Genomic DNA, 230686 nt, shown 5'->3' on the forward strand with positions numbered 1-230686 from the left:
GAAGGCGGCCGTCATACTCCGTTCTTCAAAGGCTACCGTCCACAGTTCTACTTCCGTACAACTGACGTAACTGGTAACATCGAGCTACCAGAAGGCGTAGAAATGGTAATGCCAGGCGATAACATCAAGATGACTGTAGAGCTAATCGCCCCAATCGCAATGGACGAAGGTCTTCGTTTCGCGATCCGTGAAGGTGGCCGTACAGTAGGTGCTGGTGTTGTTGCTAAGATCTTCGACTAATTCTTAGGAATTAATTGAAATCTTGCACTTTTCTTCATTTATGAAGAAAGCGCATCTAGAAAAAGAGAAGCTTCGGCTTCTCTTTTTTGGTTTCTGGTTATAAAAAAAATTGTCCGATAACTTCACTTACTCACCAATTCCTCTTTTCTTTATCTTTAAAAACAAACAGTTATCAAAACTTATTTCATTGCTATTTGTGTGGTTAAATGCGTAAGTGTTTAGAGCCGCTTCTTTGTCATTTTTGATATAACAAATCAGTCTTAATATCTCCAAAATCGTAACTGGTAATAAGAACAATTATTGTTTATATTTTCTCCTAGGTTGTATTACGGGTTTTAATTTATGTACGTTTGTTTGTGTCATGGAATTTCTGATAAGAAAATCAAAAAGTTAGCTTTAGAAGAAGGCATCACTGATATCAGAGGCATAAAGAAATGTACCGCGCTTGGCAGCCAATGTGGCAAATGTGTCAAGATGGCGAAGGAAATCCTTAATGAAACAGGTGTAGTACAGTACCAAAAAGCGAGCTGAAACCGTCTCGTGGCTTTTTGACACCTTCTCAATTGGTTCTACAGTTTAATTGGAGCCAAAGAGGAGGTTTTTGTCATGAAAGGCGATCCAATCATTATTCAACATCTCAATAAAATCCTTGGCAATGAACTAGTTGCCATTAATCAATATTTCCTTCATGCACGAATGTATAAAGACTGGGGCTTAAAGCATCTAGCGGATAAGGAATATCACGAATCCATTGATGAAATGAAACATGCGGATCATTTGATTGAACGTATTTTGTTTCTTGAAGGCGTCCCTAACTTGCAAGATCTTGGTAAGCTCATGATCGGCGAAGATACCAAAGAGATGCTGGAGTGCGACCTTAAGTTAGAAATGGCTGCGATACCTGATTTAAAAGCTGCCATCGCTTACGCAGAAGACACACACGATTATGTATCCAGAGATCTGTTTCAAGATATATTGGAAGATGAAGAAGAACACGTAGACTGGCTTGAAACGCAACTTGGTTTAATTGACATGACAGGTATCCAAAATTACCTACAGGCTCAATATGTTGATGAAGATGATGACTAGTCAGAATTAGAACAACTCTGGGCAGCGTGCGATACGCTGCTCTATTCCTACCAGCTTACCACCACTTGTATCACATTTTTCTTGCTTAAATTGCATTCATTCTGTACTATTCGTGCTCCTTAAAACTCGGTCAATTATCTTTAGTTCCTTGCTTCCTCTGGACGACCGGGCCAATTGTGGAAGCTGAATAATCCGTAAGGAGCAACCAATGCGTCATTACGAAATCGTATTCATGGTGCACCCTGATCAAAGCGAGCAAGTTGCTGGCATGATCGAGCGTTACACTGGTTCTATCACTGAAGCTGGCGGTACTATCCACCGTCTAGAAGACTGGGGTCGTCGTCAACTGGCTTACCCAATCAACAAGCTTCACAAAGCTCACTACGTTCTAATGAACGTTGAAGCTGACCAAGCTGTAATCGATGAGCTAGAAACTGCTTTCCGTTTCAACGATGCAGTTCTACGTAACATGATCATGCGTACTAAAGCGGCTATCACTGAGCAATCTATCATGCTTAAGCAGAAAGAAGAGCGTGCTCCTCGTCGCGAAGAGCGTGCTGAAGCTAAGCCAGAAGCAGCTGCTGAGTAATTACTACTCAGAATTAGTACTCAGTCTAGATAACTCACGGGTTTACTCGAATGTGTTTATTTAGGCAGACAACTTTTTTCAAATTTAAGATCAGGAGATAGCCCATGGCTCGTTTCTTCCGTCGTCGTAAATTCTGCCGTTTCACTGCAGAAGGCGTACAAGAGATTGATTACAAAGACGTAGCAACTCTTAAAAACTACATCACAGAAGCTGGTAAAATTGTTCCTAGCCGTATCACTGGTACAAGCGCTAAGTATCAACGTCAACTAGCTCGCGCTATCAAGCGTTCTCGCTACCTAGCTCTACTACCGTACACTGACAAGCATCAGTAATCGGTCGTTTTATTAAGAAAGAGGATTAAGCAATGCAAGTTATTCTACTTGATAAAATCGGTAACCTAGGTGGTCTTGGTGACACTGTAAACGTTAAATCTGGTTACGCTCGTAACTTCCTTATCCCTCAGGCTAAGGCAGTGATGGCAACTAAAGCTAACGTTGAAATGTTCGAAGCTCGTCGTGCTGAACTAGAAGCTAAAGTTGCTGAGCAACTAGCAGCTGCAGAAGCGCGTGCTGAGAAAGTTAACGCTCTTGAAGCAGTTGTTATCGCTTCTAAAGCGGGTGACGAAGGTAAACTATTCGGTTCTATCGGTACTCGCGACATCGCTGATGCAATCACTGCAGCTGGCGTTGAAGTGGCTAAAAGCGAAGTTCGTCTTCCAGAAGGCGCACTACGTAACACTGGTGAGTTCGAGATCAGCGTTCAACTTCACTCTGAAGTTTTCGCGACAGTTAACCTACAAGTTGTTGCTGCTGAGTAATTCAGTATCAAGATGTATTTTAAAAGCACCTCTTAGAGGTGCTTTTTTTATACCTGAATTTCGGATTAAAACAAGAAGAGCAGATTGACGGAAAAGATACTATCGGCCTTTTTCAGCCCTTCTGGTACACGGTCATGGTATTGGCGTGTATAAGCCAGCTTGAGTGCAATGTCATCGGTGATGTTATTGGTGACGTTAACATCCGTATCGGCTCTGAGATTACTGTCACCTGCAACTAATGTCAGCCCCGCTGACACATTCAGATTTTTCACAACTTGCCAGCTTGAGTTGACCTTGCCTCGAAAAATCGCCTCTTGAACGATCTCTTCAAACACAATATCGTTGTCGCCGATTTCATCGGTATTGGGTTCCTGATAACGAAAACCTGGACCTAGTTCCAGCTCAAGGACAAACACATCGGTATTGGAAAATTGATAACCTAAACCGCCTGAGAGTGTGTAGTCTTTAAAGTAGGCACTATAGCGAGAGTCAACGCCTTTGAAGCTACCGTATAGGTAAGTTTTAGGGCCTAGTTTATAGTCACTCTGAGCTGTATATGTGGATTGACGCCTATCTTCCTCACCATCTTTGTATAGAAGATAATATTTCCATTCACCACTGGTTCGGTAACGGCCAGAAAGATACTCGGCACTGAGTCGAGAATTGAGAGAGCGCGAATCTGAGTTTCCGGTGTGTGCTTGATAACCGAATTCAACTTCGGTATCCCAAGGGGAGGGTATCTCAATATCCGTTTGACTTTGTACCGCCTCATCCGCATAGGCTACGGAACTGCACAGCAGGCCTGCACTTAAGAGCCAAAGTTTCGCCACTCACAACCTCTTTAACAATGGGAAAATTGTGAGGAATAGTAGAGGCTATTCACTCTAAATTCGTCAGTTCTAAGTTAATTCTATATGAGTTGCTTTCAAACCCCTTGTTTATTACAGACATCCCGCTCATTCTGGCTATAATGGGCGGTCATAAGTAAGTTGTTGAGCAAAAACATGGCAGATCAGAGAACAGACAATCGTAATCAGAAACCAGTAGACGCCCAAGTTGATGCTATCAAGGTTCCTCCGCATTCGTTGGAAGCTGAGCAGTCCGTCATTGGTGGTTTACTTCTGGATAACGAGCGCTGGGATACTGTCGCAGAACGTGTGGTGGCGAAGGACTTTTACAGCCGACCACACCGTCTGATATTCGAAGCATCACAAGCCATTTTAGAAGACAGCCAGCCTCTTGACCTCATCACCTTGTCGGAGTTTCTTGAGCTGCGTGAGCAGCTTGATGATGTTGGTGGCTTTGCTTACCTTGCGGACCTTGTTAAGAATACGCCGAGCGCGGCCAACATTAATGCTTATGCAGATATTGTTGCTGAGCGAGCTTTGACCCGTGATTTGATTGGCGTTGCCAATGAAATTGCGGATGCGGGCTATGATCCTCAAGGGAGAACATCGGAAGATTTGCTTGATATGGCAGAGAGTAAGGTGTTTGCCATTGCTGAGTCGCGCACCAACGAAAGCGAAGGTCCACAAAACGTCGATAATATTCTTGAAAAAACGCTTGAACGTATCGAAATGCTGTACAAGTCACCGCAAGATGGCGTGACAGGCGTGACGACAGGCTTTACCGATTTGAATAAGAAAACGGCCGGCTTGCAAGGATCAGACTTGGTGATAGTGGCAGCTCGTCCATCGATGGGTAAAACCACTTTTGCGATGAACTTGGTTGAGAATGCGGCGATGGCACATGATAAACCCGTGTTAGTCTTCTCATTAGAGATGCCGTCTGAGCAGCTGATGATGCGTTCTCTTGCGTCACTGTCTCGCGTGGATCAAACCAAGATACGAACGGGCCAATTAGATGATGAGGATTGGGCGCGCATTTCATCGACTATGGGTTTGCTGATGGAGAAGAAAAACATCTTCATCGATGACAGTTCGGGTTTGACTCCCACTGAAGTTCGCTCTCGTGCGCGCCGTATAGCTCGTGATCATGGTGGTCTTTCCATGATCATGGTCGATTACCTGCAGCTCATGCGTGTACCTTCATTAACCGAAAACCGAACGCTAGAAATTGCCGAAATTTCTCGCTCTCTAAAGGCTCTAGCCAAAGAATTGAATGTGCCTGTTGTCGCACTATCGCAGTTAAACCGCTCCTTGGAACAGCGTGCAGACAAACGACCAGTAAACTCTGACTTGCGTGAGTCGGGCTCTATCGAGCAGGATGCCGACTTGATCATGTTTATCTACCGTGACGAAGTCTATAACCCTGATAGTCCGATGAAAGGTACAGCGGAAATCATTATTGGTAAGCAGCGTAATGGCCCGATTGGTTCGGTTCGTCTGACCTTCCAAGGTCAATGGTCACGCTTTGATAATTACGCTGGTCCGGCGTTTGATGTGGATGAAGAGTAACACATGAGTTATATGAAAGCGGCAACTGCCTTTATCGATTTGGCCGCACTGCAACACAACTTAGAGCAGATAAAATCTCAAGCACCACACAGCAAAATCATGGCTGTGGTGAAAGCCAATAGTTATGGTCATGGCCTGAGACATATTGCCAAATACGCCGATGGGGCCGATGCTTTTGGTGTTGCTCGAATAGAAGAAGCTTTGCAGCTACGAGCATGTGGTGTTGTCAAACCGATTCTACTGCTAGAAGGCTTCTATTCATCGGGTGATTTACCTGTTTTAGTGACTAATAACATCCAAACGGTCGTGCACTGTGAAGAGCAACTTGAATCGCTTGAACAGGCTGAATTGGAAGTACCCGTTGTGGTGTGGCTTAAAGTCGATAGCGGCATGCATCGATTAGGGGTGAGGCCAGAGCAATACACAGATTTTGTGACCCGGCTGAAAGCGTGTCGCAATGTGGCAAAACCTTTACGCTATATGAGTCATTTTGGTTGCGCAGATGAGCTGGATAACACCACGACTACAGAGCAGACCAAGCTCTTTTTATCACTCACTAACGGGTGTGAAGGTGAGCGTTCTCTAGCCGCCTCTGCTGGTTTGCTCGCTTGGCAAGACAGTCACTTAGATTGGGTAAGGCCAGGCATCATTATGTATGGTGTATCACCATTCAACGACAGAACAGCCCAGCAGATGGGGTACCAACCTGTAATGACTCTGAAATCACATCTTATTGCGGTAAGAGATGTCAAAGCGGGTGAGAGTGTTGGTTATGGTGGGACTTGGACGAGTCAGCGAGATACCAAAGTAGGGGTGATTGCTATTGGCTACGGTGATGGTTACCCAAGAGCGGCACCTAATGGCACCCCTGTCTTAGTCAATGGCCGTAAAGTGCCTATCGCGGGTCGAGTATCAATGGATATGTTAACGGTAGATCTTGGTCCTGAGGCTCATGATATGGTTGGAGATGAGGCTATCCTCTGGGGAGATAGCCTGCCAGCAGAGGAAGTTGCTTGCCATATTGGTACCATTGCTTATGAGCTGGTGACCAAGCTCACTTCACGAGTAGAGATGGAATATTCTAAGGCATAGAGAGCGACTCTTTTATAATGGGCTGGCGAGAAGCCAGCCTTTTTTACCGTTCACCGTGTATTGTCGCCACAAGAGTGCGGCTCCCGCCATAATCTCGGTGCTCTCCAAGATAGATCCCCTGCCATGTCCCTAATGCTAATCGCCCATTGCTAATGGGAATCATGACACTGCATCCTAAAGTAGAAGCTTTGATATGGGCTGGCATATCATCATCACCTTCATAGGTATGCTTATAATAGGGAGCCCGTTCAGGCACATAGTGATTAAAGTGTTTCTCCATATCATGACGAACTGTTGGATCTGCATTTTCATTGATGGTCAGGCTTGCGGAAGTATGTTGGATAAATAACTGTAATATTCCGACAGAAAACTGACCTATTTCTGGGATTTGTTGTTCTATTTCATCGGTGATGAGATGAAACCCACGCTTTCTTGCGCTCAATTGAATACGCTTCTGAGACCACATATGGCATCCTTTATAATCTATTTGGCAAACCTAACCTTTGTCGGTATGGTGAGAGTCAATATAAGTCTGGGTTTGAGTGTCACTTAATCATTTAACGTGACTTAACTCAATGATGGTGCAGCCACTCTGGTTCATAATTGCACTTTGAAAATTTATTACAAAGTTTTGGCTGCTTGTTGCAACGCCAGAACCGAACTATTTTTGCATAATCGGGGATTCCACAGTTTTCGCTAGGCTGTATGGAATAAAACCTACTGTAACATCGGGATAGTAACCATGTTGAAAAATATCAATCCAACGCAAACACAAGCTTGGAACGCGCTAACCGCGCACTTCGAAACTGCACAAGATATGGATCTCAAAGATCTATTTGCACAAGATGCAGCACGTTTTGATAAGTTCTCTACCCGTTTCGGTAGCGACATTCTTGTTGATTACTCTAAAAACCTAATCAATGAAGAAACCATGAAACACCTGTTCGCACTTGCCAACGAAACTGAGCTAAAGGCAGCAATCGAAGCGATGTTCAGTGGCGAAGCGATTAACCAAACAGAAGGTCGTGCAGTACTTCATACCGCACTGCGTAACCGTAGCAACAAGTCTGTTATGGTCGATGGTGAAGATGTCATGCCTGCGGTCAATGCCGTGCTAGAAAAAATGAAATCATTCACCGAGCGCGTTATCGGCGGTGAGTGGAAAGGCTATACAGGTAAAGCGATTACGGACGTAGTTAACATTGGTATTGGTGGCTCTGACCTTGGGCCTTACATGGTGACTGAAGCACTAGCGCCATACACAAACCACCTAAATCTGCACTTCGTTTCTAACGTTGATGGTACTCACATCGTTGAGACGCTTAAAAAAGTAAACCCAGAAACCACGTTATTCCTAGTTGCTTCTAAGACGTTTACTACTCAAGAAACCATGACCAACGCACATAGCGCACGAGATTGGTTCCTTGAATCTGCAGGTGATGAAGCGCACGTAGCGAAACACTTTGCAGCGCTTTCAACTAATGCTCCAGCAGTGTCTGAGTTCGGTATCGATACAGACAACATGTTCGAGTTCTGGGACTGGGTTGGTGGTCGTTATTCTCTGTGGTCGGCAATCGGTCTTTCAATTGCTCTAGCGGTTGGTTACGACAACTTTATTGAGCTACTTGATGGCGCTCATGAAATGGATAACCACTTTGCATCAGCGGATTTTGAGAACAACATTCCTGTTATCCTTGCGCTAGTGGGTCTTTGGTACAACAACTTCCATGGCGCTGAGTCTGAAGCGATTCTTCCATACGATCAGTACATGCACCGTTTTGCTGCTTACTTCCAACAGGGCAACATGGAATCGAACGGTAAGTACGTTGATCGTGACGGTAACGCAGTGACTTACCAAACAGGTCCAATTATATGGGGTGAACCTGGTACTAACGGTCAGCACGCGTTCTACCAGTTGATTCACCAAGGTACTAAGCTGATCCCTTGTGACTTTATTGCACCTGCCATCAGTCATAATCCAGCAGGTGATCATCACCAGAAGTTGATGTCTAACTTCTTTGCCCAAACTGAAGCGCTTGCTTTTGGTAAAGAGGAAGAGACAGTGAAAGCCGAATTTGCTAAAGCAGGCAAGAGCGAAGAAGAAGCCGCAACGCTTGCGCCATTCAAGGTATTTGAAGGTAACCGCCCAACTAACTCAATCCTAGTAAAACAGATCACACCACGTACACTGGGTAACCTAATCGCTATGTACGAGCACAAGATCTTTGTACAAGGTGTTATTTGGAATATCTTCAGCTTCGACCAATGGGGTGTGGAGCTTGGTAAGCAGCTAGCAAACCAAATCTTGCCTGAACTTGCGGATGATTCAGCAATCAGCTCACACGATAGTTCGACTAATGGTTTGATTAATGCATTTAAGGCTTTCAAAGCGTAATAGCATATAACCTAGTTAGCTGATGATGACGCCAACCGAAAGGCTGGCGTTTTTTATAATTGGAGTTAATACTCTCTCGAGGCAACTCTTTATCATACGGTGGTATCAATGGTTGACTTGACGTCGGTACTTGCGGTGAATTTCTGGCTGAGCAAAGCGACCATCTGATCGTAGTATTGCATATTGGGCTTATTACCAAGCAGCTTACATAACTCATTGCCCGTAGGGCTGAAGCGGTAATAGAGTAGTCGAACACCTTTGCTGTGCGCTTGCAATGATAACTGTTTACCTTGATATGTCAGGGGTAAGGGTGAGTCGAGATCAATTTCGCCTGACTCAAGCTCTGTTCCGTGCATCAAACCTAACTCAAACAGCACCAACAGATTGGAGTAAGGCAGCTGGAAGTTACCTACATTGATGTTGCCAGTGATGTTGCGCTTACCAAAGTTGAAAATTCCCCCCTGAGCTCGATAACCAATCAATAGTTTACGACTAGTATCTCCTCCAAAGCTGCATGCAAGAGAAGCGGCACGCTGCAGTATTTGCGCTTCTTTGGGAGACATATCCTGTAGTACCTTCAAAGCTTTCATGGAAGTGGATCCAGGGTTTGTGACTTCACGCTTTAGTACCTGTGCCCATAAGCGTTGCATCGACGCGTTATGAACTTCTTGTGCCATAGAGAAGAAACGATGAAGCCAGTCATGATCTGGGTCGCCCGCCGTTTCGTCTTTACAGGAGAGGTGAGCGAGCTTGAGAATTTGTTCGAGGTTTTTCTGCTTTTGTTCTTTGTAGCGGCGCTCTCGAATCAGCGCTCTCTCTAATGCAGTCTTTTGCGGAGCCTCTTTTTGTAACAGGGCATCAAGGCCATGAGTTTGAGCAATATTCATGACGCGACTAGCGCTGTCTTTGATGTAGGCGGTTTTTTTCTCATGCCGAGCTTCAGCGTTAGACTCGTGCTCAATGACAACTGGCTTTTGCTTCTCTGACATGTGAATTCCTTACTCATCAAAGTGTTAAATGTGCTTATTAAATTTACCTCTTAACCAGTTTAGCCGCCAGAAGAACTATGTGAGCAAGCTTTGAAAATTGGCGCTATGCCAAATGATAATAAGTTGTTAAAATTGTTATCGATGTTTTTGAGGGGCTTATGAAGTTTTTAAATGAGAGTAAACTGAAAAAGCACCTGTCAATTGCCCTATTGCTTCTGGTTTATCTAGCCGTCTTGGTTTATCTCTCTAGATACATATAAAGAAAAGCGGATAATTAACAGGTTGCTTTTATGTTAAATAATATTAGTAGTCATCGTATTCTTCGATAGCGGTGCCTTCTAAAACGTAGCCTGTTTCAGCCAGTTCATGGTTGATGGTTTCCGTTTTTAATGTTCCTACCACATAAATGACATCCCAAAGTTGCTGCACAGGCGCTCCTTTAGGGAATTTCACATATATGATTTGGTTTGGTGGTGGTGGTGGAACGTGAATACATGCACCAAAGTATGGAACCAGCAGAAATTCCGTGACTTTATCCTCATCTCCTTCTAGGGGGATCACAAAGCCAGGTATTTTTACCTTACTGCCATTCAGCTCTTGGCGTACTTTACCCACTAGCGATTGCTTTGCAGCTTGACCAGAGTGATCCGTTACTGGCATACCAGAAGAATCAAATTGCTGGCGTTCACTTTCTGGGATCAGATCTATCCAATCTAGTTTGAGAATATCTTCACTGGCACTAGCCAGCGATGGGGTTGCAAAGCTCACGGCAAGCATGAGCGCTAAGAATATCTGTTTCATATTTAAACTCGTATTGTCATACCGTCGCTGAGAGATTGTCTATACGCGCGGAACGCTGGAATAAAGCCGATTACAGTACCTGCTAACTGTACCGCTGCAAGTAGCATCCACTCATAATGGGATAAAGCTATCATCTCTATGTGTATCCCATATTGCTGTTGAATTACTGGAGCAATAGTCGCTAACAGGGCATATAAACCTATAACGCCAACCGCTAAGCCGACTAAGGTTAAGGCACTGGCTTCCATAACCAGTAGCGCCAGTACATGCCTAGGCCTCGCTCCCATGGCTCGCAGAATTGCCATTTCCCGTCGTCTCTCTTGGAGACTAGTTAGTAAGCTCGACAACATACCGAGTAAACCGGCAATAACAACAAAGACAGACACGGCCATCAGAGCTTGCTCTGCCACCGACATCATTCCCCACAATTCATGCAAGGCAACTCCCGGAAGAATCGCGCTCAAGGGCTCCTTAGGGTAGGTGTTAATTTGACGTTGCAGAGCAAAGGTCTGAATTTTGGAGTTTAGGCCAAGCAACATGGCAGTGATCTGTTTTGGTTGGAAGTTTTGCTTTTCAAGCTGATCTGCGCTTGGTGTATTACCCAAGTGGGCACCGGATTCCCAACCCACATGAATCGCTTCAATGGCTTCAAGAGAAACATGAACAGTTTTGTCTACTGGGGTGCCTGTTGGGGCTAAGATACCGACCACCTTAAATGGCAGGTTGTCATGACGACTGAATCCAACGTCACTGATACCGTGAGCAATAATGATTTCTGTGCCTATCTCATACCCAAGAGAGCGGGCGACATCGGCACCAATGACGGTCTCAAACAAGCCGTCAAATTCGCGTCCCTCAGCGATGGCAATGTTCTGTTTTTTGCCATAGCGATAGTGCTCAAAATAGCTGTGATTGGTGCCCATCACGCGGAAACCTTTGTGTGAGTCTCCGAGAGATATAGGAATCACCCACTTCACAGAACGATGATTACTGAATTCCTGATAACTCTTCCAGTCAATATTATTGGTGGCGTTACCGATGCGAAACACTGAGTAGAGCAGCAAGTTTACTTGACCAGAGCGTCCACCGACGATCAGGTCAGTCCCTGAGAGAGTATTAGCAAAGCTGCTTTTGGCTTGGGTACGAATTCTTTCTACACCCAGTAGTAGGATGACCGAAATTGCGACGGTTAATATGGTCAGAATGGCGGTGACACGGCGATTACGAACACTTTTCCAGGCAAGCATGAATGTTGGGGTCATTGTGTCACTCCTACCTGATTCAATTCGTTTAAGTTTAATGTTCTGTCGAACAAACTTTCCAATGTTGGGTCATGACTGACAAACAGCAGAGTTGATTGAGCTTGATTCACCTGCTCAAGCAGCAACTCAATAAACGCGGTGCGGTTGTCGTAGTCGAGCGAAGAAGTCGGTTCGTCGGCAATGATTAGGGCTGGTTTGCCAATCAGAGCTCGAGCGGCTGCGACACGCTGTTGCTGACCAATACTCAGTTCCACGACAGGCTTATCCAGCAAGTGTTCAGGTAGATGAAGTTTTTCCAGCAGCCGAGTCGCGTCTTCAACCAGCGATGTATCGACCTGTGATTTGCGTTGTGCGGAAAACTGGCAAGGTAGGATGACGTTTTCAATCACGTTGAGATAGGGCAACAAGTTGAACTGTTGAAATATATAGCCAATGTGGTCGGCACGGAACTTGTCGCGCTGGCTACCTTTCATCTGGTTAAGGTCTTGGCCAAGAACCCTTAACTGGCCACTGCTGGCTGTATTAATCCCCGTGAGCAAACCCAGTAAAGTCGATTTACCGCAGCCGCTAGGTCCTTTGATGAAGAGATGTTCTCCTGCAGTGATACTAAGTTGATTGATATCGATTGTTGGCGTTGGATTTCCGGGCCAGGTAAAGGTGACCTGCTCCAGCTCGACAACGCTGTTGCTTCTATTTTCTACCATCGGCGTAACCTGAACGAAAAAGTCTGATGGCTTAGGCCATCAGACTTAGAGAGTGATTAAAACGAAATCTTAGTGTTGCCTGAAGACAATTCAAGTGCTGTTTGCACTTTATCTGTCAGTAGGTTCACGCTGATCGACTCTGTGGTTGGGAAAGCGTTAAACCATTGCGTATCGATGGAAGAGAGCGCGTTAATATCGTCACATTCGAAGTGGTATTCCACAGTAAATTCGCCATGGCCACCTTTATGTTCATCATGGTGTTCGTGACCTTCGTGCTCATTATGATGCTCATCATGGCTATCGTGATGCTTGTGTTCATCATGATGTCCGTCATGCTTTTCGTGGTCGTGGTCGTGGTCGTGGTCGTGGTCGTCAGCTCCTAGTGTATGTGTGACTGACTGATGTTCAACTTTACAACCTGCTGCTGATGCAAGAGTAAAAATTGAGTCTGCTTTCTCTAGGCGAGTGACGGCCTCTTTAAGGGCTTTTTCTTGCTCTGCTGTTTTTGGAGCATGTTCAAAGCCCACAACATCAGCGCCAGGAGCGGTAATTTCCATTAACAGTTCTTTACCATCTTGAGCGATGTTCAGTTCAACGTGTCCATGTACGTGAGCTTCGTGTTGACGAAAGCCTTCGTCAGCGAAAGCAGTGGTACTTAGTGCAAGAGCAACCAATGTGGCAGTTTTTGTCATTGAGTTCATTGTGAATCCTAATAAAGTGTCATCATAAAAATCGATGGCTGTAGTGGTAAAACAGCACGTATAAAGTTTGAGTGAACTAAATCAGTCTTACAGGTGGTGAGCGAGCTTGATAGGCAAAGGCTGGTCGCTGGTAGAAGTGATAATCATCCTGAGCGACGAATCTATCAGGTAATGAGGTGTCGATTAGTGTCAGAGATGATTGACTCATGCCGTGTTGTGCGCATGAGAATAGCTGGCAGTGATGTTCATCATGATGCGCTGACGAGAGCTCGTATTGATGGTCGATGTAGGCGAAACTCATCCACAGCATCAGCCCAATGCCACATAGAGCATGAAGGGTTAAGTATCTGATGCGATGGGAATGAGTAGAAGTCACAGCGTTTTGTTCAATACGAAAAAAGAGCTGTTATGTTATAACAACTCTTATTGAAACGCTAAGATCAAATGAGATTAGATATTATCTTTAATTAGGGTCAGAACTTGTTGAACTTCATCTTCGTTGAGTGCGCCTTCTTTAACAAACAAGACGTGACCTTGTTTGTCCTGAACTATGATGGCTGATGATTCTTCTGCTAGCTGCCAAGCACTCGCGACAACGCCATCTTCATCAAGCACCATTGAAGACCAAGGAAACTCTTTTTTGCTGTCTTCGGCTGAGGACTTGACGAACGATCCTGTGCCCCAAATAGCATCATCCTGATTGATGATTGTCGTGGTTTGGTAGCTGTCTTCTGGAAATTTAGCGGCGGTAATCGCGGCCATTAGTGGAGCATTGAGCTCTTTTGAGCTACTGCGACCGGCAATCGCTTGAATGACACGAACTTTCCCTAACATGTCCTGAGAGGACCATGATTGATAGTTTGTATCGTTGTTCTTGACCATAATCTCACCGTAATTCGTCACTTCAATGCTCGGCACTGGCTGACCTACAGAGAGATTATGTGCCAGAGCAAACATGGGAGAGCATGCTATTGCTAAAGCTAATAGAGTCTTGTTTTTCATTGTTTTCTTCCTTTTTAGTAAGCGGAAAAAGTATATAACGAAATTTTCTCTATTGCTGAGTAAAACGCCAGATGTTAATTTTTTGTTTGTTAATTGTGATCCTGCTGCTTGTGGTGACACTATTAATGTGTATGATGTGTTGTAAGCCTTTCAGGAGGAAAGGTGGAACCAAGGATAGGTTCGAATCGCAAATGGATATGAGGTGGTTATGCTACGCGAGTTTACAAAATATCGTCCACGTCAGGTGGCACGTTTTGTCAAAACCTTATTCAAAGGAAAGTTTGTTATTTCAGGGGTCGGTGAGTTCCGATTTGATAACGGCAAAGTCTTAATGCCGGATATTAAAGATAAAAAGAAAATGAATACCTTTAAGGAAATCAATCAGGCCATTACCCTGTTACCTGTGTAGGAAAATAAAAAGTCGCCCAATTGGGCGACTTTTACTTTGTATTCCTTAACTTTCGGGTGGAAAACAAACCCCCGTTCCACCCAACCCACAATACCCATTCGGGTTCTTGGCCAAATATTGCTGGTGATAGCTTTCCGCATAATAATATCGACCAGCAGGCAAGATTTCAGTGGTAATGGATGAGGTCTCCTGTCCGAGCAACGCTTGATACTCGTCTCTTGATTGTATCGCTGCCTGATACTGTTCATCGCTATAAACGTAAATGGCAGAACGATATTGTGTGCCTAAGTCATTGCCTTGGCACATACCTTGGGTTGGATTGTGGTGTTCCCAGAAGATCTGCAATAGTTGTTTTAGGCTGATGACTGTAGGATCAAAGACAATCCGCACTACTTCTGTGTGACCTGTCTGGCCTGAACACACTTCTTCGTAGGTAGGGTTGGGCGTAAAACCGCCTGCGTATCCTACAGAGGTGCTAACTACGCCATCAAGCTGCCAGAACAGGCGCTCAGCCCCCCAAAAACACCCCATGCCAACCAAAATTTCTTCGCAACCCTTGGCAGACTTTGCGGTCAAACTGGATTGATTAACAAAATGTGAATCATCAAGGGGCAGGGCTTGATCACGGCCTGGTAGTGCCTGCTGAGCGGTGATCATAGTTTGTTTGTCGAGCATAGAAAATATCCTTACATTAACAATCTTGAGAGTAGACCACCTAATTGACTGTTTTCGTACAGACTTATTTTTTGAGTGGCGTTATTATTCCGTTAAGATTTTTAGGCAGTAAATAAACCATGATAAGAAAGTCATTACCAGTCATTCTCCTTGCTAGCGGTTTACCTGCTTTTGCTCAGACCGTGGATTTGTCCGTTGAAGGTTTATCTGGTGAGTTGGAGACGAATGTTGACGCTTATCTGTCTTCTATCCCTGAGGAAGATTACAACACCAGCCTACGCTTTCAAGCTCGCCTTGAAAAGAGCCTCACCGAAGCCCTCAATGCGCTTGGCTACTACCACCCAGATTTTTCTTTTCGTGTGGAAGACGAGGGAAGTGAATTGGTGGTGGTCATCACTCCTGGTTCTCCTGTACTGATTAAAGAAGTGGATATACAGCTAACGGGCGAAGCTAGTGATGATCGTTCATTTAAGGCTCTGATTCGTAAAATCGGTATTCATGAAGGGCAAGTTCTTAACCACAGTTTGTATGACGGTCTCAAATCTGGTATTCGCAACCTCGCTTTGCAAAAAGGCTACTTCGAAGGTGACTACACCATGAGTCGACTGGAGGTATCCCCTGATTTGAATGAAGCGTTCATACGTTTACATTTCGATAGTGGGATTCGTTATGCCTTTGGTGAGAAGATCATTTCTGGCAGTCAAATTGAAGAAGACCGTGTTGGCTCGTTGGCACCATTCAAACAAGGTGACCCATATCAGGTTTCTCAAGTAGGTGAGTTCAACCAAAACCTTTCGAATACGGATTGGTTTTCTTCGGTGTTTGTGGAGCCCGATTTATCCATGCTTGGAAAAGGTCGGGAACTACCAGTGAAAGTGTCTCTGGCACCACAGGCTAAGAACAAAATTGAAACGGGCTTAGGCTACTCCACCGATGTTGGAGTAAAAGGCTCTTTAAAATGGAAAAAGCCTTGGGTAAATGCCCGAGGGCACAGCTTTGACAGTAGCTTCTCACTTTCTGGGCCAGAACAAACGATTACTGCCGGTTACCGAATTCCACTTGAAGATGCACTCAATGAGTATTATCAAGTCAGCTATGGTATGAAAAATGTCGACAACCGTAACACCAAAAGCTTGGAATCGAACTTGGCTGTTGAGCGCCATTGGCTATTAGATAATGGCTGGCACAGGACTTTATTTGTGCGTTACTTGCTGGAAAATTATGAGCAGGGCTTACAAGATGACTCAGGGCAGTTTGTGTTACCTGGGGTGACGTTCAGCCGGAGTCGTATTCGTGGTGGAGCTATGCCTCGTTGGGGAGATAGTCAAACCATGACGTTGGAGTTTGGCGATGATAGCTTGCTGTCTGAGACTAGAGTGATTCGGCTTCAGGCAGGAACCACATGGATTCGAAGTTTAGGGCGTAATCATCGTGGCCTTTTGCGCTTAGACGGCGGTGCTAACTTCGCGGATGAGTTTGATAAGTTATCGCCATCACTGCGTTTCTTTGCCGGTGGTGATAACAATTTACGTGGTTATGGTTACGAGTCTATCTCTCCTCAAGATAGCAGTGGTGCATTAACGGGCGCAAAGTACATCGCCACCTCTTCTCTTGAATATCAGTATCGTTTTTATGGTAAATGGTGGGGCGCGCTCTTTTATGATTACGGTGATGCGTTCAATGACCAACCTGACTTTAAACGCGGGACTGGTTTTGGTGTCCGTTGGGCATCGCCCGTCGGTCCTATTCGTCTCGATTTTGCATGGGGGTTAGATGCGACGCCGGGTGATGAATTCAAAATCCACTTCACATTAGGGCCTGAGTTATGACCAAGGTAGTGTTTAAATGGTCTAAGTGGCTATCTATCTCTTTAATCAGCTTATTGGTGGCGATTGCCATCGCCTTAGCAGTAGTACTGTTTACAACTCCGGGTCTTAAATTAGCGCTCTGGGGTGCAGAAAAGTTTGTGCCTCAGTTGAAAGTCGAGTCCCATTCAGGGGCGATTTTCCCGCGCTTTACGCTTAATGGTGTTGTGTTTAAAGACGACTCACTTAACGTCGATGTGCAGGCTCGCTCAATCACGTTGGCAGTCAACGCCTCTTGTTTTACGGAGCCGAGCTTATGCGTGGATGATTTGGCCATTGATGGATTAAAGTTTGTGATGCCAGAGCTCCCTACGAGCACGCAAGCATCCCCAGAGCCCGCCGCAGATACCAGTGGCCCCATCACCGCCCCGTTACCAATTAAAGTAAAACGTGTCGCTTTATCTGATATTTCGCTTGATGTATTAGGCCATCAGGTCCATTGGCAGTCTTTCACGACTGGATTAGCGTTTCAGGGCAATCGTCTACGAATCAACAAAACGGCGCTAGACTCCATTCGCGTCGCACTGGCGCCAAGTGAGGCCAGTGAACCAGCCCCTGCTGCGAGTCCTTCTGCGGACGCTAACGCACAGATAGTCCTACCAAGCATTACCTTACCGCTGCAAATTGATGTAGTGCGATTGGATGTGAATGATTTTGAGCTGCAACAACCCACTCCTGTAGTCGTACACCATTTGGGGTTGGAGGCAAGTGCAGCCCGCTCCCAAGTTCAGGTTGATACTCTTGAGTTGGATATGCCTGAAGTCGAAGGTGTGCTGAGTACAACGGTGACCTTAGCAGACGACTATCCGTTGGATCTGGAACTGAATGCCAAAGTGAAGCAGAAGATAGCGGATGGACAGACTGTCAAACTGCATGCGACGGGAAGTGTTGCTGACTTGACGTTAAAGGCAGACTTTGGCGGTTTAGCGAAGGCACATGTTGAAGCGGCACTGCAGCCACTGAAGGCTGAATTTCCTTTTGAACTGACTTTGATTGATGGTGATCTTCAATGGCCGTTGAAAGGTCAAGGTGATTATTATGCCACAATACGCAACTTGCATACTCAAGGCTCGCTAAGCGGCTACAGTGTTGAACTCGATTCGGCTCTGAAAGGTAAGCAATTGCCTGATGCTGACCTGACTTTGCGCGGCAACGGGGATTTAAACCAAATCGATCTTCAGTCCCTCTCTATACAAACTTTAGGTGGAGAGGTGAGTGGTACGGTGATGGCGAATTGGCAAGCTCCGATTAATTGGGCAGCGGACATATCATTGGTCGATATTCAGCCAGGCCTCCAGTGGCAGCAGGCGGAAGGAAAAATCAGCGGTCAGCTATCGACGTCAGGTTCATTAACTGAGCAAGGTGGCTGGCAGGTGGAACTACCTACTTTGGATATCGATGGTATTTTACGTGATTACCCACTTAACATTGAAGGTGCGTTGTCGGCATCAGATCGTGCTAGCAGTGGAGACGTCCAACTCAGTACACCTCGCCTTGTTTTGTCCCATGGTCCTAATCACCTCATAGCTAAAGGGGATATAGACCGAGAGTTGAACATGCAGGTGGCGGTAGACTTTTTGGATATCGCTAAGTCGATCCCCGACTTGAAGGGCAGCGCACAAGGTAAGATCAAGCTGACCGGCCAATTAGAGCAGCCCCAAGTTGGCATTAACCTCAAGGCGAAAGCGATAAAATGGCAGCAAGAAGTGAGTGTGCAAAGCGTGGTGCTGAAAGGGCAGATCTCTCCGTTACCTCTGCCGTCAGGAGAACTCAAACTTCAAGTCGCTAATACTCAGTATCAAGACTATTTGATCGATACCATTGCGTTGAACTTTGATGGGGAGCAGAAGCAACATACGCTGACATTGGATGTTGATTCAAATCTTGCTTCGACGAAACTTGCGATTCAAGGTGCGCTTCAAGATACGCCTGAGCTTGCATGGAAAGGGGCGTTAGATAACATGTCACTGACTTCGGAACAGGGAACATGGACCTTAGCGCAGCCGACACCAATAGAATTGCTGATGGATTCACAACAAGCTTTCGTTGCTGCCCATTGCTGGTTGCAATCCGGTTCTTCAGTCTGTCTCGATCAAGATTTAACGGCAGGTAAGAGTGGAGAAGCTCACCTCTCAATTAAACAATTCGATTTTGAACAGATCAAAACTTTTATCCCACAGGAAATTAATCTACAAGGCGCCGTTAACGCAGCAGCCATCGCGAAGTGGAATCCTGACACTGTACCTGAGGTGATGCTTGATGTGGAGATGCCAAAAGGCTCGTTGGCTCAGACTAACAAGCAACCTGTAAAGCTAGGTTGGGAGTCATTCAAGCTCAATGCTCACCTAGTAGACAATAAGCTACAGGCAGATTGGCTATTGGATGTAACGGACAATGGTGACATTTCAGGGGAAGTTAGGATCCCTGATGTGTTAGCAAAAGACAAACGGCTCGACGGTAAGCTGGGTTTAACGACGTTTAACGTGGATTTTCTTGCTCCACTGCTTGGAGGCTACAGCAAGATGAAATCCAATATTCAGACAGAATTAACCTTCTCAGGCCCAATGATGCAACCTCGCGTTAATGGCCAGTTTGTGGTCGATGATATTTTGCTCAAAGGTGAGATTACGCCGGTCGAAATTGATTCGGGTAAGCTGGTGGTCAATTTCTCTGGCTATGATGCGACCTTAGCCGCAGCGATTAATACCCCGGATGGCAAGTTGGAAATCGCGGGTGATGCTGACTGGCAAGATCTTGAAGATTGGCAGACCAATGTGCGTGTTTTTGCTGAAGAGCTATTGGTGGATGTGCCGCCGATGGTAAAAATCAAAGTTGTGCCGGATATGACTATTTCCGCTTCACCTCAACAAGCTCGTATCGATGGTGATATTTCTTTGCCTTGGGGGCGAATTGTGGTTGAAGAGTTACCACCAAGCGCGATTGGGGTGTCTAAAGATCAAGTGCTCTTGAATGAGCAGTTACAATCCGAAGATGAAACGACAAGTGTTCCATTCAGTATTCAAACCAATGTCAACATCAATATTGGTGATGATTTCAAGCTGTCCGCTTTTGGCTTGGAAGGCGGGTTATCGGGTAATCTCAATGTTGCACAACGCGATCAGGGACCATTTGTGACCGGTGAAGTGAACATTGTGGATGGTTCTTATCGATCTTTTGGTCAAGACTTGTTGATCAAACAAGGGAAGATCCTCATGAATGGTCCAGTAGATCAGCCTTATGTGCAAATTACCGCCATACGTAACCCTGATAACACTCAGGATGAGGTGACGGCTGGAGTGCGAGTTACAGGCCCTGCTGACGAACCGACCGTCACTATCTTCTCTGAACCCGCTATGCCACAAGCTAATGCGCTATCTTATTTGTTACGTGGTCAGAATATAGACGGGGAGTCTGGAGGAAACTCTATGACGACGACTTTGATTGGGTTGAGTCTAGCGCAAAGTGGCCATGTGGTTGGAGAAATCGGAGAAGCCTTTGGTGTTCAGGATCTTCAGTTGGATACCGCAGGATCTGGTGATGATTCCCAAGTGACCGTGAGTGGCTATGTGCTACCGGGCTTACAAGTCAAATACGGTGTTGGTATTTTTGACTCTGTGGGTGAGTTTACGGTGCGCTATCGTCTGATGCAGGATTTGTACGTTGAGGCTGTGTCAGGTCTGGATAGTGCTGTCGATCTACTGTATCAGTTTGAGTTTAATTAATCGGAAGTTAGGTGGCAGGATGCAGCATTTACTCTTTGTGTATGGAACCCTACGTCAAGGGGAGAGCAACCACGATTATCTGATCGGAACCCAATGCTTGGGGCATTTTGAAACACTTCCTAACTACGCGTTATACGATCTTGGACCGTATCCGGCAGTGATTGAAGGTCATGACTCAATACTGGGTGAAGTGTACCTGATTGATGATGAGACATTGGCCAAGGTAGATAAGCTGGAAGATGTGCCAGTCGAGTATCGCCGTGAGCAGATTGAGACTCCTTTTGGTGAAGCTTGGATATACTTGTATCAAGACAGCAGTAAGCTCGATACCATCATTTCATCAGGTGATTGGTGCCAGAGGGTATGAGTTCATGCAATGTGCAACCAGGAGAATGACAATGATTATTAGAGTTTTACTATTAGCAAGTTTTCTTGTTGGATGTGCCGTTCCGCTTCCTTCGTCCACTTCAGAAGGCGACTGGCTAAAATATGGTGAACAACGGGCACTAAGTGGTTACAAAGTCCAATCAAAACATGAGCTTTCAAACAATCATATCTTGTCTCGGGAACTTTATTCTGCCTATCTCAGTGGTTATGAAATAGGAAAAAGCGCATATTGTGAGCAGAACCCTTATGCATTAGGGGCGCGAAAGCAATCTTATTTTGGTATATGTGACGATGTGAATAAGTTCTTTCGAATGAAATTTGAGGCAGGTAGAAGCTTGGCAGACTCTCGTTCACGTAGTTAAAAAAGAGCCAGCATTGCTGGCTCTTTTTGATTATTTCTGTGCGCGTTCGTAAGACTCAAGAATCTCTTTACGAGCTGACTCTACGTCTTCCCAACCGTCGACTTTTACCCACTTGCCAGACTCAAGCTCTTTGTAACGCTCAAAGAAATGCGTGATTTGCGCTTTTAGCAGCTCAGGCAGGTCGTTTACGTCTTGGATGTGATCGTATTCTTTAGACAGCTTAGTGTGTGGTACCGCCACTACTTTCGCATCTTCACCAGACTCATCCGTCATTTTTAGAACACCGACTGGACGGCAGCGGATCACTGAACCAGGCATCAGAGGATGTGGTGTTGGAACCAGAACGTCTACCGGATCACCGTCTAGAGACAAAGTGTGGTTTACGTAACCATAGTTACATGGGTAGAACATAGGTGCAGACATAAAGCGGTCGACGAACACAGCACCTGAATCTTTGTCTACTTCATATTTGATTGGATCCGCGTTAGCTGGGATTTCAATCACGACATAGAGGTCATCAGGAAGAGACTTACCTGCTGGTACGTTGTTTAAACTCATTAAGAAAGTTCCTTTTTAGTTTGTACCTCAATGAGGCACACGGGCTGAATATAAGACCGGAATACCTTACTGCTAAACTCGGTTTTATGTAAACCAACTAAGGCGAGATTTTGCTCAAGAAAATATGAAAAAGGCGCTCGAAAGCGCCTTTATATTTAATCTTCTGGGTGTTGTTCTAAGAACTCTTCCACTTTCTTGACCATGTTTTTTGATCCAACAAAGAAAGGCACACGTTGATGCAGCTCGGTTGGTTTGAGATCCATGATACGAGTCTTACCATCAGACGCTACACCGCCAGCTTGCTCAATGATATAAGCCATTGGGTTACATTCGTATAGCAAACGCAGCTTACCGTTTGGATGGCTTTGCGTACTTGGGTAAAGGTAGATTCCGCCTTTAAGCAGATTGCGATGGAAGTCCGCGACCAGTGAACCAATATAGCGTGACGTGTAAGGACGATGCTCGCTCGGTTCATTTTCCTGACAGTATTTGATGTACTTCTTCACACCCATAGGGAAGCGGATGTAGTTACCTTCGTTGATTGAGTAAATCGTGCCATCTTGAGGAATCATCATGTTTTCATGAGATAGGCAGAATGTGCCCAGAGATGGATCGTAGGTAAAGCCATTAACGCCTTTACCGGTTGTGTAGACCAACATCGTTGAAGAGCCGTAAATGACGTAACCTGCAGCGACCTGCTTGTGGCCTGGCTGAAGGAAGTCTTCTTCTGTCGGTGGGGTGCCAATAGGCGACACACGACGGTAAATGGAGAAGATGGTACCGACTGACACGTTAACATCGATGTTTGAAGACCCATCTAGCGGATCCATCAGAACCACGTATTTCGCGTTTTTGTTCAGCTCTTTATTGAACGCAACGGCTTCGTCTTCTTCTTCACTGGCAACACCACAAACCTGATCACGGGCTTCTAGCGCTGCTTTAAACTTTTCATTCGCGTAAACATCCAGCTTCTGCTGGTCTTCACCCTGTACGTTCTCAGTACCGACTGCACCGGTAATGTCACCAAGACCAGCTGCGTTGATTTCGCGGTTAACGATTTTTGCAGCAAGTCGGATAGAAGAAAGTAGGGATGATAGATCACCGCTAGCGTGGGGGAAGTCCGCTTGTTTCTCAACAATGAACTCGCCAAGGGTGCGCATTCCAGACATGATTTTTCCTTTAAGTCGCTTCAATATAGGGGGATTGGCGTTGGTGATCTCTGACGGATCTTAGATTTCGCCTAAGCCTAGTCTAAGAGTTAGATCTTTTTATTGGTAATGAACTAACTGACTGAGATCTCGTTTTATTTGTCGACTTGATAACGCTTTTCATCTGCTTGTTTGAAGCCATACGAATTGAATAACGCGCATAACACGCAATCATTTGCGTTCGTGTGACGTAAAAACAGTGAGCAAAGTAGTTCGCTTTTCTGCGTATAATCGCCATAATGTCAGCTCAGTTTTCGCCTTGGAGAAGGTTGTTTATGCATATTCATATCTTGGGAATTTGTGGCACATTTATGGGAGGTGCTGCAATTTTAGCTCGTCAATTAGGTCACAAAGTGACGGGCAGTGACGCCAACGTTTATCCACCAATGAGTACATTGTTGGAGTCTCAAGGTATTGAAATCATTGAAGGCTTTGATCCTTCTCAGCTTAACCCTGCACCTGATCTGGTCGTGATCGGAAACGCGATGAGTCGAGGCAACCCATGTGTCGAGCAGGTACTCAACAGTAACCTGAGATACACCTCAGGCCCACAGTGGTTGCAGGAGTTTCTTCTCCATGACCGCTGGGTGCTGGCTGTGTCAGGGACCCACGGTAAAACCACAACTTCCAGCATGCTGGCGTGGATTTTGGAAGACTGTGGCTATCAACCTGGCTTCCTTGTTGGTGGGGTGTTGGGCAACTTTGGGATTTCAGCGCGTTTGGGCGAAAGTATGTTTTTTGTTGTTGAAGCCGACGAATACGACAGTGCTTTTTTCGATAAGCGTTCTAAGTTCGTACATTACCATCCTCGCACGTTAGTTATGAACAATTTGGAGTTTGATCATGCGGATATCTTCGATGATCTGGAAGCGATCAAGCGCCAATTCCATCACTTAGTCAGAACCGTGCCGGGTAATGGTCGAATCCTTGCCCCGCAAGGCGATTCAGCAATTGCCGATGTATTACAGCGTGGCTGCTGGAGCGAAACGGAGTTCAGCGGCGAACAAGGTGACTGGCGAGCGGAGAAACAAGTCGCCGATGGTTCAATATTCACAGTCTTCTTCCAAGGTGAAGCCGTTGGTACTGTGAAGTGGGATTTGGTGGGCGATCATAACGTCGATAACGCCTTGATGGCCATCGCCGCGGCTCGTCACGTGGGTGTTACTCCGGATTTAGCTTGCCAGTCGCTGGCGAAATTCATCAATACCAAACGTCGACTTGAGCTAAAAGGTGAGGTGAATCAGGTTACGGTTTACGATGACTTCGCTCATCATCCTACGGCGATTGAACTTACTCTGGGCGGATTACGTAATAAGGTTGGTAAACAACGTATCCTAGCAGTACTTGAACCTCGCAGTGCGACGATGAAACGTGGTGTGCACAAAGAAACATTGGCTGCGTCCCTTGCTCAGGCTGACGTGGTCTTCCTTTATCAACCAGATAATATTGAATGGTCTGTCGAGGATATTGCCCAGCAATGTCAGCAGTCGGCTTATGCGTCAGACAGTGTTGATGCGTTAGTGCAGATGATGGCGGAACAGGCTCAACCGGGCGATCAAATTCTGGTGATGAGCAATGGTGGGTTTGAAGGTATCCACGATAAAATTCTGGCGAAACTTGCCGAATAGATGAATGTAACGGTATGAACCAAGAGAAACACAAAGCGATTACACTCGCTTTTACAGGGGCTTCCGGTGCGCCCTATGGACTAAGACTACTTGAATGTCTCTTAGCTGCGGGCTATCAAGTTCACCTACTGATTTCTTCAGCGGCTCGGGTTGTGTTAGCGACGGAGCATAATTTGAAGCTACCTGCCAACCCTGATTTGGCTCAACAGGCGCTAGTGACACACTTAAACTGTGATGCAGAAAAAATCATCGTCTATGGTAAAGACGACTGGTTCTCTCCAGTGGCTTCTGGGTCCGCAGCACCGAAACAGATGGTCGTGTGCCCTTGCTCTGCAGGCAGTGTGGCTGCCATCGCACATGGTATGTCTGATAATCTTATTGAGCGTGCGGCCGATGTGGTGATCAAAGAACGCGGCCAGTTGCTGTTGGTCGTGCGTGAAACACCGTTCTCTACGTTGCATCTAGAGAATATGCATAAGTTGTCGCAGATGGGCGTCACCATTATGCCTGCGGCACCAGGCTTCTACCATCAACCTAAGTCTATTGATGATCTGGTCGACTTTATGGTGGCGAGAATTCTCGATCATCTTAATGTTGAACAGGGGCTTGTCCCGCGTTGGGGATATGACCAGCGTGTATAACTCTGGCTAATTGACAACATTACGATTACAATCAGCCGATACTCATCGGGGAGCTATTCATCGCACAGATGAAGCTGAGATTGGGCAAAGCCCAGGACCCGTGTACCTGAACCAGATAATGCTGGCGTAGGAATTGAGTCTGAACATTTGCCCTGCCAATGTTTCCTCAAACCTGTGCCGCTCAACCAAGGAGAGAGCGAGCAGTGAAAACCACTTTAAGTACCATCGCCGTTGCCACACTGACATCTTTTTCTGCATTGGCAGCAGATAACACCCTTACCGTTTATACCTACGATTCTTTTGCCGCGGATTGGGGCCCTGGCCCGAAAGTGGAAAAAGCGTTTGAAGCTCAATGTGGCTGTGATGTGAACTTTGTTGCTCTTGATGATGGCGTTTCTATTCTTAATCGCCTGCGCCTTGAAGGAGACAACAGCAAAGCGGATATCGTGTTAGGTTTGGACAATAACCTGATGGCAGAAGCGCAGAAAACGGGACTACTGGCCGAACACAAGGTTGATACCAAATCGGTCAATCTGCCTAACGGCTGGGAAGACAGCACTTTTGTGCCTTATGACTTCGGTTACTTTGCGTTTGTCTACAACAAAGAAAAGCTTACCAACCCACCAAAGAGTCTTAAAGAACTAGTGGAATCACGCGATGATCTGAAAGTGATTTATCAGGATCCCCGTACGTCAACGCCGGGCCAAGGCCTGATGTTATGGATGAAATCTGTCTATGGCGATGACGTCACCCCTGCATGGCAACAACTGGCGAAGAAAACCGTCACTGTCACCAAAGGTTGGTCTGAGGCTTACTCTATGTTCCTTGAAGGTGAGTCAGACATGGTGTTGTCTTACACTACCTCACCGGCGTATCACCTGATCGCAGAAAGCGACAGCAAATACGCCGCCGCTGATTTTGCCGAAGGCCATTACACTCAGGTTGAGGTGGCGGCTAAAGTAAAAGTATCGAAAAACGAAAAATTAGCCGATGAATTTATGACGTTTATCCTTAGCGACGACTTCCAGTCTTTGATGCCAACAGGAAACTGGATGTACCCAGTAACTAAAGTCGCACTGCCTGAAGGCTTTGAGACACTGACGGTACCTGAAAAAGCCTTGAGCTTTAGCGCAGAAGAAGTGGCGCAAAATCGAAAATCCTGGATACGTGAGTGGCAAAGCGCCTTAACCTTCTAAGGAGACGCTTTGCGTAGTATTCCAAAATTAGGACTCTGGGTCGCGATAGCTATCGCGGCCTTTGTTGTTTCTGCTCTCGGTGCTTTGTTAGCTGCTGCCCCATCCCTGAATATCGCTCAGGTATGGTCTGACCCTTATTATCGGCATGTCACCAAGTTCAGCTTTTACCAGTCGTTCCTGTCGACTCTGCTCAGCGTTGGCTTAGCCATTCCAGTCGCGCACGCACTATCTCGGCGTACCTTTCCTGGTAAATCTTTGCTGCTTAAGCTGTTTGCTACCACATTGGTGTTGCCTGTGTTGGTTGGGGTGTTCGGTTTGCTGGCGATTTATGGCAATAGCGGCCTGTTGTCATCAGCTTTTGCATGGTTTGATTCTAAACTGCCATTTTCGATTTACGGTCTGAACGGTATTTTACTGGCGCATGTGTTTTTTAACTTGCCTTATGCCACGCGCCTGTTATTGCAGTCATTGGAGTCTATTCCCGCTGAGCAGCATAAGCTGTGTGCTCATCTAGGCATGGGCCATTGGCATAAATTTAAGTGGGTTGAATGGCCTCGTTTGCGTCAGCAGTTGCCACATGTATGTGGCTTGGTGTTTATGCTGTGCTTTACCAGTTTTGCGACGGTAATGGCGCTTGGTGGCGGGCCGAAATCGACCACGATAGAACTGGCGATTTATCAGGCGATCAAATTTGATTTTGATTTGCAGGCAGGGGCATTACTGGCGATATGGCAGATGCTGCTGTGCGGCATTATGGCGTTGGCAGTGCAGCGTTTGACCAAGCCTGTGGCTGTGAGCTCAGGTACGCAAGGTCACAACCTTTATATAGCCAAGGACTCTATCTGGTCACGTATTTGGGATAGGAGTTGGATTGGCCTGAGTATGTTATTGGTGCTACCACCTTTATTGATGGTAGTGCTCAGCGGCCTCAACTCAGAAGCCTTATCGGTGTTTACTGATCAACGATTTTGGCTGGCGTTATGGTCATCACTTAAAGTGGCAGCATTGGCGAGCGGTATCGCGCTCTTGGCAGGGATTGCAATATTGTTGACCAGCCGTCGATTGCGACTGAATGCAAAAAATCGTCATGCGGATCAGATTGAGTTTTTGGGAACGATCATTCTTGTCACGCCCGGTTTGGTGATTTCTACAGGGTTATTCTTACTACTGCGGTCTTTTACAGATGTGTTTAGTCTGGCGTTTTTTATTGTGGTCGCGGTGAATGCGCTGATGGGTTTGCCTTACGTGATCAAAACCTTGTCACAGCCGATGCTGCATATCGAGCAGCAATACCAATACGTATGTGCAAGCTTAGGTATGAAAGGCTGGCAGCGCTTTCGCGTTGTTGAATGGCGAGCCCTGAATAAGCCAATGGCTCATGCTTTCGCGATCAGTTTTATGTTTGCGGTGGGAGATTTAAGTGCGATTGCCCTGTTTGGTAGCCAGGAGTTCCGTACGCTGCCGTTGTATCTTTTCCAATTGCTGGGCAGCTATCAGATGGATGCAGCAGCTGTCGTGTCAGTCACTCTGTTACTGCTCAGTGTTGGCTGTTTTGCACTGATTGAAACCCTATTTAAGGCAAACTCTAAGGTGACTTATGCTGATCCTCAATGATGTACATTACTATTACCATCAGGATCTATTCCATTTTGATTTACATATTGAGCAGGGAAGTCTGGTCGCATTGATGGGGCCGAGTGGGGCGGGTAAATCAACGTTACTGGCCTTGGTTGCGGGCTTTATCGAACCTGAAAGCGGCAGTATCAAAGCTGGTGGATTTGAGATTGTGGGCAAAGAGCCTTACCTGCGTCCTTTTGCGATGCTATTTCAGGAGCATAACCTGTTTGCCCACCTCACAGTACGCGAAAACATTGGACTGGGCCTGCACCCTGGGTTGAAGCTCAACTCTGAGCAAGCCAATCAGGTGGAACACGCAGCAGTGCAGGTCGGTATTGCGGAATATTTGGATCGGTTACCTGAGCAATTGTCGGGTGGGCAGCGTCAGCGTGTCGCATTGGCTCGTTGCTTTGTTCAGCCTCATCCTATTTGGTTGCTTGATGAACCTTTCTCGGCGCTTGATCCGGTATTACGAGAAGAAATGCTCGGGCTAGTTAAGCAATTAGCCGCAGAGCGCAATATTACCGTGGTGATGGTGACTCATCATATCAGTGACGCTAAAGCTATTGCTTCGCATTTTGCCTTTGTTGACCAAGGAAAAGTGGCTGTTGCGGATAAGATAGAACATTTGTCTCAGCAGAACGCCCATCCAGCTCTGAGCGGCTTTGTCAAAGCTGGTGAGTCATCGTTGGCTAACTTAGGGTTTGATTCAATCTAATTGCTTTTCGCTGTCGGCTTTTAGTGCATCAATATCTGGCGCAATATACTGTACGTGTGAGAAATCTCGTTCAGGAAATAGATATTGGGCTTCTCTGCGAATTTGCTCGGCACGTTCGCTGTCGCCTAAGCCTTGGTAAGCAAGGATTAAGTTGTTATAAAACGCCGGCCTTGGCTTGTCTTTAATAATCTGAAGTGACCAGTCAATGTAGGGCTGGATGAACTTTGCTTCCTGACGATAAAGGCCAATATTGAGATAGGTGCTATAAATGTCCCAATCGTATCTGTCTTTCCAAACGATTGGATTAGTCACTTCATTGAGCAAGTCTGGGTCTTTAGGCGTTGATGTTTCAAACTTCGTTAACACATAGTTGGTATGTAGGGCTGTCAGCATATAGAAGCTGACTAGGATGGGTACGATTAAGCTCATCACTCGAAAGAGTGTTTTACTGACAATGCTAATGGATGCGTGACGGTATGAGCCAGCACGTTGATCTATCCAAAAGAGCAAAACCACAAAGGTAATCCAGTGGATGGCTGAATGGTAAAAAGGGTACTCCAATTGGCTATGCAGAACGATAGGGACAAATAAAGCGAACATAGCTAAGCGAGTACCTTTTTTCGCGTTGTATATCCGAAGTAACACCATCACGGCAGCAAGCATGATGGCTAAAACAGGCAATAACCCCCCTTCAACTCCCCAATAGAGCAGTTCATTATGTGGGTGATCCATCGCAGCCAAACCTGGATGATAGCTAGGGTTTAGCTGATGCTGGCGGGCCGTGTAGACAATATATTCAGGCTCAAATCGTCCGTAGCCATAACCTGTGAAGGGCTTCTCGACTAGCATATCCAGAGTTTGTGGAAAGGTGTACTGTCGCGGGCCTTCCAGATTAGCGCGCTGCGTGGCAAGAGAATCTCCAGCCGACAGGAGATTAATACTGCTACCTATAGATAAACCCAGGCAGATGGCGGCTAGCCATCCCCAGAAGCGCTTTTTTGTGGCAAATCGGTATAAGTAAGGTAACAGCAACATGACAGCAAGTAAGGCGCCTAGCCAGCCGGTGCGAGAAGCAATCAGTATCAAAAGTGGAACTGTCACGACTGGCATGACGTAGAGTAGTAACACTTCACTGAGTTGGCGGTGATATTTTTTGGGGTGTCGAGTGAGTAGGTATCCAGAAAGGACTAGGCCTGTCGCGAGAAAACTCGCCATGACGTTTGGCTGTTGAAAAATACCATAGGGACGGTTTTGGGCGGTATCGTAGCCAAATAGATTATTAGGCTGAAGAACGAAATATTGCACCCAACCGAATAGGGCTTGAATGAAAACTGCGATGGTAATAAACCACAGTAAACGCTGTTTTTGTTTGTTACTGAAGCGAAACTGTTGCAGCACGAAAAAGAGGGTAAAACCTGCCCAAAGGCCGATAAGCTTGCCTTGAGATAAAGAAAAGTCTGACTTGGGGTAGAGCACAGGTATGGTTAGTAGTACACAACAAATGAAGAGCCCTATGGTCAGTTTGTTGTATCGCAGTCCCCCTTGTGTCCCTGCTTGATATAATCCTAACGCGAGAGAAAGGCTGACAGCAATCCAAGTGGTCGCATTAAAAGACAATGCCAGCCCAGACCCTCCGGGGTTAGGCATAAAAATGTGCATTGCGAGCAGAAACACTATTGCAATAGAAATAAGAAATGGCCTGGTGAGTGGAAGTTTAGGCGCTTGAGGCTCTAAGCTTGTCCCTGCTAAATGGGTAGTTGCCATCGATGATTATGTCCTTAAAAGAAAACAGACCAAATTCAGGTCTGTTTAATTTACTACTTTTCGTTATTCTAACATAGGCTTGAGGAACCTTGCGGTATGAGAACCTGTGACCTTAGCGACCTCTTCAGGTGTGCCTTGGGCAATAATTTCACCGCCACCTTGCCCGCCTTCTGGACCTAAATCCACAATCCAGTCTGAGGTTTTAATCACATCAAGGTTATGCTCAATAACAACCACAGTATTGCCGTGATCTCGTAGACGATGCAGTACTGTTAACAGTTGCTGAATATCATGGAAGTGTAAGCCCGTTGTGGGTTCATCTAAGATATAGAGTGTTTTGCCTGTATCGCGCTTTGACAACTCTCGAGCTAGCTTAACACGTTGTGCTTCACCACCGGATAAGGTCGTTGCCGCCTGACCTAATCGGATGTATGACAGACCGACATCCATCAGAGTTTGCAGCTTACGGGCAATAACAGGCACAGGGTCGAAAAATTCGCGAGCATCTTCAACCGTCATTCCGAGTACTTCATCAATCGTCTTGCCTTTGTAATGAACTTCCAGCGTTTCGCGGTTATAGCGTTTTCCTTTACATACGTCACAAGGTACATATACATCAGGCAGGAAATGCATTTCTACTTTGATTACACCATCACCTTGACAGGCTTCACAGCGACCACCGCGTACGTTGAAGCTGAAGCGACCTGGTTTATAGCCTCGAGATCTTGCTTCCTGAGTGCCGGCAAATAATTCACGAATCGGGGTAAAGATCCCCGTATAAGTTGCAGGGTTAGAGCGTGGTGTGCGCCCGATCGGGCTTTGATCGATGTCGATGACCTTATCAAAGTGCTCTAGCCCTTTTATTTTTTGGTAAGGTGATGGGGTCGCAGTCGTTGCACCGTTGAGTTGAGTGTGGGCAATTTTAAAGAAAGTATCGTTAATCAACGTCGACTTGCCGGATCCCGAAACGCCAGTCACACAGGTAAACAAGCCAACTGGAATCGTTAATGTCACATCCTTAAGGTTGTTGCCTGTTGCTCCGAACAACTCGACCACTTTTTTGTTATTTATAGGAGTGCGTTGTTTAGGCACTTCAATTTTCTTCGTACCACTAAGGTACTGACCCGTTAGAGACTCTGGAGTGGCGACAATCTCTTCCATGGTGCCTTCTGCGACTACATTACCACCATGAACCCCGGCGCCGGGGCCAATATCGATCACATGATCCGCCATTCTAATTGCATCTTCATCGTGTTCAACGACCAAGACGGTATTGCCCAAATCACGTAGATGGGTCAGGGTATTCAAGAGTCGTTCGTTGTCGCGTTGGTGTAGCCCGATGGAGGGTTCATCCAGCACGTACATGACTCCGACTAACCCTGCACCAATCTGGCTGGCGAGTCGAATTCGTTGTGCTTCACCACCGGATAAAGTTTCGGCACTACGGGAAAGGTTGAGGTAGTTGAGGCCAACGTTCACTAGGAATTGGAGACGATCATTGATCTCCTTCATCACTTTCTCTGCGATTTGAGCCCTTTGCCCTTCTAGCTCTAGTGACGCAAAGAAACCGAGCGCATCGGCAATGCTTAACTCAACAATCTCGGGCAATGTTGTATCGCCAATAAACACATTACGGGCTTCAAGGCGAAGACGGCTGCCTTCACAGCTAGAGCAGGTACGAGTCGAGATATATTTTGCCAAGTCCTCACGGACCGCATTTGACTCTGTATCTCGATAACGACGTTCTAAAGTGTTCAGTATCCCTTCAAATGGGTGACGTTTCACACGAATATCACCGCGATCATTGATGTATTTAAACTCAACCTCAGTTCGCCCCGAGCCATTCAGCACTACATCACGAATTTTCTTCGGTAAGGACTTAAAAGGAGCTTTAAGATCGAAATCAAAGTGCTCAGCTAAGGAAGAGAGCATTTGGAAGTAATAGTAGTTCTTTTGATCCCACCCCCTAATGGCTCCTTCTGCCAAGCTTAAGGAGTCATCAAGAATAACTCTCGCGGGATCAAAGTATTGCTGCACACCAAGGCCGTCACAGGTATGGCACGCCCCCGCTGGATTATTGAATGAGAAAAGCCTTGGCTCTAACTCTTGCATACTGTAACCACAGTGCGGACAAGCAAAGTTAGCAGAAAACACCACTTCTTCACCATCACCGTCCATAGGCGCAACCACTGCAATACCGCCAGAAAGTTCCAGTGTGGTTTCAAAGGACTCTGCCAGCCTCTGTTGTAGGTCATCGCGCACTTTAAAGCGATCTACGACCACTTCGATGGTGTGTTTCTTGTGCAGTTCTAAGGTCGGAGGATCCGATAAATCGCAGGTTTCACCATCAATACGAGCACGGATAAAACCTTGCGCTGCGAGGTTTTCCAGTGTTTTTACATGCTCACCTTTACGCTCTTTAACGATGGGAGCCAGTAGCATCATTTTAGAGCCTGCTGGCAGTTCCAATACTTTATCGACCATCTGTGAGATGGTTTGGGCGGTGAGTGGAACCTTATGTTCTGGGCAGCGGGGCTCACCGACTCGTGCATAGAGTAAACGTAAATAGTCGTAGACTTCAGTAATGGTACCGACGGTTGAGCGAGGATTGTGTGATGTCGATTTTTGTTCAATGGAGATGGCAGGGGATAGACCTTCGATATGGTCAACATCTGGCTTTTCCATTAAAGATAAAAATTGACGAGCGTAAGCGGATAGTGACTCAACATAGCGCCGCTGACCTTCCGCATATAAAGTATCAAAGGCAAGTGATGACTTACCTGAACCTGATAATCCAGTAATGACGATGAGTTTATCTCGGGGGATGGTCAGGTTGACATTTTTTAAGTTGTGGGTGCGTGCGCCGCGAACTTCGATCTTATCCATTGCTCTCGCTCAATGTAAAAACAAGTGGGCTAAGTATTACATAGAGTGATAAATGTTCAAAGAAAATACTGTATGAAAAAACAGTAATAAAAAAGGCTGCTCACAGAGCAGCCTTTGAACACTGAGAAATAAACCATTAGGCTTCTTTGGTTGTACTTTGTTTACCCAACTCAGATTTCTTGCTGTCTTTGAGGTAAAGGTTCTCAAAGCAGTAGTTAGTGGCTTCGATGTAACCCTCAACACTACCGCAGTCAAAACGTTGGCCTTTGAATTTGTAGGCCAGTACACAGCCTGCTTTAGCCTGTTTCAGAAGGGCATCTGTAATCTGAATTTCACCGCCTTTGCCTGGCTCGGTATTTTCGATCAGCTCGAAGATATCTGGAGTCAGGATATAGCGACCAATGATAGCGAGGTTACTTGGGGCGGTACCAGGTTCTGGTTTTTCAACCATGTCATCAACGCGATAGATATCGTCTTTGATCATTTCACCTGAAATCACACCGTACTTATGTGTTTCATCAGCAGGCACTTCTTGTACGGCAACAATTGAGCAGCGGAACTGTTTAAACAGTGCCACCATTTGCGCCAGCACACCTTCTTGTTCGTTGACGCAAAGGTCATCCGCCAGAACTACAGCGAAAGGTTCATCACCGATGAGTTCACGCCCAGTCAGAATTGCATGACCCAACCCTTTCATCTCACGTTGACGGATGTAGGTGAAGTTAGCACTTTCGATGATATCGCGGATATCGACTAAGAGCTCTTCTTTGTTCGTCCCACTGATTTGGTGTTCCAATTCGTAGTTTTTATCAAAGTGATCCATGATCGAGTGTTTACCACGACCTGTGACAATACACATACCATTCATTCCGGCTTGAATCGCTTCCTCTACACCGTATTCAATCAATGGCTTGTTAACGACAGGCATCATTTCTTTAGGCATGGATTTGGTCGCTGGGAGAAAGCGAGTTCCATAGCCTGCTGCCGGGAAAAGGCATTTTTTGATCATGTTAAAACCCTATATCTGTATTTCGTCTTTTATATAGCTGGCGCAACCATATCACTTTTTGCATGAATGAATAATGACTATAGAAGCGAAAACGTGAGTTTTTGCACATTGGATTATATTTAAGACATCATATGTTGATTGGCCCAAGCGATGGCTTGCACTCTATTCTTGACCGAGAGCTTTTTAAAGATTTGGTATAAATGAGACTTCACCGTGAACTCACTGATAAACAGGTCTTCGGCAATCTGCATGTTTGACGCACCAGTTTTTAAACAGCGAAGAATTTGGATCTCGCGGGCTGTTAAATCGACTGTCGCGGGTGCGGTCTGGCTTAATACTACATGGCGGTAATAGTGTAGTAGCTGAGCGGCGACCTTACGTGGTAGCCAGTTTTGGCTGTTGATGACTTCAGCACATCCTTTGGCGACTGCTTCAATAGACTCTTCTTGGTAAAATAAGGCTTTGAGGTTGCCAAAACGTAATAGTTCTTCTGTAGTCAGTCTTTTCTCGACATTAAAAATGATCGTCTCAAACATTTTATTCGACAGAGGGAGGTCGCGAATCTGGTTGTTAAGCTTTTGATAATTGTTGTGATCTATCATTAGGATCTTATGTTTATGTTGTTGCATGGCAAGCATGAGTTCATTGGGCTCAATACGTGGAATGTCGATACTGAGCAGCTTTTCTACTTGATGGATAAGGTGATGGGGTTTCGATGTATCTTCACAAAGAAAGTAGATAGTTCGGGCGTAAATGTTTTTGGCCATAAGGTTCTTCATTCGGTTTAATTGAGGTGTTGGCAGAGTGAATGAGAAATTTGACCAGTGCGAATCAAGTTTACAGGATTGCGTTCAATTTCATGTTGATAAGTAATTATTAAATCTATCAATCGAACAATAGATTGAATTTACTCGAAAATAGATGTGCCTTGAGTTGGGCTGATGACTTTGTGAGCTCATGGTGTGGATTGCAATTTGTTCGAAGGCTAAAGCGTGTTATCCTAGTGCGCTATTTTTAAGGTTAATAGAGAATTTAGACGGAGCGAATCATGGCGAGCCGTGGAGTAAATAAAGTTATCATTATGGGTAACCTAGGGCAGGACCCTGAAGTTAAGTACACTGCGAATGGTAGTGCCGTGGCGAACATTACCGTTGCAACTTCTGAATCTTGGCGAGACAAAAATACGGGCGAGCAGCGTGAAAAAACGGAATGGCACCGTATTGTGCTCTTTGGTAAGACCGCTGAAGTCGCGGGTGAGTACCTACGTAAAGGCTCGCAAGTCTACATTGAAGGCCAACTTCAAACGCGTAAATGGCAAGACCAAAATGGTCAAGACCGTTACACAACTGAAGTCGTTGTTCAATGGCCAGCTGGTCAAATGCAATTGCTTGGTGGTCGTCCGCAGGGGGGAGCATCAGGTCAGCCAATGGGGCAACCTCAGCAGCAAGGTGGTTGGGGACAGCCTCAACAGCCAGCGATGCAGCAAAGCCAACCTGCTCAGCAGCAATACTCTCAGCCGCAACAGCAGCCGAGTCAAAGCCAGCCACAATACAATGAACCTCCAATGGATTTTGATGACGATATCCCATTCTAGGTCATTGAATCCTGAAAAAAGCCGCGAATTTCGCGGCTTTTTTATATAGTTAGAAAAACAGACTCATCAGTTAGTGGTCTCTTTTATCACATAGTTAACTGACCGCCAGCGCTATCGCGACCTTATTTTGAGAAAAGGAATTCTTTATCTATGAGGTACACACCTACTTTAAAACTGAGCACTCGCCTAGTTGCGTTTGTCACCGTTATAGTGACCAGTGCGATGTTCATCCTATTTTTAGGTGGTACCTTATCTTTTAAGCGACTTGGGCAAGAGTATTTAGATCATTCTTTGCAAGGTATCGTTGAAGTATTGGATAAGGAAATGGAAGATCCTGACGCGGCTTATTCACTCCAGCGTTGGATGCCCAAAATGCTTCAAGCCTCTAATATTGTTGAAATGGAGCTCCTGTCAGATAACGGTGTGATATACCGTTATAAAGATACTTCTTCGAAAGTCGATACCACTTTGCTGTATGACACTGAATATCAGCTGGAGCGCAATATTGGCTATCGCCTTCATTTTAAAGCTGTCCCCCCATACATAGGCTATGGTTATTCTCTTGAAGCTCTGTGGTCGATCACATTAGCCGTGGCCTTGATTATCTTTTGCTTGATGCGTGGGGTGAAGTGGTTGAAAGAACAGCTTGCAGGTTCTGAGTTATTGGAGGAGCGGGGCAGAATGATTCTTGCCGGACGTGTGGAAGAATACGCGAAAGGGGACATGAAAGAGTGGCCTTATACAGCCAGTGAAGCATTAGACTGCCTAATTGAAGAGCTACAAGATGCACGTCAAGAAAGAAGTCGCTTTGATACATTTATTCGTACCCAAACCTTCCTTGATCCATTAACTGGTGCGGCTAACCGTGTCCTGTTTGACAGTAAATTGGAAGCGGCTTTGTCTGAGCATGGTTCACATGGCGGTGTTTTACTGCTGCGTATTGACGATTGGGAGCAACTGCAGGAAGAATCTGGCAAGCAAGTCGCAGATGAGTTTGTTGTCGATATTGGTGATAGCTTGAATAATATTATTCAACGTTATCCTGATGTGATTCTTTCTCGTTATTACGAGTCTGATTTTGCCATTTTTGCCCCTCATTTAAGCAGTAAAGAGGTGTCACAAATAGCGATAAATAGCTTAAAGCAATTGACTAAATTATCACCTACCTCTCCTTTGGATAAAGAAAATTGGGTGCATATTGGTGTCAGTATGTACAGGGAAGGAGAGAGCCAAGGACGTATTTTAGATGAAGCTGAAACCGCTCTTAAAAGTGCCCAATTACAACGTGTAAATACTTGGAATAAGTTTAATAAATTGGTCACGCATGATGATGAGCGAGGCAGTGTACGTTGGCGTACTCTATTCGATTTAGTGCTTAAGCCGGACCAGCTTTATATTTTCTATCAACCTTGTTATTTACTGGACTCACATAAAGACAGAATCTTTGAGCATTCAGAGCTATTTGTCCGTATCAATGATCCTGATAAGGGATTGATAAAAGCATCGCGATTTAATTCTGCAATAGAATCTGTGGGTTATGAGTCCGTTTTGGATCGCGCTGTTTTTTCGGCAGTCGCTCAGTTTTTGAAAGTGTCAAAGAAAAGAATATGTTACTCTGTCAATATTCACGTAGTACCTTTTGCTGATCGTGATTACTTGAAGTGGTTTCGATATGAGCTACTACAATTAACATCAGAACAACGCAAGTCGCTGATTTTTGAATTTGCGGAAGCGAGACTAGTCAAACATCTCGATTATATGCGTCCAGTGATCAAAATGATTTCTGGGTTGGGTTGTCGAGTTACTGTTGGGCAGGCAGGTCGCTCTATAGTAAGTACTCATTATTTAAAAGATCTGCCCATTGATTTTTTGAAGCTGCATAGAAGTCTAGTGAAACAAATAGATCAGCGAGATGAAAACCAGTTATTTGTACGTAGCTTGTTAGGAGCTTGTGAAGGGCTTAAAACTCAAGTTATTGCCGTGGGTGTCGACAATAAACAAGAGTATAAAACAATGCTGGCTTTAGGAGTACAAGGGGTGCAAGGACGTTATTTTCAGTCTGAGCAACAGCTATTACCTAAAGTTGAAACTGAAAAGAAAGTCATGACGACCAGTAAAGTGCAAATTGGTCGTCGCAACCGGTGGCGAAAAGTTAGCAGTAAATGAATATCCAATCCTTGATCGGAAAGTTTAGTCACAATAAACGAGTTGGTTTAAACCTGACCGTTGTTGTCCAACCCGGCGAGTTGTATTTTTCAGCATTAGCTGAGGGAAAACTGCCATCTAAAGTGATGGTGGAAGGCAACTCCTGGCAAGAAACACTGCTTAAAACCTTGGTGCGTTCCAAGTTAACGGATCTTCATCTTGATATTGTTCTGAACTCTAAATTCTACCAAACCTATCAAATCGATAAACCCAACATTCCAGATGCAGAGTTGGTAAGTGCACTCCCGTTTTTACTTAAAGACCTGATCAGTGAAAAAGTAACGGACATCGTTGCTGATGCGGCGCACCTTCCAGTGGGTAATAAACTTCAAGTCTATGTTGCCCCTAAAAGTCTGATTGTCGGCCTACAACAAAGCCTGTCTGCTCATCATATTCAGCTCAACCGCGTCTTAGTTGAAGATGAGGTATGGGGGATATCCGCAGGCGAGTTATCAAGCTTTTTACTTTTACAGCGCAGTAAGCAAAGTAGCTTTCGAGTCAGTGCTTTTGTTGACCATCACTGTGCTTTCCAAAGAACGATTCGTGGGGTGGCTTCTCCGTTGACTGGGGTGGCGACTAGCATTCTCCAGCTTGATGGAATCGCTTTGGAGTTACAGCGTTCGATTGATTACCTCTCTTCGCAATTGCGTGGAGCTTCTCTCCACAAAATGAAAGTCTGTTGTGATGAAGAAGACCAGCAAGAGTTGGTTGAAGCATTGAGTGAACGCTTGAGTGTCAAAGTCGCTGGGTTAAGTGAGGATGAGCGTGAATCAGGGGATATTCTGATTGAGTATGCTGATCAACTCAGTGAAAGTGCGGTGAATCTTTTCCCTGACTCTCTTAAACCCAAAAAAGAAAACTTTACGCTCACCAATGTTGTTTTGGCTTGGGGGGCGGTAACGACAGTGTTACTCAGCGCTTTTGCTTATCTTTACGTTCAACAAATTCAGCTTGGGCAAGAGCTCGAAGACCACAGGGCACAGCAAGTGAAGCTTGAGCAACAACTTTCTGGCTTGAATCAGCGTCTTGCTAAACATAAGCCATCAGCCGCTAAAATCGCTGCTGTTGCCCGGTTGAAGCTTGAGATTCAAGCGAAACGCGCGTCATTAAAAGCCGTCAATGAGTTTGATCAATCCCAGCAAATTGGATATTCAGGAGTCATGCGTGCATTGGCAGAGTTGGGAAGACAAGACATTTCACTGAGCCATATTTTTATCGATTCCAATACCATGGATTTACAAGGGCTTGCGCGTGAGGCTAAAGCCATTCCGAATTGGGTCAATCAATTTAAGTCCGAAGTGAACCTTGTCGGACGTACATTTGAAAAGCTTAAAATTGGTCGTAACGATGATGATATTGTGACGTTTGAACTCATCACTAAGCAGGAGCCCAAGTAATGCAGCAATTTTGGCTCCAACTCAATGATAAATTCAATACTTTAAGTCGACGAGAAAAGTGGTTATTAACCCTTTGTGGCCTCGTGATTATTAGCCTGACTTTGTTGGTTTGGCTCGTTGAACCTATCTTGAAAGCCAACCAGTCCTTATCTGGGCAAGTTAGCTCATCTAAGCAGAATGTGCAGCGCTTAGAAGCGGATATTTTGCTGGTAACCGCTAAACTTAAGCGAGACCCTAATCAGAAGATTGATTTGGAATACAAGAAGTTGCTGACAGAGAGTCAGCAATTATCACAGCAGTTAGCAGAGATAATAGAAAACCTGATTTCTCCTAGTCAGATGGCTCGTTTATTAGAAGATGTGTTAACAGGTACACAAGGGCTAAAACTGGTGTCACTTGAATCAATGACCGCAGAAGCCATTACAGGTGGCGTCGATAACCAAACACGGACTGGATATTATCTACATCCGGTCAAAATAGAACTAACTGGCAGCTATTTTTCGATTCTGACTTATCTCAACACACTAGAGTCTTTGCCCGTTAAGTACTATTGGAGAAGCTTCCGCTATACCGTAGAGGAATACCCGACAGCACGTTTAATACTTGAAGTGTATACACTGGGAACCAGACAGGAGTTTATCGGTGGTTAGATGCATTATGGTAATTTTGATGGCTTACTCATCGATACTCCTCGCTTCGCAGGACCCGACAGCCCCATTGGGTTGGCAAAAGCCACAAGAGGCTAAGCCTGCCTCTAAGATAACTGACCAACCTGTTCCGATGCTGCAAAGTATCGTTTGCCGAGAGATTGCACAATGTCAGGCCGTTCTGAACAATCAAGTGGCATTAGTAGGGGAAACGGTTAATGGTTACACCGTGAGTTACATTGGGCCGGAGCTTGTTACGCTAGTCAAAGCGGGCAAGCAGTGGAAGTTAGAGCTATTTACTCTGGATATAAAACAGTAAGGTGATTGGAATCGTATGCGTAAACTCGTTGTAGCAATTACTGTTGCGTCATTAGTCGGTTGTTCTATGGGCCATCGTGAGCCAGTGGAAGCTAAAGATGCGCTCAATGAAGCGATTAATCAATCAGGCAGTCGCAGTTTAGATGAATTGCCACCTTCTGTTGAAGCAGACTTAATGCCTGACCTCGAGGGAGCAGCAAGCACTACCTTTGAAACAGTAAAGCGCTTTAGAATCCAAGCCAATGATGTTGATGCTAAAGCTTTTTTTGCTAGTTTGGTTAGAGGAACGGAATTTAGTGTTGCTTTGCACCCAGAAGTATCAGGCAGTATCACAGTCAATTTAACGGATGTGACATTGGACGAAGTGTTGTCTGTGGTGCAAGACCTTTATGGCTATCAGATTGAAACAACAGGGAAAGTTATCCAGATATACCCAGCAGGGCTAAGAACAGTGACTATCCCGGTTGATTACTTGCAATTTAAGCGTAGCGGTCGCTCGCTAACCTCCATCACCACAGGCACCATCACTAACAGTAGCTCTTCCAGTTCGTCATCCTCCAGTTCGGATTCGGATACTTCCAGCTCGGGCAGCTCGAGTACCACTTCATCAAAAGGAGGGACGGAAATTGAAACCACCAGTGAAAGTGACTTTTGGCCTCAGTTAGAACAAGCGGTGAGTCAGCTGATTGGCTCTGGTCAAGGGCAAAGTGTGGTGACTACCCCACAAGCTGGTGTGATCACGATTCGAGCTTTCCCTGATGAAATCCGGGAAGTGAAAAGCTTTATTGGGGTTTCACAACAAAGACTACATCGACAAGTTATCCTAGAAGCGAAAATCTTGGAAGTGACGTTGAGTGATGGCTACCAGCAAGGGATCGATTGGTCGAAGGCATTTACTTCGAATGGGACTAACTACACGATTGGTCAAGGAAACCCTGGGACAGCAGCTACATTACCTGGTTTGGATGCGATAGGGACTTTGCTAGGAGGTCAGTCCAACTTAGTCATCTCTAGCGGCAGTTTTGATGCCGTTATTAGCTTTATGTCGACTCAAGGTGACTTAAATGTGCTCTCTAGCCCTAGAGTGACAGCTTCGAATAACCAAAAAGCGGTGATCAAAGTCGGTACGGACAGTTACTTTGTGACGGACTTTTCGACGAACGTCGATTCCAGCAGTACAACATCGACAACCAGCACGGATATTGAATTAACGCCATTCTTCTCAGGGATCTCTCTTGATGTGACCCCCCAGATTGATAATGATGGCAGTGTGCTTTTGCATGTTCATCCCGCGGTTATTGATGTGAAAGAGGAAGAAAAAAACATTACCAATGGCTCGGATACGGTTTCTTTACCGCTGGCGACTAGCTCTATTCGCGAGTCGGACTCTGTGATTCGTGCTCAAGATGGGGATGTGGTTGTTATCGGAGGTTTGATGAAGTCAAATACTCTAGAGCGAACCTCCAAAGTGCCATTCCTTGGTGATGTGCCGGCATTGGGTCACTTGTTCCGCAATACCACGCAGTATACCGAGAAAACCGAATTAGTGATCTTACTTAAACCTACCGTTGTAGGGGTAAATACGTGGCAAAAAGAGCTCGAAAGATCTAGAGATTTACTTCAGGAATGGTTCCCTGATGAGCAATAATCGCCTATGTATTTGGAGCATTTTGGATTAACTCAGTTTCCATTTCACTTAACCCCGAACACTGAATTGTTCTTAGGGTTGGAGCCTCATTATGAGGCGATTCAGACGGTTCAATCCGCGATAGAAATGGGAGAAGGTCTGATCAAGATCACCGGAGAAGTAGGAACCGGAAAAACCATGGTGTGCCGGATCTTGGTGAACCAACTGAGTCAGACCGTTCAGCTTGTTTACCTACCTAACCCTGCTCTGAGCGGTGATGAACTTAGGCGAGCCATTGCGACTGAACTCGAAGTTAGCATCACTGCAGACACCACGCTGGTCGAGGATATTCAAGCTAAACTTATAGAGTTTGCGCGAAATGGCTCTCAGGTGGTGGTATTTGTGGATGAAGCGCAAGCCTTAAGCGATGAAGCGCTGGAAGTATTACGTTTATTTGGCAACTTAGAGACGGAATACCATAAGCTGATACAAATTGTCTTGCTGGGTCAGCCTGAGTTGGATGAGCGATTAGAGCAGCATCACCTGCGCCAACTTAGGCAGCGTATTACTTTTAGTGCACGGCTAAGAACGCTGACGGTTTCTGAAGTGGTGGCGTATATCGACAACCGATTAGAAAAGTCCGGTGGGGAAGCTGGTATCTTCACGGTTCATCAGAAAAAAGCCATTTGGAAAGCGAGCCGAGGTATTCCGAGGTTGATCAATCAAATCTGCCATAAGTGTTTGGTTCTGGCGTGTAGTCAAGACGAACTGACTGTCAGCAACCAACAGTTGTTTAATGCTATCCATGATACGTATGACAGCTGTAAACCAAAATTTAGAATCCCGTTAATTTGGGGCTGGAGTTTATCATGAGTGCGATTAACAATGCGCTTTCTGAGCTAGCCGATAATCAGTCTACTAAGCCCGAGCAAGTGGTTAAAGCGAACGTAAAACCTGTGAAACAACTTAAGGTTTTGCCTTGGGTGGTAGGCAGCTTTGGCTTAAGTTTAGCGGTCGGGGGATGGGCTATTTCAAGTCAGGCTCCAGTTATTGATCCGCAACCTTTGCCCGCCGTCGGAGTTGAGAAAGCGAATGAACCTATTTCCTCACCGACATCGAAATCATCGGTAAGTAGCGACACTATCTATCTTTCACAGCCTCGTCTGGTCAGTCAATTGAATCCTCTCCCCAATAAAGTAGAGACAGCAAGAGCAAGCGTTGAGCCTGAACCGACAACAATAAAAGAGGCTAGCATTGCTGCTCCTCCAGTGAAAGTGGCTCAGGGGCAAGTTGTCATTCAACAAGTGGAGTTGTCTCCTGCTCAGTTAGCAAAGAAAGCGCAAAGTCGAGCGAAAAAAGCACTGGATAACAACAACCTGACTGAAGCACTTAAGCATTATCAAGAAGCGCTGCGTTATGCGCCTGATAACGTTAAATATCGTAAAAAGCTGTCTGCACTTTATTACGGTAAAGGAGAGGTCCGTAAGGCGGTCGATATTTTACGTAAAGGCATTCAAATTGATAAAGAAGAGAGTGCTCTGCGGATGTCGTTAGCTAAATTGCTCATCAAAGAGCAGCAAAATGAAGCGGCTTTAACGGCTTTGGTGCACGTGCCTCAAAAGGCACCGGTAGAGTATTTATCGCTTCGAGCAGCGTTAGCCCAGAAATCGAAGCAAGATGACATTGCACTCAGTAGCTATCAGAGTTTAGTGACGCTGGAACCTGATAGTGGGAGATGGTGGCTTGGCTTAGGTATTCAACAAGAACGGGCTTTGAACTTAGCCAAAGCCGAAGAAGCCTACCAGCAAGCTTTAACTAAGCTGGGGTTATCCAGTCAGTCGCAGCAGTTTATTCGTGACCGTTTATCCCTTATCAGCCGTTTAAAGGAGCAGCCAGATGCAAATTAAACTTAGGAAGCGTCTTGGTGATTTGCTCGTCGAAGAAGGGATTATTACTGAGTCTCAAGTCGAAGAGGCACTAGCGGCGCAGAAAAGCACGGGCAGAAAACTGGGAGCAACTCTGATTGAGCTCGGCTTCTTAACGGAACATCAAATGCTGACTTTCCTTTCTCAGCAGCTTGACGTCCCTCTCATTGACCTGAGCCGTGCAAATGTTGATGCCGACGCGGTACAGTTACTGCCAGAAGTACACGCCCGCCGTTTGAGGACTCTGGTTATTGGGCGCCAAGGGGATACGCTAAGAGTCGCTATGAGTGATCCGGCGGATCTTTTTGCTCAAGAAGCGTTACTGGGTCAGCTACCTAACTACAGTATCGAATTTGTTATTGCGCCAGAAAAACAACTGGTGGATGGCTTTGACCGTTATTACCGACGAACCAAAGAAATTGCTTCTTTTGCTGAGCAACTTCAGGCTGAGCATCAGGTCAATGAAGCGTTTGATTTCAGTATTGAGGATGAAGACAGTGACGAAGTTACAGTTGTAAAACTGATTAACTCGTTATTTGAAGATGCCATTCAAGTAGGTGCTTCAGATATTCATATTGAGCCCGATGCCAATGTGCTGCGTCTGCGTCAGCGTATTGATGGTGTGTTACACGAGACCTTACTGAATGAAGTGAATGTTGCTCCGGCTTTGGTACTGCGCCTCAAGCTAATGGCTAACTTGGACATCTCCGAAAAACGATTACCACAAGATGGACGCTTCAATATACGTGCTAAAGGTCAGTCGGTCGATATTCGTATGTCAACCATGCCTGTCCAGCATGGTGAATCAGTGGTGATGCGTCTTCTCAACCAGTCTACAGGGGTGAGAAAGCTTGAAGAGTCAGGTATTCCGGACCATTTATTGGTTCGTCTAAGACGGCAGCTTCGCCGCCCGCACGGCATGATACTGGTGACGGGGCCAACAGGCTCAGGTAAAACCACCACGTTATATGGTGCCTTGAGTGAACTGAACGAACCCGGAAAGAAAATTATTACCGCAGAAGACCCGGTAGAATACCGCTTACCGCGTGTTAACCAAGTGCAGGTGAACCCTAAAATTGACCTCGATTTCTCCACCATCCTGAGAACCTTCCTTCGTCAGGATCCAGATATCATTCTAGTTGGGGAGATGCGTGATCAAGAAACGGTTGAAATTGGCTTACGTGCTGCGCTGACGGGCCACTTGGTATTGAGTACTTTGCATACTAATGATGCGGTGGATAGTGCGCTTCGGATGATGGATATGGGAGCACCGGGTTACTTGGTAGCCAGTGCTGTTCGAGCAGTGGTTGCCCAGCGTCTAGTTCGTAAGGTTTGCCCTGACTGTAAAACGGATGATGATGTGGAAGACGCACGTAGACAGTGGCTAGCGCAACGTTTCCCAAACCAAGAGCAAGCGACTTTTGTTAAAGGGCGTGGATGCCAAAACTGTAACCTGACTGGTTATCAGGGTCGTATCGGTGTCTTTGAAATGCTTGAACTTGAACAGGAGATGATGGATAAGCTACGAGCTAATGATGCTGTGGGTTTCTCCATTGTTGCTCGTCAGTCGGCAAGTTATAAACCTCTGCTTGCCTCTGCTATGGAGCTTGCTTTGCAGGGAATCGTGAGCTTAGACGAAGTGATGAATCTCGGAGAAGGCGATGCTTCTGGCTCTGTTGAAGCGATCTACTTATAGGGAGAATGATGCCAGTATTTAGCTATCAGGGACGTAATCTGGATGGTTCAGCCGCGGCTGGGCAGGTTGAAGCGCCCAATGAAGAGGCGGCGGCTGAATCGCTTATCAATAAAGGTGTCATTCCTACCGCTATAACACAGGGTTCAGGCGGCAGCTCTTTTGATATTGATCTCCGGTCGATATTTAAACCCTCGATCCCTTTGGAAGTGCTGGTCATTTTCTGTCGTCAGTTATACAGCTTGACCAAAGCCGGTGTTCCTTTGCTGCGTTCAATGAAGGGCTTGACGCAAAATAGCGCTAATAAGCAGTTAAAAGAGGCACTAGAAGAAGTAACACAAGAGCTGACTAATGGACGAAGCTTGTCGGCATCCATGCAGATGCATTCTAAGGTCTTTAGCCCTTTATTTGTTTCTATGATCAATGTGGGGGAAAACACAGGTCGATTGGATCAGGCTTTGATGCAACTGGCTAACTACTATGAGCAGGAAGTGGAGACGCGAAAGCGGATTAAAACGGCAATGCGATACCCCACTTTTGTGATCAGTTTCATTGTCGTGGCGTTGTTTATCCTTAATGTAAAGGTTATCCCACAGTTCGCTAGCATGTTTTCTCGTTTTGGCGTCGATTTACCCTTACCTACTCGAATTATCATTGCGACATCCGACTTCTTTGTGAACTATTGGGCATTTATGTTGGCTGGGATCGTGAGTCTGATCTTTGCGTTCAAAGCTTGGGTCAAGACAGCTAAAGGTCAAGAACGTTGGGATAAGTTTCGCTTGCGTATGCCGATCATTGGTGATCTGGTAAATCGTGCCCAACTGGCGCGCTTTTCCCGTACGTTTGCTCTGATGTTGAAGGCAGGTGTTCCACTTAACCAGTCACTCGCCCTGTCCGCAGAAGCGCTTGAAAATAGATATCTAGAAAATCGTCTGTTGGAGATGAAATCTTCGATTGAAGCAGGTGGAACGATCTCATCGACAGCGAGCAACAGTCAGGTATTTACCCCTTTGGTTCTGCAGATGTTGTCGGTGGGAGAGGAAACCGGTCGGATTGACGAGCTTTTGCTTGAAGCCGCTGATTTTTATGATCGTGAAGTCGATTATGATTTGAAAACACTGACGGCACGAATTGAGCCTATATTATTAGTAGTGGTTGCGGGCATGGTATTAATACTTGCATTGGGTATATTCCTGCCAATGTGGGGCATGTTAGACGCAATTCAAGGTTAATATGTCGAGTAATATTGAACGCTCTAGATTCGTTGTTTGGCTGTTGGTTATCATTATTCTAATACTGAGCTTTGTTCTGATAATCGAGAAATTAGAAGAAGATGTTGATGACGCTGCATTTTTACTGGCGAGTAAAAGAATGATAGAAAGAGCGAGCTTCTATAAGCAGCAATGGATGTTGAATGGCCAACGAGAGCACTTAGTGGTAGATACTGAAAACCTTTTGTTTTCAAAGCATGGTTGGGTTATCCCAAACCGTGAACAGAGTAGAACAGCATGTGAGAGTTGGTTTTCGTTATTATATCCAGAACAAAGAGTGTTAGGGGTAGCACCGTCTAAAGTTGTGGAGCGTTCTGAATTAAATAATTATCGATGTGAGTATATTTTTAATTATGGAAAGTCGATTCATATACAGCTCGTGGATAATAATTTTACCGTGAGTGTCGGCTTCTCGGCCAAGTGATTGTATTGACGTATTTGCGATAGCTATATTGCGGATATTTCGTATAATATGTTGTAGTAAATAGCGAGTTTATCATTATGCATAATAAGCAGTTCGGTTTTTCGTTAGTTGAGCTTGTTGTTGTCATTGTTGTGGTTGGTCTATTAGCGGTTGCTGCTTTGCCGCGCTTTTTAGATGTTACTGATGAAGCGAAAAAGGCTAGCGTGGAAGGTGTGGCTGGTGGCTTTGCTACTGGCGTGTTATCCGCTCGTGCGCAATGGGAAGCAGAGGCTCGTCCCTCGGTGACAGTCAACACTGAAACGTATAATCGAGTTGATTATGATGGTGTGGATTTTTGGCTGACTCGCGCCCAAAACGGCAGTAATGCGGATACTGGCTTTCGAGACGGATATCCCTATGGTTTAAACACCGATAATGTGAGTTTTCCGACCAGTTTAACTGACCAGATGTGTATAGACTTGATGAATAACTTATTACAAAACCCACCAAGTGTTGATACAGTATCGAATGCAAACACGAATGGAAATATAAAATATTCAGCACAGGCTGATGACTCAAATGACACTTGTACCTATATTCAACAAGAAGGTGGTATGGATCATCAGTTTGTTTATGAGATTAAAACAGGTCGTGTGACCGTAACCTTGCAGTAGTACTGCGGACATTTAACACAGAGAGATTGAGACTATGAAAAAACAAGGCGGTTTCACCCTAATCGAATTGGTCGTGGTGATTGTTATTCTAGGTATTCTGGCAGTGACTGCAGCACCTCGTTTTCTTAACCTGCAAGGTGATGCTCGCGAAGCTTCCCTACAAGGATTGAGAGGCGCAATGCAGGGCGCGGCAGGGATTGTTTATGGTAAAGCTGCTATAGATGGTAGTGAAACCTCATCCTCAGCAGTGAATGTTACGGCAGGGAGCACTACAGTTAGTACCATATTTGGTTATCCAGTAGCTTCCTCTGCGGGTATTGGCGCAGCAGTTGCTGGGCTTGCGGAGGACTGGGATGAAATCACAAGTGCAGGTCAACCGACTGACTCTATTTCCTACACTTTTGATGGAACAACAACTGCTGGTTGTCATGTTAACTATGAACGAGCCACATCGGCAGGCGACGAGCCTACCATAACAGTTGTTACCACAGGTTGTTAAATTTCAAAGGCCAGCATTGCTGGCCTTTTCTTTATGCCACTCTACTTCTATTCCATTTCTAAATACCTTCTCAAAACTCACACAAATTCCCTCATCAATAGCCTTTCTAATTTATAATCAAATAAGAAAAATTAACTACTTAGGTATGCTATGAAAGTTAAGCGTGATCGAGGATTTACACTCATTGAACTGATCATGGTTATTGTTCTGCTGGCGGTTGTCTCTGTTTATGCGGCCAGCCGATATTTTGGCAAAAGTAGCTTCGACGCCCAATTAATGGAAGAGGCAGTATTATCTTCGTTGCGCTTAACTCAGCTAAGAGCAATGAATCGTAGTAATTTGTGTGGTAGATGGATTCTGAGTGGAAACCAAGCCATTGATATGGCAGCTTCAATAACTTCTGGAGCCTGCAATACTATTTTCCCAGGTGACACCAGTGACAGCAGCTTTGTCGATGCTGAGGTCGAGGATGTGTCCATAACACTCAATTCCAGCTCCCAAGGGTTTATTGACTTTGATAGCTTAGGACGACCTTCGCAATGCTCTGTGGCTTCTTGCACAATAGCAATTCAAGGTCAGTCGGGAACCAGCCGATTTATTTGTATCAATTCAGAAGGTGGTATTTTTGCAAATCCGACAAGTTGCTAAAAAAAAGGGTTTTTCACTGTTAGAAATGGTGGTGGTGATCGTGATTATTGGCATCGCAATCGGTGGTGTCTCGATAGCCCTTTTTCCTAAAGGTAAGCAAAGTGCCGACCAGGTTGCGTCAGTTAAAGCCGCTGAGCTTGGGCGAGCAGTATTGGACGAAGTATTAGGGCGACATTTTGATCAGAACTCTGGGCCGAATGGAGGAGTACCAGAATGTGTCATCGTTGCTCAGGCTGATCGGGTGTTATGTACTTCGGCGGCGAACCTTGGATCGGATTCCGGAGAGTCGGATAAAACGCTCTACAATGATGTCGATGACTTTGATGGGCTGAATGGAGCGGCTCAAGATGTGTTAGGTAATAGCATCAATGATGGCTACCAAGGCTATAATATTGCGATTACGGTTTTCTATGAGCAGGAAGTCGGCGGAACAATGCAAGGCGTAGAATCGACCGCAATGACAAACTACAAGAGAATCAACGTCACTATTACCGATCGGCAGGGGAATACCTACCCCTTCGCGGCGACAAAAGGGAATTTTTGATGCGTGGTTTTACTCTGATTGAGATGGTGGTGTCAATTACTTTACTCGGTATAGTCGGCTTGTTTGTGGGCGAGGTGGTGCGTCAGTCATTAGTGCTTTATTCCGACTCTGCAAATAGAGAAGCGCTCATTCAACAAGGGCGGTTTGCCACAGAAAGGCTACGTCGAGAAATCCGTGAAGCGATCCCTAACAGCGTCGTGGTTGAAAATAACTGCATTGAAATTCTGCCGATTACCAACACTGCTATTTATATGGATCTTCCTACCCCTTCCTCCGCCTCTGCGTCGATCAGAGTATTACCTGTGGTCAAAAGTATTACCGCAGGTGAGCGTGTTGTCGTTTACCCAACGGATGCCTCTGAGCTAAGAAAAACGATTGATGGCACCGGCCAAATTGCTGAAGTGAGAAATGATGTTGATTTTACGGCCAGTGGCGCTATGTCTTCTATGGTAGATGTTGATCTGACGGTAAGCACAGGTTTTACGACCTTCAGCCCTGCTGAACGCCTGTATTTCTATCAAGAGCCAGTCGCATTTTGCTTGGTTGGCAATGAGCTAATGCGTTATTCGGGCTATGATCTAGGTAGGGCTTCTCTAACACCAGCGTTATTGGGTAGTGGTGTTCGAGTCGCTGGAAATCTTAACCAAGTGAATTTTTTGGTCTCAGAACCTCAATTGCAACGAAATGGCTTGGTAAAAATGGAGTTAACATTCTCTGATAATGGAGAGCAGATAAGGTTTGATCATGATGCGCTTATCTACAACACGCCGTAGACAACAGGGCAGTGGATTGTTACTGGTTATCTTCATCACTGTGGTGGTGGTGGGGTTTATGGCGACTATTGCCAATAGAAACCAAGAGCGTAGCAGTGATCAGCTTATTGCCGCAGTGATAGGCACAAGAGCGGAAATGGCGGCACGCTCAGCCGCTCAGATAGAAATCAGTCGCTTTTACCAACCCGTAACGGATGGCAGTTGTCAGCTTGGGGTTCAACAAACAATTAATTTTAATGGCGGCGGCCTATCTCAGTGTACGGCTTCTGTGGTGTGCAACGCTTTAGGGACTTTGGATGACAATACGCAAGTATTTCAGTTGGTTTCAACAGGAATATGTCAAGTAGGAGGGTGGCAGTTGCAAAGAATTATTGAGGTAGGAGTGCGGCAATGAACGTAATGAGGAAAATAGTTTATTGTGTCATTGGGTTGATAATGCCGATTTCCGCTTATGCTGTGCCTCAATGTACGGATGTCTTTACTGATCCTCCTTCTGGAAACCATTCTGGAAGCGGTTTAGTACCGCCGCCAGATATTATTGACAATAAATACGGAGACTTAGATTGTTATAGAACATGGTGGGGGTACGACTACTGTAGAGTGAATGATACAACCATCGTCGGCACAAATTTTCCTCCAGGAGATTTCAGTTTTGCTGCAGGCGATTTTAATAATGGCTCAAGAATCTACACTAATGGAGCCACCACTCGTTTGTATTTTGACTCTCTTCAACTAAATAATGTTGAGTTAAACCTTGATGGTAATCCTGAAGATTTATTTATTTATGTCGCAGGCAGCTTGCAGATCGCGGGTCAGAACAAAATCAATGGCATTATCTACGTTGCAGGGAGCGTTCAGGTAGCTGGTAATGCAGAAATCTCAGGAGCACTAGCTTCTGGAGGCGCATTATCAACCGTTGGTAATAGTACTGTAACGGTAGACCCTGATGCGATTGAGGATGCGGATCTCATTGGTATGTGTGAAGACTCAAGTGTCTCTTTAGAATGTTTTACCGATGACTTTAATTCAGGAAGTTTGTCTGATTTGTGGGTCACTTCAACCAGTAGTGGCTCATTCCAGCCGGGTATTGCGAGTAGCCGATTACGTTTTACTCAGGCAGTACAAAATCAGTCCACATCATCGACGTATCAACGCTTATTCCCAGCTAAAGATAACTTGGTTGAAATTGAATTTGACCATTTTGCCTACAATGGGTCAGGTGCGGATGGTATTGCAGTTGTACTGTCTGATGCATTAGTAACGCCGAGAGCGGGGGCATTTGGCGGGCCATTGGGATATGGTTTTAAACCTAATGAGCCTGGCTTTGCAGGCGGCTGGTTAGGTATTGGGATCGATGAATACGGGAATTTCTCTGCTCAAGGTGGAGAGGGAAGTGATCCTGGACAGCGCCGTCAGTCGGTCGCTCTAAGGGGCTCAGGCTCTAATGAAACAGGGTATCGGTACTTAGCAGGTGCCTGTAATAACGGTCAAACTAATCAAAACAGCGATTGTTTATCTCCGACCGTCGATGATAATAACTCTGGTTCAGTACATCGCTATAAGATTGTGGTTGATTCTAGGGTGAGTAACCAATCTCAGGTCGAGATCTTCCGTAAAATTGGTAGTGCTGACTGGCAAACGATTGTTGGTCCAATTGATGTCCTGGATGGCCAATACTCACAAGCCGCAGTACCTGAAGATTTTTTATTATCTATCACAGGCTCTACAGGTGATTTAACGAATAATCATGAGATAGACAACTTTCAGGTTTGTGCGTTGAATTCCCGCCCTATAGAAGATCAAATTGATCATTTCCGTATAACGCATACAGGGCAAGGTGTAACTTGTAACGAATCAGAAGTTACCATCCGAGCATGTAAAGACTCAAGTTGTACAGAAGAATACACAGATACTGTCACGGCAACTCTGTCTCCTGCAACCGTTCCTGGAGGTGGAGGATGGGTTGGTGGCAATGTGAAAACCTTCTCTGGAGGCTCTGGTACTTTTTATATTCGCAAGAATCAGCCAGGCACACTGACATTGGATGTGACAGGTTCTACGCCACCAGCTAAGCCTTTCTCTAGCAATCTGTGTGATGATGGCAGTGGCTTGAGTGAGAATAACTGTGACATGGTTTTTTCTGATAGTGGCTTTGTGATCGATGTGCCTGATAAGTATGGAGCAGAGACTGTGACTGCTACGATTAAAGCGGTTAAGCAAGGTGATAGTGCGACTCAGTGTGTACCTAGTTTTGCTAATGTCACTAAGAGTGTTGACCTATGGAGCCAGTACTTAGACCCTGTTGAAGGGGCTGACTTAATAGGTCAGCCCAAAGTATCGGTAGAAAGCACAGAAATTGGTATTAACGAATCCGATGCCACCAACTTCAACCTAGCCTTTAATAGCTCGGGGCAAGCATCGGTTAACCTTAACTATGATGATGCAGGGCACATACAGCTCAATGCTAAATTTAATGGTACTGGTGATGAACAAGGGTTAGAGCTAACAGGGAGTGGCAATTTTATTAGTGCGCCAAAATACTTAACTGTCAGCGCAGAGAATACCTCTGGAGGTACAGGTGTTTGTAGCAGTGCGGATACAAGTTGTAGCGTTTTTGCGAAGGCAGGAGAAAACTTTACTCTTAAAGTCACTGCTTATAACCAAGATGATGAAGTGACGCCCAACTATAAACATAGTGATATTACCATCACCCATAGCTTGGTTGAGCCCTCAACAGGCAACACAGGAAGTATCAGCACCACTTCTTACAACCACGTTCCGATTTTGAATGGTACCAATAGTGTTACACAGTCGGTCTCTGAGGTTGGGGTGTTTAATTTTACGGTTGATCCACCAAGCTCATTTTATGGAAAGACGACTAAACCTATCGCCTCAAGCTCTACAGGTAATATCGGGCGCTTTACTCCGGCATATTTTGAGCTTCCGGCGACGTCTACTGGTATTTTGAATACGCCAGTGCTGCTGGGGGCTTGTTCTCAATTCCCGCAGTTTAGCTATATTGGCCAATCATTTGGTTATTCGACTAACCCTGCATTGACGCTAAATCCTAAAGCCGTTGATGGTTTGGATATTGAAAATTATGTTATCGGTAATTGGTGGCGTTACAGTAATAGCTGGGGAAGTCGTAACTATATCGCTGATAATGGTTTAACTATTGCTTTAGACCCCACGGCTTCTCCTAGTGTGACTAGAACTCCCTCTGATGAGAACATCATGGTGTTAAATAATGAGATGATTTTCTACACCAAGGAAACGACACCAATTAATCCTTTTACTGCTAGCTTCCAACTAGTATTAACTGCAAGTGATGTGACTGATTCCGATGGCGTTTGCTTGAAGTCCAACGACTCAGGAGCTTGCCAAGGTATTACCTTTGAGAATGTAGATGACACTATGCAGCTTCGTTGGGGGCGTTTGCTTATCAACGACACCTATGGCTCTGAGATAGCAACGGTGAGGCAGAGACTGGAATTACAACACTATCAAAATGATCGCTTTGAAACTAATACCGATGACTCATGCACCAGCTTCGGGGCGATTGGAAACTTTGTATTTACATCAGGGGAATACACGGTTGTTGACAGCGGTAGCCCTACTCAGCCGGAGGTTAATGCTTCACTCGTTTCTGCGACAGCTAGTGGTGGTGAGTCTTGGATAGAATTCACCCCACCGGGTTCTGGCAGTTATGGAACGATTACAACTTCTCTCAACGTGAATTCGTTGTTTCCTTGGCTAAGGGATGATGAAGACGATGATGGCAATTTTGAAAGTACTGCCTCAGGACTGACACAATTTGGTCTCTACCGAGGGAGCGATCGGGTCATTTGGTGGAACGAACAGAATTAGAGACAAGGCGTTTTTTTCGACTTTCGTTAGGAATCTGTTAGAAATTGCGGGTTTCAGCCCATGTTTATAGTTCAATGCCTTGCTGATACGGCAAGGCATTGGTACATTTAGTGCAATTTTCTATCTTCTAATTCTTTCAGGACGAGCGAAGAATATGTTCAAAAAACTTCGTGGCATATTTTCTAATGACCTATCAATCGATTTAGGTACTGCCAACACTCTTATCTACGTCAAGGGACAGGGTATTGTTCTAGACGAGCCTTCAGTAGTCGCTATCCGTCAGGACCGTAACAGAGCAGGCAAAAGCGTCGCTGCTGTCGGTCATGCGGCAAAGCAAATGTTAGGTCGTACTCCAGGTAATATTTCGGCAATTCGTCCTATGAAAGACGGCGTGATTGCGGATTTCTACGTAACAGAAAAAATGCTTCAGCACTTTATTAAACAAGTGCATGACAACAGTGTTCTGAAACCAAGCCCACGTGTTCTTGTATGTGTGCCTTGTGGTTCTACGCAAGTTGAGCGTCGAGCGATTCGTGAGTCAGCGCTTGGTGCCGGTGCTCGTGAAGTGTATTTGATTGATGAGCCAATGGCGGCCGCAATTGGTGCTGGTTTGCGTGTTTCTGAGCCTACAGGCTCAATGGTTGTTGATATCGGTGGTGGTACAACAGAAGTCGCAGTCATCTCCCTAAATGGTGTGGTTTACTCGTCTTCCGTTCGTATCGGTGGTGATCGCTTTGACGAAGCCATCATCAACTATGTCCGTCGTAACTACGGTAGTTTGATTGGTGAAGCAACGGCTGAAAAGATCAAACATGAAATCGGTTCCGCTTACCCTGGCGATGAAGTAGAAGAAATCGAAGTTCGCGGCCGCAACCTTGCTGAAGGTGTGCCACGTAGCTTCAGCCTTAACTCCAATGAAATTCTTGAAGCTCTACAAGAGCCGCTGACAGGTATCGTTTCAGCTGTGATGGTTGCGCTGGAGCAGTGCCCCCCAGAGTTGGCATCGGATATTTCAGAAAATGGTATGGTTCTTACAGGTGGTGGTGCTCTACTGAAAGATCTTGATCGCCTTCTGACTGAAGAAACGGGTATCCCAGTGGTGATTGCTGAGGATCCACTGACTTGTGTGGCTCGTGGTGGCGGTAAAGCTCTAGAAATGATCGACATGCACGGTGGCGATCTATTCAGTGAAGAATAATTGGGTTGGCCTAGTGATTCGCTAGGCTGCTTCGATCGATTAAGGAACTCATACTCAATGAAGCCTATTTTTGGCCGAGGACCTTCACTTCAATTACGCCTGTTTTTTGCAGTCATTATATCAGCCAGCCTTATGCTGGCTGATAGTCGTTTAGGCGCATTTGCCCAAGTACGTTATTTACTTAACAGTATGGTCGCGCCGATTCAGTATCTCGCGGACGTTCCTCGCACCATGTTCGATGACGCTTATGAGCGATTCAATATTCGTAAAGACTTTATGGAGAGCAATTATCAGCTCAAACGTGAAATTCTGCGTCTCAAAAACGACATGCTGTTATTGGATCAGTATCGTGAAGAAAACCAGCGATTGCGCAAGCTGCTAGGCTCTTCCTTTGTTCGTGATGAGCGTAAGGTCGTGACAGAAGTCATGGCGGTAGACACATCTCCATATCGACAGCAGGTTGTGATCGACAAAGGCCAGATCGACGGGGTGTATGTTGGTCAGCCTGTGGCGAATGAAAAAGGGATTGTGGGTCAGGTGACATTTGTGTCAGCGCATAATAGCCGCGTGTTGTTGCTTACCGACAGCCAGAGCGCGATTCCAGTGCAGGTAATACGTAACGATATTCGAGTCATTGCATCAGGTAACAGTAAAATTGATCGGATTAACCTAGACCATATCCCGATCAGTTTAGATATCCAGGAAGGTGATTTACTGGTGACTTCTGGGCTGGGAGGTGTATACCCCGAAGGCTACCCTGTCGCGCACGTAGTGGATGTGCTTCGTGATACTGCACGTGAATTTGCGGCTATTGAGGCGGAGCCCGTTGTGGACTTTGAACGTCTACGCTATCTGCTGTTGATTTGGCCTAATGACTCTCGACAAGATAAAATTCAGCAGGCCTTACCGGATAACAGTCAAGAGGTAGTGGGTAATGGCGAATAGTGTATTTAAAGGCAAAATGGTCATTGCCTTTTCATTTTTAATTGCTTTAACACTGCAGACGATTCCTTGGCCTGGTGTACTGGATGTGCTGCGACCTTCTTGGTTATTTTTGGTGATTTGCTATTGGGTTCTTGCATTGCCACATCGAGTCAATGTGGGTACTGCGCTAGCGCTTGGACTACTCTGGGATCTCTTGCTCGGCTCGACACTGGGGATCCGCGGCATGATGATGTCCATTGTGGTGTATCTCGTGGCTCTTAATTTCCTTGTACTACGTAATATGGCGTTGTGGCAGCAGGCAATGCTGATCGGCTTGCTTTCCGTCTTGCTTGATGTGTTGATCTTCTCGGGCGAGTACCTGATTCAAGACATTTCGTTTAATTTGCTGTCACTGTGGAGTGGCTTGATAAACTGTATTCTCTGGCCTTGGCTGTTCCTATTAATGCGCAGAGTCAGACGCCATTGGCATATAAGATAATTGATGATGAAAAAATTGGTGCTAGCGTCAGGTTCGCCGAGACGCAAAGAATTACTGTCACAACTCGGGTATTCGTTTAGCGTTATTCGCACTGATGTTGAAGAAAGCCAAGCCGCCCAAGAAACGCCTTTTCAGTATGTATCTCGTCTTTCTTTCGATAAAGCCATGGCTTGCGTAGCCATTGATAACGATGCTGTCGTACTGGGTTCAGACACTATTGTTGTTTGCGATGGTACGGTTCTGGAAAAGCCGGAAGATCTGGAACATGCTAAAAGGATGCTAATGCTACTGTCGGGTCGTGCACACCAGGTAATGACTGCGGTGACAGTGGCGACAAACGAACATCAAGAAACTGTAGTGGTAACTACAGACGTTTGGTTTAAGTCTTTGTCAGAAAAAGAGATAGAACAATATTGGCAGACAGGTGAACCATACGATAAGGCTGGTAGTTATGGAATCCAAGGTATTGGAGGACGTTTCGTGACGCGTATTGAAGGCAGTTATCACGCTGTGGTAGGCCTGCCATTATTCGAAACAGACCAGCTCTTGCACAAATTCTTATAATTTAAAATTTTGAGGTGCGCCGATGAGTGCAGAGTTGCTAATCAATGTGACCCCGAGTGAAACTCGTGTGGCCATGATTGAAGGGGGAACCCTACAAGAGATTCATGTTGAACGTGAGGCGAAGCGTGGAATAGTCGGCAATATATACAAAGGCAAAGTGAGTCGTGTCCTACCTGGCATGCAAGCAGCTTTTGTTGATATTGGCCTCGACAAGGCGGCGTTTCTCCATGCCTCTGACATTGTTCCGCATACTGAATGTGTGGCTGAGAATGAAAAGCAGCAGTTTCAGGTGAGGGATATTTCTGAACTGGTTCGTCAAGGGCAGGATATTGTCGTCCAAGTTGTTAAAGACCCGCTGGGGACTAAAGGTGCTCGCCTGACCACAGACATTACTTTACCTTCCCGTTATCTCGTATTTATGCCAGGCGCAAGTCATGTGGGGGTTTCACAGCGTATCGAGAGCGAAGAGGAGCGTAACCGTCTCAAGAAAGTCGTTGGTCATTACTGCGATGAAGATGGTGGCTTTATTATCCGAACTGCTGCGGAAGGGGCGCATGATTCTGAACTTGCTCAGGACGCGGCATTCCTCAAACGACTTTGGTCTAAAGTGAATGAGCGTCGTTCAAAGTACAAAACCCGTTCCACGCTGTATGGTGAACTTGGCTTGTCCCAACGTATTCTGCGCGACTTTGTGGGGACAGAGTTGACCAAGATATTGGTTGATTCCCGTTTGGAATTTGAAAACCTCAAAGAATTTACCTCTGAGTATGTGCCTGAGTTGACAGAAAAGCTTGAATTGTATGACGGTGATAAGCCTATTTTCGATATGTACGACACTGAGAATGAGATTCAGCGTTCTCTGGAGCGTAAAGTGGAACTCAAATCTGGTGGTTATCTGATCATTGATCAGACAGAGGCGATGACAACGGTTGACATTAATACAGGTGCTTTTGTTGGCCGTCGCAACCTCGAAGAAACGATTTTTAATACCAATGTTGAGGCGACTCAGGCGATTGCCCGCCAACTTCGCTTACGTAACCTTGGTGGTATTATTATCATTGATTTCATAGATATGTTGTCAGAAGAACACCGTAAGCGTGTACTTACTTCACTGGAAGCTGCCCTTGATAAAGACCGAGTCAAAACCAACATTAATGGCTTTACGCAACTAGGCTTGGTCGAGATGACACGTAAGCGCACACGCGAAAGTATTGAACATATTCTCTGTTCGACTTGTCCAACTTGTGAGGGGCGCGGAAGTGTGAAAACGGTCGAAACGGTTTGTTATGAAATTCTTCGTGAAATCACTCGAGTGAATCGGGCATATGATGCAGACAAGTTTGTGGTTTACGCTTCTCCTTCCGTTGCGGACGCACTACAAGGTGATGAATCGCACGCGCTGGCAGAGCTGGAAGTCTTTATTGGCAAGCAGGTGAAAGTTCAAACTGAGCCCCTTTATATTCAAGAGCAATTTGACGTTGTCATGATGTAGGCTTTTTGTGAACACCATAGCGAGACGCTTAATTCAGGTATTAATGTGGCTCTTGGTGACGGTATTGGTCACCATGGCTGTTGCCATCACCACGTTGCGCATTACTTTGCCACAGCTTAATCACTTCCAAAGTGAGATTCAGGGCTGGGTCAACCAAGGCTCAGAGCTGGACTTCGACATTGATAACATCAGTGGATTCTGGCGCAATACGCACCCTTCGGTCTCTCTACAAAATGTACGCGCGAAGACGCCTGAAAGTAGTGGTATTCACTTTTCGGCACAAACGGTTGAAGTCGAATTTGATCTCATTCAGTCTCTCATTGATAGGCGCCCAGTGATTGCTGACCTCAGTATCCATAACCTCAAATTGGATATCAGCTCCATCGAATGGGTCAAGTCGGGTGAGAAAGCGGCCATGCAACCGCAAGGAGAGCAGAAGAGTGTTGTTCAGCAATTAGATCAGCTTCTCCTGCGTCAGCTAGATAGCTTCTCTCTGGTGGATTCTGAAATATTCCTGCAGGGAATTGATGGTTCAAAGCGTGAACTGGAAATAGTGAAGTTATTCTGGCAAAACAAAGGCAGACGCCACATCGCAGACGGTGAGATTAGCATTGCTCACAGCAACCTAAACTCTGCTCAGGTTAAAGCTAACTTTGTCGATCATGGTTCACTAGCGGAAGTGAGCGGTGAATTCTACTTGGCCGTGGATAATGTTTTAGTAACGCCTTGGCTAACCAAGTACCTCAAGACTGAAACAGGGATAGAGAAAGGTCAGGTTAGTTTAAATAGCTGGATTACGTTACAGAACAATAAACCGACTAATGCCTATGTTGCGCTCGAACCTTCAGAACTGACATGGAAAGAAGGAAAAGAACACGAGCTGTTAATAGAGTCGGGTATTTTACAACTGGAGCCTAAAGGGAAAGGTTGGCAAGTTAATGCTCACTCACTTCAGTTACAAACGGATGGTGAACCATGGCCTGAGCTAGATATGGCTTATCAGTGGCAGCCAGAACACTGGTTGCTCAACATCTCTCAACTTGATCTTAGTGCTATCCTGCCTTTGGTTAAACTGGCGCCAGAATCCAAAAAAACGACTCAGCTCTTGGAGACTTTAGCCCTTGGAGGCTTAGTAGAAGATATTCGGGTTTCGATGAGCGGTGAAGCTTTGGATTCACTCAAATACTCAGCAGAGCTTATTGATGGCTCTATGAAGCAATGGGAGTTGCTGCCGGGTATTCATCAGCTTGCGGCGAAAATATCAGGTGATGTTCATCAAGCTCAAGCCAGTGTGACCTTAATTGATGATGTATTGCCTTATGGAGAGGTCTTTCAGGCTCCGTTGAACATCAAGCAAGGCCAAGTGGATATGGTTTGGCAGAACCACAAAGATGGCTGGAGTTTGTGGGCGGATAAGGTAACGGCGGCTACACCCGATCTTCAGGTGCTCGGTGCGTTTAGACTCGATTTTCCCAATGATAAAAGCCCGTTTCTGTCATTTTACGCCGAAGCCGATGTATATAATGCAGGGGAAACTTGGCGTTACTTGCCGACTTTGGCCCTTGGGCGAGACTTAACCGATTACCTTTCGACGGCGATTCAAGGCGGAAAAGTGAATACGGCCAAGTTACTATGGTACGGTGAGCTAGCGGATTTTCCCTACCATAATAATGATGGCATTTTTCAGGCTTGGGCTGGGTTGAAGCAAGCCCAGTTCAGCTTTGATACAGCTTGGCCCACCATCACAGATTTACAACTAGATCTACTCTTCCAAAACGATGCTATGTACCTCGATTCACGCAGTGCAACTTTAATGGATGTAGAGGCCACTAGAATTACTGGCCGTATACCTGAGCTTGCTCCCGGTGGTCATATCGAAATAGAAGCGAGTGCAGTCGCACAAGGTAATGCCGTTCGAGATTATATGACGGCGACGCCATTGGTTGATTCTGTAGGGGCTGCTTTAACAGCGGTACAGGTGGATGGCAAAGTGACATCCAGCTTTAAGCTCAATATACCGTTTAGCTCTGATGAGGAAGTACGAGCTTGGGGCTTCGCTGACTTGGATGAAAATCAGGTTACAATTGAGACGCCTCCAGTAGCACTCGAAACGGTTTCAGGCCGAGTCGAATTTGATAATGACGTCGTCAGTGCGGCAGGTTTGTCAGCGCACTTGTTGAAACAACCTGTAGCGATAGACTTTGCTGGTGAAAATGCAGGCCAAGGCTACAGCGTAAATATTGATGCGGTTGGTGATTGGGATTTGAAACCTCTGACACCTTATCTAGGCGGGCGTTGGACTGAGCCTCTTGATGGTCATGCACCGTGGCGAATGGGAGTTGATATTCAGCTTAATGATGTCGGCTTTACTTACCAACTGGATACTCGTGCTGACCTGAAGCTGGTGAGCAGTCACTATCCTTATCCACTCAATAAAGAATTACATCAAGCTGGTGAAGCCAGTATGCAAGCCTCGGGGAATCAGGAAAGTATTACGGCTCGTCTTCAGTTGCCGAATTTGAAGTATCAGGCTGAAATTGACATTCGCCCAGAGACTCCGGTGTTAAAAGCAACGAACCTGATTTTAGGTAAAGGCAGTTTTAAAATGAGCCCGGTAGCGGGTCATCAAGTTCAGATCCGCACGGATAAGTTAGATATTGAGCAGTGGGTTGAACGCCTTTCTCCCCCCACACCAAGTACCCATAAAGCGGTTCTGAACACTATGAATACGCCCGAAATTCCGATGCCAAATCGATTGGAGTTGGATGTTGGGGAACTGACTTTGGCGGGGATAGAATGGAATGATGTTGATTTCACCGCTAAGCGCAAAAATCTGGGTTGGCATATGAGCCTTGAAAGCCAAGAGGTCGCAGGTGAGGCAAGCTATATTGAACCTTATGATCTCTCCATCGCGCTCGATAGGTTACATGTCTATATCCCAGCGTTAGATACAGAGTATAAAGATACGTCGTTGTTTGAAGCAGGCAAAGATCAGAAAGAGTTGATCAGTGATTTTGAGCGAACCTTCCATGAGCAGATACCCAATATCACGCTTACTATCGATGATTTCTGGCTACAAGGCTATAAAGTGGGGAAAACTCACTTAGATCTTCAGCGTCAAGGAGACCGCCTTGAGTGGAAAAAACTCTCCTTCCAAAGCGGCGCGAATAAGGTGGATATGAATGGTTCGTGGCGACTGACAAAAGAAACCAGTCACACCAATTTTAATATCGCGATGTCCGGTGAAAACAACAGCGATGTGATGGAGCGCTTCGGCATAACGTCTGGCATTCAGCAAGCGCCGTTTGAGATTGACTCAAAAATTGAGTGGGATGGTTCTCCATGGTCGATGAGGGTCGATACTCTCCAAGGGCATGTATCGACTCAGCTAGGTAAAGGTCAAATTTCAGATGTGAGTGGGGCAGCGCGGCTACTCGGCCTCTTTAGCTTAGATTCCATTATTCGAAAAATGCAGCTCGATTTTAGTGATGTATTCGACAACGGCATGGCGTTCAACTCCATTACCGGCAGCGGTGAGATTAAAAATGGTATCTTTCTGACTAATGATATTAAGATGGATGCTGTTGCAGGTGAGATGACCATTAAGGGGTTGGCCAACTTAAACTCACGTACTGTGGATGCGGAGGTAAACTTTGTTCCTGATATTACATCGGGTATCCCAGTGCTGACAGCGTTTGCTGTCACACCGCAAACCGCTTTGTATGTTTTGGCTATTACCACGGTGATTTCACCTGTAGTCGAGGTCTTTACTCAGGTTAACTACGAAGTCAAAGGCCCGCTGGATGCGCCAGTGGTTAAAGAGCTGTCGCGAAGCAAAGGTGAGTTTAAGCTGCCGGAAAATTTACGCGAAGCAACGAAAGAGTAAGGAGCGCTCATGGAACGAGTGGGACTAATTCAAATGACCTCAGGACCAGATCCTCAACAAAATCTGGCCTATATCCAACAGCAAGTCTCTGATTTAGCTAAATCGGGAGCAAAGCTGGTAGTCACCCCAGAAAACTGCCTAGTGTTTGGTAATCGAACGGATTACCACACGATGGCCGAGCCATTGAATCAGGGAGCGATTCAATCAAAGCTAGCGCAGATAGCTAAGCGCCACTCTGTTTTTTTAGTCATCGGGAGCATGCCGATTCGGTGTGGTAATGATGTGACTACGACTTCGTTAGTCTTCAGCTCTCAAGGTGAGCTCATCGCACACTATGATAAGCTGCATATGTTTGATGTCGATGTTGCCGATTCACATCAGCGTTATCGCGAATCCGAAACCTTTAAGCCGGGAGAACAAATTGTATCGGTCGATACGCCTATCGCTCATTTAGGTTTAACAATCTGCTATGATGTTCGTTTTCCACAGCTATACAATGAGCTGGTGCGACGAGGTGCCAATGTATTACTGGTGCCTGCGGCATTTACTGCGGTTACGGGAGAGGCTCATTGGGAGCCTTTACTCAGGGCTCGTGCAATTGAAACTCAAAGCTGGGTTATCGCTGTGAACCAGACAGGCGTCCATCCATGTGGCCGAGAAACTTGGGGGCATTCTATGGTAGTGTCTCCATGGGGAGAGGTGATTGCTCGTCTCGACACTCAACCGCAAAATTTGTTAGTGGATATTGATTTAGAGAGAGTAGATGACATCCGTAAGGCGATGCCGACTCTCAGCCACACCCGGTTCCAAAACTATTTACATGTTTAAGAGCGAAGTATGACAATAAACCAAGTAGAAGATGCATTGCTAAACTCGGCTGGTCTGACCGAGCAAGACATTGCAGAGACCTTAGCGAGCATTGCCAGTCGTCAGATTGACTACGCAGATATCTATTTTCAGTCGAGCTGGCATGAATCATTGGTTCTGGAAGACAGTATCATCAAGGATGGCTCGTTTAACATCGACTGTGGTCTCGGTGTACGAGCGGTTGCTGGTGAGAAAACAGGTTTCGCCTACTCAGACCAAATTCAGCTTGAAGGCTTAAAGCAAAGTGCGATTGCGGCTCGTGGCATTGCTCAGCAGGGGCAGAATGCTCAGGTTCAGGCATTTAAGCGCAGTGACAATCAACAGGTTTACGCTGCAGTAAACCCACTTGAGAGCTGGGAGAAAGAACAAAAAACACAGCTGCTGAAAGAACTGGATGCGTATATCCGTACCAAAGAGCCTTTGATTAAAGAAGTGTCGGTAAGCTTAAGCGGTGTACATGAGCAGATGCTTGTCGCCGCAACAGACGGCACTTATGCCGGAGATATTCGCCCACTGGTACGTTTGTCTATTAGTGTATTGGCTCAGCGAGGCGAACGTCGTGAGCGAGGCAGCGCTGGCGGAGGTGGTCGATTTGGTTATGACTTCTTTTTGACTGAAGAGCAGGGTATCAAAGTAGCCTATCACTACGCTGATGAAGCGATTCGTATGGCGTTAGTTAACCTTGAAGCTGAAGCTGCACCAGCGGGTGCGATGCCGGTTGTATTAGGCTCAGGCTGGCCTGGTGTCCTGCTTCATGAAGCCGTAGGCCACGGGTTGGAAGGCGACTTTAACCGTAAGGAATCTTCTGTGTTTAGTGGAAAGGTCGGAGAAAAAGTGACGTCTGATCTTTGTACCATTGTTGATGATGGCACTCTAAAAGATCTGCGTGGTTCTCTCAATATTGATGATGAAGGGGTTGCGGGACAATACAACACCTTGATTGAAAATGGTGTACTTAAAGGTTACATGCAGGATAAGCACAACGCACGTTTAATGGGCGTTGCGCCGACGGGTAATGGCCGACGTGAGTCTTATGCGCACCTTCCAATGCCACGTATGACCAACACCTACATGCTTCCGGGGCAGCACACGCCAGAAGAGATTATTTCAACAGTGAAGAAGGGACTGTACGCACCAAACTTTGGTGGTGGTCAGGTGGATATCACTTCCGGTAAATTCGTCTTCTCTGCTTCAGAAGCCTACTTGATTGAAGACGGTAAGATTACTCGCCCTGTAAAAGGTGCGACACTGATCGGTTCAGGTATTGAAGCGATGCAGCAAGTCTCTATGGTCGGTAATGACCTTAGTATTGACAGAGGTGTGGGTGTTTGCGGTAAAGCGGGTCAGAGCGTGCCTGTGGGAGTAGGACAACCGACATTGAAGCTGGATTCTTTGACGGTGGGCGGCACTGAGTAATAGCCTCAAGAAATATAGCTATTTATAAAGGGTTGGCGCCTACGTGCCAGCCCTTTTTCAGTTTCGTAGTTTTTGTTTTTGGTTCGCTATTTTCATATGTGAAGAAAGGGGCTTTCATAGCTGAGGCTTTTTCTAATGTGGCTCCCCTACGGGACTCAATGCGGCCAGCCAGCTCTGAGACATTTACTTTGGAACAAGTAAGTCGCAGTTAAAAACGAAAAAAGCCAAGTCTTTCGACTTGGCTTCTTGAAAATGGCTCCCCCTGCGGGACTCGAACCTGCGACATACGGATTAACAGTCCGCCGTTCTACCAACTGAACTAAGGGGGAATAATGGTGCCGACTACCGGAATCGAACTGGTGACCTACTGATTACAAGTCAGTTGCTCTACCTACTGAGCTAAGTCGGCGCCTTTTTAATCAACAAGCATTTGCTCATCGATTGAATATGGCTCCCCCTGCGGGACTCGAACCTGCGACATACGGATTAACAGTCCGCCGTTCTACCAACTGAACTAAGGGGGAATTATTCGTTTAAAGAAATGGTGCCGACTACCGGAATCGAACTGGTGACCTACTGATTACAAGTCAGTTGCTCTACCTACTGAGCTAAGTCGGCACACTGTATTCTTTAACTATTGTTCGTGCAGAGCACCAACAATTAATAAATTATGGTGCCCGGAGGCGGAATCGAACCACCGACACGAGGATTTTCAATCCTCTGCTCTACCGACTGAGCTATCCGGGCGACGAGGTGTATTAAAAGGCTTTTCGTCTTAGAGGTCAACATTAAATTGCAAAAAAAATATCGTTTGTTGTTTTTCTATACTTAATGGGCTGTTTTTGCTCATTTCGAATAAGAAGTGTATAGCTAGCAACAGAAGTTATACTTGAGAGAGTAGGGAATAGTGGTTTTAAAGAGACAAAAAAGTATGCTCTAAAGAGTGCTTTTCACTTGTTTGACTACAGAATCTGCGCCTAAAGGAAAAGTGACCTGAGCTATTTCTAATATGGTCCTATGTTGGGACTCAACACGGCCGGCTAGGTCTGAGACAAAGCTGGAGCATTAGATATGAAAAAGCCCCATCATGTGATGAGGCTTTTTCTAATATGGCTCCCCCTGCGGGACTCGAACCTGCGACATACGGATTAACAGTCCGCCGTTCTACCAACTGAACTAAGGGGGAATTATTTGTGTCATCTCTTCAGATAAACACCAAATAATGGTGCCTCGAGGCGGAATCGAACCACCGACACGAGGATTTTCAATCCTCTGCTCTACCGACTGAGCTATCGAGGCAAAAGAATGGTGCCGACTACCGGAATCGAACTGGTGACCTACTGATTACAAGTCAGTTGCTCTACCTACTGAGCTAAGTCGGCACACTGTATTCTTTTACTAACTGTTCGTGCTAGGCACCAACAATAACGAAATTGTGGTGCCCGGAGGCGGAATCGAACCACCGACACGAGGATTTTCAATCCTCTGCTCTACCGACTGAGCTATCCGGGCAACGGAGCGCTATTAAACGGATTTTCCGTCTTGCCGTCAACTTGTTTTTAGAAAAAAATTCAAAAAAGTGGTTGAGTGCCGATAATTTAGGCGTTTTTAGTGCTTATGATTTACCAGCGTTAAAATCCTTTTTGAATTTTGTGACTTTTTCTAAGTAACGACGAGCTTCTGCATTGGGGTGCTTTTTGGTCAGTGCCCAGTAAACCTGATTTGGTTGTAGTGAATTGAGGTCGCGCATTGCTCGTTTTCTGTCACTACGATTAAAGGTATTGAGTACTCCGCCAGTGCCACCGTTGTAAGCGGAGATCATGCTGTACTCTAGAGAAGTAGGATGACGGACATCTTTTAGGTAACGGCTTTTGAGAATGTAGAAATACGCAGTACCGGTATCGATATTATTTTCTGGGTTGAATAAGTATTCTGGAGACGGCTGTCCGGATTTCTTTTTCACCAACTTAAATACATCGCGCCCTGCGGTTTTAGGCACCACCTGCATCAGACCGTAGGCGTTGGCCCAGCTTACTGCATACGGGTTAAAGCTACTTTCTGTTTTGATAATCGCATAAATCAGATCTTCAGGTATACCGTAACGGCGTGAAGCGCGTTGGACAATATCCGCATATTTATAGCTGCGAATTTCAAATTGTTCCTCAACCATAGGAATTTCAACGTAATAGGCTTTTTTGAAGTCGACATCTTTGACTTTGAGCTTGTTGGCGATCAGGTAATCGGCAAAACGGTTCGCTCGCCATGACCATTGAATAGGTTTGTTATCTTGATCGACGACCTGACGGTATAGGAACGGCTGACCTTCTAGCTTGATATCTTTGGAAGAGAATAAATCGACGTTTGCAGGATCATCTGGGGTTAGTAGAGTGGTAACAATCGCATTTTTAAGGTGGCCTTTTGGGTCAGTAGGCGAAACGGTTTCGATAATAATGGTGCCTTTGTCGAAATTGACTTCCGAACGACTAAGGTAATTGTCGATGTACTTTACATAGTTACTTTTACCAGCAAACTTAATTTCTCCGCGTCCCCAGCGTTTTGCAATGTTACCGGAGAAGCTGCTGATTAAGGCGTCAAGGGCTTCTGTATCCTTTTGAAATTGGCCGGGTAGCTCGGCTAGGTTCTTGGCAAAACGATTGGTGGGTTCATAGTTTACATCATAGATGTTTTCAATAAACTCACGGCTACAACCAGTGAGTATCATTGCCAGAAAAAAGTAAGCTAACTTCTTCATATTTATCCTAAAAAAATGACATCAAAGCAACGCGTTGATGTCATTCTCTCTATCCTTAACCTAAAGGGAAAACCTTATTCGCTTGGTGGCGTGTAGCCTTCGATATGGACATCTTTACCTTCAAACAGGAAGTTGACCATCTCTGTTTCAATCAATTTACGGTGCTCAGGATCCATCATGTTGAGCTTTTTCTCGTTGATCAGCATGGTTTGCTTGTGTTGCCACTCTGCCCAAGCTTGCTTAGAAATGTTGTCAAAAATACGCTTACCGAGTTCACCTGGGTACAGTTGAAAATCCAGACCTTCTGCGTCTTTTTGTAGTCGAGCACAAAATACAGTGCGGCTCATAACGACTCCTTAGAGTTAATCAATATTGAAGTTCGAAAGGCAGGCTTTCCAGTAGCTGTTTTACCGGAGCGGCCAAACCTATCTCTTCAGGTTGCGATAAGTTATACCAAAGACCTTTGTTTGCTTCCATCACCACGTCAGGTTGCTTTGATAGGTCTACCAAAATTGGTGTGATATCGAGATGGTAATGACTAAAGGTGTGGCGAAAAGCAATCAACTGATCGCGACGTTGAATGTCCTTATCAAGGACACCACGTATTGTCAGTTGATGATCGAGTTGGGCTTCAGAGTGTTCTGGAAAGCAGAATAGCCCGCCCCAAATCCCCGACTGTGGGCGTTGCTCCAGCCATACATACCCTTGGTGATGCAGCATAATGAACCAGGTCTCTTTGACTGGCTTTTCTTTTTTCGGCTTTTTACCAGGGTAGTCGAGAGGGTTAGCTTGTTTGTATGCAGCGCAAAATGAAGATACCGGACACAGTGTACATTTGGGCTTACTGCGAGTGCACACCATGGCCCCCATATCCATCATTGCCTGATTGTACTTATCGACATCGGTGTCGGGAGTGTGTTCTTCAGCATACTGCCAAAGCTGATTCTCGACTTTCTTTTGCCCTGGCCAGCCGTCAACAGCAAAGCTGCGCGCCAGTGTACGTTTCACATTGCCGTCTAAAATGGCGTGTGGCTGTTTATAGACAGATGACAATACAGCCGCCGCGGTAGAGCGGCCTATACCCGGTAGGGCGTTCATCTGCTCGAGATCGAGAGGGAATTCGCCCTGATATTGCTCTGCCACAATCTTCGCAGCTTTATGTAAGTTACGCGCTCGTGCGTAATAGCCGAGCCCTGTCCATAGGTGAAGCACTTCATCTTGCTCTGCATTGGCGAGGTCAACAACGGTCGGAAAGCGTTCGAGAAAACGCTGGTAATAAGGAATCACGGTAGTGACCTGAGTCTGCTGAAGCATGATTTCAGACAGCCAGACACTATACGCAGTTTTATCTTGTTGCCACGGAAGGCTTTTTCTTCCGTAGTCTTCGTACCATTCTAGGATGGCGTTAGCAAAAGGAGTCACGACTTGCTCGGTAATTTTATATTTATTGGGTTAGCTAAAATTGCACCACAGATACAGGTTAAAGTACAACTGATAAAGAGTAAGGGTTTATTCTGCGTGAAATGACCTAAAATACTTGCACCAGTGTCGATTCTTTGGATAATCACAATCCCTTTAAGTCGAGAGCAATTTTTAGACAGGCAGAATCATGAGTGAAGTGACCACTAACGAATACAATGAAGACGGTAAACTGATACGCAAAGTGCGCAGCTTTGTGCGTCGTGAAGGCCGTTTGACCAAAGGTCAGGAAAGCGCAATGAATGAATGCTGGCCGACAATGGGGATTGATTACCAAGAAAAGCTTCTTGATTGGAAAGAAGTGTTTGGTAACGACAACCCTGTGGTACTGGAAATTGGTTTCGGTATGGGGGCATCACTGGTTGAAATGGCGAAAAATGCCCCTGAGAAGAACTTCCTTGGTATCGAAGTGCATAGCCCAGGTGTGGGTGCGTGTCTTGCTGATGCACGTGAAGCTGGCCTGACCAACTTACGAGTGATGTGTCATGATGCTGTGGAAGTGTTTGCTAACATGATCCCAGACAGCAGCCTAGCAACACTGCAATTATTCTTCCCGGACCCATGGCACAAGAAGCGCCACCACAAGCGCCGTATCGTACAGCTAGATTTTGCTGAAATGGTGCGCCAAAAACTCTCAGTTGGTGAAGGCATCTTCCACATGGCGACAGACTGGGAAAATTACGCAGAACATATGATTGAGGTGATGAATCAAGCGCCTGGATATGAGAACATCGCCGAGGATGGTGACTTTGTTCCACGTCCGGAAGATCGTCCTCTGACCAAGTTTGAAGCACGTGGTCACCGTTTAGGTCACGGAGTGTGGGACATTAAGTTTAAGCGTGTTAGCTAAGTCACCCGCGAAATAAAAGCGAATGAGAAAGCCAACATTTTGATGTTGGCTTTTTTGTCCCTACAAGAAAAATAATAAGCCTTTGAAATATAGGTAAGTAATGAAACCGACAAAAGAAATTTTAGCCGACATTCTGCAAGAGGTTAGGCCGCTTATCGGTCAGGGAAAAGTAGCCGATTATATTCCTGCGCTGGCCAAAGTTCCGGCTAACAAACTGGCAATTGCTGTCTTCACCAATAAGGGAGAAGTGATCAAAGCTGGTGACGCCGATGAACCTTTTTCAATTCAGTCCATTTCTAAAGCGTTAAGTTTAACGTTAGCAATGGGGTTATATACTCCTGATGAGATTTGGGCTCGGGTAGGTAAAGAACCCTCTGGTCAAGCGTTTAACTCTCTGATTCAGCTAGAAATGGAGCAGGGGATTCCACGTAACCCTTTCATTAATGCTGGGGCAATAGTGGTTGCCGATTTGCTGCAAAGCCGCCTGTCTGCGCCGAGACAACGCTTGCTGGAATTTGTCCGTCAGCTGTCGGGCGATACTCATATCTGTTATGACAAGATAGTTGCAGCATCAGAGATGATGCACAGCGATCGCAATGCGGCGATTGCTTATCTGATGCGCTCTTTTGGCAACTTTGACAATGATGTTATCCCTGTTCTGAATAACTACTTCCATGCGTGTGCTTTGAAGATGAGCTGTGTCGATTTAGCGAAAACATTCAGCTATCTGGCTAATAAAGGCACTTCAGTACAAACAGGCAAGCCTGTGGTGACGCCTACTCAAACTAAGCAGCTTAACGCTTTGCTGGCAACATGTGGCTTGTATGATGGTGCTGGGGAGTTTGCATACCGAGTCGGTATGCCAGGGAAATCTGGTGTTGGTGGCGGGATCATCGCTATCGTACCGGGAGAGATGACGATTGCGGTTTGGTCTCCAGAGCTAGACCCTTCAGGTAACTCTCTCGCGGGGACCAGAGCACTAGAGCTACTCGCTGAACGAATTGGCCGCTCGATATTCTAAACTTCGCTCCGAGGCAGCGGAGACAAGTTTTGAACGATGAAAAACAAAAAGGGTTGACCATATCGTCAACCCTTTATATTTATTCCAGTCTTTTATTCCTCTTCCGCCATAAACGCTTCTAGCAAATCGTTAAGGAACAGCTTTCCTTTTTCAGTGATTTGCCAATGCGTATCAGACTCGCTGAGGTATTGCATCTCTTTCGCCCAGTCGATGGTTTCCTGAATCGATTCAAAACTCAAGCCGGTGGTATCCAAGAAGTCTTGCTTTGGGCAGGCTTCCATCAAACGGAACCGGTTCATAAAGAATTCGAAAGGGCGATCTTCGCTAGCGACATCGGCTTCACTGTCTAGGTAGGGCTTCACCATATTCTGATATGCAGCCAGATAGCCTCTCGGGTGCTTGATCTTAGTCGTACGGATGATACGTCCATCAGCGAAACTGAGTTTGCCATGCGAGCCACAGCCAATGCCGAGATAGTCGCCAAAACGCCAATAGTTGAGATTATGTTGGCATTGATATTCTGGCTTACTGTAGCCGGAGATTTCGTACTGGACGTAACCCGCTTCAGCCAGCTTTTGGTGGCCGAGTTCAAAAATGTCCCACAAGTCATCATCATCGGGCAGAACAGGTGGCTTGTAGTGGAACATTGTATTGGGTTCAATAGTGAGCTGATACCACGAAAGATGTGGCGGGTTAAGCTCAATCGCCTTGTCCAGATCTGCGAGGGCTTGCTCTACGGTTTGATCTGGCAGACCGTGCATTAAGTCAAGATTAAAGCTGTTTAAACCAATCTTGTGAGCCAGTTTCGCGGCATTGACGGCTTCATCCTGACCATGGATGCGCCCTAGACGTTCGAGCTTCTGCTGTTCGAAGCTCTGCACACCAATCGAAATTCTCGTCACACCAGCTTTACGATAGCCAGCGAAGCGCTCCGCTTCAATCGTGCCCGGATTCGCTTCCATGGTGATTTCAATCTCGTCTTTAAACGCGATTCTTTTTTCTATGCCAGCAAGTAGATCAGCGATTCCTTGCGCTGAGATGAGACTTGGCGTCCCTCCACCGATAAATATGGAGTGGAGTGCCCGTGGGTTGGTTTTAAGCTGATAACGCTCGATATCAGTATCAAGGTCCTCCAGCAGAGCAGCGATGTACTCCTGCTCTGGGATGTCGGCTTTTAACGCGTGCGAGTTAAAGTCGCAATACGGACACTTTTGTACACACCAAGGGATGTGGACATAAAGACTCAGCGCTGGTGGAATCAACTGGCTCATTATTGCTGCTCAGAAAGTGTCGCAAACAACTGCTTAAGCGCTTTACCACGGTGAGAAAGTTGCTTTTTACGTGTTGGTTCAAGCTCTGCTGAAGCACAGTTATCTTCTGGGACGAAGAAAACCGGATCGTAACCAAAACCATTGTCGCCCTGAGCTTCGGTCAGAATACGACCTTCCCACTTACCGTGGCAGACGATCGGCGTTGGATCTAATTCGTGACGCATTAGTACTAATACACAATGGAAGCGTGCAGTACGTTGCTCCTGCGGAACGCCTTGCATTGCATCAAGCAGCTTCTCTAGATTTTGCTGGTCGCTCGCACCTTCTCCGGCATAACGTGCAGAGTAGATGCCCGGCGCTCCTTTTAGGAAGTCAACTTCAAGGCCTGAATCGTCGGCAATGGCCGCCAATCCAGTTTCTTTCGCTGCATGACGCGCCTTGATGATGGCGTTTTCAATAAATGTTGTGCCAGTTTCAGCAACCTCTGAGACATTAAATTCGCTTTGTGCCACGACATCGAAACCGAAATCTGCCAGCAGATCGGCCATCTCACGAACCTTGCCTTGATTACCTGTCGCTAGGACAATTTTTTGTGCATTCATAATCTTGTTTGTGCCTATATTGGGAAGGGCGTTTAGCCGTTACTCTTCCACATAAAATTTCTGGGTGAACTTTAATCTGCCCGTGCCTTTATTACCAGCATTAACATCGATATTGAATGTTAGGTTTTCCTCGTCCGAAATAGGGAATTCAGCGAGGTAATAAATCGCAGAGCCTTCTTTTATTTCACGGAACTCAAGTGTCTTAGTTTGACCGATTAAGTTTTTCGCGCTGCCACTAACTTTTGCGGTTATAGCTGGTTTACCAGCCTGATAATTATCTAACACACTGATATTAATGATCGCTGAGTAGCCGTTTCGTTTCAGCTCATAGCTACGAGCAACTTGAGGAGTTAAGAAAGTCGAGTTAAATGCGGAGTAGTGAACTTCGACATCTTTGATGGTTTTAAACTGACCCGCCCATGTGGGTAGGGCTAAAAGACTGGCCAGCGCTAATGTGATCCATTTTTTCATTGTGCTTCCTTAAGGATTGACTACAGAGGAAAAGCAGCGCGAATCATCTTGCTTCGTGCTGGTTGTTTTACACCTGATCATACGTTTGGATCTTCATGCTGTGAAGGTTTTTAGATTGACTATGGTGACTTATGCCGTGCTTTTAATGTGAAGTATTGAGAGTGCGCCTTTCGTGATGCGAATTAAAAAAGACCATCACAAGATGGCCTTTATTATTTCGGGGATATGAGTTGGGGACTGGATTCGGACTTGTTTATGTCGCCCGAGTTCCCCTTTCTCTATGGTGACTAGCCCTTTTGCTACTTTGAACTGTTTGGACAGATATTTGCTCAGGTGAGCGTTGGCTTTTCCGTCTACAGGCGGGGCTGTGATGGCGATTTTTATTTCATCGCCATGCAGCCCAATCAGCTTATCTCTGCTTGCTTTGGGCTGAATGTAGAGCCTGAGTAGGAGAGCATCACCTTCTAACCAAGCGGCTTTTGCCATTATAGCTGGAACCAAACGGGACCAATGAGATCGCCCATTAGGAAGTTGGCAAACTGCAGAGCAATAAACAAAACCAGCACACTTAAGTCGAAGCCACCCATGGCTGGAATCACACGACGAATCGGCGCCAGCATAGGCTCAGTTAGTTGGTGAAATACGTACTCGATAGGGCTTCGTCCTTGGCTTACCCAGCTCAGAATAGCTCGGATAAGTAGCACCCAAAATAGTAAGCCACCAGCGGCTTTGATGAGGGATAGCAGACCAAGGTAGAAAAATTCTGCACTGAAGGAAACAGCGCCACTGGAGGCAAGCAGGATCAGAGCGACAAATTTCAATACGCACAGCACATAGGCAAAGAGTACAGTGGCCAGATCGATACCACCAACTGAAGGCACAACCCTACGCAGCGGTGCAATCACTGGTTGAGTGGCTTTGACGATAAATTGTGAGAATGGGTTGTAGAAGTCTGCACGTGCAGCTTGCAACCAAATACGTAAGATCACCACCATGATGTAGAGATCAAACAGGGTGGAAATCAGAAAACTTATTGAATTCATAGGTTACCCTTATTTCGTAGAGCTATAGCTCAATCTAATTAAAACAGTTTTTCCATCTCTTCAGCACGTGCTACGGCAGCTTGCATCGCTTTCGCTACTATATCTGAAAGTTGGTGTTCGTTGAATGTGCGTAGCGCTTCTGCCGTCGTGCCGCCTTTTGAGGTCACATTTTCGCGCAGTGTAGACAACTCAACTTCAGGGTTGCCGACGACCATACTTGCCGCGCCCAGTGCGGATTGCTGAACTAATAGGCGCGCTGTCTCTTTATCAAAACCTTGAGCAATGGCTTCACTTTGCATCGCTTCCATAAAGCGGAAGAAGTAAGCTGGAGCACTACCTGCTGCTGCGATGATGTTATTAATGCCGGACTCTTGCTCCACCCAGCAGACCTTGCCACATGACTCCATTAGCTCAGCGGCAAACGCTTTATCTTGCTCAGAAACATAAGAAGGGGCGTATAGGCCACTCATTCCTAAGCCAAGTTGACTTGGCGTATTTGGCATAACGCGAACGATGTTTAGGTTGTGATTGAGCATCTCGCACAGACGCTGGCTGCTGATGCCTGCAGCAATCGAGATAACCAATTTACCTGACCAGTCGATCGATTGAAGCGGTTTACATACTTCTGCCATCATTTGTGGCTTTACAGAAAGAACGATGACATCCGCCTCGCTAGCAGCGGCTAGGTTGTCGCTGGTGGTCTTAATGGCGAAATCCTTCTCCAGCGGTAGTCGTCGAGTTTCAGATGGGGCTGTCGCTGTGATCATTTCAGCGGGATATCCCCCAGATACCAATCCAGAGACGATAGCCTTGACCATATTACCTGCGCCGATAAAGGCAATGTTCTTATGTTCCATTGAGTCTGTTCTTCCTGTCTTACTAATTAAGCTTTATTGCTGTAGTCACGCGCGCCAAAAATAGCGGTACCGATACGGACCATGGTACTTCCTGCTTCAATCGCTGCTTCCATGTCACCACTCATACCCATAGAAAGCGTATCGAGGTTGAGATGCGGATAGCGTTGCGCCAATCGGCTTTTTAGTTCAGCTAGATGATGAAAAGCGGCAAGCTGAGACTGATAGTCTGAAACGTTGGCCGGGATTGACATCAATCCTCTTAACGTGAGGTTTGGCAAAGAAGAAATCAACTCTGCCAAAGCAAAGATTTCGTCATCACTGGCGCCAGATTTAGAGCTTTCACTGCTGGTATTGACCTGAATAAGAACTTGCAGAGGCGCCATTTCTTGAGGCCTTTGATCATTTAACCGCTGGGCAATCTTAGCGCGATCAACGGTATGCACCCAGGCAAAGCTTTCCGCAACATAGCGTGTTTTGTTGGACTGAATTGGACCAATAAAGTGCCATTCTAGGGTTAATTCAGGGTGGTTTTCAGCGAAATACGCAACTTTATCAACACCTTCCTGCACGTAATTCTCGCCAAAATCGACCTGACCGACGCGAGCCGCTTCTAAAATGGCTTCAGAAGGCTTGGTTTTACTCACCGCCAGAAGTTGCACTGAGCCTAGAGGGCGTCCACACTTTTGTTGTGCCGCTTCAATCTGTGAGGTGATCTGTTCAATGTTTTGTTGAATACTACTCATAGCTAACTTTATTAAGGATTTTAAATGGATATCGCTGAATTACTGGATTTTAGTGTAAAGCATAATGCTTCAGATCTACATCTTTCTGCTGGTGTATCTCCCATGGTACGCATTGATGGAGAAGTAAGAAAGCTTGGCGTACCAGCATTCAACCATTCTGAAGTGCATCGTTTGGTGTTTGACATTATGAATGATGCTCAGCGTAGTGAATTTGAAGAGCGTCTCGAAGTCGACTTTTCCTTTGAGCTGCCAGACGTTGGCCGTTTCAGGGTTAATGCTTTTAATCAGTCACGAGGTTGTGCGGCGGTTTTCCGTACCATTCCAACCGATATCCCGACTTTAGAGCAGTTGGATGCACCGGCCATCTTTGAAAGTATTGCTAACATGGAAAAAGGCCTGATTTTGGTCACAGGGCCAACGGGATCTGGTAAATCGACGACATTGGCAGCAATGGTGGATCATATTAACCGCCACCATAACAAGCATATCCTTACGATTGAAGATCCGATTGAGTTTGTGCATGCCAATAACAAATGTCTCATCAACCAGCGCGAAGTTCATAGTAATACCCATAGTTTTAATAACGCGCTGCGCAGTGCTCTACGTGAAGACCCTGATGTTATTCTAGTAGGCGAGTTACGTGATCAGGAAACGATCAGTCTAGCGCTGACCGCTGCTGAAACCGGCCACTTGGTGTTTGGTACTTTGCACACCAGCTCGGCGGCGAAAACTATCGACCGTATTATTGATGTTTTTCCGGGCAGCGATAAAGGCATGGTGCGTTCCATGCTTTCTGAGTCTCTGCGTGCGGTGATTGCGCAGAAATTGCTCAAGCGCATTGGAGGCGGGAGAACGGCTTGTCATGAAATCATGATGGCAACGCCTGCGATTCGTAACCTGATCCGCGAAGATAAAGTGGCGCAAATGCAGTCTGTGATCCAGACAGGTGCAGCACATGGTATGCAGACCATGGAGCAGCACTCGAAACAGTTGATTGCTCAAGGTCTGGTTGATGCTGAAGAAGTGTCGAAGAAAATTGAAGTTGAGCAAGGTCTGTTCTGAGAGAGGTCATGATGGATATCAATGCTTATCTGCAAGGCATGCTGACTGAGAAAGCGTCAGACTTATACATCACTGTTGGCGCGCCGATACTTTATCGTGTTGATGGAGAGCTGAGACCGCATGGAGAGAGCTTATCGGAAGCCGAAGTGCTGACGCTACTCCACAGCACCATGGATGAGGAGCGTCAGAGTGACTATAACCACAGCCGAGAATCGAACTTTGCCGTAGTGCGAGATTTTGGTCGCTTTCGTGTGTCCGCTTTCTACCAGCGAGAATTACCCGGTGCGGTTATTCGTAGAATTGAAACCACCATACCCACATTTGATGACTTAAAACTGCCCGAAACTCTGAAAGACCTTTCCATTGCCAAGCGTGGTTTGGTGTTAGTTGTGGGTGCCACAGGTTCTGGTAAATCCACAACAATGGCAGCGATGACGGGCTATCGAAATACTGAGCGCAGCGGCCATATTCTGACGGTGGAAGATCCGATTGAGTTTGTTCATGAGCATCAGAAATGCATAGTAACGCAACGTGAGGTCGGCTTAGACACAGAAAGTTATGAAGTCGCGCTGAAGAACTCTTTGCGTCAGGCTCCTGATATGATCTTGATCGGTGAGATCCGCTCGCGAGAGACCATGGAGTACGCGATGACCTTCGCCGAAACGGGCCATCTGTGTATGGCGACTTTGCACGCCAATAATGCTAACCAAGCTTTGGAAAGGATTCTGCATCTTGTACCGAAAGAGCAAAAAGAGCAGTTCCTGTTTGATCTCTCCATGAATCTTAAAGGTGTTATCGGCCAGCAGTTGATTCGAGATAAAAACGGCCAAGGTCGTCATGGCGTTTTTGAAATCTTACTCAACAGCCCACGAGTATCGGATCTCATTCGACGCGGTGATCTGCATGAACTCAAGTCAACCATGGCGAAATCTCAGGAAATGGGTATGCAGACGTTTGATCAGGCGCTTTACCAATTGGTGGTGAATGACAAAATTACTGAAGAAGATGCGCTGCACAGTGCGGATTCAGCCAATGACCTGCGTATTATGCTCAAGACTCAACGAGGTGAAAGCTTCGGAGGTGGTGCTCTGGCAGATGTGAAGATTGATATGGACTAGAGCCGTTTGAGGATTATAGATATTTTCTATCGTGCTCTATTTGTAGTGCTGAAATGTAAAGGGTTGGCGCAATGTGCCAACCCTTTCTGTTTTCTCGCTTAGCCGTGTTGCGCTTCAAACCAGCTTTCAAGGATAACGACCGCTGACTGACAGTCGACATTCCCTTTGCTGAGCGCCTTGTAGCCGCCCATACTGAACAGATCTGAGCGAGCTTCTGTAGTGGATAAGCGTTCATCGTGCAGCTCGACAGGAAGGCCAAAACGGCCGTGAAGGCGATTAGCAAACTTTTTCGCTCTAGGAGTAATAGTTTCCAGAGCTTTGCCGTGAAGGTCCGTTGGCAAGCCGACAACCAGCAGGTTGGGTTGCCATTCTTTGAGCTGTTTTTCAATATCGTCCCAGTTGGGAATGCCATCGTTGGCTTTAAAGGCTTTCAGCGGTGATGCCGTGCCTGTAATCTCCTGACCAATGGCACTGCCAATACTTTTAGTGCCAAAGTCAAAAGCCATAATTGTTCTAGACATAAATTTTAGTAGTGAGGTTATGCGTGACCAATATCACTGGACAGTTGAGACGCGTCGATGCCAAGCATCTGCACGGCTTTCTGCCAACGTTCATTGATTGGTGTGTTAAACATGACATCAGGGTCAGCTTCAATAGTTAACCAAGAGTTTTCCGAAAGCTCGCTCTCCAACTGACCAGCTTCCCAACCTGAGTAACCTAATGCAACAATGTACTCTGGTGGTTCGGCTTCTGTACCGAGTACCGCGAGAATATCCTTAGAAGTTGTAACAGAGATACAGTCAGTCATCTGAATGCTGGACTCATAATGATCTTTTGGTTGGTGAAGAATAAAACCGCGATCTCCTGAAACCGGACCGCCATTGAGAACAGGTTTCGCAAGACTGCCGACTTTCAGTTGAGGTTGAGCCGCTTCAACGTCAACTTGTTTGAGCATTTTCCCTACTGTGATGTCGATTGGAGCATTAATCATTAAACCCATTGCGCCATCATCGTTGTGCTCACACACATAGATAACGCTGCGTTGGAAGTAGGGATCTTTCATCCCCGGCATAGCAACTAAAAAGTGGTTGGTTAAATTCATAGTTACTCCAGCGTATAGTGGGCAATACATGATCGCCCAATGATCCTGTGGGTAAATTACTGCTTATTGAGACGGCGCTCAATGGCATCCATCAATTTACCCGTGATTGAGATATCAAACGCAGCCTCAATTTCACGAATACAAGTCGGGCTGGTTACATTAATCTCAGTCAACTTGTCGCCAATGACGTCTAGGCCTACAAAGATCAAACCTTTTTCTTTAAGTGTAGGCGCTACAGCCGCTGCGATCTGTTTATCTGTTTCGCTCAGTGGTCGGGCTTCACCGGTACCACCCGCCGCAAGGTTGCCACGCGTTTCGCCTTTTGCCGGAATACGTGCCAGGCAGTATGGCATTGCTTCACCGTCTACAACCAGAATTCTTTTGTCGCCATTGCTGATATCAGGAACGAATGTTTGTGCCATCGCATAGTTTTGACCGTGGTTAGTCAGGGTTTCGATAATCACAGAAACATTTGGATCGTTCTCTTTGACTCGGAAAATAGATGCACCACCCATGCCATCTAATGGTTTTAAGATCACATCTCCGTGCTGTTCGCGGAATTGTTTAATCTTCTCTGCTTTGCGGGTCACGATCGTGGTTGGGGTAAGCTCTCGGAACCAGGCTGTGAAAAGCTTTTCGTTACAGTCACGCAGGCTCTGAGGTTTGTTGACGATCAATGTGCCTTTCTCTTCTGCGCGCTCAAGAATGTAGGTCGCGTAGATATACTCAGTATCGAAAGGAGGATCTTTACGCATCAAAACAGCATCAAGCTCTGACAACTCAATAGTTTGCTCTGACTTAAACTGGAACCAGCCAGTTGGAGCTTCTTTGAGTTCCACTACTTTGGTGTCTGCAACAGCAACACCTTGGTCTAGGTGCAGATCATGCATTTCCATGTAGTGGATTTCGTAGCCGCGGCGCTGCGCTTCAAGCATCATGGCAAAGCTAGAGTCTTTCTTGATGTTGATGGACTCGATAGGGTCCATCACGATACCTAATTTGATCATGGTTTTTCTCCGTTTAACCAAGGTCGCCAAAGCGAACTTGAAGGGCAGTAATTGCGGTAAGAGCTGCGGTCTCTGTGCGTAATACGCGTGGGCCTAGCAGAGTCTCTTCAAATTGATATTCTCGGGTTTTCTCGATCTCTTCTGCGGATAAGCCACCTTCGGGGCCGATCAACAGGCGAACTTTCTCGACCGGCGCTGGCAGCGTATTGATTGAGTATTTTGCTCTGGGGTGAAGGTTGAGTTTAAGGCCGTCATAGTCTTCGGCGCACCACTCATCTAACTGCATGATAGGGCGAATCTGCGGAACGATATTGCGTCCACTTTGCTCGCAAGCGCTGATGGCAACTTTCTGCCATTGAGCGAGCTTTTTCTCGAAACGTTTTTGATCCAGCTTGACGCCACAGCGCTCAGAAATCAGTGGAGTAATGGTATTAACGCCCAGTTCTACGGACTTCTGAATGGTGAACTCCATCTTTTCCCCGCGAGAAATGACCTGACCTAAATGCAGGTCCAGCGGTGACTCGCTGCTGTGTTCAACACGTTCAGTGATGTTCACCGTGACGGACTTCTTGGTGACTTCTTCAATTACGGCTGGAAACTCAGCGCCACAGCCATCAAAAAGTAACACTTCCTGTCCAACCTTCATCCGCAAGACTCTGCCTACATGGCCGGCTGCGTCTTCACTAAGCGCTAAACTGCCAAGTTGGGTGATAGGTTCAGGGTGATAAATTCGAGGAATTCGCATCAGCTTTGTATCCGGGAAGACAATTGAGAATGAACCCCTAACATGGATGCTTTATGGCTAAAAAACAAGGGGCAGCCTATACATAGGTCTAGAATTCATTAATGCTTATTACAAAGCTTGGCATGCTTGAAAAACGAAAGGGTTATGGTTGCCCTGAACATTGAATATTCTGCGTTCACGTTCACACTCCCATGTGTCTACTGGGTAAAGTTTGTTCCAAGCGGTCATGAGTTGGGTTTGCTGTTTTGACAGCTTAAATCCGTATTCCTCACTCATGTACAGGTAAGTACGAGCAATCGATCCTTTAGCGCGATCTGGCGGCATAACTCTGCGTTGTTTAAAGTTAACCTGCACTTCACATTGACCATAGGTGGCGCCATCCACGCCATTCCACTGGCTGAAATGGTAATTAGATCGGTCACCATTAACTTCACCGATAGCGGGGGTGAGGTTATGTAGATCTGCCTCCATTAAGCGAAAGGTACGATCGTTTTTGGTGCAGTTCTTTCTACCACCAGACTGCCAGCATTGTCGTTGGTGGCCAAACTGCCATGCGGGAACTACGTGCTCCCATTCAATTCTGGAGGCACGCTTTTGTTGCTTTCTTACTGAGTAGCCACATGAGGTTAAATCAGGAATACCTTTCTTTCCCTGCCAGGCGATATCACATCCGCAATAAAAGCTGGTGGGATGATCCGCGTATATCTTCAGCGCTTCTTTCTTGGCTTTCGAAAACGAAGATGGAGGGGCAGAAAGTGCCTGAGATGAAGCAATAAGTAAGGTCAAGCAAATAAAAAATGCACGAAGTTTCATGTCGATAAGTATTAGAAAAGTATGACTTATCGCAGTCTAACATGCATTTGTTGGGGTTTTTACTGATAGTACGTTGAGTTATGAGAGTTGTCTGCCAGTAAACGTAAGGGGTTGTTGGCAGTTCTGGCAGCGATAGCTGCTTTGCTGACGTAGAACTTTATTATGACGCCTGATGGTTAGCGGATAGATCTGGCATCCGCAGCGATACTCGAAGGTTTTCCCTTGTACGGAAGAAATTTCAAAACTGTGTGTAGTACGAGCAGGGACGCCGAACACGTTTTCCATGACCGATTGCCATTCTTTGCCGTGAGGTTTGACCCTGCCATAGACTTGATAGGTCACCAAGTGAGCGACTTCATGCGGAATCACTTCATCGAAAAAGGCTTGCTGGTTTTCGATAAATAAAATTGGATTGAGACGAATTTCATTAAGCTGGAGGTAGGCTTTGCCTGCGGCTTTACCACTCAGTTTGTAGCTGATAGAAGGGAAAGAAAATGAACGCTGAAAAGCATGTTGAGCCGTTACGATATAGCGAGCGACCACTTGTTGTACGCGATAGCTAAGCTCTGTATCCAAATTCATCTCCAAAAAATTCGCCCCTTAGATAAGGGGCGAATCATATACTGGATTAGACGTTGGTGCTAATGGTGCTTTTTCTTGATGGTTTCATGATAGGCGTGCCAAGTACCGTAGCCAAGAATGGGCATCGTAAATAACATGCCGATTCCGTAAGTCGCAAAGCCAATTAAGATACCGCCACAGATCACGCCGGCCCATACGATCATCGTAGGAATGTTTGACTTGACCGCGTTAAAGCTGGTGAACACAGCTGTCATCATATCAACCCGTCGTTCCATCATCAGAGGAATGGAGAAGGCTGAAATACTAAACACAATTGCTGCCAGTACCATGCCGACTAAAGAGCCGATAACAAGGAAGGGTAGGAAATCGGTTAATGGAGCACCTTGAACGGATGGGTAAAGCGCATGAAGCAGCGCGGCAATACGCATCCAGAAAATCATACACACGGCGAGCATGACAGCAAATGCCCATTGTGATGAAGAATTGCGTCCAATGGCTTTCATGGAGTGAATCAAGCTAGCCTTATGGCCTTTTTCTCGTTCCCAACTAGCGTCATAGAGTCCTAGAGCTAAGAAAGGACCAATCAACATATAAACGACCAAACTTGGCATCACGACTAAGTGTGTGCCTTGCCATTGAACTAATAAAACAATACCAATCGCTGCTGCCATAAAACACAAACCGTAAAAGGCACTGATAAGTGGCATGCGAACAAAATCGTGTAGCCCTAGTGATAGCCAATGAAACGGGGCCGACATGCTGAGCTGATTGCACGGGATAGTACGTGCGTATTCGTTATCTGGGACTTCCTTGCGTTTCTCGTTGAAGTCTTGTGGATTCACCGTACGAGGCATACATCCTCCTTGATCGATTCTCGGTCATAGGCCACCCGCTATTTCAAGGTGACATGGAACTCGATGCTCGGCTTTGCGACTGCTGGGTAAGCTGCGCATCTTTTTAACTTGTTAGAAGAAACTCACTTAGCTTTAAGCTTGCTCTTTTAACATATTGTTAACTATTGACCCCATGACAAAAAAATACAAATTTGTTGTTTGATTTTTGCGTACAAAAACAAAGGGCTTCTGGTTCCCCAGAAGCCCTTGAATAGCAAATTAGTGCGGTAATTTAAATTACTTAAGGCCAGCGAAGTCGCGTAGAAGTGCAGCCTTATCAGTCGCTTCCCATGGGAACTCTTCACGACCGAAGTGGCCGTATGCCGCTGTTTTCTTGTAGATTGGTTGAAGTAGGTTCAGCATTTCTTGTAGGCCGTATGGGCGAAGATCGAAGTGCTGGCGTACCGCTTCAACAATGATCTCTTGAGATACTTTTTCAGTACCAAATGTTTCCACCATAATAGATGTTGGATCAGCGACGCCGATTGCGTAAGAAAGCTGAATCTCACAACGGTCAGCAAGGCCAGCCGCAACGATGTTTTTCGCAACGTAACGTGCAGCGTAAGCCGCAGAGCGGTCAACTTTTGATGGATCCTTACCAGAGAAGGCACCACCACCATGACGAGCAGCACCACCGTAAGTATCAACGATGATCTTACGACCAGTCAGACCACAGTCACCCATTGGGCCACCGATAACAAAACGGCCAGTTGGGTTGATGAAGAAGTTAGTGTCTTTGTTTAGCCACTCTGATGGTAGAACTGGCTTGATGATCTCTTCCATAACCGCTTCACGTAGATCTGGAGTAGAGATTGAATCACAGTGCTGAGTCGAAAGAACAACAGCATCAATACCAACGATCTTACCTTGGTCGTATTGGAAGGTTACCTGAGATTTTGCATCAGGACGTAGCCAAGGAAGTGTGCCGTTTTTACGCACTTCCGCTTGTTTTTGAACAAGTAGGTGAGAGTACGTAATTGGAGCTGGCATTAGCACGTCGGTCTCGTTCGTCGCGTAGCCAAACATGATGCCCTGGTCACCCGCACCTTGCTCTTTTGGATCCGCTTTATCAACCCCTTGGTTGATATCTGGAGACTGTTTACCGATGGTGTTCAGTACCGCACAAGAATCGGCATCAAAACCCATTTCAGAGTTTACATAACCAATTTCACGCACAGTTTGGCGAGTAAGCTCTTCGATGTCTACCCATGCTGAGGTGGTGATCTCACCACCGACCATTACCATGCCTGTTTTCACGTATGTTTCACACGCAACACGGGCTTTTGGGTCTTGTTCAAGAATCGCATCAAGGACTGCATCAGAAATCTGATCTGCAATTTTGTCTGGATGGCCTTCTGATACCGACTCAGAAGTAAACAGGTGCTTAGCCATGTTAGCTCCACTTTAATTTGGTTTAGAGTCAGTGAATGTGTTTAATCACTGACATTGAATAATATTAATAATTGTAGGTGTATCTACATCTAGACGTCTATTCTAATTTTCATTGTTTGAATTACAAGCTCTTTTTTAATTTAATACATATCCAAACGTTTGCTTCTAAAGAGTTAAATATTAATAACTTTGATAGAAACGGTGGAAAATAGGCGGAAATCTCCTGTATTCAGACGGTAAAACGTTTGCAGAGCTCAGGCGCCTTTGAGAGAATAATCGCCCACCAAAATTAGTTTTTCGCTTAACGCATTCAGGAGCAGACATGTCTTCCCGTAAACATCTAGCAAATGCAATCCGTGCTCTTAGCATGGACGGCGTACAACAAGCCAACTCTGGTCACCCAGGCGCACCTATGGGGATGGCGGATATCGCTGAAGTTCTTTGGCGCTCTCACCTAAACCACAACCCAGCAAACCCAGAGTGGGCTGACCGCGACCGCTTTGTGCTTTCAAACGGCCACGGCTCTATGCTGATTTACTCTCTGCTTCATCTTGCGGGTTACGAGCTGTCCATCGATGATCTAAAGAACTTCCGTCAACTGCACTCTAAGACTCCGGGTCACCCTGAGTACGGTTACGCACCGGGTATCGAAACAACCACCGGCCCTCTAGGTCAAGGTATCACGAACGCTGTGGGTATGGCGCTAGCTGAGAAGACTCTAGCAGCACAGTTCAACAAAGAAGGCCACGACATCGTTGACCACTTCACTTATGCATTCATGGGTGACGGCTGTCTGATGGAAGGTATTTCTCACGAAGCCTGTTCTCTAGCGGGTACGCTAGGCCTTGGTAAACTGATCGCTTTCTGGGATGACAACGGCATTTCTATCGATGGTCACGTTGAAGGTTGGTTCTCTGACGATACACCTAAGCGTTTTGAAGCTTACGGTTGGCACGTAATCCCTGCAGTAGACGGTCACGATCCAGAAGCGATCAATGCCGCTATTGTTGCAGCGAAAGCTGACCCTCGCCCTACTCTAATCTGTACTAAGACCATCATCGGTTTTGGTTCACCTAACAAGTCTGGTTCACACGACTGTCACGGTGCTCCGCTAGGCGCTGAAGAAATTGCAGCGACACGTAAAGAGTTAGGTTGGGAGTACGGTCCGTTTGAAATTCCGCAAGATGTCTACGCGCAATGGGATGCGAAAGAAGCAGGCGAAGCTAAGGAAGCAGCGTGGAACGAGAAACTTGCAGCTTATGAAGCAGCATATCCAGAGCTTGCAGCAGAATTCAAACGCCGCGTAAACGGTGAACTACCAGCACAGTGGGAAGAGAAAGCAACACAAATCATTGCTGACCTTCAAGCAAATCCTGCGAACATYGCATCACGTAAAGCGTCTCAAAATGCACTAGAAGCGTTCGGTGCTATGCTACCTGAATTTCTWGGTGGTTCGGCTGACCTTGCCCCTTCTAACCTAACCATGTGGTCTGGTTCTAAGTCGGTATCAGCTGAAGATGCGTCCGGTAACTACATCCACTACGGTGTTCGTGAATTCGGTATGACGGCTATCATGAACGGYATTGCTCTACACGGTGGTTTCGTACCATACGGTGCAACTTTCCTAATGTTCATGGAATACGCGCGTAACGCAATGCGTATGGCGGCTCTGATGAAAGTGCAGAACATCCAAGTTTACACGCACGACTCTATCGGTCTTGGCGAAGATGGCCCAACTCACCAACCAGTTGAGCAAATGGCTTCTCTACGTCTAACGCCAAACATGAGCACATGGCGTCCATGTGACCAAGTGGAATCGGCAGTCGCTTGGAAACTGGCAATCGAGCGTAAAGATGGCCCAACATCGCTAATCTTCTCTCGTCAAAACCTTGCACAGCAAGAGCGTAACGAAGAGCAAGTKGCAAACATCGCTCGCGGTGGCTACATCCTGAAAGATTGTGAAGGCAAGCCAGAGCTTATCCTTATCGCAACGGGTTCTGAAGTTGAGCTTGCGGTGAACGCTGCGGCTGAACTGACTGCTGAAGGTAAGAAGGTACGCGTAGTATCTATGCCTGCAACAGACGCGTTCGACAAGCAAGACGCTGAGTACCGTGAAKCWGTACTGCCTTCTGACGTAACAGCTCGTATCGCTGTAGAAGCGGGCATCGCTGACTTCTGGTACAAGTACGTTGGTTTCGACGGTCGTATCATCGGTATGACAACCTTCGGTGAGTCTGCACCAGCAGGTGAACTGTTCAAGATGTTCGGTTTCACAACNTCTGACGTAACAGCTCGTATCGCTGTAGAAGCGGGCATCGCTGACTTCTGGTACAAGTACGTTGGTTTCGACGGTCGTATCATCGGTATGACAACCTTCGGTGAGTCTGCACCAGCAGGTGAACTGTTCAAGATGTTCGGTTTCACAACAGAAAACGTAGTGAACACAGCGAAAGAGCTACTAGATTAATCTCTACATCTCGATAATCAATGCCCCGCTATCTTAGCGGGGCATTTTTTTATACACGAATTGGAGCAAAAAACTTAAAGAAAGTGAGCAACCAAGACGGCTTAATAAATTTACACCGTGATAAACTTCACACCGCCCCCCGTCAGTATACTCAAACTTTGATCAATGTTATTGAGAGTGGTAAAGTCGATGCGCTCGGCCACCTTGGTAATCCTAATTACCCATTTGAACTCAGAACGGTCCTTGAATGCGCTAAGCAACATAACGTTGCAATTGAAGTACACAACACTTCCCTAACAGGCAAAAGCCGTAAAGGCAGTGAAGTTGTTGAGTTAGGTTCACAAGTAGGTGTCTACTTTACAACGGGCTCTGATGCTCACTTTTGCCATGAAATCGCAAGGCTAGATTTAGCAAAGAAGTTACTTCAACAACACAAGGTTGCTGAAGAGAAAATCATTACAACCTCAACTGCAAGGTTCTTAAACTTTCTCCTTTTACGTGGCAAACCACGTATCGAAGAGTTTAGTTCACTTTATTAAAACCCAGACATATAACACAACCTAATTCTCAAAGCCCAGCTCAGTAAATGGACTGGGCGTTATTCAATCTCTTCGACATTCACTTCAGTACTAAATTTGACGGTGCGAGTAGAGACAGACGTCTGAAACTTTCGAATATTTTTATCTTGATGTAACACGCGTTCAATGAACTTCTCGTAAGCACTAATGTTTGGCACACTCACAACCAACATAAAGTCGTATCCACCCGTAATCTGATAACATTGAGTCACTTCGGGGGCTTTCATTACTGACTGTCTAAAAACACTGTATATATCAGGTCTATCCCGCTCCATTTCGACGGAAACAATCAAGTTCATCTTATTTCCAGCCAATTCGGGGTTGATGATCGACACATCACCAATAATCACCTTTTCCTCTCTCAGCCTCTTTACTCTTTTCAAACAAGCGGGTGGAGATAAGCCAACTTCCTCTGCCAACTCGACATTCGCGATGCGATTATTCTTCTGTAAAATCGCTAAAATCTTCCTGTCTAAACGATCAATTTCCATAGTTTCTTAAAAAGCCATTTTTAAAAAACTTTAACACGAAAGTTAAATAAAAAAGAAATTTTAACTTACATTTTCCTTGAAAATTGAACTCCAAATTTCTCTTAAGTCTATTAGCATTTGAGCTATCTAATTATTCTAAGCGGAACTTATCATGGAAAGTGCACGCAAATTCTTTCGCGATCTCCTTAAAGAAATATTCGATGTCACTTGGACACTTTACAAAGTGATGATTCCTATCATCATCGTCATTAAAGGAATAGAGGAGCTCGGCGGTATTGCTCTGCTAAGCGAATGGCTTAGCCCTTTGATGAACCTTATCGGTTTACCCGATGAAATGGGGCTGGTTTGGGCAACAACTTTACTGACCAATATGTACGCCGGATTGTTGATTTTTATGGGCACTAATAGTGAGCTGACCGTTGCTCAGGTATCGATTCTCGGTTCTTTAATGCTCATAGCCCATTCGATACCAATTGAAGCTGCGATAGCCAAACGAGCAGGAGTAAGCCTAACGATCACAACACTGTTCAGAGTGGGTGGTGGTTTAGTCTTTGCTTGGCTTCTTCATCAGCTTTACCAGTTTGGAGATCTACTGAACACACCTGCACAAATCGTTTGGAACCCCGAGATTCCACCAGAACAAAACCATCTAGAATGGGCATGGTCTCAAGTGGAAAATTTACTCGCCATCTTCGTTATCATTGCTGTATTACTCTTCTCTTTGAGAGTTTTGAAGCTACTAGGCGTTGAAAAGTTAATGGCAGTCGCGCTGAAACCGATACTTTCAGCACTTGGCATCAGTAGAGAAGCCACCAACATGACCATTATTGGCATTACTCTGGGCATTTCTTTCGGGGGTGGCCTGTTGATTAACGAAGCCAAACGCGGGCATATACCCGCGAGAGATGTGTTTACCGCTGTCATGCTACTCAATCTCGCTCATAGCATGATTGAAGACACCATCCTTGTGCTCCTAATTGGCGCAGATTTTATCACTATATTCTGGGGAAGACTGGCCTTTGCATTGATCGTAGTCGCCATCATTTCACAGCTCCTTAAACGGGTCAGTGAGGCAACGTGTCAACGATATTTGTATAAAAGCGTTCAGCCATGACTATCGCCCTGCTGATTAGCAGGGCGCTTTTATTTCTCTTCAAAACGCTGGGCCAACTGATAAAACTCTCTAACTTGATTCCGCAATTCTTGTGAGTGCTGATTTACAGAGTGTGTTGCTGCTAAGTTCTGCTCAGCGGCGGAGGCAATTGACTGAATGTGCAGGTTCACATCACCGGAAAGCTGGCGCTGTTTAGTCGCTGCATCTTCAACCGTAGTCATCAAATCGTTCATTGATTGCATCATGGTTTCCACTTCAGATAAACGCTTAGCGCTTTCTTCTGCAACTGCACCACAAGCTTGCGTTTGTTCACGGTTAGTGATGATGTCACGTTGCCAATTCTCTATAGTAGTCAGCATAGTTTCAATGCTGTCTTTAATTTGAACTGTCGCATTTGAAGTTCTGCCAGACAGTGCTCTCACTTCGTCTGCAACAACAGCAAAACCTCTCCCCTGCTCACCAGCCCGAGCCGCTTCAATCGCTGCATTAAGAGCCAATAAATTCGTTTGTTCCGCAATTCCACCAATTTCTTGCATCATCTGGCTAACATTTTGAGCCTGCTCACTCAGTTGATAAGTGGTATTCGTCGCTTTCTCTGCTTGCACGCTTAGTTGCCCGAGGTTTTCATGTGTTTTATCGATCGTATCTTTTGCCAATAAGCAGGTTTTTAGTGTCACATCAATAAGGTCATGTGCCTCATGTGTGCTGGTTGATACCTCATTGGCCGACGCTTCCACTTCTTCAGTTGCCTCACGTACTTGACGAATGTCTTTAGTCTGCTGCTCCAGCGCTTGGGTGACTTGTAATGTTGTTGCACTCAAACCGTCCGACAAATCCTGAAGAGGCTTAGCTGAGTCCGTCATACGACCTAACACAGTGCGAATGCGTGCAGACAGTAATTTAATATGGAAGTCAGCGATAGAAAATTTGCTGCTCCCGGAGTAAATCAAACGACTAACACTGTCGTACTTAGACTGGAGTTCTTTCAATTGCTTTGGCGTGTCAATTAACTCCTGTCTAAAGAGCAAGGCAACGACAGAAAACGGTAGGAAGCTAGACAACCAGCTTGCGCCACCTTCCAGTGACAGTAAATTCGCTATAACAGGTGCTGAAAGAGAACCCAGTAAAATGGCATAACGAAGTGAGTCGCCGATTTGCAATGACCAATTTCTTCCTGAACGTTCTGCCTTTAGCAATGATTGATAGGCTTTGTCTGCGACCACAACCCACTCTCGCTTAGGCTTAACGCGCACAGATTGGTAACCGGTCATTTCTCCGTTGTCGTAAATCGGGGTAACATAGGCATCCACCCAGTAGTAGCCACCGGATTTAGTACGATTTTTTACAATTCCGCGCCAAGCTTTGCCTTGCTTAAGATTTGCCCACATGTCGGCAAATGCCGCCTTTGGCATCGTATCATGGCGTACAATATTGTGATTTTGACCCAGCAGCTCATCCTGAGTGAATTCGGCTATACGACAAAAGGCTTCATTACTGTAGGTAATAACGCCGTTAAGATCGGTTGTTGAGACAAGTTGTTCGTTGGTATCAAGAAGAGTTTCACAGTCTGACGAAGTTTGGTTAGCACTCATTAGGGTAAACTTTTGTTGTAGTTATATGGCACGGAAATATAAACAATAATTCAAATCATGACAAAATATTAAAGTGATCTCATGTAACACTTTTGGATTATTTGAGGAGTTTTTTTATTTTAAACACAATCACTTCCTCTCTATTTCAACTAACTAATCTGTTAACTACTGGCTCAAATAGAAAATGATCTCTACAATAACGGTGCAATTTTGCTCAGTTTCTCAGGTAACCCTTTATTAGTGTATAAATTAAAACACTTCAGTCTCAAACAGCTTACCATTCTGGTTTCTATCTCTGTCGTTCTCTTATTTCTAATGTTTTACTTTTCGTTTAAGGCATTATGGAGTCATGAGCTTGCGATAGAGGCATCACAGAAACGGCAACGCCTCGAAATTGAACGCGTACAAACTGTTCTAAAAATGGAAGAACTTGAACTGAGGGCCTCCTTAGAAGATTACGCTGCCTGGACAACATTAGCGCAATTCGTTCAAAATCCGAATGACTCATTTATCCAAGATAGTATTGGACCCCACGCTTTCGAATCTAAGCTGCTTAACGGCATCATCATTTTTAATGATCAGCTAGACGTCACATGGAGCGCTTTGTACGAAGATGGTCGCATCCGTTCAGAGCAGTTTATTGCTCTCAATGACCCTGAAGTTGTGCATAAACTGCTTGAGCAATCGATAAATGCCTCAAGCGCTAAGATTGCCTCGCATATCCAGTATGCGGTATATAAAAATTCGCCTTATATCCTCGCCTCAGCTCGAATTTGCTTGAGCGATGGCAAGTCATGCAATTTTGGCTATATCGTCTTTATTCGTAAAATTCGTGATGATTTTATCTCTGAAATAGAAGCTGCCACGGGTGTAAAGATTACTGTTCATCCACTTAGCGAGCATGAATCTGTCCACAGTACCCTGCCAGATAACGTATCCATTATATATCGCGATGACTTTCTTGATGGTGATAATATCGCTATCGAAATCACTCACAGTGAAAAGCATCCCGCTTTTCTCACTTTCTCAGAAGCCAGCGTACTCGCTTGCTTTGCACTGGTCATGTTTGCGTTTAACCTAACCGTAGTTTCCAAATTGATCAAACCACTTGGAAATGCACAAAAAGCGCTGCGTCAATTTCAAAAATCCGGTGACATGCTGCCCAACGAAGCGACTTTTATTTCTAAGGAGATGAGAGGCTTCGCTCGTGACATCAACAACTTAATTACAGAGCTCGATGAAAAACGGGAATTACTCAGAAAACAATCTATCATCGATCCATTAACAGGGATTGCAAACCGTCGTCATCTGTACGAGATGGCCAAACACTTCATTGAAGAATTAGACTATAACCAAATCGGTGTCATACTTGTCGATGTTGATCATTTCAAGCAATACAATGATAACTACGGACATATGGCAGGCGATCATGCGTTATGTCATATTGCCGCAGCACTGAATACCGTCGAATCACCCTATGAACATTTAGTCAGCCGATACGGTGGTGAGGAGTTCTGTGTGATTCTTGCTAGTGACATAGAGCTGGATCTTAATGGATACCTTAATCAACTAGTTCAAGCAATCAGCAGTTTGGCTATTGAGCACGCATACTCACCGACAAGTCCATTTATTACTGTAAGCGCGGGGGCGACCTCAAAGCAGATAACGTCATATGAACACTTAACAAGTTTATTCCAGTTTGCGGATCAAGCCCTTTATATGGTCAAGCAGGAAGGAAGAAACGGCTATCGTATCATGGCGGCAAGCTAAGCCTTCTTCTGACTCAAGTTAAAAGTAAACACATATTGGAGTGCCCTTCATTTATCTTCCATTCTAAATAGACTATATAAGTGGTATACCCATAAGAAGCGATCTCGATAATGCTTACCAAGTTTTTCTCTTATTGTTGGTTAACCTTCCTCCTGCTTTTTATGCGCCCGGTTCACTCAGAACCTGTCGTTATCGCCATTGGTGAAGTTTACCAAAGTAGGACGCTGAATGAGGTCGTGGGCTTCACTCTAGTGGATGACTTAAAGCAGATTTACAACAAATTGGGAATCAATGTCGAGTTTGCTTACTTACCCAATGAAAGAGCCATACGAGCAGTCAGTGAAGGACGATATCAAGGGTTAGACTTACGAATTTCAAACCTCGCCAATGATGCAAATATGCTCAAGGTAGACGTTCCTCTCTACTACATCAGCATTTACGTATACGGTTTCGAAGGGCAGTTTTATAACCGCCTAGAAGAAGTATCCGGTAAAATATTAGTATCTCAACTAGGAATGAGATTTGTTGACAAGGTCAAAGACTACAAACGTCTATTCCTAGTCGAGAATGCCGAGCAAGCCGCTCTAATGGTGAGCAAAGGTCGCGCTGATTTGTGGCTAGCACCTGAAGCTGTTTACGATGTCCTGAAATCAAAATATCCCGATATAAAACCGGTAAGCAGCGCAGTACTCTATGAGCCTCTCTACCACTATATTCATATCTCCAACAAGCATTTACTCCCCCAACTGGAACAAGCGGTAAGAGAATTAGTCGCAGACAGGCAGAAGAAGCAACTGCCATTATGAAGTAACTAAACCAGTATCTAATGCATTAGCCGTCATAATAATAAACCGACTAGCTTGCCAGACTAAGCCTTCTTCCTCCGTTGAGCGTAAACAAGCGCTCAGAAATACAAGTTGGTTTATCTAGGCCATTGTTATGAGAAAACTCCGGTCAGTGATAAGATTGCGACCAAGTCAATCTGCTAGGCGTAAAGTTTGGCCTCTTAAACTTGTGATGTGCCAATGCTTTGTTATTTTTAAAATCACACAGCAGATTAAACCATTAAATAAAAAGGCAATATTTTCAAATGGTTAACAATACAATTCAATGGTTTCCTGGGCATATGCACAAAGCCCGCAAAGAAATTGAAGAAGCGATCCCTCAAGTGGATGTCATTATCGAAGTGCTGGATGCCCGCATCCCATTCAGTAGTGAGAACCCAATGATTTCTGAAATCCGTGGTGAAAAGCCTGTCGTAAAAGTACTAAACAAACGCGACCTTGCTGACCCAGAGCTAACACAATTATGGATTGATCACTTCGAAAAAGAGCACAACGTCAAAGCGATGGCCATTACCACTTCTAACACACAAGAAGTGCATAAAATCCTCGAGCTTTGTCGTAAGTTAGCCCCACACCGTGAAGAGATTGGTAAAAACATTCGCACCATGATCATGGGCATACCGAATGTAGGCAAATCGACCATCATCAATACGCTAGCGGGTCGTACAATTGCCGTGACAGGCAATCAGCCAGCGGTAACTCGCCGCCAACAACGTATTAATCTTCAAAATGGTATCGTCTTGTCTGACACACCAGGAATCTTATGGCCTAAAGTTGAAAACCCACACAGTGGATTTCGCCTAGCGGCAACCGGAGCGGTTAAGGACACGGCGATGGAATATGAAGAGGTCGCCTTTTACACTGTCGAATACTTAGCAAAAGCCTACCCTGAACGTTTGAAGGAACGCTATCAGATCGAAGAAATGCCTGAAAGCGACATAGAGCTGATGGAAGAGATTGGTCGCCGCAGAGGAGCTTTACGTTCGGGTGGGCGAGTTGATCTACACAAGTGTTCAGAAATTTTACTTCACGAGCTACGTAATGGCACATTAGGACAAGTGACGCTTGAGTTGCCCGAAATGATCACTAAAGAGCTTGTTGAAGTCGAAATCGAAGCGGCGAGAAAAGCCGAAGAAAAAGCCAAGAAAAAAGAAGAACGTAGAAAACGTTATCTCAAAAACAAAAGATAGACAGAACAACGGCGGTATTTACCGCCGTTTTTTTATGCTCGTTTCCACACATCTTTTGATATAGTCAATGCAGTTATTTTCCAAGAGTGTTGCATGATGAAAATTCCAACCAATATCATTACTGGTTTTCTAGGTACCGGAAAAACCACCGCTATTCTAAACCTTCTAAAAGAGAAGCCAGCCGATGAGAACTGGGCTGTACTGGTTAACGAGTTCGGTGAAATCGGTATTGATGGGGCGATGTTGACCGAGCAAGGCGCGATGATCAAAGAAGTCCCCGGGGGCTGCATGTGTTGTGCCGCTGGAGTTCCTACCTCTGTCGCAATCACCGCTCTACTTCGCACACAACCAGATCGACTTATTGTGGAACCCACAGGTTTAGGCCATGCACATAAGATACTTGCAACTCTGACATCTGTTCAGTTCAGAGATTACATTGATCTCAGAGCGACAATTGGACTCGTCGATCCTCGTAACCTTTCACGCCCTAAATATCTTGAAAATCAGAATTTTATTGACCAGCTCAGTATTGCAGATATCGTCATTGGCAATAAAGTCGATGAGTGCCATGTCAGCGATGTGGATGCGTTTAACGATTGGGTGGCGGATCAAAATCCACCCAAAATATACAGCCAGTTAGTCAAACAGGGGCGCTTCCCTATCGAACTTCTCGATAACCCAAGACGAAACCCAACGACGTCCGACAATATCGAGGCTCACCATCATCAACATGCAGAAGCTGAGCCTCAGTTTGCGCTCGCTCCTGATCAAACCATGATGCGTAAAGAAAACAAAGGGCAAGGTTACTTTAGCTGTGGCTGGCTGTTCGGAGCAGAAGTTACGTTTGATTTTGATGAACTGTTTTCAATGCTTTCTGATTTAACAGCAGAGCGAGTAAAGGGCGTCATGAATACCGATAAAGGTTGTTACTCATTTAATGTCAGTAATGGTGTCGTATCGGTGAACCAAATGTCACTGGAAGGTTTTGAAAGTCGACTGGAAGTTATTGATACCGAGCTTTTGCCATGGGACCAATTAGAAACCGTACTCAAACATATCGCAAAGCTAGGCTAAGCCCTAGACGACAAAAGGCGCACTATTAAGTGCGCCCTATCCCTCGTTACTCAATCGTGAGTCTGCGAATCAAGGCCATCTGTGGCTGCACCCTGATAATAAAACGAGGATCACAAAAAGATTTGTTGAATCCATCCAAATTGTAGGTAAGGCTGCAAATCCTCCATGCGGGTCGGTTCAGATTGCCTTACCTCTTAACTATGGTTCAAAACCACCAAAGTGCAAGGTAAGAAACGTGATCTCATGCCAATTCTTATCTATTTCTCGATCTTGGTATTCCCTCCATATTTGAAAATCAAATTTTCATTCTTGACGCTATAGTTAAGCCTGCACAAGCGTATAATTCTTGCTGAAAACATTATTATTTCTAATGGCGAAATAAATCGTACAAGGGTGCACCTATATGACTAAAAGAGAGAAAATTAAGCAGTCCCTGTTAGCCAGCATGCCAAAAGACGCTATCAACCAGTTTCTCTCAAAAGATAAAACGCCACTCTCCGTTCTTTTCCTTTCTTTGATCGTGGGTCTCTTAGCTGGAACCGTAGGCACCTTCTTCGAAATAGCGGTGCACTTTGTCTCCGAAACTCGAACTGACTGGCTAAAGCAAGCAATTGGTCGTGCGCTGCCACTCTGGCTCTCTGCCTTCCTAATAAGCGCCGCGCTTGCTTTTATTGGTTACTATTTGGTTCATCGTTTGGCTCCTGAAGCCGCAGGTTCTGGCATCCCCGAAATTGAGGGCGCGATGGACGGAATCCGCCCTGTCCGATGGTGGCGTGTTCTACCGGTTAAATTTTTCGGAGGAATGGGCGCACTTGGCTCAGGTATGGTGCTTGGCCGAGAAGGACCTACAGTACAAATGGGCGGGGCCATTGGCCGTATGGTGACCGATATTTTTCAGGTTAAGAATGATGACACTAAGCACTCCCTACTAGCTTCCGGTGCAGCTGGAGGTTTAGCCGCCGCTTTTAATGCTCCTCTCGCGGGAATCATGTTTGTCGTCGAGGAAATGAGGCCTCAATTTCGTTATTCGCTCATCTCAATACGAGCAGTCATAATTTCAGCCATTGCAGCCAACATTGTATTTCGTGCCATTAACGGACAAGGTGCTGTCATCACAATGCCTCAATACCAACCACCAGAACTTGCAGCCCTTTGGCTATTCCTACTTTTAGGCGCAATGTTTGGCATGTTCGGGGTTGTATTCAATCGTCTTGTCACATTATCCCAAGATCTCTTTGTAAAGCTACATAGGAACGATCGGAAGCGTTATCTCATTACAGGTAGCTGTATTGGTGGCTTCTTTGGCATCATGTTGCTCTATTTGCCAGAAGTGACAGGTGGAGGTATTGATCTTATCCCAACCATCACTAATGGTGGCTATGGAGCAGCAGTTCTCTTAATGCTATTTGTCGCACGTATTTTAACCACTCTGATCTGTTTTGGATCGGGGGCACCAGGCGGTATCTTCGCCCCTATGCTCGCGCTAGGCACTTTATTTGGCTATGCTTTCGGGCTGATCGCTAAAGGGCTAATGCCTGAGCTGATGATCTCTCCAGGGATGTTTGCCATAGCTGGAATGGGCGCACTGTTTGCCGCAACCGTTCGTGCTCCGATTACCGGAATCCTTTTGGTTATCGAAATGACCAACAATTACTATCTTATTTTACCCCTGATCATCACCTGTTTAGGGGCGGTGATTTTCGCTCAATTATTAGGTGGACAGCCAATATATAGCCAACTGTTACATCGAACATTAAAAAATGAGAAGTTGAGACAGGAAGACCTTCCCTGCGACACCAAATGATAATTGCGCAGTCACCAACTGCCTTGATATGATCCTGAGCCTTAAGATATTTGTAGCATAGAGTATTACTCTCACTCATCGCCTCATCATCAATTTCAAGCTAATCAGGAATAAGCAGTTGAACTGGAGACGCTTCATACAATTTCAAAGTGTGCCGCCATCACAAGCCGCACTGGCATTAGGGATGATCGGCCTCGGACATGCATGGGCATTATACCTTCCTGAAGTTGGTGTGTTTATACGTCCCTACTTAGCCGCAGGTGGCGCTGTCTTGTTGTTTCCTGTATTGATAAAGTATTTCAGTAACTACAGAACCTTTATCCATGACATACGTAACCCTCTCAGCGGTAGCTTGATGGCTCCAATGAGTATGGCATTACTTATCTTATGTGACTATCTGGCAGTGATATCCCCTTTGATTGCTTACCCATTATGGTTTGCCGCTTTATTGCTGCACATCACCATGATGGTTCTTTTCTTCTTTTTCCAGATAACTCGATTCAAAGTGTCCAACATTGTTCCCAGTTGGTTTCTCTATCCAGTTGGGCTAATCAGTAGCTCACTGGCAGGAACCAAGTTTGGACATACTGTTTTTTCAGAAACTCTCGTCAGTATTTGTATCACCATCTACTTCTTTATGCTGCCACTGGTGTTATATCGATTGATGTTTGAAGGAATGTTGCCACGTCGAGCAAGGCCAACTTTGGCCATCATGGCTGCACCAATAAACCTCTCCTTAGCGACTTATTTGGTTAATTTCCAGAAGCCCGACCCTATATTGACAGGAGCATTAGCTGGAATTGCAATCACAATGACACTGACCATTTACCTCTGCTACTTCCGGCTGATGAGATTAAAATTTCAACCTTCTATTGCTGCAGTGACTTTCCCCTCCGTGATTAGTGCGATTGCCATGCATAGACTCACCAGCTTTTTCGAGCAATATCATCCACATTGGCACTGGCTTCACAAATTTGGATTTTTCGAGCTCAGTGTTGCCACAGGACTGGTAGCTTGGGTCTTAGTTGGCTATATCAAAATGTATTGGCCAGAAATTTTTGTCACACGCAAAAAAGAAGATTTATAAAAATAGCATTTCGTACTGAATAAATAGCAAAAAATACAATTAAAAACAAAGAGTAAGCTGGATCAGCGTATAGATAGATTTCATCAGTTATTATAGTTGATGATTTTATTTGCAACAGACTCCAAACTAATAAATATTGGGTGTCGAAATTATATCCATTTTGGTTCATATATCCCATTGTCAGCTGGCACTGGTTTATACAAAAAGGATATTTATTATGAATACGCTTAACCATTACCCACCCTTGCCAGATTTTATAAGTAAAAAAATAGAACACTATCTGGATGATCTTGTCCGTAAAAACAAAAACGGAAAACACTTAGTTTTAGGTGCTAGGCCAAGTAACAATGACCTCGTGTTACAGAGTAATGATTATCTCGATTTATCCAATAACGCTGAAATCATTGATCATCATGTAAATTCAATATTGGCGCGTAAAAACAGCCCCTTCATGTCAGGGATATTTCTCAGAGACGAAGCGTCTCAACCCAAAGTAGAGAAAAAATTGGCCGAGTATGTGGGGTTTAAGTCTTGCTTGCTCTCTCAGTCTGGTTGGGCTGCCAATACAGCACTACTACAAACTATTTGTGATAGCGAAACCAATGTCTATATTGATTTCTTTGCACATATGTCATTGTGGGAAGGAGCAAGAATTGCGGGGGCAAACATCCACCCTTTTATGCACAATAACGTTAAGCATCTGGATAAGCTGATTAATAGACACGGACCTGGTATTGTTCTAGTTGACTCCGTATACAGTACAATTGGAACCATGGCGCCCCTTGTTGACATTGTCTTACTATCCAAAGAGTATGGTTGCGCAATCGTCGTTGATGAATCACACTCTTTAGGCACCCATGGCAAGCAAGGGGCTGGGCTCCTTAAATCGCTTAAACTAAGCCACCAAGTCGATTTCATGACCGCGAGTCTCGCAAAAACATTCGCTTATCGAGCTGGGGCGATTTGGTGTAATAATCAGGCTAATGATTGTATTCCCTTTGTCGCTTATCCTGCTATTTTCAGTTCGACGATGTTGCCACATGAACTGGACAGGTTAGATAAAACGTTGGACGTCATAAAGAAATATGACAATGAGCGGGATTACCTTCAAGAAATAAGTCGTTATTTAAAAACGAACTTATCAAGTATAGGTTTAACAATTCGTAGCGATACACAAATAATTGCTCTTGAGACCGGTGACGAAAAAAATACAGAGCGAGTACGCGATTTTCTCGAGTCTCATGGTATTTTTGGTGCTGTATTTTGTCGACCAGCCACAACAGCAAATAAAAATATAATTCGATTATCTTTAAATAGCTCCACCACCAAATCGGATGCAGATCAGATAATAAATACTTGTAAGCTTGTTAATGAACAGCCAGATATGTATTTTATTTAGACAACATAAAGGCTAACCTCAGCTCTTGAGCTTAGCCTTAAATCCAATTAGAGATTTTATCTAGCAACACCTCAGTTCCCGCTGGCTTAATAATATAATCATTCATCCCCGACTCATGGATTTTATCAATAGCGCCAGATGTTGAATCCCCGGTGTGCCCTAAAATAGGAACATTGGCATATTCACGATCAGAAGAGCGAATCGCATTGGCCGCATCTAGTCCGTTGAGTTGTGGCATTTCAATGTCCATAAGAACTAAATCAACCAAATTGTTCTGTAGTTTATCCAACACCTCTTGACCATTTTGCGCCTGTATCACTTCAAATCCTTGCTGCTCAAGCAGGATTGATGTGTAAGTACGTAAAGAATGATTGTCATCGGCAATAACAATAGTTTTACCAACACGTACCTCTTTACGAGGGAGCAGATTTCTATCCGGTTCTGGTGACTCAAAGAAGAGTTCATCCAAGACACGACCAGGCTCAAGCAACATGCGATGTTTTTCTACTGGGTAAATAGTTAAATGCCTTTCAATATCATTGTGATAACGGTTGTTTTCATCATATAGGAACACAATCCGTGCTTCGGTAAAGTGAAGTTTATTTTCTAAAGCTGCCAACTGATTTGGAGACGTAATCACAGCATCCAAATCAATAAAGATGAGATCATATTCAAACTCGTATTCTTCCCGGCTATTGGCGAGCTCAATATCAACGGTATTGAGTGTGAAGCCTTTATAGAATGATTGCTCATTGAGAAGACGAGAAATCACGCTGGTATCACCAACATAGAGTGATGATTTAGATTTCATCAGATCCAATTTTATATGGTCAACTTTTGCTGATTGGTACTTTGGAAAGGTCAAAGTAAACTCCGTCCATTCATTAAGCACCGACTGACAGCTGATTTTACCTCCAACTGCTTGCATCACTTTGCGACAGAACGGCAAACCTAATCCATAGCTCCCAGATTTACCAAAGGTATAGAAGTCCTTAAAAATATTCTCTAGCACATCAGGAGCAATACCAACACCATTATCCCGAAAGGTCATGACATTGTATTTTTCATAACACCTTAATTCGATATTGATTCTAAAATATTCACCACTTTGATAGTAAAAAGCATTTTTCAGCAAGTTGTATAATGCGTATTTAATGAGGGTATCACTGCCAAAAAAAGCGGCGTCCTCTTCACAGTGAAACTGGACAGATTGCTTATCTTTAGAGCTTTTATAGGCAAAGCTAGCGAGAGAATCTTCTATTACCCTCTTGAGTGATTGCTTTTTGAACGTCGAGGTAGAAACGCGATTTTCATCAATTGAAGTCAGCAATAAGTCTATCGTTTCATTACCGTACTGTATGACCTCATCAGCATCACTCAATACTTCTCTAGCGATAGTCAGCTCCTGATGAGACATTGGGTAAAAGTCTGAGTACTTTGACTTATCATCAGGTAGAAGAGAGCTGAGAACATCAAAAGAAGCCTTTAGAGCGCTGAGAGGGTTTCGCATCTCGTGCGCGATGCCAGCACCAAAAGATTTCGCGATGGATACTTTACTCTCATGCTCTACTTGGTTTCTGAAGTAGAACAAATTACCAAAGACATAAGTAAACAAAAAAATGGGTATGTAAGGCCAAACAATCTGTTCGATGGCGTAAGAAAAATCGAACCCATAAACAGCAAAAAACGCAATCAACAGTGAAAATACGGCTTGCAGTAACATCAAACGTGTCTGGTGAACCAATAAGATATGGAGAAATATAGACGCCATAAAGGACATCGCCCATATCGTAGACCACTGATTCATAAACATCATGAAGCTAAAGAAACAAGGCAAACAAAACGCGATAGATACTAAATAGTATTGAGGCATGTACTTTTGCAGATACTTAGGCAACGAGTGCCTAAACGCGATCACCGCAAACAATGCGGAGCAAAGTAATCTTAAAGCAAGGTTTTCATAGGGTTGTGGGAATAGATACGACCAGACATAGTAATAGGTCGGAAAGCCAAGCAGCCCCATCCATCCCACTAGCGTTAAGTTGGGCTCCGCATACTGGTATACCTTACGTACTGATTCCAGAACTGCTGTCATGAGTGTTCCTGGTGCCAATCAAAATGCACTGAGTTAAGTTGAGTCCTACTTTTTAGCTTTTAACTAATAACTAGCACACTTAATGATAAGCCACCAGAATATCAACAGTAAATGCTAACTCATGCAGCATTTACTGTTATCGTACTTCCCGCTCGGTCTGACTGAACATCTACACGCAGTGACATCTGTTCTTTTAGCTCACTGACATGAGAAATCAGCCCTATCGTTCTTCCAGTCTGTTGCAGATCAATTAACGTTTGAATGGCAAGATCTAATGACTCTGGGTCTAAGCTCCCGAAACCTTCATCAATAAACAACGTATCTAAGCGAATACCACCACTGTATGACTGAACAACGTCAGAAAGACCGAGTGCTAAAGATAAGGCGGCCATGAAGGACTCTCCCCCTGACAACGTGGCTACATCTCTACTTTTGCCTGTGTAACTGTCTTCCACAACCAGATCAAGCCCACGGCCAGCAGAACCTTTGAATCCATCCTTTTTGCGGGAGAGAATATAACGCCCCTTACTCATTATGCTGAGTCTTTGAGAGGCCTGTATTAATACATCGTCCAGTAGCACGCCTAAAACAAATCGGTGCAGACTCACACGGCTACCAGTTTTACCGCTCGCAACATCATAGAGCGTTCCGTACACTTGGTATTTAGCTTCCAGCTCGGTGTTCTTCTCATGCAGTTTAGCGATATCTCTACACACCTTTTGATAGCGTTCAAACTTGGAGCGAATCGTATCTAGCTGATTCCTCACCTCCACATATGCTTGGCTATGTAGGGCAACTTGTTTATCTAACTCCTCTAAATCAGGCAATGACTGATTTTCGAGCGAGTGTTTCAAGTCCTCAATGGTTTGCTTAAGCTTCACCTCAATGTGTGCATAGGCATCCACTGACGTTTCCCAGTGCTCAATTTGCTCTTCTGTGGCTTTACTGTCTAAATAATGCTGTTCGTTTGTAAACGGCGTATCCTCTATTGAGATATGCCATTCAGTCTGAGCTTTATCTAATTGTCGATGTGCTTCTTCCAACGATTCAATATTACTTTGCCTTTGACCCTCAAGTGCCGATTGCTGTTTAGCGAGTGTTTTCTGAGTCTCATTGGCCTTCTCAAGCTGTTTTTGAACTGACTCGATGGATGTTTTGATCCGCGTATGCTCTGCTTCAACAAGCTCAATAGATTGGTATTTTTCACCTATGGATTGAGCCAGCATATCTAACCTTTGTCGGAGGGTGTTCTCTGTGGCAACATGTGCTGATATTTCTTCCTTGAGCTTGTTAATCTCGCTTTCACCATTGTCACAACGTTGATTGAACGCTGTCACCGTCGCTTGCATTTGTTCGAGGTTGATGGCCACCAGCCTCTCGAGTTTAAGTTTTAACTCTGCATGCTGTGTTGTAACTACATGGAGTGACAGAGCTGAGTGCTCTCCTAACTCGGCTTGAAGCTCATTGAGTTGACTCTTTTGGCGCTCAATCAATAACTTTTGCTGTTCCACCAATTGAGTTTGCTCATTCAAAGCTTGCAAAGATTGGCGTTCTTGATGACGCCATTGCTCAACCTGCTCTTTAGTGACTTCTTCCCCTTCAAATGAAGTCGGATTTGGATGTTCTTTGCTGCCACATACTGGGCATGGCTGATCTTGTTGTAGCCTTTGTGCAAGAACGGCTGCTTGAGCATTATGCCAACGTATTTCACCTCTATCAGCTTCATTGCGCAACTTTTCCCATCTGGTCTTAAGCTCAGATTGACGAGAAAGCATTGGCTTGAGTTCAGCATCAAACACCTCTAGATCTTTCGAAATATTCTGCTTCTTAGTTAAATCCTTGATTAAATGGGATAAACGCATCAGTTCAGATTCAAGGGCTGATTTGTCCGTCATAGCCAACCTTGCCGCTTCAAACTCTTGTTGAGCTTTAGTGGCTTCTAATAAAAGTTTTTCTTTGTGTGCCTGATACTTAGACAAAGTCTCATCATAGCTTTTCTTTTTTGCTGTAGAGTCTTTTATTTTTAGCTCAAGCTCGCGCTTTTCCAATAACTTGGCTTTGATATCATCCAAGAAGTAAAGCTTATCCGTTTGCTCAGGGAGTGCTTGAGCTTGTTGATTTACGCTATCCAGGATCTGTTTATGTTCTTCAAGCGCAAGATTTGAAGCTCGAAGCTCTTTTTCAAGCGCATTGCCTTTTTCCGTAGTATCACGAACTAGCTTTAAAGCCGATGACCAATTCGCATAAGGAAGGTCTAACTTGCTTGCCTGTCGCGCAATCGTTAGGTTGTGCTTTATCTGCTCATTAGCCTCTCTTTGTTGAGCATGATCAGACAACGTACGTTCAGCGGTGGCTAACCTTTCAAACTCAGTTTTGAGCTGAATTGCCTTCTGTTGATTCAGTTTCGATTGGTTCAGCTTCTCTAACTGCCCCTTTTCACTTAAAGTAAGCTCTTCAAACTGTTTAGAAAGCAAGTCGATATGCTCGGTAAGTTCCGCTTCACTATTCACTCCCGCAACCTGAAGCGCACCGCGAATTTGATTATCAAATTCATCTTTCGATTTGATGATGGTGCTTGCCTTTTCCTTGAGTGCAAACTCAATTTTCTTGTAAATATCGGTTTGAAATAGCTGACCAAATATTTCTTCTCGTTCTTTAGAGCTCGCGAGTAAAAGGTCACGGAATTTTCCTTGCGGTAGCACCATTACCTGTCGAAATTGCGTTTCATTCAAACCAATCAAATCCGTGACTTCCGTCTTTACTTGAGCCGTTTTGCTTGTAATCAGTCGTTCTTGATGCGTAATTTCATACAAAGAGGCGGTGTGCTTACGTGTTGTTGTTCCTTCGCCTCGTGCTTTAGGCGCAAGTTGATCAGGTGACCTCGTGACTCTGTAGCTCTTACCCTTAAGTGCGAATTCGAACACCACTTCGGTCGGTAACGAAAGCGCAGCCATATCGCAGCGCATCTGCGTCCCTTCTCTTTCATTGCCCGTTGTCTGGCCGTACAAAGCAAAACAAATGGCATCTAAAATTGAAGTCTTACCTGAACCTGTTGGGCCGTTAATCAAAAACAGCGGATTGGAACCCAGCAATGTAAAGTCGATAGTTTCAGTGTTAGCAAAAGGACCAAATGCCTGCATTGTTAGTAAGAGTGGTTTCATCACTTATTCCTATTGCTTCGTTAACTGATTAATGATGTCATTGATGGCATCAGTTTGCGCTTCGGTAAGTTCACTGTTTTGTGCTTCGAGGAAGAAATCTTTGAACATATCCACTTCACTTCGTGCCAGTTTGGCCTGAGCCATTTCTTGCTCGACACCCATTAACATGCCGGGCTTTTCAATATGTAGAACATTGGGGTAAACGGTACGAAGCTTTTCCATAGGGTTCAGAATGGCGTGTTTATCCAGCAAACGGACCAACAAGTAATCGTACTGGTTAGGATCAGTCTTTCCCTTTGCAATGATTTCATCTAGCTCACCTTCAATAATTCGCATTTGGTGAGGCACGGTTAAATCAATATGAGTAGCAGATTGAAAGCCTTGCTTAGTGATTTCAACCAGCGTTATACCTTTCTTTTGGAACTGCTCTGAGAAGCTGTACTTCATTAAAGAACCTGAATAACGGATATACTCCTGCCCTTTTTTTTGTGGCTGGTGCAGATGCCCCAAAGCGACATAGTCAAAATCGACGAAGTGTTCATGGCTAACTCTGTCTGAGCCACCAATGGATAAAGGTCGCTCTGAATCTGATTCAATAGCCCCATCGACAAAACAGTGACTTATCAACACATTCTTTTGGTTAGGCTTAAACTTGGACTTAATTTCTTCACTTAGCAGTTGATGAGCATCATCATGGGTCGAAACTGGCTGACTAAAATGATGCCGCACCAATTCAGGGTCATTGTATGGCATCCCATAGAAGGCGACTTCCCCGGCGTCAGTATTCAGAACAACCGGTTCCAACATCTCTTCAAAATTTGCAATGATGTGCAATCCCGCGTTTCTCATCTGTGAAGCGCCAAAGCCAAGCCGTTGCGCACCATCATGATTACCGGGAATAAGAATAACTGGCAACTTCAGTTCACCACACACTTGGCTAACGAATTCATTCATTACTTCAATCGCGGCGGTTGGAGGAACAGAGCGATCATAAATATCGCCAGCGATCACTAGAGCATCGACAGGGTGTATTTGTATATATTCGATCAATTGGGTAAGTACCGCTTTTTGATCATCAAGGAGAGAAACGTTGTGAAACTGGCGTCCGAGATGCCAATCAGAGGTGTGAAGAAACTTCATTTAAGCCCTGCGTTATTCTTATCGTCTAGGGCTAGATAATACCATTCTGGACAGCCTCCTATCCAGAATGGCGTTAAGATTCGCTAATTAGGAGCGTGCTGCTTACAGAATCTGATCGCTTCGTCGAGTAATTCGAGAGCAGACTTATCATTTTCAGGTAATGCTGCATCACTTTGACCCAAAGGTGTTACGCGGTCACCCCACTTGATATGACCAGCTCCCCATGTCAAACCTGCACCAAACGCTGCAAGAAGTAGGTTATCGCCAGGCTTAACAAAACCTTGCTCCATAGCTTCACACAAGGCTAATGGCACTGTCGCAGCAGAGGTATTTCCATACTTCTGGATATTAACAAACGCTTTATCTTGGCTAATACCTGACAAATCACAAAGCGTTTGAATGATACGGATGTTCGCCTGATGAGGAATAACGACATCAACGTCATCCGTCGAAAGTTGACTGCGAGATAGTACAGTTTGTGCTGCAGAACCCATGCCTTTGACTGCACGTTTGAAAATTTCTTTACCTACAAAATTAAAATCCCAGTAGCCGTTATCTGCAGCAAAACGATCCATAGACGTGCCAAATTTAGGTACAGATAGAATATCGCGCCCTTTTGAGTCACAGCCGAGCTGAGCATGTTGTAAGCCCACAGGTTTATCTGTTTTGCTCAGTACTACTGCACCGGCACCATCACCAAACAACACAGCCGTATCGCGCATTGTCCAGTCGATAAAGAAAGATAGACGCTCTGCACCTATAACCAAGGCATTTTGGTAGCTGCCCGCCTGAATCATACGAGTCGCTGTCTCTAGGCTATAGAGAAAGCCTGTACACGCAGCATTTAGGTCAAACGCTGTAGTGCCAATCATACCGAGGTTTTGCGATACTTTAGAGGCAATATTTGGGATGAGGGAATCTGGTGAACACGTTGCAACTATCAGTAGGTCGATATCGCGCGCTTCAAGGCCTGAACATGCCAGTGCGTGCTTAGCAGCCACTGTGGCTAAGTCAGACGTGTTCACATGGCTAATACGGCGATTTTCAATCCCCGTGCGCGTGCGAATCCATTCATCTGAAGTCTCAATAAAGGTGCTTAAATCATTGTTAGAGAGCGTTGTTGGTGGTACACATTTACCCCAACCTGTAATTTCTGCATAGAATGTGGTCATTCGAAGCCTTTTATTTTTATTCGAGTTAGCGCCCATTCGATCTGTTCAGTCCGACTGAGAGAACTCTTGGGAAAATACTATTTTCAGAGTATAACTAGCGAATATCTGTGGTGTCACCTAATTGGTAAAATGGACGTCACACTTGCGTAGAAAAACACAAACAAGAGAAAAGTCATGTCTACATTCAATACACGTTGTCCTTCTTGTTCAGGTGTCAATCGTGTTCCTAATGAAAGAGTGTCTGAAAGCCCGAAATGCGGTAAATGCCAGTCGCCTTTACTGGATGGCGCACCCGTTGAAGGAACCGAACTCAACTTTGATACAATTTTAAACAGCCCCCATCCTGTCGTCGTCGATTTTTGGGCACCTTGGTGCAACCCTTGCGTTGGCTTTGCACCTGTTTTTTCAGATGTCGCCAAAGAGCGAGCAAATAATGTTCGATTTGTAAAAATAGACACCGAAAGCCAGCAAAACCTTGCAGCTAGATACCAAATTAGAAGCATTCCGACGATTATGGTGTTTAAAAGCGGTGAAAGAATCGATGTAATCAATGGCACCTTACCTAAAGGTCAATTTGATCAATGGCTTAATGAAGCATTACTGAAATAAAAATATCGAACATTTCAAATTAACAGACCGCTTTTATGGATTATGAGCGGTCTTTTTTTACTCATAATAAACAATCGTATCGAAAAATGATTTTTATCGACACGACCAAAATTATTCGTTTTACCCTGCCTTAAAACCACCTCATAGTCGCGCCCAAAATACGTTCCACTTTATTAATGAACTCAAGAGGCTACGACGTTGGAAAACATTCTTGCTCCTGCACCAAAAGCTCGCATCACAGTCCCTGTGATTGCGCTGGCTCTTTATGCGGTTGCGTCAGGCTACCTAATGAGCCTGATACCACTGATGCTATCGGATTACGGGCTAGACAATTCGTTGGCCAGTTGGTTAGCCAGTGTATTCTATGCAGGTCTTTTAGTCGGTGCGATTGCGATTGAACCTTTAGTCACTAAGCTAGGCCACAAAAATGCGTTTGTTCTTTGTTTGGGCCTATTCATCACGACTATTTGTACATTACCTATATTCCCTAGTTCAACCTCTTGGATGTTAGCACGCTTTTTTGCTGGTATCGCGGTCGCTGGTGTGTTCGTTATTGTGGAATCTTGGTTATTACATGGCGATGAAACAGCCAGAGCAAAGCGACTTGGCCTGTACATGGCTGCATTATATGGTGGAAGTGCGCTTGGTCAGCTGGGCATTGGTATATTGGGTATCCATGGCGGCGTACCTTTTATTGCAATTTCGACCTTGTTACTTCTTGCAATCGTAGTGCTGTGGTTTGGGGAAAGCGACCAGCCAGAGTCTGCACATACAACCAATCTATCACTTAAACAGATCACCAGATTGAGCCATGCAGCCATTATTGGCTGTATTGTTTCTGGCCTGATCCTTGGCGCGATTTACGGCTTAATGCCGCTAGAGTTAGCTAAGCAAGGGATTGCCCATGACGACATAGGTGGATTAATGGCCTTAATTATACTCGGTGGTATGGCGGTTCAGCCATTGGTTCCATTGATGTCAAAGTACTTTGGCCGCACTTTATTAATGGCCTTCTTTTGCTTACTTGGTGCTGCTTCGAGCAGCATGATTCTGCTAGACGATACTATTCGAGTATTAGCCTTCGGGGTATTTCTGCTTGGCGTTGCGGCTTTTGCTTTATACCCAATTGCGATAAACCTTGGCTGCGATAAATTGGAACAGCACTATATTGTCTCAGCGACCCAAGTCATGCTTTTCAGTTATAGCGTAGGTTCTGTATTCGGGCCTATCGTTGCTGGCTGGTATATGGCGAGTGACCATGGACTGATGGGATACCTGTTCGCAATTCTACTCGCTACTTGCTTATATATGCTCGTTGCGAGTATTAAAGCAAAACACCAAGCTGTCGCTGGAGAATAACCTCCCATCACTTCTGCTTCCTTCTATGCCGGTTAGACACTCCACTAACCGGCCTATCTGGCGCTGCTCTTCGTTCATGAATCAAATGCCGAACCGCAAGAATTGGATGAGGTAGCAACATTTTTGGTCCCGAGTAACGCATGACTTGCCGCATTTTTTCTTTGGGTTCAGGCTTATAGCAGTGGATCGGACATTTATTGCAGGTCGGCTTGCCTTGACCGTACGGGCAGCGATCAAGCTTCACCTCAGCATACTCTTTCAGCTCTAGGCACGAATGACACAAACAACCGTCTGGCAATCCATGATGATCGCGGCAATAGATCGCAATCATTGCACTGACCGTTTTAAACTCCGTCAGCAAATTACCTTGTAAAATATTCGAATGAGTAAATTTCATTAGTCTGTGAATGACAATTGATACAGAAGTAAGTCTACTTTATCGCTTATCTGATTTTGAACTTTGACGTAGGTAAAACCGAGTCGATTTAATAGAGCCTTACTGCCTTCATTATCCGAAGATGTGATCGCAACTAATTCATCAATATCACGACGCTGTTGTGCATATTTAATAATGGCTTGCCCTGCTTCTAACCCATAGCCCTGCCCATGTGAAGCCGGCATAAAACCATAACCAATATCATAAGCCTCTAAATCGTCTCTCTTTATCAGGCCGCAAACACCAAGCGGCTCGCTATCTGATTTATTTTCTACGATTAACAAGCAGACACTTTTTTCCCTTCTCATCGCAAGGATATTGTTGCGAATATACTCAGTGGCATCACTTCGGTTTCTAATCTGTTTGTCACCAACAAAGCGTAGAAAACCGTCGGTGTTATAGAGTGACTGAATAAAAGCGGCATCATCTTCTGTTGGTAAACGCAGTATCAAACGATGAGTTTCTAGATTTTCCATATCAAGTGCTTACGCATTACTTAGGTTAGAGGTGAGCTTACCACCTACACTTAACGTAGAAAGTGATTGAGGTTTGAAAGCCCAATTTTCCGCGGAGGCCAAACATGCGTAGCTTTATTCTCGTATTATTGCTTGTTCAGAGTATAGGCTTGGCGTGGAGTTATCCTGCCCACTCACACAAATGGTCTCATAGAAGTGTCATTTATTTCGCTCCAACCAATGATGAACATGTGAAGCAATTCTTGCTCGAAACCTTGATCAATGAGTGTGAACTCTCCGATCGTGACATTATTACTCTGGTCATAACCCAAGACGGCTTTACCATTCCATCTTGGGTTAAAAACGAATTTAATCTACTGAGCATGTTCAGAGCCTACGGTATCGAACCGGGTACACACACGGCAATACTAATAGGCAAGGATGGTTCCGAAAAACTTCGTTGGGGTAAAGAAACAGATTGGGAAAATATTAAGCAAACCATTGATTTGATGCCAATACGTCAACATGAAATAAAGCTGAGGCCAAGCCCCTGCTCTGCATAGAGCCAGAACTAAATCCCCATTGACATTCCTTCATCAATTAGAGTAATTAATCAACAAACAGGGCCAGATATAAATATCTAATAGATCCTTGCCATTGCACATTCTCAAATAATCACTTACATTCTCCAACCCAATAGTTAATAACTATAATAATCATTATCATTTAAGTGCAATCTAGTATGTTTATCTCTTTTTCTAGAAGCAAAATGGCTATCGCTTTGTCAGTCGTTTTCGCCTCGCTCACTACCGGTTGTTTAGACGACGGACTCAACACCACTCCTGATTCAACCACAAGCCTCCCTACAGCAACAATGCGTGACATCTCAGTGAAAGCTCAAGTTGACAGCACTGATGCTGCAGGCAGCTTATACACTATTCGACAACTCACCACGAACTTGTTAATTCAAGGCACGGTAGCTGATGATGGAAGTATTCACGAAACTATCCCTGCTGGAGCTAATCTCAACGAGCCATTGCAGATCAGTGTCGACATGACCAATGACACATACAAATCGTTAACTGACAATGTAGCCACACTTGAGGCAATCAATAGTAACCAAGCCTCGTCACAATCCACACGAACTCTAACGACTCGTGAAGATGACGACACTAGATCGACAACACCTCCTATCAGTATTTCACTGCGCACCACAGCAGAATTTGCCTATGCAGATAAAGACCAGAACGGCTTACTATCGGATGACGAGATCAAACAAAAAAACTTGGATTCCATAAACGCAGATTACCTGGAAGAAGTACAGGATTTAATGATTGCTGCCGATGTCATTCAGCAAAATCCAGGGAAGCTGTACTACAAGTCGACATACGAGATGATGACTGATTTTCATAATGACGAATCAGCCAAGAATGCTTTTTTCGCCAGCAACAGTGATTCAGTACGTGACGCGCGTGCCAACCTGTTTAACGAAATCGAGCCAACTAACCCAGAAGTCGCGGACTTTCTACGTCTAGACACTAATGGATGGCCGCTGAAACATCAGTCTCGATCATATGAACAAACGCCTTGGGCTTGTGCCGATGATATTCGCCGAGTTTCGCTTCGCAACTACGGAACAAGGCTGTGGCACTTTGATCGCACCAAGACAGGCAATATAGACAACACAACCGTGAAGAGGCTTATTGTATCCGCTAATCAAGCCCAACTGTGTAAGAAAGCGGGGTGGCGATTGCCAGCTGTAGCTGAACTAACCACCCTACTTGATGGTGGCGATAGTAAGTTTCCTAATACTTTTCCATTTCTATCACCAGATTCCAGCTTCTGGGCCACTGATGATGAAGAAAACACGACACTGGTGTCCTTCTCTACAGGTAGCGCAGTGCTAACAGCCCCGAATGAACGTTCATCCGCTGTAGCAATATTACATAATTTTGAGCCTTATGATGTTTGGTTTAACATATCGCCAACAGAAACTCCCGTCGATCTCGCAGTGCTAAGAAGCCAATACTCTCAAGCGCCTGAAAACTGGCCGCATCCAACAGTGGATGACGGAGTGGAATGGAAAGAACTAGGCCTGAAACCTGCTGTCCCTTTTCCAAGCGATAACCCATATTCGAAACAAAAAGTGGCATTAGGTAAGGCATTATTTTTCGATAAGCGCTTGTCAAAAGACAATACCATCTCTTGTGCGAGTTGCCATGAACCGAGCAAAGGTTGGGCTGATGGGCTCAGAGCCGCGGTAGGTATCAATGGGCAAACCGGAAAAAGAAATACGCCAACCATTCTTAACACAGCTTACTATGAGACTCTATTCCTAGATGGACGTGTTTCTTCTCTCGAAGAACAATCATTACACCCTATTTCAAACCCGATTGAAATGGGCCTCCCCCATGATGAGATGTTAAATAAGCTGGATAACATTAACGAATACAAGCCATTATTTACCGCCGCGTTTGGCGATAACCAGATCACTCTAGATCGAGTTGCTAAATCAATCGCAACGTTTGAACGAACCATCATCAGCCAGAAAAGTGCCTTTGACCAGTTCCTTGAAGGCGACCGCACTGCCATGACCGATCAACAAATTCATGGCCTTCATTTATACAGAACCAAAGCTCGCTGCATGAATTGCCATAGTGGTCCATTAATGACCAACAACCAATTTGAAAATATCGGGCTGACTTATTATGGTCGAAGTCTCGAAGATCGAGGACGCTACAACGTAACAGGAAATCCATCTGACATGGGTAAGTTCCGAGTGCCTATGCTTCGAGATATAAAATCTACCGATCCGGTAACACACCTTGGTTTATTTGATTTAAGTATCGTCACGGGCAGCGGACGCATTTTCGGCCTTCTTGCTATGTACAACAACGGTATGACACGAAATCGTAGTGGTAATTTCCCCCAATATGCCAACAAATATGACAAGAAGTTCCCTGAGGTTTCACCACTGATTGAAAGGCTTGGGATGACTACAGAGGAATTACTCGCTCTTGACTCATTTATGTCAGCGATTTCAACACAAGTGCGAGATGACAGCGCAAGTGAAGCCGAACTCGGCCTAACATTCCAATAATAATGAGGGCTGATATCCTTCAGTATCAGCCCTCTTTTCCATATTTAGACTAATACTAGATATGGAGTTTCTTCTTCCACCGGCCAGCATTTGAGCTTTACGTCTGGTTGTTCAACACATTGACCTGTTTTTAGGCTGAAATGCTGCTTATAGAGAGGAGAAGCGACACACAGCTCGCCTCTCACATCACCGACGATGCCTCGGTTCATCACGTAAGCTTTACCTATCGGGTCCCAGTTTTGTATCGCAAAAACGCCTTTATCAGGAATTCGGAAAAGCGCCACTTGTTCGCCGTCAATTAATGCAGCCCTACCTTCGTAGGGTACTAAGTCATCCAATCGGCATATTTTTAGTTTCTGGTCGGTAATCATAGCTCCTCCTTAACTGGAATTCGCTGTCCTCTGATTCGCTGGTAAGGAAGTACTTGGCTCGCTGAGTCGTCATTGATGAAAGGACGGAATTTGCTGAGCTTGTCCGGATTTTCCAGCGTACTCTTCCACTCACATTGGTAGGTCTCGACAATATGCTGCATTTGGCTTTCGAGTGAGTCACACAAACCCAATGAATCCTCGATCACCACTTGTTTCAGATACTCAAGACCGCCTTCAAGGTTTTCCATCCACACTGAGGTTCGTTGCAAACGGTCAGCGGTACTGACATAAAACATCAATACCCTATCAATGAGTTGTACTAACTGCTCTTTAGTCAGGTCTGAAGCTAAGATATCAGCATGTCTTGGGCGCATTCCCCCATTGCCACACACATAAAGGTTCCAACCTTTTTCTGTTGCGATAACACCAATGTCTTTGCTTTGCGCTTCTGCACATTCTCGCGTACACCCTGAAACCGCGAACTTAATCTTATGTGGCGCTCGCAAGCCTTTGTATCGGTTCTCCAATTCGATCGCTAACCCTACAGAATCGTCAACGCCGTAGCGACACCATGTCGAACCCACACAAGATTTTACTGTGCGAAGTGATTTCCCATAGGCGTGACCCGTTTCAAAGCCAGCATCGATCAGTGTTTGCCAGATCTCCGGTAGCTGCTCCACTTGCGCACCAAAAAGGTCGACTCGTTGACCGCCGGTGATCTTAGTGTACAAATCAAACTTCTGCGCGACTTCACCAAGTACAATAAGCTTCTCCGGTGTAATCTCACCACCCGCAACCCGAGGGACGACCGAATATGAGCCGTCTTTCTGTAGGTTTGCCATGAATGCATCATTCGAGTCTTGAAGCGCACTGTGTTGAGGCTCCATTATGTGTTCGTTCCAAAGCGAGGCAAAAACTGACGCTGCGGTTGGTTTGCACAGATCACATCCTAAGCCTTTGCCATGCTTTCTCAATAAAGTGTCAAAGTCTTTGATTTGCTCGACCTGACAAATATGAAACATCTCTTGTCGAGACATTTCAAAGTGTTCGCAGACATGATTATTGACTTCAACACCCATCGCCATTAGCTCAGCATCCAGTACTGTCTTAACCATATTGCTACAGCCACCACAGCCTGTCCCAGCCTTGGTTTGAGTTTTCAGGGTATCTAAATCATGTGCACCAGCCTGAATGGCCGACACTAAATCGCCTTTGGAAACGTTGTGGCACGAACATATGATCGCTGTATCGTTCATTTCTCCTTGCAGCATACTGGTATCAAGCAGGAGATTGGCGGCGTGATCGGGAAGTTCAGTTTGATTGAGATAGCATTGCAGTAGCGCATCGTAGTCTGAGTTGTCACCCACTAAGATAGCCCCGAGCAAAAATTTACCCGTTTCATCGACAACTAGCTTTTTGTAAACACCGGACACCGTGTCTTGCAGGGTCATCTCCTGTGCGCCTTCCGTCGCTTTATGAGCATCACCAATCGACGCTACATCGACACCAAGCAGTTTGAGCTTGGTGCTCATGTCAGCGCCCGTAAATCCTGTCGTTTCTCGTGCTGTGAGCTTGTCTGCCACTACCCGCGCCATGGCGTATCCGGGGGCAACCAACCCAAATATCTTTTGTTGCCACAACGCGCACTCTCCAATGGCATAGATGTTTGCGTCGTTTGTCTGACATTCATCATCAATCACAATGCCACCTCGCTCCCCCAATGTGAGCTCTGCTTCCCGACCAAGTGCGTCTTGTGGCCGTATGCCTGCGGAAAACACAATGACATCCACTTCCAATGGTTCAGCGTCTTTGAACACCAAACGATGCCGAGCGGTTTCGCCATCGCAAATCTTTTCTGTGATCATTGAGTTGTGAACGCTCAGCCCCATGGATTCGATTTTTTCTTTTAGCACAGTGCCTGCTCCGTGATCGAGCTGGACAGGCATCAAGCGTGGCGCAAATTCCACAACGTGGGTCTTAACTCCAAGCAGTTTTAACGCATTTGCGGCTTCAAGACCTAGCAATCCACCGCCAATAACCGCACCTGTTTTCGCCCCTTGGCACGCTTGTTTAATCTGAGAAAGATCTTCCAAAGTACGATAAACAAAGATGTTTTTTCTGTCTTTGCCTTCAATCGGCGGAACAAAAGGATACGAACCCGTCGCAAGCACCAACTGGTCGTAGCCAAGAATATCTTCGCCATCCAGTACGATACGTTTAGCCTGCTTATCGATAGAAGTCACCTGACTACCCAGAACCAACTCAACCCCGTGTCTCTGATACCATTCCTCACTACTCAGCATTAGATCCTGATGAGACTTTCCCGAAAACAAAGACGACAATTGAACTCGGTCGTAGGCTATAAACCTCTCTTCACCAATCACGGTGATCTTCTTTTCCAAATGCGCCCCACGCTCGACAAGCTGTGCGACAAGGTGGTGGCCGACCATGCCATTTCCGACAATCACTACATGTTCCATACTCACTTCCTTATGCTGTCTTCGCAGGTGCAGGTTTGCTGTTTACTTTTTTCTTATCTGCTGGCAACTCTTGTTTCGATTGTTTTTCGTACAAGAATTTCAAAACAGATTGGCGATAGCGCTGATAAACAGGGTTATCCGCCAGTTCCACGCGATTTCGTGGACGAGGAAGTTCAATTTCCAGAACTTCACCAATGGTTGCCGCTGGTCCGTTAGTCATCATGACTATCTTGTCTGAAAGCAGCACAGCTTCATCAACATCGTGAGTTATCATAATCACGGTGTTGTTTAGCTCCGCCTGAATGTTCATTAATGAGTCCTGAAGGCGTGCACGTGTTAGTGCATCCAACGCACCAAACGGCTCATCCATAAGCAAGACTTTTGGCTTGAGTGCCAGTGCTCTAGCGATCCCAACACGTTGTTTCATCCCTCCAGAGATTTCGTTCGGTTTTTTATCTGCGGCTTGAGTCATCTGAATCAGTTCAAGGTAGTGCTCAACTTGCTCGCGAATCCAGTGCTTACCTTTACCACCCGCCACCTGCTTTACCGCCAGCTCAACGTTTTGATACACCGTTAGCCAAGGGAGTAAGGAGTGATTCTGGAACACAACAGCCCTATCTGGTCCTGGCCCGCTCACTTCACGACTATCGACAATCACGCCACCATCAGTGGGTAGGTGTAGCCCAGCGACAAGGTTGAGGACTGTTGATTTACCACAGCCGGAGTGGCCAATCAGCGACACAAATTCGCCTTTATTAATTTGGAGGTTGACATTTTTCAGCGCGATAAACTCACCATTGGGTGTCGGGAATCGCATTCCGAGTTGCGTCAAATCTAATAGTGGTTTTGACATCATTAATTCCTTTTATCGCAATGCTTGCTGTTTGTTCCATGAAAGCCATTTCTGAAGCTGTAACATTCCTCTGTCGAGCATTAGTCCAATAAAGCCAATCGTAATAACAGCGACCATAATCCGCCCTAGTGATGCTGAACTGCCGTTTTGAAATTCATCCCAGACAAATTTCCCTAGCCCTGGGTTTTGCGCCAGCATCTCGGCCGCAATGAGTACCATCCATGCAATACCTAGCGATAACCTGAGGCCGGTGAAGATCATAGGAATAGCTGAAGGCAGAACAATGGTTCGAATATGCTGCCACCAAGAGAGCTGCAGTACCTTGCTGACGTTAATCAGATCTTTGTCGACACTCGTAACACCTAAAGCAGTATTAATTAAAGTCGGCCATAAGCTACACAAAGCAACCGTCAGTAGTGAGTTAATAAAAGACTTCGCAAACAAAGGATCGTCACTCACATAGGTCGCGCTCACTACCATGGTGACAATAGGTAACCAAGCCAATGGCGACACTGGTTTTAGTAATTGAATGATTGGGTTAAATGCTTGATAAAGCCCTTGGTTGAGACCTAGCATTATCCCGAGTGGGATGGCAATCAGTGTCGCCAACAAAAATCCGGCTGCCACCGTAATTAGGCTGGTGATGATCTGGTCAAATAATGTCGGCTTTCCTGTATAAGGCCTTATCTTCACTTTTGCTTCAGGATTCTTTGCCAACTTTACTGCGTTGCGCTTTTCCTGACGTTCAATAAAAGCTTGTTCTTTGTCTCTCTCTTGCCAATGTTCGTTAACCAGATTACTAAACTGATGATATGTCTGAACTGGTCCCGGCAATGTACCGAGTGATGTTTCGACCTGACGGGCGCTTAAGTGCCAAAACATGAGAAACATCAGAATGCCGATCAGAGGGAACAGAATCAGTTTACTTTTATTAGCCACCAGCTTAGGGCTGGAAACCAGCGATATGACATTGCTAGGCATACTTACTCCTTTACTTCTTAATTCCATTTAAAGGAGAGCAGATTGCTCCCCTTCATTGCCTCTAAACCTTGTCTTTACCTTTCAAACCAATACTGAATTTCTTGAGGTAGGCATTAGGCTCGCGACCGTCGTAAACAATGTTGTCGATGAAATGGGTCTGAGGAGCTCGAAAGCCATCTTCCTTAGCGAAATCTGGGAAATCTTTCGCAGTCAGAACACCGTCCTCTATTAATGCATCGGCTGCTTGCTGGTAGATATCTGGTCGGTAGACTTTTTTCGCGATGTCCATGTACCAGTCATCCGATTGTTCCTGAGAGATTTGACCCCAACGGCGCATTTGCGTCAGATACCAAATAGCATCGCTGTAGTAAGGATACGTTGCGTTGTAACGAAAAAAGACGTTGAAATCTGGCACAGCTCGCTTGTCACCTTTTTCGTATTCGAACGTTCCCGTCATTGAATTCGCGATCACTTCTGCATCTGCACCAACGTACTCACTTTTCGCCAGCAGTTTGACTGCTTCGTCTCGATTCGCGTTGTTATTTTCATCCAACCAATGTGCCGCTCTAATTAACGCCTTCACAACCCGTATGTGGGTATTTGGGTATTTCTCTGCCCATGACTTCGACACGCCGAATACTTTTTCTGGGTTGTTTTTCCAGATTTCATAATCAGTGACGACCGGCGCGCCAATCCCTTTAAACACCGCCTGTTGATTCCATGGTTCACCTACGCAGTAACCTTTGATGGTACCCGCCTCCATGGTTGCTGGCATCTGTGGTGGTGGTGTCACGCTCAGCAATACATCTGCATTGACCTGTCCGCTGTTATCACCCGTTTTAGGTGCGTAGTAGCCAGGGTGTATCCCGCCTGCAGCTAACCAGTAACGTAGTTCGTAGTTATGTGTCGATACTGGAAACACCATCCCCATGTTGAAGGGCTTACCTTCATCAAGGTAGCTTTCGACAACTGGTTTGAGTGCATCCGCTTTGATTGGGTGAACAGGTTTTCCATCAGCCTGTTTGGGGATGTGTGGCTTCATCTCTTCCCAAGTATCATTAGAGACCGTGATCGCATTACCATTTAGGTCCATGCTAAACGCAGTGATAACTTCAGCCTGTGTACCAATACCGATGGTTGCTCCCAAAGGTTGACCAGATAACATGTGCGCGCCGTCAAGCTCACCGTCAATGACACGGTCAAGCAGAACCTTCCAGTTAGCTTGCGCTTCCAACGTGACATAAAGCCCTTCACCTTCAAAAAAGCCTTTCTCGTAAGCAACCGCAAGCGGTGCCATATCAGTGAGCTTAATAAAGCCAAACTTGAGATCTTCCAGTTCAGGCTCGCCGAGTTCAGCCCAAGCAGACGGTACAGAGACCGATAATGCTAGGGGAAGAGCCAATAGTGATTGTTTAAAAGTTGACGTCCATTTCATTCGCTTTCTCCAAATAAAGAGCGCTACTGCTCTTTCGAGCAGTAGCGCCGTTGCATTCCTTCATTACCGCCGTTGGTAACGTTGAATCGCGTGTGAACCAAATTTCTAAATTATCTATTCCAAGTTACGTGCCAATACTATTTTTCTTTTTATTTCATAATCTTATTAACCTGAAGCGTTTAGTCGAAACGATTGATGCTATTAAGTTGTGCATACTGCACCATTACGGAAGTTTATGCCTAACCCCAAAGAGGTAGCTCGCTATTTCAAGGTTTCTAAAGTGATCAATATGTTTTTCGCCACTTGAGCCAAGGTCTGGCTCGACTGCATTGCAGATTTTCGCATCGCTTTATAGGCAGACTCTTCATCCACATTATGCATTTTCATCAGCAACCCTTTGGCTTTTTCTATCATTTTTCGCTCTTCCAGTTTCCCTGCTAAGGATTCAATTTCTGACTCCATCGCCAGCAATGATGCCCTCGCAATAGCGGCATGTTCGAGCCAAGGTTTAAGGCTAAGATCAGAATCGGCAGGTAACAAAACGTAATCCATACGCTCTGGTAAACGATTAATATCATTGGATAAAAACTGCTTAATCACGACGAGTAATGGCCGCTGTTTCTCGCGACAAACATCAATGATTAAACGAAGTTCCGCACTGGGCTGTTTCCAACCCGCTACAACATTGGCACCCGGCTCACGTTGCAACAAGGTTTCAAATTGGTTGAGCTGACATCCAATGACATCGTCATAATCCTGAGCCAATAAAGTGGTCAGCCTTGCTTGTTCTTCCAGCGAATCGCAGCAAACAATGGTGGGAGTTTTAGAGATTTTCTTTTGCATAACATTCCTTGTTTTATCTCTTTGCTTGTACAGAGACATAACAAGGAATGTGCCAGAGTGATTAAGTCAACTTAGGAAGGGACTCAATAATGCTTATGAGCGAGACTCACAATGTTTTGACCATAGCTGATAAGCTTGCTCAAAGGATCTGTCTTTATCGCCCGTTTCAGCAAACAGAATGCTAGCCATTGTGGTAACAACGGTGTTCGCCATCATATTCAGCTCTTCCTCTGGCGTGCCTAACGGGCACTCATCAGGCAATGGAATGTCTGTTAGCATTTGTTCCGTCCAATAGTGCGATTCCACACCGGAAGGCGTACTCATCCAAACCGTTTGACTGACCTTAGGGTTATATTCAGACTCCCCAGATTGGCCTTTGAAGGACACAACCGCATGGCGAGTCAACCCGATTTCACTCTCTACCTCGGCATGCAACTGCTGGAATCCGGGATGAAAGCTGCCACGAATGCCAATCTTGGCACCACCTGGGTTTAGCGCTCTCACCACAGTGTTAATTGGGGTACGTAAACCATAGCGATTTTTCCAACCAATCATGGTTTCGGCTTGAGGCGCGAAATGCTTGAGTGGTAAGTATGCAATGTTGCTTTCTTGGAGCACATTCTTGGCGTGCTCAGCGGACTCTACCTTTTTGACATCCAGCACACTCAGGTAATCTTCTGCATGCTCTCGCCCAGCTGGCCTATCATGATATCCGTGAAAGAGCACTTTTCTGCCACTATCAGCCAGTATTTTCGCTGCCAACAGATGCCATGGTTTACCTGCGGCTTTTCTTTTACCTGCATAACATGGCCAGTCAATATCAGCGCTAATATTAGGTACTCGAGATTGAAATGCTTTCACGAAGCCAGCGATTTCCTGACGAGTTTCATTTTGCACACGAATCAGCATCAACAGCATAGCCATCTGATCATCGTCGCATCGTCCATCAAGGTAATCATCCATGACGTGAAAAGCTTGATCAAACGTCAGCGGCTTACGGCCTCGTTCACCTCGACCCACTGTTCGAATACATTCCTGAATTATGCTCATGTTACCTCTTGAGAAATCACCGACTCTACGGTCACGTTAAGTTGTTCACGAAGTGTGACGACTTCCCCCAAGATAATCAATGCCGGACTCACACCTTTCAGCGCTTCTGACAGACTTGTTAGGCGGCTTAAGCTTGATACATGGACTTTCTGTTGAGAGCTGCACCCGTGTGTCACTACCGCTAAAGGAAAGTCATCTCTCATACCGAGACAGAGTAATCCCTCTTGTATCTCACTGGCCTTTTCCAACCCCATATAAAACACCAGTGTTTGCCCAGACGATACGAGTTGAGCCCACGCCGGAAGTGCGCCTGATACGACTTGCCCCGTCACAAACGTCACGCTTCGGGCCAACGCTCTGTGCGTCAATGGAATGTAGGACGCCGCTGCACAACCAATTGCGGCTGTGATGCCAGGTACTACTTCATAATCAATGTGGTTTTGCGCCAGCAGTAGCCCTTCTTCACCACCACGACCAAAAATGAAAGGGTCGCCTCCTTTAAGCCTCACGATCATGTAGCCAGACTCTGCTAAATCCACCAAAATCTGACTGATTTCTTCCTGCTTTAAACTTGGCTGACCACAACGTTTGCCTACATAGATCAGTTTCTCGGCCTTTTCTGCTAGATCTAAAATCTCTCGATTGACTAATCGGTCGTAAACCACCACATCAGCCTGCTTAATTAGTTTTAACGCTTTGACGGTCAGTAAGTCAGGGTCATTGGGGCCAGCGCCAACTAGATAGACTTTTCCTTTTGTTCGATAGCGGTCAAGTTTGTGTAGCTTACAAGAATCGTTATACAGTCGACGGTGTTCGCTGAAGCTTGCACCTTTCAAATCTGAATATGAACCTTCCCTTAGATTGATATCGTATTTCATCTTAAACCCCTTTATTTCATCACTGCTGTCTTAGCACTATGCTCATTCACTAACGCTTCAACCTGAGGAATACACGAGCCGCAATTAGTGCCGCATTTAAGATGATTTTGTAATTGGGAAACGTTGTGACAATCGCCACTCTCCAAAGCAGAAGTGATCTGTTTGTCGCTAACTCGAAAACAGCTACATACCAGTTGGCTGGACTTCTCACTCGAAGCAACCGTAATTAGCTCAGCAAATGACAGTGGTTTGCCAATCAAATCAATCAGTTTGGTGTAGTCAATTTCAACAGGCTTGGGGGAGACAACAAGGATAGAAGTGACAATACGGCAACTTGAGGTCTCTTCATAATCAAAAGCCAACCAGCCTACTGGCAGATCAAGCGTAATCCTCTGTTGGTTAGATTTCTGACCGTAAGACTTGGATACGCGTTTTGTATTAGCAAATCGCCAAATGCCAGACTGCTTTTCCGCCTGAAATGCACAGTAAGCAAAAGCCTCTTTAGAGAATTGAGCACCAATGTACAAACCGTAGCTAGCAATCTTCTCTGGCAATACTTCAACACGACTGGACTTAAAAGCTGGCTGCCCAGAATGAGGGTCGACTAAGCGGCTTACCACCGCATTAACTTGACTTTTTCCAGCATAATCTCCAGCCCAATGCATCGACATGTACAGCTGTTTTATCGGCAGGCTCTCTTCAATCGTGGCTTTAGCCAGTATGCTGTTGTCACCGTTCACGACTCTAACCAACTCACCCTTTTTAGCACCTAATAGATCGGCGGATAATTGGCTCATATAAACTCTAGGCTCCAGTTCGCTGGCAGCCAGATGAGCAATGTGCCCTGTTCGTGTCATTGTATGCCACTGGTCTCGCTGCCTACCTGTATTGAGCCACCAGTGGGGGTCTTCAGCTTCTGGCATTTGGGCACTGACAACAAATTTTGCCTTGCCATCAGGAAAACTAAATTTCCCATCTGAAAATGGCTTGTCTTTACCCCACTGCTGAGGTTTCCAATTGTCATATTCTTGTTCGGAAATATCTGCGTGTTCAGAGAGATCAAGCATCAACGATGAGTCTTGATTCAGTGCTGTCATGGCGGCGAACTCTCTAAATACGTCCACTTCATTAGAGAAACCAAATCCGTTTGCTATGTCCATTCGCTCACAGAGCTTCTTGCCCACTTCACAAATCGCTTGCCAGTCTGGCTTGGCACACCCTGGTGGTTGAATAAATCGACGTTGTCGAGTCATGCGCCTTTCTGAATTGGTGACCATGCCCTGTTTTTCTCCCCAGCCAGCCGCCGGTAAAAGGAGATCGGCGTATTTCGCAACATCCGAATCAGGCGTGATGTCAGAAACAATGACCATTGGGCAGCGTTCCAATGCTCGACGGACGTAGTCATGATCCGGCATGGATACCACGGGATTCGTCGCCATGATCCAGATAACCTTGATATCACCGCGTTCAACCGCTTCAAACATCTCTACCGCTTTCAATCCCGGTTTTGTCGCAATATCAGGTGAGCGCCAAAACGCTTTGATAACGTCAATCGATTCTTGGTCGAAGCCGCGATGAATCGCTAGCTGATTGGCCAGCCCGCCGACTTCACGCCCACCCATGGCATTGGGCTGGCCAGTAATCGAAAACGGTCCTGCGCCTTCCATACCAATAGAGCCAGTGGCTAAATGCGCATTAATGATCGCATTACCTTTGTCTGAACCAGTTTGTGACTGGTTTACACCCTGACAAAATACCGTAACCACTTTTCGCGTTTCACTGAACCAGCGATAAAATGTCAGCAGTGATTGTTTATCAATACCAAGCGTATCGCTCAGTTGAACGAGAGTGAATTTGGAACTTTTGATCTTTTCCGCTAACTGGTTGAAGCCTGAGGTGTTCCGCTCAATAAATTCAGTATCCAAGCAGCCAGTGTCAATACAGTGCCTTATAAGCCCATCGAAAAGCGCGATATCAGCATCGTTGGGGATAGAAAGATGAAGATCCGCTTGTTGAGCCGTTACCGTTTTTCGAGGATCAATCACAACGAGTTTCAGCTTTGGATTTTTTTCTCTTGCTTGCTGGATACGCCTGAATATCACTGGGTGTGTCCATGCGGTATTCGCGCCGCATATAACAATGAGTTCGGCTTTATCTAGGTCGCTGTAGTTGACCGGTACCACATCTTCCCCAAACGCACGATTATGTGCCACTACCGCAGAAGACATGCAAAGCCGTGAATTGGTATCAATGTTTGCACTGCCAACGAAGCCTTTCATCAGCTTGTTTGCGACATAATAATCTTCAGTCAGAAGCTGGCCTGATACATACATCGCTACAGAATCAGGACCCTCCGTGTGTATTGAGTTGTTCATGGCTTCTGCAATCACATCTGTCGCTTCATCCCAACTGATTTCTTTGCCATTGAACTTAGGGTAAAGCAAACGAGACGGCATATTGAGGCTCTCAGCCAACGCTGAACCTTTCACACAAAGTGCACCATTATTTGCCGGATGAGAATTGTCACCTTGTATTTTTCCTAGTTTCACCTCGATACCACAGCCAACTCCGCAATAAGGACAAGCTGTGCTAATACATTCCATTGTCATCACTCACTCCTTGAAATAAAGAAGCCTCCTTCACTGAAAATAGTGAAGGAGGCTTCTTTGCCTGTGACGTTGTTGTTTTCCAATCATCTCTACAGCAAATGTAATGCCATAGAATAAAGTCATATTTTTCAGTTGGTTAATTAGGCTTACATACTAAGTCCGCACCAATACCGTGCAGTTTATGACCATTGTGGTTCGATTTTTCAATCAGTCACCGTAAAAGGTAACTTTTATATTACGAAGAGGCGGATAGGTTGGAACTACCAACTATAAGTGATGAGCCGAAGAGACAAAGCTAATAGGAAAACAATCATCCGATAGTAATATCGCTACTCTCTAAAATGAGCTTTTCAATACGCAGATACAAAAAAACCAGCCTAAGCTGGTTACTGTATTCTTAAAGAGAATGGAGGCGCGTCCCGGAGTCGAACCGAGGTCCACGGATTTGCAATCCGCTGCATAGCCACTCTGCCAACGCGCCTCATTTTTTAGATGGTGCCCCGGGCCGGACTTGAACCGGCACAGCGCGAACGCCGAGGGATTTTAAATCCCTTGTGTCTACCAATTCCACCACCAGGGCAACGCAATCATGCGATGGTAACACCATCTCTCACCGGCCTGTGCCGTGAGAACGAGGCGTACTTTAACGGATTGAGATTTGAGATCAATAAAAATTTTGTCTTTTTGATTCAAACGGTTAAAAACCAGACTTTGCGGGATAATTGACGAGCACTTTGAGCAAAAGGCGTTCGTTATGCTCGTTGTTCAAGTCACACTGGAAGTTAGGTACTCGGTATTAAAAAGCCGTTAGCAAAAGAGACGAGAAGACAAACAAAACATATTTATGCCTAACTGCGTGGCTCCACTAGAGCAAAGTTTCTAACTCTTTTAGAGTCTTAATCCTCACAATATTTTCTGAATGAACCTTATTGTTAAGGCCGACTAGGTGGATTGTCTTAACTCCTGCTCGTATCCCTGCTTCCAACCCTTTTGGCGTATCATCGACATAGATGCATTCGTTGAGACTAAATCCCATATTCATCGCACTATAATGGACTAAGTCAGGTTCAGGCTTCCAACTATTGGTATCAAACGCCGAAAAGATCTTGCCCTTGAAATAGGGCAACAGACCCGTGATTTGCAGTGTTTTTTCAATTTTTGTTTTTGGACCATTTGAAGCGACACAATACTCAATGCCTTTTGCTTCTAGGTATTGAATAACATCAAATACTCCTTCCATTGGCTTTAAGTCGGCCTCAAACCGCTTTTCCAGAGCCTTTCTATATATTGGCTCGAGTTCGTCCAATGAAACATTTAAGTCTAACCGGTCTCGCATATCGGTAAGAATATCGGCCAGTTTACCTCCCTCAAAATGCTCTATTGCCGTCTCTAAAGACAAGTGAACGTCGTATCGGTTGAACACATCGCAAAGTGCCTGACAACAAAGCCTTTCACTATCCACTAAGGTTCCATCACAATCGAAGATCACACATTGAGTCTGAGGTTTACCCATTCCAGTTTCCTTTCTATAAGGTACTCGTCAAATACTATGCGAGGTAACTGAGATTGGAATGATGGGGTTAACACTTCAATCAAATACCACTTAGTTGATGATAAAAATACCGGACGTGTCACTAATTGATATGCTAATTGCATGAATTCAATACTAATAACACCAAGTGGACTAAAAAGAAGCGTTAATTGGTATGCGGATAACCATGTCTATACTATCGTTATAGGCTTTATGATTCGATGTATATATTCGAGAATAGTGATGCTTCTACGCTGGGGTGACCCAGTAAAGAGGCAATAAATGCAGTAGGCTCACTAACACATGACACCACATCAGAAATCAATAATGTGTTGTCTAGTTTGGTTACAATAGCTGCAGCAGTGGGCTCTCCATTTTGAAAACCTACATAAAGATCGCATGGCTCTGAGAAGATAATTTGGCTCAAAAACTCAACTATCAGCTCTTGATCCCGCAGCTGTTCCCACCTTTTCGACTGAAGTAAAGAGAACATCACCGTCAGACGATGAAAGTCCACCTTATATATATCTTGCGTAACGAAATCAGTACCAGCATCAAGCTTATCATCCAGTTTTTTGAACTGACTATCTGCGCTTTTTTCTAGAAACAGAGCTCTCCCTGCAAGGCTTTCTTGAGTCGGAAACTCCACATCGACGTGCTGACTTAGCCATTGATTCTTGACCTCAACAATTGGATTCACACTTTCGGTCATACTGGGTGACTACTGTATTTTATGTGTCATTACCGTGAAGCTTAGCGATAACGATCTGATGTCTCAAGTATTTTAAGGATATCTGCTGTCATCTGTGTCAAACTAGGCAAGTTAACAAACGGAATTCAATCATTAGGACAACTCACATCATGTTCAAAAAAATCGCGACCGTATCATTGCTGGCCTTAGGTTTAACAGCCTGTGACAATAGCGAAGTTGGCGATGTCAGCCTAGGCTTGTTCACACTAAAAGACATCAAACTGAATCACCTCAAGGATCCGGTGGTTACAGGTGTTACCTGCCATATTGCCTCTATTGAAGCCGACCTGAGCCTCGCAGATCCAAGTGATAGTTCAATTTCTTGTCGTCAAACAGGGGAAATTACCCCTGAAATGTTAGCGGCCATTGATAAATCAAAAAGTGGCGAAGTGGTATTTAAGAAGTCGAAAAGTATTTTCTTTAAAAGCATGAAGGTACGTCGAATTTTTGATGCCGAAAACCAAACACTAATGTACTTGTCATATTCGACGAAAGAGACATCTGGCAGCTTCAAGCATAGCCTTTCAACCGTGCCATTATGGGGCACAAAGGCATACGGCATCCACACTACGAAAAAGTAGACGAAAAAGAGCCAAACGTTTCAGTTTGGCTCTTTTTTGTGTAACAAAAATGAAAGCAATCTTATTTTGATGTGATATGATGCGCGAAAATTTCTAACCGCACTCTTAAAATGAAGTTTCCCGGACAGCGCAAATCTAAGCACTATTTCCCGACTCACGCTCGTGATCCTCTTGTCAACCAAATGAAGCAAACACCTAAGCTTTACCGACCAATCATCGTTGGTGTTGGTCAGACAATCGTTGATATAGAAGCTCGTGTGGACGACGATTTCCTCGCTAAATACGACTTGAGTAAAGGGCACTCTCTCGTGTTAGAAGAGAGCAAAGCGGATGCTTTATATGATGAACTGGTACAGCGTGAGCTAATTACACACCAGTACCCTGGCGATACTATTGGTAATACATTGCACAACTACTCAGTACTTGCCGACAGCAAGTCTGTACTCTTGGGTGTGATGTCAAAGAACATCGAAGTCGGCTCTTTTGCCTATCGTTACCTATGCCGTACTTCTTCACGTATGAACCTTAATCACCTGCAAATGGTAGAAGGCTCTATTGGTCGCTGCTATACGCTCATTTCAGAAAATGGCGAGCGCACTTTCGCCATTAACGAAGGCCACATGAATAAGCTTCGTCCGGAAAGCATTCCGGAAGATGTCTTCGACAAAGCCTCTGCTTTGGTCGTTTCGTCATACCTAATGCGCGGAAACCCTGAAGATCCAATGCCTCAAGCTGTGGCTCGAGCAATCGAAATTGCTAAATCTAAAAATGTCCCTGTCGTATTGACTCTGGGTACAAAATGGGTGATCGAAGGCAATGCGAAATGGTGGCAGGACTACATTAAGGAAAACATTTCCATCGTTGCAATGAACGAGGAAGAAGGCGAAGCATTAACTGGTGAGAAAGACCCGCTTCTAGCCGCAGACAAAGCGTTAGAATGGGTTGACTTGGTACTGTGTACTTCTGGCCCTGTCGGATTATATATGGCAGCTTACACTGAAGATTCAGTAAAGCGCACAACAGAATTGCCATTACTACCGGGTAACATTCCTGAATTCAACAAATATGAGTTTAGCCGTGCTATGCGCAAAAAAGATTGTGCTACACCGGTGAAAGTCTATTCTCATATTGGCCCTTACCTTGGTGGTCCTCTAGAGATTAAGAATACCAATGGCGCAGGAGACGCGGCACTGTCGGCACTTTTACATGATATGGCAGCAAACAGCCATCACCAAGTCAACGTACCGAACTCATCCAAGCATGATCAGCCATATTTGACGTATTCATCGCTATCTCAAATTTGCAAATACGCTAACCGAGTCAGTTATGAAGTATTAACTCAGCATTCCCCTCGTTTGGCTCGTGCTCTTCCTGAACGTGAAGATAGCTTGGAAGAAGCGTACTGGGACAGATAAGTTCTCATACTGAAAGAGCCGCTATGCGGCTCTTTTCACTCTGCTGAGCAAGGATAAAAAACCAACTCAGCCCCTTCCACCATCACACAGTCCATTTTTGCTGCGTGGGCAGCTTTTTTGCCCAATTCAGTATCTTCAAATACTATACATTGATTAGGTGTGAGTTGAAGTTGTTCAGCCGCTTTTAAGAAAGTGTCAGGGTTTGGTTTGTGATTGACTACGTCAGTTGCCGTAACCAAGGTATCTAGCTTATCAAGGATTTGGCTTTCTTTAAGCAACCTCAAAGCACTTTCTCGCTGACTGCCAGTGCCTACCGCGATTTTTTTTCTACCATGGAAATGGTTTAAAATGTGATTGGTTGAATCAATTGGTAGACCAAAGTCATTAAGCCCTGCAAATGACTTCATTTTGAATTTCGATACCTCCATAGGATCTAACGACAATCCATGCTTTTTGTTTACTTCAGTCGCGATTTTATAGCTTGGCATACCTCCTAAGCTATGTAGCCAGTCTTGCGTAAATGGAAAGCCAAATTCACGTGCTGTCACCGCCCATGCATTAAGGTGTGCTGGCATGGTATCGATTAAGGTTCCATCCATATCAAAGATTAAACCTTGATATTGCTCCAATTGTTTTAACATTTTGATATTCACCGCCCTAAGCATTGATAGCATCGATCATTATTTATCAAGATTATATCAATTGATATATATATAAATAGCAACTACTCTTCAAAAAGAAGTCAACAAACTAACCGCTCAATTAACTCAGGTAGTCCCATGAATATCAAGAATAAACTGTATTCATTAGGTGCAGTCGCCATTTTAGGGGTTGTTTCATTACTTTTAGCAACCTCTCAACTTGCCCAAACCACCAATCAACTTAATAAAGCGAATTTACTCGTGGCAAAGCTGGAAATTCGCCTCCTCAATCTAAGGAGAAATGAAAAAGACTTTCTTCTTAGGAAAGATATGAACTACCTCGATAAGTTTAATAAGAATATGGATATCTTTCTTGATCTCGAATCTGAGTTAGCTCCTATTCTTGACAATAACGATTTACCTTCAAGCTCACAAGTAAGACAGGATATTTTGAAATATCAAAATGGGTTTACCCGCCTTGTTAATGCTTTTGATGCTCTTGGGCTCAAGCCAGAAGAAAAGCTTATAGGACGCTACAATGCCGAGCTTAAAACATTAAGGCGTTCATTATCGAGTGATCAGTTAGTCGATCTGTTTGAATTTGATGCGCTCGTGGCAAAAGGTGAAGTTAACCCCCAGTTACTACCAAGTAATGCTAGTCAGCTAGCTAACACTGCCAATCAAGTGATAGCCCAAAAGAAAACCATTGGCCTTAAATACAACGAAGGCTTACTCGGTGAAGCTCGAGGTTTATCCCATGCTGTAGAAACACAGTTCGAGACTTTCTCAGGAGCACTTGATGAACAAAGTGAGATCACTAGAAAAGAGCTCAACCTGATCAAACAAGGGGTCAGTATTGCCGTTGTACTTTTCATCCTTGGCTTTATCTTCCAAATCTCTCGCTCTATCAACATGCAAGTTGCCGCTCTACTTTCAATCATCCAAGAAATTGCCCGAACGAACAATGTCGCCCTGCGCTCCCAGCTTTCTGGTAATAACGAACTCGTTTCAATAGGCAACTATTTCAACCGCTTGCTAGATAAGCTGGAAGAGTTGATCTCAGGGACACAATCAAAATCTTCAGAATTATCCCAAAGTACGCAAAGTATGCACAACGAGCTTCAGAGCGTTATAGAGCAATTCCATGTTCAAGCGGACCACACATCAACTATGGCAACATCCGTACAAGAGATGGTTTCGACGATTAACGAAATCTCAGAAAGTACAGCTGTAGCCGTCGAAGGCGTTCAACAAGCATCAGTCAATGCTCAACATGGCCGAGAAGTTGTGGAAGAGACGGTTAAGAATATTAGCCAACTGTCGCAAATTTTGTCGGACAGTCAGGGCTCAATCAGCTCTCTAAACGATCATGTTGATAAGATAGGGGATGCCGTCAACATCATTCAAGGTATCGCCGAGCAAACGAACTTGTTAGCACTCAACGCAGCAATAGAAGCAGCACGTGCTGGTGAACAAGGACGCGGTTTTGCAGTCGTCGCTGATGAAGTTCGAGCCCTTGCAAGTCGCACTCATCAATCAACCGAAGAGATAACCAAAGTGGTCACGGCTATTCAAACTCAAATGGCCACTGTGGTTACTAATATCGATCAATGTAACGATCAAGGACAACAAACTCTAGGTGCATCTGAAACATTGGATGAAAGTTTAGGTCAGATTATCACCGACATGACAAACATTCAGGCCAACTCTGAACGTATTGCCTCTGCGATTGAAGAGCAGGGTATCGTAATGAACCAAGTCAGTGAGTCAATTACTGAGCTCAACACTATTTCAGAGGGTAACATGCACTCAGCGCAAAATTGCCTCTCTGAGGTCGATAGAGTCTCGCTACAAGCCAGTGAAATGGATAAAGCCGTTGCTGAATTCCAGACCTCTAAATAAAGCGAGTTTCTGATATAACAACGAACAAGCGCTTCATAACGAAGCGCTTTTTTATTCGAGCTTATTTCTTCTTGCCACGATGCGCGTGGATCTTCAGCTTTGCTTTCATTTTTCTCTTTTCTGAGGAACGGCTTTGTCGCCTTCCACCTCGCTCTCTTTCAGATTCCACTGGCTCATTCAAGCTAGGCTCAAAACCTTCTAACCACTCTTGGGGCAAACGTGAATCCAACAGCCGCTCTATTGCCTCTAATAAATACTCTTCATCTTTGCTCATAAGAGAGACAGCAAGTCCCTCTTTTCCCGCGCGACCTGTTCTCCCAATGCGATGGACATAATCTTCAGCTTTATAGGGCATATCAAAGTTAACCACTTGTTCCAACTGACTAATATCTAACCCTCGCGCAGCTACATCTGTGGCGATCAGAGCTCTGATGGCTCCAGATTTAAAATCATCTAACGCTTTTTGACGGGCACCTTGGCTTTTATCTCCGTTGATTGATGCTGCTTTAATACCATCCAACTTGAGCTCTTTTGCCAGCGCGTCACTACCCTGTTTAGTCTTCGTAAAGACCAAAACCTGTTGCCAATTTCTTGAACCAATGAGATACGCCAGCAGCTCGGCCTTTCGCTTCTTGTTGACAGGGTAAACCATTTGTTTAACGGTCTCCGCAGTACTATTTGAAGGTGTGACTTGGATTTCAACAGGGTCGTTCATCAGCTTGTAGGCAATGGTTTTAATACGCTGTTCAAAAGTGGCGGAAAAGAATAAAGTCTGACGTTCAGGATTAAGCTTTTTCAATATTCGTTGAATATCAGGCATGAACCCCATATCCAACATTCGGTCTGCTTCATCCAATACCAAGTAGTCTGTTTTTCTGAGATTGATATTTTTACAGTAAAGGTGATCCAATAAGCGTCCAGGCGTTGCAATCAAAACATCGCAGCCTTGTCTTAAGTTTTGCGTCTGAACATTCATACTAGTTCCCCCATAGGCGGTCACAATGTTGAGTTCAGTTGTACTCGCATAAGCCGTTAAACTGTCAAATACTTGCTGCGCCAGTTCACGTGTCGGCACCACGACTAGAGCCAAAACGTCATTCGATTGTGGATCACGAACCGTTTGTTCATTCAGTAATTTGCTTAACAGCGGCAATCCAAACGCGGCTGTTTTCCCCGTTCCGGTTTGTGCTCCAGCAAGGATGTCTTTCCCCTCAAGTACATGAGGAATCGCTTGCTCCTGAATAGGTGTAGGTGTGTTAAAACCTAATCTTTCTACGGAAGAAATAAGTGTTTGAGGCAGGCCAAGCTGTTTAAATGAGGACATGGTGACTTTCCAAGTGAAACTGGGCTGCCGATTCTATCAGAATCTTTTTGCAGCGTTTAGTATCTCAGGGTACAAGCAATGGAAAATTTCTTTCAATGGTTGATAACGCTGCTCTAACGTAGCAAAACAACGCGATAACTCCCCCATTCTTGGTGAACGAGTCGACATTCTTTGCAGAGCGTACTCGATGTTCTCAAGTTCCTGATAGGATTCAAGCCACCGGCCTTGCCACATCGCTTGGCTGACTATGACAAAACGCTCAGGCAGTACTTCTGGGGACTCTATTCGCACCACACGCTCTGCATCATCACAGAAATCTTTCAATCTATGCTTATGATATCGCGGCCACTCTGAAGCAAGGCAATGATCCCAAAACATATCCAGTGCAATACCTGAAAAGCGTCGGCTTTTGCCGCCAAAGTATTGCCTTGCTTGTCGCATAAGAGCGTGGCTGTCTGTCGTACTGTCAACAAATCGATGAAGCTTGATGCCTTGAACTATGCGTGGTGAATACCAATGTGCAGGATTCCCCTTGACAAAGTCTCCAAGCAAATTCCCTAATAAACTCGACTGGCAATGCTGAGCAATATGGAGGTGGGCAAGATAATTCATGACTCTGCTTTGTTGGAGACGTTAACTCCATAAAAGCACAAAGCCAGCGCATTTGCACTGGCTCTTTCTGGAATCAACTTGAATGTTGATTTAAACGAACGACTATTTATTGAAGATTTCTTCAGCTAGCTCTTCGATTGACTGATCATAATCTGACAGTTCAAAACCAATCTCCATAGCATCCAGCAATTCAAGGCATTCTTCGTTCAATGTTTGGTCACTCATTCTGACCTCCTTAATAGCAAACAATTTTATAGACCTGTTTTCAAGTCTCAACATGAATATAAGGCCTATTGCTCCTTTTTAAACCACTTATATGACAGTTTTTTGAAAGAACAAAGTAAATAATCATAGTGATATGAGTTTTATCGCAAGTAATCGTTTGCATCTTTATTACGCAGATTCAACCACCAATAATGTATAAAAAAATTTACACAACTGGCTACATATATGTACAAAACACTTGAAATGCTCTCTTAAATTCTACAAAATGGCGAAATACTAGTTTTTCAATAATGAAATTGGTGCTTAACATAGTTTTTAGCACTGAGTTACTTCAAAAACGTAAAGATTAACGTACATGACTAATTCAAAAGTTCTGGGTAGCACTTTGATCATCGCAGGCACGACAATCGGTGCTGGAATGCTCGCTCTACCACTTGCTTCAGCTGGAATCGGCTTTGCTACCTCTCTAATCATTATGGTCGCGCTTTGGGCATTAATGGCTTATACCGCTCTCTTGATGGTGGAACTCCACCAGCACGCTGATTCAAGTGCGACTTTGCACACTCTTGCAAAGCAGTTCCTTGGGCAAAAAGGTAAGTGGGTTGCCAGCTTTTCTATGCTGTTTCTGTTTTACTCACTTTGTGCTGCATACATTGCAGGTGGCGGGGCTCAATTTGGCGAGCGTCTTGCGCAGTTCACCGGCCTTGAAATCACAGGGACAGCATCAACGATGATCTTCACCATTGTGGTCGCTTCAGTCGTTACCATAGGTACGAGTACCGTCGATAAAGTGAATCGTGTTTTATTCACAATCAAGCTTGTCGCGATGGCTATGGTGCTGACATTTCTTGCACCAAACGTAACAGAGTCATACCTGCTTAGTATGCCTATAGAACAAGGACTTATCGTCGCATCTATCCCTGTTATTTTTACATCATTCGGTTTTCATGGAAGCATTCCCGCTATCGTCAACTACCTAGATGGGAACACCCCATCACTGCGTAAGGCAATTGTAATCGGCTCTTCTATCCCATTGGTCATTTATGTCTTTTGGCAAATCGTTACACTGGGTGTAGTTAGTCAGGATGCACTGGTGGACAACCAAGGCTTAAGTGGGCTGATTTCGACACTGTCGAATAAAGTCCACCAATCAGGTCTTGGTCAGACTATCGGTGTATTTGCGGATTTAGCGCTGTTAACTTCTTTCCTCGGTGTCAGCTTAGGGTTATTTGAGTTCTTGGGAGACAGCTTCAAGAAGAAAAACGTTTCTTCTAACAGAGCTATTGTCGGTGCCATCACCTTTGTTCCTTCAATGGGCTTCGCCTTGTTCTATCCTCAGGGGTTTATCATGGCACTTGGTTATGCTGCGATTGCACTGGCAGTTTTAGCCATATTCTTACCCATCATGATGGTGAAAAGGGCACGCATTGCAGAGAACACGCAAGACAGTTACCAAGTTTTTGGTGGTAACGTAGGCCTTATGATTAGCGGCACCATTGGCTTTGTTATTGTGGCAGCCCAACTGCTCATTACCATGGGCGTTCTGCCGTCACTTGGTTAAACGCTCTGTCAATTTCTAAAGGAAATTTTAGCTTCGTCTTCACATAAAAACCCCAAGCATTGGCTTGGGGATTTTTAGCTCACTGAGCACTGTGACTTCACATTCCGCATCCGAATTCACTCATAGATAAGAAAGCAGGTAAATGAGCACAGCTTCGGAATTAAGGCTGCTTATCAAAACATGCAACGCCCTTGGGAATGTGCACCCAATCTTGCTTTTCACTTAGCCAAACATGCATTTCTGGCTCAAAGATAGCGTTATATTCGGCACCTACAGGTTTCAGCTTGAGTTTAATGGTCGCCATATCATCTGGGTTGTAGTGGTAAACACGATTGCCACATCCCTGACAAAATTTGGCAAAGTTTTTGTTGCCACTCTCAGCGAGGCGATGCCATTCACTCAACTCCCCCTTGAACTTGATATCTTGGGTTCTAACCATTGCCGTCACACTGTATGGGCTAGTCGATAACTTTTGACATTCTTGGCAATGACAGGCGATGACCTTTAAAGGCGCAGCGCTAAGCTGGTAAGAAACCTGCCCACACTGACAAGATGCATTGATTGGAAAGTTCATGATAGTTCCTCATTTTATGTTATCGATCAGCCGGATGATTAACCCCATCGTGAGTGACAATCTCACCCAATTCAAAGGGGTTCACACCTTCTAAGCACCCTACATTGAATCCATATTCAGATGGGTCTGAGCGACGCTGATGGTGGGTGTAAATTCCGCACTCAGAACAAAAGTAGTGTTTTGCCGTCCCCGTATTAAACTGATAAAGCTTTAGCAGCTCTTGCCCTTTCACTATTCGGATCCCATCGAGCTTCACCGACGCAACAATCGCCCCTTTTCTTCTGCAAATCGAACAGTCGCAGCGCCGAGGTTTATCGATGCCCAAAGGAAGGTGTAGCTCCATTTCAACCTTGCCACAGTGGCAAGTCGCTTTATGATACTCTTTGATCGTGGTTTGACCTACTTGCTTAATCATTCATTGTTCCTCAAGTGATACGTAACTGAAATTCAATACAGTCTATAGGCTCTCCATTCATCTCTGCGTAATGATTTACTACCTTATTCTGCTTGAACCCATTAGCTATCAATACCTTCTGAGATGCTACGTTCTCAGTCGACGCATAGGCAATCAACGTCTTCACTCCGATTTCTTCAACAACTTGAATAATGTTGGACACTGCGAATTTTGCTACACCACGATTCGTAAAAGATTTACCCACACGATAGCCAAGATGTGCAACCTTTTTTCGGCGGTTAATATTGGATACATTCACGCGTCCGAGAATTTCACCATCCTCAACAATCAACATCGGAATCAGTGTCTTCGCAGTAAATTCAAGCAGGAACATCTGGATGTGTTCTTGAACACCTTTCTGTGAGTAAAAATCTATCTCGCGAGGAGGGATGTTGGCTTCAAACCACTCTCTGTTTTGAAGCTCGAACTCAAGAAGTTTCTCCCTGTGACCTTCTTTAAGTAATTCAAGCTGCATATCAAGTCCTTTATGGTTAATGCCTGCAACCAATATATCGCTCGATATTAGTTAATCCCATGTTTGTATTAGTATTTTGTTAATCATGTACAAAAAAGTTTACCAATCCTATTTCAACAGCATCATTCACACTTAGTGAAAAAGTATTATTTGCCAGCCAAAGAGTTCAAGCGTTACATTGAGTTATGATTTCTTACCTGTTGATTGCTCTATGGATGATCTCTTAGTTCAGTACCCTCTCATTAACCGTTTAACTCAATATGAAGAAACGAGCTGGTTTAACCCCAATATCACCAGCACAAAAGAAGCCCTCCCCTTTGTGGGTTTAACACAATCAGATTCACTGGATGCTTCACATCGATTACAACGCTTTGCCCCTTATTTAGCGAAAGTCTTTCCTGAAACAGCCAAGACTAATGGCATTATCGAATCCCCCATTCGTGAAATCCCTGCCATGAAGTCTCAGCTGGAAGCGACTTATCAAACCCAGATTGCTGGTCAACTCTTGATGAAGATGGATAGCCATTTACCCATTTCAGGCTCGGTCAAAGCAAGGGGTGGTATCTATGAAGTCTTGACCCATGCCGAGCAACTCGCCATAAGTCATGGTTTACTCCGTAAAGATGAAAATTACCAAATACTCGATACTCAACCATTACGCGACTTCTTCTCTCGTTTTAGTATTGCCGTTGGCTCGACAGGGAATCTGGGACTGTCCATCGGTATCATGAGTGCTCGCCTAGGCTTTCAAGTCACTGTGCACATGTCATCGGATGCAAGAGAATGGAAGAAGACAAAGCTTCGAGAACATGGTGTGACTGTACGAGAATATGATAGCGACTACGGCGTTGCCGTCGAACAAGGACGCTTGGAAGCCGAGCAAGATCCCAATTGCTTTTTCATTGATGACGAAAACTCCAAAACACTGTTTCTTGGCTACTCGGTAGCGGGTGAAAGGGTCAAAAAGCAATTTGAAAATATGAATATTCCCGTCGATGAACAGCACCCTTTATTTGTCTACTTGCCTTGCGGTGTCGGTGGAGGGCCAGGAGGGGTTGCTTTTGGCCTTAAGTTGGCATTTGGCGATCATGTGCACTGCATTTTTGCAGAGCCAACACACTCGCCATGTATGCTACTCGGAGTACATACTGGGCTACACGATAAAATTTCCGTTCAAGACATCGGTCTAGACAATATCACCGCAGCGGATGGTTTGGCAGTTGGCAGAGCATCAGGGTTCGTCGGTAGAGCAATGGAGCGCATGATCGATGGCTACTACACTGTTGCGGACGATACACTTTTCGCACAGTTAAAGCTGCTAAAGAAAACAGAGGGCATTGAACTTGAACCTTCTGCGCTCGCTGGCATAAAAGGCCCAATCATTGCTTGCAAAGATCGCGAATATTTGGCTCGATTGAGTTTATCTGAATCCGCATTGGGAAACGCGACTCATCTCGTCTGGGCAACAGGTGGCGGTATGGTTCCACAACATGAGATGGACAAGTACCTTACAGAGTAAATACCTATAACGACACTGTAATTTTAAGACTAATATCAAAAATCCCCTTAGCTTCTGCTAAGGGGATTTTGCATTATTTCGTTGGCTTACTCGTCATCTAAGGGAAGCAGTTTAGTATTACCACCATGGACTTTTTCACGTTGACGCTGAACAAGCGCGTAAAAGCCTGGGATCAGGAAGGTTCCCGCAAGCAAAACACACAGCAGACCGCCAATGAGAGAGATACCCAATGAGTTTTGACTTACATGCCCTGCTCCCGCAGCAAAAATTAACGGGAAGATACCCAAAATAAACGACCAAGATGTCATATTCACTGCCCTAAATCGCAGTTTCCCCCCCTTCACTGCAGCCTCGGCAATTGGCGCATCTTTATCTTCTCGTTCAACTTTTGCAAATTCAACAATCAAAATTGCGTTCTTAGCTGCGAGAGCGATCAAGAGAACCAAACCTATCTGAGCATAGAGGCTAAGTGGTGTTCCAGTCAGGTTCAGAGCTAAGAACGATCCTAAAGTGGCGATTGGCACCACCAGAATGATAGCTAGAGGAATACTCCAACTTTCATACTGCGCTACCATAAACAGGTAAATAAAAATCAAAGCCAGCGCAAAGGCAAATATTGCTTGGTTACCTGCAAGCACTTCCTGATAAGCCATCCCCGTCCATTCGTACTGATAGCCTTGAGGCAATATCTCAGCCGCGACACGTTCCATGGCTTCAATTGCATCACCGCTTGAGTACCCCGGGGCAGGTTGCCCCTGAATAATCGCACTTCGATACATGTTATAACGCCATGCCACATCAGGCTCGAATATCTGCTCATAGCTTACTAATGTGCTAAGTGGAATCATCTCTCCAGCTGACGAGCGCACGTGAAAGCGCTCTAAATCTTCCATTCCTGTGCGGTACTCTGCATCAGCCTGCATCGTCACGCGGAAGTTCTTACCAAACATCGTAAAGTCATTGACATATAGCGACCCTAAGTTGCCCTGTAGCGTTTGAAAAATGCTCGACAGTGGAATCCCAAGTTGCTGAGCCTTCTCTCGATCAATATCAACGTAGTAATGTGGAACGTTAGCTCGGAATGTACTAAAGCTACGTGTAATTTCCGGTTGTTTATTCGCTTCAGCAATGACTTGATCCATCACAACAGCAAGATCACTGCGACTTCTGCCAAGCGTATCTTCTAAGACGAATTCAAATCCAGATGCAGATCCCATCCCCGGCACTGCAGGCGGGCCCATAGCAAAAACTACCGCTTGCGGAAGCTCAACTACAGCTCGACCATTGATTCTGTTGGCGATGGCAGCCGCCGAGTGTTCTCCATCCAGCCCATTTCGAGTCTCCCAATCATGAAGTTTGATAAAGAGCGACGCCCCATTGGAAGCGGCGGCTCCCGTCATGAATGAGTACCCATTCGCGACTGTGATACCGTCAATGCCCGGCTCCTGTTCAATCATCTTAGCCAATTGAGCCGTTGTAGACTCAGTGCGGGATAATGATGCAGAATCAGGAAGTTGAACGTTAACAAGCAAAATACCTTTATCTTCCTGAGGTACAAAAGTTGTAGACGTTGTTTTGGCGAAGAAACTCACAGCTGCTACCGCAACAACGAAAAACACCACCAGCAATAGTGACTTCTTGACCAGATAGCCGGCAATTTGACCGTAGCGTGTGGTTATTCGCTCAAGGCCACTATTAAATGCCTTAAACCAGCGTGCCGTATTGCCACCACCTTGTTTTAGTACTAAAGAGCAAAGTGCAGGAGATAATGTCAAAGCATTGATCGATGAAATAACCACAGAGATACAAATCGTGAGTGCAAACTGGCGATACATGATGCCAGTTATTCCCGGAAGCATCGCCACGGGAAGGAAAACAGCGAGAAGCACGAGTGTTGAGGTAATGATAGGCCCCGTCACCTCTTTCATCGCTATCAATGTTGCTTTACGTGGACTAATGGACGGATCTTTCGCCATTGTTGTATCAACGTTTTCAATCACCAGAATAGCGTCATCAACCACAATACCAATTGCCAATATTAATCCAAACAGCGTTACTGTATTTATCGTGAAACCCGTTAACTGCATGATGGCAAAAGTACCTATCAGAGAGACCGGGATAGCAATAACCGGTATTAACGTGGCGCGAGCACTACCAAGGAACAAATAGGTGACAGCAATAACCAGCAAAATCGCTTCGACTAAGGTTTTGACTACGCCATTAATCGACTCCGCAACGAACACTGTAGTGTCATAACTCGTCTCGTAAGCCATTCCTTCTGGGAAGTTAGCGCTGAGACTATCAAGTAGCTCCATCACCGCCCTTCCGCTTTCCAAGGCATTCGCATCAGACTGGAGTGACAGCGTCACTATTGACGCATCCTGCCCGCGGAATTTTCCAGTCCCGTCATAGAATTTTTTGCCTAGCTCTACCCGTGCAATGTCTTTAAGGTAGACCGTTGAGCCATCACTATTGGCTCGTAATACAACGTTCTCAAATTCATCAACACTTTCCAATCGACCTTTAGTCACAAGGTTAAACTGCACTTCTTGCGCACTGCTGTAAGGCGCTGAACCAACTCGTCCTGCTGCAACCTGAACATTTTGCTCTGCCAAAGCAGAGTGAACATCACTGGTGGTTAAATTCAGATTTGCCATTTTCTCTGGGTCAAGCCAGACACGCATAGCAAACTCACCACCACCTAATACGTTAACTTCACTGATCCCTTTAACACGCGCTAGCTGGTCTTTCAGATTCAAGTTTACATAGTTGATTAAAAACTGATCATTGTACTTACCATTTGGTGAGTAAAAGTTCAGAACCATCAAAAGGTCCGGTGAACGCTTTTTGACAGTCACCCCAACCATACGCACTTCCTGAGGCAGCTTCGACTCAATCTGTGCGACTCGGTTCTGTACATTGACTTGCGCCATATCTGGATCAGTACCGACATCGAATGTGACGTTGAGGTTATACGAACCGTCATTGGCACTTTTCGAAGACATATAAATCATGTTTTCAACACCATTGACGGATGTTTCTATTGGGTCAGCGATCGCCTGTTCAACCGCTTCGGCACTCGCACCGGTGTAGAAAGCGGTAACACTCACTGACGGCGGGCTAATCTTTGGGTATTCAGCAATAGGTAAAACGGCGAGCGATATTGCTCCAGCCAGAGTCAATATAATTGAGATGACCAGCGCAAATTTTGGACGCTGGATAAAGAAACGACTTAACATTTAAGCTCCTCTACTCAACGTCTGTGTTTTCATTTATGCGCACAGGAGCACCATTACGAACTCGCTGTAAGCCCTGAGTGATCACTTGATCCCCAATACTCACCCCACTGGTCACGATAATACCCTCTTCTAATTGGCGACCCAGCTCAACATTACGGCGCTCAGCAATATTGTCTTCAGCTACTACCATAACAAAGTTTCCTTCCAAGTCGGTTTGCACCGCTCGGCGTGGAACCACAACCACATCTGTCGGTTGCTTTTCTCTAAGCTCAACACGGATATGCTGGCCAGGTAGGAGACGATAATCTGGGTTAGGGACTTGAGCACGCATAGCGATAGTGCCGGTGTTTAAATCAATGCGATTGCCAAGGAAATCTAGCTGACCCAAATATTCAAAATGCTGACCATTCTCCAATACAACTTGCACTTCAACCACATCAGCAGAACCGTCACCTTTCATACGGTCTATACCCATTGCTAAACGCTCTCGCTCACTGATGCTAAAACGAGTATGCACTGGGTCTAAACTGACTAGTGTGGTTAGAATACCTGACTGAGGCGAAACCAAATCGCCCGTACTAACCTTGCTTTGACTGATACGACCAGAAAATGGCGCACGGATCTGCGTGTAAGACAAATTAACCTTGGCTAAATTTAACTGAGCATTACCCGCTTCAACTTGGGCTTTTGCGCCTAATAGCGCGGCATTGAGATTGTCGAATTCAGATTGAGAGATGCTGCCTTTGGGTAAAAGATTTTTTCCTCGTTGAAAGTCTAACTCAGCTTTTTTAAGTTCAGCGTTAGCTTGTGCTAATGCTGCTTTTGCGCTGGCGACCTGAGCTTCAAACGAAGAAGGTTCAATAGTGAAGAGTAGCTGGCCTTTTTCAACCATCTGACCTTCTTCAAAATGACGGGATTTAAGATAACCGGTAACTTGTGCAGTAATATTTGTGTCTTCTACCGCTTCGACTCGCCCGATATAAGATTTGCTTTGCTGATAAGAAATAACCGATGCTTGCTCCGTGACGACAAGCGATGCTGGCATGTGTTTCTGTCCCTGATTTTGCTCCCCACATCCTGAAAGAAGTATCGCACTGGATAGTGCCGTAACTAGTAACGTTTTTTTCATTGAATAGACCGCTAGGTAAATTGAGAAACAGGCTGCCGCCAAAGTACCTAACGATCTTGTGGGTATTGTCCGAGAATTATCAGGAGAACAGGCTTATGTGTTTCAACCTGTTACGACTTCTGTCGGAGTGTAACTTTGAATACTTTCAAGCAAATCAGCGCCAGATTTCCAAGCATAAACTAGCTCAGGGGTCTGGCTACCACATGGAGCATTCCATAAACGCTCCTCAACCAACTGACCACCAATACGCTCATAGAAGTCTACCGCTTGTTGATTGCCTTTGATGACTTCAAGATAAACGCCATTATCCGGAAAATGTTGAGTAATCCACTTTGCCATCTCTACGATAAGCTTCACGCCTAACCCACGGCCACGATAATTATCATCAATATGTAACGCATCGATGATAGTGCCTTTTTCAAAGTCATGATTGCCAAAAGCACAGATAAAGCCACAGAGTAGCCCCCCTTCTTCCAACAAAAGAACATGTTGGTTGAACGGAGGATTGATCAATCTCGTCTGCCAAATAGCCATTCGTTCATCCTGAACTTCATTTTTGAGATAATCATCAGCAAGAAGCCCTTGGTAGAATGTCTTCCAACTTTGCGTATGCAGAGTGGCTATTCGCTCGTAGTCACTATATTCAGCTACTTTTAATTCCATTTGTAGTTCCTTATTACTTCCTGTAAGGATTGCTCATCTCTTCATACTATAAAACATTTAACTAAAAGCCAATCGTACTACGAGGATTCTAAGAATAATCCCCGCTAATCAGCTCAATTCCCCTTAAACTTCTTTATTAATGATATTGTTATAAATTCTGACAATTAACCCTTCACTAAACTCACACGACATCTAACTTTCATTTGACTTACACATGTACGCTGATATTCTGGCGCACATCTGTTAGCTGAATGGAAATTTGAAATGTCTTTAAAGGAAAAGCCACCGCTGATATGGCTTAATGTCATGCTTTTTCTCTCTAGTTTTATTGTGGCTACCGTTGTTGCACCTTGGTATGGCTTCAAATACGGATATGATGTGGAGCACTGGCTTTGGCTGTTGATAACTTTTTCTTTTTGTAACCTTTCAATCACCGCAGGCTATCACCGCTTGTGGTCCCACAAAACCTATGACGCTCATTGGTCGCTAAGACTGATCTTCGCTTTAGGTGGCGCGTTCGCTTTACAAAATAGTGCTCTACATTGGAGCTCAGACCACAGAGTCCACCATAAGCATGTCGACAACAATGATAAAGATCCATACTCCGCCAAACGTGGCTTCTGGTTCTCACATATTGGGTGGATGCTAAGACACTACAATCCAGCGACCTATTCCGATTACAGTAACTGTCGAGACTTACAAAAAGACAAAATTGTAATGTGGCAGCACAAACACTACCTGTTGCTTGCCATTGTTATGAATATCGGAGTACCACTGTTACTAGGTGTTCTCTATCAGGATATCTGGGGCATGTTACTAATGGTTTGTGTGGTACGCCTGGTGTTAAGCCATCACTCCACATTCTTTATCAACTCTCTGGCACACATTTGGGGATCGCAACCCTACACTGATAAGAACACGGCACGAGATAATGCAGTACTCGCGGTGTTCACATTTGGTGAGGGTTACCACAACTATCACCATATTTTTGAAAATGATTATCGCAATGGCATTCACTGGTGGCAGTACGATCCAACAAAGTGGCTTATCAAGTCTTGCTCGTGGCTTGGGCTAACCAAGAAGCTTCGTGTCACGCCCAAACTCAAAATAGAGAAAGCAATGGCAAAGCAAGACTTAGCCAAAGCATCTAAAAACGTCAGCAAACTTCCTAACGCCTCACTGCTTAATGAGGCGTTAAATAAAGAGTTTGATGCCCTAATGAACAAAATGTCCGACTACTATGAGCTGAAAAAAGAAATGCTTGAAAGTAAAAAGTGTGATTTAGCCAAAAAGTATGAACACTCCGTACTTAAAGTTCGCTATCAGCAAATGAAGCAAGAGCTTGAATCTCAGCGCAAAAGCTGGGAAATGTTAGTCGCACGTTACGCATAGTACCCTTTCACTATCTCTAAGACACAATCCCTAAGATATCATTCTCGGGGATTGTCTATTCTCGCTCCACTCAATTCAATTGGCCCTCGTTTCAATCTCTTCGGAAAATTATATCCACCATTAACTCGCTATTTTGTCGCATATAGGCGGATTTCCATTTTCACTACTCTCATGTATTCAAAGTCAATAACGTCATCTTTACCAAACAAAGCGAAGCAGCAAACCATACTAAGCTTGCATCATTATAGTAATAACAACTTTGCATACTCCAATTAGAAAAGGCCTAGCTCGAAAGCTAGGCCTTTGTTAAATCATCGAAAGGGATGAAGTATCATCCCTTGCAATTAACGATCGTATTGTTCAGTGCGCATCCCCATCAGTAGGCTCACACACATCATTAATAGAACAAACGTGAAAGGTAATGCGGTTGAAATAGCCCCTGCCTGCAACGCTTGTACTGCTTCCGTACCACCAACCCATAGAAGTGCTACAGCAATAGCTCCTTCCATAAAGGCCCAGAATACACGCTGAAGAACAGGTGCATCCACTTTACCACCAGCAGTGATGCTATCAATAACAAGTGAACCAGAATCTGAAGAAGTGATGAAGAATACCAACACCAAAATAATAGCAATGATAGACAAAACGGTGCCAAATGGCAGTACATCAAACATCTGGAACATAGCCAATGAAACATCAGTCAGGCCGTTTGCACCAAGCTCACCAATATTGTTTACAACTTGGTCAATCGCAATGCCACCAAATACCGACATCCAAAGTAGCGTAACCACTGTTGGCACCAATAGTACCGCTGTCATGAATTCACGAACCGTACGGCCTTTAGAAACACGAGCAATGAACATACCAACAAATGGTGACCATGAAATCCACCAAGCCCAGTAGAATACTGTCCAACCTTGGAACCAAGCTTCATCTTCGCGACCATGAGGATTACTCAGAGGAATGATGTTCTCGACGTAAGCCATCAAGGTCGTTCCAATATTACCAAATGCTACGGCATAACCTATCAGAGCAACTAAGATCAGCAGCAGGAAAGCAACGATCATGTTGATGTTACTAATGACCTTGACGCCTCCATCAATACCGCGAACGACTGAAACTACCGCGAGCAAGGTTACAACCGTGATCACAATAATTTGTAGTCCCATGCCTGCGTCTAGACCAAAGACATGATGGATACCGCTTGCAGCTTGTTGAGCCCCTAGCCCTAGTGATGTTGCAAGACCAAACAATGTCGCCAATACCGCTAGAATATCAACCACATGCCCAGCCCAGCCCCAGGCACGATCACCGAGAATTGGATAGAAAATAGAACGGATGGAAAGTGGCAAACCTTTGTTGTAAGCAAAAAATGCCAGAGACAGAGCAACCACACCGTAAATAGCCCAAGGATGCAAACCCCAGTGGTACATCGTCGCGCCCATCGCCAGCTTAGCCGCTTCCGCAGTATTTGCTTCAACACCAAGAGGAGTTTCATACCAACCTGTAAAATACGCTACAGGCTCAGCAACACTCCAAAACATCAATCCGATACCCATACCGGCCGCAAACAGCATCGACAACCACGAGATAAACGAATAATCAGCAGTCGCATCTTGTCCGCCTAGGCGAATTTTACCTAGAGGGCTAACAATTAATGCCAAACAGAAAATAACAAAAATATTTCCTGACCAAATGAACAACCAGTCAAAGCTTCCGATGATTTGAAACTTTAAACCATCCAACATCGATTTTGCAGATTGAGCGTCCATCACAAGAACTGCAAATAGGAATAAACCAATAAATCCGGCACTTACTCCAAATACAGGGTTATGAACGTCAAACCCCCACTTCTGTACATTATCTTGACCGACAGTGTAATCGGTACTATCGATACTGTACTTATCAATACCTTTAGTCATCTTTCCTCTCTATGGATAAATACTCTTCCCTAATCCAGTCTTCAGATAGAAAATCGTTAGTGATAAAAACAATTTAGTCTATATCAAGACTTGATCAAATCACCACTATTGTACGCTGAGATACAAAACATTCCAGTAAATCACTCTCACTCGGCTACTTTTTCGGCAAACTAAGATTAAGTCGTCTATCATTTATACAACAATCAACAATCCATTAACAGGCACTAAATTCGACTTCTAAACATTTGAGAACATCACATTTACACTAGAAAATTTCTCGTCAACTCTCATAACTATCAATATCCTCATCAATATGAGAGTTAAGTATGAAATTTATGACTTTTCAGACTTCATTTTGCGAGAGTTTTCCTGTATTTTTTCGCCTCCAAACGCTTCGCTCACTAAGGATTTACATTGGAAAAGCACGAAGAAGTTCTTATCTCTATTCGACAGATTATCCGCGCCATCGATCTGCACTCGAAAAGGCTAAGTAAAGAATCAGGCTTAACGGGCCCTCAACTGATTCTGATGCGCTCAATAAGAGAGCTGGGTGAAGTCACTATTCGCGAGCTTTCTAACCATACCAACATGAGTCAAGCAACAGCGACCACTATTCTAGACCGTTTAGAACGTCAAGAATTGGTTACACGCGTTCGCAGTGTGCAAGACAAACGAAAAGTGCATGCACACTTAACTGAAAAAGGTTCTGCGGTGCTTGCTCAAGCTCCAATGCCTCTACAGCAAAACTTCATTAACAAATTCCAGCACCTTGAAGAGTGGGAACAGTCCTTGTTACTTTCTTCTGTACAACGCATTTCATCTATGATGAATGCCGAAGATATTGATGTAGCACCGGTATTAGAGATCGGCAGTATCACCAAAGCCGAGTAACTTTCTATTGTAAAATTGATTTAGCAACACTTTAGACTTACTTTTTAGTAAAGGCGTAAAAACAGTCAAGGGTGTTGCATGATAAAAGAAAAAACGCTTCCGACTCGTCATAGGAATACCCTACTTGATACCAAACAGCAGAAACACGTTTTAAAGCTTATCATTGCAATTACGCTTATTTTCTTTGTGCCACTCGGTATAAAAAACCTTCTGATAGGTGAGCTGATGCTTGGTGCCGTACTACTGGCATTTGAGATCACTTTGCTGCTCGAAATAACGGCGATCATCTACAATAAGTCAGGCTTCTTTGGGCATATAGTGCCGCTCTCTTTGTTGGTCATATCAAATATTATGGCGGTGAATATTTTTGGAACACTTGCAAGTTACTGGGTGTTCCCAATTGTAATCAGCATTGCTTTTTTACTTCCAACCAGAACCGCTTTAATGGCTAATATCCTAATGTGTCTCGGTTGTGTTATTGCTCTCTTTCCACATCAAGAACTATCAGAAACTTCCCGATACGCCTTTTCTTTGCTTGCTACAGCAATTATTGTGCATGTTGTGGTTAAAGCCATCAAAAAGCTCCAGGCCGAGTTACGCTTTCTCTCAGTGAGAGATCCTATGACAGGAGCTTATAACCGACATCAATTACAAAGTTCACTAGAGAACATCCGCCAGTTATATACGACGTCTTCAATCGCATTGATTGATATCGATAAGTTTAAAACCATTAATGATCTCTATGGGCATGATGTGGGAGATCAAGTCATCAGCAAAGCAGTAGAAATAATGACTCAGCATACTGAACGTACGAACATGCTATTTCGTTTGGGTGGCGATGAGTTCCTGCTGCTCTTCCCTCAAGTCGACCAATACACGGCAAAATCCGCGATGGAGCTCATTAATCAATCAATAAAAGAAGGCGATTACCCCATCAAAGTAAAAATCACCCTCAGCTCAGGTATTGCAGAGTCCCAACCCCTTGAAGCCATCGAAGACTGGGTAAAACGCGCAGATATCGCTCTCTATCAAGCCAAAAGACTAGGCCGAGATCGTGTCTCTCTCTTTTCTAAGCCAGACTATTTAAGTGAAGGCAGCCAAAGTACATATCAACAGACAACCCGCTAACTACTTGAATATAGGTAGCTGGCTGGCTTCTTTAACTTGTCTGATAGCAAGGTGGGTGTGGATGTCTTTCACATTTTCTAACCTTTGAATTTTTCGTGTGAAAGACTCATAACCTGCTAAGTCATGACTCACAACTTCTAGTAGGTAATCATAAGCTCCGGAAACCACATGGCAACTGACAACCTCCTCCATGTCTTGCACCGCTTGCTCAAAATCCTCTATCGACGATGCCTGATGGTTACTCAGGCTAACTTCAACAAAGACCGTCATCCCTACTCCGATTTTAGCCTTACTCAAACTGGCTCGATAACTAGCGATCACCCCTTCTTCTTCCAATCTTTTAATTCTCCTGGCACAGGGAGAAGGCGAAAGCCCGACTTTATCGGCTATATCTGCGGTCGATTGACGCGCATCCTTTTGTAACAGCATTAAAATATGTTGATCGATTCTGTCCATGAAGCACGCTTCTTTATCGCTTAAAACAATGAAATATTAGCGTTTTCAGCCAACCTATAATCTATTAATAGTTAACTTTGCCATATTTGGTCGCAAGAAACGACCCATAATTATCATCACCGAATTCAATTAGTATTAACGTTATGATCTCAGGTTACTTGGCCATGGCCGCCACACTACTACTCTGGTCCGGCTTTTTCTTATCACTTCGTGACGGAGCACATTCCGACCTAACCACAGCGGATATCGCCTTAGTTCGATTCCTAATCCCCGCTATCGTGCTACTGCCTTTGGTTATCAAATCGAAATCCGTAATCAAAAGAGTACCAAAGCGCTACATAATGGGCATGTTTTTGGGTTGTGGCTTGCCCTACTTGCTTATCGTAGGCGCAGGAATGCAGCTTGCTCCCGTATCTGATGGTAGTGCACTGATTCCAGGAACGCTGCCATTGTTTGTTTCCGGAATTGCTGTCGTTTTATTTAAACAACCTTTGAGCTCACACCGCATTTTAGGGTTAACACTGGTAGTAAGCGGAATAGCGGCGTTTCTTTATCAAGGCTTTAGCCAACCAGATAGTCACCTGCTCAAGGGGTACTTATTGTTTTTAATTGGAAGTTTGATGTGGGCAACATTTACTATCTGCGCCCGTGTTTCGAGCCTTAATCCACTTATCACCGCAGGGTTCATTTCGTTGTTATCAACGTTAGCTCTGCCCGCACTGATTTTCAGCGGCAACATAGACAGCTACTTATTCAAGACTAACGTTGCAGAGTGGCCTTGGAAGGAGCTGGCTGGTCATATTACTTTACAAGGTATAGGTGCCGGTATAGTCGCTGCCTATACCTACTTACACGCGATCTCTGTACTAGGTGCAGAACGTACCGCCGCTTTTGGTGCAGCAACGCCAGCCATTGCGACTTTGCTAGCAATAGTTGTATTTAACGAGCAGCCAACCGTGCTTGGATGGTTCGCTCTTGGGTTAATCTGTGTCGGGAGCCTAATAGCCAGCAATGTTTTCATGAAACAGGATGCCTCTTTGCTCTATCAACCGCCTAAGTTTAAATAAGCTTAGAGATGAGTGTGATGCTTGGAACAATGACACATAGAATGTAGATTTGCCGAGCCAATGACTTATTGTCCATTTTAATTAAAAATGGCGATGCAATGAACATCGATATCAATATATGCACGGCTAGGTTATGAACAAACTGTGCTAGCCCTAATGTAAATAGCAACCAAAAGACAATTTGCAGGTGAGAAACATAAATTTTAATTCCAAGCCCGATGATAAAGACTGAAACAGCAATCAAAGCTATCATGAATAAATTACTTTTTGATATTGATTATCATTTACATTGGATGTTAGTGGGAATCATTATTAATGACAACTGATTTTTGTTGTTGCCGGCAGACTCCGGTATAGTCTGTGTCAGTTTTTTCGCTTGGATATCTATTTTGAAAACGCCCTGCATTGCTGCATGCAAAAATAATGGTGGGATCTGTAACGGCTGCCATCGAACTATAGACGAAATCATCAGTTGGAGACATCTATCAGATAATGAAAGAGAGACTGTAATACAAGCTCTTCAGGGAAGCGTTACAAGTCACTTATGCCCTTCATGTGGGCAACCCGCTCAATGCGATATCAGTGCAGGGAAAAGCACGTGCTGGTGCTTTTCTGTCGAACAGCGTGACACCTCTTCCTTAACATCTAATGACACTTGTCTGTGTAGAAAATGTCTGAATGCGTTGCCGATTGTTTAAATATTGGATGAAGGTTACCACTTCTTCATTATCCTACCGACTAGGTTGGGATGATAAGCCCAACTATGATCAAACATAGACATAAGCTCAGGGTTACCGTATTTTGACAAACTGATCGCGTGAAATCGGTTCTTACTCTTTTTAAGCTGCGTAACTTTATCTTGGATTTCCGGAGATTGTTGGGGGGCGATAAAATCAGAAATCACCACCATATCGGCATTTTTGTATTTATCACCACACATCAAGTCAATAGACTTGATCAAAACGGGTTCTAAGTCCGTTCCACCATGGAAACTGTATGTAAGAAAGTCACTCGCTTCCCTCAAACCATCTTGCCTCGTCAGCTCATACGTAATTTGTTCTGTGGAAAACAAAATAACAAAACAATCACGATCTTCGGCCAAAGCGATCTGCATGAGCGCATAAGCCATTGCTTTTGCACATTGCTCTGGGAACCCGCTCATAGAGCCTGATGCATCAACACAAACGATGAACGGGCCTTTTTCGACATCAACTTGCTTGTGCTCCGGCTTCTGCGCTTTCACTTTACGTAGAGTACGAGATTTACCTTGCATACGATAATTCATAAGTCGCTTGTCGACTAAGTGCTTATAAAAAACCACCTCTAACTCTGGGTAAGCCAAAAACATGGTCTCGTTCGGAAGCAACTTATTGAGGTCATCACTTTCGTGGATACCAACAATATCATCTGTTGCTTCATCCGATTTTTCTTCGACCATTTGCAATTCTTCAGTTGGAGCGCGATTTAAATCCGGATCGTCAACCTGACCAGCCATTCGCCCTAACTTTTCAGCAATTTCCTGTAAGCCCTGATTCTTTTTCAGAAACTCAGCATGACGTTTCATTACTGATAAATCCGTTTTACTCAGTTTCGCAGAAGCCATATCCCACAGACGCCCAACACTGTTTTCATCGCCTTCCTCAGTGACTTTATCCATGTTCTTCATGGTTTCCATACGCTGATAGAGATCTTTCAGAGCTTTTTCTTTGCTTGCTTCCAGCTCACTCACCTGAGCCTGATGAATGGCATCTGACAGACTTTGATACCACTGGTCACAGAAGTAATGAGGAAACATTGGGTTGTTTACCCCTTTATTCTTCTCTATAAGTCGACGAGCTTGAAGATAAAAAGCAGAATGCCATTCAAGTTTCTTAATGACGTCAGGAACCTTTTCAAAAAACGTGGCTTCATCCCAATGTATCACCTCTTGATAGAGTCCCAACTCTTGCTGAAATCGCTCCGTTTCACACACTCTAGTAATTCGTTTCTTAACGCTCCCTCGCCACTTCAACAGATGGTTTTTAACTTTGGTTTTCACCCCTCTGTTTTCGGTGAGCGCCATCACTTGAGATCGCGCCATTAAATCATTCACTGCAGAGTCGATGATCCCTGAGTCTGCAATCATTAACGCGAGGTTGAGTCCGTCGGCTCCTAACATTCATTGTTCCTTTAAGAGAAGAACTGGTTTAGGTTTCTAAAACGTAAAACCGTACGTTCACATTCAGTTTTGGTGGACTCAAGAACTTGTTGAATATGCTGGAGGCTTGCTTCCATCGCCCTAGGCAAGTCTTGATCAATAAAGCTGTGCGGTAATGCACCGTGGAAATTAGAGCGTACTTTCAATAAGTGGTGCTCAGCATGTTCAAGCTGAGCGAGTGCTTGCTCTGATTTTGTCAGCCAACTTTGATATAAGCCTTCATCTAACCCTTTATTCGTCACGACCGACACCAGCACAGCCCTGTTGGCGATATCTTTAATGACCAGATTGTTCGCAGCATCAATATCAAATCGAAGTCGGCACATATTGGTGTTCTGGTTCACGTAGCCATAGACATCACCGTTCCCTTCTTTAATGACTCGCTCCAACTCATTCTTAGGCACGTAAACCCAGCGACTGTCGCCTTTCTCGGATTCAGATACCGACATATTACTCTGCAGTAACACCAACTTAACCAAGTCGAAAGCACTGCCTACTTTGTAAGTTTTTGCATCCGAAATATCGTAACTATGAATTTGTTTTTTGAGTAACCCGGTTGTCGATTCCATCGATAACATAATGCCAAATTCAGACTCTAACTCTTCCTGAACTTCAGCCAATTCTTCTCGACATAGACTGATCTGCTGTTCAACCTCTTGTTGATCAAAAGCTTGTTTAAGAGCAAATTCTTTGACTACTCGTTGAACTACCTCTCGAGACTCAGGGCTGTTCCATAAACAATCCTGTAGAAGCAGTAAATCGAGCGGATTGACCGTATCCCTACCATTAAAATATGCGCTCGCTTTGAGTAACTTAACCGCCTTTTTCCAACGACGATCCGATACGTACATGTCAGTATCTGCGATGTCAGCTCCAGTACTTTCCATAGCGGCTTGTTCTAACATCTGTTTCAGTTCGTAGAGCTTTTCGAACACTTCATCACTAAGCTGTAACTTTTCAAGCTCCGACTGCCACAGATGGTATTCTTCATCGGTAATAGCTAAACCTTCTGGGATCTGCGCTTCTTGAGGCGTCCCTACCGTTAACATCGACTTAAAGTTTTGCTTGTTTTGAATTCGATTAACAAAAATACGCACTAACATTCGGTCATAAAGGGCTTCTAGACCACTGTCTTCATCCGGCAATTCATTGGAAGCCGAAACCAAAAGGCGCATAGGTACACGCTCTACGTCACTGCCATTTTTGAACGTTTTCTCATTTACTACCGTTAACAATGTATTGAGAATGGCAGGCCCCGCCTTCCAAATTTCATCCAAAAATACCACTTGAGCTGTTGGCAGATACCCTTCAGTCAAACGAAGGTAGCGGCCATTATCTTTCAGTTCTTGAATGCTCAGAGGTCCGAACACCTCTTCAGGCGTTGAAAAGCGAGTCATCAAGTATTCAAAATAAGAAGAATTGTCGAAGGCTTGAATAAGCCGTTTGGCAATAAGGCTTTTCGCAATACCTGGTGGACCTAAGAGAAATACGCTTTCACCTGCCAGCGCTGCAAGCAAACACATTTTGATGGTATCTTCACGCTCGTAGACCCCATCAGATAAGGCATGCGCTAATTTGTTGATTCGTTCAGAGAGTAACGCTTTTTGCGAGTGGGAGACTCTGGTAGGGCTAATCATTCTGCGCTCCTCTGACTTCGTTCAGAATTTATTGTATGTATATTTTTATACATTTGCTATCACTTTGTTACAAGTGCATTTTTTAGTTTTGACTCGTCTTTATAGCAGAAGCAATTTTGACGTAACTTGTTGAAATCAATGTTTGCAAATTTGGGAGACAAGTCACTGGGAGAGTGTCTCAAATTTGAGCCAAGCTCTTTATTAACCTTTTATTCACTATATGTTGGCTGTAATGTAAGCCGCATTAAAAATGAGTCACTTTAAGACGACATGGATACACCTTTGAATATTTTACACACATGGAAAGGCATTTCCCTTCAGGAAGAGCAAACTACCCTACCGAATGGTAAAACCATCACTCACACTACGATTTCTCATCCTGGCGCTGCCGTTATTTTGCCAATTGAAAACACTGGGAATATCGTTCTTATTAATCAATATCGTCCCTCTCTCAAGAAATGGCTACTCGAGCTACCAGCCGGAACACTCGAATCTAATGAACCCATTGAGCTTTGTGCAGTAAGAGAACTGGCAGAAGAAACTGGTTACAGCGCTGAAACCATGATATCTCTAGGACAAGTCACACCTTTGGCAGGCTTCTGCGATGAGATTCAATACCTATTTGTCGCAAAAGGCCTCTCAGAGGTAACAAAATTTGCGTGCGATGAAGATGAAGTCATTGAAGTGGTGTCTCTATCAGTAAAAGAAATCGAACAAAAGATTATCGATGGAGAGCTCACCGATGCCAAAACGATCGCATGTTTGAGTAAAGCAAAGTTATGCGGATACATATAGGAGAAAAGCGCATGGATTTCCGTTCGGATACCGTCACCAAACCAACACAAGCAATGAGACAAGCAATGGCCGACGCGTTAGTCGGAGATGACGTATACGGTGACGACCCGACCGTTAATTCGCTAGAAGCATGGGTAGCAGAGCGCCATGGATTCGAAGCTGCGCTTTTCACCACCTCCGGCACACAAGCCAACCTGCTTGGTTTAATGGCGCATTGCGAACGAGGCGATGAGTATTTGTGTGGCCAACAAGCGCATAACTACAAATATGAAGCTGGGGGTGCTGCAGTGCTTGGGTCCATTCAGCCTCAGCCAATCGAAAACAACCCAGATGGCACACTGGATTTCGATAAACTAAAAGCCGCAATCAAACCCGATGATAGCCATTTTGCTCGTACTAAATTACTAAGCCTAGAAAACACCATCAATGGCAAAGTGCTCCCACTTTCTTACCTAGCACAAGCCCGTGAGTTTGTTGATCAACACGGCCTTTTACTCCACCTTGATGGAGCGAGAGCTTACAACGCGGCGGTTGCTCTCAATGTGGATATAAAAGAGATCGCCAAACACTTTGACTCAATGACAATCTGCCTGTCAAAAGGACTCTCAGCGCCTATCGGCTCATTGCTTCTTGGCAGCAAGGCTTATATCGCTAAAGCTCGCCGATTACGTAAAATGGTCGGCGGTGGTATGCGTCAGGCTGGTATTCTTGCTGCGGCAGGCAAACTGGCATTGACAGAGCAAGTAGAGCAACTCAAAGTTGACCACACTAACGCGAAGCTACTGGCGACAGAATTAAGTCAGCTTCAAGGCTTCCACGTCAACCCTGATTTCGTTCAGACTAATATTGTCTTTGCTAAGCTAGACGACAACGTCGATATCCACGCCATTGCAAGTAAGTTGAGTGAAGATGGCATTACCGTTTCACCAGGAAACCCAATACGCTTTGTAACTCATAAAGACGTTTCTGAGTCTGATATTAAGTTTCTTATTGATAAGCTAAAAACATATTTATAGTTTTAACCATAACTCTCTCTAAAAGCCAGTTACGAATGATGTGACTGGCTTTTTTATTAAGCATACGGCACTGCTTGACCAAGAGTTTTTCATTTCCATCTCTCCAAGAGTCCATTCTCAGCCACCTCCCTATTAGTATGACATGCAGTAAGTTCTCGTGCCATTTATGATGTTTTACAGTTAATGACTCTTCAATAAAGGTTTCTATGGATAAAATATATTCTCCTAGATAAAGAAACTTATCCACCCACTTCCTACTAATAATTTAATTCTTTAATAAGCATGAATTTTTGACATGTTTAAAACAAAAGAACGCAGGCGACAAAAACGTTAATTTTAAACATGCAACTTTTAACGATTTTGCCGGAATTTTTTAGAATAAAAACACTAAGTTAACCTTCCATTTTGGCTTTATTAAGTCCAGCAATTATTTATGAAATAATATTAATTACTGCTTCTAGTTCCATCTTGAAAAATTGCCTTTTTCTCCTCTAAAAAAACCTTCTAAATTGAAAATGGATAGCCTGAAAAATAAGTTCCTTATTGAAGTTACTTTCAGGTTTCAACATAGGGTTGAATAAAAAGGAAATGTGCAATGAGCATAAAATACAATTGTCAGTTGGGTAAAAAAGGCATTTTAAAACCTTTGTCTGCAGTTATCGCACTCAGCTTAGGAACAGCTAGCATGGATGTATACGCTGCGCCATCGGCTGCAACTTTGGACTGGAATATGACTAGCGTGAAGAGCCAGTCATTTGTTGAGATTAACGGAGAAGCAGGCCAGCAATCTTACAAAAAGACCGTGGTAAGAAATGACCAGGTAACTTTCCCAGTAGAATGGGATGTTTGGTACAACAGCGGAACACCAGCGACAGAATGGCAAGTTCGCATAAATGATGAGGCCATCTTTTCTGAAGCGATCAATGGCCCTACAGGCTCTGCTTTTTCAGGCGAAACGCAAGTACAGATAGATAAAGCAGGTCAATACAACATGACCGTTAATATTTGTGACGCTAACGGGGAGTGCTCAACTTCACCTGTCCACGCTGTTTCGGTGACAGATACTGATGGCAAAGGCATGGCGCCACTGGAAATGAACGTCGACGGCAATAACCAATCTTTTCCCCCACAGCCAGATGGTACGGTTGTAGGGACCTATTTTGTCGAATGGAGCCAATATGACCGCAAGTTCACGGTGGATAACATCCCAGCGGACAATCTAACGCATATCATATATGGATTTGTTCCAATATGTGGCCCTAATGATTCGTTAACCGACCCGAACTCGCAAAGGGCCCTGCAACTGGCTTGTGGTGATTCTCAGGATTATGAAGTTGTGGTTCATGACCAATGGGGCGCATTTGGTTCAAACTTGCCGGGTACTGCGGATTCATCTATCAAAGGAACATACGGTCAGATGATGGCATTAAAGCAGCGTTACCCAGACCTAAAAATTCTTCCTTCGATTGGTGGCTGGACATTGTCCGACCCGTTCTTTGGCTTCACCGATAAAAAGAATCGCGATACCTTCGTCGCCTCAGTGAAAGAATTTCTTCTGACATGGAAATTTTACGATGGCGTAGACATTGACTGGGAGTACCCAGGCGGAACCGGTGCGAACCCAGATCTAGGTGACCCAGAAAAAGACGGTCCTGCCTACGTTGCACTGATGAGAGAGCTTCGTCAAATGTTGGATGAGCTGTCTGCGGAGACAGGTCGAACCTATGAGCTAACTTCTGCTATTGGCGCAGGCTGGGACAAAATAGAAGACGTTGATTACCCTAATGCCACCCAATACATGGATTACCTCTTCGTTATGACGTATGACTTCTATGGAGCATGGGACAATAACCTCGGTCATCAGGCCGCACTATACTGTGGTTCTCACGTCTCTTCAGCTCAGTGTGAAGGAACGTTAACGCCGGACGACGGCCCTGAATACACAACCGATAATGCAGCTAAAGAGCTACTTAAACAAGGCGTATCGCCAAGTAAGTTAGTACTGGGGGCAGCCATGTACGGTCGAGGCTGGAAAGGGGTTACTCGCGATAGTATGTCCGATCCTGCAAACCCTATCACTGGTGTCGGTAATGGCCCTATTGCTGGCAGCTGGGAAGCAGGTGTCATTGACTATAAAGATCTTGCCAGTAATTACTTTGGCCAACCGGGCGTTGAAGAATTTTACGACGAGCCTGCAAAAGCGCCATATCTCTACAAAGAAGCGACTGGTGAAGTGATCACCTATGATGACGAACGTTCTGTTAAAGCCAAAGCTGCCTACGTACGATCTCAAGGTTTTGCAGGCTTGTTCTCTTGGGAAATCGATGCTGACAATGGCGATATCCTTAATGCCATGCAGCAAGGACTCCTTGATGGTGGAGAGCCAGGTAATCAGCCTCCGGTTGTCGATGCTGGTAATGACATCGTCATTGACACGGCTCAAACCGTTCAACTCGATGGGTCTGGTTCACGTGACAACGACGGGAGTATTACCTCCTATCAATGGGAACAGGTTTCCGGCCCTAACTTGAGCATAACCGACCCAAATAAAGCGATCGCTACAGTGACAGTGCCAGATACAGGAACGAATGAGACTTACAGCTTCAAGCTAACCGTCATGGATGATGAAAACGCAACGTCCTATGACACCATGAGTATTAAAGCTGAGTTTGGCAGTGAACCAGAAAACACACCGCCGGTTGCTGACATTAGCGGCCCAGAACAAGCTGAAGCTGGTAACAACGTTGTATTAGATGCTTCTGGCAGCAACGATGCTGATGGCGACAACCTGACTTATCAGTGGAGTTCATCTGATGTCACGCTCACTGAAAATGGTGACAACGCAAGCTTTATCGCTCCTGAGTTTACGCAAGATACCCATGTCACTGTCTCTGTCACGGTTTCAGATGGCAAGGCTTCTGATACGGCCAGCTTATCTATTCTGGTAAAAGCTAGTGATGGCGGTAACCCTGGCGAGTACCCACAATATGTTGAAGGAACTCCGTACGAAGCTGGAGACCGCGTGACTAATGTAGGAGAAAACTACGAGTGTAAACCTTACCCATACTCAGGTTGGTGTTCAGGAGCGGCTTGGGCATATGCCCCAGGAACGGGCTCGGCTTGGAGTGACGCTTGGATTAAGCTCTAACTCGGCAAGAAAACACCCCGTAAGTGCGGGGTGTAGATCAGATAAGGATCGGTTGACCGCTCCTCCTGATGAGAGACAATCGGAGATCTGTTTATAGGTTTCCGATTTTTTATGTCTATTCAACACTTCTTTGCCGACTTCCTTGAAGAAAACCCTGTTGATGTCGCCCAACTCACACCTTTTCTGAACTGTAACGGTAGGGCTGTTACTTGGGTATAATTTGGTAAGAAGAGAGGCAAGTCAAGCTGCTGTTGAACACGGTCGTTCGCTGAATGAAATCAGCTTCAAATACGCTTACCAATTTATAGTCTGCCAGCTAAAAATGATGAATAAAGCGATGTCTTTAGGTAACACGCCGAAACGCTTAAAGAGCCTTCGAGGAGATTTATCTATCCTTTTTATAGACAAACGCCCTAAGCCAAATCGGCCTAGGGCGGTAAAATATCAAAGCCCCGATACCCTGTTAATCGCTAGGCGGCTCCTCTTAAGTGAACTACGTACGTTGCCGAACATGTTCGGGGCGTTTTTGCTTTACTCTTCGTCGTGCATATCTGCCCAAGCTTGGGCACACTTCACGGCGCGCTTCCAGCCTTTGTAACGTCGATTGCGTTTTTCTTCATCGTGATGAGGAACAAATGTTTTGTCGATTTCTGCTTTATTTGCTACTTCGTCCAAGCTGCCCCAGAAACCAACTGCCAAACCTGCAAGATATGCAGCACCCAGCGCTGTAACTTCAGTCACCTTAGGACGCAGTACTTGCGTATCCAGAACATCCGACTGGAACTGCATCAAGAAGTTGTTCGCAACCGCACCACCATCAACACGAAGTGCTTCAAGCTTAATGCCAGAATCCGCTTGCATCGCATCAAGTACATCACGTGTCTGGTAGGCAATGCCTTCCAGTGTCGCACGAATAATGTGGTTCGAATTAACACCACGAGTCAAACCCACGATAGTACCGCGAGCATATGCATCCCAGTATGGCGCTCCAAGACCTGTAAATGCTGGAACCACGTACACTCCATTTGATGTGTCTACTTTAGTCGCAAAATACTCAGAGTCTTTTGCGTCGGCCAACAGCTTCATCTCGTCACGTAACCATTGAATAGATGCACCGCCCATGAAGACAGCCCCTTCCAAAGCGTATGCAGGTTCACCTGCGGGTCCACACGCAAGTGTAGTTAGAAGGCCATTCTTCGAGGTGACTTTTTCCTGTCCTGTATTCATAAGAAGGAAACAGCCCGTACCATATGTATTTTTTGCCTGACCGGCATTAACACACATCTGACCGTAAAGTGCAGCTTGTTGGTCACCAGCAATACCTGCAATTGGAATACGAGTACCACCTTTACCACCAATGTTTGTTTGACCATACACCTCAGAGGATTTCTTAACTTCAGGCATCATAGACAATGGAATGTCCATGTCTTTAAGTAGTTTTTCATCCCACTGTAAGGTATTAATGTTAAATAACATTGTACGTGATGCGTTGGTGTAGTCAGTTACGTGCACACGGCCTTGCGTCATCTTCCATACCAGCCAAGTATCCACCGTACCAAACAATAGCTTACCCGCTTCAGCCTCCTCACGAGCACCTTCCACATTGTCCAAGATCCACTTAATTTTAGTCCCAGAGAAGTATGGGTCTAGCACTAAGCCTGTATTTTCTCGAATGTAGTCTTCAAGGCCACGCTGCTTTAAATCCTCACAAATTGCCGCAGTACGGCGACACTGCCAAACAATCGCATTATAGACTGGCTTACCTGTCTCTTTATTCCATACGATGGTGGTTTCTCGTTGGTTGGTAATACCAATACCAGCAACTTCATCGCTACGAATGCCTGACTTGCCAAGTGCTTCTACTAGCACTGAGCTCTGTGTCGCGTAAATTTCCATTGGATCATGCTCTACCCAACCTGCTTCTGGGTAAATTTGAGTGAACTCACGCTGAGATACGCTGACAATATTTGCATCGTGATCGAGTACAACTGCACGTGAACTTGTTGTTCCTTGATCTAGCGCGACTATGTATTTTTGCTCAGTCATGATCATTTCCTTCTTGTTTCGATATTTCTATTAGTAATTTTAGTATTAAACATGCGCTTCTTGATTTTCTTCAGTGTCGTCACACTGATTTGGAATCGTACAACCTGTACCCGTGTTTGGCAGGTATTGAGCGATAAATTTTGGATAAGCCCAAGCACCAAAACATGCACCAGCAATAGGACCTAATATAGGAACAATAAAGTATGGAATGTCTTTAGCACCTGATAGTGCGTAATCCCAACCCGCAAGGTATGCGAATAGCTTAGGACCAAAGTCACGAGCAGGGTTCATTGCAAATCCGGTCAAAGGCCCAAGTGAACCACCTATAACCGCAATCAAAACACCAATAAGTAGAGGGTTCATCGGACCACGTACTGCACCGTTATTTTCATCACCAAGCGCCAGAATTGCGAACATCAGAACGGCAGTAATGACAAATTCAACAGCTAAAGCTCCAGCAAATGATAACGACGCATGAGGGTAAGTAGAAAAGATTCCTGCCGTTGCCAGTGCTTCTTGGCTGCTTCTGACGAAGCCATGAGCGATTTCGTAATCAACGAACAAATTGCTGTATAAGCTGTATACCAGTGCCGCCGAACAAAATGCACCTAACATTTGAGCGATGATGTATGGAATAACCTTCGCTTTATCAAATCCATGAAAAGCGGCCAGTGCGATTGTTACTGCCGGATTGATGTGTGCACCTGATACACCGGCAGTACAGTAAATGGCAATGGAAACACCAAAGCCCCAGACGATACTGATTTCCCATTGGCCGAACTGAGCCCCCGCAAGTACTAAAGCAGCAACACAGCCAACGCCAAAGAAAATCAAAAGCCCAGTGCCTATAAACTCAGCGATACATTCACCAAGTAAGGTTGGTTTTCTATTAGTCATAGTAAGAGTCCTTGTTTACATTAAGATGCGCAATTTATTTTTTTATTGATTGCGCATTGTATTTTGCATACAAGAGCGTGATATTAAACTTTCCCAGCCCATTAATGAGCGTTCGAGCACATTTTGTTATTTTTATGTTCTCTATTTTGTTAATTAAATCAATTTTTTGATCTTAACGACCAAATCCACCTTTGACATGAATTTGCAACCATACCCTCCTGCTAGCAAGCCAGAAGTGGTAATGATAGAGCCTTATCATTAAACAGGTGTAAATACTCTAACTACAAACTTATCATATGTTTATCTTTTGTTACGCATACGTTTTCAAGCCTCTTGTTACTGTAATATCTACAGGGTCTTGCGTGTTAGTACCCAAAACCTCCTATTAACCAACATAACAACAAGCATTTTTATTTCGTACGAACATTTGTGAGCAACACATCGAAAACAAAGTGAAATAAATGGCACATTATATTTAAGGATATTTGTTCACAAGGCTCATTTCGCTATGGATAAACGGTTTGAAACAGACGTTGTTATCATTGGAGGCGGTGCGACTGGCACCGGAATCATGCGCGACTGCGCATTACGAGGAATTCGTTGCATCCTTTTAGAGCAAGATGACATTGCGTCAGGAACAACTGGACGGAATCATGGACTGCTACATTCTGGCGCTCGTTACGCCGTCACTGATGAAGAGTCGGCCAAGGAGTGTATTCAAGAAAACCGTATACTCAAGTCAATTGCTCGTCATTGTGTGGAAGAAACCTCAGGGCTCTTTATCACCTTACCTGAAGATGATATTGATTTTCAAAACACCTTTATTGGCGCTTGTGACACTGCAGGTATCGACACAAAACGCTTAACAGCGAAACAAGCCCTCTCGCTCGAACCCAATGTTAACCCTAAATTAGTAGGGGCAGTCCAAGTGCCTGATGGGACACTAGATCCTTTCCGTTTATGCGCCTCCAATGTGCTTGACGCCAAAGAACATGGCGCTCGCCTCTTTAATAAAACCAAAGTGTTGTCCTTGATCCGGCATGAAGATACTGTCCTTGGTGTTAATTGCTACAACACGCAGCACAATGAACCTTTTCAAGTGTTCGCCAAACAGGTTGTCAATGCGGCTGGCATTTGGGGCCAAAATATTTGCGAATATGCAGATTTAAAAATAAAAATGTTTCCGGCTAAAGGCTCACTGCTCATACTCGACTATCGCATTAACAACTTGGTCATCAACCGCTGTCGTAAGCCTTCCGATGCTGACATCCTTGTACCTGGCGACACCATTTCCCTTATTGGTACTACTTCTGAACATATCGATTACGAGCAGATTGATGATCTCCATGTCAGTGATAGAGAGGTCGATGTTTTACTTGAAGAAGGGGCAAAACTCGCTCCCATTATGGCTAATACGCGAGTGCTGCGCGCTTACGCAGGCGTTCGACCGCTCGTATCCGTTGATGACGATGGTAGTGGGCGAAACATTAGCCGAGGCATCGTACTCCTCGATCACGAAAAGCGTGATGGCCTCAAAGGCTTTACAACCATCACTGGTGGCAAACTGATGACTTATCGTCTTATGGCCGAATGGACCACTGATTTGTTGGCCGAAAAACTGTCAGTAGATACACCTTGTTCAACCCATACCAAACCCTTACCTGGTTCAAACGAACATAAACTAAAAAGCCGGAAAACAGCCAGTATCGCTAAGCCTGTTTACGAATCTGCGTATTACAGACATGGAGAACGCGTCGCAGAGTTTCTTGATGAGAGCCTAGATAAACAAACCGTTATTTGTGAATGTGAGATGGTAACAGCGGGTGAAATTGAGTATGCCATTAAACAGCTTAATGTTCATTCTCTGGTCGATTTACGCCGAAGAACTAGGCTTGGTATGGGCCCCTGCCAAGGAGAATTATGCAGTTATCGAGCAGCGCACTTGTTTAATAAATATGCCAATGCTGATGGTTACCAATGTAGTCTACTGCTGAACGAATTTTTAGAAGAGCGATGGAAAGGAATACAACCCATTTTTTGGGGAGATGCTCTCAGAGAGGCCGAATTTAGTCACTGGATTTATGAGGGTTTATTTGGTGCCAGCCAGTTAGATAACCATGCCGAAAAGAAGGAGGAAACCCAATGAAATATGATGTCGCAATCATTGGAGGTGGGATTGCAGGTTACTGCGCTGCCCTTAGGTGTTTGGAATCAGGACTTAAAACCGTATTAATCAATCAAGGCCATAGCTCTTTGCACTTCTCTTCTGGCTCCATTGACGTACTGAGTAGTTTACCTAATAGTCAAGCAATCAAAGATCCATTTTCTGGTATTCATCAGCTCAAAGAGCTCTCCCCTGAACATCCTTACAGCAAAATGCGTGTTGAAGAAATACAATCTTCATTGAAATGGTTTCAGACCACATTAGCTAAAGAAGGCGTGTCTCTATCGCACAGTTCAGATCATAACAATCACTGTCGAATTACTCCTCTTGGGACACTAAAATCAACATGGTTATCACAGCCTTTCGTACACCAGTTTCATCATAAAGCCACATTCAAAAGGCTAGTGCTCGTTGCCATCGATGGATTTAGGGACTTTCAGCCACAACTTGCATTCGATAATCTTAGCCAAATCGAAGCATTTCAACATATAGAGAAAAAAATACTGCCTATTCGTATTCCAGGCTTTGAGTCATCACGCCAAAACCCTAATGAACTGCGTTCTATTGATATTTCGAGGGCTCTCAAACAGCCTAAAGCATTCTCCAGCCTAGTCCATCAGCTCAGCGATGGCGCGACAAAAGATGACCTTGTTATTCTCCCTGCCATAATTGGAAATGGCGATGGGCTCACCTTGATGGAACAGCTTCAGCAGCTCACCCAGCTTAATTTTCACGAAGTGCCCACTATGCCTCCTTCTTTACTAGGGATTCGCATTGAAGAAGCTCTTTATAGAGCATTTATCCGTCTTGGTGGTATTCAGCTTAAAGGCGATAAAGCTCTCTCTGCAAAATGGTACCTCAACAAACCATGTATCGAATCAATTCAAACTGCGAATTTAGAAGACTTTCCGCTGGTAGCTAAGCACTACATTCTTGCCTCTGGAAGCTACTTCAGCCATGGATTGGTGGCGAAATCGACTCAAGTTGTGGAACCTGTGTTCAACCTCGACGTTTATTTTCACCAACACCGACACCAGTGGCGCGCTAAAGCCTTTTTGAGTCAGCAACCTCATTCATTTATGCAGTTTGGCGTTGTGACCAACAGTCAATTTAGTCCTTCGATAAATGGGCAGACGATAAGCAATTTACATTGTTGTGGTTCAGTGTTGTCTCATTATGATCCTATACATGAAGGGTGTGGCGGCGGTGTTGCCATTGCGTCAGCATATAAGGTCGCTGAAAATATTATTCACTCAATGACATCTGAGGAGGCCCGCGTATGACAACAAAATTCGCCACTCACGCACCTCAAACCACTAGCTTTGATCAATGCATTAAATGCACTGTTTGTACGGTTTCCTGCCCGGTAGCTAAAGCAAACCCACTTTACCCAGGCCCTAAGCAATCAGGCCCAGATGGAGAGCGATTACGTATAAAAAATGCGGAGTACTACGACGAAGCGCTTAAGCTTTGTACCAATTGCAAGCGATGTGAAACAGCTTGTCCATCAGGTGTCAACATTGGCGACATCATCGCCGTTGCTAGAGGAAAATACGCAAGAAAACGCCTAAGTCCAAAGCTCATTCGGGATTTCGTTTTAAGCCATACCGACCTGTTCGGCACTCTAGCAACACCTGTTGCTCCGTTGGTCAATAAGATCACAGACAACAAGCCCATCAAGACGATCATGCATAAAACCATTGGTGTGCATGACCATAAATCCTTACCTAAATACTCTCACGGTACGTTTCGTCGTTGGTACAAAAAGCAGGTTTCGGAGCAGAATTTATACCCTAAACAAGTTAGTTACTTTCATGGTTGTTACGTCAACTACAACCATCCTCAACTCGGCAAAGACCTCATCACCGTCATGAACACTATGGCGATAGGTGTTCAGTTACTAGAGAAAGAAAAGTGCTGCGGCGTGCCGCTGATTGCAAATGGCTTTCATAACAAAGCTCGCCGTCACGCAGAGTTCAATGTAAAGAACATTGAGGATGCAGTGATAAAACATGACCGAACCGTTATTTCGACCTCCTCAACATGCTCATTCACCCTAAAGCAAGAGTATCCGCATGTATTAGGGGTCGAAAATCACCACATCAACAACCGCATTGATTACGTGATGAAATATCTGCTTAAAGAGTTTATGAACGGCAACACACCATCTATGTCACCGATTAACAAACGCGTGGTATACCATACTCCCTGCCACCTAGAGCGAAGCGGTAATGTGATATTCACTCTAGAGGTGTTGCGCCAGATCCCAGGATTGGATCTGATTGTGTTAGATAGCGAATGCTGCGGACTCGCTGGCACATATGGATTTAAAGAAGAAAATTACTCGGTTTCGATGAAGATAGGACACCACTTGTTTGAATCGATCAAAAACGCAGAAGCTGACTATGCGATTACAGATTGCGAAACCTGTAAGTGGCAGATAGAAGAAAACACGCAGCTAGAAACTATTCACCCCATTTCTTTACTAGCAATGGCGCTAAGCCATTAAATGCTCTCGTTTCGAGAGGTCATCGATAATGAAGATGTGCGTTCAGAATAGCTTGTAACTTGCCATTTTTTTTGATGACTTTCAGGCCCTTATTGAAAGTCATCAATCTCTGCCTACTTCCGGAGCTTCGCTTAGGTAGCAATAAGTGCAGAGTATTGATAAACAAAGGCGTAGGATGGTAAGCCAAGCGTTCCCTTTCTGACTCTAGTCCTTCTTTCTTAAGAACGTAGTTAACGTATGCGATATAAAGCGGTGAAACATCAATAGTGCCCGCGATTAATTTCTTAATATTTTTAGCTTCATCATCAACTCGCTCGACGGAAATTTTTCCACTTTGCTCGGCATTTTCAAAGGGTTCACCATAATAGCCACCAACCAAAGCACTCACTTTTAAGCCTTTTAGGTCTTCTATACGATTCCAGTCGAACTCTAGCTCTTCTTTGTAAAATAAGTGTGCGTTTATCTTATAGACAACATCACTGACCAAGAAAAGTTCGTGATACTGTTTATTTAACTCCCATAACGCCGTGGCATCAGCCTTCCCTTGCGCCGCGAAATCAAAGGCTTCTTTCCACGTTGGTAAGTACACATACTTTACTGCAACATTTTGAGTTCTAAATGCAGCTGTTACAATTTGAGCATTGATGCCATCACCCGGCAGTTGTTTAGAGTGATAGGGAGGATATTCCCCCCCAACGGCAATGGTGACTGTTTGCGAAGAAGCGGACAGAGGAATAAAAACAAGGCAGAAATAGGTAAACAATATACCCAAGCCCTTAAATAAAGGCTGAAGTTTATGGAGCATAGACTCTCCGCTAACGCTAAGCTAATCAATACAATCCCAATGAAGCGTCATCAAGTTGTATTTAAAAAGTCTAGCTTTGGCTTTTGAGTTGCGCGAACTTTTCTCAGTTATTCGAAACGATAAATAGGACTTCTACCCGTCTGTTACACGCTTTTCCAGCATTGGTTTTGTTTGAGCAAGCTGGAACATATTCCCCATAGCCTCTTGTGTAGATAGAGTTCATCGCCACATTATGGCTGACCAGCTGTTTCTTCACGGCTTTGGCACGCTTCATAGAAAGTGAATCATTAAATGTTGGTGCACCAGTACTGTCAGCATGACCATCAATGACGATGTCGATGCCAGGTTGTGTTGCAAGATAGCGCCCCATCATATCCAGCCAGTACATTGAATCGGGCTTAACCATCGAAGACCCAGTGTTGAACTTGATGGTGTCGGTTAGCTTAACCATGACGTGATTGCCCGGTAGTACTTCGTAGTCAACACCATTCTTCAGCAAGAAGTTCTGCAGATCACTGTAGCTGGTCGTGCGCATTTGCCCCATTGGGCCTTTAACGCCTGACGAAGCCAATTGAGGGGCATCCCCCCAATTAGGGTATCGAACCTCAAAATCTGTCTTTGGTGCGGTCTCGAGCATGTCGTCCGTTAGATAACGCATTTCCTTTGACAGATTTCCACAACCTGTCAGAAGCAAGATCAGAGGCAAGGCAAGATATTTCATCGATCCACCATTCGTTCGTTTCCGTTTCGATACATCATTTATATCGGCAAATTTGGGAATACTTTAATGATAATTTAACCCTTTACTGTTCGCCTTCTGACCACTTAACGATCTGAAATGATTTAATAAGCATTTCACTGCCAGAACTATTTAGTTAAGGCCTGTGAAAGAGTAAAATCCAGCTATTACAACCTCGCTGAGCATCAGAATGGCCAGTGTCCACAAAGAGTATTATTATGAAAAAAATGATGACCTTATTTGCCATCGTGTTTGTCACTTTGTTGGCAGGCTGTAGCGACCGAGATGTGCCTCAGGAAGGTAAACAATTCCAAACACTCTCTACGGACTTGTCCACTTATCGTTTACCTCAGGTGACCGAAGTTTTCTCATTAAACTGCGGCCACTGTAAGAAAATGGAGTCAGTCCTTCCTCAGCTTGAAGAACTGACTCAACAAAACATTGGCAAGGTTCACGTTACTTTTAATGACAGTGCTAAAATCAGTGCCATGATTTATTACACTGCTGAGATGCAACTTGGGCAAAAGCCTGATCACTCCATGATGAACGAGCTATTTCAAGCCGCACAAATGGGTAACAACGCAACAATGGCAGAGAAAAAACAAGCGATTATTCAAGCGTTTCAATCGCGAGGCTTGGTAAGCCCATATGAGCTAAAAGAAGAGAATCAAAACCAATTATTTAAAGCAATGCAGCTTGCAGAAAACCTCACAGAAAAAGGTCAGATAAACTCCGTACCGACCTTTATTATCAATGGTAAATACATGGTTCTGACATCAGGCCATAAAGATGTTCAAGACATCGCCAACACCATCAATTATCTTACTCAACAACCTTAAGTAAATATGGAAAAGACTCATGTCTAAAATTATTATTCCCATTGTCGTTCTGGTTCTAGCAGGCTTTATGATTTACCGCACTTTAGTAACAAGTAAAGCAGGCGAAGAAAACTTCGCAGCCGGGCAAGCCTTCCTTCTAGAAAACGCCACGAAAGAAGGCGTAGTCACTACTGAGAGCGGGCTGCAGTACTTGGTGCTCAATAAAGGGACAGGCACTGTCCATCCAACCACTAAGAGTAAAGTTAAGGTGCATTATCACGGCACATTGCTTGACGGTACTGTTTTTGATAGCTCAGTTGAGCGTGGTGAGCCAATTTCATTTGCTTTGAAACAGGTGATTAAAGGCTGGCAAGAAGGCCTGACTCATATGGTCGAAGGCGACAAGTTCCGCTTGTTTATTCCAAGCCCCTTGGCGTATGGCAAGAACGGTACCGGTCCTATTCCACCAGCATCAACTTTAATCTTTGATGTGGAACTTTTAGAAATCCAATAACAGCAAGGCCAATCATTCAATGATTGGCCTTTCTTCTATACAAGTTCTTTTGACTCTCGGCGCAAATGTTTCTTTAGATGACGCTGAATAAAATTAACGTCTGCTTTATAAAAATCATGGGTTGGAATATCTTCAATCAACATCCAGTAAAACGTTTGCTGTCTGCCTTTGTCGTGTGCGACTGGTACTGCTGCCTCATCAGCATGCAACACGACGTAGTAAATTCTCCCACCATATTCATTAATATCGCTATAAGTCGCTAAATGTGAGAGACCACTTAGGTGAGTTTCTTCATAGAGCTCTCGGATAGCAGCATCTGTTCCTGGTTCGTTTTCATTGGCTTCACCTCCCGGGAATTCCATCACCATCCCTTGCTCTGCACGGTAACGCTCTTGAATCAGAACTTTGCCGTTTCTGATAACAACGGCCATCGCTAAATGCTTCATTTGGGGCTCCTTGGATTAAGCTGACTGTATCGGTACTTCCAACTCAGGCGCATTGTGTTTTTAAATTAGAAATGCCTGCCACCGATACGGAATGTTAAGAACCCGCGCAGAGTAACTGAATATGCAATTAAGTTCTCTCACCGTGTTCAAAAATCTCAATGTAAAACAATAAAAAACGGCACCTTAAATGGTGCCGTTCTTGCTTTGCTACTTCTTTACTTATGATTTTTCTGCACAAACTTTTTACTGACATCGACCACTGCGACATCTTTAAAAAAGCTACGTCCAAGCAACAATGGAAACTTGAGGTGTGTTCTATCAGCAAGCGTGAATTCGGTTTTCTCCTTTAGATCCCCGATTTGAATCCAAGATTCAACGACAGCGCGACGTTCAGACTCTTCTGCAGTCGACTGGCGAATTTTCACCCAGCGTTGGACAGGCAAAGCAATCTCTTTACTCTTGATACCATCATGCTCAATCTTGAACTTAACCCAATCTTTTCCATCACGTTCAAATTCAACGACATCCGTAGCACTGATCGAGGAGGTGGTTGCACCTGTGTCGATTCGTGCTTTAAAACTTTCTTCTAGCCCCGGAACATACACCCATTCTTGTTCACCCAGTATCAGCTTCCCATCAGGCGTCTTTCTTGCCTGTGGTTTTGGCTTAGGTTTCTCTTCCGGTTTTGTTTCTTTTTCTGGCTCTATTTTAGGCTCTTCAATTTGTGGTTTTTGCTCTGACTCTACCGGCTGTTGACCTGTTGTAGAACATGCCATCAAACCACCACTAAGCATAATCAGAATTAAAGCTTTCCACGGTTTGTTCATTCGATCACCTAACTAATAACAAGACACGACTGCTTTTAAAAAGGCCCACATGATGTGAGCCTTAACGCAAAATTTAAGACACTTTAACTATCGCATCGGCTACGTAAGGAATATCTTTTTCTGTTAGTCCTGCGATGTTAATTCGACCGTCACCGACACCATAAATACCATACTCTTCACGGAGTTGCGTCATTTGGTCTTGAGTAAATCCTAGCACAGTAAACATGCCTTTGTGGCTTTCAATAAAATCGAACTGTGAAGTGTTATGGGTATTTCTCAGTTCATTACACAAAGTTTGACGGAGGTTGAGCAAGCGCTGCTGCATTTCACTCAATTCTTGCTTCCAAACATGTGTTAAGTTTTCATTTTGAAGAATAGTCTTAACCAACGCAGCACCGTGATCAGGTGGCATAGTGTAAGTCGCACGAGCCAACGTCAGTAACTTACCTTTTGCGTTATTGACATCTTGTACAGACTTACCAACGACAATGGCCGCACCTGTGCGTTCGCGATATAGGCCAAAGTTTTTTGAACACGACGTCGTTATCAGCATCTCTTCAACGTTATCAGCCATAAAGCGTAAGCCTTTGGCATCTTCTTCTAAACCATCGCCAAACCCTTGGTACGCAATATCCACAAACGGAATAAAACCATTCTTCTGAGAAAGTTCCGTAATGGCTTGCCATGCTGAGAAATCAATATCGGCGCCCGTTGGGTTATGGCAACACCCGTGAAGAAGTACCACATCTTTCGGCCCTGCCTGCGATAACTCTTCCAACATACGCCCCGTGTCGACTTGCTTAGTCTCTGGGCTGAAATAAGAGTAATGTTTAACTTTTAACCCTGCAGCTTCCATGACTGGTCGGTGGTTAACATAGCTTGGGTTTGAAATCCAAACCGTAGTTTCTGGCTGAGCAACTTTCATTAAGTCACCCAACATACGCAAGGCGCCACTTGCCCCCGGCGTCTGGATCGCTGCAACACGGTCCATTGCAGAGGTGCCCGATAGTAGTAAATCAACCATGCTCTGGTTGAACTCTTCACAGCCAGCTAACCCGACATAAGATTTCGTCTTTTGTGTTTCAACAACAATATCTTGCGCTTGCAAAATAGCTTTCATGACTGGGGTTTCACCAGCGCTATTTTTATAGACGCCAATACCCAAGTCCACTTTGTCAGGACGGGGATCGTTTCGGTATGCAACGGATAAAGAAAGGATAGGATCCAATGTAGGTGTTGGTAAATTAGAGAACATGAAAGTCATAACCCTTTGAAATTCAAGTAACGGTGTTCAACTTATCATTGAATCCTTTAATTCAGAAATAAAATTTTAGCGGCTAAGAGCAAAACAGGATAAAAACCTGCACCAGTTAACATAATAGCAACACAAAGTAGTAGTTCAGAATAAAACGCTAACGCTAAGGTTATATTTTGAACCTGTGTATGATTTGATTGGAACTCCCCCTCCACTCCAGCTTGAGATCTTTTTTCTCTTGCTCAAATTTTCCGTCAATAAGTACATCGAGTAATTCGACTACCTCGCTTTGTTCTGACGTCAATTCTGCCAGTGTGTAGCCGGTCCACATCCAGATGTCTTTATCAGGGCACTCTTTACGTACACGCTTTACTAGCTTGAGGATATCCGCTACGTTTGCAGGATGAAGTGGATCTCCGCCAGACAAAGACAAACCACGTCGTTTTATACGGGTATCTTTTAAATCCAGAAGGATCTGGTCTTCTGCTTCTTGGGTAAACAACACGCCAGAATCAAGGCGCTGCGTGGATTGATTGTAACAACCACGGCATTGATGCACACACCCCGAGACAAACAGAGTACAGCGAGTACCAGGTCCGTTCACAACATCGACTGGATAATATTGGTGATAATTCATGATGCCATTCGACTCCATACAATCTCAGTACTGGCATTGAGAAAAGGACGAAGGTTTCGCCCTATTCACTAACCAAAAATGTTACAGATGTTTCACCCGACGTTTGACTTCTTCTTGTTTACCGAAATTAAACGGCCTTGCATCGGGGCTTCCCAAATATCCGCAAACACGTCGAGTTACCGAAACTTTAGTCGAGTCATGATTCCCGCAGCTTGGGCAGGTAAAGCCCTTACTGGTGCAGTCGAATTCTCCGTTATAACCACATTCATAACATTCATCGATGGGCGTATTGGTTCCATAGTAAGGAACGCGGCTATAGCTATAGTCCCACACATTTTCTAGCGCTTCGATATTGCGCTGCATGTTCGGAAACTCACCGTAGCAAATGAATCCACCGCTTGAGATCTCAGGGTAAGGCATTTCAAAGTCGATCTTGTCATATGGGTTAACCTTTTTCTCAACATCTAAATGGAAGCTATTGGTGTAGTACCCTTTTTCAGTGACTCCCTCGAGCACACCAAATTCCTTGGTATCGATACGGCAGAATCGGCTGCACAGATTCTCACTTGGCGTGCCATATAAGCTATAACCATAACCCGACTCTTCAGCCCATTGATTCACCGTTGTTTTTAGGTGCTTAATAATATTCAGTGCTTTTTCACGTAGCTCTGAGCTATCGTACACATGCTCATTATTACCATAGAGTGCGTTGATGGTTTCATGGATACCAATATAACCAAGAGAAATAGATGCTCGACCATGCTTAAAAATGTTGGCGATAGGTTCATCAGCTTTAAGTCGAACTCCGCATGCTCCTTCCATGTATAGAATAGGCGCCACACGCGCTTTGACATTTTCGAGCCTTGAGATACGAGTCTCCAGCGCTCGACGTGACAGCACCAGTTTTTCATTCAAGATCTCATAGAACTTCGCTTCGCAGCCTTCAGATTGGATGGCAATTCGCGGTAAGTTCAAGCTAACCACACCTAAATTATTGCGCCCTTCATGGATGAGTTCTCCCTCTTCTCGGTAGGTACCCAAGAAGCTACGACAACCCATTGGCGTCTTAAATGAACCCGTGACTTCTACCACTTTTTCGTAATTAAGAATATCTGGATACATACGCTTTGAAGCACATTCTAGTGCGAGTTTCTTAATATCGTAGTTAGGATCAGCCTCTTTGTGGTTAAGTCCGTCTTTGATGCCAAAAACCAGTTTAGGGAACACCGCAGTTTTCCGGTTTTTACCTAAACCAGCAATACGATTTTTCAAGATAGACTGCTGAATTAAGCGTGAAGCCCAACTAGTGCCAAGCCCAAAGCCGAAAGTGACAAAGGGAGTTTGTCCGTTTGCGGTGTGAAGCGTGTTGACTTCATATTCTAAAGACTGAAAAGCGTCATAACACTCTTTTTCCGTTCGAGCACGTGCAAATCCCTCCGGCTCATGGATGTCCCAATCTTTAGCTATCTCAAGGTGTTTTGCGTAACTTGCCATCACGTAAGGTTCTAAGACTTCGTCAATCCGATTGATTGTCGTTCCGCCATAGATATGGCTGGCCACTTGAGCAATGATTTGTGCGGTGACTGCGGTCGCTGTCGAAATAGATTTTGGCGTATCTATTTCGGCATTCCCCATTTTAAAACCATGTGTCAACATGCCTTTTAGGTCGATCAACATACAGTTAAACATAGGGAAGAACGGTGCGTAATCTAAATCATGGTAGTGAATATCGCCTTGTTCATGGGCTTGAACAATATCGCGAGGCAGAATGTGAGTTTTAGCATAATGCTTAGCAACAATACCCGCTAATAAATCACGTTGAGTTGGAATTACTTTGCCATCTTTATTTGCGTTCTCGTTAATAAGATCGACATTACTTTCCTCAATAAGACCTTCAATTTCCCGTGTTAATGTACTCTGCTTTTCTCGCGCTATGTCACGGTCATGTCGATATTCAATATATGACCGCGCCAGTGATTTGTAAGGACCTTGCATCAACTCGTTTTCTACTAAGGTTTGAATCTCAGTAATATGAACTTCATCGTGATCTCTTAGCTTCAGCTCCACCGCTAACGCGACATTTAACGCGTAAATAGCGATCTCTTTATCGACATGCTCTGCCGCTGCTTCAACAGCAGCTTGAATGCGATCCCTGCTAAACGGAGCTCTAGAGCCGTCACGTTTGATTACGATTGGTTTCACCTTCTCTCCTTACCCTTTAAATACTCACAGAGTTATCCACAAATACACTATATAGGGTTAATTTTTACTCTACCAACACAATATATTGTGGCGTATTTAACGAAATGAGCTCATGGCATGTATTGATTTCGATCAATAAAATTGGGCCCTAGATTAAGATCAAATCGATCTTAGTGGCAGTGATCTCAGCTTGAAAGAAATGTATGAAAAAAGTGATTTTCACTCGATTTTCACTTGCTTTTTCTTGAGTGCTTATAGAATAAAGGCTGTCAATAAACACAAATTATATAGAGTATGACAAACACTAAACTTATATCGATTCTGGCGCTTCTGTTGATAACTGTTTCAACATTGTCTTTTGCAGAAACTTATCTTTCTATCACTGCATAGAATCTGGAATGGCTGATCATTCAATCTTCAAATCAATTTATTCCGCCACTACCAACCAGTGAGGATTTTACGGTACTTGCATAGCCCTTTTCGACTTCACTCGCGTTGAATGGCCATGTTATTAATGGGTACTCGGATGTATTTTGCCATCAGTGAACCCGTCATCATTGCGATAATGAAGATGAACATATCGAGGTTACCAAATGATAGGCTTGTGATAGCAGGTCCAGGGCAGATGCCTGCGAGTCCCCAGCCGGTACCAAATAGTATTGAGCCCGAGACTAATCTTCTATCAACCTTCTGGTTCCTTACTAAACAGAACGGCTCCCCCAGCAACGCATGTCTCCGAGTCTTGATTACAAAATGGTAAATAGGGGTAAATACGGCTAGCGCACCTCCCATTACAAACGCTAAGCTGGGATCCCAATCCCCCATGACATTTAAAAAACCAATAACACTTTCTGGATTAGTCATCCCAGACAACGCCATGCCAATACCAAACATTATCCCACTGGCTAGTGCAACGAATTGTTCAGATATTTGTGCTGGCATTTGAAGCTTAAGCTGTGACATGTTATCCCACCTTAGCGAACATAAACCGTCACAACCGCAGTGAACATGAAGATCAGCGTGGCCACAACGGAGCGTAGAGAAAATCGGCCGATACCACAGATACCATGGCCACTGGTACATCCATTACCAATACGCGTACCTAAGCCAACAAGCAAACCTGCTACGACCAAATGAGACGTTGATATAGAGTCGGGGCTAGGTACTTGTATCTCTAAAAAACTCACACTGAGTGCACCTCCACTTACCATTCCTGACAAAAACAAGATACGCCACAAAAAGTCATACCGATTAGGCGTAAAAACGCCATTTACAATCCCACTTATTCCTGCGGTCTTAGCGTTAAATAACAACAAAATCGCAGCTGACAGGCCAAGAAGAGTACCACCTATTAAAGAATGCCATGGAAAGGTTCCACTCATAATGACCTCCTACAAAACATATCGTGAAAAGATTCAATTAACGTTTCAATTCTAGGGTCCGCTAAAGAATAAAAAACTTGCTGCGAGACTTTGCGGGCCTGAATCATCTTGTGATTACGCAATATCATAAGATGCTGAGAAAACGCAGATTGGCTAAGTAAAGCGTTCTTCTGCAACTCTCCTGCCCCCATTTCGCCCTGCGTCAGTTGGCACAACATCATCAAGCGAACAGGGTGAGCCATAACCTTCAGCATATCTGAAGCCTCAGTCGCCCTTTCCCTCATTTCTGTAATATCAATCGTGTTTGAACTCATAACTGATAAATTAGCATTTACTAAATTAATGAAAATTATCACTCACTCTCGAACATTAGTCAATACTAATTTAGACATCATTGTTACACCAACTTCTTTGCCTAGCAACTTAGGCCATCACGTTAGCCCGTAAGACAAAAAGCCCACCAGTGCCACATTCCACTATCAACAATTCAATCAACTGTTATAGGAATTAAATATTTCTTTCACAATTCCTCCGTAGTATCAGCACGTTAAATCATGGAGGAACCATTTTGTTTACTGTTCATAAATTGACTACTTTGGCTGCTTGTACTGCTATTGCTCTAGCGGGTTGCACTTCTCTAGAAACAACTAAATTGACCGCAGAGTGTCAAGTTGCCGCCAAGCCTGAGAGCTCAGAGTCTTCTATCACCGGGTTAACATTACTCGGGACCTATGTCGCCGATAGTGAGTTTGATACTTCGGCAGCAGAAATCGTTGCTTATGACGAATGTAGCGATCAATTGTTTGTGGTGAATGCCCAAGCCAAGCGGGTCGATGTCATGACTTTAGATGCACAAAATCGTCCTACTAAAACCGCGCATATTGACTTATCCACTGCGGGTGAAATGGCCAACATCAAGATTGGCGCCGCCAATAGTGTTTCTGTTCACAATGGCTTAGTCGCAGTCGCCATTGAAAACCAAGTGAAGCAAGAAAATGGCTTGATTGCGTTGTACCATGCAGACACATTAGAACTGATTAAGACCTATCAAACCGGTGCACTGCCAGATATGGTGTCTTTTTCTAAAGATGGTCGTTACATAGCAACAGCTAACGAAGGCGAGCCAAATTCTGACTACAGCATCGACCCTGAAGGCAGTATCACATTAGTCGACCTCGCATCAGGTATCGAGCAAGCCGAAGTCAAACAGCTCTCATTCAAAGCGTTCAACCAAGGCGAATCACGACATGATGAGCTAATGGAAACCATCAGAATATCAGCTCCAGGGGCGACCGTTGCACAAGATTTAGAGCCAGAATACCTGACTTTCGCAGATGACGGCTATTTGTACGTTGCGCTTCAGGAAAACAATGCGCTGGCTAAAATTGATATTCACAAGGCTTCCGTTGACTCTATCTACGGCTTAGGTGGGAAAAGCTGGGAAACAAAAGCTCTAGATGCTTCTAACAAAGATAAAAAGCTGGGCAACTTGAACTCTTACCCTCAACTTGAAGGGCTTTACATGCCTGATTCTATCGCTAGTTTTCAAGTAGAGGGAGAAACCTACATCGCAACAGCCAACGAAGGTGATGGTCGAGAGTATGGTTTTAAAACCACTCAAGCGGTCTGCGATAGCAAAGGTTTTGAATGGGACGAAGATGACTTCACGGACTCGAGCCAATACAGCACTGAAAAAGGCTTCTGTATCGTATACAGCGATGAGCTGCGTGGTAAAGACCTTAACGTCAACGCATCACATCCACTAAAAAGCCAACTCAGTAACAAAAACCAACTTGCCCGTCTGAAAGTTGTAAAGCCGAATGGCGATTTAGCACAAGATGATGTGGTTTATAGTTTTGGTAGCCGCTCTTTTTCACTGTGGAATGCAAACGGTGAACTCGTATTTGACAGTGGCGATGAGTTTGCTGATATCGTCAATACACTTGATCCACAACACCTGAACAGCAGCAACGACAGCAATGAAACAGCTGATGACCGCAGTGATGATAAAGGAGTTGAGCCAGAGGCCATTGAAGTTGCATCAATTAATGGTCGGCAGTATGCATTTATCGGGTTGGAAAGGCAAGGTGGCATTATGGTTTACGATGTGAGCACGCCAACTTCACCGATGTTCATCAACTACATAAACAATCGCGACTTCTCCGAGCCAGTTTGTACTCAAGTTTCGGATGGCGAGTGTAGTAATGATACATATAACCCAGAAGCAGGTGATTTAGGTCCCGAATCGATTCGTTATTTTGCTCGACATGGTAAGCACCTCCTCGCAGTGGGTAACGAAGTCAGCGGAACTACATCGATTTACCGCATAGAACTTTAACTGCCTAGATCACATTACTGGGCTCAGTTTCCCTCTGCAATGATCATTCTCTATATTGTAAAAAGCGCCTTATGGCGCTTTTTTTGTTGAACTTAGCGTACGATAAAATAAATATTTACCCTCTTTTTCCCCGCCTTTCTATTTTCAATACTCCCAAGCCACTAATAACAAATTTATAAAGTTATTTATTCTGTAATGTTAAATAATTAGATAACAAAAAAGTAAATTAAGGACGATCATATGTGTTTACTTATTTTGTTGATACATGAATCAAGATCTTGATGGACAAAAAATAGCCGTTGCATTTAATAACGCTTAGTTATATTTTGTTTCGAAACATTAACATTTTATAAATTAAAAATGAAATTTGTCAGTTGTCTGTTAACACTTCTTTCTTCTGCCGTTATAGCAAATCCACTACCTGATGATGAGAAACTCATTGCTTCATTAATTGAACGCGGTGTTATTTGCGATAATCAAACCTATGAAGAAAAACAAGAATCTCTCCAGATTTATCTTGCTAATAGATTCGACAAAAAAAACAAAAACGATAAGAAAGATAATAACACCAATATAAAAAACAACCCGACTGAACAAAAGTGTATTTCAGCAATTAAGAAATAGCTCAGGCTGAAAGTCACTTAAAAGGAATCTTCCCATTGATTGGGATTTTGTTGTTCACGCAACGTTATAACCGCTTAATAAGTGGTATTTGGCAATCAAAATATAATAAGGAAATAATATGAGTCCTATGAGGAAAACACTGCTGGCAACAGCGGTGCTGACCCTTTTTAGTGTCAGTGGTCACGCCAAAACACCTATAGATTTAGGTGTGATGAACGAAGAAAAAATTATCGAGATGCTCGTTAGAAAAGGGGTTCTTGATGAAAATTCTTCGGTAGAAGAGCAAAAAAACGCCCTTGATAACTACTTAAACACAAAGCTTAATGGAGGCTTCAAAGGAGACGCTCAATTCGGCAAGAAAGCGCTGGAGCAGCGAGCTAAGATCCTAAAGTCTATCGAAGCAAAGAAAGGTCACCATAAAGCACATGTGTTTGCTTTTGATTTATCACAAAAGCGTACAGACAAAGTCCTTGCCCTACTCGTCGACTTCCCTGACTTACCTTGGGATGAAAACCGACTGACTTCCGAGCATACTGAGATGCTCTACGATAGTTACAAACCCGAACACTACCAGAACCTACTCTTCTCAGGTGCAGGCTATCTTGGCCCAAATGGAGAAAACCTCATCTCCATGCGTCAATATTACGAAAGTGAGTCAGGTGAAAGCTATAGCGTAGCTGGTCAAGCGGCTGGCTGGTACCGAGCGTCGAAGAACGCGTCTTTCTACGGGGGTAACTCTCCTACAACGGACAATGATATCAATGCTCAAGAGTTAGTACGTGAAGCCTTAAACCAGTTAGCACAAGATCCAAGTATTAATCTGGCCGACTACGATATTGAAGATCGTTATGATTACGATGGTGACGGCAACTTCCGTGAGCCTGATGGCGTCATTGACCACCTGATGGTATTCCACTCTTCGGTGGGTGAGGAAGCCGGTGGTGGTGTCTTAGGTGATGACGCAATTTGGTCTCACCGCTATAATTTAGGTAAGTATCATGTGCTTGAAGGTACGTCTAGCACCGTCCCTGGGCGCTTCGACGGTAAATATGCCGCATTTGATTACACTATCCAACCTATTGATGCCGCAGCAGGTGTCTGTGCTCACGAATATGGGCACGATCTCGGCCTTCCAGATGAGTACGACACTCAGTACACAGGTAAAGGAGAACCCGTCTCTTACTGGTCTATCATGTCTTCAGGTAGCTGGGCAGGAAAAATTGGGGGCACGCAACCAACCGCATTCAGCTCGTGGGCCAAACAATTTTTACAAGAATCCATTGGCGGCAAATGGATTGCTAACCAAACCATCTCTGCAGATGCTCTATCGAGCAAAGGTGAAGAGATTACGCTGTATCAGACAATCGACAATGACAAGCAAAACATGGTTCGCATTGACTTACCAGTCAAACGAACTGAAGGTCATAAACCGTTCGCGGGCAATTATAGCTTCCATTCAGGTAAAGGCGATGACCTAAAGAACAAGATGTCTCGTCAACTGACTCTACCAGAAGGCAACAGTGTCAAACTGACGTTTAAAGCTTGGTATCAGATCGAAAAAGACTATGACTACGCTCGAGTGCTTATCAACGGTCAGCAGATCGAAGGTAACATAACAACCATGGATGACCCATACAACACAGGTCTTGTTCCAGCCATCGCTGGCGAATCTGACGGTTGGATTGATGCCGAGTTCGATCTATCTCAGTGGGCAGGTCAAACCATTGAACTGAGTTTCGATTATGTGACCGATGGCGGCTTAGCTATGGAAGGTCTTCACCTCGATAATATTTCCATTGTGGCTGACGGTAACACAACTCTGATCGATGATGCGGAAGGTCAATCTAGCTTTACATTCGATGGTTATCGGTTAAATGATGGCTTCAATGAAGCTGCTCATTACTACTTACTGCAATGGCGTAGCCACAACGATGTCGATGAAGGTTTGAACAACATCAAACGCTTTGGCAAGCTGATGTCATTCGAGCCAGGGCTGATCGTTTGGTATGTAGATGAATCCATGACAGATAACTGGGTAGGTAAACACCCCGGTGAAGGTTGGCTAGGTGTTGTCGATGCCGATCAAAACGCCATGATTTGGGCAAATTCAGGAACAGCAGCGCAAACACGATACCAAGTTCGTGATGCAGCTTTCTCTTTAAATGACCAGAAACCAATGCGTCTGGAAAACAGCGACGGTGATGTACTTGAAGATGTGAGCCTGATTGGTAATGCCTATTTCGCTGACAACCAAGACTACTCAAACCCTCAAGCACCAGATGCTGGCCGACTTCTGACTGAGCACGGTGTTCAAATTGAAGTGATCAACCAAGCTGCAGACAACACTTACGGTGTAATCAAAGTATCGAAAGCAGAAGCACCTAATCAGCCGCCGGTCGCTGCATTTACGCTGTCTATTGATGGTTTGAAGGTCACTGCAACCAACACGAGTTCAGACAGCGATGGCTCTATTGTCGCTTACGACTGGGATTTTGGTAACGGTGAGTCGAGCAATGAGAGTGCTCCTACATGGACTTACCTCAATGACGGCAGTTATACAGTATCTTTGACAGTGACGGATGATCGTGGTGACCAGCACACAACGACAGAAACCATTACAGTAGAAGCTAACAACCTACTCCCAACCGCCAGTGCACGCTACATACACCTTGGTCGCTGGGTCACTATGTGGTCAACAAGTTCAGATCCAGATGGCCGCATCGTTGATACTGAATGGGTTCTACCAAACGGAAAAGTGAAACGTGGACGCATATTTACTTCTATCTTCCCGAGCTACGGTAAGCAAGAAGTCCGCTTGACCGTCATGGACAACAACGGTGATAAAGTCACTAAAATCATAACTGTCGATCTATAAGGGTTTCCCCGTTCCTTAACTTCCTACTCCTCTTATTTGAGTGAGATTTGAGCGCAACTTAAGTTGCGCTCTTTTTTTATCCATTACAGTTTTTTTTATTTTTATCATTATAGTAATCACCTTTTATTCTACGCATTACAGCCAATTCTATTTTTATCCCATGTTCGGCTAATGTTTTTTAACAAAAACATTAATAATGTCAAATGATACACTCCGTTTATTTCAATAAATCGCCACTTCAAAAAATAGCCATAAAATTCGACTTCTAAATGTTTAAAAATCAAACGAATTGCTTATTAATCACTCCTAATCATTAAACACTCATTTATGGATAAAAATTTGATCTTGATTCAATCTCAATTCATTTATCAAATGAATACTTTGACTGTTCTATGTTATATATGCAAAAAATAATGAGTAAATACTCTACAATCAAAATAATAAGTGCATAATTATGAATAAAACGTTAATTTTAGCTAGCTGCATTTTGGCAACACCTACCGTTTTTGCAGATAACTTACCAATGACACCAGAAGCTGTAACCGCAAGTTATGCTTCTAAAGTACAGGACACACAAACATACACTTATGTCCGGTGCTGGTACCGCCCTGCACAAAATCATGACGACCCTTCAACTGACTGGGAGTGGGCGCGTGATGATAACGGTGACTACTACACCATCGATGGGTATTGGTGGTCATCGGTTTCATTCAAGAACATGTTCTATACCAACGCCTCTCAAACAGAGATAGAAAACCGCTGTAAAGAGACACTTGATGTTCATCATGACAGTGCCGATCTTCTTTATTATGCCTCGGATAATCGTTTCTCATACAACCATAGTATTTGGACAAACGACAACGCTCTCAACAACAGAATCAATCGTATCATTGCTTTTGGAGATAGTTTGTCGGATACAGGTAACCTATACAATGGTTCCCAATGGGTATTTCCTAACCGCAACTCTTGGTTTCTTGGCCATTTCTCGAATGGCTTTGTATGGACTGAATACTTAGCCCAGGCAAAAGGGGTCCCGCTGTACAACTGGGCAGTGGGTGGCGCTGCGGGCACCAACCAATATGTAGCCTTGACAGGGATTTATGATCAAGTTACGTCTTACCTAACCTATATGAAGATGGCGAAAAACTACAACCCTGAGAACAGTTTAATGACTCTTGAGTTTGGCCTAAATGACTTTATGAACTATGGCCGAGAAGTGGCCGATGTTAAAGCAGATTTGAGCAGCGCATTGATTCGGTTAACGGAATCTGGAGCAAGTAATATTTTGCTTTTCACCTTACCCGACGCTACTAAAGCTCCACAATTTAAGTATTCAAACCAAGAAGAAATTGATACCGTTCAAGCCAAGATTCTTGAGTTCAATGACTTTATTGAAGAGCAAGCAAGGTTATATCAAGACAAAGGGCTAAACGTGGTTCTGTATGACGCCCACGATATCTTCGATAAAATCACATCCAACCCTAAGCAGCATGGTTTTGAGAACTCAACGGATGCGTGTTTAAACCTCAATCGCAGTTCTTCTATTGACTACTTATACAGCCATGAGTTAACCAATGACTGTGCCTATCATAGCTCTGATAAGTACGTGTTCTGGGGTGTCACTCACCCGACAACAGCAACGCATAAGTATATTGCCAATCAAATCATCGCGACGAAGTTAGATCAATTCAACTTCTAGAGTCAGTCCCTATCAAAAGAGGCAAAGTCATTTGCCTCTTTTCAATCTTTAATGCATTACTAAGCCGCAACATTCCTCACTCTGAAGACGTTAATGCCGAACAAAGTAATTACGGCAAGTACAAATGGAAGTACATAGATATTTAAGCTCTCCCACCCCACTGTAGCCTCTAACCAACCAGACAATAATGCAGTCATTGTCACACAGCTAAAGACAAAAAACTCGTTAAATGCCTGAGCCTTAGATTTGTTATGTGTCTCATAAGACTGACTGAACAAACTCGTAGCAGCAATAAACATAAAGTTCCATCCAACGCCGAGTAAAACAAGAGCCAATGAAAAATGCCAGATAGATTGTCCGTGGATATTGATTGCTACACACAGTACAAATAAGATAGCGCCAGTAAGGATCATCTGCCTTGCGCCATATTTCTCAATCAGTTTCCCGGTGAAAAATGCTGGAACAAACATCCCCAAAACGTGCCATTCAATAACCCCTGCGGCTTTCTCGAAATCGAAGCCACAACCAATCATTGCTAAAGGCGTTGCCGTCATCAAAATATTCATTACCGCATAAGCCACCATTGCCGCAAATACAGCTAACATGAAGTTAGGTGCTTTAATGATTTGCTTGATCGAATCTGGGCTATCTTTTGTTTTACTTAGCTGATGACTTGGAAATTCAATAGTTTGCAACAGGCATAATGCGATGATGTTAAGTACAATGAGAGACATAAACGCCCCAACATAAAGTGAATCACCTGTCATCTGCTGTGAGTAAACAGCAAGGTTTGGCCCAAGGATAGCAGCCAGTACACCACCAGCCATAGATATTGAGATTGCTTGATGCCGTGCATTTTCCTTACAAACTTCTATGGCTGCAAAGCGGTATAAAGTTCCAAAGCCGATACCAATACCTAATAGAAAAGTGCCGAAGCAAAACAAATAAAACTGCTCACTATACAGAGCGTATGTCGAAACAGACGCCCCCGTGATACCCACTAGATTCCCTAAGCTAAACCCTTTTCGCCGACCGAACCTCCCCATGATCAAAGACGCTGGAATAGTGGCACTCATCAAGCCAAGAAATTGCAGAGCTACAGGCAAAGTAATCATACTTTCACTCGGTGCGATTTCCTTACCTACTAGTCCGATCACAGATATCAGGAGAATGTTTCCTGTCATCAACAATGCTTGACACAGTGAGAGGATCCAAACGTTTCTGTTCACTTTAATGCCTCTTTAACCGCTGCATTTGCGTGTATCTCTGCAGTATCGAATAAAGGAACTTCCGTGTCGTCCTCGCTAATGAGTAAGCCTATCTCAGTACATCCGAGAATCACCCCCTGTGCACCTTGCTCACCTAAATCTTCTATGACCGTTTTAAAGTCCTGTTTTGATCTTACGCTCAGGGTACCAAGACACAGTTCATCATAGATGACGTCATGTATAAGTCGGCGCTGAACACCATTCGGAACAATAACCTCAATCCCAAATTTATCCGTCAGACGCTGTGTGTAAAATGACTGTTCCATGGTAAATGCAGTACCAAGTAAGCCAACTTTATTGATTCCTTGTTCAACCAATACTTGACCTGTTGTATCGGCAATATGCAGTAATGGAATAGAGATCGCCTCTTCTACCTGACTGGCTACTTTATGCATTGTATTCGTTGCAATAAGCACAAAGTCCACACCTGCTTTTTCTAGGGACTGGGCAGCATTACTCAGAATAACCGCTGCTTTCTCCCATTCACCTTTATGTTGCAAAGCTTCAATCTCCGCAAAATCGACGCTATTTAGAATCAACTTTGCAGAATGCAAGCCTCCCTTCTCTGCTTTGGTTGCTTGGTTAATCTGCTTGTAGTAGCTGACTGTTGACTCCCAGCTCATACCACCAATAATACCAATTGTTTTCATCGCACTTCCCTTCACATGATTACTACACCAATTAATCAAATGCGTAACAAAATTACAAGATGATTTCTAAGCTCACTGACATAAAAAAGCCCTGAGTAGAATCACTCAGGGCTTTTTCAATTTCTATCACCAAATTTAGCTGGTAACTTCTTCTTTGACGGGGAGCACTTGCTTGACATAGTCACCAGGAGCAGGGCCAAGTACAGGGAACTGCTCGTTGCCTGTATTAAAAGGCTCCACTTGCTCTTCTGGGCTAAAGCCTAATAGCCATTGATGCCAATGCGTCCACCACGATCCTTCAGTGTGCTGCGCATTACTTAACCATTCATCCGCGCTTTCATCTAAGCTGTCATTGGTCCAAAAACCGTATTTATTCTTAGATGGATGATTGACGATACCCGCAATGTGGCCAGACTCACCTAAAACGAACGTTTTATTACCACCAACGTTCAAAGCACCGCGATACGTGCCCTGCCACAAGGCAATATGATCTTCTTTAGTGGATACAAAGTAGCTTGGAATCTTAATCTTATTGAGATCGATCCATACACCACCAATCTTGACACCTTTGTCCTGTACCAATTTATTGTTCAAATACAGTTCACGAAGCATAAAGTTGTGACAGGTTGAACTGACATTGGTGCTATCACTGTTCCAGTACAACAGATCAAAATCTACTGGGCTTTGGCCTTTAAGATAGTTGTCTACATAGTAGTTCCAGTAGAGGCTATTTTCACGAAGCAGACTGAAGGTCACGCTCAAAGAGCGGCCATCCATATAGCCCTTAGCGTTATTCTGCGCTTCAATGGCACTGACAATCGTATCGTTGATGTATGCACCTACCTCTCCAGGTTGCGAGAAGTCGAGCAATGTAGTGAAGAAGGTAGCACTCTTAATACGTTTTTTCATTCGCTTAGCAGCATAGTAAGCAATAGTACTTGCCAATACAGTGCCACCAATGCAGTAACCCGCCGCGTTAATCTGCTCTTGTCCGGTAATATCTTCAATCGCAGATACTGCCTTGACCACACCATCCGTCACGTAGTCGCCAAACTCAACATGGCTTTGTGCCTTACCAGGATTACGCCACGACATCATAAATACCGAGTGTCCCTGTTCAAGCAGCCAACGAACCATTGAGTTTTTCTGGCGTAAATCAAGGATGTAATATTTGTTGATAAATGGCGGCACGATTAAAAGTGGTGTTGCATACACTTTTTCCGTCATCGGACGATACTGAATTAACTCAAACAGTTCATTACGATAAACAACTTCACCTGCCGTATTAGCAACATCATCGCCTAAACGAAACGCGTTATTGTTCGTCATGCGAATCTTTAAGATATCAGCACTCGACTCTGCGTCTTCTTTCAGTTGTTCTAAGCCTGCAAGAAGGTTTTCACCATTTTGCTCCAGAGTCAGTTTCAATAGCTCCGGGTTAGTCGCGATAAAGTTACTAGGAGACATCGCATTGATTGCTTGCCGAGAAAAGAAGCTAATGCGCTCTTTCGCTTTTTCATCTAAGCCTTCAATACTATCGATAGTTTGTAGGTAAGTTTTACTGAAAAGTAAGTATGACTGTTTGATGAAGTTATAAAACACATCGTTTTGCCACTCTTCATTGGAGAAGCGTTTATCTCCTTTTTCCGCTTCAACAACAGATGTGTTGTTTTGTGCCAAAACGACATTTTGCCAGATTTGCAGTTGCTGTTGCCACCAATCAGCTTGGATTTTCAACATAGTAGCTGGTTGGTTAGCTGCACTTTCGAAGAGTTTCGTTGTATCTTCGAAATTGACTTCTTGCATGGCTTTGTTTAGAGGGGAATTAACGGCTGCCCTGCTTAGTTCTAGATCTTCCCACCATTGTTGATTGGTTTCCTGAAGCTTCACAAGGTAGTCCGAAAAGAAGTGTTGATACATATTGCTACTCCTATGATCGGAAAAAATGCCGCCTCTCGGCGGCAAACAAGTCAGTGCTATGCGGGAGTCACTGTCTTAAGGTTTTCCGTAGTAAGCTGATCAACATCATCTTTGAACTCTTTAGCGATAGATTGTAGCTTGTTGCTGTCATCCATCATTTGCTGAGAGAGCTTTGTAAGTACAGAAAGCTGCTGGCTGTTGAATGCAGTCAGAGAAGTGACATCTTTAATCTCACTTGCCGCTTTCATTTGGGTTAGGCCCATTTCGCTGTAAGTACGGATAGCATTTAGCTGAAGCTCTGTTAACACTTCTACGTTCTTAGTCACAAGTTTGTTGAATTTTACGTAGGGCTCTAGGCTTTTTTCAGTTTGGTCTGTGAAAGATTTGAAAAAATCAGTGTACATAGTCTTACTCCTGGGTTAATTCCATTTTAATTTAGCTAAAATTCAGGCTCGAATTGAATTTAAGCGATTGATTTAATAACGACAGCCGTTCCCATACCGCCACCAACACATAGCGAAGCGACACCATAAGTCCCATTGCTTCGGTTAAGCTCGTGTACAAGAGAAACCAAAATACGGTTACCTGATGCACCCAGAGGGTGGCCAAGAGCAATCGCACCACCATTTACGTTGGCTTTATCTAAAATCGAAGAAACAGATACATCGTGCTCTTGTGCGAGTTTATGGATAACACCAAGCGCTTGAGCGGCAAACGCTTCGTTCAACTCATAAACATGTATATCGTCTGTGGTAATATCCGCTTTACTCAAAGCTTGCGTCACAGCTTCAACAGGCCCCAATCCCATGATCTGCGGGTCTAAACCGGACTGCGCGTAGCTAACTATTTCCGCAATGGGTTCTAAGCCATGTTGTTGAACCGCACTCTCGCTCGCAACGATAATGGCACTCGCACCGTCATTGATACCAGAAGCATTCCCAGCCGTTACCGTCCCTTCTTTATCGAATGCTGGGCGCAATTTTGCTAAACCACTTAGCGTAGCACTTGCTTTAGGATACTCGTCGGTATCGAACACAATGGTTTCTTTGCGTTTTTTCACATCCACCGCAACAATTTCATCAACGAATTTGCCCGCTTCAATCGCAGCCACTGCTTTCATTTGGCTAGCCAGAGCATATTCATCTTGCTGCTCACGGCTAATGCCCACTTCTCGCGCAACATTTTCAGCCGTTTTACCCATGTGGTATTGGTTAAATACATCGGTTAAGCCATCGTTGATGAGCAGATCCGTTAGATTCATGTTGCCCATCTTGTGGCCGTCGCGAATGTTGCTGGGCACAATGAAAGGAATTTGAGACATCACCTCTACACCAGCGGCGACGACGACAGATGCATCACCGGAGCGAATGTGGCTGACCGCGTCCATGACGGTTTTCATGCCACTGCCACATACCATATTCAGTGTATAGGCAGGCACAGTCTCAGGGATTCCAGCATAGATGGCGGCCTGACGACCAATTCCCATGCCTTGCCCTGCACCAACCACGTTGCCGACAATCACTTCATCAACTTGTTCAGGGCTTACCTTACCTTGTTCCAATGCAGCCTTAATAGCAATTGAACCTAGGTTTCCTGCTGCAATGTCTTTTAATGTTCCGCCAAATGCACCGATTGGTGTGCGTTTTGCGGCAACAATATAAACTTTTTCCATCACACTCACCCTTAATGCATGTATAAGCCGCCGTTTACGGACAATGTCTCACCCGTAATATATGCACCCGCATCGCTGACAAGAAATGATACAGACTTAGCGATCTCTTCTGGTGTAGCAAGACGCTTCATCGGGATCTGAGCTTTAATCGACTCCAGCACTTCTGGCTTCATTTGCTCCACCATTGGCGTGCCCGTGTAGCCTGGAGCAACCACGTTAACAGTGACACCACTTCTTGCCCCTTCCGCTGCAAGCGCTTTAGAAAAACCGATCATACCGGCTTTCGCTGCAGAGTAGTTTGTCTGACCAAACTGGCCTTTGAGACCATTGACTGAAGAGATATTAATGACTCGCCCATTGCCTTTTTCACACATCGCAGCAAACAAGGGTTGCGTAACATTAAACAAGCTATTGAGATTTGTTTCGATGACATCTTTCCAAGCTGATGCGGTCATTTTCTTGAACACACCATCACGAGTAATGCCTGCATTATTCACAACAACATCGATCGTGCCTTCTTCCTCTAATAGCAAAGCCAAACGTTCAGCACATTGTTCAGTGTTTGTGACATCCAACTCAAACAAGCGGACTTGATCTTCGTTGAATTCTTTGTCGTTAAACCAATCCAGAGCGCACTGATAGTTACCAGTAAAATAGGTAGCGATTACACGATAGCCATCGTTCACTAGTTGAGAAGAAATTGCAGAACCAATTCCGCCTTTTGATCCCGTGATCAAAGCGACTTTTTTCATTAAGAGACTCCATTCTTAACAGCAATTAAATTTATTCGCCACTAACTGGTGTTCAAGCCAAACACCAACCAACGTTATTAGTAATATTTCAGTAAGGCACTTTCTGTCCTTGTTCTGATAAATAAAACTAAACTCTTAATGTTACAGTTCAAATACTTTTTGAGTTTAGTTGCATAATGTTGAACGAGATCTCATAAGGAATGAAATGTTATATAAGTGTTAATTTTATATAAACCATTGATTTTAAATGAATTAAATTAAATCTCATTTTTATCAGAAGTGTATAAAACACTGTTTTAGCTTGAATTTTCATTGCTTACACCTATTTCATCAGTCTTTATCACCTTTTAAAAAGCAACTATTTTTGTTGCAGATAGGTTGATATTGTCATGACAAAACAATCAATTTCCTATGACGTTTAGTTTTCAGTATGCACTTTATGGAATTTACAATTCTAATAATTAAATAAAATACATCCTATTAATTTTGGAATATATTAAAATTCTCTAAATGTATTTTAAAATATAATCCTTTCTAAATATTTTATACTTATTCTATAACTCACCACCGTTGTAGAACCTAAAACATACCATGCCCCCAACCGCTATTTGAGGTCGCTTCTAACTCAGGGATGACCAGAGTTTAGTAATGTGTTTGTCACGGCTAGTTAGCTACACGTCTGCGCCCTGCGCTTATTTACCGCATGCATTATAGGTTTATGGTATGAATATTTTCGTGCTTTAAGAGATGAAAAGCGGTTAGATTTCTGATAGAAATACCGCGTCGTAAGTAATTGAAAAAGAAAATGCTAGAAAAAAAACAAGGCCGCCGTAGCGCCCAAGATGCCGAGCAGACGAAGTGCGATATCATGAAGGTTGCGACTAAACTATTTTGCGAGCTTGGTTATGAACGTGTCTCACTACGTAATATCAGTGAAAAAGCTGGAGTTTCACACAGTTTGATTCGTCATCACTTTGGTAGCAAAGAAAAAATCTGGCACGCAATCAGTGACCGATTACATAGCTATATAGAGGCTTATATTCATACCATCGTCAATAATATGCCCAAGGGTATAAATCCGAACATAAAGCTGTACTTGTTTTCTGTTCAGCTTCTCGCCCATCTATTGACCTTCAAGCAACCAATACAACTTATCGCCGATGCCGTACGTCAAGAAGATACACTTTTTGACTACTTCATTGACCATTCAGGCGAGCTGGAAGCGTTAGTCAACCGCATTGCTGATGACTATAATCAAGCATTCCCCAACACTCCGATAAAAATCTGGGAAATCAAATGGCAAATGATTATGTTTGCACACGGGGCAGCTAGCCTCGAACCATTCATGCGAGAAACCTGGAGGGATGAAACCGAGGACTATTCACAGTGCTTACTAAAGCATTGGAATATGTTCAATCAGATGATGGCATGTCGCTTTCAAGTTCCACAAACAGATATGCTTACACCGGATAAAGTTGAAGAGTTAGTCTTTGATCTAACTTGTGAGCGATAAAAAAGTCTGCGCTAAGCAGACTTTATCTATTGAAAATTATTTAACAGGTTCTGGAAGTTAGTATCGATAATAAAATACGTCGCCGCATACATAATGGAGAACAATATCGCTGATACACCTAATGTCACTCTTGGAGGTATAACTCGCTTCAAAGGTTGCTTTAGGTATTTGGCTTTAAGATTCACCAAGGATACTTTTTCGTTTTCCGCTAACCTTTCATCTTTAATGAGGCGATAAATTGTATTGGCAATATCGGCAAGTTTTTCCTGCCCTCTTTCTTCTCGGCCATACTTTCCTTGAAAGCCAAGCTGAATAAGAAGGTAAAGCAATTCGATGACGTATCGATAACGACGCGGATCTGCTTTCAAACGCTCAAGAATAGTAAAAAACTTATCACCACCTGAAGTTTCATTGTGAAACTCAGCAAGCAGACTATTTTGACTCCAGCTACTGTTTGATCCCCACTCTTGACGGCATACTGCTTCATCAATTGCAGCACATAAGCAATAGCGGATAACCAATATTGATGCACGATCGACTTCCATCTCATTTAGCTTACGTTCTCCCTTGCGTATTTCACGAGCAATCTGCTCCCGAAACGGCATAGGATCTTCGAGCCAAGGAATAGAAGACATGCATGACAGGCTGGCAATTAACCAAGAAAACTGATCTACCAGCGGGTTGACACCCATTTTCTCGATATTCGGGTCTTTAACCGCGATATTTCTCGACAAGTCAGGCGCGGGCATCACCTCCATTGGCTTACCCGGCTCTGGCTGGAACAATACAACGGTTACATCGTTATCTATGTAACTCATGCTCTAACTGCCCATAGCTGTAGCGATAGATTAGCGAAGTCTCCAGAAACATGTACTGCAATCGCCGATGCGCTTTCTAATGCCGCCCATTCTTCACTTGCTCTGTCGAGCTCAAAATAGGTATAACCTGCATGATATGGGAGCGCTCTCGGTACAACTGGCATTGGCTTAATACCGATACCAGGAAGCTGTAAGTTGATGAGATCACGAATATTATCGATAGACCCAATCTTGGTCTGACTAACAAATTGAGTATGAAGGACATCAAGGGTGACGTCTGCTTTGACAGCCAAAATAAAGGTCGCGGTTTCGACCACTTTCTTATCAGGGATTACCGCTGTACGAATACCGAAGTTCTGCTCTTGCAGCGTTAATGGTATTGCACGTTGCTCGGACATTACACTTAATGTGCGCTTCGCATTCTCCAACGTACGCGACAGACAACTCGTTAAATCACCGTGGTTATACTCTATGAATTCAGGCGGTCTACGAGAAGCAGAGCACAATGTTGAAAGCTCGCCTTCCGCCTGAAGCAAGATACGGTACAGTGACTCAGGATGAACACCTTCAACACTTGAAAAATGCCAGAATAGAGGTTCATAACGGTTGAGCGCTTGTAACAGCATAAAATCAGAGACCGTTGATACACCTTGCTGGTCAACGGTACCGAGGCGTTCCACAATCGATTCCGCGCGGTGCTTTAACATCGAAGCGAATTCACTGGTGAACTTGCTGAGTACTTCTGATGCATTGATATCAATACAAGTTGGAATGTAACGATCATCCAGTACAACACTGCCATCTGGTTTTACTTCGGAGACTTTAAGAATCGGAATTGCAGTATAAGCACTACGATCCTCATCTTCGTACATTAACCGAAACTTAAGTTGTCCGACCGCGATATTAGCCGTGTCTTCACTTTCGTATACCGCGTCGACAGCATCCTGATGACGCACAATATAACGAGCACCGTCTTTGTCAGAACCAAACAACTCTTCTCGTTCAGAAGGCAGCGGACAACACAGATAAATCACTTTATCGGTAATTGACGGGTCAACTTCCTTGACGTCAGGCACCTCAGCCAAAAGGGGCAAATCAAACGGCGTCCGATCTTGAAGAACACCTACCGCTCGGGTAACAGCGATTTTTCCTTGAGTCAGTAATTCTGTATTGATTTCGATACGATTCACACCCCAGTGTAGTGGTGTACTACTGGCAAACAGCATGGTGCTTAGTTTCGTCTGAGCACGATCAAATTGCTGGAAGTGTTGTGGTTTCATGAACATGCCATCTTGCCACACTACAGGATTATATAATGACATTTCGTTGTTCCTTAAAAGTAAGTTTGCTCAATTCCACGCGTAGAGTTGAACGACAACTCGCTTCCCTCTAGCTTCAGTTTTAAGAAGTATTCCGATTTTTCTTCAATTAACTCGACTTTTCGCCACGACGAGCCATTAATGTCACGAAAAGCCGCTGAAAACCCCAATGCTCTTGTCGCGGGATCAAGGACAAGCACTTCATGGATTTTTTCACCCGGCTTTAGCTGGTACTCATAACGTTTAATGTATTCATCACCAAGTGACGCCTTGTCATTCTCGAATAAGGCAAAGAAGTCCAAATTACGAAACAATACTGGAGAGGTTAATTCATGAATACGAAGAATGACTGGAGAAGGTTGCCCTCCATCACGCTGATTTAACTGAGGTGAAGCTTCAATGATCAACTCAATAGATGAGGTTTCCGGCGTAATGCCGCTCGACTCCTTGAACTGATCCCACATTGAGCAACCAGTTAAGGAGAAGAATAAGAAAAGGACGATAAGTTTACGCATATTTTTCTTTTAAGAGTCGATTATAATTTTCTTGAACGAGTTTTTTCGTGCCCACTCCGTGTACACCTTTTAAACTCTCCAAATAGTGCAATTTGTACGTGTCCCACAATTTTTGTCTGGCCAGAAAACCTTTGTTCTCGCTCTTCTGCTCAAAGATTATTGGATCGTATTGGCTGATACTTTGTTGAACATAGCTATTAAGAGCTTGCTCATATAAAGACTTATGCTCGCTGATTTCATCCAACATTTGCTCTACAAGTTCGTTGGGTGACAACATACTTTGCTTGTTTAGATCCAACATTAAGCTGATCAAATCGGTATCAGCGGGCGTATGAGATTGCTTCAATTCTTCAATTTCAACAAGCTCATGCTGCAGTTTTGTCATGCACAAACGTAGGCAAATCCCCATCTGTTCGAACAGGCGAGGATCAGCATCAAGTAGTTCATCATCAGTCACACCCAGACCTTTCTTGAACGAAGACAACAAATCGCTGTGTGAATGCTCAGGAGTCACCGCACCTTTTTGTCTATCATGCCCTTCAGAAGGTTGCGACTCAATTTTAGGTGCGACTTCTTCCCACTGCTCGCTCTGGACTTTTATTGCGCTTGGCACTGATGCGGTGGATTGCTGCTGCGCAGGTACTGAAGCTGTCGTGTTCTTGGGTTGTGGGCGCGGTGTTACAGGTGGTGCTGTATTTTCCACTTGTTTAGGCTGAGCATCAACACCAGCCATCCAGTCTTCAGGAATCAGACTCGGTGCATCAAACTCTGAATAAACACTTAGGCTGTCATCGACCATTTGACGTGCTGATTCATTCGCCACAACAAACTGCTCAAGCTCTTCTTCCTCTGAACGAATAAGATGCTCTTCGCTTCTATCAAGTGAGAAATCCAAGTGTGTCATTGGGTCAGAGGCGTCGGACTCGTCAGGTTTTGTCTCAAGGAAAATTTCTTCCAACGGCCCCTGTTGCTCAAGCTCTGCAGGCACTTCATCCAGATTAACGAGCGGATCCATTGTATCTCGGTCAGGGGTAATATCGAATGCAATATCCGCAGTATTAGCAGTACGTTCTACGCTGACTGATAATTCATACTGCCCTAATACAATACTATCCCCTTCATGGATTGGAATAGGTTGATTTTTAAGCAGTTTATTTCCATTGACAATGACTCCATTGGTGCTGACGTCACTAATATAATACGCATCACCATAAATACTCACTAAGCAGTGAGTACTGGAAATATAACGATTGTGGTCAACCAAAGGAACTGAACATCCTGGGTTGCGGCCAATAGAGCCACCACTTTCTGGTAACTCTACGAACTTTGCTCCCGTGTATTCTTCAGGATGCTTTGATATGACTATAACCAAGCGCTCTAACAAAGCTTTTATCCTCTAGAAAAGAAGTGACACTGTGAACTCAACACCACCAAGGCCATCGTTGTATACCGGTAGAATATACGAAGCTTGCGGGATAATCTGGAGGTGTGCATCCGGGTTGCTGCCTAACTTGATCACAGTACCGATTGTCGCTACAGCCCCCGCTTCGAACTGATCAATATCTTCAAGTTGTGAACCATATTTAAATCCATCACTATCCACAACCCAACGATTCGAATACTGGCTATAACCAGCTGACAAACCTGCACCAATATAAGGTGTAAAAATAGACCAACTGCCTAGAGCATATTGGGGCACAATTCGTAACTCGTAGTTGGTTACTTCTTGATAGATACCGTTTGCAGGCGCATCAATAGATTCATTGATATAATTGAACCCTAACCACCATCTCCAGCGGTTGTTGTCTTCATCGATTGGTCGAGTGTGGACAAAACCATATCTCAACGCGTCAACTGTGCCGCTCGTTCCTTCTTTGTATTCGATGCTGTCAATGCTCAGCATATTAATGGAGCCACCATAGCGCTCCCCTTTCGCGTTAGCCACCGTTGACACAGTACATGCCAATGCGAGTAAGCCCAGTCGACTTAACTTGTTCATCCTTTTATCCTCAAAAGGTCTAAAGTCAAAAGATAAATTAAAGATTCAGCAAAATAGCAGGCTAACTAACAAATTCAATAGCGAAAAAAAATCCCCACACAATTATGTTCTTTCTCCTATCGTTAACTTCTTTTTTCCTATCAAAATGGACATTTCAACTATTAGTCAAAATTCAACCAACAGTCTCAATATTTAACTCGAAATGATGAGTAGAAAGGGCAAATCCGAAATTGCAATCATTTGCCTGTATAATATGGACAATAAATAACCATACTGTAAATATGAAACACCACCACTATTTACTCTTCTCTCAATTAAACTTTAGTAGTAAACGATAGCGGTCACATTTAATGAACTTTAATTAGCTTTAAGCAATATCTTATCTACAAATTACTTTTCTCCTACGTAAAATCCTCCTCGTGATAATTAAGAATTACTAAATAAGACACAAAACACTTTTTATAATTAACGTCATTTGGGTAGGATTTAATGTACTTTTCAGACTTTGCTCGGCGGCCAGTGGACGAGCTCACTCCTTGTGGAGTAAACCCAAACAATCTCGAAGAGTTTGAGGAAATTAAACGGCAGATTAATAATATCAACAAGGTAACTGGACGAGTTTCATGGAAAAAAGTCCAACAACTATCTAAAGATATTCTTAAGAATAAAAGTAAAGATTTGCGTTGCGGTTGTTACTATGCCGTTGCATCTGCGCATAATGACGGTTTAAGTGGCTTTGTTGACGGGCTAAATTCAATTTTAGATTTATGCGTTGTCTACTGGTCATCATCGTTTCCTGAGGTGTCTAAAACCAGCGCGAGAATGGGCGCATTTGAGTGGTTAATAGAACATGCCGAAAGACGTGTTAAACAATTCAATATTGGTGTTGAAGATCGACCTATCCTTGAAGCAGGCCACAGAGTATGTTTACGAATCGAAGAAGAGCTCAGACTCCACTACGGTCACAAAGCCCCCTCACTAGGTGTTATCCGCCGACTGTTTAGCCAATATATCGATGAGATAAAAGAACTCGAAGATAAGAAAGAGGCGCAAAGAAAAGCTCATGAGAGAAAGGAGCCGACCCAAAGCGCCGCTAACACTTCCGTTCCAGGTGGTATTACTGTCAATGTCAAGCCGCCGATGACGGAAAAAGCCCCCCCAATACCAACAGAAGCAGAAAAAAGTCGCGCTACCGTTTGGACAATAGCACTCGTTGTTGGCTTATTTATATTTTCACTCAGCGCTTACTATTTGCACAAAGAACAGATGCTAAATAGCTACAAGCAACAGATTGCTTCAAACAATATCCCAACCCTCCTCCAAGTGACTGAAAGTTTGAGGCTAGAGAATAAAGATACTCTCAATAAACTTAAAGAACCCTTAATTAGTACTATCGATACTATTGTTTATGATTTAGAGAAATCACCAGAAAAGATCGGTCAAATATCAAGCTTAATTCAACTTACAGATAACCTCTCAGAGCTATATTCTGACTCCTCATCCGTTCAAGTACTTTCCACAGAGCTACAAAGAGTGAAGAATCAATTAGAAAAAGACTTCACTGATATCAGCTCTCGATTTTCACGAGCGCGAACTGCAATCGCCAATTTGAAACTAGACTCAGGTGACACGAATACTAAGCTCGCTTACCAGTACAGTAATTCATTATTCCCGCTATTAGGGCGCATTGAGTATGCAGAAAAAACAAACAACACAGAAGAGCTGGATCGCTCACTCATTCTTATAAATGTTTATCTGCATAAGATCGCTCAATTAAAAGCAACCCAAGAAAATCAAACATCAAACCAAGTAGTGGCTGAATAACTATGCTAAAAAATATAATACGTCATCCGATATTCCTATCCACTTTACTTGCGCTAGTATTGGTAGGTGGTTTAACTGCAGTACACTTTTTATTCCCCGAAGTTGTTTCTAAAACAATTTTCTACCTTTGTCTTGCAGTCATTGTCTTAGTCTTTTGTGTATATCAAATCACTCTTTTCGTTAAGAAGAGAAAACAAAGCCGTGACCAGCAACTCGAAACTGAAGAAGAAGCTCTAAGCTTAGTATTAAGACCCCTGCTTATCAGCTCAAAGAAAAAGCCTATCTACTTGATGATAGGTAATAAAGCTGCGGGCAAAAAGCAATTCTTATTCAGTTCAAATGCCATTAAATCTATTGATACGTCTCGAACTACAAAAAACGACTTTTTCGAGTGGTATGAATCTGACGAAGCGATATACCTCAAACCAGATCAACGCTTGGTATTTCAAGAGGTTTCAGCGGCAGACTCATTACTGTGGGATACCATGGTCTCCGAAGTTATTCGCAGCCGCCCACGTAAACCATTTGCGGGGTGTTTGTTCTTTACTGACCTTGAGTTTTTAATCATTTCTGAAGAAGAACAAATTGATTACGCGCTTACCGCTCTGATAGAGCGCATCACTTCGATCTGTGACCGTACAAACACTGCTCTGCCTGTTTATATGGTGGTATCTAAGCTCGATAAATTGCAAGGCTTTAAAGAGTATGTTCAGCTCAGCCCACTAAAACACAATGTCGAGTACCTTTCTATTCCGCTGAAAGACTCCAAAGGCGTGTTAGTTGACTACTACCGTGACAGCTTTAGCAATTTAGTAAAAGTCATTGAGAAGAATGCTCTGGACTCTACCTCTCAATCTAACGATACCACGGAAAAACAAGCGATTCTGTCGTTCCCTAAACAACTTGAGATATGTCAGAAAGAAGTTGAATACGTGGTACAAAGGCTAAGTGAAGTTAATCGTGGTGCCTACTTCCTTGATCTGCGCGAGTTGTTCTTCTCCTCATGCCTTCAAGGCGGACGCAAATACAATCTACTCGCAAAAAGTTGTAGCACATACTTCAACCTACCTATTATTGCATCCGAACACACTCAGCTATCTGAAACGCCCTATTTTACGCGCTTCCTGATTGAGTCTCAGATCCTTCCTGAGGCTGATTTTGCTGGCGAGAATAAGACTTACCTTAAGAGAATCCTGCGTCAGAGTCGCTTAGCTATGGTTGCCTCCATCGTATTTCTGGCAGGTGGTGCTTATCTACTCGGTACAACTCTTGATAGTAACCTTCGAGTGATTTACCAACTTCTTAACATTGAAACGGATGCTCAATCAGCGAACAGCACTCGCTTACTTGACGAGAAATTGGCCTACGCCATCACTCAAATTCAGCCCGTATATAATGCTTGGGTTGAAGGTAGCGAAGCATTAGATCAAGAGCTTGTTTCTCTTAATGTCAGCCGTTTAGAGCCAGCGACTAAAATGGCGTACCAAACCCTTCTGAATTCAATTCAGCAAGAACTGGTACCTGTCATTGAACAAACTTATCGTGTCCAGCTGACTAAGTATCAAGATAAGCCAATTCAAGCACTTCCAATACTTAAGGGCTATCTGATGCTCAAAGAAAAGAGTAAACGCGATTTACCCTTTATGACCGCACAGACACAGTCAACTCTAAACAAGGTGATTGGTGACTCTGAACAGGTCAGTACAGCGATGAAGTACTTGAATGCCTATTTCAGAACAGATTTTGAACCCGTCAATATTAATATGGACATCGTCCGTGCAACTCGCCGTAACCTATTAGCTGAATCCAATGTCGATTTGGTTTACGCCCAATTGATTAACCAAGCGAGCACTATTGACTTAGGCACTTTGAACCTTGAACGTGCCGTAGGCTTCGACTTTAACAATGTATTTAATGACCAAATAGACCAAGATCTTCTTGATATTAGCAAAGTTTACACCGCCACTGGCTTTAGCACTTTCTATCGTCCTCGTATCGATCTGATGTCAAAAGACGTGATCACAAATAACTGGGTATTGGGCCTGTCTAAAAATGTCACCCCAACGAAAGAAGAACACGAAGCATTTAAAGACCAAATTCGTAAAAAGTACACCGACGACTACATCAATTACTGGCGTAATGCGTTGAGTGAACTTAAGGTCAAGGAATATCATTCAATTGGAGAGCTAACGAACGCTATCGATCTAGTTTCAGGTCCATCTTCACCACTGACGACTGTATTGAAGCAAGTTTACTCAAATACGCACTTCTCTCCGGTTGGCGAAAAAGAGCTATTAGCCAATAAAGTGCCTAAAGCGGCAACTGAAGCAATTGATAAACTTACTGACTCTGCTGAAGAATTTGTACAACCTGACTACCTGCTAATGCAACGTGTCGAGCAAGCATTCTTCCAGTTGAATCAACTACAGATCAATGAAACGCCTAACTCTCCTACTCCATGGGATGAAATTGTCACTGCGCTGAGCAACCTACGTACTTACATGAAAGACATTGCGGACTCTCCAGATCCACAAATGGCTTCTTTGCTAGCTGCACGCTCACGTATGAAAAGTTCAGAAGCTGATCCGATTGTTCGATTGAAGCAAATTGCCCAAAAATCGCCAGAACCAGTACGCAGTTGGTTACTCGGAATGGTTCAGCAAAGCTGGTCAGTGATGATTGCCGAGTCAGCAAAAGGCGTTCAGACTCAATGGTATAGCGAGGTTTACACCAAATATCGTGAATTAGCATTGAACAAATATCCGTTTGATTTGAATGCTGAAGAGGAAATTGCACTTGAAGACTTTGAGCTGCTGTTCTCGACAGGTGGTATTATTGATACCTTCATTCAAAAAAACCTGGCGTCTTTCTACGACACTAACCTGTGGACACCAAAACGGGTTGAAGGCGAAACTATGCCACTGACACCTGAACTTCTGGTGCAACTCAAAAACTACAATGTGATTCGTGATACCTTGATCAATAAAAGTACTAACCGTGTCTACATCCCATTTAGTACTAAGATTCTCGACTTAGACTCCAGCGCCATTCGAGCAACGGTTAAAGTCGCAGACTCTCAGATGAGCTACTACCACGGACCAAGTCGTATTAGGGAACTTGAGTGGCCGCCTAAGAGTGGTGACTTCAACGTGAGTATTACAATTCAAGATGTAACTGATGAGGGCAAACAATACGTACTGAGCAAGAGTGGCCAGTGGGCGATATACAGACTACTAGGCCAATCCACACTAACAAATCAACATGATGGTAGTTTTGTTAGTGATATCACTGTTTCAGGTCGCGACCTGAAGCTAAGAGTGAAGCCACTTTCGCAAAGGAACCCATTTACCTTGGCAGAGTTGTATAACTTCTCTCTACCAGAAACCATCAACCTATAAAAAAAGTAAACATATAAAAACAACGTAAGGCAGGATATATGATGTCAACTACTAACCTTCAGGGATTAGACAAACTCGATCGGAAAATTCTCTCTAACCTTTTGTCTAATGGCCGAGAGTCAATCGCGAACTTATCGCGAAATATTGGCTTGTCACGTACAGCAGTGGCTGAACGTATCAGTCGACTGGAGAAAACCGGTGTAATTAAAGGCTATACCGCACAGATCAGAGTTGAGCAAGAAGGCAGATCTGCAGCCAGTTACTTGCTAATCTCCTGTGAGAAAGGTAAGAAGAATAATGTCACGGAAGCTCTTAAAGAGCTTCCTGAAGTGAGGCTGACGAGTATTGTCGGTGGCACTTACGATATTATTGCTCTCATTGAGGCGCCAGATCTTCAGTCGATACATACCCTGTGTAATGAAATCGAGTCGTTTAACGGCATTCAGTCACTAAACAACACCGTGGTATTGCATCAACCTATCCGACGCTAATCTTTATCAAAGCTTGAGTAGGACACATTAAAACAAAACCCGCGAATATCGCGGGTTTTTATTGCTGTCGACCATAACGGCTTACTTATAACTGACCAATTTGCTTAATTGAAGCATCTTTTTGCTCTGGCTGACCCAACCAAACTGTTTGCCCCAATAGATTACCTTCACCCCGCCCTAGTTCGTTTTTAGGAATCGTATCCAGTTTCACCTTCATAATCAGATCCCAAGCTAACGGATCTCTTAATATAAATTGCATTAAGCCAATAAGAGTTTTGTAGTTTCCTCTACCGGGTAAAAATGTTTGATAGGTTGAAAAGTCAATGTCTTCAATACGTAGATGGAATTTACCCACAAGGTCAGGAAGTGTTTTGCCCAGGTGCAAATCATGCCCTAAGACACAATTCATATGGTTCAATTTGTTGCGTTGCGACTGATGAATTGCCACACGTCGGTATATCCACTCATCGACAGTCACATTCTGCAAGCTAAAGTAATGAGCCACAATACCGGATATCAACTTTGGTGAGCGAGTCCGGGTCGATAACTGACTGACGTATGAGAGCAGTTTGGCTCTATCCAGTTCACTGACTTCTGCCTCCTGCATCACGGAGGATAACCCTAACAGGTGCAACATCCTCCCTGAGAATGGGTCCTTAGCATCACTCAGATACTGGATATGATAGCGATACTTCTTCCAAACACGGTACACCAATGAAATATGGCGATTATGGAAAAAGTCAAAAAACTGTTTAACTGGATTATCTTCATCATCACGTCCTGCCAACTTCTCCGTATAAGAAGAAGGCAAAGGAGAGCTCGAGCCGTGAAGCCCGAGAAAAGTCACTTCTACGCGTGAGTAGGGATTGCCCTCCACTTCATAGTGTGAAACATAATCAATGTCGCTTTTCGGGAAAGCTAAGCTCGGCGAAACACTAAAGCGAATATGCTCCTGCGCAATGTACTTATTTTGCCCGATCCCTTGGTAGGTAAAGTCTGTTTGAAATTGGTAATACTTTTCTAGCAACGAAACTGCTTGAAAAAAACCAAACTCATGAGTTTCTTGTTCAATTTGATTAATCATAGAACCGTTTGCTGCCCAGCTAAGCTTGGCCAATGATAGTTTTCACCCGTTTTTTCGTCGAAGACTTCCAGCTCTGTAAACGAGTTTAAACTGGAATACAAACGAATGAACTCATTCAATACACTGACCAACAAGAACATATCACCTTCATTAACAAAGTAAGTAGAGTCGACCGTCAGAGTGAACTGAGTTCCTCGAATCGCCGTGCCTCGAAATACCCTGTCTGCTGGCTTCATTTCCGTTTTCTTGATTCCATCTAGGCGGTGTATTGATGCACGATGGGCTTGACGGTCCACTCGGGAATGGAAGTCATACGTTGATAGAAGCACCTTAAGTACATCAATATTTGCTAATGAAAGGTAGTTTAGCGACATATTGGCAATCAATTGCCATTGCAACTCTCCGTTCACCTGTGGGCTCACCGATTGAGTTGGTTTGGTAATGTTTGTAAAGCTCGCATATGTCGGTGAATTGTGCGACGTATAAGTCACATCGCCGACAGACAAACGCTCTGCCAAATCGCCATTACTGCACGTCAACTTCATTAATACCGTTTCTGAGCCTAAATCTGCAATATCACTGTTATGGGTATGGAAAGAGATATAGCGCTCCAAACCACGACCACTGACTCGCTCAGAGACTTTCGTCTTATAGAATTCTCTTTTGTCACGTTGATTGATCTGATGCTCAAACGATTCAAACTCGATAAGCTTCTTACGACTGCGTTCGTTTTTACTCCATGTCTCTACATTCTCAATCGAGTACACTTCATAATGCTCTTGGTTACTGCTTTGTGGTCGAACTTTATATTCACTTCGACGGTGTTCCAAACGGATAGGATCACCATCTTTATGGAATAGATTGACAGACGGCGTACAGTGCAAGCGTAAATGTTTATTCTTTAACACCACTTCAGAAGGTAACGCTCTCTTAAACACAAACGAGACTTTGACCGTTGAACGCTGAGGAATACCACTCAACCATTCTAAACCGGTCACATCAAAGAACATGAACTTCTCTGGTAAAGAAAAATATTCTTGAAGCAAACGATACCCAGAAAACGAGTTAGCGCCATAAGGAAGAATCGCTTCATCATCGCCAAAACCCACAGGCTTTATATTGCTTGCAGGCAATTTATGCTTGTAACCGCCTCCTACATCAAGCTCAATGTAATCGAGATAGCGAAACAACCATAAATATAAAGTACGCGTTATATGCACCTCACCATGCAAATAGAATCGCAGCGAGTCCATCTTCAATCTAGATAACTCTTGCCCATATTCTGCCGCAATGGTCACATCAACATTAGAACTGGTACGGCTATTAGATTGCTCGACATTAGTAATACTGACCGGATATAGAGCAACATCGTAACAGGTACGAAATAGACATTGCGTCCCTTCAACCTGTTCACTGGCCATTTCAACACCTCGCTTCACGACTGTTTTTTCCGTCACTCCCCCAACATGCGGGGAGAGTTCAGAAATACACATCGACGGTACCGAACGCATATAATGAGGCCAAAGCAACGTCATTAAAGACTGAGTTAGCTCCGGCAGTTCATCATCAATTTTTTCTCGAATACGTCCGGTTAGAAAGGCAAAACCTTCCAGCAAACGTTCGACATCTGGGTCGTAAACGCCTTCTCCCAGAAAGTTCGTTAACTTAGGGTGATATTTTGCAAACTCACTCCCTGCTTCACGGAGATAAGAAAGTTCATCCTGAAAATATTTACTGCTGCTCACGAAGATTTCTCCTGAGTTTACACGTTAAACTTACCGTCAACGCCCATGAACACATTGATAGACATTGGTACCTGACCACCGTTGTGGGAAACCTCACCAGTGATGCCAAAACTCAGCTGTAAGGGATTATGAAAGTCTTGCCTGTAGGTCACTTCGACGTTGCCTAGCCGAGGCTCAAACTTATAAATAGTGGTGCGAATGTTCTGCTGAATATGACGCACAAGGTTTGACTGACTGGCTAGAACATCATTGAAGTCTGGAAGACCATAATCATTGTCTATCATTGCATTCCCGGCATGCGTATTAAGCAGATCTGCGAGATGAATGTGAATCGATTCGATAAGATGTTTATGAGATACAACTTTTTCGTAGCAGTTTTTGGGTTCACCCAATTCTATGCGTTCGAGTAAGCGATAACCTTTTTCCATACTGAATCCCAAAAAGAGCGGCCAGCAAAGCTGGCCGCTCGAAACTTAAATAAACACTCTGATTACTGATCCAGTTTACCAACTAGAGACAGATCGAAGCTTGCACCCATGTACTTGAAGTGCGGACGAACAGACATTGATACTTTGTACCAGCCTGGATCGCCTTCAACGTCAGAGACTTCAACCTTCGCAGCGCGAAGTGGGCGACGACCACGTACTTCTGCTGGCGGGTTTTCCTGGTCAGAAACGTACTGACGAATCCATTTGTTTAGTTCGATCTCTAGATCAGAACGCTCTTTCCAAGAGCCAATTTGCTCACGTTGTAGCACTTTGATGTAGTGAGCAAGACGGTTGATGATGAACATATACGGCAGCTGTGTACCCAGCTTGTAGTTCATTTCCGCGTTTTTGCCTTCTGGCGTATTCGCATAAACCTTAGGCTTCTGGATAGAGTTTGCTGAGAAGAACGCAGCATTATCTGAACCTTTACGCATCGTCAGAGCGATAAAGCCTTCTTCTGCTAGTTCGAACTCACGACGGTCAGAAACTAGGATCTCTGTTGGGATCTTGGTTTCGATCTGGCCCATTGACTCATAGTTGTATACTGGCAAGTCAAATACCGCGCCACCACTTTGAGGACCAATGATGTTTGGACACCAGCGGTACTTAGCAAAAGATTCACTGATCTTAGATGCCATTGCGTACGCAGAGTTACCCCATAAGAAGTGGTTATGGTCGTCAGTCACTAGCTCATCGTAATCAAACGCTTTAATTGGGTTGTCTGCAACCGAGTAAGGGTTACGTAGCATAAAGCGAGAAGTACATAGGCCTAGGTAACGTGAATCTTCATGTTCACGTAGACCACGCCATTTCGTGTATTGTGGCCCTTCGAATACAGACTTAAGATCTTTCATGTTTGGTAGCTCTTCATAGCTATCCAGACCAAAGAACTTAGAAGAGGCAGACGTAATAAATGGTGCATGTGACATTGCACCAACATTTGCCATGTATTCCATAAGCTTGATATCTGGGCTAGAAGAAGTCAGCTGGTAATCACAGATAACTGCACCCACTGGCTTACCACCAAATTGACCATATTCACGCGTATAGATCTGCTTATAGAGGCCAGATTTCACTACTTCAGGCGCATCCTCAAAGTCATCCAGCATTTCGTCTTTCTTCGCTGAAATCAATTCAATAAGGATGTTTTCACGGAAATCAGTGTGATCAACTAAGTACTTAAGACCACGCCACGTAGACTCGATAGCTTGCACTTCTTCGTTGTGAAGAATGGCATCTACCTGCTTAGACAACTTCTGATCAATCTCGCTGATCATAAGATCAACCAAGGATTGGTCAACTTTCTCAGCAGAGTTATTGCTTAAAAGTTCACCGATGAACGCTTCAACACCACGCTTGGCTACGTCAAAACCTTCATCACTTGGCTTTAGTCGTGTTTCATTAAGAATGCTGTCCAGAAGAGAACCAGACTCGGCTAACGCCGCTTCTTGTTCTGGAGCTTGTGCTTCTGCTGTCATAATACCCTCTTATTCAGCCTTTTCAGCATCTTGGCTCTCACCAAGGCTGAGTTCTTCTAGTAGTTTCTTACGAGCTTCTTCGTCCTGAAGAACGGCAGCGATCTTCTTACGGAAAGCAGGAACGTTACCTAGTGGGCCTTTCAACGCAACCAGTGCTTCGCGAAGCTCTAGTAGGCTGTTTAGTTCTGGAACACTTTTAGCAATCGCCTCAGGGGAGAAGTCCTTCATGTTCGTAAACGTTAGATCAACGCCAAGCTGTGCACCTTCTTCATCAGTAAGACGGTTTTCAACGTTAACTTTTAGATTTGGCGCGTAGCCTTCCAAAACCTCGTCAAAGTTGTCTTTGTCAATGTTGATTGGCGTACGTTCTTCGATTGGTGTCTCATCAGAGCGTGCTGTAAAGTCACCAACAACCATCATATTCAGCGGCAGTTCAACGTCTTCTTGCGCATCACCAGTTGCTGGAACATAACGGATATTAATTCGCTCTTTAGGAGCTACCGAGCCATCGCGTGACATAATTAGTTCCTTATCTAATTGTGTAGTTAGTTATAGATTGACTCCCACTCCTCAAACTTTGCAGGCAACAGCTCCTTGCTTGGATACAGCTGCTTCAGAATTTTTTGAGTTAATTCATCTAATTGCAAAGAAAGGTGTGGTTCCCAGCTGCTCAGGCGCATTTCGTCCCTGATAGACCATAACTTTTCAAGATAAGGTAAACAGAGCGCGTAAAGTCCAACAGCTTGGTAAGCTTTCACGATTTGTAAATGCAGCATGAACTGCCCTCGCCCAGAACTATCTAGTTCTAGGTTTTGTGCAACTTCAGCTACGCGTTCTCCCAAGTTTTCGAGAGTAACATCGTCCATTGACACCAAATCGCCTTCTTGCACGACCACACTAGGTAACATTTGTTGACCTGCACTGGACGTTGATGAGCTTGCTTTATTAAGCCACTCAACCGTTGCTTCGTTGGCAAATGGAATCGAATTTTTGAATGACAGAGCCTCAATGCCCGGTAAAGATTGGGCGAAAGCTTTAACCTCTTCAGATACTGCTTGCGCCGCCTCTTCAAGACTCAAATTTTTGAGCATCTGATAAACATAGTAATGACCTGTAAGCCAGAAAGGCGCATCGGTCAAAGTACGCTCTAGTCGTTTAATAGTATCAATATCACTTTCTTGCTTTGCTTTGTCTCGATATTCGGATTGTTTGTCCTGAGACACAGCAAGAATTAAAGGCGTTTCATTGTTCTGATGGTCTGGCAACTCTTCGATGTCTGACCAAGTCAAATGTCTGTGAATACGGTAAGAGAGCGGCAGTTCAGGCTCGGAGCCCAAAATCATTTCTGCTACCTTTTTCAGCGTTCGTTTAGAAGCTGTAGGTGAAGAAAAGTCGGTGTCGACATCCACTTCTCTTTGCGGTCGACTTACAGGTCTCACAGTACTTGGTTTAGCAACTATAGGCTTAGCTTGCGTTGGCTCTGGTGAAGGTTGACTTTCAGGTTTAGGTTGTGAAACTTCAATTGGAGCCTGTTCAGCCTCTGGCTCAGAAGATACCGCATGTGTCTCGTCAACTCCTGCGGATTGAAGTAGACGGTTCAGCTCACTACGCAATTCAAAGAAATCCGCCTCAGAATCTTGGAATACTTCATCAAAATGGCGTTGAATCTCTTCCACTGCATCATTACAACGTGATAGCGCATCCCATGAAAGTTGCTCGTTCGGTAGCTTAGGCAGAGCAAGTTTGAGCTGATGATTAAGCCACTCTACAGCACCGTCTCGGCCGCGCTTTCTGCGCGGGTATAAATCAGAGCCAAAGCGAACCAACGACTCGGCCAGCAATGAGAGGCCTTGCTCTAACCCCTGTAAGCCCTCACTTTCAACAAGAGAACGCGTCAGGTAACACATCGCTTTAAAATCTTTGCTGTACTTAGTGATGACTTCGGTTGCATGATTTTGAACCACAGCCCAATCGACCGTTTCGCCAAACAAAGAGCCGAATTTTTTGACTTCAGCTTCCATCATTTCGAAGCTGAACTCATAGCGCGCGTCTTCACCCGCAGGCGAAGCATCATTGATTGGTTCAAGGAGCGTATTAATTTCTTCAGACATCACTTAGCTCCTTGCATCCGGCTGGTAGTCATGAATCGCACGTTTTACAGCCAATGCACCACGGGCTGGCTTAGACTTTTTATGACTTTTTCGAATCGCATCGCTTGCCATACTGTTCAACAACTCAGTCACTTCGCTGAATTTTTTCGGCGCATTCACTTCTAAATCGTTGAGAGACGCATTGAGCTTCGCATTTTCAAATATGGCCTGTTCCGTCACTGTGCTGAAAAGAATGTACTCACTACGAGCAACTTTTAAAGCTCGGATCTTCGCGTTTAAATCTGGAGTGCTTCTGTAATACTGCTTTGCCGCTTCTGCTTGTTCGATTGCGCGTGTGTAATAATGCTGCTCTGCGTTTGCATCAATCGTTGCATAAACTTTATTCAATACGTTATTAGGCAAAACTTGACTGTAATAATACGACTCCGCTTGGTGATTCGCCCATGCAGTTTTCATGTAGTCATCTACCGCTTTGGCACGACCATTTAAAATCAAGTTCACTAACTCAGAATCTGGTTTACCTAAGTAATTTGTCACTTTCTGAGCTTCAATGGTCAGCTTGTTAAGGTTTGACATCAGCTGATTAAAAGATCGTTCGGATTTAGCAAACAACACACCATCGTTATTTAGATTCTCATGGAGTGATACGAGCTGAGTACGGATGTCCCTTAATGCAACTGGAATATGACTCGCCACTTCCCTGCGCTCATTCAAAGATTCTTCATTATTCTGATAGACATTAAGTAATTTGGTTTGTTGGACTCGATATGCATCGCGGTAAGGTGCCATCATAACCACATCATTCGACATATCATCCAGTGCGTACTCAATCTCCCACGGAGGCTGAGCAAGAAATGAGGCGGTTTGAGCCGGCTTAATTTTATTGACTAACACCGACGGATCAGTAAAACCTGGCTTTGCTGAAGGCTTCCATTCAGGCTGCAAATAATCATAAAAGTAGGTACCAGTAACCAATACAACGGATGCCACTAACGCTGCTTCCAAATACTTAAACCGACCCAATGCAAATTTATCCGCCACACTGTGCTGCGTTAAGACAAGATCAGCGTTTCGTAAATTCGAAAAGATTGGAGCACTGTTATCGGATTTGAGTGCCTGTGTATCGATACGAGCAAGTGCTTGCGCAAAAGAGATCGCGGTATAGCCATGCTCTCGAGGTTTGTTGATGACATTTTTAAGCAGTGACCAGACATGTTTTGGAATCAATTGGCAGCGCTTGTTCTGACCTAATAACTGACGCCAAACATCACCATAAGATGATCCCAAGAAGAGATGACCTGTCAACAAGGCTAAAGAGTAGACATCGTCTTGAGGCTTAGCAATACCGCTTTCGACGTACATTGGTGAAGCATAATTCATGCTTACTTCTGCTGGCCCTTGCGATTCATCTGTATAACGAGCCGCGCCAAAATCGATTAGCTTAACGCTATCATCTTCGCCAACAAGTACATTCGCAGGTTTAATATCTAAATGGCAGACACCTCGGGTATGCATATACTCTAGCGCACCAGCGAGCTGATAAACGAGCCAAGCAATATGATCGTGTCTAAAGCCTTTCTTTGAGTGTCTTTCTATTTTCTCAGCAAGAGACTCACCATGTATCCATTCATACATGATGTAAGGGCGATCAAACTCATTGCCGATCTTAATAAAGTCAGCAACGCTAGGGTGTTGAGAGATTTCAAGCTTGCTTGCTTCACCAACCAGTAGCGAGTGTTCGTGACTAGATGTCCCTTCATTGGCAACTTTACAACAGACCTGCTTATCAGGCTCACCTTGCTTCGCGAGGTGGTACAATGTCGTATTACCATTTTTTGAAGGAAAAGACTCCAGTACATCGAATTGAGAGAATAAAACATATTCCAACTTAGGCTTATTTCTTTGTGCTTCCTGCTGCTCTAACTGTTTTTTTCTCTCAATCGCTTTATGAACTAATTGATTGATATAGCTGTCGCTTGATCCATTTTGATCAGACACGTTTTACTCTTTAGCCAACTAATAATAATAACTAGGGGGGCATATTAATTATTTTGAATATTGTTTTTCAACTGTGTAAAAATAAAAAGCCCACTATATCTATCAATTTAGTCAGAATGACGGTAGAACCGATAAAACATGTTTCTCTTTGACAGCTTAAATATAAATCTATTATTAGCTGGGAGCCATATCATGGCACAGCTTAGCATCGGTTACTTATAGTCACACAAAGACATTCTTAATAAGCCACGATCGCCATTTAGCCCATACATGAACAAAGATGCAGAGTCAGATGATTTGTGCACTTGAGTGAAACTACCAAGCAAAGCCATCGCTGATGATTGACCTAGCGTCCCCCATAAATCATTGATAAGAAAAGGCTGTTGCGGGTTAGTGAATTTCTCTGCTCGTGCTCCTAAAGCGAAACCATAATCTTCCGTATTATTCCTAGAGTTATTCATATCTGAATAAACACGGCCTAAATGTTCAAACGCTTCACCAGCCTTGCGAACTAAACGCATCATGCCTCTGCGATCTGACGTGTTCCACTCAGCAATAAAGTATTCTAATGAAGCAATAGGTTTCAATTTGAGGGTCTCAATAATGTTTTTTTTAGTGAAAATGACACCTGCTCCCCCTTCACTAGGAATTAACCCCCAAGGATTTTGACTTCCCATGACTTTGGACTCTGTAATGAGCGAATCCAAATCACAAAATAGAGAATCAACAGCAATACAAATTACCGCATCTTGTTGGTTGAGCACGCTTAATGAGTCATGAATAAATCGGGGACCACCTACATGGGAGATATCGATCTTTGATAGCCACTTAGCATGCTCACTTTCTTCTATCCAACTAAGTAAACGGTTATTTTCTATCGACTCTGGGACAGAAATTATGACAGGAACAGGTTTAAGAGTTTTCGGTAACTTACTTAACATAGAAGAAAGCAGTGTATCGATCATATCGACAGCCCTGTCTTGCTTCTCCTCTCCTTTAATAAAGTCAGCTTTGGCGTAAGTATACTTATCGATTCCGTTTTCATCAGCTTGCTGATTAAAGCGAGCTAAATCCGCTTTAGCTACTGCCAATGAAATATCTAAATTCATCCCCATTGGGGTCAGTACATCAACATCCAAAACATATCGACCATAAACATTACTCATACTTTCTCTCCTACTTTGAGTACCTTGGAGGAAACGAGCAAATGCTCTTTAGCCTGACATGGGAAAGACGCGCTGTAACTGATCGTCAGGCGTTTTGCTTCTGTATCGATAAATACGGTATACATCGCCATTGGGACCCTAAATTTTTCTTCACCAAAATCAGCCACTGCGACATATTTTTCTGATGGAATACGGAAAGAAAAAACGTCATCATGAGAAAACCCACTCATCATCAGACGCTCTCCTCCTTCTAAAAAACCATTACATTGCTGATCTGCGGGAGCTGACTGATAGAACCTGCGATTAAAATCTTCCGGTAACAGAGGGCGTCGAGACTCTTGCCACTTATCATCAAAAGTACCTGCGTATTGCATTCTCTCGGAAAAAAAAGGCGGAACAGGCCCAAGACCAGCAACACGTAAGTTTTTCGTATTTGGCCCCCAATCCTCATTTGGAAAAAACACCGATGGAACCCCTCTTTCCAACAGCTCTGAGCTACTTTTAGCCACGCCTGAACCAAGACGATTTCGCTCATCACCACCCAAAGCTCTTGAATAGTCAATTTCCGCCTCGACATAAGCTTTAGGGAGAGAAACCGTCACACTACCACCATGCTCAACCCACTGTCGCTCACCGTGTACTGCAATTGTTTTGTCGATATGACTATCAATGAGTATTCGACACTCATGATAGGTCACTGGGCGTTTTGCATAGGCCCTGGCTTTTCCGTAAACCAGCACATCCGTATTCTGCTTTGAGACTGGAAACTCATGATCAATTTTCATGGCCGATAAACCCGGTTCACCTAAATAAACAGGATCATCATGAATCTCTTCGGCAAGGACTTCTTGCCAAACTTTCTCATTTAAATTCCATTGACGTTTCGCCGTCAGTACCCAGACTTCATGCCCATTTTCGTCACGCTGAAAACGACCTTTTGTTTGCAAATCTGTCGTTTGCTCAATATCCCAAAGTTGCATTCTGGTTCCTTAGGTTAAATCGTTCAATCGCTGCTGGTTGATCGGAAATCTTACTGAAAAGCCAGTTTTGCTGTGAAACTGGCATTGTCCAACTCCACGGTATATAGATACGCCCATGGATACAGAGATGTCGCCATATCCAATCTCGGTATTTCGCTGGTATTTTGATATTTTTCATCGCAAGAACAGTCGATTCAAAAGTCAAGGTTTCGCCTAAGCGCATCGGCTTATTCACACGATGACCATCAAGCTTACACCAATCATGCAGTCGAACCACCGCTTCTCCCCATTCGTATTCAACGCCTAAATCATGAGGGTTTAGCGGAAAGCGATCCCCATACACAATATAAAGCGCAAATAGCCATTCCTCACCCTGCTCTTCATCAAGCGCCATCACATGCTCTACAGCTGAAGAAATCCATTCTGGGCGGCCGGTCAATACCATCTGAACTGGAGCCATGTCGGTTGTTGGATCAAACTGGTTAAACTCCACTAGCTCAAGTAGCTTCGCGTAGGTTGCAACATTTTCACTGGGTAACCCCTGCTCTTGAACACCAAAACGCTTTCTAAACCATGTGCCTCGGTCATGTTTACACAACAATAATTCAAATAAGTATTTCTCGTCATTTTGGATTTCATTGATCCATTCAATACTGTCTTCGACGTCAAACTTAGCAAGCACTGGATGTACCTCTTGCTCTTTAAGCGACTCATGCTTAATCCAATGTTTTGCAAGACCAATACTTAGTGTCTGACGTAGCCTCATCAGCTCAAAACATAGCTGCCTCATCGAGACCTTACCTTCAACAAGCTGAGCTAAAGTGATATCCAAATAGGCGTTTTTTGAGTGCAACATGAGTAATGTTGCATCATGAGCATCAAGGGATTCAGCAATCTTAAAGGCTGCGAACAAATGGTTACGATCCGCTTCAAACTCTGGCTCAAGCATCAACCACACAAAAAGTTCTGGGGAAGTCTCTTTTAACTCATAAACCAACCCAGGGTGCAATTTATAGAGTGCTAAGTAGACTTGCTTCACTTCATGCATTTGGCGCTCTACCAAACGTAAATAATCCTGACTGTTTGATGGGTAACCTTTACGGTGCAACCTTACCCACTGCTTGAAAAGGAAAAAGAGTGACTCTATGGCTAGACCCGATTTCTCATGACAAAACTCAAGCCATACTGGCTTCAAAGTACTTAACTGAGCAATTTGAGAGTCAAGCTTCTCCATTGCTTTGGCAAGATCTTGATCATTTAACGCTGAGTTAAGCTGCTCTTTGGTAATTCTCTGTCTCATACTCTATCTGCGTAAATTGCTTAGTTGATAGCAACCGTTCCGCCCTGAATTTTCTGGGCTTTTTCAGCCTGTGAGGTTACATATTTAGCTTGAGTCGTAATTCGATCGTCTCTGCCACTGTAACGAGTTTGAGTATCACCGCTCTTCACAATGAGCTCTTGCGACGTTTCTATCGTCATCTTCTCTGCTCGAATTATCACTTCATCGCCATCATTCAGCATGGAGAAGAAAATATCCGTCACCACAGGCAGGCTAACATCCTGATTAATAAACTCAATACGACAATTTAGCTTATTATCCATGGCTAGTTTAAGCTCTGACTTTCTAAAGCCACGACCCAACCTGGCAGAAAGGGGTTGACCGAATGGATTACCTTCGAAGTCGACTCTCACACTGTCCTGAGTTTCGTTAAAGTCGACTATGGTGCCAAAACGGGAAAAGCAAGCCGATTGCTCGGCTTGCTGCGTTTCTAACTCTAATTGTTCTAGGTGCTTTTGCTGTTTCATTAGTTAATCGCTACGTTGCCACCCTTAATCACCACTTTGTCGCTTCCTTCAACCGTAATGGATGAACCGGAAAGCTTAATGCTGCCGTCGCTGTTCATCACCAAAGACGACCCACCAGTTTTCAAAACAATTTTGTCACCACTGATCACCTGTGTCGCAGCATCGGCTTTGTATGACGTATTACCTTTCACCGAAACCGTCAGGTTTCCACCTATAGTCAGGTTATCATCAGCACCTATGTCAGCTGAGCGAGAAGCACCGACCGCCAAGTTGCTGTTTTCCCCCACGTCTAAGTCATCATTTTTGCCAATCTTAGTCGAGCGGTTATCACCAATATCCAGTGTCGAGTTATTTTTAACCGTTTGAGTTTCGTTGGCGTTATATGTCACCGTAACGTCCTGCTCAACGGTTTCAGTAAATGTACTGTTTACTTGAGTCGTTTTGTGTCCGTCGATGGTTTCTTGGTGGTCACCGAAGACTTCATTAGTTTGATGACGGCCTACTTTAAGGAACTCGTCCTGACCAATCTCACGGTAACGGTTGTTCAGCACCTTAGTCGACATGTCTTTTTGAGCATGGAAGTAAATTTCTTCCTGATTCGCTTCATCCTCAAAGCTCATCTCATTGTAGCCAGTGCCCTTGTGCGTTTGAGTACGGAAAGTTGTACGCGTTTTGTTCTCAGGCAATGAGTACGGAGGATAATGCAAACCATTGTATACCGCACCAGTTACTAGCGGACGGTCAGGATCGCCTTCAAGGAAAGTAACGACCACCTCGTGCCCAATACGCGGTAGATACACCGCTCCCCATGTTGGCGCAGCCATAGACTGACTGACACGAATCCAACAACTCGCATGCTCATCATTGTTACCGTATCGATCCCAGTGGAACTGTACTTTAATTCTACCCAATTTATCTGTGTAGATTTCTTCGCCCGCCGGACCGACCACAACCGCTGTCTGTGGGCCATCCACCATAGGTGCAGGCAATTTCGGCGCTTTGAATATTACGTCTCGAGGAATACAAATAAATTGATTCTGATAAGTCGTAGGAGCACCGCTGTTTTCATCTTCATGCACTTGCGGATCATGACCACTATGGATGACAGACAGCATAGTATAATCGCGGTTGATCGCACTACGTGGGTGCTCGCTAATGTTAAAACTGTAGCCAGGCACGACCCTCATGATATTCGACTCGGCTTCGATCTGCTGATTTTCTACCTGATGGTCAGCAATCCATTCTGAAGCGCGGACTTGCCCCATCGCTGGGTCAACATAACGGCCAGGATAGTCAAACTGCTTAAGATCCTGATCTAAAGGACCGTCACTGGACATTTCCTGAGGGATCTTAGGCTGCTCATAATTATAGTCCGTGTAAGTTATACTTCCCGTCCTTACACGATTTATCGCTGCTAGCTCAAAAATATGTTCACGATCTGCTACACCACCTGCGTCTGAATGATAGACCAGTGGCCCGACATAAGAAGCATTGATCGGCGTATTGAGCAATTCCGGAATAGCATCATTACTGTCGACGATAACCATGGTGTGATTACTTTCGGCGTGCTCGAAGTAGTACCACATACCATGTTCAGCAAGCATACGCTGAACAAAGTTGCTGTCACTTTCACGATACTGCAGTACATATTCTTTTGGCGGATAAACACCTGATAACTCAAGGCGGTAATCAGTGACTGAAGCGTCATCAAGCACTTGAGAAATGATATCTGGAGCAGCTAAGTTCTGGAAAATTCGACAGTCTTGACGCTGCGTCATGAACCACATTTGTGGAACAAGAATAATTTGATAGCGAGAGAATCGACGCCCTGAACCAAGGAATCGTACTTCATTTACGACACCGTGGAACAAACGAGCAGAACCCACACCCTGACCAAATAATGTCAGGAGCGCAGGTTTACGGATAAGTTCATCAAAAGTAATATCAGCATCAAGTGAAAGTAATGAGAGGCTGACTTGAAATGGTTTCGACAGTTCTTCAGTTACTTGAAAACTTTCAACACGAAATTCATGACCACTACCCTGAACTTCAAATTTAAATTCTACGTCACTCGTACCTTCGTTATTTGGCATACCTTTCACCTGATACAAATAATAATATCAGGGCCAACCTAAGTTGGCCCTTAGCGTTCTGTAAGACGATCTTACGCTTCGCGTGGAGCACGCCAGTCGTCGTTACCGCCTTTACCCATAACTTCGTGAGTTACTTCGATAGCACGGTAAGTGAAGCTCAATACTTCTTCAGTTACACGGTCAGAAGTAGCAGCATCTTGACAGTGAGCCATACGAGTTTGCATATCTACTAGAAGAGCATCGATTAATTTGATTGTGTAGTAATGCTCTTGCTTACCTTGTACTGAAGTACGGTAGAACTTGATGTTACACTCAGGCAGTTTTTCACCAGAAACTAGTGCGTTGAATAGAAGTGGTGAACAGCAGTCTTGTGCTTTAGTAACGATTACAGGCTTGTGAACACGTTGACCTGTTGGCTGACCACTTTGTGGATCACGTGGAATAGTTAGTACGTGATCAAGTTCTTGAACTAGGAACTCATCAACGTGAGCTTCTTGCCATGAGTTACCAACTGAGTCAGCTGAGTAAGCGTCTTTTGTGATATCGCCTTGAGTTTCGCCTGTGATAGACATATATGCAGGAGTTGGCATCTTGTATTCCTTCTAAAAAATTCTATTTATTTAAATTCACCAAATCGCTTATTACCGCGACCCGAATAGCTTAATACAAACTCCGTGCCAACTTTTCAACCCATAAAAATCAACAACTTATGAAATCAATGTTATTATTAGTGTAATCTATCAATTCAATAAATTGTAAAATTTAACAACTTCTTGTGATTTAAAAACAATTTATTGTTGCTCAGAAAACTTGGTAAAACAACGGCTGGCAATAGAGTAAAAAAAGCGTTATTAACGGCCATTTAAGACAGAATAACTAAAATAACAATCATTGTGACGGTCGCATGTAAAAAATAGGGTTTTAAACTATTCAATATCGCTTAACAAACAACCATGAAACACCTGTTAAAATAGCGGAGAAAAAAAAATGACTTTTATTATTTAGTACAATTCGAGCCAACTTTAAACAAACCATAAGCTCGATAAAGACAATGATAAATATTAATCTATCTTCATTAATCCAACGTCTGCACCCTATCGCAAAAGTCGCGCTAGAAGACGCCGCAGCTTTAGCTGTATCGGAAAAGGCCAACGAAGTACAAATTGAGCACTTCCTGCTAAGTTTGCTTGAAAGACCGAATAGTGATTTCGATGTTCTGCTTGCACACTTCGACTGTTCGGAAAACATTTTACGTCAGTCGATTCGCTCTACTTTAGATACAAGCCCAACAGGTAACGGTGGAAAACCTGTCTTTTCGGCTTTATTGATCGAATGGTTACAAGAAAGCTGGCTAGTTTCTTCATTAGACCTATCTCAAACCCAGATCCGTTCTGGTGCATTACTACTTACCTTAGTCAGTAACCCTCTACGATACGGACAGCATGGATATTCTGCTCTTCTTGAAACAGTAAACCCAGACAGCCTAAAGCGTAACTTTGGCGAGCTAACCAGCCATTCCCTTGAGGCTCAGGTTGCAACATCTGAGAACACTCAAGCTCGTGAGGAAGGTTCGGCACTGAGCAAGTTTACAACCGACTTTACCGGGAAAGCGCGTAAAGGCGAGATAGACCCTGTTTTCTGCCGCGATCAAGAAATTCGCCAAATCGTCGATATTCTTGCTCGTCGTCGTAAAAATAACCCAATCGCTGTGGGTGAACCAGGTGTGGGTAAAACGGCAGTGGTAGAAGGGCTGGCACTGAAAATTGTTCAAGGCGAAGTGCCTGATAATCTGAAAGGTGTTGAGCTTTATGGCTTAGATATGGGTCTACTTCAGGCTGGTGCAAGCGTCAAAGGTGAATTTGAGAAGCGCCTAAATGCCGTTTTAGATGAAGTAAAAAATTCACCAACACCAATCATCTTATTTATTGATGAAGCACATACGCTTGTCGGTGGTGGTAACCAAGCTGGCGGTAGTGATGCTGCAAACCTGCTTAAGCCAGCTCTTGCCCGTGGTGAAGTAAAAACAATCGCAGCAACAACTTGGTCTGAGTACAAGAAATACTTCGAGAAAGACCCAGCGCTTGCTCGACGTTTCCAACTGGTTAAACTCGATGAGCCATCACCAGAGCAAGCGGCTCTGATTATCCGTGGTCTGCGCCCTGCTTATGAAAAATCTCACAACGTTTACGTTCGTGATGATGCCATCACAGCCGCAGCTGCGCTTTCTGCTCGTTACATTTCAGGTCGCCAACTGCCAGACAAAGCTATTGACGTTCTGGATACTGCTTGTGCACGCGTCAACATCAGCTTAAATGCCGTCCCTGCTTCTGTCGAAACTTTGCAGCAAGAGCTTGCTGCTCAAACTCGCGAACTTGAGGCTCTTGAGCGTGACCAACTTCAGCAAACAGGCGACAAACACAGCCTAGCTTCTATTCCAGATCTAAAAACCAAGATGGAAGAAACCCAAGCTGAACTTGAAATCCAAGAAGCTCAATGGAAAAACGAGAAAGAGCAAATTGAAGAAATGATCGCTTTGCGAACTCGTCTTCATGAGCTTGTATCTGGCGAAGAAATTGAAGTTGCTGATGCTGAAGAAGAAGGCGAAGAAACGCAAACCTCTCCTTATGCAGAAATGGATGAAGAAGCAGTGCGTATTGCTATTGCAGCTTGCCAAGAGCAACTGGATGCCATTCGTGGCGGTAACCCACTAGTGCACTTTGAAGTTGGCCCAGATGAAGTCAGCCACGTGATCTCTGACTGGACTGGCATCCCTATGGGTAAAATGCTTCAAGATGAAGCAGAAACAACTCTGAAACTGAAAGATAGCCTCACTAGCAATATCAAAGGCCAAGAATACGCTATCGATGCTTTGGCTGAAGGGATCCAAACGGCAAAAGCCGGCTTAGGTAATCCAGATGCACCAACAGGCGTGTTCTTACTTGTCGGCCCAAGTGGTGTAGGTAAAACAGAAACTGCACGTGCTATCGCGGATCAGCTATTTGGTGGAGAGCGCTTTATGACCACCATCAACATGTCAGAGTTCCAAGAGAAACACACTGTTTCACGCCTGATTGGTTCACCACCAGGTTATGTTGGCTATGGTGAAGGCGGAATGCTTACAGAAGCGGTACGTCAACGTCCATACTCTGTTGTTCTATTGGACGAAGTAGAGAAAGCGGACCCAGAGGTACTTAACCTGTTCTATCAAGTCTTTGATAAAGGCACACTCAACGATGGTGAAGGCCGCTCAATCGACTTTAAGAACACCTTAATCATCATGACAAGTAACCTAGCAACTCATGAAATTGAGTCACTGGTACAGCAGTCTAAAGATATTGATGCTGGTGTAATTGCAGAAGCTATTCGCCCAACCCTAAACCAACACTTCAAGCCAGCTCTACTTGCTCGCATGTCAGTATTGCCGTTTGTTCCTCTATCAGACGAAGCAATGACAGACATCATCCACCATAAGTTGGGTAAAGTGTCAGAGCGTCTGCAGAATCATCACAAGCTGTCATTGAACTATGACGTTACCCTAGTCGAATTCGTACTCGGTAACTGTCGCTTAGCAGAAACCGGTGCACGTAATATTGATGCGGTAATTAATCGCCAATTACTTCCTCAACTGTCGACCCAACTACTAGTGCACGACAAGGACGAGTCGCATAGTCAGATCACTGTCTCTGTCGATGAGCAAGGAACGCTATCTTATGCGTTCAGCTAATCAGAACGATCTGAGTAATGCACTGTTAGCGATCAGCCAGTCTCTGGCTGATCGTACCCAGCTTGCACAAACTTTGGATGCGGTGCTCACAGCAGCGCGTCAGATGACGTTTTCCAAACACGGCATCATCTACGTTCTTGATCAGACGGGTCAGGCTCTGATCCCAAGTATTGTTCATCACAACGAACAAGCGCTCACTTCACACCCTTGGCAAGCTCTCTCGTTCGATCAAACTAGCCAAACCGATCCGTTTAACTACGCGATACAGAATGGCGAAGTCGTTCTGATTAACGAGCTTTATCAGTACAATGGTTATGATTGTGAAGCCATCTATGAGACAGAGCTTACGCTTGGTATCAAAAGTGCCAACCTACTTGCATGGCCACTCGTTGATGACAGCGGTAAAACCATTGGTTTATTAGCTCTATTCGACTTGAGCGTAATAGATAATGAATCGGCTCTAACGGCATTTTGCAATATGGCAGCAAACAGTATTCGACAAGCCGTTTGGCTCGAAGAATACGGCTATATGATCAAAAGCCTAAATGCCGATAATGCCGCTTTAGTCCGTGAGAACCAACACCTCAAAAAGCGCAAACAAAGCCACTACACTGGGCCGATTGCAGAAAGCGAACAAATGCTGGAAGTTCTTCGTCGTTTAGAGAAAGTACTGACGCTTCCAGTCGATGTTTTACTTCGAGGTGAGACAGGTGCAGGTAAAGAGGTCATCGCGAAATACATCCACGAGAACTCCAACCGCGCCGATCAACCTCTTATTGTGCAAAACTGTGCGGCGATTCCTGAGCAATTGCTTGAGTCTGAACTTTTTGGTCACAAAAAAGGTTCATTTACCGGTGCAGATAAAGACAAGGTCGGCTTGTTTGAAGCTGCTCATGGCGGAACTCTTTTCCTTGATGAAATTGGTGATATGCCATTATTGCTTCAAGCTAAGCTATTGCGTGTTTTGCAGGAGCGCAAAGTACGTCCTGTTGGGGCCAGCCAAGAAGTCGAGGTGGATGTTCGTGTTGTCGCGGCTACGCATTGTCATTTGATGGATAAAATCAAAAATGGCGAGTTCCGTGCTGACTTGTTCTATCGCCTCAATGTCTTCCCTATCACCCTTCCTCCTTTAAGAGAGCGAGAAGCAGATATTTTGCCGCTAGCCGAACATTTCGTAAAGCAGAGCGCTTCTAACTTAGGCCTTGCTCAAGCGCCAGGGTTTAGCGCTAAGGTGCAAAAGCAGCTTCAGGAATACTCATACCCCGGAAACGTTCGCGAACTTAAAAACATCGTTGAGCGTGCATTGCTCCTGTCGGATTTTGAAACGATCAGTCAGATAGAGCTAGGTGAAGCTGAGGCCTTAGTGGATGAGCCTCAAATAGCAGAGCCCATTGAGGTAGAGATCGAGCCATCGCTTATCGTTGAAGATGAACCCGAAGAGGAATCCACAGAAGTCATTGATTACTCGAAAGGTCTTAAGGAAGCGGTAGGCGAATACGAGAAGAACGTCATTCTCGACTGCCTGAATGCCTCTAACTGGCAAATCAAACGTGTGGCGGAGCAGCTATCACTGCCTGTCAGCACATTGAGCCACAAAATGAAGAAGTACGATATTTCCACAACGAGCTAAATTGTGCAGGTGTTGGACAATAATAAAAAACCGCCATTTCTGGCGGTTTTTTCTATATCTGCAGTAACTCGGGTTCTGGTGCTTTCAATAACGTGGATTTATCCTTAATCCACTTTTCAAGCCACTCCGCTCGTTTCTCTTCTGTATCCAGTTTTTGCCAGTAACGTGCGGCAGACAGGTTAAACACTTCTTGCTCAGGTGCTGTTTCACTCCAAGGTTTATTACCCGTTATTTGTTTGGCCTGTGGCAACCTCAAGGAAACATCTGGCAATGGATAAGCTTCGTTAAGCGCCGTTTGCTGTAATGAATCAATGGAAAGAATAAATGACTTCAAATCTTTACCATCAACAATATCACCATAAGGTCGAAGCCCTTTTACATGTTTACCCGTCGGTGACACGTAGCTAAAATCAAAGCACATCAAGTAAAGGTGCTTTTCTTCCTTCCCTTTTAGAATCCCCTCGTAGTCACCGCTTTTCTCTTCAACATATTTCAGAGCATCACGGGCAAAATCCGGCAGACCATTATTTAACGGGCTATCGTGTTCAAGTTCAAAATCGTAAACAGCTTCATGATAACCAGAATGACCCATTTCATAACGAGTCGTTTGCTTGATCGTCACTTTGCCCGAATAGTACATGTAGTCATGAATTACAGGCCCTTGTTCTGCTAGCTTGAGCGTCATTTGGCATTGGTCTGCATTGAGATCCATGGTGTCATACTCTTCGTGAGAAGTTTCATCACCCAGCATCGCCACATAGATCTTAAAGGACTGTTCTTTTTCCCAGTTAAACTTGTTGATTGAATCGAAAGATGTCCATTGTTCAGAAATTCTAAGCTCACCATCAATTTCGATACCAAGGATACTAGTCACATCACCTTTCAAGGCTTGAGGTGTGTTATCGCGCTTAGAAGTCGATTCACTCATGACAAACTCTTCGATCAAGAAGTCACGATCGTTGAGGATTTTTTTCTGTGAAGCGCTTTCACTCACTATATAATCTTTGCCTTGAATACCGTAATGCATGCGCTTTTCATGGGTTTCAGTACCTTGTTTGTTCCAAGTTGCCAATGGCAAATCAATGTTATCTAAGCGGAAGATATAACGCATAGCATCAAACTCATTGGCTTCATTCAGGTATTCAAATGCTGACTGCCCTTTCACAAAGGCGGAGATTTCATCCAACCATGTCGCAGCACAAAGTGGTTTCACGCCATTAATTTGGTTTGCACCGAACCAGAAGGTAGGTTCAAACTCAACGGCAGATAATAATAAATCCTCTTGTGAAGCCCCTTGAGAATCAAAGTACTCGGCAATTTCATTGTTCGGGTCGATGAAGCCTTCTTTACCTTTGTGCGTGAAGAGTACGTCAAAAGATGGCCCAACAATATCAAAGCCCGTGACTTCTGCACGGTAGTCAATCGCTTGTGTAAAGACTGACTTCTTACTCTCAGTGGCCTTTGCGGTGAGAATGACCTGAACTTTGACACGAGTCATCGGCCCTATCTTTCTTTGTCCGCCTTTTTCGAGCCAATCCTTGTAAGTGCACCAACCTGAAACTAAACCGTTGTTCGCGTCAGAGTCTGCGCTTTCTTGGACCAGAAGTCGCGTAAAGCCAATATCTTCTTTCTTAAGATTCTGCTTGTTTAAATCGAAGTCTCTACAGAACTGCTCAAGAGAGTTAGTGACCGTATCCAAGTACAACGCAGTTTGGACAGGGAAACCACTGTTGAACGCCCCAAATACTTTGTTGCTCCAGTCAAGACCATAGTAATAGTTACTACCTAGACCATAATATGAAGGCTGAGTGTGAAAACGGTTTATCCAGTTTTGAGCCAGTGTATTACTAACATTGACAGGCGCTTCCCAGTCATCGCTCATCACGTAATTCTCGATAAACTGACCGACACGGTATTTCTCAACCAATTCGTCATAGCTGGTAAAAAGCCCTTGCTTAGACGAAATAATGGCCAATAACTCGACTAAGGAGTTAAGCGCGTAAGCTCTTAGTAAGAATCGCTTGAGGAGTTCTTGTTGAGAAATCTTACTGTTCAGATGCTGGTCCACCTCTTGATCGGATTCAACATCTTTTTCAATTGTATGATCTAACTCGTTATAGATTTTTAGGACTTCTCGGTTGATATCACCCAACGTGTTGAGATCTGTCTTGGTCTTATACCTCTGTTTAAGGTCTTCAAACGTGCTTTGCCCGAACAAATCATCGTAAAAGTCTGCGGCACTGCTCATTAATTGCCCTGTTTCTTTAGCCAAGAAATAATAAGCAGCGTATGGAGCCGCCGGAGTAAGTAGTGCAACACCAGCAATAGCGTCGAACGTGGACATCCATAGCTCTTCTTTTAGCGTATCCGCCTCTAGCATGAACGATTGCCAGATTTGATGATACCCTTCCAGCTTCATACTACCAGATCGGCTCGGTGGCAGAACCACCTTATAATCCGGTACCACCAAACGCACTTCGACTCTTCGGTCAGCCGCAATATCTGCACTATCCGATTGATCAGTCGTATCCTCATAGTTAGATGCATCACCTTTTAGCAACGCGCTTTTACCGAAGTAACGAGTAATCAGTCTTGGTTCAATTGCCTGCTTATCTTCTGCATTCGCCAATAGTTTTTCTGACACAAACTCAGCTCTGCGTTTAGAAACCTTTAGGTTATTATCTTCGGTTCCTATCAAGCCGGCGTGACCATCAATTAAGATCTGATAGCTTGGATTCGCTTCCAGTAACATGGTGAGTTTATTACAGATATTGTCGAAGCCTGAATACAATGGCCGTACTTCGTTCTCAAGGTCAGAAGAGTTAAACTGGAAATTAAGATGCAAGGCGATACCTTGTGCATCTTCATAGATTCTTGCATCTTCCCCAAGGCTCTCCTGAATATCTTGAGCTTTGCTGTACCATGACTCTTTGTCATTGGATTTCCTAATAAATGTCAGGTGATTTAAGTAATGACCTGACATTTCTTCAAGCTTATTATACGCAGCTTCGCCATTAGTGATAGCATGCCTATAGCCTTTATACCCTTCCCACGAACTGATCGCAGCACTACCTGTCGCAACAATCGGTAAACCTCTTGAAACCATTGTTCCAGACATCCATGATTTGGAGAGTCTGCCGACTGCAGATTGAAAGCTTTTGCTGCCCGAAGCATCTCTACCAATGGTGAACTGACGTTTTAAGTAAGGGTAATCAAACACCTTTTTCCTAAATATCAGAGCCGCTGTTTGACTAAAATTCAGCTGACGCTTTGCTAAGATATTTGCTATTTTGACGCCTTTTAACGCATCTTTCCTTGCGGCGATGGCCGCATGAACAGCCAACCCACTCATCACGATATCTGGGATAAGGCCCTGTTCGGTATTCTCCCATAACGAAAGGCCGATGGTTTTGGCAATGTCACCCGCAGGACCGTTAAGCTTGAGGCCATCCATCGACACAAAGTCCGATGTAATCGAGTCGTAGGTTTTTAAAATAGTGCCAGTTAGCGACAGGCTGCCCAAACCTGGGGTCGATTTCACCAGATGCGTCAAACCATTGGTGGCATAATCTTGATAACTCGGCAATTGAGTCGGAAACTGCTGAATCAACGTTTCTTCTAAGGTGATCATATCGCCACATACACAAGCCACTTTGCCAATTCCCGGGCTAGGTTTAAACGTCAGCTTTTCGTATAGCTCATAGGTGTAAACATCTTGTGGTTCCTTTTCACCTTCACGGCATTCAATGGTCTTAGTTATATTCGCCAAGGTGACCGTATCGGGTAATTTAGCGTCGGGGTTGTCTTGTGTCTGTTCCCATAACCGTTTCCAAAACTTAACCCGAATCAGATAAAATCCATCATCTATCTTAGTCGGATCAAGGTGAAAAAATGCGCTAGGTAAACCAATGTCTTCTGTACCATCTGGGAAGTAATAGGTTGGCTTAGCAACTAAAGCGGTTGCAATCACTTCTTCAGACGCTTCACCGACACTGTCTGACTTTATATTGAGCAACGGCTTGACCAAGGTCACTTCTGCGCCAACGTACAAGGGGTCGGTAAACATCACGGCACATGTATGCATCTGCGGCACCATAAAACCGAAAATTGGCTTGTCGGGGGTTTTGAGCTTTAGCTCACGCCATTGATTGTAAGTTTCTTGCTGCTCTGTGAGGGCTTCACCATGCTCAGCAACATAAGCAGGGGCGAGTTGACTCGGTAATATTTTACTGAGTTTAAAATTAACCCCAGTTTGTGATTGATCCACTTGTTGAACAAAATCACGAAGGTTCGCCGCCAAATCACCGGCCTCGGCTGCGCCACTCTCAGCTTCTGGATCACCGATCATCTGTGCCAACCAACTGACTGGAGGGAAACTAAGCTCATACTCAGTATCGGACTTGATATTTTCTACCCTAGCACTGTGATTAAGTAATATACGTTCAGTTTGATCCGACTCTGGAGCGCCGCTGTTGTCCTCTGTCGTCTCAACGAGCTCTCCTTCAATCGGCTGACCCTCTGAGTTTTTAATGGGCTGACCTAGTCCTAAATACATTAGTTTACCAAAACGATCTGTGCCCCAAATTTGCGGCTTGTCGCTAGCGGATAAGGCGCCCAACACAACAGGGGTTAAAGGAATCGGACGAACTTTTTTATTTAAAAAGTCAATAGATGATAGGTCTCCGCCCATATGCCAATCTGTGAATATGGTGTTACCATCCGCGTCTTTACTCTGATCAAATACAGAGCCAAGCAAGTAAAAGCTTTTATCTAAAGTTGGTAACATTACTCACTCTCCTTAAACCAGTCACCATTATTGGCAAACGCGTTATAAAGGCTTATAGATTCAAGGCTTCGGTTATGACCCAATGGCCGCCAAGACCATGCTTTCTTAGTCGCTAGCTCACGAACTTCCATCACCATTGCATTCTGACTGGTTGAAATATAATTGGCATGCAAGCCTACAATGTAAGGAAAACCACTTGTCCAATTGGAGTCGTTTTTGCCAGATGTTTTATTCTTAACATTGACATAGAAAGAGTTTAGACGGTTTTTAACCCAGACATGGTCACCCAAAGGGCTGATTGAACGATGTTCAGCTCGAGACTCTTTAATTGAGTATCCATTATCCCAGTGAATAGCCCCTAACCGTTCATTGCTACCTTCTAAATACTCTGACACTGCAGTATCCGCGACAACTCGTCGCACACCACCTTTTATAACACTCGTATCGTTAATAGAAAGACCCGTATCTACTTTAGTCTTTTCATGAGTCGTTGCATCCCACTTATACACCGCTTTACCACTTGTATCCCTAGTCCGGTAGTAAAGGTAACTGCTGTCTTCGGCCCATAAAAAGCCGATAGGTCCGGGGTAGTCTAGATGATAGGTCTGCTGCGTTTTGAGATCATATACCGCTTTCGCCGTGCCACCATAACCAAATGCCAAATAGCGGTTGTTAGGAGAGCGTACCATCTTCCCTGCTCCCTCTGAGGTTGGATTTGGAAGGTTATCAACCACTAAACGTAAATCCGTACCATCGGTTTTCATGCTCCAGATTTTTACCTGACCTTCGTACTCGTTATACATAGGGTGCGGCTCGTAGCCACGATCATGACTTAAATTAGCCCAAAAGAACTGCACCCGAGGTAAGTCGTAGGAGCTAGCATCATTTAAATCTTCACGAGGCCATTCTTTAGCACGGTAGACAAAATACCTCGGCATCAATTGTTGTTGGCTAACAAAGCCCGAGTCTTCGGTAAACTGGCGAATTTTGGTCGGCTCCATGGTGTAGAGGTTATTCTCACCTACGTAAGTTTTTCCGTCGTCCTCGCCACAGCCGAACAAAAGCCCGATCAATAGCAGCAATGGAATGATTTTTTTCATAAATTAACCTAGCAAATTATTCGTTTTTAACGCTTTTTTAATAAAACGCATGATTCAATCGTATTTGATGGCTATGTGCCGGCCGCACAAAACTAAACCCATTGTTCTTCTCATTGCTTAACCCAGTAGTTTTGAAACAGGAATACCTTCTTCCATCACAATAAGGTGCTGCGTTCCCGCTCCAAGGTTAGAGTGCGCACCACGAACAAGATCCACCTTCTCAACTTCTGGTGGTGGGAAAGAGAAATAAAATGTTTTGTAACCTTCATCATCGAGCTGAGCAGCACGCATAAACGACTTAGACATCCACTCATTTTCTCGACAACGTAAGGCAAAGAAATCATCTTCCTGATCAAAACTTTCCTCATAGAGATAACGTAGACAAGGTAGAGCGCCTTTGGGAGCCATTTTCACTGCCGCAATATTGCAATTGTTCTGGCTATTGACGAGCGCCCCTGATGCTGCTTGAGTGCTGGTTTTTGGTACCGCTCGCACTAAATCTCCAGCATTATCAAATGATTGATTACTACTGTACATTTCAAGATCAGTAAGAGGCTCTGCAATGGAAGCAGGATCACTCTCCAATTCAGACAACTGAGTCAACGTCAGCCTTTCTGCACTGTAATGCAAGTAACATTCGCTCTGCACTTCTCCGGCCACCTTATACGGCACCCAAATATGGGGTAGCGGCACACCTTGCGCAATTCTCTCTGTTGTACTTCCAGCTTTGAATGGACTTTCTTTAGTCATTAAGGTGAGAGGCTCTAGATCAAGATCTGTGAAAACCACTTCTACCTCTTCATCTGTCAAGCCAAAGACTCGCGCGGTTTGGTCAGTCGACAACTCTCCTTGGTATACTGACTTTCCGCCCTGAATCACCTCAAATGGTTCCTCGCCGACATAGTAATCTTCTATTAAGGTTCCACCGTCAATATCAACATGCCTCAACCTTTTCGCCGTTACGGGCTCCTGATTACGATAGAAATCAATATCTACATCAGCAAAATAGCTCTTCGAGGTCACTTCGAGCTCTCGCCAAACTTTGTTATTCCAAACAACATAGAAGTAACCAGAATCTAGCATTTCAGAAGTATCGTCGCCATTGAGGACAGGGAGTATTGGCACTAACACATTATCCCATTCATCCATCTCGTCGCTGGCGTCCACTGGCTCAACATTCTCTGCCAGTAATAACTTGAGTGGGGTGGCAGAGCCGCTAATAGGAATGGCTAAATAAAGATTCCTTGGTTCCGCTTCGAGGCCCTTAAAAACGGCAACACTGCGGTGGCTTTTGCTAGAGTCTTTGCGAGGTTTGGCAATCTTTTCTTTCTGATTGTCCGTTGCGGATAAAATCAGGTAAGCGGCATTACTAGGCCACTGCCCCGCAAACTCAATCACGATTTTTTTATCCGGAGACGGTT

Annotated in this window: 195 protein-coding genes, 11 tRNA genes, 4 pseudogenes and 1 riboswitch (1 of these 211 cut by a window edge); of the genes and pseudogenes, 92 read left to right on the forward strand and 118 right to left on the reverse strand. The window is 44.5% G+C overall.

The genetic code is table 11. The features are described 5' to 3' along the window. The 6 genes and pseudogenes from tuf to rplI form a co-directional block, all read left to right on the forward strand. Positions 1-240 (forward strand): annotated as a pseudogene (gene tuf / locus L1D31_RS00005) (elongation factor Tu); the annotation flags it as partial. A gap of 342 nt (positions 241-582) precedes the next feature. Next, entirely contained in the window at positions 583-771 is a 189-nt protein-coding gene (locus L1D31_RS00010; protein ID WP_239835075.1) for a (2Fe-2S)-binding protein, read from the forward strand. Positions 772-846: 75 nt separating this feature from the next. Then, the gene (gene bfr / locus L1D31_RS00015; protein ID WP_239835076.1) at positions 847-1329 is read left to right on the forward strand and encodes a bacterioferritin; all 483 of its coding nucleotides are present in this window, start codon (positions 847-849) and stop codon (positions 1327-1329) included. 208 nt (positions 1330-1537) lie between these two features. After that, complete coding sequence (gene rpsF / locus L1D31_RS00020) at positions 1538-1918, forward strand: 30S ribosomal protein S6 (protein WP_004747103.1); 381 nt, start codon at positions 1538-1540, stop codon at positions 1916-1918. Between the two features lie 104 nt (positions 1919-2022). Then, the gene (gene rpsR, locus L1D31_RS00025; protein WP_000090472.1) at positions 2023-2250 is read left to right on the forward strand and encodes a 30S ribosomal protein S18; all 228 of its coding nucleotides are present in this window, start codon (positions 2023-2025) and stop codon (positions 2248-2250) included. A gap of 32 nt (positions 2251-2282) precedes the next feature. Then, positions 2283-2735, forward strand: a complete 453-nt coding sequence (gene rplI, locus L1D31_RS00030) for a 50S ribosomal protein L9 (RefSeq protein ID WP_239835077.1) — start codon at positions 2283-2285, stop codon at positions 2733-2735. Positions 2736-2800: 65 nt separating this feature from the next. On the opposite strand, the gene L1D31_RS00035 is transcribed toward rplI, so the two are convergent. After that, positions 2801-3565, reverse strand: coding sequence for a DUF481 domain-containing protein (locus L1D31_RS00035; protein WP_239835078.1), 765 nt, complete (start codon positions 3563-3565; stop codon positions 2801-2803). A 174-nt stretch (positions 3566-3739) separates the two neighbouring features. Between L1D31_RS00035 and L1D31_RS00040 the strand changes: the two genes are divergently transcribed. Continuing rightward, positions 3740-5152 (forward strand): replicative DNA helicase, encoded by a 1413-nt coding sequence (locus L1D31_RS00040; protein WP_239835079.1) that lies wholly within the window; start codon positions 3740-3742, stop codon positions 5150-5152. A 12-nt stretch (positions 5153-5164) separates the two neighbouring features. Then, positions 5165-6244 (forward strand): alanine racemase, encoded by a 1080-nt coding sequence (alr, locus tag L1D31_RS00045; protein ID WP_239836345.1) that lies wholly within the window; start codon positions 5165-5167, stop codon positions 6242-6244. A gap of 43 nt (positions 6245-6287) precedes the next feature. Here alr and L1D31_RS00050 read toward each other — a convergent pair whose 3' ends face one another. After that, positions 6288-6710 carry a secondary thiamine-phosphate synthase enzyme YjbQ gene (locus tag L1D31_RS00050; protein ID WP_239835080.1) on the reverse strand — a complete coding sequence of 141 codons (423 nt, stop codon included), beginning with the start codon at positions 6708-6710 and terminating at the stop codon, positions 6288-6290. Positions 6711-6986: 276 nt separating this feature from the next. Between L1D31_RS00050 and pgi the strand changes: the two genes are divergently transcribed. Next, positions 6987-8639, forward strand: a complete 1653-nt coding sequence (pgi, locus tag L1D31_RS00055) for a glucose-6-phosphate isomerase (RefSeq protein WP_239835081.1) — start codon at positions 6987-6989, stop codon at positions 8637-8639. Positions 8640-8731: 92 nt separating this feature from the next. Here the strand turns inward: pgi and L1D31_RS00060 are convergent, their stop codons facing one another. From L1D31_RS00060 to L1D31_RS00090, 7 genes are all read right to left on the reverse strand, one after another. Beyond that, on the reverse strand, positions 8732-9628 hold the full coding sequence (locus tag L1D31_RS00060) for a TIGR03899 family protein (protein ID WP_239835082.1): 897 nt from the start codon (positions 9626-9628) through the stop codon (positions 8732-8734). Between the two features lie 303 nt (positions 9629-9931). After that, positions 9932-10429 carry a DUF3299 domain-containing protein gene (locus L1D31_RS00065; RefSeq protein WP_239835083.1) on the reverse strand — a complete coding sequence of 166 codons (498 nt, stop codon included), beginning with the start codon at positions 10427-10429 and terminating at the stop codon, positions 9932-9934. Between the two features lie 2 nt (positions 10430-10431). Then, positions 10432-11691, reverse strand: a complete 1260-nt coding sequence (locus L1D31_RS00070; RefSeq protein ID WP_239835084.1) for an ABC transporter permease — start codon at positions 11689-11691, stop codon at positions 10432-10434. Next, positions 11688-12395, reverse strand: coding sequence for an ABC transporter ATP-binding protein (locus L1D31_RS00075; RefSeq protein WP_239835085.1), 708 nt, complete (start codon positions 12393-12395; stop codon positions 11688-11690). The genes L1D31_RS00070 and L1D31_RS00075 overlap by 4 nt, the downstream gene beginning before the upstream one ends. Before the next feature lie 56 nt (positions 12396-12451). Further along, complete coding sequence (locus L1D31_RS00080) at positions 12452-13096, reverse strand: DUF2796 domain-containing protein (protein ID WP_239835086.1); 645 nt, start codon at positions 13094-13096, stop codon at positions 12452-12454. 76 nt (positions 13097-13172) lie between these two features. Continuing rightward, positions 13173-13472, reverse strand: a complete 300-nt coding sequence (locus L1D31_RS00085) for a DUF2607 family protein (RefSeq protein WP_239835087.1) — start codon at positions 13470-13472, stop codon at positions 13173-13175. A gap of 74 nt (positions 13473-13546) precedes the next feature. Next, positions 13547-14098: a YtfJ family protein gene (locus L1D31_RS00090; RefSeq protein WP_239835088.1), complete on the reverse strand. Its 552-nt coding sequence runs from the start codon at positions 14096-14098 to the stop codon at positions 13547-13549. 208 nt (positions 14099-14306) lie between these two features. Here L1D31_RS00090 and L1D31_RS00095 point away from each other — a divergent pair, with 208 nt between their 5' ends. After that, positions 14307-14507: a DUF1107 domain-containing protein gene (locus tag L1D31_RS00095; protein WP_239835089.1), complete on the forward strand. Its 201-nt coding sequence runs from the start codon at positions 14307-14309 to the stop codon at positions 14505-14507. Positions 14508-14552: 45 nt separating this feature from the next. Here the strand turns inward: L1D31_RS00095 and msrA are convergent, their stop codons facing one another. Continuing rightward, complete coding sequence (gene msrA / locus L1D31_RS00100) at positions 14553-15182, reverse strand: peptide-methionine (S)-S-oxide reductase MsrA (RefSeq protein WP_239835090.1); 630 nt, start codon at positions 15180-15182, stop codon at positions 14553-14555. Between the two features lie 119 nt (positions 15183-15301). On the opposite strand from msrA, the gene L1D31_RS00105 reads away from it, so the two are divergent. The 4 genes from L1D31_RS00105 to L1D31_RS00120 are packed head-to-tail and all read left to right on the forward strand — an operon-like array spanning position 15302 to position 21518. After that, positions 15302-17011 carry an autotransporter assembly complex family protein gene (locus L1D31_RS00105; protein ID WP_239835091.1) on the forward strand — a complete coding sequence of 570 codons (1710 nt, stop codon included), beginning with the start codon at positions 15302-15304 and terminating at the stop codon, positions 17009-17011. Then, positions 17008-20769, forward strand: coding sequence for a translocation/assembly module TamB domain-containing protein (locus tag L1D31_RS00110; protein ID WP_239835092.1), 3762 nt, complete (start codon positions 17008-17010; stop codon positions 20767-20769). The genes L1D31_RS00105 and L1D31_RS00110 overlap by 4 nt, the downstream gene beginning before the upstream one ends. 19 nt (positions 20770-20788) lie before the next feature. Next, positions 20789-21136, forward strand: coding sequence for a gamma-glutamylcyclotransferase (locus tag L1D31_RS00115; RefSeq protein WP_239835093.1), 348 nt, complete (start codon positions 20789-20791; stop codon positions 21134-21136). 31 nt (positions 21137-21167) lie between these two features. Next, positions 21168-21518 (forward strand): DUF2799 domain-containing protein, encoded by a 351-nt coding sequence (locus L1D31_RS00120; protein WP_239835094.1) that lies wholly within the window; start codon positions 21168-21170, stop codon positions 21516-21518. Between the two features lie 30 nt (positions 21519-21548). On the opposite strand, the gene ppa is transcribed toward L1D31_RS00120, so the two are convergent. Both ppa and fbp read right to left on the reverse strand, forming a co-directional pair. Beyond that, complete coding sequence (gene ppa, locus L1D31_RS00125) at positions 21549-22076, reverse strand: inorganic diphosphatase (RefSeq protein ID WP_038509400.1); 528 nt, start codon at positions 22074-22076, stop codon at positions 21549-21551. A gap of 155 nt (positions 22077-22231) precedes the next feature. After that, entirely contained in the window at positions 22232-23245 is a 1014-nt protein-coding gene (gene fbp, locus L1D31_RS00130) for a class 1 fructose-bisphosphatase (RefSeq protein WP_239835095.1), read from the reverse strand. 314 nt (positions 23246-23559) lie between these two features. Here fbp and mpl point away from each other — a divergent pair, with 314 nt between their 5' ends. The 5 genes from mpl (at position 23560) to thiQ (ending at position 29084) form a co-directional block, all read left to right on the forward strand. Continuing rightward, complete coding sequence (gene mpl, locus L1D31_RS00135) at positions 23560-24912, forward strand: UDP-N-acetylmuramate:L-alanyl-gamma-D-glutamyl-meso-diaminopimelate ligase (protein ID WP_239835096.1); 1353 nt, start codon at positions 23560-23562, stop codon at positions 24910-24912. A gap of 14 nt (positions 24913-24926) precedes the next feature. Next, positions 24927-25553: a flavin prenyltransferase UbiX gene (locus L1D31_RS00140; RefSeq protein WP_239835097.1), complete on the forward strand. Its 627-nt coding sequence runs from the start codon at positions 24927-24929 to the stop codon at positions 25551-25553. A gap of 36 nt (positions 25554-25589) precedes the next feature. Further along, positions 25590-25703: riboswitch (TPP riboswitch) on the forward strand. A gap of 53 nt (positions 25704-25756) precedes the next feature. Beyond that, entirely contained in the window at positions 25757-26749 is a 993-nt protein-coding gene (thiB, locus tag L1D31_RS00145) for a thiamine ABC transporter substrate binding subunit (protein ID WP_239835098.1), read from the forward strand. A gap of 9 nt (positions 26750-26758) precedes the next feature. After that, positions 26759-28363, forward strand: a complete 1605-nt coding sequence (gene thiP / locus L1D31_RS00150) for a thiamine/thiamine pyrophosphate ABC transporter permease ThiP (RefSeq protein WP_239835099.1) — start codon at positions 26759-26761, stop codon at positions 28361-28363. Further along, on the forward strand, positions 28347-29084 hold the full coding sequence (thiQ, locus tag L1D31_RS00155; protein WP_239835100.1) for a thiamine ABC transporter ATP-binding protein: 738 nt from the start codon (positions 28347-28349) through the stop codon (positions 29082-29084). Before thiP ends, thiQ begins: the two co-directional genes overlap by 17 nt. Here the strand turns inward: thiQ and L1D31_RS00160 are convergent. From L1D31_RS00160 to L1D31_RS00175, 4 genes are all read right to left on the reverse strand, one after another. After that, positions 29076-30848, reverse strand: a complete 1773-nt coding sequence (locus tag L1D31_RS00160) for a PglL family O-oligosaccharyltransferase (protein ID WP_239835101.1) — start codon at positions 30846-30848, stop codon at positions 29076-29078. The two genes, thiQ and L1D31_RS00160, sit on opposite strands and share 9 nt — an antisense overlap. 63 nt (positions 30849-30911) lie before the next feature. After that, complete coding sequence (gene uvrA / locus L1D31_RS00165) at positions 30912-33734, reverse strand: excinuclease ABC subunit UvrA (RefSeq protein WP_239835102.1); 2823 nt, start codon at positions 33732-33734, stop codon at positions 30912-30914. Positions 33735-33870: 136 nt separating this feature from the next. Next, positions 33871-34743 (reverse strand): UTP--glucose-1-phosphate uridylyltransferase GalU, encoded by an 873-nt coding sequence (gene galU, locus L1D31_RS00170; protein WP_239835103.1) that lies wholly within the window; start codon positions 34741-34743, stop codon positions 33871-33873. A 119-nt stretch (positions 34744-34862) separates the two neighbouring features. Next, on the reverse strand, positions 34863-35510 hold the full coding sequence (locus L1D31_RS00175) for a LuxR C-terminal-related transcriptional regulator (protein WP_239835104.1): 648 nt from the start codon (positions 35508-35510) through the stop codon (positions 34863-34865). Positions 35511-35791: 281 nt separating this feature from the next. On the opposite strand from L1D31_RS00175, the gene L1D31_RS00180 reads away from it, so the two are divergent. From L1D31_RS00180 to tldD, 26 genes are all read left to right on the forward strand, one after another. Next, complete coding sequence (locus L1D31_RS00180; RefSeq protein ID WP_239835105.1) at positions 35792-36337, forward strand: single-stranded DNA-binding protein; 546 nt, start codon at positions 35792-35794, stop codon at positions 36335-36337. A 150-nt stretch (positions 36338-36487) separates the two neighbouring features. Further along, positions 36488-38503 (forward strand): RNase E specificity factor CsrD, encoded by a 2016-nt coding sequence (gene csrD, locus L1D31_RS00185; RefSeq protein WP_239835106.1) that lies wholly within the window; start codon positions 36488-36490, stop codon positions 38501-38503. Continuing rightward, positions 38500-39939, forward strand: coding sequence for an MSHA biogenesis protein MshI (locus L1D31_RS00190; RefSeq protein ID WP_239835107.1), 1440 nt, complete (start codon positions 38500-38502; stop codon positions 39937-39939). Before csrD ends, L1D31_RS00190 begins: the two co-directional genes overlap by 4 nt. Next, entirely contained in the window at positions 39939-40589 is a 651-nt protein-coding gene (gene gspM, locus L1D31_RS00195; RefSeq protein ID WP_239835108.1) for a type II secretion system protein GspM, read from the forward strand. Before L1D31_RS00190 ends, gspM begins: the two co-directional genes overlap by 1 nt. A gap of 19 nt (positions 40590-40608) precedes the next feature. Beyond that, positions 40609-40905 carry an MSHA biogenesis protein MshK gene (locus tag L1D31_RS00200; protein ID WP_239835109.1) on the forward strand — a complete coding sequence of 99 codons (297 nt, stop codon included), beginning with the start codon at positions 40609-40611 and terminating at the stop codon, positions 40903-40905. A 15-nt stretch (positions 40906-40920) separates the two neighbouring features. Beyond that, positions 40921-42552, forward strand: a complete 1632-nt coding sequence (mshL, locus tag L1D31_RS00205; RefSeq protein ID WP_239835110.1) for a pilus (MSHA type) biogenesis protein MshL — start codon at positions 40921-40923, stop codon at positions 42550-42552. A gap of 6 nt (positions 42553-42558) precedes the next feature. Next, positions 42559-43404 (forward strand): AAA family ATPase, encoded by an 846-nt coding sequence (locus L1D31_RS00210; protein ID WP_239835111.1) that lies wholly within the window; start codon positions 42559-42561, stop codon positions 43402-43404. Continuing rightward, positions 43401-44438 (forward strand): tetratricopeptide repeat protein, encoded by a 1038-nt coding sequence (locus L1D31_RS00215; RefSeq protein WP_239835112.1) that lies wholly within the window; start codon positions 43401-43403, stop codon positions 44436-44438. The genes L1D31_RS00210 and L1D31_RS00215 overlap by 4 nt, the downstream gene beginning before the upstream one ends. Then, positions 44428-46152 carry a type II/IV secretion system protein gene (locus L1D31_RS00220; RefSeq protein WP_239835113.1) on the forward strand — a complete coding sequence of 575 codons (1725 nt, stop codon included), beginning with the start codon at positions 44428-44430 and terminating at the stop codon, positions 46150-46152. Before L1D31_RS00215 ends, L1D31_RS00220 begins: the two co-directional genes overlap by 11 nt. 8 nt (positions 46153-46160) lie before the next feature. Beyond that, the gene (locus tag L1D31_RS00225) at positions 46161-47381 is read left to right on the forward strand and encodes a type II secretion system F family protein (protein ID WP_239836346.1); all 1221 of its coding nucleotides are present in this window, start codon (positions 46161-46163) and stop codon (positions 47379-47381) included. Position 47382: 1 nt separating this feature from the next. Continuing rightward, positions 47383-47844, forward strand: a complete 462-nt coding sequence (locus tag L1D31_RS00230; RefSeq protein ID WP_239835114.1) for an MSHA biogenesis protein MshF — start codon at positions 47383-47385, stop codon at positions 47842-47844. Between the two features lie 77 nt (positions 47845-47921). Next, positions 47922-48497, forward strand: a complete 576-nt coding sequence (locus L1D31_RS00235) for a prepilin-type N-terminal cleavage/methylation domain-containing protein (protein ID WP_239835115.1) — start codon at positions 47922-47924, stop codon at positions 48495-48497. A 34-nt stretch (positions 48498-48531) separates the two neighbouring features. Continuing rightward, entirely contained in the window at positions 48532-48996 is a 465-nt protein-coding gene (locus L1D31_RS00240) for a type II secretion system protein (protein ID WP_239835116.1), read from the forward strand. A gap of 150 nt (positions 48997-49146) precedes the next feature. Further along, complete coding sequence (locus L1D31_RS00245; RefSeq protein ID WP_239835117.1) at positions 49147-49644, forward strand: prepilin-type N-terminal cleavage/methylation domain-containing protein; 498 nt, start codon at positions 49147-49149, stop codon at positions 49642-49644. After that, the gene (locus L1D31_RS00250; RefSeq protein ID WP_239835118.1) at positions 49622-50188 is read left to right on the forward strand and encodes a prepilin-type N-terminal cleavage/methylation domain-containing protein; all 567 of its coding nucleotides are present in this window, start codon (positions 49622-49624) and stop codon (positions 50186-50188) included. Before L1D31_RS00245 ends, L1D31_RS00250 begins: the two co-directional genes overlap by 23 nt. Beyond that, the gene (locus L1D31_RS00255; protein WP_239835119.1) at positions 50188-50961 is read left to right on the forward strand and encodes a type II secretion system protein; all 774 of its coding nucleotides are present in this window, start codon (positions 50188-50190) and stop codon (positions 50959-50961) included. Before L1D31_RS00250 ends, L1D31_RS00255 begins: the two co-directional genes overlap by 1 nt. Then, complete coding sequence (locus tag L1D31_RS00260) at positions 50933-51355, forward strand: MSHA biogenesis protein MshP (RefSeq protein WP_239835120.1); 423 nt, start codon at positions 50933-50935, stop codon at positions 51353-51355. The genes L1D31_RS00255 and L1D31_RS00260 overlap by 29 nt, the downstream gene beginning before the upstream one ends. Then, a complete protein-coding gene (locus L1D31_RS00265) occupies positions 51352-54828 on the forward strand; it encodes a DUF6701 domain-containing protein (protein ID WP_239835121.1) in 3477 nt (1158 codons plus the stop codon). Before L1D31_RS00260 ends, L1D31_RS00265 begins: the two co-directional genes overlap by 4 nt. A 154-nt stretch (positions 54829-54982) precedes the next feature. Continuing rightward, positions 54983-56026 carry a rod shape-determining protein gene (locus L1D31_RS00270; protein ID WP_004747218.1) on the forward strand — a complete coding sequence of 348 codons (1044 nt, stop codon included), beginning with the start codon at positions 54983-54985 and terminating at the stop codon, positions 56024-56026. A 57-nt stretch (positions 56027-56083) separates the two neighbouring features. After that, positions 56084-56971 carry a rod shape-determining protein MreC gene (gene mreC, locus L1D31_RS00275; protein ID WP_239835122.1) on the forward strand — a complete coding sequence of 296 codons (888 nt, stop codon included), beginning with the start codon at positions 56084-56086 and terminating at the stop codon, positions 56969-56971. Next, entirely contained in the window at positions 56961-57449 is a 489-nt protein-coding gene (gene mreD, locus L1D31_RS00280) for a rod shape-determining protein MreD (protein WP_239835123.1), read from the forward strand. Before mreC ends, mreD begins: the two co-directional genes overlap by 11 nt. Positions 57450-57452: 3 nt before the next feature. Then, a complete protein-coding gene (locus L1D31_RS00285; protein WP_275666031.1) occupies positions 57453-58013 on the forward strand; it encodes a Maf family protein in 561 nt (186 codons plus the stop codon). Between the two features lie 22 nt (positions 58014-58035). Further along, positions 58036-59505: a ribonuclease G gene (rng, locus tag L1D31_RS00290; protein WP_239835124.1), complete on the forward strand. Its 1470-nt coding sequence runs from the start codon at positions 58036-58038 to the stop codon at positions 59503-59505. Between the two features lie 7 nt (positions 59506-59512). Next, on the forward strand, positions 59513-63391 hold the full coding sequence (locus L1D31_RS00295; protein WP_345772822.1) for a YhdP family protein: 3879 nt from the start codon (positions 59513-59515) through the stop codon (positions 63389-63391). A gap of 9 nt (positions 63392-63400) precedes the next feature. Further along, positions 63401-64219 carry a carbon-nitrogen hydrolase family protein gene (locus L1D31_RS00300; RefSeq protein ID WP_239835125.1) on the forward strand — a complete coding sequence of 273 codons (819 nt, stop codon included), beginning with the start codon at positions 63401-63403 and terminating at the stop codon, positions 64217-64219. 9 nt (positions 64220-64228) lie between these two features. After that, positions 64229-65674 (forward strand): metalloprotease TldD, encoded by a 1446-nt coding sequence (gene tldD / locus L1D31_RS00305; RefSeq protein ID WP_239835126.1) that lies wholly within the window; start codon positions 64229-64231, stop codon positions 65672-65674. A gap of 253 nt (positions 65675-65927) precedes the next feature. On the opposite strand, the gene L1D31_RS00310 is transcribed toward tldD, so the two are convergent. The 12 genes from L1D31_RS00310 to mutY form a co-directional block, all read right to left on the reverse strand. After that, positions 65928-66003 (reverse strand) — tRNA-Asn (locus L1D31_RS00310). A 4-nt stretch (positions 66004-66007) separates the two neighbouring features. Then, a tRNA-Thr gene (locus L1D31_RS00315) sits at positions 66008-66083 on the reverse strand. Positions 66084-66122: 39 nt separating this feature from the next. After that, positions 66123-66198 (reverse strand) — tRNA-Asn (locus L1D31_RS00320). A gap of 18 nt (positions 66199-66216) precedes the next feature. Continuing rightward, positions 66217-66292, reverse strand: a tRNA-Thr gene (locus tag L1D31_RS00325). Positions 66293-66345: 53 nt separating this feature from the next. Next, positions 66346-66421 (reverse strand) — tRNA-Phe (locus tag L1D31_RS00330). Between the two features lie 363 nt (positions 66422-66784). Next, positions 66785-66860, reverse strand: a tRNA-Asn gene (locus L1D31_RS00335). 37 nt (positions 66861-66897) lie between these two features. After that, a tRNA-Phe gene (locus L1D31_RS00340) sits at positions 66898-66973 on the reverse strand. A 7-nt stretch (positions 66974-66980) separates the two neighbouring features. After that, positions 66981-67056: transfer RNA gene (locus L1D31_RS00345), tRNA-Thr, on the reverse strand. A 54-nt stretch (positions 67057-67110) separates the two neighbouring features. Next, positions 67111-67186: transfer RNA gene (locus L1D31_RS00350), tRNA-Phe, on the reverse strand. A gap of 103 nt (positions 67187-67289) precedes the next feature. Next, on the reverse strand, positions 67290-68426 hold the full coding sequence (gene mltC / locus L1D31_RS00355; RefSeq protein ID WP_239835127.1) for a membrane-bound lytic murein transglycosylase MltC: 1137 nt from the start codon (positions 68424-68426) through the stop codon (positions 67290-67292). A 74-nt stretch (positions 68427-68500) separates the two neighbouring features. After that, positions 68501-68773, reverse strand: coding sequence for an oxidative damage protection protein (locus L1D31_RS00360; protein WP_006958274.1), 273 nt, complete (start codon positions 68771-68773; stop codon positions 68501-68503). A gap of 19 nt (positions 68774-68792) precedes the next feature. After that, positions 68793-69848 carry an A/G-specific adenine glycosylase gene (gene mutY / locus L1D31_RS00365; protein ID WP_239835128.1) on the reverse strand — a complete coding sequence of 352 codons (1056 nt, stop codon included), beginning with the start codon at positions 69846-69848 and terminating at the stop codon, positions 68793-68795. A 187-nt stretch (positions 69849-70035) separates the two neighbouring features. On the opposite strand from mutY, the gene trmB reads away from it, so the two are divergent. Together trmB and glsB are read left to right on the forward strand one after the other, a co-directional pair. Next, positions 70036-70755, forward strand: a complete 720-nt coding sequence (gene trmB, locus L1D31_RS00370) for a tRNA (guanosine(46)-N7)-methyltransferase TrmB (protein WP_006958272.1) — start codon at positions 70036-70038, stop codon at positions 70753-70755. Positions 70756-70855: 100 nt separating this feature from the next. Further along, a complete protein-coding gene (gene glsB / locus L1D31_RS00375) occupies positions 70856-71776 on the forward strand; it encodes a glutaminase B (RefSeq protein WP_019277252.1) in 921 nt (306 codons plus the stop codon). Between the two features lie 92 nt (positions 71777-71868). Here glsB and hemW read toward each other — a convergent pair whose 3' ends face one another. From hemW to L1D31_RS00410, 7 genes are all read right to left on the reverse strand, one after another. Further along, complete coding sequence (hemW, locus tag L1D31_RS00380; RefSeq protein WP_239835129.1) at positions 71869-73047, reverse strand: radical SAM family heme chaperone HemW; 1179 nt, start codon at positions 73045-73047, stop codon at positions 71869-71871. Beyond that, positions 73047-73649 (reverse strand): XTP/dITP diphosphatase, encoded by a 603-nt coding sequence (locus L1D31_RS00385; protein ID WP_006958269.1) that lies wholly within the window; start codon positions 73647-73649, stop codon positions 73047-73049. Before L1D31_RS00385 ends, hemW begins: the two co-directional genes overlap by 1 nt. A gap of 39 nt (positions 73650-73688) precedes the next feature. Further along, positions 73689-74120, reverse strand: coding sequence for a DUF4426 domain-containing protein (locus tag L1D31_RS00390; protein ID WP_021458447.1), 432 nt, complete (start codon positions 74118-74120; stop codon positions 73689-73691). 195 nt (positions 74121-74315) lie between these two features. Next, a complete protein-coding gene (yggU, locus tag L1D31_RS00395; protein WP_239835130.1) occupies positions 74316-74606 on the reverse strand; it encodes a DUF167 family protein YggU in 291 nt (96 codons plus the stop codon). Next, complete coding sequence (locus L1D31_RS00400; protein WP_239835131.1) at positions 74606-75163, reverse strand: YggT family protein; 558 nt, start codon at positions 75161-75163, stop codon at positions 74606-74608. The genes yggU and L1D31_RS00400 overlap by 1 nt, the downstream gene beginning before the upstream one ends. A 38-nt stretch (positions 75164-75201) precedes the next feature. Continuing rightward, complete coding sequence (gene proC / locus L1D31_RS00405; protein ID WP_239835132.1) at positions 75202-76020, reverse strand: pyrroline-5-carboxylate reductase; 819 nt, start codon at positions 76018-76020, stop codon at positions 75202-75204. Between the two features lie 26 nt (positions 76021-76046). After that, positions 76047-76763, reverse strand: coding sequence for a YggS family pyridoxal phosphate-dependent enzyme (locus L1D31_RS00410; protein ID WP_239835133.1), 717 nt, complete (start codon positions 76761-76763; stop codon positions 76047-76049). A 24-nt stretch (positions 76764-76787) separates the two neighbouring features. On the opposite strand from L1D31_RS00410, the gene L1D31_RS00415 reads away from it, so the two are divergent. Next, positions 76788-77825, forward strand: coding sequence for a type IV pilus twitching motility protein PilT (locus L1D31_RS00415; protein WP_239835134.1), 1038 nt, complete (start codon positions 76788-76790; stop codon positions 77823-77825). Between the two features lie 11 nt (positions 77826-77836). Continuing rightward, positions 77837-78943: a PilT/PilU family type 4a pilus ATPase gene (locus L1D31_RS00420; protein WP_239836349.1), complete on the forward strand. Its 1107-nt coding sequence runs from the start codon at positions 77837-77839 to the stop codon at positions 78941-78943. 98 nt (positions 78944-79041) lie between these two features. Here the strand turns inward: L1D31_RS00420 and ruvX are convergent, their stop codons facing one another. From ruvX to metK, 8 genes are all read right to left on the reverse strand, one after another. Then, positions 79042-79464 (reverse strand): Holliday junction resolvase RuvX, encoded by a 423-nt coding sequence (gene ruvX / locus L1D31_RS00425; RefSeq protein ID WP_239835135.1) that lies wholly within the window; start codon positions 79462-79464, stop codon positions 79042-79044. Positions 79465-79481: 17 nt separating this feature from the next. Continuing rightward, on the reverse strand, positions 79482-80045 hold the full coding sequence (locus L1D31_RS00430; RefSeq protein WP_239835136.1) for a YqgE/AlgH family protein: 564 nt from the start codon (positions 80043-80045) through the stop codon (positions 79482-79484). 56 nt (positions 80046-80101) lie between these two features. Continuing rightward, entirely contained in the window at positions 80102-81052 is a 951-nt protein-coding gene (gshB, locus tag L1D31_RS00435; RefSeq protein ID WP_239835137.1) for a glutathione synthase, read from the reverse strand. A 13-nt stretch (positions 81053-81065) separates the two neighbouring features. Continuing rightward, a complete protein-coding gene (rsmE, locus tag L1D31_RS00440) occupies positions 81066-81797 on the reverse strand; it encodes a 16S rRNA (uracil(1498)-N(3))-methyltransferase (protein ID WP_239835138.1) in 732 nt (243 codons plus the stop codon). A gap of 108 nt (positions 81798-81905) precedes the next feature. Continuing rightward, a complete protein-coding gene (locus L1D31_RS00445) occupies positions 81906-82610 on the reverse strand; it encodes an endonuclease (protein WP_239835139.1) in 705 nt (234 codons plus the stop codon). Positions 82611-82688: 78 nt separating this feature from the next. Beyond that, positions 82689-83186, reverse strand: a complete 498-nt coding sequence (locus tag L1D31_RS00450) for a SprT family zinc-dependent metalloprotease (protein WP_239835140.1) — start codon at positions 83184-83186, stop codon at positions 82689-82691. 65 nt (positions 83187-83251) lie between these two features. Then, entirely contained in the window at positions 83252-84046 is a 795-nt protein-coding gene (locus L1D31_RS00455; RefSeq protein ID WP_239835141.1) for a DUF2189 domain-containing protein, read from the reverse strand. A gap of 276 nt (positions 84047-84322) precedes the next feature. Further along, positions 84323-85477, reverse strand: a complete 1155-nt coding sequence (metK, locus tag L1D31_RS00460) for a methionine adenosyltransferase (protein WP_239835142.1) — start codon at positions 85475-85477, stop codon at positions 84323-84325. A gap of 322 nt (positions 85478-85799) precedes the next feature. Between metK and tkt the strand changes: the two are divergent. Next, a pseudogene (tkt, locus tag L1D31_RS00465) lies at positions 85800-87764 on the forward strand (transketolase); the annotation flags it as partial. Positions 87765-88090: 326 nt separating this feature from the next. Beyond that, positions 88091-88483: pseudogene (locus L1D31_RS00470) on the forward strand (phosphatase); the annotation flags it as partial. Positions 88484-88542: 59 nt separating this feature from the next. On the opposite strand, the gene L1D31_RS00475 reads toward L1D31_RS00470, so the two are convergent. Beyond that, complete coding sequence (locus tag L1D31_RS00475) at positions 88543-89013, reverse strand: Lrp/AsnC family transcriptional regulator (protein ID WP_239835143.1); 471 nt, start codon at positions 89011-89013, stop codon at positions 88543-88545. Between the two features lie 151 nt (positions 89014-89164). Between L1D31_RS00475 and L1D31_RS00480 the strand changes: the two genes are divergently transcribed. After that, positions 89165-90127, forward strand: a complete 963-nt coding sequence (locus tag L1D31_RS00480; RefSeq protein ID WP_239835144.1) for a hypothetical protein — start codon at positions 89165-89167, stop codon at positions 90125-90127. A 29-nt stretch (positions 90128-90156) separates the two neighbouring features. On the opposite strand, the gene L1D31_RS00485 is transcribed toward L1D31_RS00480, so the two are convergent. Further along, positions 90157-91719, reverse strand: coding sequence for a PAS domain-containing methyl-accepting chemotaxis protein (locus L1D31_RS00485; protein ID WP_239835145.1), 1563 nt, complete (start codon positions 91717-91719; stop codon positions 90157-90159). Between the two features lie 240 nt (positions 91720-91959). On the opposite strand from L1D31_RS00485, the gene L1D31_RS00490 reads away from it, so the two are divergent. The 7 genes from L1D31_RS00490 (at position 91960) to cqsA (ending at position 100888) form a co-directional block, all read left to right on the forward strand. Continuing rightward, the gene (locus L1D31_RS00490) at positions 91960-93489 is read left to right on the forward strand and encodes a diguanylate cyclase (protein ID WP_239835146.1); all 1530 of its coding nucleotides are present in this window, start codon (positions 91960-91962) and stop codon (positions 93487-93489) included. Positions 93490-93599: 110 nt separating this feature from the next. Next, positions 93600-94295, forward strand: a complete 696-nt coding sequence (locus tag L1D31_RS00495) for a transporter substrate-binding domain-containing protein (protein ID WP_239835147.1) — start codon at positions 93600-93602, stop codon at positions 94293-94295. A gap of 284 nt (positions 94296-94579) precedes the next feature. Next, positions 94580-95524: a ribosome biogenesis GTPase YlqF gene (ylqF, locus tag L1D31_RS00500; protein ID WP_239835148.1), complete on the forward strand. Its 945-nt coding sequence runs from the start codon at positions 94580-94582 to the stop codon at positions 95522-95524. Positions 95525-95620: 96 nt separating this feature from the next. Further along, positions 95621-96598: a GTP-binding protein gene (locus tag L1D31_RS00505; protein WP_239836350.1), complete on the forward strand. Its 978-nt coding sequence runs from the start codon at positions 95621-95623 to the stop codon at positions 96596-96598. A 403-nt stretch (positions 96599-97001) separates the two neighbouring features. After that, positions 97002-98402, forward strand: coding sequence for a H(+)/Cl(-) exchange transporter ClcA (clcA, locus tag L1D31_RS00510; protein WP_239835149.1), 1401 nt, complete (start codon positions 97002-97004; stop codon positions 98400-98402). A 118-nt stretch (positions 98403-98520) separates the two neighbouring features. Further along, a complete protein-coding gene (locus L1D31_RS00515) occupies positions 98521-99489 on the forward strand; it encodes a TDT family transporter (RefSeq protein WP_239835150.1) in 969 nt (322 codons plus the stop codon). A 217-nt stretch (positions 99490-99706) separates the two neighbouring features. Continuing rightward, complete coding sequence (gene cqsA / locus L1D31_RS00520; protein ID WP_239835151.1) at positions 99707-100888, forward strand: alpha-hydroxyketone-type quorum-sensing autoinducer synthase; 1182 nt, start codon at positions 99707-99709, stop codon at positions 100886-100888. Between the two features lie 37 nt (positions 100889-100925). Here cqsA and L1D31_RS00525 read toward each other — a convergent pair whose 3' ends face one another. From L1D31_RS00525 to L1D31_RS00540, 4 genes are all read right to left on the reverse strand, one after another. After that, positions 100926-102983, reverse strand: a complete 2058-nt coding sequence (locus L1D31_RS00525) for a hybrid sensor histidine kinase/response regulator (protein ID WP_239835152.1) — start codon at positions 102981-102983, stop codon at positions 100926-100928. Between the two features lie 119 nt (positions 102984-103102). Then, positions 103103-106144 carry an SMC family ATPase gene (locus L1D31_RS00530; protein WP_239835153.1) on the reverse strand — a complete coding sequence of 1014 codons (3042 nt, stop codon included), beginning with the start codon at positions 106142-106144 and terminating at the stop codon, positions 103103-103105. Between the two features lie 9 nt (positions 106145-106153). Then, positions 106154-107284: an exonuclease SbcCD subunit D gene (locus L1D31_RS00535; protein WP_239835154.1), complete on the reverse strand. Its 1131-nt coding sequence runs from the start codon at positions 107282-107284 to the stop codon at positions 106154-106156. Positions 107285-107367: 83 nt separating this feature from the next. After that, positions 107368-108456, reverse strand: coding sequence for a ketoacyl-ACP synthase III (locus L1D31_RS00540; protein WP_239835155.1), 1089 nt, complete (start codon positions 108454-108456; stop codon positions 107368-107370). 174 nt (positions 108457-108630) lie between these two features. On the opposite strand from L1D31_RS00540, the gene trxC reads away from it, so the two are divergent. Then, on the forward strand, positions 108631-109065 hold the full coding sequence (trxC, locus tag L1D31_RS00545) for a thioredoxin TrxC (protein WP_239835156.1): 435 nt from the start codon (positions 108631-108633) through the stop codon (positions 109063-109065). Positions 109066-109263: 198 nt separating this feature from the next. Further along, the gene (locus L1D31_RS00550) at positions 109264-110424 is read left to right on the forward strand and encodes an MFS transporter (protein ID WP_239835157.1); all 1161 of its coding nucleotides are present in this window, start codon (positions 109264-109266) and stop codon (positions 110422-110424) included. 7 nt (positions 110425-110431) lie between these two features. On the opposite strand, the gene L1D31_RS00555 is transcribed toward L1D31_RS00550, so the two are convergent. Then, a complete protein-coding gene (locus L1D31_RS00555; RefSeq protein ID WP_239835158.1) occupies positions 110432-110821 on the reverse strand; it encodes a nitrous oxide-stimulated promoter family protein in 390 nt (129 codons plus the stop codon). Beyond that, positions 110821-111336: a GNAT family N-acetyltransferase gene (locus tag L1D31_RS00560; RefSeq protein WP_239835159.1), complete on the reverse strand. Its 516-nt coding sequence runs from the start codon at positions 111334-111336 to the stop codon at positions 110821-110823. The genes L1D31_RS00555 and L1D31_RS00560 overlap by 1 nt, the downstream gene beginning before the upstream one ends. 104 nt (positions 111337-111440) lie before the next feature. Here L1D31_RS00560 and L1D31_RS00565 point away from each other — a divergent pair, with 104 nt between their 5' ends. Continuing rightward, on the forward strand, positions 111441-111878 hold the full coding sequence (locus L1D31_RS00565) for a DUF4174 domain-containing protein (protein ID WP_239835160.1): 438 nt from the start codon (positions 111441-111443) through the stop codon (positions 111876-111878). 206 nt (positions 111879-112084) lie between these two features. Next, entirely contained in the window at positions 112085-114415 is a 2331-nt protein-coding gene (locus L1D31_RS00570) for a cytochrome-c peroxidase (RefSeq protein WP_239835161.1), read from the forward strand. 44 nt (positions 114416-114459) lie between these two features. Here L1D31_RS00570 and nirD read toward each other — a convergent pair whose 3' ends face one another. The 13 genes from nirD to L1D31_RS00635 form a co-directional block, all read right to left on the reverse strand. Then, entirely contained in the window at positions 114460-114786 is a 327-nt protein-coding gene (nirD, locus tag L1D31_RS00575) for a nitrite reductase small subunit NirD (RefSeq protein ID WP_239835162.1), read from the reverse strand. Beyond that, positions 114783-117266: a nitrite reductase large subunit NirB gene (gene nirB, locus L1D31_RS00580; protein WP_239835163.1), complete on the reverse strand. Its 2484-nt coding sequence runs from the start codon at positions 117264-117266 to the stop codon at positions 114783-114785. The genes nirD and nirB overlap by 4 nt, the downstream gene beginning before the upstream one ends. A 10-nt stretch (positions 117267-117276) precedes the next feature. Further along, positions 117277-118119: an ABC transporter ATP-binding protein gene (locus tag L1D31_RS00585; protein ID WP_239835164.1), complete on the reverse strand. Its 843-nt coding sequence runs from the start codon at positions 118117-118119 to the stop codon at positions 117277-117279. Positions 118120-118131: 12 nt separating this feature from the next. Next, on the reverse strand, positions 118132-119100 hold the full coding sequence (locus tag L1D31_RS00590; RefSeq protein ID WP_239835165.1) for an ABC transporter permease: 969 nt from the start codon (positions 119098-119100) through the stop codon (positions 118132-118134). Between the two features lie 61 nt (positions 119101-119161). Further along, entirely contained in the window at positions 119162-120535 is a 1374-nt protein-coding gene (locus tag L1D31_RS00595; protein WP_239835166.1) for a CmpA/NrtA family ABC transporter substrate-binding protein, read from the reverse strand. 261 nt (positions 120536-120796) lie between these two features. Continuing rightward, on the reverse strand, positions 120797-121378 hold the full coding sequence (locus L1D31_RS00600) for an ANTAR domain-containing protein (protein WP_239835167.1): 582 nt from the start codon (positions 121376-121378) through the stop codon (positions 120797-120799). Positions 121379-121471: 93 nt separating this feature from the next. After that, a complete protein-coding gene (locus L1D31_RS00605; protein WP_239835168.1) occupies positions 121472-122428 on the reverse strand; it encodes a glycosyl transferase family protein in 957 nt (318 codons plus the stop codon). Then, positions 122425-123306, reverse strand: coding sequence for a uroporphyrinogen-III C-methyltransferase (gene cobA, locus L1D31_RS00610; RefSeq protein ID WP_239835169.1), 882 nt, complete (start codon positions 123304-123306; stop codon positions 122425-122427). The genes L1D31_RS00605 and cobA overlap by 4 nt, the downstream gene beginning before the upstream one ends. A gap of 11 nt (positions 123307-123317) precedes the next feature. Then, complete coding sequence (locus L1D31_RS00615; protein ID WP_239835170.1) at positions 123318-125915, reverse strand: nitrate reductase; 2598 nt, start codon at positions 125913-125915, stop codon at positions 123318-123320. Positions 125916-126322: 407 nt separating this feature from the next. Then, a tRNA-Cys gene (locus L1D31_RS00620) sits at positions 126323-126396 on the reverse strand. Positions 126397-126408: 12 nt separating this feature from the next. Further along, positions 126409-126495 (reverse strand) — tRNA-Leu (locus tag L1D31_RS00625). Between the two features lie 285 nt (positions 126496-126780). Then, positions 126781-127428 carry an HAD-IA family hydrolase gene (locus L1D31_RS00630; RefSeq protein ID WP_239835171.1) on the reverse strand — a complete coding sequence of 216 codons (648 nt, stop codon included), beginning with the start codon at positions 127426-127428 and terminating at the stop codon, positions 126781-126783. Between the two features lie 229 nt (positions 127429-127657). Next, complete coding sequence (locus tag L1D31_RS00635) at positions 127658-128158, reverse strand: flavodoxin (protein WP_239835172.1); 501 nt, start codon at positions 128156-128158, stop codon at positions 127658-127660. Between the two features lie 149 nt (positions 128159-128307). Here L1D31_RS00635 and L1D31_RS00640 point away from each other — a divergent pair, with 149 nt between their 5' ends. Next, entirely contained in the window at positions 128308-128778 is a 471-nt protein-coding gene (locus L1D31_RS00640; protein ID WP_239835173.1) for a CreA family protein, read from the forward strand. A gap of 110 nt (positions 128779-128888) precedes the next feature. After that, positions 128889-130193: an inosine/guanosine kinase gene (locus tag L1D31_RS00645; RefSeq protein WP_239835174.1), complete on the forward strand. Its 1305-nt coding sequence runs from the start codon at positions 128889-128891 to the stop codon at positions 130191-130193. Positions 130194-130228: 35 nt separating this feature from the next. Here the strand turns inward: L1D31_RS00645 and L1D31_RS00650 are convergent, their stop codons facing one another. Beyond that, on the reverse strand, positions 130229-130834 hold the full coding sequence (locus tag L1D31_RS00650) for a beta-phosphoglucomutase family hydrolase (RefSeq protein ID WP_239835175.1): 606 nt from the start codon (positions 130832-130834) through the stop codon (positions 130229-130231). Positions 130835-130972: 138 nt separating this feature from the next. Between L1D31_RS00650 and L1D31_RS00655 the strand changes: the two genes are divergently transcribed. Next, on the forward strand, positions 130973-132736 hold the full coding sequence (locus tag L1D31_RS00655) for a methyl-accepting chemotaxis protein (protein WP_239835176.1): 1764 nt from the start codon (positions 130973-130975) through the stop codon (positions 132734-132736). Between the two features lie 61 nt (positions 132737-132797). Here L1D31_RS00655 and L1D31_RS00660 read toward each other — a convergent pair whose 3' ends face one another. From L1D31_RS00660 to L1D31_RS22540, 3 genes are all read right to left on the reverse strand, one after another. Next, positions 132798-134060 carry a DEAD/DEAH box helicase gene (locus tag L1D31_RS00660; protein ID WP_239835177.1) on the reverse strand — a complete coding sequence of 421 codons (1263 nt, stop codon included), beginning with the start codon at positions 134058-134060 and terminating at the stop codon, positions 132798-132800. Positions 134061-134096: 36 nt separating this feature from the next. Further along, complete coding sequence (locus L1D31_RS00665) at positions 134097-134672, reverse strand: ACP phosphodiesterase (protein WP_239835178.1); 576 nt, start codon at positions 134670-134672, stop codon at positions 134097-134099. Between the two features lie 102 nt (positions 134673-134774). After that, the gene (locus L1D31_RS22540) at positions 134775-134897 is read right to left on the reverse strand and encodes a hypothetical protein (RefSeq protein ID WP_275666033.1); all 123 of its coding nucleotides are present in this window, start codon (positions 134895-134897) and stop codon (positions 134775-134777) included. 355 nt (positions 134898-135252) lie between these two features. Between L1D31_RS22540 and L1D31_RS00670 the strand changes: the two genes are divergently transcribed. Further along, positions 135253-136458 carry an aromatic amino acid transporter gene (locus L1D31_RS00670; RefSeq protein WP_239835179.1) on the forward strand — a complete coding sequence of 402 codons (1206 nt, stop codon included), beginning with the start codon at positions 135253-135255 and terminating at the stop codon, positions 136456-136458. A 160-nt stretch (positions 136459-136618) separates the two neighbouring features. Here L1D31_RS00670 and L1D31_RS00675 read toward each other — a convergent pair whose 3' ends face one another. Genes L1D31_RS00675 through L1D31_RS00685 form a run of 3 tightly spaced genes read right to left on the reverse strand, consistent with a single transcriptional unit; the run spans position 136619 to position 137961 of the window. After that, positions 136619-137032: a GFA family protein gene (locus L1D31_RS00675; RefSeq protein ID WP_239835180.1), complete on the reverse strand. Its 414-nt coding sequence runs from the start codon at positions 137030-137032 to the stop codon at positions 136619-136621. 19 nt (positions 137033-137051) lie between these two features. After that, positions 137052-137447 carry a GFA family protein gene (locus tag L1D31_RS00680; RefSeq protein WP_239835181.1) on the reverse strand — a complete coding sequence of 132 codons (396 nt, stop codon included), beginning with the start codon at positions 137445-137447 and terminating at the stop codon, positions 137052-137054. 10 nt (positions 137448-137457) lie between these two features. Then, entirely contained in the window at positions 137458-137961 is a 504-nt protein-coding gene (locus L1D31_RS00685; protein ID WP_239835182.1) for a GNAT family N-acetyltransferase, read from the reverse strand. 211 nt (positions 137962-138172) lie between these two features. Here L1D31_RS00685 and L1D31_RS00690 point away from each other — a divergent pair, with 211 nt between their 5' ends. Then, positions 138173-139480 (forward strand): D-serine ammonia-lyase, encoded by a 1308-nt coding sequence (locus L1D31_RS00690; protein WP_239835183.1) that lies wholly within the window; start codon positions 138173-138175, stop codon positions 139478-139480. 86 nt (positions 139481-139566) lie between these two features. Here the strand turns inward: L1D31_RS00690 and L1D31_RS00695 are convergent, their stop codons facing one another. From L1D31_RS00695 to L1D31_RS00705, 3 genes are all read right to left on the reverse strand, one after another. Continuing rightward, on the reverse strand, positions 139567-142719 hold the full coding sequence (locus L1D31_RS00695; RefSeq protein WP_239835184.1) for a multidrug efflux RND transporter permease subunit: 3153 nt from the start codon (positions 142717-142719) through the stop codon (positions 139567-139569). Positions 142720-142729: 10 nt separating this feature from the next. Next, positions 142730-143848, reverse strand: a complete 1119-nt coding sequence (locus tag L1D31_RS00700; protein ID WP_239835185.1) for an efflux RND transporter periplasmic adaptor subunit — start codon at positions 143846-143848, stop codon at positions 142730-142732. Between the two features lie 102 nt (positions 143849-143950). Beyond that, on the reverse strand, positions 143951-144511 hold the full coding sequence (locus tag L1D31_RS00705; RefSeq protein ID WP_239835186.1) for a GNAT family N-acetyltransferase: 561 nt from the start codon (positions 144509-144511) through the stop codon (positions 143951-143953). Between the two features lie 264 nt (positions 144512-144775). Between L1D31_RS00705 and L1D31_RS00710 the strand changes: the two genes are divergently transcribed. Further along, positions 144776-145903 carry a fatty acid desaturase gene (locus L1D31_RS00710; RefSeq protein WP_239835187.1) on the forward strand — a complete coding sequence of 376 codons (1128 nt, stop codon included), beginning with the start codon at positions 144776-144778 and terminating at the stop codon, positions 145901-145903. Between the two features lie 344 nt (positions 145904-146247). Here L1D31_RS00710 and L1D31_RS00715 read toward each other — a convergent pair whose 3' ends face one another. Further along, positions 146248-147825 (reverse strand): BCCT family transporter, encoded by a 1578-nt coding sequence (locus L1D31_RS00715; protein ID WP_239835188.1) that lies wholly within the window; start codon positions 147823-147825, stop codon positions 146248-146250. 414 nt (positions 147826-148239) lie between these two features. Between L1D31_RS00715 and L1D31_RS00720 the strand changes: the two genes are divergently transcribed. Together L1D31_RS00720 and L1D31_RS00725 are read left to right on the forward strand one after the other, a co-directional pair. Continuing rightward, complete coding sequence (locus L1D31_RS00720; RefSeq protein WP_239835189.1) at positions 148240-148716, forward strand: MarR family transcriptional regulator; 477 nt, start codon at positions 148240-148242, stop codon at positions 148714-148716. A 78-nt stretch (positions 148717-148794) separates the two neighbouring features. Then, positions 148795-149844: a GGDEF domain-containing protein gene (locus L1D31_RS00725; RefSeq protein ID WP_239835190.1), complete on the forward strand. Its 1050-nt coding sequence runs from the start codon at positions 148795-148797 to the stop codon at positions 149842-149844. Here L1D31_RS00725 and L1D31_RS00730 read toward each other — a convergent pair whose 3' ends face one another. Then, positions 149845-150300: an Lrp/AsnC family transcriptional regulator gene (locus L1D31_RS00730; protein ID WP_239835191.1), complete on the reverse strand. Its 456-nt coding sequence runs from the start codon at positions 150298-150300 to the stop codon at positions 149845-149847. Positions 150301-150443: 143 nt separating this feature from the next. Between L1D31_RS00730 and L1D31_RS00735 the strand changes: the two genes are divergently transcribed. Beyond that, entirely contained in the window at positions 150444-151367 is a 924-nt protein-coding gene (locus L1D31_RS00735) for a DMT family transporter (RefSeq protein WP_239835192.1), read from the forward strand. Positions 151368-151756: 389 nt separating this feature from the next. Beyond that, positions 151757-152065: a cysteine-rich CWC family protein gene (locus L1D31_RS00740; RefSeq protein ID WP_239835193.1), complete on the forward strand. Its 309-nt coding sequence runs from the start codon at positions 151757-151759 to the stop codon at positions 152063-152065. A gap of 14 nt (positions 152066-152079) precedes the next feature. Here the strand turns inward: L1D31_RS00740 and viaA are convergent, their stop codons facing one another. Together viaA and L1D31_RS00750 are read right to left on the reverse strand one after the other, a co-directional pair. Continuing rightward, entirely contained in the window at positions 152080-153525 is a 1446-nt protein-coding gene (gene viaA / locus L1D31_RS00745; protein ID WP_239835194.1) for an ATPase RavA stimulator ViaA, read from the reverse strand. 11 nt (positions 153526-153536) lie between these two features. Beyond that, complete coding sequence (locus tag L1D31_RS00750) at positions 153537-155201, reverse strand: ATPase RavA domain-containing protein (protein WP_239835195.1); 1665 nt, start codon at positions 155199-155201, stop codon at positions 153537-153539. A gap of 270 nt (positions 155202-155471) precedes the next feature. On the opposite strand from L1D31_RS00750, the gene L1D31_RS00755 reads away from it, so the two are divergent. Together L1D31_RS00755 and ltaE are read left to right on the forward strand one after the other, a co-directional pair. Beyond that, a complete protein-coding gene (locus L1D31_RS00755) occupies positions 155472-155996 on the forward strand; it encodes an NUDIX hydrolase (protein ID WP_239835196.1) in 525 nt (174 codons plus the stop codon). Between the two features lie 11 nt (positions 155997-156007). Then, positions 156008-157012: a low-specificity L-threonine aldolase gene (ltaE, locus tag L1D31_RS00760; protein ID WP_239835197.1), complete on the forward strand. Its 1005-nt coding sequence runs from the start codon at positions 156008-156010 to the stop codon at positions 157010-157012. Here ltaE and L1D31_RS00765 read toward each other — a convergent pair. Beyond that, positions 156984-157259, reverse strand: a complete 276-nt coding sequence (locus tag L1D31_RS00765; RefSeq protein ID WP_239835198.1) for a hypothetical protein — start codon at positions 157257-157259, stop codon at positions 156984-156986. The two genes, ltaE and L1D31_RS00765, sit on opposite strands and share 29 nt — an antisense overlap. 348 nt (positions 157260-157607) lie before the next feature. On the opposite strand from L1D31_RS00765, the gene L1D31_RS00770 reads away from it, so the two are divergent. Next, positions 157608-160160: a glycosyl hydrolase family 18 protein gene (locus tag L1D31_RS00770; RefSeq protein ID WP_239835199.1), complete on the forward strand. Its 2553-nt coding sequence runs from the start codon at positions 157608-157610 to the stop codon at positions 160158-160160. A gap of 199 nt (positions 160161-160359) precedes the next feature. Continuing rightward, positions 160360-160634: pseudogene (locus L1D31_RS00775) on the forward strand (IS4 family transposase); the annotation flags it as partial. A 57-nt stretch (positions 160635-160691) separates the two neighbouring features. On the opposite strand, the gene glpK reads toward L1D31_RS00775, so the two are convergent. Further along, entirely contained in the window at positions 160692-162206 is a 1515-nt protein-coding gene (gene glpK, locus L1D31_RS00780) for a glycerol kinase GlpK (protein WP_239835200.1), read from the reverse strand. Positions 162207-162251: 45 nt separating this feature from the next. Next, positions 162252-163103 carry an MIP/aquaporin family protein gene (locus tag L1D31_RS00785; RefSeq protein WP_239835201.1) on the reverse strand — a complete coding sequence of 284 codons (852 nt, stop codon included), beginning with the start codon at positions 163101-163103 and terminating at the stop codon, positions 162252-162254. Positions 163104-163611: 508 nt separating this feature from the next. Between L1D31_RS00785 and glpA the strand changes: the two genes are divergently transcribed. Genes glpA through glpC form a run of 3 tightly spaced genes read left to right on the forward strand, consistent with a single transcriptional unit; the run spans position 163612 to position 167776 of the window. Next, positions 163612-165249: an anaerobic glycerol-3-phosphate dehydrogenase subunit A gene (gene glpA, locus L1D31_RS00790; RefSeq protein WP_239835202.1), complete on the forward strand. Its 1638-nt coding sequence runs from the start codon at positions 163612-163614 to the stop codon at positions 165247-165249. Beyond that, complete coding sequence (gene glpB, locus L1D31_RS00795; protein ID WP_239835203.1) at positions 165246-166550, forward strand: glycerol-3-phosphate dehydrogenase subunit GlpB; 1305 nt, start codon at positions 165246-165248, stop codon at positions 166548-166550. Before glpA ends, glpB begins: the two co-directional genes overlap by 4 nt. After that, positions 166547-167776, forward strand: a complete 1230-nt coding sequence (gene glpC / locus L1D31_RS00800) for an anaerobic glycerol-3-phosphate dehydrogenase subunit GlpC (protein WP_239835204.1) — start codon at positions 166547-166549, stop codon at positions 167774-167776. Before glpB ends, glpC begins: the two co-directional genes overlap by 4 nt. 19 nt (positions 167777-167795) lie before the next feature. Here glpC and L1D31_RS00805 read toward each other — a convergent pair whose 3' ends face one another. Together L1D31_RS00805 and L1D31_RS00810 are read right to left on the reverse strand one after the other, a co-directional pair. Further along, positions 167796-168581, reverse strand: a complete 786-nt coding sequence (locus tag L1D31_RS00805) for a transporter substrate-binding domain-containing protein (protein ID WP_239835205.1) — start codon at positions 168579-168581, stop codon at positions 167796-167798. Between the two features lie 103 nt (positions 168582-168684). Further along, positions 168685-169302 carry an OmpA family protein gene (locus L1D31_RS00810; RefSeq protein ID WP_239835206.1) on the reverse strand — a complete coding sequence of 206 codons (618 nt, stop codon included), beginning with the start codon at positions 169300-169302 and terminating at the stop codon, positions 168685-168687. 236 nt (positions 169303-169538) lie between these two features. On the opposite strand from L1D31_RS00810, the gene L1D31_RS00815 reads away from it, so the two are divergent. Continuing rightward, positions 169539-170159 carry a thiol:disulfide interchange protein DsbA/DsbL gene (locus L1D31_RS00815; protein ID WP_239835207.1) on the forward strand — a complete coding sequence of 207 codons (621 nt, stop codon included), beginning with the start codon at positions 169539-169541 and terminating at the stop codon, positions 170157-170159. A gap of 19 nt (positions 170160-170178) precedes the next feature. Continuing rightward, a complete protein-coding gene (locus L1D31_RS00820) occupies positions 170179-170652 on the forward strand; it encodes an FKBP-type peptidyl-prolyl cis-trans isomerase (RefSeq protein ID WP_239835208.1) in 474 nt (157 codons plus the stop codon). Between the two features lie 35 nt (positions 170653-170687). On the opposite strand, the gene L1D31_RS00825 is transcribed toward L1D31_RS00820, so the two are convergent. From L1D31_RS00825 to L1D31_RS00860, 8 genes are all read right to left on the reverse strand, one after another. Next, positions 170688-171098 carry an NUDIX hydrolase gene (locus L1D31_RS00825; RefSeq protein ID WP_239835209.1) on the reverse strand — a complete coding sequence of 137 codons (411 nt, stop codon included), beginning with the start codon at positions 171096-171098 and terminating at the stop codon, positions 170688-170690. Between the two features lie 215 nt (positions 171099-171313). Beyond that, positions 171314-171925: an ATP-dependent zinc protease gene (locus L1D31_RS00830; RefSeq protein WP_239835210.1), complete on the reverse strand. Its 612-nt coding sequence runs from the start codon at positions 171923-171925 to the stop codon at positions 171314-171316. Between the two features lie 73 nt (positions 171926-171998). After that, a complete protein-coding gene (locus L1D31_RS00835) occupies positions 171999-173180 on the reverse strand; it encodes an amino acid aminotransferase (protein ID WP_239835212.1) in 1182 nt (393 codons plus the stop codon). Between the two features lie 169 nt (positions 173181-173349). Then, positions 173350-173817 (reverse strand): anaerobic ribonucleoside-triphosphate reductase-activating protein, encoded by a 468-nt coding sequence (gene nrdG / locus L1D31_RS00840; protein ID WP_239835213.1) that lies wholly within the window; start codon positions 173815-173817, stop codon positions 173350-173352. Between the two features lie 81 nt (positions 173818-173898). Next, positions 173899-176019 carry an anaerobic ribonucleoside-triphosphate reductase gene (gene nrdD, locus L1D31_RS00845; RefSeq protein WP_239835214.1) on the reverse strand — a complete coding sequence of 707 codons (2121 nt, stop codon included), beginning with the start codon at positions 176017-176019 and terminating at the stop codon, positions 173899-173901. Positions 176020-176505: 486 nt separating this feature from the next. Next, positions 176506-176982 carry a YeeE/YedE family protein gene (locus L1D31_RS00850; RefSeq protein WP_239835215.1) on the reverse strand — a complete coding sequence of 159 codons (477 nt, stop codon included), beginning with the start codon at positions 176980-176982 and terminating at the stop codon, positions 176506-176508. A gap of 11 nt (positions 176983-176993) precedes the next feature. Beyond that, entirely contained in the window at positions 176994-177401 is a 408-nt protein-coding gene (locus L1D31_RS00855) for a YeeE/YedE family protein (RefSeq protein ID WP_239835216.1), read from the reverse strand. Next, positions 177398-177715, reverse strand: coding sequence for a metalloregulator ArsR/SmtB family transcription factor (locus L1D31_RS00860; RefSeq protein ID WP_239836351.1), 318 nt, complete (start codon positions 177713-177715; stop codon positions 177398-177400). Before L1D31_RS00860 ends, L1D31_RS00855 begins: the two co-directional genes overlap by 4 nt. Positions 177716-177996: 281 nt before the next feature. On the opposite strand from L1D31_RS00860, the gene L1D31_RS00865 reads away from it, so the two are divergent. The 4 genes from L1D31_RS00865 (at position 177997) to L1D31_RS00880 (ending at position 184937) form a co-directional block, all read left to right on the forward strand. After that, positions 177997-179739, forward strand: a complete 1743-nt coding sequence (locus L1D31_RS00865) for a choice-of-anchor I family protein (protein ID WP_239836352.1) — start codon at positions 177997-177999, stop codon at positions 179737-179739. Between the two features lie 360 nt (positions 179740-180099). After that, positions 180100-180363 carry a hypothetical protein gene (locus L1D31_RS00870; protein ID WP_239835217.1) on the forward strand — a complete coding sequence of 88 codons (264 nt, stop codon included), beginning with the start codon at positions 180100-180102 and terminating at the stop codon, positions 180361-180363. Between the two features lie 118 nt (positions 180364-180481). After that, on the forward strand, positions 180482-183238 hold the full coding sequence (locus L1D31_RS00875) for an immune inhibitor A domain-containing protein (RefSeq protein ID WP_239835218.1): 2757 nt from the start codon (positions 180482-180484) through the stop codon (positions 183236-183238). A 454-nt stretch (positions 183239-183692) separates the two neighbouring features. After that, on the forward strand, positions 183693-184937 hold the full coding sequence (locus tag L1D31_RS00880) for an SGNH/GDSL hydrolase family protein (RefSeq protein ID WP_275666034.1): 1245 nt from the start codon (positions 183693-183695) through the stop codon (positions 184935-184937). 59 nt (positions 184938-184996) lie between these two features. On the opposite strand, the gene L1D31_RS00885 is transcribed toward L1D31_RS00880, so the two are convergent. The 6 genes from L1D31_RS00885 to L1D31_RS00910 all read right to left on the reverse strand — a co-directional run bounded on the left by L1D31_RS00885 (position 184997) and on the right by L1D31_RS00910 (position 191199). After that, the gene (locus L1D31_RS00885) at positions 184997-186166 is read right to left on the reverse strand and encodes an MFS transporter (RefSeq protein WP_239835219.1); all 1170 of its coding nucleotides are present in this window, start codon (positions 186164-186166) and stop codon (positions 184997-184999) included. Continuing rightward, complete coding sequence (locus L1D31_RS00890) at positions 186163-186855, reverse strand: aspartate/glutamate racemase family protein (RefSeq protein ID WP_239835220.1); 693 nt, start codon at positions 186853-186855, stop codon at positions 186163-186165. Before L1D31_RS00890 ends, L1D31_RS00885 begins: the two co-directional genes overlap by 4 nt. Positions 186856-186990: 135 nt before the next feature. Then, on the reverse strand, positions 186991-188775 hold the full coding sequence (gene phaC, locus L1D31_RS00895) for a class I poly(R)-hydroxyalkanoic acid synthase (protein ID WP_239835221.1): 1785 nt from the start codon (positions 188773-188775) through the stop codon (positions 186991-186993). 56 nt (positions 188776-188831) lie between these two features. Continuing rightward, the gene (locus L1D31_RS00900; RefSeq protein ID WP_239835222.1) at positions 188832-189179 is read right to left on the reverse strand and encodes a phasin family protein; all 348 of its coding nucleotides are present in this window, start codon (positions 189177-189179) and stop codon (positions 188832-188834) included. A gap of 59 nt (positions 189180-189238) precedes the next feature. Continuing rightward, positions 189239-190447, reverse strand: a complete 1209-nt coding sequence (locus L1D31_RS00905) for an acetyl-CoA C-acetyltransferase (RefSeq protein ID WP_239835223.1) — start codon at positions 190445-190447, stop codon at positions 189239-189241. A gap of 11 nt (positions 190448-190458) precedes the next feature. Further along, positions 190459-191199 carry an SDR family oxidoreductase gene (locus tag L1D31_RS00910; protein ID WP_239835224.1) on the reverse strand — a complete coding sequence of 247 codons (741 nt, stop codon included), beginning with the start codon at positions 191197-191199 and terminating at the stop codon, positions 190459-190461. A gap of 805 nt (positions 191200-192004) precedes the next feature. Between L1D31_RS00910 and L1D31_RS00915 the strand changes: the two genes are divergently transcribed. Beyond that, positions 192005-192712, forward strand: coding sequence for a TetR/AcrR family transcriptional regulator (locus L1D31_RS00915; protein WP_239835225.1), 708 nt, complete (start codon positions 192005-192007; stop codon positions 192710-192712). Between the two features lie 26 nt (positions 192713-192738). Here the strand turns inward: L1D31_RS00915 and icmH are convergent, their stop codons facing one another. From icmH to L1D31_RS00940, 5 genes are read right to left on the reverse strand one after another with little or no spacing between them, the layout of a single operon-like run. Further along, the gene (icmH, locus tag L1D31_RS00920) at positions 192739-193530 is read right to left on the reverse strand and encodes a type IVB secretion system protein IcmH/DotU (RefSeq protein ID WP_239835226.1); all 792 of its coding nucleotides are present in this window, start codon (positions 193528-193530) and stop codon (positions 192739-192741) included. Beyond that, complete coding sequence (gene tssK / locus L1D31_RS00925; protein ID WP_239835227.1) at positions 193527-194852, reverse strand: type VI secretion system baseplate subunit TssK; 1326 nt, start codon at positions 194850-194852, stop codon at positions 193527-193529. Before tssK ends, icmH begins: the two co-directional genes overlap by 4 nt. Positions 194853-194863: 11 nt before the next feature. Next, positions 194864-195364 carry a type VI secretion system lipoprotein TssJ gene (tssJ, locus tag L1D31_RS00930; protein WP_239835228.1) on the reverse strand — a complete coding sequence of 167 codons (501 nt, stop codon included), beginning with the start codon at positions 195362-195364 and terminating at the stop codon, positions 194864-194866. Beyond that, positions 195357-196748 carry a type VI secretion system-associated FHA domain protein TagH gene (gene tagH / locus L1D31_RS00935; RefSeq protein ID WP_239835229.1) on the reverse strand — a complete coding sequence of 464 codons (1392 nt, stop codon included), beginning with the start codon at positions 196746-196748 and terminating at the stop codon, positions 195357-195359. The genes tssJ and tagH overlap by 8 nt, the downstream gene beginning before the upstream one ends. A gap of 12 nt (positions 196749-196760) precedes the next feature. Beyond that, positions 196761-197363, reverse strand: coding sequence for a hypothetical protein (locus L1D31_RS00940; protein WP_239835230.1), 603 nt, complete (start codon positions 197361-197363; stop codon positions 196761-196763). A 489-nt stretch (positions 197364-197852) separates the two neighbouring features. On the opposite strand from L1D31_RS00940, the gene L1D31_RS00945 reads away from it, so the two are divergent. From L1D31_RS00945 to L1D31_RS00955, 3 genes are read left to right on the forward strand one after another with little or no spacing between them, the layout of a single operon-like run. Further along, positions 197853-199187, forward strand: a complete 1335-nt coding sequence (locus L1D31_RS00945; RefSeq protein WP_239835231.1) for a type VI secretion system ImpA family N-terminal domain-containing protein — start codon at positions 197853-197855, stop codon at positions 199185-199187. Positions 199188-199189: 2 nt separating this feature from the next. Then, complete coding sequence (gene tssM / locus L1D31_RS00950) at positions 199190-202585, forward strand: type VI secretion system membrane subunit TssM (RefSeq protein WP_239835232.1); 3396 nt, start codon at positions 199190-199192, stop codon at positions 202583-202585. A gap of 38 nt (positions 202586-202623) precedes the next feature. Beyond that, on the forward strand, positions 202624-203076 hold the full coding sequence (locus L1D31_RS00955) for an Lrp/AsnC family transcriptional regulator (RefSeq protein WP_239835233.1): 453 nt from the start codon (positions 202624-202626) through the stop codon (positions 203074-203076). Positions 203077-203161: 85 nt separating this feature from the next. On the opposite strand, the gene tssG is transcribed toward L1D31_RS00955, so the two are convergent. From tssG to L1D31_RS01020, 13 genes are all read right to left on the reverse strand, one after another. Beyond that, positions 203162-204160, reverse strand: coding sequence for a type VI secretion system baseplate subunit TssG (gene tssG, locus L1D31_RS00960; RefSeq protein ID WP_239835234.1), 999 nt, complete (start codon positions 204158-204160; stop codon positions 203162-203164). Beyond that, positions 204157-205905 carry a type VI secretion system baseplate subunit TssF gene (tssF, locus tag L1D31_RS00965; RefSeq protein WP_239835235.1) on the reverse strand — a complete coding sequence of 583 codons (1749 nt, stop codon included), beginning with the start codon at positions 205903-205905 and terminating at the stop codon, positions 204157-204159. Before tssF ends, tssG begins: the two co-directional genes overlap by 4 nt. 17 nt (positions 205906-205922) lie before the next feature. After that, positions 205923-206333 carry a type VI secretion system baseplate subunit TssE gene (gene tssE, locus L1D31_RS00970; RefSeq protein WP_239835236.1) on the reverse strand — a complete coding sequence of 137 codons (411 nt, stop codon included), beginning with the start codon at positions 206331-206333 and terminating at the stop codon, positions 205923-205925. A gap of 62 nt (positions 206334-206395) precedes the next feature. Continuing rightward, entirely contained in the window at positions 206396-207871 is a 1476-nt protein-coding gene (gene tssC, locus L1D31_RS00975) for a type VI secretion system contractile sheath large subunit (protein WP_239835237.1), read from the reverse strand. Positions 207872-207880: 9 nt separating this feature from the next. After that, complete coding sequence (tssB, locus tag L1D31_RS00980) at positions 207881-208390, reverse strand: type VI secretion system contractile sheath small subunit (protein WP_239835238.1); 510 nt, start codon at positions 208388-208390, stop codon at positions 207881-207883. Between the two features lie 26 nt (positions 208391-208416). Next, entirely contained in the window at positions 208417-209982 is a 1566-nt protein-coding gene (tssA, locus tag L1D31_RS00985) for a type VI secretion system protein TssA (RefSeq protein ID WP_239835239.1), read from the reverse strand. A gap of 3 nt (positions 209983-209985) precedes the next feature. Next, positions 209986-211980, reverse strand: a complete 1995-nt coding sequence (locus L1D31_RS00990; protein WP_239835240.1) for a protein kinase — start codon at positions 211978-211980, stop codon at positions 209986-209988. Between the two features lie 212 nt (positions 211981-212192). After that, the gene (locus L1D31_RS00995; RefSeq protein WP_239835241.1) at positions 212193-213146 is read right to left on the reverse strand and encodes a hypothetical protein; all 954 of its coding nucleotides are present in this window, start codon (positions 213144-213146) and stop codon (positions 212193-212195) included. After that, the gene (locus tag L1D31_RS01000) at positions 213143-214126 is read right to left on the reverse strand and encodes a DUF2169 domain-containing protein (RefSeq protein WP_239835242.1); all 984 of its coding nucleotides are present in this window, start codon (positions 214124-214126) and stop codon (positions 213143-213145) included. The genes L1D31_RS00995 and L1D31_RS01000 overlap by 4 nt, the downstream gene beginning before the upstream one ends. Further along, positions 214107-215426, reverse strand: a complete 1320-nt coding sequence (locus L1D31_RS01005) for a hypothetical protein (RefSeq protein WP_239835243.1) — start codon at positions 215424-215426, stop codon at positions 214107-214109. The genes L1D31_RS01000 and L1D31_RS01005 overlap by 20 nt, the downstream gene beginning before the upstream one ends. Positions 215427-215446: 20 nt before the next feature. Then, the gene (locus L1D31_RS01010) at positions 215447-215932 is read right to left on the reverse strand and encodes a hypothetical protein (protein ID WP_239835244.1); all 486 of its coding nucleotides are present in this window, start codon (positions 215930-215932) and stop codon (positions 215447-215449) included. Continuing rightward, the gene (gene tssI, locus L1D31_RS01015; protein WP_239835245.1) at positions 215932-218025 is read right to left on the reverse strand and encodes a type VI secretion system tip protein VgrG; all 2094 of its coding nucleotides are present in this window, start codon (positions 218023-218025) and stop codon (positions 215932-215934) included. Before tssI ends, L1D31_RS01010 begins: the two co-directional genes overlap by 1 nt. A gap of 71 nt (positions 218026-218096) precedes the next feature. After that, entirely contained in the window at positions 218097-218615 is a 519-nt protein-coding gene (locus L1D31_RS01020) for an Hcp family type VI secretion system effector (protein ID WP_006961152.1), read from the reverse strand. A gap of 461 nt (positions 218616-219076) precedes the next feature. Here L1D31_RS01020 and tssH point away from each other — a divergent pair, with 461 nt between their 5' ends. Continuing rightward, the gene (tssH, locus tag L1D31_RS01025; protein ID WP_239835246.1) at positions 219077-221749 is read left to right on the forward strand and encodes a type VI secretion system ATPase TssH; all 2673 of its coding nucleotides are present in this window, start codon (positions 219077-219079) and stop codon (positions 221747-221749) included. Then, positions 221736-223379 (forward strand): sigma-54-dependent Fis family transcriptional regulator, encoded by a 1644-nt coding sequence (locus tag L1D31_RS01030; protein WP_239835247.1) that lies wholly within the window; start codon positions 221736-221738, stop codon positions 223377-223379. Before tssH ends, L1D31_RS01030 begins: the two co-directional genes overlap by 14 nt. Positions 223380-223431: 52 nt before the next feature. Here L1D31_RS01030 and L1D31_RS01035 read toward each other — a convergent pair whose 3' ends face one another. The 3 genes from L1D31_RS01035 to L1D31_RS01045 all read right to left on the reverse strand — a co-directional run. Further along, positions 223432-228165, reverse strand: coding sequence for an OmpA family protein (locus L1D31_RS01035; protein ID WP_239835248.1), 4734 nt, complete (start codon positions 228163-228165; stop codon positions 223432-223434). Further along, positions 228165-229265, reverse strand: coding sequence for a hypothetical protein (locus L1D31_RS01040; RefSeq protein ID WP_239835249.1), 1101 nt, complete (start codon positions 229263-229265; stop codon positions 228165-228167). The genes L1D31_RS01035 and L1D31_RS01040 overlap by 1 nt, the downstream gene beginning before the upstream one ends. Before the next feature lie 117 nt (positions 229266-229382). Beyond that, a protein-coding gene (locus L1D31_RS01045; protein WP_239835250.1) for a hypothetical protein crosses the window boundary here: on the reverse strand, positions 229383-230686 show its 3' portion. It continues 412 nt past the right edge of the window; 1304 of the gene's 1716 nt are visible here — the last part of the coding sequence; its start codon lies beyond the right edge, outside the window; its stop codon occupies positions 229383-229385.

Source organism: Vibrio sp. Isolate23, assembly GCF_022398095.1.
GTDB lineage: Bacteria > Pseudomonadota > Gammaproteobacteria > Enterobacterales > Vibrionaceae > Vibrio > Vibrio coralliilyticus_A.

Excerpts from the sequence above, each read along its gene's own strand:
- L1D31_RS00900 (WP_239835222.1), bottom strand. The coding sequence starts at position 189,179 with ATGTACACTGATTTTTTCAAATCTTTCACAGACCAAACTGAAAAAAGC.
- L1D31_RS00955 (WP_239835233.1), top strand. The coding sequence starts at position 202,624 with ATGATGTCAACTACTAACCTTCAGGGATTAGACAAACTCGATCGGAAA.
- glpB (WP_239835203.1), top strand. The coding sequence starts at position 165,246 with ATGAAATATGATGTCGCAATCATTGGAGGTGGGATTGCAGGTTACTGC.
- L1D31_RS00910 (WP_239835224.1), bottom strand. The coding sequence starts at position 191,199 with ATGAAAAAAGTCGCTTTGATCACGGGATCAAAAGGCGGAATTGGTTCT.
- L1D31_RS22540 (WP_275666033.1), bottom strand. The coding sequence starts at position 134,897 with ATGAGTGACCAAACATTGAACGAAGAATGCCTTGAATTGCTGGATGCT.
- galU (WP_239835103.1), bottom strand. The coding sequence starts at position 34,743 with ATGATCAAAAAATGCCTTTTCCCGGCAGCAGGCTATGGAACTCGCTTT.
- L1D31_RS00060 (WP_239835082.1), bottom strand. The coding sequence starts at position 9,628 with ATGTCAGAGAAGCAAAAGCCAGTTGTCATTGAGCACGAGTCTAACGCT.
- L1D31_RS00905 (WP_239835223.1), bottom strand. The coding sequence starts at position 190,447 with ATGGAAAAAGTTTATATTGTTGCCGCAAAACGCACACCAATCGGTGCA.
- rpsR (WP_000090472.1), top strand. The coding sequence starts at position 2,023 with ATGGCTCGTTTCTTCCGTCGTCGTAAATTCTGCCGTTTCACTGCAGAA.
- L1D31_RS00785 (WP_239835201.1), bottom strand. The coding sequence starts at position 163,103 with ATGACTAATAGAAAACCAACCTTACTTGGTGAATGTATCGCTGAGTTT.
- L1D31_RS00940 (WP_239835230.1), bottom strand. The coding sequence starts at position 197,363 with ATGAACAAGTTAAGTCGACTGGGCTTACTCGCATTGGCATGTACTGTG.
- L1D31_RS00485 (WP_239835145.1), bottom strand. The coding sequence starts at position 91,719 with ATGAGTGCTAACCAAACTTCGTCAGACTGTGAAACTCTTCTTGATACC.
- L1D31_RS00875 (WP_239835218.1), top strand. The coding sequence starts at position 180,482 with ATGAGTCCTATGAGGAAAACACTGCTGGCAACAGCGGTGCTGACCCTT.
- msrA (WP_239835090.1), bottom strand. The coding sequence starts at position 15,182 with ATGCTCGACAAACAAACTATGATCACCGCTCAGCAGGCACTACCAGGC.
- nirB (WP_239835163.1), bottom strand. The coding sequence starts at position 117,266 with ATGGAACATGTAGTGATTGTCGGAAATGGCATGGTCGGCCACCACCTT.
- L1D31_RS00385 (WP_006958269.1), bottom strand. The coding sequence starts at position 73,649 with ATGAATGCACAAAAAATTGTCCTAGCGACAGGTAATCAAGGCAAGGTT.
- bfr (WP_239835076.1), top strand. The coding sequence starts at position 847 with ATGAAAGGCGATCCAATCATTATTCAACATCTCAATAAAATCCTTGGC.
- glpK (WP_239835200.1), bottom strand. The coding sequence starts at position 162,206 with ATGACTGAGCAAAAATACATAGTCGCGCTAGATCAAGGAACAACAAGT.
- tldD (WP_239835126.1), top strand. The coding sequence starts at position 64,229 with ATGACAATAAACCAAGTAGAAGATGCATTGCTAAACTCGGCTGGTCTG.
- L1D31_RS00860 (WP_239836351.1), bottom strand. The coding sequence starts at position 177,715 with ATGAGTTCAAACACGATTGATATTACAGAAATGAGGGAAAGGGCGACT.
- phaC (WP_239835221.1), bottom strand. The coding sequence starts at position 188,775 with ATGTATCAACACTTCTTTTCGGACTACCTTGTGAAGCTTCAGGAAACC.
- L1D31_RS00260 (WP_239835120.1), top strand. The coding sequence starts at position 50,933 with ATGATGCGCTTATCTACAACACGCCGTAGACAACAGGGCAGTGGATTG.
- L1D31_RS00390 (WP_021458447.1), bottom strand. The coding sequence starts at position 74,120 with ATGAAAAAATGGATCACATTAGCGCTGGCCAGTCTTTTAGCCCTACCC.
- L1D31_RS00200 (WP_239835109.1), top strand. The coding sequence starts at position 40,609 with ATGGCTTACTCATCGATACTCCTCGCTTCGCAGGACCCGACAGCCCCA.
- csrD (WP_239835106.1), top strand. The coding sequence starts at position 36,488 with ATGAGGTACACACCTACTTTAAAACTGAGCACTCGCCTAGTTGCGTTT.
- L1D31_RS00600 (WP_239835167.1), bottom strand. The coding sequence starts at position 121,378 with ATGCAAAAGAAAATCTCTAAAACTCCCACCATTGTTTGCTGCGATTCG.
- L1D31_RS00445 (WP_239835139.1), bottom strand. The coding sequence starts at position 82,610 with ATGAAACTTCGTGCATTTTTTATTTGCTTGACCTTACTTATTGCTTCA.
- L1D31_RS00080 (WP_239835086.1), bottom strand. The coding sequence starts at position 13,096 with ATGAACTCAATGACAAAAACTGCCACATTGGTTGCTCTTGCACTAAGT.
- L1D31_RS00750 (WP_239835195.1), bottom strand. The coding sequence starts at position 155,201 with ATGATTAGCCCTACCAGAGTCTCCCACTCGCAAAAAGCGTTACTCTCT.
- L1D31_RS00820 (WP_239835208.1), top strand. The coding sequence starts at position 170,179 with ATGTCTAAAATTATTATTCCCATTGTCGTTCTGGTTCTAGCAGGCTTT.
- L1D31_RS00495 (WP_239835147.1), top strand. The coding sequence starts at position 93,600 with ATGCTTACCAAGTTTTTCTCTTATTGTTGGTTAACCTTCCTCCTGCTT.
- mltC (WP_239835127.1), bottom strand. The coding sequence starts at position 68,426 with ATGAAGAAGTTAGCTTACTTTTTTCTGGCAATGATACTCACTGGTTGT.
- L1D31_RS00265 (WP_239835121.1), top strand. The coding sequence starts at position 51,352 with ATGAACGTAATGAGGAAAATAGTTTATTGTGTCATTGGGTTGATAATG.
- L1D31_RS00360 (WP_006958274.1), bottom strand. The coding sequence starts at position 68,773 with ATGAGCCGCACTGTATTTTGTGCTCGACTACAAAAAGACGCAGAAGGT.
- L1D31_RS00565 (WP_239835160.1), top strand. The coding sequence starts at position 111,441 with ATGCGTAGCTTTATTCTCGTATTATTGCTTGTTCAGAGTATAGGCTTG.
- hemW (WP_239835129.1), bottom strand. The coding sequence starts at position 73,047 with ATGAGCCAGTTGATTCCACCAGCGCTGAGTCTTTATGTCCACATCCCT.
- L1D31_RS00255 (WP_239835119.1), top strand. The coding sequence starts at position 50,188 with ATGCGTGGTTTTACTCTGATTGAGATGGTGGTGTCAATTACTTTACTC.
- L1D31_RS00140 (WP_239835097.1), top strand. The coding sequence starts at position 24,927 with ATGAACCAAGAGAAACACAAAGCGATTACACTCGCTTTTACAGGGGCT.
- L1D31_RS00160 (WP_239835101.1), bottom strand. The coding sequence starts at position 30,848 with ATGGCAACTACCCATTTAGCAGGGACAAGCTTAGAGCCTCAAGCGCCT.
- ruvX (WP_239835135.1), bottom strand. The coding sequence starts at position 79,464 with ATGTCTAGAACAATTATGGCTTTTGACTTTGGCACTAAAAGTATTGGC.
- viaA (WP_239835194.1), bottom strand. The coding sequence starts at position 153,525 with ATGTTAGGAGCCGACGGACTCAACCTCGCGTTAATGATTGCAGACTCA.
- L1D31_RS00400 (WP_239835131.1), bottom strand. The coding sequence starts at position 75,163 with ATGAATTCAATAAGTTTTCTGATTTCCACCCTGTTTGATCTCTACATC.
- L1D31_RS00675 (WP_239835180.1), bottom strand. The coding sequence starts at position 137,032 with ATGAACTTTCCAATCAATGCATCTTGTCAGTGTGGGCAGGTTTCTTAC.
- L1D31_RS00220 (WP_239835113.1), top strand. The coding sequence starts at position 44,428 with ATGCAAATTAAACTTAGGAAGCGTCTTGGTGATTTGCTCGTCGAAGAA.
- L1D31_RS00555 (WP_239835158.1), bottom strand. The coding sequence starts at position 110,821 with ATGAAATTTACTCATTCGAATATTTTACAAGGTAATTTGCTGACGGAG.
- L1D31_RS00705 (WP_239835186.1), bottom strand. The coding sequence starts at position 144,511 with ATGGAATTAAAAGTAGCTGAATATAGTGACTACGAGCGAATAGCCACT.
- L1D31_RS00670 (WP_239835179.1), top strand. The coding sequence starts at position 135,253 with ATGACTAATTCAAAAGTTCTGGGTAGCACTTTGATCATCGCAGGCACG.
- L1D31_RS00755 (WP_239835196.1), top strand. The coding sequence starts at position 155,472 with ATGGATACACCTTTGAATATTTTACACACATGGAAAGGCATTTCCCTT.
- L1D31_RS00245 (WP_239835117.1), top strand. The coding sequence starts at position 49,147 with ATGAAAGTTAAGCGTGATCGAGGATTTACACTCATTGAACTGATCATG.
- icmH (WP_239835226.1), bottom strand. The coding sequence starts at position 193,530 with ATGAGTTACATAGATAACGATGTAACCGTTGTATTGTTCCAGCCAGAG.
- L1D31_RS00455 (WP_239835141.1), bottom strand. The coding sequence starts at position 84,046 with ATGCCTCGTACGGTGAATCCACAAGACTTCAACGAGAAACGCAAGGAA.
- tssK (WP_239835227.1), bottom strand. The coding sequence starts at position 194,852 with ATGTCATTATATAATCCTGTAGTGTGGCAAGATGGCATGTTCATGAAA.
- yggU (WP_239835130.1), bottom strand. The coding sequence starts at position 74,606 with ATGGCAAAAGCCGCTTGGTTAGAAGGTGATGCTCTCCTACTCAGGCTC.
- L1D31_RS00855 (WP_239835216.1), bottom strand. The coding sequence starts at position 177,401 with ATGAGTGGAACCTTTCCATGGCATTCTTTAATAGGTGGTACTCTTCTT.
- L1D31_RS00190 (WP_239835107.1), top strand. The coding sequence starts at position 38,500 with ATGAATATCCAATCCTTGATCGGAAAGTTTAGTCACAATAAACGAGTT.
- fbp (WP_239835095.1), bottom strand. The coding sequence starts at position 23,245 with ATGTCTGGAATGCGCACCCTTGGCGAGTTCATTGTTGAGAAACAAGCG.
- L1D31_RS00210 (WP_239835111.1), top strand. The coding sequence starts at position 42,559 with ATGTATTTGGAGCATTTTGGATTAACTCAGTTTCCATTTCACTTAACC.
- rsmE (WP_239835138.1), bottom strand. The coding sequence starts at position 81,797 with ATGCGAATTCCTCGAATTTATCACCCTGAACCTATCACCCAACTTGGC.
- L1D31_RS00300 (WP_239835125.1), top strand. The coding sequence starts at position 63,401 with ATGGAACGAGTGGGACTAATTCAAATGACCTCAGGACCAGATCCTCAA.
- L1D31_RS01035 (WP_239835248.1), bottom strand. The coding sequence starts at position 228,165 with ATGTTACCAACTTTAGATAAAAGCTTTTACTTGCTTGGCTCTGTATTT.
- L1D31_RS00525 (WP_239835152.1), bottom strand. The coding sequence starts at position 102,983 with ATGACAGCAGTTCTGGAATCAGTACGTAAGGTATACCAGTATGCGGAG.
- L1D31_RS00065 (WP_239835083.1), bottom strand. The coding sequence starts at position 10,429 with ATGAAACAGATATTCTTAGCGCTCATGCTTGCCGTGAGCTTTGCAACC.
- L1D31_RS00240 (WP_239835116.1), top strand. The coding sequence starts at position 48,532 with ATGAAAAAACAAGGCGGTTTCACCCTAATCGAATTGGTCGTGGTGATT.
- L1D31_RS00690 (WP_239835183.1), top strand. The coding sequence starts at position 138,173 with ATGGATGATCTCTTAGTTCAGTACCCTCTCATTAACCGTTTAACTCAA.
- L1D31_RS00735 (WP_239835192.1), top strand. The coding sequence starts at position 150,444 with ATGATCTCAGGTTACTTGGCCATGGCCGCCACACTACTACTCTGGTCC.
- L1D31_RS00050 (WP_239835080.1), bottom strand. The coding sequence starts at position 6,710 with ATGTGGTCTCAGAAGCGTATTCAATTGAGCGCAAGAAAGCGTGGGTTT.
- L1D31_RS00590 (WP_239835165.1), bottom strand. The coding sequence starts at position 119,100 with ATGCCTAGCAATGTCATATCGCTGGTTTCCAGCCCTAAGCTGGTGGCT.
- gshB (WP_239835137.1), bottom strand. The coding sequence starts at position 81,052 with ATGATCAAATTAGGTATCGTGATGGACCCTATCGAGTCCATCAACATC.
- L1D31_RS00010 (WP_239835075.1), top strand. The coding sequence starts at position 583 with ATGTACGTTTGTTTGTGTCATGGAATTTCTGATAAGAAAATCAAAAAG.
- pgi (WP_239835081.1), top strand. The coding sequence starts at position 6,987 with ATGTTGAAAAATATCAATCCAACGCAAACACAAGCTTGGAACGCGCTA.
- L1D31_RS00945 (WP_239835231.1), top strand. The coding sequence starts at position 197,853 with ATGTACTTTTCAGACTTTGCTCGGCGGCCAGTGGACGAGCTCACTCCT.
- ylqF (WP_239835148.1), top strand. The coding sequence starts at position 94,580 with ATGGTTAACAATACAATTCAATGGTTTCCTGGGCATATGCACAAAGCC.
- gspM (WP_239835108.1), top strand. The coding sequence starts at position 39,939 with ATGCAGCAATTTTGGCTCCAACTCAATGATAAATTCAATACTTTAAGT.
- L1D31_RS00770 (WP_239835199.1), top strand. The coding sequence starts at position 157,608 with ATGAGCATAAAATACAATTGTCAGTTGGGTAAAAAAGGCATTTTAAAA.
- L1D31_RS00075 (WP_239835085.1), bottom strand. The coding sequence starts at position 12,395 with ATGGTAGAAAATAGAAGCAACAGCGTTGTCGAGCTGGAGCAGGTCACC.
- L1D31_RS00430 (WP_239835136.1), bottom strand. The coding sequence starts at position 80,045 with ATGAATTTAACCAACCACTTTTTAGTTGCTATGCCGGGGATGAAAGAT.
- L1D31_RS00235 (WP_239835115.1), top strand. The coding sequence starts at position 47,922 with ATGCATAATAAGCAGTTCGGTTTTTCGTTAGTTGAGCTTGTTGTTGTC.
- L1D31_RS00570 (WP_239835161.1), top strand. The coding sequence starts at position 112,085 with ATGGCTATCGCTTTGTCAGTCGTTTTCGCCTCGCTCACTACCGGTTGT.
- L1D31_RS00715 (WP_239835188.1), bottom strand. The coding sequence starts at position 147,825 with ATGACTAAAGGTATTGATAAGTACAGTATCGATAGTACCGATTACACT.
- L1D31_RS00095 (WP_239835089.1), top strand. The coding sequence starts at position 14,307 with ATGCTACGCGAGTTTACAAAATATCGTCCACGTCAGGTGGCACGTTTT.
- L1D31_RS00040 (WP_239835079.1), top strand. The coding sequence starts at position 3,740 with ATGGCAGATCAGAGAACAGACAATCGTAATCAGAAACCAGTAGACGCC.
- tssM (WP_239835232.1), top strand. The coding sequence starts at position 199,190 with ATGCTAAAAAATATAATACGTCATCCGATATTCCTATCCACTTTACTT.
- L1D31_RS00995 (WP_239835241.1), bottom strand. The coding sequence starts at position 213,146 with ATGAGTAATGTTTATGGTCGATATGTTTTGGATGTTGATGTACTGACC.
- L1D31_RS00835 (WP_239835212.1), bottom strand. The coding sequence starts at position 173,180 with ATGTTCTCTAATTTACCAACACCTACATTGGATCCTATCCTTTCTTTA.
- L1D31_RS00915 (WP_239835225.1), top strand. The coding sequence starts at position 192,005 with ATGCTAGAAAAAAAACAAGGCCGCCGTAGCGCCCAAGATGCCGAGCAG.
- L1D31_RS00665 (WP_239835178.1), bottom strand. The coding sequence starts at position 134,672 with ATGAATTATCTTGCCCACCTCCATATTGCTCAGCATTGCCAGTCGAGT.
- clcA (WP_239835149.1), top strand. The coding sequence starts at position 97,002 with ATGACTAAAAGAGAGAAAATTAAGCAGTCCCTGTTAGCCAGCATGCCA.
- glsB (WP_019277252.1), top strand. The coding sequence starts at position 70,856 with ATGAAACCGACAAAAGAAATTTTAGCCGACATTCTGCAAGAGGTTAGG.
- rng (WP_239835124.1), top strand. The coding sequence starts at position 58,036 with ATGAGTGCAGAGTTGCTAATCAATGTGACCCCGAGTGAAACTCGTGTG.
- trxC (WP_239835156.1), top strand. The coding sequence starts at position 108,631 with ATGTCTACATTCAATACACGTTGTCCTTCTTGTTCAGGTGTCAATCGT.
- L1D31_RS00285 (WP_275666031.1), top strand. The coding sequence starts at position 57,453 with ATGATGAAAAAATTGGTGCTAGCGTCAGGTTCGCCGAGACGCAAAGAA.
- L1D31_RS00230 (WP_239835114.1), top strand. The coding sequence starts at position 47,383 with ATGTCGAGTAATATTGAACGCTCTAGATTCGTTGTTTGGCTGTTGGTT.
- L1D31_RS00110 (WP_239835092.1), top strand. The coding sequence starts at position 17,008 with ATGACCAAGGTAGTGTTTAAATGGTCTAAGTGGCTATCTATCTCTTTA.
- L1D31_RS00660 (WP_239835177.1), bottom strand. The coding sequence starts at position 134,060 with ATGTCCTCATTTAAACAGCTTGGCCTGCCTCAAACACTTATTTCTTCC.
- L1D31_RS01030 (WP_239835247.1), top strand. The coding sequence starts at position 221,736 with ATGCGTTCAGCTAATCAGAACGATCTGAGTAATGCACTGTTAGCGATC.
- L1D31_RS00640 (WP_239835173.1), top strand. The coding sequence starts at position 128,308 with ATGTTCAAAAAAATCGCGACCGTATCATTGCTGGCCTTAGGTTTAACA.
- L1D31_RS00560 (WP_239835159.1), bottom strand. The coding sequence starts at position 111,336 with ATGGAAAATCTAGAAACTCATCGTTTGATACTGCGTTTACCAACAGAA.
- L1D31_RS00615 (WP_239835170.1), bottom strand. The coding sequence starts at position 125,915 with ATGACAATGGAATGTATTAGCACAGCTTGTCCTTATTGCGGAGTTGGC.
- L1D31_RS00685 (WP_239835182.1), bottom strand. The coding sequence starts at position 137,961 with ATGCAGCTTGAATTACTTAAAGAAGGTCACAGGGAGAAACTTCTTGAG.
- uvrA (WP_239835102.1), bottom strand. The coding sequence starts at position 33,734 with ATGGATAAGATCGAAGTTCGCGGCGCACGCACCCACAACTTAAAAAAT.
- L1D31_RS00605 (WP_239835168.1), bottom strand. The coding sequence starts at position 122,428 with ATGAGCATAATTCAGGAATGTATTCGAACAGTGGGTCGAGGTGAACGA.
- L1D31_RS00410 (WP_239835133.1), bottom strand. The coding sequence starts at position 76,763 with ATGAGTAGTATTCAACAAAACATTGAACAGATCACCTCACAGATTGAA.
- tssA (WP_239835239.1), bottom strand. The coding sequence starts at position 209,982 with ATGTCTGAAGAAATTAATACGCTCCTTGAACCAATCAATGATGCTTCG.
- L1D31_RS00090 (WP_239835088.1), bottom strand. The coding sequence starts at position 14,098 with ATGAAAAACAAGACTCTATTAGCTTTAGCAATAGCATGCTCTCCCATG.
- L1D31_RS00530 (WP_239835153.1), bottom strand. The coding sequence starts at position 106,144 with ATGAAACCACTCTTACTAACAATGCAGGCATTTGGTCCTTTTGCTAAC.
- L1D31_RS01000 (WP_239835242.1), bottom strand. The coding sequence starts at position 214,126 with ATGCAACTTTGGGATATTGAGCAAACGACAGATTTGCAAACAAAAGGT.
- L1D31_RS00680 (WP_239835181.1), bottom strand. The coding sequence starts at position 137,447 with ATGATTAAGCAAGTAGGTCAAACCACGATCAAAGAGTATCATAAAGCG.
- tssG (WP_239835234.1), bottom strand. The coding sequence starts at position 204,160 with ATGATTAATCAAATTGAACAAGAAACTCATGAGTTTGGTTTTTTTCAA.
- L1D31_RS00415 (WP_239835134.1), top strand. The coding sequence starts at position 76,788 with ATGGATATCGCTGAATTACTGGATTTTAGTGTAAAGCATAATGCTTCA.
- L1D31_RS00635 (WP_239835172.1), bottom strand. The coding sequence starts at position 128,158 with ATGACCGAAAGTGTGAATCCAATTGTTGAGGTCAAGAATCAATGGCTA.
- thiQ (WP_239835100.1), top strand. The coding sequence starts at position 28,347 with ATGCTGATCCTCAATGATGTACATTACTATTACCATCAGGATCTATTC.
- L1D31_RS00695 (WP_239835184.1), bottom strand. The coding sequence starts at position 142,719 with ATGTTAAGTCGTTTCTTTATCCAGCGTCCAAAATTTGCGCTGGTCATC.
- nirD (WP_239835162.1), bottom strand. The coding sequence starts at position 114,786 with ATGATTACCGACCAGAAACTAAAAATATGCCGATTGGATGACTTAGTA.
- trmB (WP_006958272.1), top strand. The coding sequence starts at position 70,036 with ATGAGTGAAGTGACCACTAACGAATACAATGAAGACGGTAAACTGATA.
- L1D31_RS00650 (WP_239835175.1), bottom strand. The coding sequence starts at position 130,834 with ATGTTAAAACAATTGGAGCAATATCAAGGTTTAATCTTTGATATGGAT.
- L1D31_RS00700 (WP_239835185.1), bottom strand. The coding sequence starts at position 143,848 with ATGAAAAAAACGTTACTAGTTACGGCACTATCCAGTGCGATACTTCTT.
- L1D31_RS00595 (WP_239835166.1), bottom strand. The coding sequence starts at position 120,535 with ATGAAATGGACGTCAACTTTTAAACAATCACTATTGGCTCTTCCCCTA.
- L1D31_RS01040 (WP_239835249.1), bottom strand. The coding sequence starts at position 229,265 with ATGAAAAAAATCATTCCATTGCTGCTATTGATCGGGCTTTTGTTCGGC.
- mpl (WP_239835096.1), top strand. The coding sequence starts at position 23,560 with ATGCATATTCATATCTTGGGAATTTGTGGCACATTTATGGGAGGTGCT.
- L1D31_RS00645 (WP_239835174.1), top strand. The coding sequence starts at position 128,889 with ATGAAGTTTCCCGGACAGCGCAAATCTAAGCACTATTTCCCGACTCAC.
- L1D31_RS00070 (WP_239835084.1), bottom strand. The coding sequence starts at position 11,691 with ATGACCCCAACATTCATGCTTGCCTGGAAAAGTGTTCGTAATCGCCGT.
- L1D31_RS00725 (WP_239835190.1), top strand. The coding sequence starts at position 148,795 with ATGATAAAAGAAAAAACGCTTCCGACTCGTCATAGGAATACCCTACTT.
- L1D31_RS00630 (WP_239835171.1), bottom strand. The coding sequence starts at position 127,428 with ATGGGTAAACCTCAGACTCAATGTGTGATCTTCGATTGTGATGGAACC.
- tssC (WP_239835237.1), bottom strand. The coding sequence starts at position 207,871 with ATGACAGCAGAAGCACAAGCTCCAGAACAAGAAGCGGCGTTAGCCGAG.
- cqsA (WP_239835151.1), top strand. The coding sequence starts at position 99,707 with ATGAATACGCTTAACCATTACCCACCCTTGCCAGATTTTATAAGTAAA.
- L1D31_RS01010 (WP_239835244.1), bottom strand. The coding sequence starts at position 215,932 with ATGAAACAGCAAAAGCACCTAGAACAATTAGAGTTAGAAACGCAGCAA.
- tssH (WP_239835246.1), top strand. The coding sequence starts at position 219,077 with ATGATAAATATTAATCTATCTTCATTAATCCAACGTCTGCACCCTATC.
- glpA (WP_239835202.1), top strand. The coding sequence starts at position 163,612 with ATGGATAAACGGTTTGAAACAGACGTTGTTATCATTGGAGGCGGTGCG.
- proC (WP_239835132.1), bottom strand. The coding sequence starts at position 76,020 with ATGGAACATAAGAACATTGCCTTTATCGGCGCAGGTAATATGGTCAAG.
- alr (WP_239836345.1), top strand. The coding sequence starts at position 5,165 with ATGAAAGCGGCAACTGCCTTTATCGATTTGGCCGCACTGCAACACAAC.
- glpC (WP_239835204.1), top strand. The coding sequence starts at position 166,547 with ATGACAACAAAATTCGCCACTCACGCACCTCAAACCACTAGCTTTGAT.
- L1D31_RS00270 (WP_004747218.1), top strand. The coding sequence starts at position 54,983 with ATGTTCAAAAAACTTCGTGGCATATTTTCTAATGACCTATCAATCGAT.
- tssJ (WP_239835228.1), bottom strand. The coding sequence starts at position 195,364 with ATGCGTAAACTTATCGTCCTTTTCTTATTCTTCTCCTTAACTGGTTGC.
- L1D31_RS00480 (WP_239835144.1), top strand. The coding sequence starts at position 89,165 with ATGGAAAGTGCACGCAAATTCTTTCGCGATCTCCTTAAAGAAATATTC.
- L1D31_RS00830 (WP_239835210.1), bottom strand. The coding sequence starts at position 171,925 with ATGAACAAACCGTGGAAAGCTTTAATTCTGATTATGCTTAGTGGTGGT.
- L1D31_RS00540 (WP_239835155.1), bottom strand. The coding sequence starts at position 108,456 with ATGACCACATTCTATGCAGAAATTACAGGTTGGGGTAAATGTGTACCA.
- L1D31_RS00890 (WP_239835220.1), bottom strand. The coding sequence starts at position 186,855 with ATGAAAACAATTGGTATTATTGGTGGTATGAGCTGGGAGTCAACAGTC.
- L1D31_RS00815 (WP_239835207.1), top strand. The coding sequence starts at position 169,539 with ATGAAAAAAATGATGACCTTATTTGCCATCGTGTTTGTCACTTTGTTG.
- L1D31_RS00730 (WP_239835191.1), bottom strand. The coding sequence starts at position 150,300 with ATGGACAGAATCGATCAACATATTTTAATGCTGTTACAAAAGGATGCG.
- L1D31_RS00710 (WP_239835187.1), top strand. The coding sequence starts at position 144,776 with ATGTCTTTAAAGGAAAAGCCACCGCTGATATGGCTTAATGTCATGCTT.
- tssI (WP_239835245.1), bottom strand. The coding sequence starts at position 218,025 with ATGCCAAATAACGAAGGTACGAGTGACGTAGAATTTAAATTTGAAGTT.
- L1D31_RS01020 (WP_006961152.1), bottom strand. The coding sequence starts at position 218,615 with ATGCCAACTCCTGCATATATGTCTATCACAGGCGAAACTCAAGGCGAT.
- L1D31_RS00180 (WP_239835105.1), top strand. The coding sequence starts at position 35,792 with ATGGCGAGCCGTGGAGTAAATAAAGTTATCATTATGGGTAACCTAGGG.
- L1D31_RS00215 (WP_239835112.1), top strand. The coding sequence starts at position 43,401 with ATGAGTGCGATTAACAATGCGCTTTCTGAGCTAGCCGATAATCAGTCT.
- rplI (WP_239835077.1), top strand. The coding sequence starts at position 2,283 with ATGCAAGTTATTCTACTTGATAAAATCGGTAACCTAGGTGGTCTTGGT.
- L1D31_RS00175 (WP_239835104.1), bottom strand. The coding sequence starts at position 35,510 with ATGGCCAAAAACATTTACGCCCGAACTATCTACTTTCTTTGTGAAGAT.
- L1D31_RS00805 (WP_239835205.1), bottom strand. The coding sequence starts at position 168,581 with ATGCTCCATAAACTTCAGCCTTTATTTAAGGGCTTGGGTATATTGTTT.
- mshL (WP_239835110.1), top strand. The coding sequence starts at position 40,921 with ATGCGTAAACTCGTTGTAGCAATTACTGTTGCGTCATTAGTCGGTTGT.
- L1D31_RS00655 (WP_239835176.1), top strand. The coding sequence starts at position 130,973 with ATGAATATCAAGAATAAACTGTATTCATTAGGTGCAGTCGCCATTTTA.
- nrdG (WP_239835213.1), bottom strand. The coding sequence starts at position 173,817 with ATGAATTATCACCAATATTATCCAGTCGATGTTGTGAACGGACCTGGT.
- L1D31_RS00810 (WP_239835206.1), bottom strand. The coding sequence starts at position 169,302 with ATGAAATATCTTGCCTTGCCTCTGATCTTGCTTCTGACAGGTTGTGGA.
- tssE (WP_239835236.1), bottom strand. The coding sequence starts at position 206,333 with ATGGAAAAAGGTTATCGCTTACTCGAACGCATAGAATTGGGTGAACCC.
- L1D31_RS00115 (WP_239835093.1), top strand. The coding sequence starts at position 20,789 with ATGCAGCATTTACTCTTTGTGTATGGAACCCTACGTCAAGGGGAGAGC.
- L1D31_RS00535 (WP_239835154.1), bottom strand. The coding sequence starts at position 107,284 with ATGAAGTTTCTTCACACCTCTGATTGGCATCTCGGACGCCAGTTTCAC.
- ltaE (WP_239835197.1), top strand. The coding sequence starts at position 156,008 with ATGGATTTCCGTTCGGATACCGTCACCAAACCAACACAAGCAATGAGA.
- mreD (WP_239835123.1), top strand. The coding sequence starts at position 56,961 with ATGGCGAATAGTGTATTTAAAGGCAAAATGGTCATTGCCTTTTCATTT.
- L1D31_RS00120 (WP_239835094.1), top strand. The coding sequence starts at position 21,168 with ATGATTATTAGAGTTTTACTATTAGCAAGTTTTCTTGTTGGATGTGCC.
- L1D31_RS00870 (WP_239835217.1), top strand. The coding sequence starts at position 180,100 with ATGAAATTTGTCAGTTGTCTGTTAACACTTCTTTCTTCTGCCGTTATA.
- mreC (WP_239835122.1), top strand. The coding sequence starts at position 56,084 with ATGAAGCCTATTTTTGGCCGAGGACCTTCACTTCAATTACGCCTGTTT.
- L1D31_RS00475 (WP_239835143.1), bottom strand. The coding sequence starts at position 89,013 with ATGGAAATTGATCGTTTAGACAGGAAGATTTTAGCGATTTTACAGAAG.
- cobA (WP_239835169.1), bottom strand. The coding sequence starts at position 123,306 with ATGAAATACGATATCAATCTAAGGGAAGGTTCATATTCAGATTTGAAA.
- L1D31_RS00105 (WP_239835091.1), top strand. The coding sequence starts at position 15,302 with ATGATAAGAAAGTCATTACCAGTCATTCTCCTTGCTAGCGGTTTACCT.
- L1D31_RS01005 (WP_239835243.1), bottom strand. The coding sequence starts at position 215,426 with ATGAGACAGAGAATTACCAAAGAGCAGCTTAACTCAGCGTTAAATGAT.
- L1D31_RS00420 (WP_239836349.1), top strand. The coding sequence starts at position 77,837 with ATGGATATCAATGCTTATCTGCAAGGCATGCTGACTGAGAAAGCGTCA.
- L1D31_RS00880 (WP_275666034.1), top strand. The coding sequence starts at position 183,693 with ATGAATAAAACGTTAATTTTAGCTAGCTGCATTTTGGCAACACCTACC.
- L1D31_RS00225 (WP_239836346.1), top strand. The coding sequence starts at position 46,161 with ATGCCAGTATTTAGCTATCAGGGACGTAATCTGGATGGTTCAGCCGCG.
- L1D31_RS00825 (WP_239835209.1), bottom strand. The coding sequence starts at position 171,098 with ATGAAGCATTTAGCGATGGCCGTTGTTATCAGAAACGGCAAAGTTCTG.
- L1D31_RS00850 (WP_239835215.1), bottom strand. The coding sequence starts at position 176,982 with ATGTCACAGCTTAAGCTTCAAATGCCAGCACAAATATCTGAACAATTC.
- L1D31_RS00505 (WP_239836350.1), top strand. The coding sequence starts at position 95,621 with ATGAAAATTCCAACCAATATCATTACTGGTTTTCTAGGTACCGGAAAA.
- ppa (WP_038509400.1), bottom strand. The coding sequence starts at position 22,076 with ATGAGTTTAAACAACGTACCAGCAGGTAAGTCTCTTCCTGATGACCTC.
- rpsF (WP_004747103.1), top strand. The coding sequence starts at position 1,538 with ATGCGTCATTACGAAATCGTATTCATGGTGCACCCTGATCAAAGCGAG.
- metK (WP_239835142.1), bottom strand. The coding sequence starts at position 85,477 with ATGGCTAAGCACCTGTTTACTTCTGAGTCGGTATCAGAAGGCCATCCA.
- tssB (WP_239835238.1), bottom strand. The coding sequence starts at position 208,390 with ATGTCACGCGATGGCTCGGTAGCTCCTAAAGAGCGAATTAATATCCGT.
- L1D31_RS00585 (WP_239835164.1), bottom strand. The coding sequence starts at position 118,119 with ATGTCAAAACCACTATTAGATTTGACGCAACTCGGAATGCGATTCCCG.